At 69.0% G+C, this 229611-nt stretch carries 213 protein-coding genes, 1 tRNA gene, 4 pseudogenes and 1 riboswitch (1 of these 219 only partly in view); of the genes and pseudogenes, 121 read left to right on the top strand and 97 right to left on the bottom strand.

Features of this window, described 5'->3' with window-relative positions; genetic code table 11:
- Nucleotides 1–365 carry the final stretch of an amidohydrolase gene (locus tag DL991_RS13165; protein ID WP_199753934.1) on the top strand. Its footprint begins 1015 nt before the window's first position, so only the last 365 of its 1380 coding nucleotides appear in the window; its start codon lies off the left edge, out of view; the stop codon is at nucleotides 363–365.
- On the opposite strand, the gene DL991_RS13160 is transcribed toward DL991_RS13165, so the two are convergent.
- The gene (locus tag DL991_RS13160) at nucleotides 282–998 is read right to left on the bottom strand and encodes an SDR family NAD(P)-dependent oxidoreductase (RefSeq protein WP_125784754.1); all 717 of its coding nucleotides are present in this window, start codon (nucleotides 996–998) and stop codon (nucleotides 282–284) included. The genes DL991_RS13165 and DL991_RS13160 overlap by 84 nt on opposite strands.
- A 69-nt stretch (nucleotides 999–1067) precedes the next feature.
- Here DL991_RS13160 and DL991_RS13155 point away from each other — a divergent pair, with 69 nt between their 5' ends.
- Nucleotides 1068–2009 carry an aldo/keto reductase gene (locus DL991_RS13155; RefSeq protein WP_125784396.1) on the top strand — a complete coding sequence of 314 codons (942 nt, stop codon included), beginning with the start codon at nucleotides 1068–1070 and terminating at the stop codon, nucleotides 2007–2009.
- Between the two features lie 413 nt (nucleotides 2010–2422).
- On the opposite strand, the gene DL991_RS13150 is transcribed toward DL991_RS13155, so the two are convergent.
- The 5 genes from DL991_RS13150 to DL991_RS13130 all read right to left on the bottom strand — a co-directional run bounded on the left by DL991_RS13150 (nucleotide 2423) and on the right by DL991_RS13130 (nucleotide 8347).
- Nucleotides 2423–3076, bottom strand: a complete 654-nt coding sequence (locus DL991_RS13150; protein WP_125784753.1) for an alpha/beta fold hydrolase — start codon at nucleotides 3074–3076, stop codon at nucleotides 2423–2425.
- Between the two features lie 75 nt (nucleotides 3077–3151).
- The gene (locus DL991_RS13145; protein ID WP_125784394.1) at nucleotides 3152–4072 is read right to left on the bottom strand and encodes an ABC transporter permease; all 921 of its coding nucleotides are present in this window, start codon (nucleotides 4070–4072) and stop codon (nucleotides 3152–3154) included.
- Nucleotides 4069–5013 (bottom strand): ABC transporter permease, encoded by a 945-nt coding sequence (locus tag DL991_RS13140; protein ID WP_125678541.1) that lies wholly within the window; start codon nucleotides 5011–5013, stop codon nucleotides 4069–4071. The genes DL991_RS13145 and DL991_RS13140 overlap by 4 nt, the downstream gene beginning before the upstream one ends.
- On the bottom strand, nucleotides 5010–6590 hold the full coding sequence (locus tag DL991_RS13135; RefSeq protein WP_125784392.1) for an ABC transporter substrate-binding protein: 1581 nt from the start codon (nucleotides 6588–6590) through the stop codon (nucleotides 5010–5012). Before DL991_RS13135 ends, DL991_RS13140 begins: the two co-directional genes overlap by 4 nt.
- The gene (locus DL991_RS13130) at nucleotides 6587–8347 is read right to left on the bottom strand and encodes an ABC transporter ATP-binding protein (protein WP_125784390.1); all 1761 of its coding nucleotides are present in this window, start codon (nucleotides 8345–8347) and stop codon (nucleotides 6587–6589) included. The genes DL991_RS13135 and DL991_RS13130 overlap by 4 nt, the downstream gene beginning before the upstream one ends.
- Nucleotides 8348–8581: 234 nt before the next feature.
- Here DL991_RS13130 and DL991_RS13125 point away from each other — a divergent pair, with 234 nt between their 5' ends.
- Both DL991_RS13125 and DL991_RS13120 read left to right on the top strand, forming a co-directional pair.
- Nucleotides 8582–9568 carry a methyltransferase dimerization domain-containing protein gene (locus tag DL991_RS13125; RefSeq protein ID WP_125784388.1) on the top strand — a complete coding sequence of 329 codons (987 nt, stop codon included), beginning with the start codon at nucleotides 8582–8584 and terminating at the stop codon, nucleotides 9566–9568.
- Nucleotides 9565–10500, top strand: coding sequence for an alpha/beta hydrolase (locus tag DL991_RS13120; RefSeq protein WP_125784386.1), 936 nt, complete (start codon nucleotides 9565–9567; stop codon nucleotides 10498–10500). The genes DL991_RS13125 and DL991_RS13120 overlap by 4 nt, the downstream gene beginning before the upstream one ends.
- Nucleotides 10501–10764: 264 nt before the next feature.
- Here the strand turns inward: DL991_RS13120 and DL991_RS13115 are convergent, their stop codons facing one another.
- From DL991_RS13115 to DL991_RS13100, 4 genes are read right to left on the bottom strand one after another with little or no spacing between them, the layout of a single operon-like run.
- Nucleotides 10765–11352 (bottom strand): TetR/AcrR family transcriptional regulator, encoded by a 588-nt coding sequence (locus DL991_RS13115; protein WP_125784384.1) that lies wholly within the window; start codon nucleotides 11350–11352, stop codon nucleotides 10765–10767.
- 41 nt (nucleotides 11353–11393) lie between these two features.
- Nucleotides 11394–13028 (bottom strand): amidohydrolase, encoded by a 1635-nt coding sequence (locus DL991_RS13110; RefSeq protein ID WP_125784382.1) that lies wholly within the window; start codon nucleotides 13026–13028, stop codon nucleotides 11394–11396.
- A 3-nt stretch (nucleotides 13029–13031) separates the two neighbouring features.
- Nucleotides 13032–13823: a molybdenum cofactor biosynthesis F family protein gene (locus DL991_RS13105; protein ID WP_125784380.1), complete on the bottom strand. Its 792-nt coding sequence runs from the start codon at nucleotides 13821–13823 to the stop codon at nucleotides 13032–13034.
- Between the two features lie 10 nt (nucleotides 13824–13833).
- Nucleotides 13834–15699, bottom strand: coding sequence for a primary-amine oxidase (locus tag DL991_RS13100; protein WP_125784378.1), 1866 nt, complete (start codon nucleotides 15697–15699; stop codon nucleotides 13834–13836).
- A gap of 114 nt (nucleotides 15700–15813) precedes the next feature.
- Here DL991_RS13100 and DL991_RS13095 point away from each other — a divergent pair, with 114 nt between their 5' ends.
- Entirely contained in the window at nucleotides 15814–16533 is a 720-nt protein-coding gene (locus DL991_RS13095) for an SDR family NAD(P)-dependent oxidoreductase (protein WP_125784376.1), read from the top strand.
- 14 nt (nucleotides 16534–16547) lie between these two features.
- A pseudogene (locus DL991_RS13090) lies at nucleotides 16548–17334 on the top strand (SDR family NAD(P)-dependent oxidoreductase).
- A 152-nt stretch (nucleotides 17335–17486) separates the two neighbouring features.
- On the opposite strand, the gene DL991_RS13085 reads toward DL991_RS13090, so the two are convergent.
- From DL991_RS13085 to DL991_RS13045, 9 genes are all read right to left on the bottom strand, one after another.
- Nucleotides 17487–18182 carry an ABC transporter ATP-binding protein gene (locus tag DL991_RS13085; RefSeq protein ID WP_125784374.1) on the bottom strand — a complete coding sequence of 232 codons (696 nt, stop codon included), beginning with the start codon at nucleotides 18180–18182 and terminating at the stop codon, nucleotides 17487–17489.
- Nucleotides 18179–19882: an ATP-binding cassette domain-containing protein gene (locus DL991_RS13080; RefSeq protein WP_125784372.1), complete on the bottom strand. Its 1704-nt coding sequence runs from the start codon at nucleotides 19880–19882 to the stop codon at nucleotides 18179–18181. The genes DL991_RS13085 and DL991_RS13080 overlap by 4 nt, the downstream gene beginning before the upstream one ends.
- Nucleotides 19869–20729: a branched-chain amino acid ABC transporter permease gene (locus DL991_RS13075; protein ID WP_125784370.1), complete on the bottom strand. Its 861-nt coding sequence runs from the start codon at nucleotides 20727–20729 to the stop codon at nucleotides 19869–19871. The genes DL991_RS13080 and DL991_RS13075 overlap by 14 nt, the downstream gene beginning before the upstream one ends.
- A gap of 130 nt (nucleotides 20730–20859) precedes the next feature.
- Complete coding sequence (locus tag DL991_RS13070; protein ID WP_125784368.1) at nucleotides 20860–22038, bottom strand: ABC transporter substrate-binding protein; 1179 nt, start codon at nucleotides 22036–22038, stop codon at nucleotides 20860–20862.
- A complete protein-coding gene (locus tag DL991_RS13065; protein ID WP_125784366.1) occupies nucleotides 22035–22427 on the bottom strand; it encodes a nuclear transport factor 2 family protein in 393 nt (130 codons plus the stop codon). Before DL991_RS13065 ends, DL991_RS13070 begins: the two co-directional genes overlap by 4 nt.
- A 32-nt stretch (nucleotides 22428–22459) precedes the next feature.
- Nucleotides 22460–23227, bottom strand: a complete 768-nt coding sequence (locus DL991_RS13060; RefSeq protein ID WP_125784364.1) for a MoaF C-terminal domain-containing protein — start codon at nucleotides 23225–23227, stop codon at nucleotides 22460–22462.
- Nucleotides 23228–23267: 40 nt separating this feature from the next.
- Nucleotides 23268–24248 carry a helix-turn-helix domain-containing protein gene (locus tag DL991_RS13055; protein ID WP_233598822.1) on the bottom strand — a complete coding sequence of 327 codons (981 nt, stop codon included), beginning with the start codon at nucleotides 24246–24248 and terminating at the stop codon, nucleotides 23268–23270.
- A gap of 79 nt (nucleotides 24249–24327) precedes the next feature.
- Nucleotides 24328–24810 carry a hypothetical protein gene (locus DL991_RS13050; RefSeq protein WP_125784359.1) on the bottom strand — a complete coding sequence of 161 codons (483 nt, stop codon included), beginning with the start codon at nucleotides 24808–24810 and terminating at the stop codon, nucleotides 24328–24330.
- Nucleotides 24811–25175: 365 nt separating this feature from the next.
- The gene (locus DL991_RS13045; RefSeq protein WP_125784357.1) at nucleotides 25176–26510 is read right to left on the bottom strand and encodes a cytochrome P450; all 1335 of its coding nucleotides are present in this window, start codon (nucleotides 26508–26510) and stop codon (nucleotides 25176–25178) included.
- Nucleotides 26511–26746: 236 nt separating this feature from the next.
- On the opposite strand from DL991_RS13045, the gene DL991_RS43975 reads away from it, so the two are divergent.
- From DL991_RS43975 to DL991_RS13030, 3 genes are all read left to right on the top strand, one after another.
- Nucleotides 26747–26995 (top strand): hypothetical protein, encoded by a 249-nt coding sequence (locus DL991_RS43975; RefSeq protein WP_370306177.1) that lies wholly within the window; start codon nucleotides 26747–26749, stop codon nucleotides 26993–26995.
- Nucleotides 26971–28650 (top strand): dihydroxy-acid dehydratase, encoded by a 1680-nt coding sequence (gene ilvD, locus DL991_RS13035; protein ID WP_125784355.1) that lies wholly within the window; start codon nucleotides 26971–26973, stop codon nucleotides 28648–28650. Before DL991_RS43975 ends, ilvD begins: the two co-directional genes overlap by 25 nt.
- A gap of 264 nt (nucleotides 28651–28914) precedes the next feature.
- Nucleotides 28915–30039: a helix-turn-helix domain-containing protein gene (locus DL991_RS13030; RefSeq protein WP_233598821.1), complete on the top strand. Its 1125-nt coding sequence runs from the start codon at nucleotides 28915–28917 to the stop codon at nucleotides 30037–30039.
- A 3-nt stretch (nucleotides 30040–30042) separates the two neighbouring features.
- Here DL991_RS13030 and DL991_RS13025 read toward each other — a convergent pair whose 3' ends face one another.
- Both DL991_RS13025 and DL991_RS13020 read right to left on the bottom strand, forming a co-directional pair.
- The gene (locus DL991_RS13025) at nucleotides 30043–32355 is read right to left on the bottom strand and encodes a LuxR C-terminal-related transcriptional regulator (RefSeq protein WP_125784352.1); all 2313 of its coding nucleotides are present in this window, start codon (nucleotides 32353–32355) and stop codon (nucleotides 30043–30045) included.
- Between the two features lie 87 nt (nucleotides 32356–32442).
- A complete protein-coding gene (locus DL991_RS13020; protein WP_125784350.1) occupies nucleotides 32443–32676 on the bottom strand; it encodes a hypothetical protein in 234 nt (77 codons plus the stop codon).
- A gap of 179 nt (nucleotides 32677–32855) precedes the next feature.
- Between DL991_RS13020 and DL991_RS13015 the strand changes: the two genes are divergently transcribed.
- From DL991_RS13015 to DL991_RS12995, 5 genes are all read left to right on the top strand, one after another.
- Nucleotides 32856–34034 (top strand): sensor histidine kinase, encoded by a 1179-nt coding sequence (locus tag DL991_RS13015; RefSeq protein WP_125784349.1) that lies wholly within the window; start codon nucleotides 32856–32858, stop codon nucleotides 34032–34034.
- A complete protein-coding gene (locus DL991_RS13010; RefSeq protein WP_125784347.1) occupies nucleotides 34035–34706 on the top strand; it encodes a response regulator transcription factor in 672 nt (223 codons plus the stop codon).
- 84 nt (nucleotides 34707–34790) lie between these two features.
- Nucleotides 34791–35366 carry a dihydrofolate reductase family protein gene (locus DL991_RS13005; RefSeq protein WP_125784345.1) on the top strand — a complete coding sequence of 192 codons (576 nt, stop codon included), beginning with the start codon at nucleotides 34791–34793 and terminating at the stop codon, nucleotides 35364–35366.
- Nucleotides 35367–35405: 39 nt separating this feature from the next.
- Nucleotides 35406–36239, top strand: coding sequence for an ABC transporter ATP-binding protein (locus DL991_RS13000; RefSeq protein WP_125784343.1), 834 nt, complete (start codon nucleotides 35406–35408; stop codon nucleotides 36237–36239).
- Between the two features lie 106 nt (nucleotides 36240–36345).
- Nucleotides 36346–36882 carry a DUF4232 domain-containing protein gene (locus tag DL991_RS12995; protein WP_125784341.1) on the top strand — a complete coding sequence of 179 codons (537 nt, stop codon included), beginning with the start codon at nucleotides 36346–36348 and terminating at the stop codon, nucleotides 36880–36882.
- A 6-nt stretch (nucleotides 36883–36888) separates the two neighbouring features.
- On the opposite strand, the gene DL991_RS12990 is transcribed toward DL991_RS12995, so the two are convergent.
- Complete coding sequence (locus tag DL991_RS12990) at nucleotides 36889–37302, bottom strand: ATP-binding protein (protein ID WP_125784339.1); 414 nt, start codon at nucleotides 37300–37302, stop codon at nucleotides 36889–36891.
- A 153-nt stretch (nucleotides 37303–37455) separates the two neighbouring features.
- Between DL991_RS12990 and DL991_RS12985 the strand changes: the two genes are divergently transcribed.
- A complete protein-coding gene (locus tag DL991_RS12985; RefSeq protein ID WP_125784337.1) occupies nucleotides 37456–37806 on the top strand; it encodes an STAS domain-containing protein in 351 nt (116 codons plus the stop codon).
- Nucleotides 37807–37818: 12 nt separating this feature from the next.
- Here the strand turns inward: DL991_RS12985 and DL991_RS12980 are convergent, their stop codons facing one another.
- The gene (locus DL991_RS12980) at nucleotides 37819–38301 is read right to left on the bottom strand and encodes an STAS domain-containing protein (protein WP_233598820.1); all 483 of its coding nucleotides are present in this window, start codon (nucleotides 38299–38301) and stop codon (nucleotides 37819–37821) included.
- 193 nt (nucleotides 38302–38494) lie between these two features.
- Nucleotides 38495–38833, bottom strand: coding sequence for a helix-turn-helix domain-containing protein (locus DL991_RS12975; protein ID WP_125784335.1), 339 nt, complete (start codon nucleotides 38831–38833; stop codon nucleotides 38495–38497).
- Nucleotides 38834–38901: 68 nt separating this feature from the next.
- On the opposite strand from DL991_RS12975, the gene DL991_RS12970 reads away from it, so the two are divergent.
- Complete coding sequence (locus DL991_RS12970; RefSeq protein WP_125784333.1) at nucleotides 38902–39459, top strand: carboxymuconolactone decarboxylase family protein; 558 nt, start codon at nucleotides 38902–38904, stop codon at nucleotides 39457–39459.
- Here the strand turns inward: DL991_RS12970 and DL991_RS12965 are convergent.
- On the bottom strand, nucleotides 39456–39665 hold the full coding sequence (locus DL991_RS12965; protein WP_233598818.1) for a hypothetical protein: 210 nt from the start codon (nucleotides 39663–39665) through the stop codon (nucleotides 39456–39458). The genes DL991_RS12970 and DL991_RS12965 overlap by 4 nt on opposite strands.
- 57 nt (nucleotides 39666–39722) lie before the next feature.
- Nucleotides 39723–40709 carry a LysR family transcriptional regulator gene (locus DL991_RS12960; protein ID WP_125784329.1) on the bottom strand — a complete coding sequence of 329 codons (987 nt, stop codon included), beginning with the start codon at nucleotides 40707–40709 and terminating at the stop codon, nucleotides 39723–39725.
- 90 nt (nucleotides 40710–40799) lie between these two features.
- On the opposite strand from DL991_RS12960, the gene DL991_RS12955 reads away from it, so the two are divergent.
- A complete protein-coding gene (locus DL991_RS12955; RefSeq protein WP_125784327.1) occupies nucleotides 40800–42215 on the top strand; it encodes an aminopeptidase P family protein in 1416 nt (471 codons plus the stop codon).
- 239 nt (nucleotides 42216–42454) lie between these two features.
- Here the strand turns inward: DL991_RS12955 and DL991_RS12950 are convergent, their stop codons facing one another.
- Nucleotides 42455–43588 (bottom strand): metalloprotease, encoded by a 1134-nt coding sequence (locus DL991_RS12950; RefSeq protein WP_125784325.1) that lies wholly within the window; start codon nucleotides 43586–43588, stop codon nucleotides 42455–42457.
- Between the two features lie 237 nt (nucleotides 43589–43825).
- On the opposite strand from DL991_RS12950, the gene DL991_RS12945 reads away from it, so the two are divergent.
- The 7 genes from DL991_RS12945 (at nucleotide 43826) to DL991_RS12915 (ending at nucleotide 50677) form a co-directional block, all read left to right on the top strand.
- Nucleotides 43826–44425, top strand: a complete 600-nt coding sequence (locus tag DL991_RS12945; RefSeq protein ID WP_199746663.1) for an XRE family transcriptional regulator — start codon at nucleotides 43826–43828, stop codon at nucleotides 44423–44425.
- A gap of 78 nt (nucleotides 44426–44503) precedes the next feature.
- The gene (locus tag DL991_RS12940; RefSeq protein ID WP_125784323.1) at nucleotides 44504–45676 is read left to right on the top strand and encodes an FAD-binding oxidoreductase; all 1173 of its coding nucleotides are present in this window, start codon (nucleotides 44504–44506) and stop codon (nucleotides 45674–45676) included.
- The gene (locus DL991_RS12935; protein ID WP_125784320.1) at nucleotides 45673–45981 is read left to right on the top strand and encodes a (2Fe-2S)-binding protein; all 309 of its coding nucleotides are present in this window, start codon (nucleotides 45673–45675) and stop codon (nucleotides 45979–45981) included. Before DL991_RS12940 ends, DL991_RS12935 begins: the two co-directional genes overlap by 4 nt.
- Complete coding sequence (locus DL991_RS12930) at nucleotides 45978–47339, top strand: NAD(P)/FAD-dependent oxidoreductase (protein ID WP_125784318.1); 1362 nt, start codon at nucleotides 45978–45980, stop codon at nucleotides 47337–47339. The genes DL991_RS12935 and DL991_RS12930 overlap by 4 nt, the downstream gene beginning before the upstream one ends.
- Nucleotides 47336–48247, top strand: coding sequence for a dihydrodipicolinate synthase family protein (locus DL991_RS12925; protein WP_125784316.1), 912 nt, complete (start codon nucleotides 47336–47338; stop codon nucleotides 48245–48247). Before DL991_RS12930 ends, DL991_RS12925 begins: the two co-directional genes overlap by 4 nt.
- Complete coding sequence (locus DL991_RS12920) at nucleotides 48248–49249, top strand: proline racemase family protein (RefSeq protein WP_125784314.1); 1002 nt, start codon at nucleotides 48248–48250, stop codon at nucleotides 49247–49249.
- A 57-nt stretch (nucleotides 49250–49306) separates the two neighbouring features.
- On the top strand, nucleotides 49307–50677 hold the full coding sequence (locus DL991_RS12915) for an aldehyde dehydrogenase (NADP(+)) (RefSeq protein WP_125784312.1): 1371 nt from the start codon (nucleotides 49307–49309) through the stop codon (nucleotides 50675–50677).
- A gap of 58 nt (nucleotides 50678–50735) precedes the next feature.
- Here the strand turns inward: DL991_RS12915 and DL991_RS12910 are convergent, their stop codons facing one another.
- Genes DL991_RS12910 through DL991_RS12900 form a run of 3 tightly spaced genes read right to left on the bottom strand, consistent with a single transcriptional unit; the run spans nucleotide 50736 to nucleotide 53775 of the window.
- The gene (locus tag DL991_RS12910) at nucleotides 50736–51950 is read right to left on the bottom strand and encodes an amidohydrolase family protein (RefSeq protein ID WP_125784310.1); all 1215 of its coding nucleotides are present in this window, start codon (nucleotides 51948–51950) and stop codon (nucleotides 50736–50738) included.
- The gene (locus DL991_RS12905; protein ID WP_125784308.1) at nucleotides 51947–52387 is read right to left on the bottom strand and encodes a GAF domain-containing protein; all 441 of its coding nucleotides are present in this window, start codon (nucleotides 52385–52387) and stop codon (nucleotides 51947–51949) included. The genes DL991_RS12910 and DL991_RS12905 overlap by 4 nt, the downstream gene beginning before the upstream one ends.
- Entirely contained in the window at nucleotides 52384–53775 is a 1392-nt protein-coding gene (locus tag DL991_RS12900) for an MFS transporter (protein WP_125784306.1), read from the bottom strand. Before DL991_RS12900 ends, DL991_RS12905 begins: the two co-directional genes overlap by 4 nt.
- A gap of 144 nt (nucleotides 53776–53919) precedes the next feature.
- On the opposite strand from DL991_RS12900, the gene DL991_RS12895 reads away from it, so the two are divergent.
- The 5 genes from DL991_RS12895 to DL991_RS12880 all read left to right on the top strand — a co-directional run bounded on the left by DL991_RS12895 (nucleotide 53920) and on the right by DL991_RS12880 (nucleotide 57212).
- Nucleotides 53920–54846, top strand: coding sequence for a MurR/RpiR family transcriptional regulator (locus DL991_RS12895; protein WP_125784304.1), 927 nt, complete (start codon nucleotides 53920–53922; stop codon nucleotides 54844–54846).
- An 80-nt stretch (nucleotides 54847–54926) separates the two neighbouring features.
- Entirely contained in the window at nucleotides 54927–55091 is a 165-nt protein-coding gene (locus DL991_RS42620; RefSeq protein ID WP_158632667.1) for a hypothetical protein, read from the top strand.
- 95 nt (nucleotides 55092–55186) lie between these two features.
- Entirely contained in the window at nucleotides 55187–55480 is a 294-nt protein-coding gene (locus tag DL991_RS12890) for a hypothetical protein (protein WP_125784302.1), read from the top strand.
- Nucleotides 55473–56585 carry a VanZ family protein gene (locus DL991_RS12885; RefSeq protein ID WP_125784300.1) on the top strand — a complete coding sequence of 371 codons (1113 nt, stop codon included), beginning with the start codon at nucleotides 55473–55475 and terminating at the stop codon, nucleotides 56583–56585. Before DL991_RS12890 ends, DL991_RS12885 begins: the two co-directional genes overlap by 8 nt.
- Before the next feature lie 225 nt (nucleotides 56586–56810).
- A complete protein-coding gene (locus DL991_RS12880; protein WP_125784299.1) occupies nucleotides 56811–57212 on the top strand; it encodes a hypothetical protein in 402 nt (133 codons plus the stop codon).
- On the opposite strand, the gene DL991_RS12875 is transcribed toward DL991_RS12880, so the two are convergent.
- On the bottom strand, nucleotides 57213–58307 hold the full coding sequence (locus DL991_RS12875) for a S1 family peptidase (protein WP_125784297.1): 1095 nt from the start codon (nucleotides 58305–58307) through the stop codon (nucleotides 57213–57215).
- 424 nt (nucleotides 58308–58731) lie between these two features.
- On the opposite strand from DL991_RS12875, the gene DL991_RS12870 reads away from it, so the two are divergent.
- The 6 genes from DL991_RS12870 (at nucleotide 58732) to DL991_RS12845 (ending at nucleotide 64487) form a co-directional block, all read left to right on the top strand.
- Complete coding sequence (locus DL991_RS12870) at nucleotides 58732–59901, top strand: LLM class flavin-dependent oxidoreductase (RefSeq protein WP_125784294.1); 1170 nt, start codon at nucleotides 58732–58734, stop codon at nucleotides 59899–59901.
- A gap of 98 nt (nucleotides 59902–59999) precedes the next feature.
- The gene (locus DL991_RS12865) at nucleotides 60000–60749 is read left to right on the top strand and encodes a hypothetical protein (protein ID WP_125784292.1); all 750 of its coding nucleotides are present in this window, start codon (nucleotides 60000–60002) and stop codon (nucleotides 60747–60749) included.
- A gap of 44 nt (nucleotides 60750–60793) precedes the next feature.
- The gene (locus DL991_RS12860; protein WP_233598817.1) at nucleotides 60794–61135 is read left to right on the top strand and encodes a VOC family protein; all 342 of its coding nucleotides are present in this window, start codon (nucleotides 60794–60796) and stop codon (nucleotides 61133–61135) included.
- Nucleotides 61136–61334: 199 nt separating this feature from the next.
- The gene (locus DL991_RS12855) at nucleotides 61335–61832 is read left to right on the top strand and encodes a DUF6292 family protein (RefSeq protein WP_125784290.1); all 498 of its coding nucleotides are present in this window, start codon (nucleotides 61335–61337) and stop codon (nucleotides 61830–61832) included.
- A gap of 230 nt (nucleotides 61833–62062) precedes the next feature.
- On the top strand, nucleotides 62063–62980 hold the full coding sequence (locus DL991_RS12850; protein WP_125784288.1) for a diiron oxygenase: 918 nt from the start codon (nucleotides 62063–62065) through the stop codon (nucleotides 62978–62980).
- 1 nt (nucleotide 62981) lies between these two features.
- A complete protein-coding gene (locus DL991_RS12845) occupies nucleotides 62982–64487 on the top strand; it encodes an FAD-dependent oxidoreductase (RefSeq protein ID WP_125784286.1) in 1506 nt (501 codons plus the stop codon).
- Nucleotides 64488–64664: 177 nt separating this feature from the next.
- Here the strand turns inward: DL991_RS12845 and DL991_RS12840 are convergent, their stop codons facing one another.
- Together DL991_RS12840 and DL991_RS12835 are read right to left on the bottom strand one after the other, a co-directional pair.
- The gene (locus DL991_RS12840) at nucleotides 64665–65222 is read right to left on the bottom strand and encodes a M23 family metallopeptidase (RefSeq protein ID WP_125784284.1); all 558 of its coding nucleotides are present in this window, start codon (nucleotides 65220–65222) and stop codon (nucleotides 64665–64667) included.
- A 765-nt stretch (nucleotides 65223–65987) separates the two neighbouring features.
- Nucleotides 65988–66803, bottom strand: coding sequence for a serine hydrolase (locus DL991_RS12835; RefSeq protein ID WP_125784281.1), 816 nt, complete (start codon nucleotides 66801–66803; stop codon nucleotides 65988–65990).
- Between the two features lie 260 nt (nucleotides 66804–67063).
- Between DL991_RS12835 and DL991_RS43970 the strand changes: the two are divergent.
- The 3 genes and pseudogenes from DL991_RS43970 to DL991_RS43735 form a co-directional block, all read left to right on the top strand.
- Nucleotides 67064–67426 (top strand): annotated as a pseudogene (locus DL991_RS43970) (trypsin-like serine protease); the annotation flags it as partial.
- Between the two features lie 4 nt (nucleotides 67427–67430).
- A complete protein-coding gene (locus tag DL991_RS43740; RefSeq protein WP_255433266.1) occupies nucleotides 67431–67586 on the top strand; it encodes a hypothetical protein in 156 nt (51 codons plus the stop codon).
- A 33-nt stretch (nucleotides 67587–67619) separates the two neighbouring features.
- The gene (locus DL991_RS43735) at nucleotides 67620–67865 is read left to right on the top strand and encodes a trypsin-like serine protease (RefSeq protein WP_255433255.1); all 246 of its coding nucleotides are present in this window, start codon (nucleotides 67620–67622) and stop codon (nucleotides 67863–67865) included.
- Nucleotides 67866–67891: 26 nt separating this feature from the next.
- Here DL991_RS43735 and DL991_RS12825 read toward each other — a convergent pair whose 3' ends face one another.
- Entirely contained in the window at nucleotides 67892–68047 is a 156-nt protein-coding gene (locus DL991_RS12825; RefSeq protein ID WP_233598816.1) for a hypothetical protein, read from the bottom strand.
- A gap of 134 nt (nucleotides 68048–68181) precedes the next feature.
- Here DL991_RS12825 and DL991_RS12820 point away from each other — a divergent pair, with 134 nt between their 5' ends.
- The 3 genes from DL991_RS12820 to DL991_RS12810 all read left to right on the top strand — a co-directional run bounded on the left by DL991_RS12820 (nucleotide 68182) and on the right by DL991_RS12810 (nucleotide 71287).
- Nucleotides 68182–69018, top strand: a complete 837-nt coding sequence (locus tag DL991_RS12820) for a PhzF family phenazine biosynthesis protein (protein WP_125784279.1) — start codon at nucleotides 68182–68184, stop codon at nucleotides 69016–69018.
- Nucleotides 69019–69036: 18 nt separating this feature from the next.
- Nucleotides 69037–69810, top strand: a complete 774-nt coding sequence (locus DL991_RS12815) for a hypothetical protein (protein WP_125784277.1) — start codon at nucleotides 69037–69039, stop codon at nucleotides 69808–69810.
- A gap of 652 nt (nucleotides 69811–70462) precedes the next feature.
- Nucleotides 70463–71287 (top strand): SAM-dependent methyltransferase, encoded by an 825-nt coding sequence (locus DL991_RS12810; protein ID WP_125784748.1) that lies wholly within the window; start codon nucleotides 70463–70465, stop codon nucleotides 71285–71287.
- A 17-nt stretch (nucleotides 71288–71304) separates the two neighbouring features.
- Here DL991_RS12810 and DL991_RS12805 read toward each other — a convergent pair whose 3' ends face one another.
- Entirely contained in the window at nucleotides 71305–71631 is a 327-nt protein-coding gene (locus DL991_RS12805) for an ankyrin repeat domain-containing protein (RefSeq protein WP_125784275.1), read from the bottom strand.
- Between the two features lie 254 nt (nucleotides 71632–71885).
- Here DL991_RS12805 and DL991_RS12800 point away from each other — a divergent pair, with 254 nt between their 5' ends.
- Entirely contained in the window at nucleotides 71886–72290 is a 405-nt protein-coding gene (locus tag DL991_RS12800; protein WP_125784272.1) for a hypothetical protein, read from the top strand.
- 312 nt (nucleotides 72291–72602) lie between these two features.
- Here the strand turns inward: DL991_RS12800 and DL991_RS12795 are convergent, their stop codons facing one another.
- The gene (locus DL991_RS12795; protein ID WP_125784270.1) at nucleotides 72603–73469 is read right to left on the bottom strand and encodes a hypothetical protein; all 867 of its coding nucleotides are present in this window, start codon (nucleotides 73467–73469) and stop codon (nucleotides 72603–72605) included.
- Nucleotides 73469–73837 (bottom strand): hypothetical protein, encoded by a 369-nt coding sequence (locus DL991_RS12790; protein WP_125784268.1) that lies wholly within the window; start codon nucleotides 73835–73837, stop codon nucleotides 73469–73471. Before DL991_RS12790 ends, DL991_RS12795 begins: the two co-directional genes overlap by 1 nt.
- A 131-nt stretch (nucleotides 73838–73968) precedes the next feature.
- Here DL991_RS12790 and DL991_RS12785 point away from each other — a divergent pair, with 131 nt between their 5' ends.
- A complete protein-coding gene (locus DL991_RS12785) occupies nucleotides 73969–74631 on the top strand; it encodes a class I SAM-dependent methyltransferase (protein WP_125784266.1) in 663 nt (220 codons plus the stop codon).
- Here DL991_RS12785 and DL991_RS12780 read toward each other — a convergent pair.
- The 3 genes from DL991_RS12780 to DL991_RS12770 form a co-directional block, all read right to left on the bottom strand.
- Nucleotides 74621–75310: a choice-of-anchor P family protein gene (locus DL991_RS12780; protein WP_233598815.1), complete on the bottom strand. Its 690-nt coding sequence runs from the start codon at nucleotides 75308–75310 to the stop codon at nucleotides 74621–74623. The genes DL991_RS12785 and DL991_RS12780 overlap by 11 nt on opposite strands.
- Before the next feature lie 24 nt (nucleotides 75311–75334).
- On the bottom strand, nucleotides 75335–76024 hold the full coding sequence (locus DL991_RS12775; protein WP_233598814.1) for a L,D-transpeptidase family protein: 690 nt from the start codon (nucleotides 76022–76024) through the stop codon (nucleotides 75335–75337).
- A gap of 490 nt (nucleotides 76025–76514) precedes the next feature.
- A complete protein-coding gene (locus DL991_RS12770; RefSeq protein ID WP_125784264.1) occupies nucleotides 76515–76916 on the bottom strand; it encodes a Dabb family protein in 402 nt (133 codons plus the stop codon).
- 98 nt (nucleotides 76917–77014) lie between these two features.
- On the opposite strand from DL991_RS12770, the gene DL991_RS12765 reads away from it, so the two are divergent.
- The 3 genes from DL991_RS12765 (at nucleotide 77015) to DL991_RS12755 (ending at nucleotide 78911) form a co-directional block, all read left to right on the top strand.
- Complete coding sequence (locus DL991_RS12765) at nucleotides 77015–77641, top strand: TetR/AcrR family transcriptional regulator (RefSeq protein WP_125784263.1); 627 nt, start codon at nucleotides 77015–77017, stop codon at nucleotides 77639–77641.
- 190 nt (nucleotides 77642–77831) lie between these two features.
- Complete coding sequence (locus DL991_RS12760) at nucleotides 77832–78185, top strand: hypothetical protein (protein ID WP_125784261.1); 354 nt, start codon at nucleotides 77832–77834, stop codon at nucleotides 78183–78185.
- 300 nt (nucleotides 78186–78485) lie between these two features.
- The gene (locus DL991_RS12755) at nucleotides 78486–78911 is read left to right on the top strand and encodes a VOC family protein (RefSeq protein ID WP_125784259.1); all 426 of its coding nucleotides are present in this window, start codon (nucleotides 78486–78488) and stop codon (nucleotides 78909–78911) included.
- Between the two features lie 590 nt (nucleotides 78912–79501).
- Here the strand turns inward: DL991_RS12755 and DL991_RS43305 are convergent.
- Nucleotides 79502–79649: pseudogene (locus tag DL991_RS43305) on the bottom strand (RNA polymerase subunit sigma); the annotation flags it as partial.
- 208 nt (nucleotides 79650–79857) lie between these two features.
- On the opposite strand from DL991_RS43305, the gene DL991_RS12745 reads away from it, so the two are divergent.
- Nucleotides 79858–80499 carry a S1 family peptidase gene (locus tag DL991_RS12745; protein WP_233598813.1) on the top strand — a complete coding sequence of 214 codons (642 nt, stop codon included), beginning with the start codon at nucleotides 79858–79860 and terminating at the stop codon, nucleotides 80497–80499.
- 139 nt (nucleotides 80500–80638) lie between these two features.
- On the opposite strand, the gene DL991_RS12740 is transcribed toward DL991_RS12745, so the two are convergent.
- The 6 genes from DL991_RS12740 to DL991_RS12715 all read right to left on the bottom strand — a co-directional run bounded on the left by DL991_RS12740 (nucleotide 80639) and on the right by DL991_RS12715 (nucleotide 87119).
- Nucleotides 80639–81082 (bottom strand): DUF1579 family protein, encoded by a 444-nt coding sequence (locus tag DL991_RS12740; RefSeq protein ID WP_125784257.1) that lies wholly within the window; start codon nucleotides 81080–81082, stop codon nucleotides 80639–80641.
- A 237-nt stretch (nucleotides 81083–81319) separates the two neighbouring features.
- A tRNA-Pro gene (locus DL991_RS12735) sits at nucleotides 81320–81393 on the bottom strand.
- Nucleotides 81394–81531: 138 nt separating this feature from the next.
- Nucleotides 81532–82701: an alginate lyase family protein gene (locus DL991_RS12730; protein WP_125784255.1), complete on the bottom strand. Its 1170-nt coding sequence runs from the start codon at nucleotides 82699–82701 to the stop codon at nucleotides 81532–81534.
- A gap of 190 nt (nucleotides 82702–82891) precedes the next feature.
- Entirely contained in the window at nucleotides 82892–85108 is a 2217-nt protein-coding gene (locus DL991_RS12725; RefSeq protein WP_125784744.1) for a glycosyl hydrolase family 18 protein, read from the bottom strand.
- A 304-nt stretch (nucleotides 85109–85412) separates the two neighbouring features.
- Complete coding sequence (locus DL991_RS12720; RefSeq protein ID WP_125784253.1) at nucleotides 85413–86192, bottom strand: enoyl-CoA hydratase/isomerase family protein; 780 nt, start codon at nucleotides 86190–86192, stop codon at nucleotides 85413–85415.
- Between the two features lie 36 nt (nucleotides 86193–86228).
- Nucleotides 86229–87119 carry a PaaX family transcriptional regulator C-terminal domain-containing protein gene (locus DL991_RS12715; protein ID WP_125784251.1) on the bottom strand — a complete coding sequence of 297 codons (891 nt, stop codon included), beginning with the start codon at nucleotides 87117–87119 and terminating at the stop codon, nucleotides 86229–86231.
- A 146-nt stretch (nucleotides 87120–87265) separates the two neighbouring features.
- Between DL991_RS12715 and DL991_RS12710 the strand changes: the two genes are divergently transcribed.
- The gene (locus DL991_RS12710) at nucleotides 87266–88903 is read left to right on the top strand and encodes an ABC-F family ATP-binding cassette domain-containing protein (protein WP_125784249.1); all 1638 of its coding nucleotides are present in this window, start codon (nucleotides 87266–87268) and stop codon (nucleotides 88901–88903) included.
- A 27-nt stretch (nucleotides 88904–88930) separates the two neighbouring features.
- Here the strand turns inward: DL991_RS12710 and DL991_RS12705 are convergent, their stop codons facing one another.
- From DL991_RS12705 to DL991_RS12675, 7 genes are all read right to left on the bottom strand, one after another.
- Nucleotides 88931–89761 carry a carbohydrate ABC transporter permease gene (locus DL991_RS12705; RefSeq protein WP_125784247.1) on the bottom strand — a complete coding sequence of 277 codons (831 nt, stop codon included), beginning with the start codon at nucleotides 89759–89761 and terminating at the stop codon, nucleotides 88931–88933.
- Entirely contained in the window at nucleotides 89758–90645 is an 888-nt protein-coding gene (locus DL991_RS12700; protein ID WP_233598812.1) for a carbohydrate ABC transporter permease, read from the bottom strand. Before DL991_RS12700 ends, DL991_RS12705 begins: the two co-directional genes overlap by 4 nt.
- Before the next feature lie 7 nt (nucleotides 90646–90652).
- Nucleotides 90653–91924 carry an extracellular solute-binding protein gene (locus DL991_RS12695; RefSeq protein ID WP_125784245.1) on the bottom strand — a complete coding sequence of 424 codons (1272 nt, stop codon included), beginning with the start codon at nucleotides 91922–91924 and terminating at the stop codon, nucleotides 90653–90655.
- A 125-nt stretch (nucleotides 91925–92049) separates the two neighbouring features.
- On the bottom strand, nucleotides 92050–94155 hold the full coding sequence (locus DL991_RS12690; RefSeq protein ID WP_125784243.1) for an alpha-galactosidase: 2106 nt from the start codon (nucleotides 94153–94155) through the stop codon (nucleotides 92050–92052).
- A 221-nt stretch (nucleotides 94156–94376) separates the two neighbouring features.
- Nucleotides 94377–94814 (bottom strand): PPOX class F420-dependent oxidoreductase, encoded by a 438-nt coding sequence (locus tag DL991_RS12685; RefSeq protein WP_125784241.1) that lies wholly within the window; start codon nucleotides 94812–94814, stop codon nucleotides 94377–94379.
- A 4-nt stretch (nucleotides 94815–94818) separates the two neighbouring features.
- Nucleotides 94819–95781 (bottom strand): RNA polymerase subunit sigma-70, encoded by a 963-nt coding sequence (locus DL991_RS12680; RefSeq protein WP_125784239.1) that lies wholly within the window; start codon nucleotides 95779–95781, stop codon nucleotides 94819–94821.
- A 100-nt stretch (nucleotides 95782–95881) separates the two neighbouring features.
- Nucleotides 95882–96829 (bottom strand): methionyl-tRNA formyltransferase, encoded by a 948-nt coding sequence (locus DL991_RS12675; RefSeq protein WP_125784236.1) that lies wholly within the window; start codon nucleotides 96827–96829, stop codon nucleotides 95882–95884.
- 137 nt (nucleotides 96830–96966) lie between these two features.
- Here DL991_RS12675 and DL991_RS12670 point away from each other — a divergent pair, with 137 nt between their 5' ends.
- The 4 genes from DL991_RS12670 to DL991_RS12655 all read left to right on the top strand — a co-directional run bounded on the left by DL991_RS12670 (nucleotide 96967) and on the right by DL991_RS12655 (nucleotide 121952).
- Entirely contained in the window at nucleotides 96967–98310 is a 1344-nt protein-coding gene (locus DL991_RS12670; RefSeq protein ID WP_125784234.1) for a lysine N(6)-hydroxylase/L-ornithine N(5)-oxygenase family protein, read from the top strand.
- 46 nt (nucleotides 98311–98356) lie between these two features.
- Entirely contained in the window at nucleotides 98357–120583 is a 22227-nt protein-coding gene (locus tag DL991_RS12665) for a non-ribosomal peptide synthase/polyketide synthase (RefSeq protein ID WP_125784232.1), read from the top strand.
- Nucleotides 120580–120789, top strand: coding sequence for an MbtH family protein (locus DL991_RS12660; protein WP_125784230.1), 210 nt, complete (start codon nucleotides 120580–120582; stop codon nucleotides 120787–120789). Before DL991_RS12665 ends, DL991_RS12660 begins: the two co-directional genes overlap by 4 nt.
- 122 nt (nucleotides 120790–120911) lie before the next feature.
- Complete coding sequence (locus DL991_RS12655) at nucleotides 120912–121952, top strand: metallophosphoesterase (protein WP_233598811.1); 1041 nt, start codon at nucleotides 120912–120914, stop codon at nucleotides 121950–121952.
- A gap of 134 nt (nucleotides 121953–122086) precedes the next feature.
- Here DL991_RS12655 and DL991_RS12650 read toward each other — a convergent pair whose 3' ends face one another.
- From DL991_RS12650 to DL991_RS12640, 3 genes are all read right to left on the bottom strand, one after another.
- Entirely contained in the window at nucleotides 122087–123172 is a 1086-nt protein-coding gene (locus DL991_RS12650; RefSeq protein ID WP_125784228.1) for an iron-siderophore ABC transporter substrate-binding protein, read from the bottom strand.
- 113 nt (nucleotides 123173–123285) lie between these two features.
- Nucleotides 123286–125043, bottom strand: a complete 1758-nt coding sequence (locus DL991_RS12645) for an ABC transporter ATP-binding protein (RefSeq protein ID WP_125784226.1) — start codon at nucleotides 125041–125043, stop codon at nucleotides 123286–123288.
- Nucleotides 125040–126725 carry an ABC transporter ATP-binding protein gene (locus tag DL991_RS12640; RefSeq protein WP_125784224.1) on the bottom strand — a complete coding sequence of 562 codons (1686 nt, stop codon included), beginning with the start codon at nucleotides 126723–126725 and terminating at the stop codon, nucleotides 125040–125042. Before DL991_RS12640 ends, DL991_RS12645 begins: the two co-directional genes overlap by 4 nt.
- Before the next feature lie 104 nt (nucleotides 126726–126829).
- On the opposite strand from DL991_RS12640, the gene DL991_RS12635 reads away from it, so the two are divergent.
- Nucleotides 126830–127873, top strand: coding sequence for an iron ABC transporter permease (locus DL991_RS12635; protein ID WP_125784222.1), 1044 nt, complete (start codon nucleotides 126830–126832; stop codon nucleotides 127871–127873).
- Between the two features lie 23 nt (nucleotides 127874–127896).
- Nucleotides 127897–128934, top strand: a complete 1038-nt coding sequence (locus DL991_RS12630) for an iron chelate uptake ABC transporter family permease subunit (RefSeq protein ID WP_125784220.1) — start codon at nucleotides 127897–127899, stop codon at nucleotides 128932–128934.
- Here the strand turns inward: DL991_RS12630 and DL991_RS12625 are convergent.
- Nucleotides 128915–129766 (bottom strand): DMT family transporter, encoded by an 852-nt coding sequence (locus DL991_RS12625; RefSeq protein ID WP_125784218.1) that lies wholly within the window; start codon nucleotides 129764–129766, stop codon nucleotides 128915–128917. The two genes, DL991_RS12630 and DL991_RS12625, sit on opposite strands and share 20 nt — an antisense overlap.
- A gap of 156 nt (nucleotides 129767–129922) precedes the next feature.
- On the opposite strand from DL991_RS12625, the gene DL991_RS12620 reads away from it, so the two are divergent.
- From DL991_RS12620 to DL991_RS12610, 3 genes are all read left to right on the top strand, one after another.
- A complete protein-coding gene (locus DL991_RS12620) occupies nucleotides 129923–130447 on the top strand; it encodes a DinB family protein (protein WP_199753932.1) in 525 nt (174 codons plus the stop codon).
- 17 nt (nucleotides 130448–130464) lie between these two features.
- Nucleotides 130465–131175, top strand: a complete 711-nt coding sequence (locus DL991_RS12615) for an MBL fold metallo-hydrolase (protein WP_125784216.1) — start codon at nucleotides 130465–130467, stop codon at nucleotides 131173–131175.
- A gap of 112 nt (nucleotides 131176–131287) precedes the next feature.
- Complete coding sequence (locus DL991_RS12610) at nucleotides 131288–132391, top strand: LLM class flavin-dependent oxidoreductase (protein WP_125784215.1); 1104 nt, start codon at nucleotides 131288–131290, stop codon at nucleotides 132389–132391.
- A gap of 3 nt (nucleotides 132392–132394) precedes the next feature.
- Here DL991_RS12610 and DL991_RS12605 read toward each other — a convergent pair whose 3' ends face one another.
- Nucleotides 132395–133162: an IclR family transcriptional regulator gene (locus DL991_RS12605; RefSeq protein ID WP_125784214.1), complete on the bottom strand. Its 768-nt coding sequence runs from the start codon at nucleotides 133160–133162 to the stop codon at nucleotides 132395–132397.
- A gap of 41 nt (nucleotides 133163–133203) precedes the next feature.
- On the opposite strand from DL991_RS12605, the gene DL991_RS12600 reads away from it, so the two are divergent.
- Together DL991_RS12600 and dmpG are read left to right on the top strand one after the other, a co-directional pair.
- Nucleotides 133204–134106: an acetaldehyde dehydrogenase (acetylating) gene (locus DL991_RS12600; protein WP_125784213.1), complete on the top strand. Its 903-nt coding sequence runs from the start codon at nucleotides 133204–133206 to the stop codon at nucleotides 134104–134106.
- On the top strand, nucleotides 134103–135137 hold the full coding sequence (gene dmpG / locus DL991_RS12595) for a 4-hydroxy-2-oxovalerate aldolase (RefSeq protein WP_125784212.1): 1035 nt from the start codon (nucleotides 134103–134105) through the stop codon (nucleotides 135135–135137). The genes DL991_RS12600 and dmpG overlap by 4 nt, the downstream gene beginning before the upstream one ends.
- Here dmpG and DL991_RS12590 read toward each other — a convergent pair.
- The gene (locus DL991_RS12590) at nucleotides 135128–135721 is read right to left on the bottom strand and encodes a TetR/AcrR family transcriptional regulator (RefSeq protein ID WP_125784211.1); all 594 of its coding nucleotides are present in this window, start codon (nucleotides 135719–135721) and stop codon (nucleotides 135128–135130) included. The genes dmpG and DL991_RS12590 overlap by 10 nt on opposite strands.
- Nucleotides 135722–135811: 90 nt before the next feature.
- Here DL991_RS12590 and DL991_RS12585 point away from each other — a divergent pair, with 90 nt between their 5' ends.
- The 13 genes from DL991_RS12585 to DL991_RS12525 all read left to right on the top strand — a co-directional run bounded on the left by DL991_RS12585 (nucleotide 135812) and on the right by DL991_RS12525 (nucleotide 148717).
- Nucleotides 135812–136732, top strand: a complete 921-nt coding sequence (locus DL991_RS12585) for an oxygenase MpaB family protein (protein ID WP_125784210.1) — start codon at nucleotides 135812–135814, stop codon at nucleotides 136730–136732.
- 194 nt (nucleotides 136733–136926) lie between these two features.
- Nucleotides 136927–137952: an LLM class F420-dependent oxidoreductase gene (locus tag DL991_RS12580; protein ID WP_125784209.1), complete on the top strand. Its 1026-nt coding sequence runs from the start codon at nucleotides 136927–136929 to the stop codon at nucleotides 137950–137952.
- 373 nt (nucleotides 137953–138325) lie between these two features.
- Nucleotides 138326–140341: a neutral/alkaline ceramidase gene (locus tag DL991_RS12575; protein WP_125784208.1), complete on the top strand. Its 2016-nt coding sequence runs from the start codon at nucleotides 138326–138328 to the stop codon at nucleotides 140339–140341.
- 17 nt (nucleotides 140342–140358) lie between these two features.
- Nucleotides 140359–141318 (top strand): sphingomyelin phosphodiesterase, encoded by a 960-nt coding sequence (locus tag DL991_RS12570; protein WP_125784207.1) that lies wholly within the window; start codon nucleotides 140359–140361, stop codon nucleotides 141316–141318.
- Between the two features lie 34 nt (nucleotides 141319–141352).
- Nucleotides 141353–142657 carry an MFS transporter gene (locus DL991_RS12565; protein ID WP_125784205.1) on the top strand — a complete coding sequence of 435 codons (1305 nt, stop codon included), beginning with the start codon at nucleotides 141353–141355 and terminating at the stop codon, nucleotides 142655–142657.
- Nucleotides 142654–144054 (top strand): aminotransferase class V-fold PLP-dependent enzyme, encoded by a 1401-nt coding sequence (locus DL991_RS12560; protein ID WP_125784203.1) that lies wholly within the window; start codon nucleotides 142654–142656, stop codon nucleotides 144052–144054. The genes DL991_RS12565 and DL991_RS12560 overlap by 4 nt, the downstream gene beginning before the upstream one ends.
- 75 nt (nucleotides 144055–144129) lie before the next feature.
- A complete protein-coding gene (locus DL991_RS12555) occupies nucleotides 144130–144561 on the top strand; it encodes an SRPBCC domain-containing protein (protein ID WP_125784201.1) in 432 nt (143 codons plus the stop codon).
- On the top strand, nucleotides 144551–144886 hold the full coding sequence (locus DL991_RS12550; protein ID WP_125784199.1) for a helix-turn-helix transcriptional regulator: 336 nt from the start codon (nucleotides 144551–144553) through the stop codon (nucleotides 144884–144886). The genes DL991_RS12555 and DL991_RS12550 overlap by 11 nt, the downstream gene beginning before the upstream one ends.
- Complete coding sequence (locus tag DL991_RS12545) at nucleotides 144883–145332, top strand: SRPBCC domain-containing protein (protein WP_125784197.1); 450 nt, start codon at nucleotides 144883–144885, stop codon at nucleotides 145330–145332. The genes DL991_RS12550 and DL991_RS12545 overlap by 4 nt, the downstream gene beginning before the upstream one ends.
- On the top strand, nucleotides 145329–146021 hold the full coding sequence (locus tag DL991_RS12540) for a DUF899 domain-containing protein (protein ID WP_125784195.1): 693 nt from the start codon (nucleotides 145329–145331) through the stop codon (nucleotides 146019–146021). Before DL991_RS12545 ends, DL991_RS12540 begins: the two co-directional genes overlap by 4 nt.
- Nucleotides 146022–146042: 21 nt before the next feature.
- The gene (locus DL991_RS12535; RefSeq protein ID WP_125784193.1) at nucleotides 146043–147464 is read left to right on the top strand and encodes a class I adenylate-forming enzyme family protein; all 1422 of its coding nucleotides are present in this window, start codon (nucleotides 146043–146045) and stop codon (nucleotides 147462–147464) included.
- A gap of 51 nt (nucleotides 147465–147515) precedes the next feature.
- The gene (locus tag DL991_RS12530; protein WP_125784191.1) at nucleotides 147516–148367 is read left to right on the top strand and encodes an LLM class flavin-dependent oxidoreductase; all 852 of its coding nucleotides are present in this window, start codon (nucleotides 147516–147518) and stop codon (nucleotides 148365–148367) included.
- Between the two features lie 53 nt (nucleotides 148368–148420).
- Nucleotides 148421–148717: a hypothetical protein gene (locus DL991_RS12525; RefSeq protein ID WP_125784189.1), complete on the top strand. Its 297-nt coding sequence runs from the start codon at nucleotides 148421–148423 to the stop codon at nucleotides 148715–148717.
- A 71-nt stretch (nucleotides 148718–148788) separates the two neighbouring features.
- On the opposite strand, the gene DL991_RS12520 is transcribed toward DL991_RS12525, so the two are convergent.
- From DL991_RS12520 to mrf, 4 genes are read right to left on the bottom strand one after another with little or no spacing between them, the layout of a single operon-like run.
- Nucleotides 148789–149886 carry a GTP-binding protein gene (locus tag DL991_RS12520; RefSeq protein ID WP_125784187.1) on the bottom strand — a complete coding sequence of 366 codons (1098 nt, stop codon included), beginning with the start codon at nucleotides 149884–149886 and terminating at the stop codon, nucleotides 148789–148791.
- The gene (gene rpmF, locus DL991_RS12515) at nucleotides 149883–150041 is read right to left on the bottom strand and encodes a 50S ribosomal protein L32 (protein ID WP_005149940.1); all 159 of its coding nucleotides are present in this window, start codon (nucleotides 150039–150041) and stop codon (nucleotides 149883–149885) included. The genes DL991_RS12520 and rpmF overlap by 4 nt, the downstream gene beginning before the upstream one ends.
- On the bottom strand, nucleotides 150041–150298 hold the full coding sequence (locus DL991_RS12510; protein ID WP_125784185.1) for a type B 50S ribosomal protein L31: 258 nt from the start codon (nucleotides 150296–150298) through the stop codon (nucleotides 150041–150043). The genes rpmF and DL991_RS12510 overlap by 1 nt, the downstream gene beginning before the upstream one ends.
- Nucleotides 150295–151548 (bottom strand): ribosome hibernation factor-recruiting GTPase MRF, encoded by a 1254-nt coding sequence (mrf, locus tag DL991_RS12505; RefSeq protein WP_125784184.1) that lies wholly within the window; start codon nucleotides 151546–151548, stop codon nucleotides 150295–150297. The genes DL991_RS12510 and mrf overlap by 4 nt, the downstream gene beginning before the upstream one ends.
- A gap of 84 nt (nucleotides 151549–151632) precedes the next feature.
- Between mrf and rpmB the strand changes: the two genes are divergently transcribed.
- The 6 genes from rpmB to cobA all read left to right on the top strand — a co-directional run bounded on the left by rpmB (nucleotide 151633) and on the right by cobA (nucleotide 154330).
- Nucleotides 151633–151869 (top strand): 50S ribosomal protein L28, encoded by a 237-nt coding sequence (gene rpmB / locus DL991_RS12500; RefSeq protein ID WP_020635051.1) that lies wholly within the window; start codon nucleotides 151633–151635, stop codon nucleotides 151867–151869.
- On the top strand, nucleotides 151869–152036 hold the full coding sequence (rpmG, locus tag DL991_RS12495; protein ID WP_005149953.1) for a 50S ribosomal protein L33: 168 nt from the start codon (nucleotides 151869–151871) through the stop codon (nucleotides 152034–152036). The genes rpmB and rpmG overlap by 1 nt, the downstream gene beginning before the upstream one ends.
- Nucleotides 152036–152341 (top strand): 30S ribosomal protein S14, encoded by a 306-nt coding sequence (gene rpsN / locus DL991_RS12490; RefSeq protein WP_125784181.1) that lies wholly within the window; start codon nucleotides 152036–152038, stop codon nucleotides 152339–152341. Before rpmG ends, rpsN begins: the two co-directional genes overlap by 1 nt.
- Nucleotides 152338–152586: a 30S ribosomal protein S18 gene (gene rpsR, locus DL991_RS12485; RefSeq protein WP_125784179.1), complete on the top strand. Its 249-nt coding sequence runs from the start codon at nucleotides 152338–152340 to the stop codon at nucleotides 152584–152586. Before rpsN ends, rpsR begins: the two co-directional genes overlap by 4 nt.
- Nucleotides 152587–152650: 64 nt before the next feature.
- Complete coding sequence (locus tag DL991_RS12480; protein WP_125784177.1) at nucleotides 152651–153058, top strand: ankyrin repeat domain-containing protein; 408 nt, start codon at nucleotides 152651–152653, stop codon at nucleotides 153056–153058.
- Nucleotides 153059–153112: 54 nt separating this feature from the next.
- Complete coding sequence (cobA, locus tag DL991_RS12475; RefSeq protein ID WP_125784175.1) at nucleotides 153113–154330, top strand: uroporphyrinogen-III C-methyltransferase; 1218 nt, start codon at nucleotides 153113–153115, stop codon at nucleotides 154328–154330.
- Here the strand turns inward: cobA and DL991_RS12470 are convergent.
- The gene (locus DL991_RS12470) at nucleotides 154318–154878 is read right to left on the bottom strand and encodes a GNAT family N-acetyltransferase (protein WP_125784173.1); all 561 of its coding nucleotides are present in this window, start codon (nucleotides 154876–154878) and stop codon (nucleotides 154318–154320) included. The genes cobA and DL991_RS12470 overlap by 13 nt on opposite strands.
- Nucleotides 154868–155755: an alpha/beta fold hydrolase gene (locus DL991_RS12465; protein WP_199746668.1), complete on the bottom strand. Its 888-nt coding sequence runs from the start codon at nucleotides 155753–155755 to the stop codon at nucleotides 154868–154870. The genes DL991_RS12470 and DL991_RS12465 overlap by 11 nt, the downstream gene beginning before the upstream one ends.
- Before the next feature lie 118 nt (nucleotides 155756–155873).
- Between DL991_RS12465 and DL991_RS12460 the strand changes: the two genes are divergently transcribed.
- The 3 genes from DL991_RS12460 to DL991_RS12450 all read left to right on the top strand — a co-directional run bounded on the left by DL991_RS12460 (nucleotide 155874) and on the right by DL991_RS12450 (nucleotide 159502).
- Nucleotides 155874–156716: a crotonase/enoyl-CoA hydratase family protein gene (locus tag DL991_RS12460; protein WP_125784171.1), complete on the top strand. Its 843-nt coding sequence runs from the start codon at nucleotides 155874–155876 to the stop codon at nucleotides 156714–156716.
- A 37-nt stretch (nucleotides 156717–156753) separates the two neighbouring features.
- Complete coding sequence (locus tag DL991_RS12455; protein ID WP_125784169.1) at nucleotides 156754–158457, top strand: AMP-binding protein; 1704 nt, start codon at nucleotides 156754–156756, stop codon at nucleotides 158455–158457.
- Nucleotides 158458–158743: 286 nt separating this feature from the next.
- Nucleotides 158744–159502: a D-Ala-D-Ala carboxypeptidase family metallohydrolase gene (locus tag DL991_RS12450; protein WP_125784167.1), complete on the top strand. Its 759-nt coding sequence runs from the start codon at nucleotides 158744–158746 to the stop codon at nucleotides 159500–159502.
- 5 nt (nucleotides 159503–159507) lie between these two features.
- Here DL991_RS12450 and DL991_RS12445 read toward each other — a convergent pair whose 3' ends face one another.
- Genes DL991_RS12445 through DL991_RS12430 form a run of 4 tightly spaced genes read right to left on the bottom strand, consistent with a single transcriptional unit; the run spans nucleotide 159508 to nucleotide 163272 of the window.
- Nucleotides 159508–160140, bottom strand: coding sequence for an NUDIX domain-containing protein (locus DL991_RS12445; protein ID WP_125784165.1), 633 nt, complete (start codon nucleotides 160138–160140; stop codon nucleotides 159508–159510).
- Nucleotides 160137–161330 (bottom strand): adenylosuccinate synthetase, encoded by a 1194-nt coding sequence (locus DL991_RS12440; RefSeq protein WP_125784163.1) that lies wholly within the window; start codon nucleotides 161328–161330, stop codon nucleotides 160137–160139. The genes DL991_RS12445 and DL991_RS12440 overlap by 4 nt, the downstream gene beginning before the upstream one ends.
- Entirely contained in the window at nucleotides 161327–162301 is a 975-nt protein-coding gene (locus DL991_RS12435) for a hypothetical protein (RefSeq protein ID WP_125784161.1), read from the bottom strand. Before DL991_RS12435 ends, DL991_RS12440 begins: the two co-directional genes overlap by 4 nt.
- Before the next feature lie 2 nt (nucleotides 162302–162303).
- Nucleotides 162304–163272, bottom strand: coding sequence for an adenylate cyclase (locus DL991_RS12430; RefSeq protein WP_125784159.1), 969 nt, complete (start codon nucleotides 163270–163272; stop codon nucleotides 162304–162306).
- A 109-nt stretch (nucleotides 163273–163381) separates the two neighbouring features.
- Here DL991_RS12430 and DL991_RS12425 point away from each other — a divergent pair, with 109 nt between their 5' ends.
- Both DL991_RS12425 and DL991_RS12420 read left to right on the top strand, forming a co-directional pair.
- Nucleotides 163382–164317 (top strand): hypothetical protein, encoded by a 936-nt coding sequence (locus DL991_RS12425; RefSeq protein ID WP_125784157.1) that lies wholly within the window; start codon nucleotides 163382–163384, stop codon nucleotides 164315–164317.
- Nucleotides 164318–164334: 17 nt separating this feature from the next.
- A complete protein-coding gene (locus DL991_RS12420) occupies nucleotides 164335–164769 on the top strand; it encodes a hypothetical protein (protein WP_233598810.1) in 435 nt (144 codons plus the stop codon).
- A 76-nt stretch (nucleotides 164770–164845) separates the two neighbouring features.
- Here the strand turns inward: DL991_RS12420 and DL991_RS12415 are convergent, their stop codons facing one another.
- Both DL991_RS12415 and DL991_RS12410 read right to left on the bottom strand, forming a co-directional pair.
- Nucleotides 164846–165223: a hypothetical protein gene (locus tag DL991_RS12415; RefSeq protein WP_125784155.1), complete on the bottom strand. Its 378-nt coding sequence runs from the start codon at nucleotides 165221–165223 to the stop codon at nucleotides 164846–164848.
- Between the two features lie 23 nt (nucleotides 165224–165246).
- Nucleotides 165247–165600, bottom strand: coding sequence for a hypothetical protein (locus DL991_RS12410; RefSeq protein ID WP_233598808.1), 354 nt, complete (start codon nucleotides 165598–165600; stop codon nucleotides 165247–165249).
- Between the two features lie 13 nt (nucleotides 165601–165613).
- Between DL991_RS12410 and DL991_RS43300 the strand changes: the two genes are divergently transcribed.
- The 7 genes from DL991_RS43300 to DL991_RS12375 all read left to right on the top strand — a co-directional run bounded on the left by DL991_RS43300 (nucleotide 165614) and on the right by DL991_RS12375 (nucleotide 169467).
- Nucleotides 165614–165823, top strand: a complete 210-nt coding sequence (locus DL991_RS43300; protein WP_233598806.1) for a hypothetical protein — start codon at nucleotides 165614–165616, stop codon at nucleotides 165821–165823.
- A 237-nt stretch (nucleotides 165824–166060) separates the two neighbouring features.
- Complete coding sequence (locus tag DL991_RS12400; RefSeq protein ID WP_125784153.1) at nucleotides 166061–166294, top strand: hypothetical protein; 234 nt, start codon at nucleotides 166061–166063, stop codon at nucleotides 166292–166294.
- A 38-nt stretch (nucleotides 166295–166332) separates the two neighbouring features.
- Nucleotides 166333–166968: a CDP-alcohol phosphatidyltransferase family protein gene (locus tag DL991_RS12395; protein ID WP_125784151.1), complete on the top strand. Its 636-nt coding sequence runs from the start codon at nucleotides 166333–166335 to the stop codon at nucleotides 166966–166968.
- Between the two features lie 62 nt (nucleotides 166969–167030).
- Nucleotides 167031–167414: a glycine cleavage system protein GcvH gene (gcvH, locus tag DL991_RS12390; RefSeq protein ID WP_125784149.1), complete on the top strand. Its 384-nt coding sequence runs from the start codon at nucleotides 167031–167033 to the stop codon at nucleotides 167412–167414.
- A 125-nt stretch (nucleotides 167415–167539) separates the two neighbouring features.
- Nucleotides 167540–168007, top strand: a complete 468-nt coding sequence (gene garA / locus DL991_RS12385) for a glycogen accumulation regulator GarA (RefSeq protein ID WP_005150023.1) — start codon at nucleotides 167540–167542, stop codon at nucleotides 168005–168007.
- Nucleotides 168004–168774, top strand: a complete 771-nt coding sequence (locus DL991_RS12380) for a MerR family transcriptional regulator (RefSeq protein ID WP_199746669.1) — start codon at nucleotides 168004–168006, stop codon at nucleotides 168772–168774. Before garA ends, DL991_RS12380 begins: the two co-directional genes overlap by 4 nt.
- A 219-nt stretch (nucleotides 168775–168993) precedes the next feature.
- Entirely contained in the window at nucleotides 168994–169467 is a 474-nt protein-coding gene (locus DL991_RS12375) for a bifunctional nuclease family protein (RefSeq protein ID WP_005150031.1), read from the top strand.
- Between the two features lie 168 nt (nucleotides 169468–169635).
- Here DL991_RS12375 and DL991_RS12370 read toward each other — a convergent pair whose 3' ends face one another.
- Complete coding sequence (locus DL991_RS12370) at nucleotides 169636–170250, bottom strand: TetR/AcrR family transcriptional regulator (protein WP_125784145.1); 615 nt, start codon at nucleotides 170248–170250, stop codon at nucleotides 169636–169638.
- A 297-nt stretch (nucleotides 170251–170547) separates the two neighbouring features.
- Between DL991_RS12370 and DL991_RS12365 the strand changes: the two genes are divergently transcribed.
- Both DL991_RS12365 and gcvP read left to right on the top strand, forming a co-directional pair.
- Nucleotides 170548–171129, top strand: coding sequence for a MerR family transcriptional regulator (locus DL991_RS12365; RefSeq protein WP_005150040.1), 582 nt, complete (start codon nucleotides 170548–170550; stop codon nucleotides 171127–171129).
- A gap of 46 nt (nucleotides 171130–171175) precedes the next feature.
- Nucleotides 171176–171277: riboswitch (glycine riboswitch) on the top strand.
- A gap of 170 nt (nucleotides 171278–171447) precedes the next feature.
- The gene (gcvP, locus tag DL991_RS12360; RefSeq protein ID WP_125784143.1) at nucleotides 171448–174327 is read left to right on the top strand and encodes an aminomethyl-transferring glycine dehydrogenase; all 2880 of its coding nucleotides are present in this window, start codon (nucleotides 171448–171450) and stop codon (nucleotides 174325–174327) included.
- A gap of 3 nt (nucleotides 174328–174330) precedes the next feature.
- Here gcvP and DL991_RS12355 read toward each other — a convergent pair whose 3' ends face one another.
- Nucleotides 174331–174693 (bottom strand): nuclear transport factor 2 family protein, encoded by a 363-nt coding sequence (locus tag DL991_RS12355; protein WP_125784141.1) that lies wholly within the window; start codon nucleotides 174691–174693, stop codon nucleotides 174331–174333.
- Nucleotides 174694–174807: 114 nt separating this feature from the next.
- On the opposite strand from DL991_RS12355, the gene DL991_RS12350 reads away from it, so the two are divergent.
- A complete protein-coding gene (locus tag DL991_RS12350; RefSeq protein WP_199753930.1) occupies nucleotides 174808–175635 on the top strand; it encodes a helix-turn-helix domain-containing protein in 828 nt (275 codons plus the stop codon).
- A 48-nt stretch (nucleotides 175636–175683) separates the two neighbouring features.
- Complete coding sequence (locus tag DL991_RS12345; RefSeq protein ID WP_125784139.1) at nucleotides 175684–176508, top strand: aldo/keto reductase; 825 nt, start codon at nucleotides 175684–175686, stop codon at nucleotides 176506–176508.
- Between the two features lie 290 nt (nucleotides 176509–176798).
- Here the strand turns inward: DL991_RS12345 and DL991_RS12340 are convergent, their stop codons facing one another.
- From DL991_RS12340 to DL991_RS12320, 5 genes are all read right to left on the bottom strand, one after another.
- The gene (locus DL991_RS12340; protein ID WP_233598805.1) at nucleotides 176799–177482 is read right to left on the bottom strand and encodes a hypothetical protein; all 684 of its coding nucleotides are present in this window, start codon (nucleotides 177480–177482) and stop codon (nucleotides 176799–176801) included.
- Between the two features lie 93 nt (nucleotides 177483–177575).
- The gene (locus tag DL991_RS12335) at nucleotides 177576–178487 is read right to left on the bottom strand and encodes a 3-methyladenine DNA glycosylase (RefSeq protein WP_125784137.1); all 912 of its coding nucleotides are present in this window, start codon (nucleotides 178485–178487) and stop codon (nucleotides 177576–177578) included.
- Entirely contained in the window at nucleotides 178484–179527 is a 1044-nt protein-coding gene (locus DL991_RS12330) for a hemolysin family protein (RefSeq protein ID WP_125784135.1), read from the bottom strand. The genes DL991_RS12335 and DL991_RS12330 overlap by 4 nt, the downstream gene beginning before the upstream one ends.
- Nucleotides 179524–180870 carry a hemolysin family protein gene (locus tag DL991_RS12325; protein WP_125784133.1) on the bottom strand — a complete coding sequence of 449 codons (1347 nt, stop codon included), beginning with the start codon at nucleotides 180868–180870 and terminating at the stop codon, nucleotides 179524–179526. Before DL991_RS12325 ends, DL991_RS12330 begins: the two co-directional genes overlap by 4 nt.
- A 157-nt stretch (nucleotides 180871–181027) precedes the next feature.
- The gene (locus DL991_RS12320; protein WP_125678272.1) at nucleotides 181028–181624 is read right to left on the bottom strand and encodes a TetR/AcrR family transcriptional regulator; all 597 of its coding nucleotides are present in this window, start codon (nucleotides 181622–181624) and stop codon (nucleotides 181028–181030) included.
- 201 nt (nucleotides 181625–181825) lie between these two features.
- Here DL991_RS12320 and DL991_RS12315 point away from each other — a divergent pair, with 201 nt between their 5' ends.
- The 5 genes from DL991_RS12315 (at nucleotide 181826) to pip (ending at nucleotide 186043) form a co-directional block, all read left to right on the top strand.
- Nucleotides 181826–182224: a hypothetical protein gene (locus tag DL991_RS12315; protein WP_125784131.1), complete on the top strand. Its 399-nt coding sequence runs from the start codon at nucleotides 181826–181828 to the stop codon at nucleotides 182222–182224.
- A 2-nt stretch (nucleotides 182225–182226) separates the two neighbouring features.
- Nucleotides 182227–182853, top strand: coding sequence for a DUF3558 domain-containing protein (locus DL991_RS12310; protein WP_125784129.1), 627 nt, complete (start codon nucleotides 182227–182229; stop codon nucleotides 182851–182853).
- Nucleotides 182850–184193, top strand: coding sequence for a hypothetical protein (locus DL991_RS12305; protein WP_125784127.1), 1344 nt, complete (start codon nucleotides 182850–182852; stop codon nucleotides 184191–184193). The genes DL991_RS12310 and DL991_RS12305 overlap by 4 nt, the downstream gene beginning before the upstream one ends.
- A gap of 24 nt (nucleotides 184194–184217) precedes the next feature.
- A complete protein-coding gene (locus DL991_RS12300; RefSeq protein ID WP_125784735.1) occupies nucleotides 184218–184949 on the top strand; it encodes an ESX secretion-associated protein EspG in 732 nt (243 codons plus the stop codon).
- Between the two features lie 188 nt (nucleotides 184950–185137).
- Nucleotides 185138–186043, top strand: a complete 906-nt coding sequence (gene pip / locus DL991_RS12295; protein WP_370306258.1) for a prolyl aminopeptidase — start codon at nucleotides 185138–185140, stop codon at nucleotides 186041–186043.
- Nucleotides 186044–186109: 66 nt separating this feature from the next.
- On the opposite strand, the gene DL991_RS12290 is transcribed toward pip, so the two are convergent.
- Nucleotides 186110–187300, bottom strand: coding sequence for a Glu/Leu/Phe/Val dehydrogenase dimerization domain-containing protein (locus tag DL991_RS12290; protein WP_125784123.1), 1191 nt, complete (start codon nucleotides 187298–187300; stop codon nucleotides 186110–186112).
- Nucleotides 187301–187462: 162 nt separating this feature from the next.
- Here DL991_RS12290 and DL991_RS12285 point away from each other — a divergent pair, with 162 nt between their 5' ends.
- The 7 genes from DL991_RS12285 (at nucleotide 187463) to DL991_RS12255 (ending at nucleotide 195120) form a co-directional block, all read left to right on the top strand.
- Entirely contained in the window at nucleotides 187463–188386 is a 924-nt protein-coding gene (locus DL991_RS12285; RefSeq protein ID WP_125784121.1) for a LysR family transcriptional regulator, read from the top strand.
- Between the two features lie 130 nt (nucleotides 188387–188516).
- A complete protein-coding gene (locus DL991_RS12280) occupies nucleotides 188517–189779 on the top strand; it encodes a glutamate-cysteine ligase family protein (RefSeq protein ID WP_125784120.1) in 1263 nt (420 codons plus the stop codon).
- A complete protein-coding gene (gene egtB, locus DL991_RS12275) occupies nucleotides 189776–191125 on the top strand; it encodes an ergothioneine biosynthesis protein EgtB (RefSeq protein ID WP_125784118.1) in 1350 nt (449 codons plus the stop codon). Before DL991_RS12280 ends, egtB begins: the two co-directional genes overlap by 4 nt.
- A 5-nt stretch (nucleotides 191126–191130) precedes the next feature.
- Nucleotides 191131–191913 (top strand): ergothioneine biosynthesis protein EgtC, encoded by a 783-nt coding sequence (egtC, locus tag DL991_RS12270; RefSeq protein ID WP_125784116.1) that lies wholly within the window; start codon nucleotides 191131–191133, stop codon nucleotides 191911–191913.
- On the top strand, nucleotides 191910–192887 hold the full coding sequence (egtD, locus tag DL991_RS12265) for an L-histidine N(alpha)-methyltransferase (protein ID WP_125784114.1): 978 nt from the start codon (nucleotides 191910–191912) through the stop codon (nucleotides 192885–192887). The genes egtC and egtD overlap by 4 nt, the downstream gene beginning before the upstream one ends.
- 46 nt (nucleotides 192888–192933) lie before the next feature.
- Nucleotides 192934–193356, top strand: coding sequence for a nitroreductase family deazaflavin-dependent oxidoreductase (locus DL991_RS12260; protein WP_125784734.1), 423 nt, complete (start codon nucleotides 192934–192936; stop codon nucleotides 193354–193356).
- Nucleotides 193357–193512: 156 nt separating this feature from the next.
- Entirely contained in the window at nucleotides 193513–195120 is a 1608-nt protein-coding gene (locus DL991_RS12255; protein WP_125784113.1) for an alpha/beta hydrolase, read from the top strand.
- 206 nt (nucleotides 195121–195326) lie between these two features.
- Here DL991_RS12255 and DL991_RS12250 read toward each other — a convergent pair whose 3' ends face one another.
- The 3 genes from DL991_RS12250 to DL991_RS12240 are packed head-to-tail and all read right to left on the bottom strand — an operon-like array spanning nucleotide 195327 to nucleotide 198015.
- Entirely contained in the window at nucleotides 195327–195674 is a 348-nt protein-coding gene (locus DL991_RS12250; protein ID WP_125784111.1) for a darcynin family protein, read from the bottom strand.
- A gap of 15 nt (nucleotides 195675–195689) precedes the next feature.
- A complete protein-coding gene (locus DL991_RS12245; RefSeq protein ID WP_125784108.1) occupies nucleotides 195690–196580 on the bottom strand; it encodes an SDR family oxidoreductase in 891 nt (296 codons plus the stop codon).
- Between the two features lie 13 nt (nucleotides 196581–196593).
- Nucleotides 196594–198015, bottom strand: coding sequence for an MFS transporter (locus DL991_RS12240; protein WP_125784733.1), 1422 nt, complete (start codon nucleotides 198013–198015; stop codon nucleotides 196594–196596).
- A gap of 144 nt (nucleotides 198016–198159) precedes the next feature.
- Here DL991_RS12240 and DL991_RS12235 point away from each other — a divergent pair, with 144 nt between their 5' ends.
- Together DL991_RS12235 and DL991_RS12230 are read left to right on the top strand one after the other, a co-directional pair.
- On the top strand, nucleotides 198160–199110 hold the full coding sequence (locus tag DL991_RS12235; RefSeq protein ID WP_125784106.1) for a LysR family transcriptional regulator: 951 nt from the start codon (nucleotides 198160–198162) through the stop codon (nucleotides 199108–199110).
- Nucleotides 199111–199245: 135 nt separating this feature from the next.
- A pseudogene (locus DL991_RS12230) lies at nucleotides 199246–199689 on the top strand (MgtC/SapB family protein); the annotation flags it as partial.
- 427 nt (nucleotides 199690–200116) lie between these two features.
- Here the strand turns inward: DL991_RS12230 and DL991_RS12225 are convergent.
- Both DL991_RS12225 and DL991_RS12220 read right to left on the bottom strand, forming a co-directional pair.
- Complete coding sequence (locus DL991_RS12225; RefSeq protein WP_125784102.1) at nucleotides 200117–200920, bottom strand: alpha/beta fold hydrolase; 804 nt, start codon at nucleotides 200918–200920, stop codon at nucleotides 200117–200119.
- A 73-nt stretch (nucleotides 200921–200993) separates the two neighbouring features.
- Nucleotides 200994–203804, bottom strand: a complete 2811-nt coding sequence (locus DL991_RS12220) for an aconitate hydratase (protein ID WP_125784101.1) — start codon at nucleotides 203802–203804, stop codon at nucleotides 200994–200996.
- A gap of 383 nt (nucleotides 203805–204187) precedes the next feature.
- Between DL991_RS12220 and DL991_RS12215 the strand changes: the two genes are divergently transcribed.
- The 5 genes from DL991_RS12215 to DL991_RS12195 all read left to right on the top strand — a co-directional run bounded on the left by DL991_RS12215 (nucleotide 204188) and on the right by DL991_RS12195 (nucleotide 209165).
- On the top strand, nucleotides 204188–205501 hold the full coding sequence (locus tag DL991_RS12215; protein WP_370306132.1) for an NlpC/P60 family protein: 1314 nt from the start codon (nucleotides 204188–204190) through the stop codon (nucleotides 205499–205501).
- 2 nt (nucleotides 205502–205503) lie between these two features.
- On the top strand, nucleotides 205504–206046 hold the full coding sequence (locus DL991_RS12210; protein WP_125784097.1) for a molybdenum cofactor guanylyltransferase: 543 nt from the start codon (nucleotides 205504–205506) through the stop codon (nucleotides 206044–206046).
- 117 nt (nucleotides 206047–206163) lie between these two features.
- Nucleotides 206164–207234: a MoxR family ATPase gene (locus DL991_RS12205; RefSeq protein WP_125784095.1), complete on the top strand. Its 1071-nt coding sequence runs from the start codon at nucleotides 206164–206166 to the stop codon at nucleotides 207232–207234.
- Nucleotides 207235–207303: 69 nt separating this feature from the next.
- Complete coding sequence (locus DL991_RS12200; protein WP_233598847.1) at nucleotides 207304–208188, top strand: DUF58 domain-containing protein; 885 nt, start codon at nucleotides 207304–207306, stop codon at nucleotides 208186–208188.
- The gene (locus DL991_RS12195) at nucleotides 208185–209165 is read left to right on the top strand and encodes a VWA domain-containing protein (protein WP_125678229.1); all 981 of its coding nucleotides are present in this window, start codon (nucleotides 208185–208187) and stop codon (nucleotides 209163–209165) included. Before DL991_RS12200 ends, DL991_RS12195 begins: the two co-directional genes overlap by 4 nt.
- 59 nt (nucleotides 209166–209224) lie before the next feature.
- Here the strand turns inward: DL991_RS12195 and DL991_RS12190 are convergent, their stop codons facing one another.
- Nucleotides 209225–209707, bottom strand: a complete 483-nt coding sequence (locus DL991_RS12190; RefSeq protein ID WP_125784091.1) for a tRNA (cytidine(34)-2'-O)-methyltransferase — start codon at nucleotides 209705–209707, stop codon at nucleotides 209225–209227.
- 111 nt (nucleotides 209708–209818) lie between these two features.
- Here DL991_RS12190 and DL991_RS12185 point away from each other — a divergent pair, with 111 nt between their 5' ends.
- Nucleotides 209819–211414 (top strand): alkaline phosphatase, encoded by a 1596-nt coding sequence (locus DL991_RS12185; RefSeq protein WP_125784089.1) that lies wholly within the window; start codon nucleotides 209819–209821, stop codon nucleotides 211412–211414.
- On the opposite strand, the gene DL991_RS12180 is transcribed toward DL991_RS12185, so the two are convergent.
- The 6 genes from DL991_RS12180 to DL991_RS12155 form a co-directional block, all read right to left on the bottom strand.
- Nucleotides 211402–211833: a thioesterase family protein gene (locus DL991_RS12180; protein WP_125784087.1), complete on the bottom strand. Its 432-nt coding sequence runs from the start codon at nucleotides 211831–211833 to the stop codon at nucleotides 211402–211404. The genes DL991_RS12185 and DL991_RS12180 overlap by 13 nt on opposite strands.
- 190 nt (nucleotides 211834–212023) lie before the next feature.
- The gene (locus DL991_RS12175; protein WP_125784084.1) at nucleotides 212024–213310 is read right to left on the bottom strand and encodes a lipase; all 1287 of its coding nucleotides are present in this window, start codon (nucleotides 213308–213310) and stop codon (nucleotides 212024–212026) included.
- A 145-nt stretch (nucleotides 213311–213455) separates the two neighbouring features.
- Complete coding sequence (locus DL991_RS12170) at nucleotides 213456–214397, bottom strand: TAXI family TRAP transporter solute-binding subunit (protein WP_125784082.1); 942 nt, start codon at nucleotides 214395–214397, stop codon at nucleotides 213456–213458.
- Nucleotides 214394–215797, bottom strand: coding sequence for a HAMP domain-containing sensor histidine kinase (locus DL991_RS12165; RefSeq protein ID WP_125784080.1), 1404 nt, complete (start codon nucleotides 215795–215797; stop codon nucleotides 214394–214396). Before DL991_RS12165 ends, DL991_RS12170 begins: the two co-directional genes overlap by 4 nt.
- A gap of 3 nt (nucleotides 215798–215800) precedes the next feature.
- Nucleotides 215801–216469: a response regulator transcription factor gene (locus tag DL991_RS12160; protein ID WP_125784078.1), complete on the bottom strand. Its 669-nt coding sequence runs from the start codon at nucleotides 216467–216469 to the stop codon at nucleotides 215801–215803.
- 10 nt (nucleotides 216470–216479) lie between these two features.
- On the bottom strand, nucleotides 216480–217838 hold the full coding sequence (locus tag DL991_RS12155) for an MFS transporter (RefSeq protein WP_125784076.1): 1359 nt from the start codon (nucleotides 217836–217838) through the stop codon (nucleotides 216480–216482).
- Between the two features lie 191 nt (nucleotides 217839–218029).
- On the opposite strand from DL991_RS12155, the gene fabG reads away from it, so the two are divergent.
- A complete protein-coding gene (fabG, locus tag DL991_RS12150; protein WP_016334125.1) occupies nucleotides 218030–218734 on the top strand; it encodes a beta-ketoacyl-ACP reductase in 705 nt (234 codons plus the stop codon).
- Between the two features lie 48 nt (nucleotides 218735–218782).
- Complete coding sequence (fabI, locus tag DL991_RS12145; protein ID WP_034306560.1) at nucleotides 218783–219550, top strand: enoyl-ACP reductase FabI; 768 nt, start codon at nucleotides 218783–218785, stop codon at nucleotides 219548–219550.
- 65 nt (nucleotides 219551–219615) lie between these two features.
- On the opposite strand, the gene DL991_RS12140 is transcribed toward fabI, so the two are convergent.
- From DL991_RS12140 to DL991_RS12130, 3 genes are all read right to left on the bottom strand, one after another.
- Nucleotides 219616–220020, bottom strand: a complete 405-nt coding sequence (locus DL991_RS12140) for a nuclear transport factor 2 family protein (protein WP_125784074.1) — start codon at nucleotides 220018–220020, stop codon at nucleotides 219616–219618.
- An 8-nt stretch (nucleotides 220021–220028) separates the two neighbouring features.
- Nucleotides 220029–221210, bottom strand: coding sequence for a Cmx/CmrA family chloramphenicol efflux MFS transporter (locus DL991_RS12135; protein WP_125784072.1), 1182 nt, complete (start codon nucleotides 221208–221210; stop codon nucleotides 220029–220031).
- Nucleotides 221211–221285: 75 nt separating this feature from the next.
- Nucleotides 221286–221870, bottom strand: a complete 585-nt coding sequence (locus tag DL991_RS12130) for a TetR/AcrR family transcriptional regulator (protein WP_125784070.1) — start codon at nucleotides 221868–221870, stop codon at nucleotides 221286–221288.
- 85 nt (nucleotides 221871–221955) lie between these two features.
- Between DL991_RS12130 and DL991_RS12125 the strand changes: the two genes are divergently transcribed.
- A complete protein-coding gene (locus tag DL991_RS12125; protein WP_125784068.1) occupies nucleotides 221956–223002 on the top strand; it encodes a ferrochelatase in 1047 nt (348 codons plus the stop codon).
- Between the two features lie 70 nt (nucleotides 223003–223072).
- Here DL991_RS12125 and DL991_RS12120 read toward each other — a convergent pair whose 3' ends face one another.
- Nucleotides 223073–223648, bottom strand: coding sequence for a TetR/AcrR family transcriptional regulator (locus DL991_RS12120; protein WP_125784066.1), 576 nt, complete (start codon nucleotides 223646–223648; stop codon nucleotides 223073–223075).
- Nucleotides 223649–223733: 85 nt separating this feature from the next.
- On the opposite strand from DL991_RS12120, the gene DL991_RS12115 reads away from it, so the two are divergent.
- Nucleotides 223734–224618: an alpha/beta fold hydrolase gene (locus tag DL991_RS12115; protein ID WP_125784064.1), complete on the top strand. Its 885-nt coding sequence runs from the start codon at nucleotides 223734–223736 to the stop codon at nucleotides 224616–224618.
- On the top strand, nucleotides 224615–225235 hold the full coding sequence (locus DL991_RS12110) for a VC0807 family protein (protein ID WP_125784062.1): 621 nt from the start codon (nucleotides 224615–224617) through the stop codon (nucleotides 225233–225235). The genes DL991_RS12115 and DL991_RS12110 overlap by 4 nt, the downstream gene beginning before the upstream one ends.
- A gap of 4 nt (nucleotides 225236–225239) precedes the next feature.
- Here DL991_RS12110 and DL991_RS12105 read toward each other — a convergent pair whose 3' ends face one another.
- Nucleotides 225240–226037, bottom strand: a complete 798-nt coding sequence (locus DL991_RS12105) for a hypothetical protein (RefSeq protein ID WP_125784060.1) — start codon at nucleotides 226035–226037, stop codon at nucleotides 225240–225242.
- Between the two features lie 134 nt (nucleotides 226038–226171).
- Between DL991_RS12105 and DL991_RS12100 the strand changes: the two genes are divergently transcribed.
- Both DL991_RS12100 and DL991_RS12095 read left to right on the top strand, forming a co-directional pair.
- Entirely contained in the window at nucleotides 226172–227569 is a 1398-nt protein-coding gene (locus DL991_RS12100; RefSeq protein ID WP_125784058.1) for a sigma 54-interacting transcriptional regulator, read from the top strand.
- Complete coding sequence (locus DL991_RS12095) at nucleotides 227566–229524, top strand: VWA domain-containing protein (protein WP_125784056.1); 1959 nt, start codon at nucleotides 227566–227568, stop codon at nucleotides 229522–229524. Before DL991_RS12100 ends, DL991_RS12095 begins: the two co-directional genes overlap by 4 nt.
- Nucleotides 229525–229611 lie beyond the last annotated feature (87 nt).

Here is a 229611-nt window from a genome sequence, read left to right as displayed (position 1 = left end):
GTGACGCGCCGGTGGTCACTCCCGACTGGCGGGTGCACATCGCCGCGGCCGCGCGGATGCTGAAGATGTCCGAAGTGGATGCCGAGCTGATGGAACGATTGCTGCGCTGCTACACGGTCGCGGCCGCCGGGCAGGACGGGGCGGCGGGCTGGAAGGGATCGCTGACCGTGGGCAGGGTCGCCGATTTCTGTGTGCTGGCGGCTGATCCGCTCGAGGTCGCGTTCGAGGACCTGCCGGACGTCGGTGTCGAACTCACCGTGTCCGGCGGCCGCGTCGTGTACTCAGGTGAGCAGTTGCCCGCCGTCGACCTGGAGGCTCACCCCGGTGAGATGGCCGGCGTCGGCGGAGGCGAGGAACAGGACTGACGGCACCACGTCGGCGACGGAAGCGATGGTTCCCAACGGAATCCTCGCTTCCCACGCCGCGCGGGCGGCGGTGTCCGAGGCGAAACCGGCGGTCATCGGGGTGAGCACCGGGCCGGGCGCGACGGCGTTGACACGGATGCCGTGCGGTGCCAGTTCGAGCGCGGCGGAGCGAGTGAGCGCCTCGACGGCGGCCTTGGTGGCCTCGTAGTGACCGAGCCCCGGGGTCGGCTGCCGGGCGCCGATGGAGGTGATGTTGACGATGGCGCCTCGGGTGCCTGCCTCCAGCATATGCGCGCCGACCGCGCGGGTCATCAGGAAGGTGCCGCGGAAGTTCACCCGCATGCACAGATCGAAGATGCCGATGTCCAGCCCCACCAACGGACCGCCGCCCCCGGCGAGACCCGCGTTGTTGACCAGGACCTCCACCGGGCCGAACCGGTCGGTGATCAACGCCAGCGCCGCGTCGACCGAGCCGGGGTCGGAAATGTCGAGTTCGACGTGCTCCGCGCCGAGTTCGCCGGCCAGGTCGTGGGCCGCGCGGGCGTCGACGTCGGCGATGACCACACGGTCACCCGCGGACTGGAAGGCTTCGGCGACTCCGCGGCCGATGCCACTGGCACCGCCGGTCACCACTACGAGTCTCTTGTTCATTCTACGATCGTAGACTAAAACTTGTTTCCGTTGCCAGCGAAAGGAAATCTCGTGCACGAGAAGCGAAACGGGCTGGGCTTCGCCACTTCGGCGCTGGGCCTGGGATCGTGGAACACCTGGGACCGCATGGACTTCGACGACGCGGTGCGCCTGATCCGGCACGCGATCGACACCGGGGTCACGCTGTTCGACGTGGCCCACTACAACATGGGGCCGCATGCCGAACAGTCGCGTACGGATCTCCTCTTCGGCGAGGCCGTCCGAGCGGCCGGGATCAGCCGCGACGAATACCAGTTGTGCGGCAAACTCTGGCTCTGGGACTACCCGAACACCGGTTTCGCCGAGCAGCTCGCGACCTCTTTCGGCCGCGTCGGCGTCGACCGCGCGGAAGCCGTCGTGGTCGGCGACTACTTCGAGCGCCCGGACATCCCACGGATCGTCACCGAGGTCGCCGAACAGATCCGGCTCGGCCGCTTCGACGTCTGGGGCGTGAACAACTGGCAGGCCGCGGACCTCGACCGGGCACTGGACTTCGCTTCGCGCGAAGGACTTCCCGCACCTGCTTTCGCCCAGCTCAAGTACAGCGTCGCGCGGCGGTCCATGGCGGAAGGTCCTTTCTACGGCGCACATTTCGAGGCCGGGCGGTTGACGCTGCAGGCGTCCGACGTGTTCGAGGGTGGCGTGCTGCTCGGCAAGACCCCATCGCGGAAGATCGGCGCCGATCCGGGCGGGATCCGGGATTCGATCCGTGCCGCCGCTTCGCGAGTGGTTGCGGTGGCCGGGGACTTCGGGGTGAGCCCTTCGCAGCTGGCTGTCGCGTTCTGCTTGGCGTACGCGCCGGTGGCGAACGTTTTGTTCGGGGTGAGCCGGATGGCCCAGCTGGAGGACAACCTGGGCGCTGTCGCGTTGGCCGCTTCTCGCGGGGCTGAGGTGCGGGCGGCTCTGGACGATCTCTGGCTGGACCGTTCGGTCGCCGCCGATGGGACCTTCTGACGCCTTTCGGGACCGCAATGAAGGACGCTTTCATAGCAAAATTTGCTATGAAAGCGTCCTTCATTGCGGCTGGGGGAGTGCTGGATCCGCGCCCGCTGCTCCGTCGCCACGCGAGGCCGCCACCCCTGCCTGACGTGCCATGAAAGGTCCTTTCCTTGCAAAATTCGCAAGGAAAGGACCTTTCATGGCATCGGTCGTGCCTCGGGAGCTGTTGCGAGGGGCGAGGGAGGGAGCCGTTGCGAGGGCGTGGGAGAAGGCTGCGTTGCGAAAGCCACTTTCGCAACCTTCAACGTTGCGAAAGTGGCTTTCGCAACGCAGCCGGCGCCGCCTCCCGGATGTCATGAAAGGGTCGTTCAGGACGAAAGATGTCCTGAACGACCCTTTCATGACATGAAGGCGGAACCGGCGCAACCTCAGCCGAGGAACTCCAGTACCGCAGCCTTGAACTCCGGACTCCGCAAAGCTCCACCGTGATCCCCGGGCACCCGCACGAGATCCGCACCCGGCACCAGCTCGACCAACGTCTCGATGCCCTGGCTCACCGGATCCTCCACCCCCGCGACGAACCGCGTCGGCACGGACACAGCACCGGAAACCGGCGCGAAAGGCTCCGCCCGCAGGTCTTCGATGCACCGCGCGAGCGCGGCGGGGTTCCGTCCCGGTGCGGTGATCATGTGCGCGATCATCCCGGTCAGCGGATCCGCCGGTGCCTTGCCGCCGTCGGCGAACGCCAGCGCGGCCGCGACGTCGACGGCGCCGAACGGTTCGAACGGGCTCACGCCGGCGAGCACGAGCCGCCGGACCGGAGCTTGCGCGGGCAGTTCCCAAGCCAGCCGCGCGCCGAGCGAGTATCCGACAACGTCCACTTCGGACAGATCCGAGACCAGCCGGGTCAGTTCCGAAGTGATCGCGGCGGCACCCAGGGAGCCCGAGGGAGCTGGGCTGGAGCCGTGCGCGGGAAGGTCGGGCACGAGCACTTCGCGGCCCGCGGCGGTGAGCGCGGCGGGCCAGCCCGTGGTGATCCAGTCGGTGTGCCCGTCGGAGGCGAATCCGTGCACCAGCAGCACAGGCGGCCCCGAAACAGTCTCGGGGGCGAAGCGGCGCACGGCCAGGGAAGTAGTGGCAGACAACGGAATCCTTTCTCAGTTGCCGGAGGGGCGGCGGGTGCGCAGGCGCTGCATCTCGCTCAGCGTCCGCGCGCGGGCGTCGACGGCGATCCGCAGCGACGAGCCGATGAGGTTCAGAAGGAACACGCACACCATGATCGTCACGCCGGGCACGATCACCAGCCAGGGCGCCTGCACGAGGTACGAGCGGCCCTCGGCGATCATGTTCCCCCAGGTCGGGGTCGGGGGAGCGATACCGAGACCGAGGAAGCTCATCGCCCCGTCCACCAGCATCGCCGCCGCGGACAGGATCACCACCTGCACCAGCGCGAGCGGCAGTACGTTCGGGAACACGTGCACGACGAGGATCTTCCACTTGCTCATCCCCGAAACCCGGGCGGCGCCGATATAGGCACGCCCGGCGATGCCGAGCACCCGGCTGCGGATGACGCGGGCGGTGAACGGCGTGAAGATCACCGTCAGCGCGATGAGTTCGGTCCAGATGCTCGCGCCGAGCGAGATCGCGAGCGCCATCGCGAGGATGATCGCCGGGAACGACATCCAGGCGTCCATCACCCGCATCAGCACCGCGTCGGCGGCGCGGAAGAACCCGCTGATCAGGCCGATCACCAGGCCGGTGAAGGCCGCGCACAGGGTGATCAGCGCGGACAGCCCGAGCGACGCCCGTCCGCCGGAGACCAGCCGGGCGAGTACGTCACGGCCGAACGAGTCCGTGCCGAGGGGATGCGCGGCCGACGGCGGCAGGAGCCGGTTGACCGGGTCGGTCGCGCTGACGCTCGGCAGGAAGAACGGCAGCACGATCACGGCCAGGACGATCACCGCCAGCAACCCGGTCGTGATCACCAGCATCCGGTTGCGCCGGAACACCCTGGCGGCCCGGCCGGGCGGCGGCGTTTCGCGTACCGGCGACGTCTTTTCCACCAGTGCCACGCTCACGAGACACGCACCTTCGGGTCGAGCAGCGCGTACGACAGGTCCACCAGCAGGTTGACCAGCACGAACAGCACCGCGACGAACAGGGTCACACCCTGGATCAGCGGGAAGTCGCGAGTGGACACGGCGCCCATCAGCAGATGGCCCAGCCCCGGCACGACGAAGATGGACTCGATGATCACGATCCCGCCGACCAGCATGGCGAAGTTGCTGCCCAGCTGGGTGATCAGCGGCATCAGGGCGTTCGGCAGGACATGTTTCGTCATGACCTGCCGCTCCGACAGTCCCTTCACCCGCGCGGTGCGCAGATACGCCAACGGCAGTTCGCCGAGCAAGCTTTCCCGCAGGGTGAGCACGAACAACGCGGTCTGCCCGATGACCAGCACGGTCAACGGCAGCACCAGCGCGGGCACCGCCGTCGCGGGATCGGTGAAGAGGTTCTCGTAGCCGCTGGAGGGGAACCAGCGCAGCGTCACCGAGAACACCAGCACGAGCATCAGCGAGATCCAGAAGTCCGGCATCGCCATCCCGAGCGCGGACAACCGGTCCAGCGCCCGCGCCACCGGATTGCGCGGCGACACCGCCTGCCACGAGGTGATCGCGACCGAGAGGAAGAAACTGATCACCGTGGACAGCACGGCGAGGGTCAGCGTCGGCAGGATGTGGTCGGCGACCACACCGAGCACCGGAGCGTGGTAGGTGATCGACGTGCCGAAGTCGCCCTGCAGCACGTTCCCGGCCCAGCTGAAGTACTGCTCCCAGAGTGTCCCGTTCAGTCCCATGCTCTCCCGCAGAGCGTCCACATCGGACGGTCGCGCGGTCGGGCCGAGGATGGCCTGCGCCGGGTCGCCGGGGATCAGCCGGATGACGAAGAACATCATCGTCCCGACGATCACCAGGATGATCACCAGATCGCGCAGCCTGCGCAGCAGCAGACCGGTCATGACGCCAGCCAGGTGTTCCAGAAGACGCGGTAGAAGTCGCCGTAGCCCTTGAGCTTGGGGGAGTAGGCCGCGTACAGCTTCGACTGGCTCAGGGTGATCACCGACAGCTGCTTCCAGGTGAACGCCTGAAGCTTGTCGACCACCGCTTTCGCCTGCTCCGGCGTGGTCGAGGCGTTGAACTCGGCCATGAGCGCGTCAAGCTCGGGAGAGGACGAACCGTTCAGCGTGCCCAGGGTGAGCGCGGGCATCTGCGCGGGCGAGGTCAGCGCCGAGTCGAAGAACAGCGTGGTGATGTCCCAGCCGCCCGGTTCCTTGGTCAGCGTGCCGAGCATGGTGGCGAAGTCGAAGGTGTCGATCTTGGTGTTGATGCCGATCTTCGACAGGCTGTCCTGGATCAGCACCGCCCACTTGCCGAACTCCGGGTACGAGTTCGTGGTGACGATGCGGATCGTGGCGCCGGCGGTGATCCCGACCTCGGCCAGCAGTTGCTTGGCCTTCTCCGGATCGTGCTTCTTGTAGACCTCTTCGCCGGCGGTCGAATAGAACTGCTTGTTGTCCGGTGAGGCGAACGCGCCGGTCTCGATGGTGAGGTCCTTGCTGCCGCCGGTGGCCGCGTTGATCGCGGGCTTGTCCAGCAGCAGGTTCAGCGCCTCGCGGGCACGGGGGTCGGCGAACTTCGAACCGGTGTTGAAGTTCGGGATCACCACGTTGTCGTTGCCGCCGGGCAGGTTGTGCACGACCACGGCCGGGTTGTCGCGCAGCGGCTCGTACTGGTCGTTCGTGGGCATGATGTGGTCCCACTGGCCGGTCTGGAGGCCGTTGATCAGCGCGTCCTGGTCGGAGACCACCTTGTAGGTCACGGTGTCCAGGTACGCGTGCTTGGCGCCCGCCTGCCCGCCCCAGTCCTCTTCGGACCGGGACTTGTAGCCGGAGTACCGCTCCAGCACCAGCTCGCGGCCGATGTCCCAGCTCTTGAGCTTGTACGGCCCGGTCCCGATCGCCTTGTCCTGAGCGAACCCGGTCGGCGCGACGCCGGCGAGGTTCTTCGCCTCGTAGATCTCCGTGCCCGCGCCGGCGAGTTCGTTGATCAGCGGGTAGCGGGGTTGCTTGAGCTTGATGGTCACCGTCGCCGGGTCGGCGGGCGTGATCGCCTCGATGTCCGGTGTGACCAGCTGGCCGGTGCGGTGCACCTGCTGCCATCGCTTGAGGCTCGCGACGACGTCCTCGGACGTCAGAGGGTTGCCGTCGTGGAAGGTGACGCCCTGGCGCAGCTTGAAGGTGTACGTGAGCCTGTCCGGGCTGGTGGTGTAGTCCTCGACCAGCATGGGCCGGGCGGCGAAGCCCTTGTCGACCTCGAACAGCTTCTCGTACATCATGTTGCCGATATGCGCGGTCACCTGGCCGGGGTTGGCGACCATGTCGAGGGACTGGGGATCGGTGGGCACGGCGACGTTCAGGTTGCCGCCGGGCTTCGGCGGCCCGTCTGCGGCCCCACCGCCGGCCTGCCCTCCCATGCACGAGCTGATCAGCAGGACGGTCGCCAGGCCGAGTGCGGCCTTGGTCAGGGTTCGTCTCATGGGTTCCGCACTCCAGTGTGGGGGTGGGCGGGCAGTTCGGGGTTCGCCGCGAGGAGACGGCGGGTGTACTCGTGCCGGGCGTGGAGCCGGATCTCGTCCGGTTCGCCGATCTCGATCAGTTCGCCCTGGTACATCACGCCGACGCGATCGGCGACGGAGAGCACCAGGCTGAGGTTGTGCGTGATGAACAGGAAGCTGAGCGCACGGGTGCGCCGCAGTTCCAGCAGCAGGTTCATCACCTGGCCCTGCACCGAGACGTCGAGCGCCGAGGTGGGCTCGTCGGCGACGATGAGGTCGGGTTCGGCGGCGATCGCGCGGGCGATCGAGACACGCTGGCGCTGCCCGCCGGAGAGTTGCGAGGGGAGTTTCTTCGCGGTGTCGGAGGGGAGGCCGACCTCGTCGATCAGTTCCGTGACACGGCGGTCCAGCTCGGCGCCGCGGAGGCCGATGAGTTCCCGCAACGGTTCGGCGATGATCCGGGCGGCGGTGTGCCGGGGATCGAGCGAGCTCTGCGGGTCCTGGAAGATGAGTTGCGCGCGGCGGCGGAACGCGCGCTCGTCGCCGTCGAGGCCGGACGGGGTGCACCGGTGCTCGCCGAAGGTGATGGTGCCTTCCGTGGGCGTCTCCAGCGCGCTCACCAGCCGGCCGAGCGTGGTCTTGCCCGAACCGGATTCCCCGACCAGGCCGAAGAACTCGCCGGGCGCGATCGCCAAGGAGACGTTGTCGACCGCGTGCACCTCCTGCTCGCGGCTCAGGGAGAACCGGCCGCGTCGTCCGTACACTTTGGACACCGAATCGATGACGAGCGCGGTGCCCTCGCCGGTGTCTCCGGTCTTCGCGCGGCTCAGTGACCTGGTTTCGGTCGCGACCGCCGATTCGCCGTTCATCGCGGCTTCGAGCAGCGCTTCGGAGATGGTGGGGAACCCGTCGCGCCTGCTCACCCCGAGCTGCGGGACGCAGTCGAGCAACGCCTTGGTGTAGGGATGCTTCGGTGCGTGCAGAATGTCCTCCGTGGACCCGAGCTCGACGAGTTCGCCGCGGTACATCACCGCGATCCGGTCGGCGACCTGCGCGGCCACACCCATGTCGTGCGTGATGAAGACGCAGGCGGTGCCGTGGTCGCGGCGGACGCGATCGAACAGGGTGAGGATCTCCGCCTGCGTGGTCACGTCCAAGGCGGTGGTCGGCTCGTCCGCGATCAGGAGGGTCGGGTCGGCCATGAGCGCCAGCGCGATCATCACGCGCTGCTGCATCCCGCCGGACATCTGGTGCGGGTACAGGGAAAGCACCCGGTCGGTGTCGGTGAGCCCGACCTCCTCCAACAAACCGCGTGCTTTCGCCTCGGCCTCACGGTGCAGCGGCGTGCCCTTGCGCGCGGCCTGGCGTGGCAGGGAACCGGGCTTCCGGTAGGCCTCGACCAGCTGTTTGCCGACCCGTTGACTCGGGTTGAGTGAATCCAAGGCCTCCTGGAAGATCATGCCGATCCGCGGGCCGCGGTAGGCGCGCATCTCGTCGGCGGAAAGCCGTGTGACGTCGACGCCGTCGACGGTGATCGCACCGCGGGTGAACACCGGCGCGACGAACTCCAGTAACCGGATGATCGACAAGGCCGTCACCGTTTTACCGCTGCCGGATTCGCCGACCACACAGAGTGTCCGGCCTTGTTCGAGGTCGAACGAGAGTTCGCGGACCAGGTCGCGTTCGGTTTCGTCGGCGATCACGCCGACGGTCAGTTCTCGTAATTCGAGCAGGGTCATGAATCCCCTTTCCCGAGCCCGCCCGAAGCGGGCCGCACTGCCGGGGAACGGGCCTCCGGCGGGGGTAGTTCTACGCATGTTGACACTGGGTGGAGGTGCTGTCAATGGGTATATTCTACGAATGTAGGAAGTTGATATCCGGCAGGTTTTTCCTGGTGGCGGGCGAAAACTTGCACTGGATTCTTTTGTCTACGCCTGTAGACTATCGGCGGAAACGAGCTAAGGAGGGCACCCGTGAGCGGGTCGACCAAGACTGCCGGTCCCGAGCGGATCGTGGACATAGCCGTGGGGTACATGGCGGCAAAGCAACTCTTCGCGGCGAGCCGGATCGGCCTGTTCACCGCACTCGCCGACGGGCCGCTGACGGCCGCGGAACTGGCGGGGAAGACCGGCAAACCGGAGAAGATCACCCGCATCCTCGGTGACGCCATGTCATCACTCGGTCTGCTGTCCCGTGTGGACGGACGGTACGAGCCGGCCGCCGACGCCGCGGAGTACCTCGGCGGCGGAGACCTCGATCTGGCACCGTTCCTGACGTTCCTGGACTCGATCAGCTACCCGCATTGGCTGCAATTCGGTCACACGGCCGACAGTGGCGAGCCCGGGAAGCTGGAGATGGACGACGCGCGCTGGGGCACGTTCATGGCCGGTGTCATGACGTATAACGCCCTGCACGCCAAGATGCTGGCCGGCGCGTTCGATTTCGGCCCCCACCGGAAGCTGCTCGACCTGGGCGGCCTCTCGAGCGCGTTCGCGGTCGAGGCCATGAAGGCCAACGACGAACTGCGCACCACGTTCGTCTTCGACCCGGGCTTCACCGAGTCGGTCACCACCGCGGCGGCCGAGGCGGGCCTGGCGGACCGCGCGACCGTCGTCGGCGCGGAAACCCCCACCGCGCGCCCCGAAGGCGAGTTCGACCTGGTGATGGTCAACCACGTCGTCCACCGGTTCGACGCGAAGCAGAACGCGGAGATCCTGCGCAACGCCCGTGCCGCCGCGGCACCGGGGGCGACTTTGCTGCTGCTCGACTTCTTCCTCGACGACGACGGGGTCCAGCGCCCGATCGACGCCCTGCACGCGGGGGAGTACCTGGTGATCGACGGGACGGTCGTCTACCCGGAGGCCGAGGTCCGGGAGTGGCTGAGCGGGGCGGGCTGGCGGGTCACCGACCGGCTGGCGCTGCCGGGCAGCCCGCGGGTGCTCGTCGCGGAAGCGGTGTGACCGTGACCCTCGATCCCGCCGTCAAGGAACTGCTCGCCCGCAGTCCGCAGCCCGAAGCGCCCGCTGTTCCCCCGACGGCCGCCGAGTTGCGCGCCGCGTTCGCCGCCTCTTGGCGACGTCCCGAGTCGGTCGAAGAGGTCGCCTCGGTCACCGACCATGTGCTGCCTTCTGGCGTGCGCGTGCGGATCTACCTGCCCGAGTCGGCCACTCCGGTGCCCGCGTTCGTCTGGATCCACGGCGGCGGGTGGACGATCGGCTCGATCGACGAGAACGAGGTCGCGTCGCGGGCGGTGTGCAACATGGCCAAGGTCGCCGTCGTCGCGGTGGACTACCGGCTCGCGCCCGAGCATCCGTTCCCGGCGGCTCCGGACGACTGCTACGCCGTCGTCGAATGGCTCGCATCGGGTGGTGCGGGTCCCGCGGTCGCCTCCGGGCGGATCGCGATCGGCGGGGAGAGTGCCGGTGGCAACCTGTCGACGGTGGTCTCGATGATGTCCCGCGACAGGGGTGGCCCGCCCGTGGCCGCGCAGGTGCTGATCTGCCCGGTCTACGGTCACCCGGACGACGGTTTCCGGTCCTATGTGGACTTCGCCGAGGGTTTCGGCATGACCGCCGGGGCGATGCGGTTCTTCTTCGAGCAGTACGTGTCGGATCCGGCTCAGCTGAACGATCCGTATCTGCTGCCGCTGCGGGCCGCCGACTTGACGGGGCTCCCGCCGGCACTGGTGCTCACGGCCGAGTACGACGTCCTGCGGGACGAGGGGGAGGAGTTCGCGCGGCGCCTGACCGACGCCGGGCCGCAGGTCGAGCTGACGCGGTACTCGGGGCAGATCCACGGGTTCTACGGTCTGTACACGGATCTCCCGGCTTCACCGCGCTCGCACCGGCACGTGGCGAGCTTCCTGACCCGGATCTTCGACTCCCGCGATTAGTCACCTACTTGCGGTATCGGCCGGCGCCGGCACGTTGCGAAAGCCACTTTTGCAACGCTCAAGGTTGCGAAAGTGGCTTTCGCAACGTCCTCGTAGTGGTGGCGCGAGTTCCGCCTCCAGTCACGCGAGTTCGGTGTCTGATCACGCGAGTTCCGCCTCATCACGCGAGTCCGGTTGTGCAGGCGGAAGTCCGTGAAGGCCTCCTTCACTACCCTGAAGGTAGGGAAGGAGGCCTTCACGGCGTCCGATGCGGGAAAGGGCCCGTCAGGGGCGGGTGAGACGCTCGAGGAACGACTCTAGGTGCTGTCGCTGCAAAGCGATCGTCGAGAACTCCCCGGCGACCAGGCTCATCACGTTCGCCCCGGCGTTGATCAGCACGACCTCGTCGACCAGCTGTTCGTCGGGGATCTCGGTGACGATGTCGCCGTCCTCCCGGCCCTCGGTGAGATACCGGTGCAGCAGGCCCCGCCACGAGCGGATGTGTTCGAGGTACTTGTCCTGCAGTTTCGGGTTGGTGAGCGAAAGCTGCCAGAAGGTGAGCAGGACGCGCCCCGCGGCGATGCGGTCCTCGTCGATGGGCATCGACGAGACGCACAGCTCGCGGAGCGCGGTCAGCCCGCGCAACTCGTCCAGCTCCACGTACTCGCGCATCATGCCGAGCGCGCGTTCGTAGGTGGCCTGGATGATGTCTTCCTTGCTCGGGAAGTACAGCTTGAGCGCGCCGTTGGCGAAGCCTGCGGCCGCCGCGATCTCGCGCATGGTGGCGGCCTCGATCCCGCCCTGGGTGATCAAATCCCAGGTGACGTCGACGATGTGACTACGCCGCTCGTCGTGGTCGATGATCTTCGGCATCGGCAGACCTCCCGCACTGGTTCTTCTACCAGTGTAGGAGATCAGGCCCGGTGATACACGCGGTGCCCGGCGAACCACGTTTGTGTCACCTTTGTCTTGACGAGCGCGGCCGGATCGGTTCGGAACGGATCGCGGTCGAGGACGACGAAATCCGCCGACTTCCCGGGCACCAATGAGCCGGTGACGTCGCCCAGCCCCATCGCGCGGGCGGCCGCGAGAGTGAAGACCTCGACCGCTTCGGCCAGGGTGATCGCCTGCTCCGGCCACAACGCTCCGGGGAACGTGCCGGTCGGATCCCGACGGGTGACGAGGCCGTGGATGCCCTCCCAGGCGTTCGGCGATTCGCTGACCGGCCAGTCCGAACCGCCCGCGACCAGCGCGCCCTCGTCCAGCAGCGACCGGTTCGGCTGCATCCGCCCGGCGCGATCGCCGGGCAGCACCTCGGCGATGGCGGCCGGGATGACGCCGGGCACCCACAGGAACGGCGAGATGTCCGCGGCGACGCCCAGCGCGGCGAAGCGGGGGAGGTCGTCGGGGTGGACGAACTGGCCGTGCGCGACCTGGAACCGGGCTTCGGTGAAGCCCTCGGCACGCACCTTCTCGACGGCGTCCAGCGTCGCCCGCACCGACGCGTCCCCGGTGCAGTGCACCTTGGCCGACAGGCCCGCCGCGGCCGCGGTGCGCAGCCAGCCCACGAGTTCGTCACCCGGCATGGTGGTGGCGCCGTGGTGACAGGCCCCGTGCGCGGCGTCCGGCAGGTACGGCTCCAGGAACGCCGCGGTCCGGGTCGGCGGGACACCGTCGAGGAAGATCTTCACGAAGTCCGGCCGGTGGTGCTCGCTCCGGTACTGCCCGGCGACCTCCAGCAGCGGTGCCCCGATCGGGTCGAAACCGAAGATCGGGTCATTGATCAGCAGCGACGAAACGACCCACGCGCGTAGTTCGCCCGCGTCGTCGAGCGATTTCAGCGCGCGCAGGATGTCCGACGAGACACCGGCGTCCTGGAACGCGGTCACGCCGTACGAGTGCAGGGTGCCGATGCCGTGCCGTGACGCCGCGGCGTGCTGATCCGCGGTGAGCGTCCGGGTCTCGCTGAGCGCCCGCTCGACGGCGACGCCCGCCGCCTCGAGCAGAATGCCGACGGGCTCACCGGTCGAAGGATCGCGGACGATCTCCCCGCCCGCCGGGTCGGGCGTCGACGAGGTGACGCCCGCCAGTTCCAGCGCCCGGCTGCTCACCCAGCGGTTGTGCCTGCTGTCGTCGGAAAGCATGACGGGCCGTCCGCCGGCGGCCTCGTCGAGCGCGTGCCGGGCCGAAGACCGCGAAAGGGCGCTGACCAAAGTGGACGCCCAGGCGCCGCCGACCACCCACTCGTCCGGCCCGAGCCCGGCGGCCCGCGAGCGGACGGACGCGAGGATGTCGTCCAGTCCGGCGTCGAGGCCGAAGTTCAGTTCGAACAGGGCCGCGCGGCCGGCGAGGGCGTGGTGGTTGTGCACGTCGACCAGGCCGGGCATCACGAAAGCGCCTTCGAGGTCGACGACCTCGGTGTTCGGCCCGCGTTCGATGTCCTCCAAGGACAGCACCTTGCCGTCCTTGATCGCCAGCGAGGATGCCCAGGGTCTGCCACCGTCCACTGTGTACACGGTGGCGTTGGTGAGGACGATGTCGGCGGTCAAGGCTCAGCTCCCGGCGGGGTCGTACGCCTCGGGGTGCACGGTGGTGCTCAACAGCTTGCCGTGCGCGCCGAAGGTGAAATGGGTTGGCGTGCTGCCGGTGGCGTCCAGTCCGAAAAGGACACCGTGCGAGCGCAGCCGTTTCGCGTCACGGTGGTCGGCGACGGTCACCGACGCGCACGGGATCACCTTCTCCCGCCACGCGAAGACGTAGATACCCGGCCGCAGCTCGTAGACCGAGTTCTCGTCGGTGTCCGCGAGCCCCCGCTCCGGACCGGCCAGGCACTGCCACGTGTACCAGTGCGGGCTGAGGTACACGTGCTCGTAGGCGTGCTCGGTGCTGTACACCCACAGCACCCGGCGCCCGACCAGCGACGTGGTCGGGGCGAGCGATTCCCCGGTCGGCTCGATGCCGCCGATCGTGGCGGCCACGAAGGCCTGCGTGACACGGGGTGAGGTGTCGCCGATCTTGCTCAGCACGAGGAGGGCGCGGCCGCGGCGCAGGTCCAGCAGCAGCGTGAACGCCTCGTCCTGCCGTGCCTGCGGGTGGAACTGGACGTAGTAGAGGTTGTCGTCGACCAGGAACGTCTCGCAGCGGTCGGTCCCCGTGCCGCGGTAGGACCATTCGATCCGGGTGCCGGAGAAGGCCGCGGTGAACGTGGTGCCGTCTTCGCAGGCGAGTTCGAAGGTGCGGCCGTGCAGGTCGCCGACGGTGGGTGCCTTGTTCGCGTCGAAACCGGGGGCCAGACCGTCCAGCGGCAGCCAGGTGGACGTATCGGACAGGGTCAGTTCGGGCATTGGTGCGGTCCTAGTGCTCGTGGGCGGAACAGTGATCGTCGGAGGCGCCGGAAGGCAGGTCCAGGGCCGGGTTGCGGTCCAGGAAGCCGTAGGGACGCAACGAGAAACCGGAGTAGTCGACCGGCATGACCGGCCAGTCCTCCGGACGCGGGATGTGGGTCGGACCGAACACGTGCCACAGCACGAGATCGGTGTCGACGAGATCGCGGTCGGCGGCGGTCCAGGCGGGGAGACCCGCTCCGCCCGGATGCGCGTTCGGGCGGTCGCCTGCCGGGAAGCGTTCGTCCGCGCGGTACGGCGTCGCCCACAGGTGACGGGTGGCGAACGTCGCCCGCTGATGGACGGTCGATTCAGGCTGTGCCATCAGGGTCGCGGACGGCCTCGGCACGAGCTGGTACGCCGTCGGCGAGCCGAGCCGGTTGGTCCGTTCCGCGCTGCGGATCTCCCAGACGCGTGCCTTGGCCGGATCCGCGTGCCGCTGTGCTTCCCGTTCGGTTCGCAGCGGGGTCTCCTTCCAGGTGAACGCGTTCCCGTACGGGTTCTGATCGCCCATCGGCACCCGTTCGACGTCGACCTCGACGAGCGAGTTGCGTTCGCCGTCGATCGCCACGTCCAGCCGCGCGCAGAACAGGTGCTGGTGCACCGGCGCGAACAGGCCGGGCGCGATCTCGTTGGCGTGTGGATGTTCCGTGCCTGGGTGCGCGGCGCCGGCGAAAACGATGCCGGTGGCCTTCGCCTCCAGTTCCACGGTGCCGTCGAGGTAGAGGTACCAGAAGAAACCGTAGTCGTAGTTGCCGATGGTGGAGATCGACGAGATCACCAGCCGCCGCGACCGCCGCACCTCGGCGCGGCCGGCGAGATCCGTGTGCTTCCAGAGAATCCCGTAGTCCTCCTCGTGCATGCAGATCGCACGCGGGATCTCCACCGGGTGGCCGTGATCGTCGGCGACGAACGCGGGGAAGTAGTGGATGACGCCGAGGCAGTCGCAGCCCAGCCGCAGGTCGTTGCCGTTCTTGCCGAGCAGGTACTCGCCCGCGTCGAAGTAGCTGATCCAGAACCGGCCGGGCGCGGTGTCGCCGTAGGGCACCACCATCTCCGGCACCGAGGCCCGGTGGAGCACCGAGCGATCCTGGAACGAGATCCGGTGCAGGGTCAGACCCTCGCGGGCGTTGAAGCCGACCCGGAGCTTCCAGCCCTCCCAGGTGACCTCGTTGCCGTCGACGGTGAAGCTCGGACCCTCCGGCTGGGTGATCTCGATCGGCTTGAGGGTGGTGCGTGCCGGGACACCGTCATAGCGGCCGTGCTCCGGCGGGACGGGCACGTCACCTTCGTCCTCCACCCGGATGACGCGCTGCCCGGTCAAGTCGATGTGCACGATCAGGCCTTCGACCGGATGTGCCCAGGGGCTGTCGGATTCGTCGTCGCGCAGGAACGTCAGCGAGCGGATGACCCGGCCGGTCTCGTCGGGCCTGCCGAAGAACCCGGGCGCCAGGGGAGCGCAGAAGGCGTGCCCGATCCGGTCACCGAGACCGCGCCGCTCCATCGCGGCCTGCCATTCCGGCGACGCCTTGGTGATCGACGCGGCGAGGTCGTACTCCTCGAAAAGGTACGCGGGCTGGCCTTCGCCGCAGTCCTCAGTGGAGACCACTTCGCGCTTCGCCAGCGAAACGACCACATCACGCGCCTGGCCGGTCGCGGTGTCCAGCAGCGTGTACTGGACGCGGCGATCAGGGGCGGCGTCGCCCTTCTCCGGCTCCACGGGCAGCACGGCCGGGAACCGCGTGGTCTCGGTGAGCAGGCCCTCCCCGGCCAGGATCGCGCGGCCTGCGGTGAGTTCGTCGGCGGTCAGCGGGTCGAGCGGATGCGGCCTGGTCATGCTTCGCAGTCTTGCCGGTCCGCCCCCGGCTGAAAAGGCCGCCGTGCGGCCGCGGACAAGAAGGGTGCACTGACGGCCAACCTCCGTGAAAGGCCCGGACCGGAGGATGGCGCCATGCGACTGGATCTCGCGGGCAAGGCCGTGCTGGTGACCGGCGCGGCGTCCGGTATCGGCCTTGCCTGCGTCGACGCCTTCCTCGCCGAGGGGGCCAGGGTCGGCGCCGTCGACCGGGCACCCGTGCCGACACTCGCCGACGGTCTCCTGGCGGTCCGGGCCGACGTGACCGACGAGCCGTCGGTGGCCGCCGCTGTCGGCGCCGTGGCCGACCGGTTCGGCGGACTCGACGTCGTGGTCGGCTGCGCCGGGATCTCCGGACCGGTGGGGACACCGGTCACCGAAACCTCGGCGGCGGACTTCGCCGCGCTCATGGCGGTCAACGTCACCGGCCAGTTCCTGCTGGTCAAACACGCCGCGCCGTGGCTCACCGCGTCGGGTGGCTCGGTGGTCCTGCTGGCCAGCGACTCGGCGTTCACCAGCGCGCCCGGCATGGTGCCGTACTGCGCTTCGAAGGGGGCCGTGGTCGCGATGACCAGGGCTCTCGCGGTCGATCTTCCCGGCGTCCGGGTGAACTGCGTCTGTCCCTCGGTGGTCGACACCCCGATGGCGCGCGGCGATCTCGGCGATGTCCTCGACGATCCCGCGTTCCCGGTGCAGGCTCCGGAAGAAGTCGCCTGGCAAGTGCTTCATCTCGCGTCCGCGCGCTCGCGGGCGGTCAACGGCCAGGCCGTGCTCGCCGACTTCGGCGTCTCGGCCCGTTCCGGTTTCCCCGCTTAGAAAGGACTCCGCAAGTGAAGAAGGTTGTCGCGATCACGGGTGGCGGTACCGGTATCGGTGCCGCGGTGGCCCGCCGGTATGCCGACGAGGGTGCCCAGGTGGTGGTGCTCGGACGGCGGCGCGAGCCGCTGGAGAAGGTGGCCGCCGAAACCGGCGCGCGTGTCATCGCGTGTGACGCCAGCGATCGCGAAGCCGCCGAGAACGCCGCGGCGGAGATCGTCGGCGAGTTCGGCAGGCTGGACGTCGTGGTGGCCAACGCCGGCGGGCACGGCCTGTCTTCGGTGACCGACACCGGCGACGAGGAATGGGAACTGGCCCTGCGCTCGAACCTCTCCAGCGCGTTCGTGTTCTGCCGGGCCACGCTGCCGTCGCTGGTCGAAACCGGTGGCCAGGTGGTCATCGTGTCGTCGCTGGCCGGGCTGTTCGCCGGGCCGAACGTCGCCGGCTACACCGTCGCCAAGCACGCGCTGATCGGCCTGACGCGCTCGATCGCCCGCGACTACGGGCCGAAGGGCGTCCGCGCGAACGCGGTCTGTCCCGGCTGGGTGCGGACCCCGATGGCGGACGGCGAAATGGACCAGTTCGCCGAGGCCGCGGGCTTCGACGGCGGTCACGCCGAGGGCTACCGGCGGGGTCCCGCTGCGCCGCCCCGCCGAACCCGAGGAGATCGCGTCGATCGTGCGGTTCCTGGGGTCTTCGGAGTCTTCGTACATCACCGGTGCGGTGATCGTGGCCGACGGCGGCGCGCACGCCGTCGATCTGCCGACTTTGGCCTTCGAACGGGCGGGAATGGGTTCTTGAGGTGGTCGTGAGCGGCGATTCGGGTTCTAACCCGAATCGCCACTCACGACCCCGGCACCGGCCACGCCACCTTTGCCCTACCCCTCAGTAGTAGTTGCGCGTGAAGGCCCCCTTCCCTCGGCTCAGCCGAGGGAAGGGGGCCTTCACGCGCTTCAGGATTCGCCGAGGTAGGCCGAGTGCAGGGTGCCGGGGGAGTCCAGCAGGCCCTGCGCGGAACCCGCATAGGTGACACGCCCCGAAGACACCACCAGCGCGTCGCTCGCCACCCCGAGGGCCAGATGCGTGAACTGCTCGACGAGCAGGATCGCCGCGCCTTCCTCGGCGAAGCGGGTCACCATCGGCAGCAGCCGCGTGAACACCACCGGCGCGAGTCCCAGTGACATCTCGTCGATCAGCAGGAACGACGGCCGCGCGGCGAAGGCGCGGGCCAGCACCACCATCTGCTGTTCGCCTCCGCTGAGCAGCGCCGCCGGTGAGTCGCGGCGTTTCTCCAGCTCGGGGAACAGTTCGAACAGTTCGTCGGCCCGCGCGCGGGTGCGCGCGGTCAGCATCAGGTTCTCCAGCACGGTCAGGCCGCCGAACACCGCGCGGCCCTGTTCGATATGCGCCAGACCCCGCCGCGCGCGGGAGACGCGCGACTGCTTGGTGATCTCGTCCGGTCCGATGTGGACGGTTCCGGCCGAGGCGGGCACCACACCCGAGACGGCCTCCAGCAGGCTGGTCTTCCCGGCGCCGTTGGGGCCGACGAGCGCGGTGATCCGGCCCGGCTCCAGGGTCAGGTCGACGCCGGAGATCACCGGCCCGGCGCCGCGCGTGACGGTCAGCCCCGCTATCCGCAAAGCGTTCACAACAGCTCCGTTTCGCCCATGTACGCCTTGAGCACGGCCGGATCCGCGAGCACCTCGGCCTGCGGGCCGGAGGCCAGGACACGGCCGAAGTCGAGGACGGTGATCGTGTCGCAGACCGAACGCACCAGGTCGAGGTCGTGCTCGATGAGCAGCACCGACACCCCGAACCGGGCGGGAACCTGCCGCAGCCGTTCCCCGAACGCGACGTGTTCCTCGTGCGGAAGTCCCGCGGCCGGCTCGTCGAGGAGCAGGACACGCGGCCGCGCCAGCAGATGCCCGACGACCTCGACCAGCCTGCGCGCGCCGACGTCCACTTGCGACAGTGGAGTGCGGGCGGAGGGGCAGCCGAAGAAGTCCAGCGCCTCGCCGATCTCATCGGCGGTGAGCCGCCGCCTGGCCAGGAATTTGAGGTACGCCCCGACCGTCAGGCCCGGCGGGACGCGGTCCTGCTGGAACGTCCGGCGCAATCCGGCGCGGGCCCGGTTCGACGGCGACCCCGTCAGCGGGTTGCCGCCGAGTTCGACCCGGCCTTCGGCGTTCGGCAGGAAGCCGCTGATCGCGTCGACCAGCGTCGACTTGCCCGCGCCGTTCGGCCCGATCACGCCGAGCACCCCGTGTTCCGGCACCGATATGTCCACTGAGGACAGTGCTGCGACGTGCCCGAAGTTCACGCTCAGACCGCGCACGGTGAGCACCGGCGGGCCGGGCGCCTTGGCTTCGATGTCCGCGGTCCCGGCGGCGAGGTCGAGTTTCGCCGGTTCCTTCTTGGATCGCCGGTACCAGACGTTCCGCACCGTGGTGCCGAGGTTCCCGCCGCCGGCCAGCGCCTGGACCCCGAGCACGCCGAACACCACGAAACCCCAGTCCTGGGGGATCCCCCAGCGTTTCAGCAGTTCGGGAACGCCGACCCACAGCACCGCGCCGAACACGGCCATGTCGATCAGATGCGCGCCCGACATGATCGCCAGCACGTACAGCGCCAGCGACTGGATCGCGGTGAAACTGGCCGGGAAGGCGAGCCCGACCTGTCCGGTGAGCAGACCGCCGCTGATCCCGCCGAGGGTGGCGCTCACCGCGAACGCGGTCAGTTTCGAGGTCCGCACGCTCGTCCCGGCGGCGGCCGTGCCGCGTTCGGAGAAGGCCACCGCTTGCCAGGCGCTGCCCCAGCGCCCGCGGCGCAGGAAGTAGACGGCCAGGCAGCACAGCACCAGCACCACGATGGCGAGCTGGAAGTAGGACCGGTCGTCGGAGAACGCGTCGGGCCGTTCGACCGAGATCCCGCCAGCGACGCCGGGGAACTGGAGCTGCACCAGCGCGAGATCGGCTGCGGCGGCGAGCCCCAGCGTGACGACGGCGAGGTTGATCCCGCGCAGCCGCAACGCCGGGAGCCCGACGAGCACCCCGACCAGCCCGGCGGCGAGACCGCCGAGCAGCAGCCAGGTGAGGAAACCGCCAGGGGCCTCCGCCTCGTTCAGCGCGGACACCGTCCACGCACCGACCGCACCGAAGGTCAGCTGGCACAGGGAGATCATCCCCGCGCTCCCGGTGACCACGCCCAGTCCGAGCAGCGAGATCCCGGCGACGACGGCGCTCATGCCGAGGTACACGAAATACCCGTCGAGCCCGACACTCAGGCCATAGCCCGCCGCGATCGCCACCAACGCGACGACGAACGGCATCCCTCGTTCAGCGAGCCGCATCCCACACCTCCTTGCGCTGCGACCAGAGCAGCAGCGCGACGATCACTGCGAACGGCAGGAAGTACCGCACCACCGAAAGGCCGTCGACCTGCGCGGCGGCACCCTGGATCAGGCCGAGCCCCAGCCCGCCCGCGACGGCGAAGTCGAGGCGGCGGAATCCGCCGAGTAAGGCCGCCGCGGCCGCGGGGACCACCAGCATCGCGAGCGAAGTCGCGTCGTTGGACTGCGACGGCGCCACGATCGAGATGACCAGCGTGCTGACCACCCCGGTGACCGCCCAGACCGCGACGCTGAGCCGTTTCGCCGGGATGCCCAGCAGTTCCGCCGTCGTCGGACGTTCCGAAAGCGCCCTGAGCTGGACTCCCGCCGAGGTCCGGCTCAGCACGATCCGGCTGGCCACCGCCACCAGCACCGCCAGCGCGACGGTGACCACGGTGACCTGGCTGATCACCACGCCGCCCACGGTGACCGCCGGTCCGTCGAGAATCGGGTGGAACGGCTGCGGTTTGTTGCCGAACAGGATGAACGACAACGAGATCAGCAGGAGCAGCACCGCCACGGTGACCGCCGAGCGGGTGCCGGTGTCCGCCTCGGCGAGCCAGGTGGACACGATCCAGCCGAGCAGCGCGCTGAGCAGCCCGCCGAGCAGGATCCCCGCCACCGTGGCGAGCCATGTCGGCAGTCCCGCGTGGACGGACAGGAACACCGCCACGTAACAGCCGAACATCCCGGTGGCGGACTGGGCGAAGTTCACCACCCGCACCAGGCGCGACATCAGCGTCAGGCAGACCGCCAACACCGCGTACAGTCCGCCGGCGGCCAAGCCTGCCAGCGCTCCCTGCAGCATGAATCCTCCTGAGGGGGGAAGGGGAGGGGAGGGCAAGTGGCCGTCCGGTCCGGGGGGGCGTGAGTGGCGATTCGGGTTAGAACCCGAATCGCCACTCACGACCCACGCGACCCACCACTTGCCGTTCCGGTTACTTCTTGGGGATCCGCAGCCAGTCGTCGGCGACGAGCTCCCATTTGTTGGTGCCGGAGGCGAGCTTGATCGGCCAGCCCGCGGTGTTGTCGTGGTGGGTCTGGCCGGGGCCGAAGACGTACGGCGTGCCGACCATGGGATCGGTGATCGGCTTCATCTCGCGCAGCGCCTTGGTCACCGACTCACGCGTGATGTCCCCGCTGATCCCCTTGACGACGTCGAGGAAGTACTTCGCCGCCAGGTAGCCGCCCTGGCTGAACGAGGTCAGCGGGATGTTGTTCTTGGCCATCAGCTCGCGCCAGTCCTTGTTCTGCGGGCTGGTCGCGTCGGTGAACGGGTAGAACTCGGCGGGCACGTACACGCCGGCACCGGCGTTGGTGATGGCCTTGGCGTAGTTCTCGCTGTAGACGCTGGTCAGCAGCAGCCACGTGACGTCGTTCCAGCCCTGCGCGGCGGCGGCCTTGAGCTGTCCGATGGAATCCGGTTCGACCGGGTTCACCGTGATCGCCTTGCAGCCGGCGTTGCGGGCCTTGACGATGTAGGAGGTGTAGTCGGAACCGCCGTAGGGCACCGTGGCGTCGAGGTACTTGAGCTTCTTGCCGGTGATGGCCGACCACTCGTCGATGGCCGCCTGGTACGACGGCAGTGTGTTGCCCGCGATCTCCAGCAGCGCGCAGATGTCGTTCAGCTTCAGCGTTTCCGAGCCGTAGAGCAGGGTCAGCGTCATGTCGTGGTAAGGGCCGACGTTGACCGGAGCGATGTTGGGACTGGTGAAGCACGCCGGGTCCACGCCGATGCCCTGCATGGACAGGATCTTCTGCTGCTCGTAGTACTTGTTGTTGATCTCGCACTCGATGAGGCTGGACGAGCCGACGAGCGCGACCGCTTCGTCGCGGCCGACGACTTCACGGGCCGCGGCGGCCGCGGCCGCCGGGTCGCCCTTGTCGTCGAGGGCCTTGTACTCGATCTGTCTGCCGTTCACGCCGCCGCTCGCGTTGGCCGCGTCGAAGACCGCCTTCGCGGCTTGGGATGCCTCGGGGAAGGTGGCCGCGCCGCTCAGCGCGTTGACCGAACCGACCACGATCGGGCCGCTCGAACCGCTTTCGGCCCCGGCGCAGGCGGCTGTGGCCAGCAGGACGCCGGCGGCGAGGGCGACCAGTCGCCGTGCGGGTTTCACCGGTTCCCCATGGCGTTCACGACGGGCACCGAGTCGACGATCTGCTCGAACGAGACCACCTTGCCGCCGTCGAACCGCCACACGTGCGCGACCCGGGCGGTGAACGAGCGACCGGTCTCGCGGTGCTTGCCCTGGTAGGTTCCGAGTCCGATCACCGTGTCATCGGCGTCGAGCAGGTCGCCGAGGGTGAAGGTGTAGCCGTCCCAGTCCTTCGCGATCGCGCCGAAGACGTTGTCCCGTACTTCCTCCGGGCCGGTGTAGGTGCCGGCGTAAGGGAAACCGGCCGCCTCCGTCCAGGTGGTGCCGGGACCGAGCGGGGCCAGCATGCCCGCCAGATCGCCCCGGTCGCTCGCGGCGTAATGCGCGGCGATGATGTCTGAATTGGACACTGAGAACTCCTGATGTCTTTGGTGAACGGTGGTCAGACCGGTTGCGCGTCGGGATAGGCGACGGCGCCGAGTGGGTAGATGTGCCCGCCCGCGCGAGAGTGTTCCGACCGGCCATCGCCGGTAAGGCCGAGGAAGACGCCGGTGGTCTTCAGCCCGTAGCCGAGGTCGTGCAGCCACACACTGGCCACGGCGATGCGGAATTCGCGGAAGCAGAACAGGTAGAGCCCGTCCTGGAACTTCCACACCGTCGAGAGGTCCATGTCCCCGTGGCCGCGCTGCACACCTTCGAGGCATTGCCAGGCATAACGTTGCGAAGACACGTACACGTGCTCGTAAAGGTGTTCCGGGCTGTAGCGGTAGATGTTGCGCTTGCCGATCAGGTCGCGCGACGGCCCCGGTACCTCACCGGTCGGCGCGCCCGCGTCGGTCGTGCCGGACCAGAACGTCTGGGAGACACGGGGAACGCCTTCGACGTCCTCGGCGCCGATGACCGAGCGCACGGCGAGCGCGCGATGCGTCGTCGTGGAAAGGACGACGGTGAGCGCTTCACCTTCCACGCTGGTGTGTGGGAGATTGACGAAGAAAACGTCTTCCCGGACGGCGACCGCGTCGTACGGATCCTTGATGCCGTTGCAGGAGACGGTTTCGGCGTCCTCGAACCGCAGCGCGAGCGTCGTTCCGTCGTCGAGGGTGACGGTGAGCTCGCGTCCCGACAGGTCCGCGTTCGGCAGGCGGTAGGTGGCTATTCCGGCGGCGAACTCGTCATAGGTGCGCCACTGTTCCTCTGATGCTTCGGGCATGCGGTCATCGTCGAGGTGACCGCACCGGAAGGGCCAGCTGTCACGCGCTGGGTGGCAACAACCGATCGCTCACGGTCAAGCCACGGCGAAGTTCGCTCGGCGAGCAGCCGAATTCCGTCTTGAACACCCGGCTGAAATGCGGCGCGTCGACGAAACCCCACTTCGCCGCGATGGCCGCGACGGGTCGCGAAGTGTGCACGGGATCCAGCAATTCGCGGCGGCAGTGTTCGAGGCGACGGGTGCGGATCCAGCTTGAGACGGTCGTCCCCTGTTCGTGGAAGAGGCCGTGCAGATGCCGGGTGGAGATGTAGTGCTCGGCGGCGATCTGGGCCGGGCCGAGGTCGGTGGAGGAGAGGTTCGTGTCGATGTAGGCGAGGACGCGGCGCATCAGTTCGTGGTGTGGCCCGGCGGTCGAGCGGGCGAGGTCGAGTTCGCTGGCGAACAGCGTGGCGAGCAGATCGACCGCCGTATGCGCGAGCCGGACACCCGCCGGTCCGCCGAGCTGGTCGAGGTTGCTGCCGAGTTGCGCGAGGAAGGGCACGACGACGTTGCCCATGCCTCGTTTGCCCGACATCGGCACCGCGGTCAGCTGGCCGACCAGATCGCGGGGGAGATCGATGAGCCGCTGCGGGAACATCACCACGAGCGTGCGGAAATCCTCTTCGAACGCCAGGGTGTACGGCCGGTGCGTGTCGTACAACGCCACGTCACCGGGGCGCAGCATCGCCTCGCGGTTGTCCTGCACAAGCAGCCCGGTCCCGGACAGGATCAGGCTCAGCTTGTAGTAATGCCTGTCGGCCCTGGCGATGAGCTCCGGCGTCCGCTCGACCACGTGTGCCGACGCGGTCACCTCGGTGAGCTGGACGTCGTCGGCGCCGCACGAGCGGATGCGGCCGCGGAAATGGTCGCGGTGCTCGCTCGTCACGTGCAGCGGCACGAAGGATTGCGACACCACCGTGCGGAAATCGGTGAAATCTCGCGCGACCGTGGTGGTCGTCGGGTCGGCGGTGGCGGTGGTCACGAGGTCACCTCGCAGCATCGGGGGGTGAATTTCATATACGATAAGCGATACGATGCTGCCGGGCAATGACCCCGCGAGGTCAGTCGGCGAGGCGGAACAGGAGGGTCCTCGGGTCGACGTCGACGGGTACCACCGTGCCCGTTTCGTAGCGGCCGACGTCCTCGGTGAGCACTCGCGCACTGAACGGAGTCACACCGGGACCGGTGACCACGAGGTCGACGTCATCGGCGGGAGTGCTCACCTCGTCGACCCAGATCCGCTTGCTGGAAACGACTTCGGCGTTCGCGCGGACACCTTTCCGGTCGAGCCCGCGGTGGACCTCACGGGCTTTGGCGTTCTGCCAGAGGTGCGAAGTGACGGTGCCCAGCCCGCCGATCGTGAACACCAGGCCCATGGCGACGACCACCAGGCGGTCGTCGTCCTCGGGTTCGAAGTGAGTGCTGATCCAGAGCAGCCCCGGGCCGATCAGCACCAGCACGGTCATGAGGAACCCCAGCAGGCACCCGATAACGGTGAGGACAGGCAGTTCCGGCGCTTCCTTGCCTCGGCGGTCCGTCTTCACCGGCGTGAGGTTACTGGCCGGTTTCCGGCTCCGGTTCGGTAAAAATGCCCGCTTGCCCGCGGTTGTGCCGGTCGAGCGCGTCGAATGACCGCTTGCGCTCGAACCGGTACGGCGCCATGTCGTAGTCGTACTCAGGCCGGGACGGATCATGCGGCAGGTTCGGCGGGTGAGGCGGCCCTCCCTCTCTTGAGTGGTATGAGGGGGTAAGGCCTGGTTTCCTGCCTTGAGGGTCGATGCCAGGTGCTCAGGGCCGGTCGAGTGGTTCGCGTCCCCTGTGGACGGTTGGCGAGCCTCCGGACCTTCGGCAGCCCGCGCCACATTTGCCTTACCCCTCAATAGAACCGTCTTTACCGCTCACGAGCCCGTCACGCGAGCGCGGCGGGGAGCGTTTCGAATCCGCGCAGGATCCGGGTCTGCCGCCGCCGTGCCCCACCGAGAAGCCGCAGATCGGGGAAGCGCTCGAAGATCGACCGCAGCCCGATTTCCCCTTCCATCCTCGCCAGCGAAGCGCCGAGACAGTAATGCCGCCCGGCGCCGAACGACACGTGGTCGCGCGCGTTCGCCCGCTCGACGTCGAAGGTCGCCGGGTCGTCGAAGATCTCCGGGTCCCGGTTGGCGCCCGCGAGCACGGTGCTGACGATCGCCCCGCGGGCGACGCGTGTCCCGCCGATCTCGGTGTCGCGCGCGCAGAGCCTGCCGGTGAGCAGGACGGGCGGGTCGTAGCGCAGGATCTCGTCGACGGCGTTGCTCCACAGGTCCGGATCCGCCCGCAGCTTCGCGAGTTCGCCCGGATTCCTGGTGAGCAGGGCGATGCCGTTGCCGAGGAGGTTGACGGTCGTTTCGAAGCCGGCCGCCAGCACCAGTCCCGCGGTGGCCTTGAGTTCCCGCTCGGTCAGGCCCACCCCGTCCTCGCGGGCGGCGATGAGCTTGCTGAGCAGGTTGTCGCCGGGATTCGCCCGCAGCTTCTCCAGATGCAGGGTGAGCCACGAGTCGAACTCGGCCAAGGTCGCTTCCACTGTCCGGAAGGTTCGCCACGGGAGGCCGAGGTCGAGACTCGGGGCCGCGGCACCGCCCAGCGCCAGCACCTTGTCCCGTTCTTCGAGCGGGACGCCGAGGATCTGGCTGATCACGGTGACCGGCAGGAGTCCGCAGTACTGCTCGATGAGATCGACGGGGTCGGCCGGGTCGAGACCGTCGAGCAGTTCGTCGGTGATCGCCTGCGTGCGATGCCGTAGCTGCTCGACGGCGCGGGCGGTGAAGACGCGGGTGACCAGTTTCCGGTAGCGCGTGTGGTCGGGCGGTTCGCTCGCGAGCAGCGACGGCGGTTCTATCGGATGGATCAACCCGGACGAAGACCAGGCGACGAGCCGGTTGAGCAGCGGATTGTCCGGGACGAACCGCACGGTTTTGAACGCGTCGTCGCTCAGGATTTCCTTGCACGCCCAATGCCGGGTGGTCACATGCCCGACCCGGGTGGTGGCGATTGCGCCGCGCGAGCGGATCTCGTCGAACAGTCCTGTCAGGTCCGCTCCGCCGCTCGCCTCGACCGACAGCCTGCCCTGGAGATCGCCCCGGCGTGCCGCTGCCCGCAGCGCGACGCGGGGGAGCGCGTGGCCGATGCTCCAGCGGGTCACCGGTTTGGCGATCTCCTCAGCCCGGCGCCGCAAGGTCCGTGCGGGAGCGGTCTTGAGTGTGAACATCAGGACTCCGTCCGTGCAGGTCCTTCGAAGGTATCGGAACGACGTGTCAGTAGCGAGCCGCTCCGACATCTGCGGACCCGCTTCCCACGACGTCGTCGGTGTGGTGCAGCTGCGCGACCTGCTCGGCGACCACGAAGACCTCGCCGGGGCCGTCAGACCGACGGTGCTGTTCCCCGATTCACTGCGGGTGTCGGACGCGCTGCGGAGTTTCAAGGCCGAGCGGCGCCGTCGCGGGCATGGTCACGCTGGAGGATCTGCTGGAAGAGATCGTCGGTGAGATCTACGACGAGACCGACCGCGACGTGCTGGCCGTACACGACGGCCACGATGGAAACCGGGCGACCGGGTGGCGCTGCACCGGGGAGCGCCGCATCGTGGACCGGATGCGGAGCGGTGAGTTGCGCCGGGCGCGTCCGGTTGGCAGCGTGCCCGGTGTCCCGCCACGAAGAAAGGTGTTCCGATGCCGCAAGACCAGCCGGATTTGAAACCTCGTTCGCGCGATGTGACCGACGGTCTGGAGCGCGCGGCTGCTCGCGGGATGCTCCGCGCGGTCGGCATGGGCGACGACGACTTCGCCAAACCGCAGATCGGGGTGGCGTCCTCGTGGAACGAGATCACCCCGTGCAACCTCTCGCTCGACCGGCTGGCCAAGGCCGTCAAGAACGGTGTGCACGCGGCGGGTGGCTACCCGCTGGAGTTCGGCACGATCTCGGTGTCCGACGGGATCTCCATGGGACACGAGGGAATGCACTTCTCGCTGGTGTCCCGCGAGGTGATCGCCGACTCGGTCGAGACGGTGATGATGGCCGAGCGGCTCGACGGCTCCGTGCTGCTGGCCGGCTGCGACAAATCGCTGCCGGGCATGCTCATGGCCGCGGCCCGGCTCGACCTCGCCTCCGTCTTCCTCTACGCCGGCTCGATCATGCCCGGCCAGGTCGACGGCCGGGACGTCACGATCATCGACGCCTTCGAGGCCGTCGGCGCCTGCCTGGCGGGCAAGATCACCCGCGCCGAAGTGGACAAGATCGAACGCGCGATCTGCCCCGGCGAAGGCGCCTGCGGCGGCATGTACACCGCCAACACGATGGCGTCGGTGGCCGAGGCACTCGGCATGTCGCTGCCCGGATCGGCCGCCCCGCCCGCCGTCGACCGGCGCCGTGACGGGTTCGCCCACCGGTCGGGGGAGGCCGTCGTCGGGATGCTCCGCCAGGGCATCACCGCGCGGCAGGTCATGACCATGGAGGCGTTCGAGAACGCGATCGCCGTCGTGATGGCGCTGGGTGGTTCCACCAACGCCGTCCTCCACCTGCTCGCGATCGCGCGTGAGGCGGAGGTCGACCTGCGCATCGACGACTTCAACCGCATCGGCGACAAGGTCCCGCACCTCGGCGACCTCAAGCCGTTCGGGAAGTACGTGATGAACGACGTCGACAAGGTCGGCGGCATCCCCGTGGTGATGAAGGCGCTGCTCGACGCCGGGCTCATGCACGGCGACGTGCTCACCGTGACCGGCAAGACCATGGCCGAGAACCTCGAAGGCATCGCGCCCGCCGGGATCGACGGCGAGATCATCCGCCCGCTCGACCGCCCGATCCATAAGACCGGCGGACTGACCATCCTCAAGGGATCGCTGGCGCCCGAAGGCGCTGTCGTGAAGTCGGCGGGCTTCGACGAATCGACGTTCACCGGCACCGCGCGGGTGTTCGACGGCGAACGCGCCGCCCTCGACGCGCTCGCCGAGGGCCGCATCGTCGCCGGGGACGTCGTGGTCATCCGGTACGAAGGCCCGAAGGGCGGGCCGGGGATGCGCGAGATGCTCGCCATCACCGGCGCGATCAAGGGCGCCGGGCTGGGCAAGGACGTCCTGCTCATCACCGACGGCCGGTTCAGCGGCGGCACGACCGGCCTCTGCGTCGGCCACATCGCGCCGGAAGCCGTCGACGCCGGGCCGATCGCGTTCGTGCGCGACGGCGACCCGATCACGCTCGACGTCGCGAACCGGACGCTCGAGGTCGAGATCGACGACATCGAGGCCCGCCGGGAGGGCTGGGTGCCCAAGCCTCCGGCGTACACGCGCGGAGTGCTCGGCAAGTACGCCAAGGTCGTCCGCAGCGCGGCGCACGGAGCCGTTTGCGAGTGAGACTTGCCCGGTGCGCGGATGGCGGTCACACGTGTCGTCCACTCGGTCACGTGTGATCGCCGGTTTGGTGCCGGGAGCATCACCAGCTACAGCGAAGGGGCGAGTGGGGAAGGCCATGTGCCGCGCTCACGCACCCGGTGACCACCACGAACGGGTGATGCGTAGGCCGGATGGGCGCGAGTACGTAATTCACCCGATGTGCCCCGCTACTCCGGAGTAGCAGACTCGGCGCCCCGACGATTCCCGCTGCTCCGGAGGTCGATGATGACCCTGACCGCGTCCCTTGCCCCAGCCCGTTCCGCCGCCCTCGTGATCGCCCGCGTGGTCGTCGACGGGATCCGGCATTCGCTGCCCGAGCACGCGTCGCTGTTCGACGCGCGCGCCACGGAGTTCGTCGCCTCCGTGCTGGAGCACGACCGGATGAACTCCGCGCTGGGCATCGCCGCCGGTGCGGACGCCTTCCGGCAGGTCGGCGTCGCCGAGTACGCGGCGGGCAAGGATCTGGAGCGGCTCTCCCGGGCGTACCACTCGGCGGGCCGGGCAGCGCTGCCCGTGCTGGCGTCGTTGTCGAGGCAGCCCGGGGCGGGCTCGTCCGTGATGGACAGCGGGGTGGAGGCCCTGCTCCGGTGCGCCGACGTCCTGATCCGGTTGTCGACCGCGGCCTACCGCGCCGCGCACACGCCTTCGGTGGCCGAGTTGCGCCAAGAATTGCTGAAGGAGCTCTTGAGCGGCCGCCCGCCCGCGAAGTGGGCGGGTCTCGCGGCCGAGGCGGGCTGGGTGCCGCCCGCCAGGGTGGTGGCCGTCGCCGCCGAGCCCGGCGCGGTGCGCGCCTCGTTCGGCCCGGAGGTGCTGGCCGATCTCGGGGGCGAATACCCGCATCTGCTCGTGCCCGACGACGTCGAGATCAGCGGTGTACTGGCGGGGGCGCGGGGGGGGGTCGGGCCCGGGGTGGCGCCCGCCGAAGCCGCGGTGTCCCTGCGCTGGGCCCGTCGGACGCTGGAACTGGTCCGCCGCGAGGTGATCGAGGACGGCCCCCTCGTGCGCTGGTCGGATCACCTGACCACGCACTGGCTGTTCGCCGACGAGGTGCTCACCTCCGCGCTCGTCACGCGCAGCCTGGCGCCGATCGCCGATCTGCCCGCGAACGAACGCACCAAACTCGCCGAAACCCTCGACGCCATGCTCGCCGCCCGCGGCGGGGCACCCGAGATCGCGGAGAACCTCGGCGTCCACCCGCAGACGGTCCGCAATCGCCTGCGCCGCCTCCGGGTCCTGTTCGGCTCCCGGCTCGACGACCCTCAGACCCGGCTGGACCTGCGGATCGCCTTGCGCGTGGAGCTGCTCACGCCCGAACCGGCAGGGACGACCACCCCGATCAGGGCGGCGTGAAGCTCACGCGGGGCCTGCCGACCGGGTCACCCAGGTGGCGACCTGAACGCGGTTGGAGTAGCCGAGTTTGGTGAGGATGTGGTCGATGTGGGTGTCCACCGTGCGCCGCGCGATGCCGAGCCGGTCGGCGATCTCCTGGTTCGTCAACCCTTCGGCGATCACGTGCGCGATCTCGGTCTCGCGTTTGGTGAGCACCTGCGCGGCGGGTTTCCGCGGCTCGGGGGTCCGTTCATCGAGGGCGTACGCGATCGCGTCGCCGATCGGCATAGCGGCGCCGTCGGCGAACTCCTTGATGGCGACCTCCCAGCCCAGCGCCGCCGTCACGACCTCGGTGTCGGTCTGTAGCGGCTCGGAGAACGCGGCGTACCGGGTCGGCCAGGCGCCGACCGTGCGCCAGACGTTCATCGAGGCGCCCTGGAGGAGCGCGGCCCGGTCGGGGCGGCCGGTGCGGGCCGCGCAGCCTGCCATGACGGTGAGCGTGAACCCGACGACGACGCGGTCGTCCACTCGCTCGTGCAGGCGGAGGACCTGTTCGCAGCACCGGCTCGCCACGGCGAGGTCACCTTGGAGGTATTCGGCGGCGGCGCGCGACCACAGGGCCCAGCCCCGCCAGAAGACCTCGCCCCGCCGTTCGCAGCGTTCGACGGCTTCGGCGAGCACTGCCCGGCCGCGGTCGATGTCGCCGTTCAGCCAGACGGCCAGCCCGTGGTTGTAGCTCGCCCACAGGTCCGCGCCTTCGTCGCCGTGTGCTCGGAAAAGCTCGATGGCCGTGCCGAACAGACGGGCGGCCTCGGACATGTCGTCGCCGATCAGCGCGGCGTAGGCGCGTACGTGGAGCACGTATGCGGCCGCGAGTTCGTCGCCGCTCGCCTCGGCTTCGGCGGCCGCCCTGTCCAGCATGCACCGATGGGCAGGCATATCTCCCTGCACCACCGCGAGGAAACCGGACAGCCAGAGCCCGTGCGCCCGCTCCGGGACACCCGGTGCCGCGACCTCGTCGAGACGGCGGACCCACATCCGGCCCTCGGTGTTCAGCCCGCGGACGATCCAGAACTCCTTGACGTCACGCAACATCCGCAGCCCGACGACCGCGTCCTCCGGATCGCCGGTGCAGTAGTCGAGGGCGACGCGCAGGTTCGCGTGCTCGCGCCGGAGCCGTCCGATCCAGCCGAGCTGATCGGTCTCCAGCCATTCGGTGGCGTACCGGCAGGCGAGTTCGGCGAACCAATCACGGTGCCGTTTCCGGAACTCCGCCGTCCCGCCCGTCTCGGTGAGCCTGTCGACGCCGTACTCGCGCACCGATTCCAGCATGCGGTACCGCACGCCGCCGGGGTACTCCTCGCGCAGCAGGATGGACTTGTCGAGCAGACCGTCGACGACTTCGAGGACCCGTTCGCGCGGCAGTTCGCCGCCGGAACAGACCTGCTCGGCCGCGTCGAGGTCGAAGCTGCCGGAGAACACCGACGCGCGCGCCCACAGCAGGCGTTCCGGCCCGGTGCACAGGTCGTGGCTCCAGTCGATCAGGGCACGCATGGTCTCGTGCCGCTCCGGCCGCCCCCGCCGGTCCTTGGTGAGCACGGAAAACTGCCGGTCCAGCCGATCGGCAAGCTGACGCAGGGACAACGCCCGCGCGCGGACGGCGGCCAGTTCGATGGCCAGCGGCAGCCCGTCGAGCCTGCGGCACAGCCGGATCAGCGGCTCGGTGTCCTCCTCGGTGAGCCGGAACGACGGCGCGACCGCGGTCGCGCGGTCCACGAACAGCCGCACGGACTCGTCGTTCATCACGCGCTCGAAGGAGTCGCCCTGTTCCGGGATCGCCAGCGGCGGCACCGGCAGGACCCGTTCGCCCGCCACCCCGAGGGATTGCCTGCTCGTGGCCAGCACGGTCACCTGAGGGCAGGACCGGACCACGGTGTCGGCGAACCAGGCGCAGCTGTCGACCAGATGCTCACAGTTGTCCAGCACCAGCAGCAACCGGCTCGCCTGAAGCGCCTCGACGACCACTTCGATGGCCGGTTTCGCCGAGCGGTCGCCGAAGCCGAGGACATTCGCCACGGTCGGCACCAGCAACGCGGGTTCCCGCAGCTCGGCGAGCGAAACGAAGGCGACCTCGTCGGCGGTCGCTTCCTTGTGGGCCGCGGCGACCCGCCACGCCAGCCTGGTCTTGCCGACACCGCCCGGCCCGGTCAGCGTGACCAGCGACGACGTCTCCAGCAGGCGCCGCGCCTCGCCGGTCTCGGCGTCACGACCCACGTAGCTGGTCACTTCGGTGGGATCGGCGGGCCACCCCGAAAGCGAGCCGACTCCGTCCGCCATGCACTCTCCCGCGATCGACCAGCCCCGCGATTCCGTCCGATGTAGACGGAATCGCCCGGCTGCGGATCCTAGCGGAGAAGCGTCCCCCTAGCGGGACGCTTGTTTGCCGCGGTCGTGCGCCCAGCCCGCCAGCACCGTTCCGGCTGCCACGAGCAGCAGGAACACGAGCAATCTTCCGCCCCATTCACCGGGTACCCAGTCGAACGCGCCCCACAACTGGGTCGCGGAGTGATCGAAAAGGCTGCGGATGGCGGCCTGCGCGAAGACGGCGACGGCCACCATCCCGACTATTTGCAGCCCCAGATAGCCGCCCTTGGTCATGCTTCCTACCTCCTGTTTCGCGGTCGGACCCAGCATCGCCGTCGCGGATCCGGGAGCACATCGGCAGCGCGTCGCGCTTCGCGTCCGACCAAAGTCGAGTCCGGTCCCGACCGAGGTCGGGGCCAGGATCGTCCTGTGTCCGGCTGCGCCGCCGCGGACGGGTCGACCATGATGGGCCGGTGATCACCGACGCCCAGCCGCCCGTCCGTCCGTGGGGGCAGGCATGGCGCCTGCTCGCCGCGGCCGCGCTGGGCGTGCTGCTCTGGCTCGTCACGGCGTCGCAACTGCCGGTGGGTGCGACGGGTCCGAGGGTGGACTGGCTGACCACCGGTGATCCGCTGATCGCACTCGCCTGCCTGATCGCCCTGCTGTGGCGCCGCCGCTTCCCGGTCGTGATCACGACCGCGGTCATCCTCGCCTCGACGGTCTCGGTACTGGCGGCCGGCGCGGCGTTGCTGGCGCTCTGCTCGCTGGCCACCCGGCGGCGACCGGCCGAAACGGCGGTGGCGGCGGTGTTGTCCGTGGTCACCGCGGTGCTGACGGTCGGTCTCTACCCCCAGCGGGAGGTACCGGGACCGTTGTGGCTGCTGATCAGCCTCCCCGCCTTGCTAGTGGGCATCGTGGTGGCCGTGGGCGCCGCGATCGGGGCGCGCCGGGAGGAGGTGCGCTCCCTGCGGGAACGGGTCGAAAGCGCGGAGCGAGAGCAGGCCGCGCGGGCGGCCGAGGCACGGATCATGGAGCGGCACCGGATCGCCCGCGAGATGCACGACGTCCTCGCCCACCGGGTCTCGCTGGTCGCCATGCAGGCCGGGGTGCTGGGGCACCGCCCCGATCTGCCCGCCGACCAGGTCGCGGAACTGGCTCGCGGGATCGCCGACGGCTCCCATCAGGCGCTGGAGGAACTGCGCGACGTCCTCGGCGTGCTGCGGGCGAGCCCGGACGAACTGGAGCCACCGCAGCCTTCGCTCGCCGACCTGCCGTCGCTCGTCGCGGACGCGCGGGCGCTGGGACTGGACGTCACCTTGACGGTCACGACGTCGGGCGAACCGCCCGGCTCGGTCGCGAGGACCGTCTACCGGATCGTGCAGGAAGGGCTGACCAACGCGGGCAAACACGCGCCGGGTGCCGAAGTGGGCGTCACCGTCGAGGGGGAAGCGGGCGGCGGCCTGCGGGCGACGGTCCGGGATTCCGGTGCGGCGCGGGCGATCGCGGGCCCGCCCGCGTCGGGATACGGCCTGCTCGGCCTCTCCGAACGGGTCGGGCTGGCAGGCGGCGAACTGGACCACCACCCGGAGCCGGGCGGCGGATTCGTCCTCACCGCGCGATTGCCGTGGCCGGTCCGCGAAGGGAGCGAGTGAATGGACAGCGAGCGGGTGCGGGTCGTGCTCGTCGACGACGAACACCTGGTGCGGATGGCGCTGCGGCTCATCGTCGACGGCGAACCCGACCTCGTCGTGGTCGGCGAGGCCGCCGACGGCGACGCCGCGATCACCGTGGTGGGGGAGCAGCGGCCCGACGTCGTCCTGATGGACGTCCGGATGCCCGGTCGCGACGGGCTGAGCGCGACCGAGGAGATCCTCCGCCGCCAGGAGCCGCCCCGGGTCCTGGTGCTGACCACCTTCGACTCGGACGAGATGGTGCTGGGCGCGCTGCGCGTCGGCGCGCTCGGGTTCGTCCTCAAGGACACCCCGCCGCCGCGGATACTCGCCGCGATCCGGACGGTCGCGACCGGCGAACCCGCGCTCTCGCCCGCCGCCACGGCCCGACTGATCGCCGCGGCCACCGGGCCGCATTCGTCCGACGCGCGCCGGGCGTCCCGCGAGACCGCCCGCGGGCTGCTGGCCACGCTGACCGACCGCGAACGCGAGACCGCGAGTGCCATCGCCGAGGGGCTGTCCAACACCGACGTCGCGCGGCGGTTGGACATCACCGTCGCGACGGTGAAGGCCCACACCAGCAGCATGCTCGCGAAACTCGGCGTCGAGAACCGGGTCCAGATCGCCCTCCTGGTCCGCGACGCCGAAGCCTGAAAACTTTTCGGCCCGGTGTCGAATCCGTCGTTCCCCGGTCGACGCAGTGTCGAAAGCAGTTCGGAACGACCAAGGAGAAACCAGATGCGCACCCTGATCGCCACCGCGTTCGTCTCGCTCGACGGCGTCGTCGAGGGGCCCGGCGGGGAGCCGGGCTACCGCAACTCCGGCTGGACCTTCGACGGCATCGAGTTCGACGAAGCGGCGTACGAGCTCAAGGGCCGTGAACAGGAAGAGGCCACGGCGATGATGATGGGCCGGGTCAGTTACCAGGCGTTCGCGCCGGTGTGGCCCACCATGATGGAGGAATTCGCCGGCTACAACGCGATGCCGAAGTACGTCGTTTCGACCACGCTGCGGGAGGAGGACCTCGTCGGCAACTGGGGCGAGACCACGATCCTCCGCTCGCTCGACGACGTCGCGAAGCTCAAGGAGGCCGAGGGCGGGCCGATCATCCTCCACGGCAGCGCGGAACTGAACCGGGACCTCGCCGACGCCGGGCTGATCGACCGCTACCACCTGCTGCTGTTCCCGGTGCTGCTCGGCGCGGGCAAGAAGCTCTTCAGCGACAGCGACAAGGACAAGCAGAACCTCAAGCTCGTCGAGAGCGAGGCGTACTCCAACGGCGTCCAGAAGCTGGTCTACGACATCATCCGATGATCGGACCCCGGGCGGGTGCGGGCCGCGCGCCCTGCGATCATGAACCGCGTGACCAAACCCGTCTTCGTGCAGCCGAACCTCGACGGACCGGCGGTGGAGCTTTCCGGGGTCGAGGTGCACGTCGGCCGCGTGCCGCTGGTGTCGGACGTCGACTGGCGGGTGGACTACGGCCAGCGCTGGGTCGTCCTCGGCCGTAACGGGGCCGGGAAGTCGACCATCCTCTCGGTGGCTTCCACCCAGCGGTTCCCCAGCGCGGGCACGGCCGTCGTGCTCGGCCATCGCATGGGCGCGGTCGACCTGCGTGACGTGCGGACGCACATCGGCTTCGTCGGGGCGAACCAGCGGTTGCCGGACGCGGAGAACCACGACGCGCACACCGTGGTGCTCACCGGGTTCAGCGGAAGCGTGCTCCCGCTGTGGGATCGCTACGACGACGCGATCCGGGACAGGGCGTCGAAACTGCTCGAACTGGTCGGCTGCACCGAATTGCGCGACCGGCCGGTCCGGGTGTGCTCGCAGGGTGAACGTGCCCGGGTCCGGCTCGCGAGGGCGCTCATGGCCGACCCGCTGCTGCTCCTGCTGGACGAGCCGTTCGCCGGTCTCGACCTGCCCGGCCGCGAAGATCTCCTGATGGCGCTGGAGAACCTGACGCTCGCCCAGCCGGAACTGGCCACGGTCACCGTGACACACCACCTGGAGGAGATTCCGGCGACGGCCACGCACGCCCTGATGGTGCGGCGCGGCAAGGTCACCGGGGAGGGGCCGATCGACGAGGTCCTCACCGGCGAGGGGCTCTCCGCCTGTTACGAACGCGACGTCGAGGTCCACCGCATCAACGGCCGCTGGGCCGCGCACGCGACCCGGCGGTCCTGAAGGCGGGTGTCACTCCTCGGGGTTGTTCCGGCGGAGCAGCGGCATAGTCCCGGTTTCCGTGGGCATCTTTCCCGGTGAGTTCGCTCGTCGAGCGGGAGGAGATGTCATGAACGTCCGGGTGAAACAAGCCGCCGCGGTGACCGTTCTGGGGATCGCCGCGCTGACCGTGACCGGTCCGGCCGAGGCCGCCACGCCGCGGTGCGCGACGGCGGACCTCGCGGTGTCCTTGGGCGAGCCGACGCAGCTCGAAGAGGCGACGGGCCAGTACGACGTTCCGTTGACGTTCGAGAACGTCTCGCCGCGTGCCTGCGGCCTGCACGGCGTGCCCGAGGTCGACCTGGTCGGTCCGGCCGACCCGAACGGGCCGGTGTACCACTTGCCGCGGGTCGACAACGGCGAACCCGGTAACGAGGTGCCGCCGGGCTCGACCGCGACGGCGACCGTCACCGTGCTGTCGCGGACTCCGGGCTCGGCCGGAAGCCAAGGCTCGGCCTCATGGACACCTTCAAAGCTGGTGACCGTCCCGCCGGGACAGACGGAGGCAGTGAGCGTGGACTGGCCGTCCGGGCTGCCGGTGCTTCGTCAGGACACCGCCACGCGTCCGGGCAGCTGGGTCAACGGGATCGTCGCCGGACCCGCCTGAGGCCGGTCACACGGCAGGGCAGGGCCAGGCGAGCCGGACGATGGTCCCGGTGGGTGTACTCGTCACCGAGGCCTCCGGAGCGAAGGCTCGGATGATCGGCAAGCCGCGTCCGCCGTCCGGGCGGCGCCCGTCGCGCCAGCGCCCTTCGTCGGCGACGGTGATCTTGAGCCGGCCGTCCTCGTGGGCGGCGGTGATCGTCATGACGTTGGCGTCGGTGCCGTCCGGGTACGCGTGCCGGACGACGTTCGTCATCGCCTCGTAGGAGGTGAGCTTGAGGTCCTCGGCCAGTTCCCGGGGAAGACCACGTTCGAGTGCCCACTTCGCCAGAAGATCCCGCAACGCGGCCGCCTGTGCGGGGACGGCGGCGACCTCGAGGATCAGCTCGCCGGTGGTCTCGCGCACCGGCTCGTCGATCGGCATCACGAAGCTTCTCCTCGTCGCCCGCCGCGGTCCACGACCACCGGATCCAGTGACCAGATTAAGGCACCGGCGGGACCGGGACACGAGTGCGGCGCGAGAGGGCCTCGCGATCCGATATGTTCGAGAACAGCGGGGTTCCGACATAAGGGGTGGATGACGGTGACGAGCGGAGACGGCGACAACCGGGAGATCCCGTTCTCGGTGACCGTCACCAGGCCCGATGGCGCCGAGGTCGTCATCGCGGTGGCGGGCGAGATCGACCTGACGACCTCCGAAGATCTCAAGGAGACGTTCGAGGCGGCGCTGGAGCCGGCGCCCGGCAGGCTCGTCGTCGACCTCGAAGGCGTGGACTTCTGTGACTCCACCGGGCTGGCGGCCCTGGTCAGGATCAACGACCGGTGCGGCACCCAGGGTGTCGACCTGAGTTTCCTGCCGTCGCCGACGATCCGGCGGCTGGCTTCGAAGACCGGCCTCTCGACGCTTCTGCCGCTCGCCGGATCCTGAGCGTCGCGGCGGTCAGCGGTTCGATACTTCTCGGATCGCTTCGTCGAGGCGCCGGTACACGGGGATATGGGCGTCGACCCGGAACAGCTGCAGCAAGCGCAACACGGGCCGGGTGTCGGCGACGAGCCGGGTCGCGCGGTGGTGGAACCGGGCGCGCGCCGCGGCGGACTCGATGACCCGTAACCCGGCGACGCCGAGGAAGCCCACCTCGGTGAGGTCGAGCACCGTGGTCGCGGGGAGGCGGCCGCTCAGTGCGCGTTCGAGTTTTCCGGCCGTGGCGAGGTCGACCTCCCCGGTCGCGGCGACGACGAGCAGGTCCTGACTCCACCGGATCCGCCGGATCCGCAACAGGTCCTCGTCCGACGGTCGCGGTGAGGGAACGCCGGGACGGATGACGGCGCGGAGAATCGGGCCGTCGCGGCTGCCACGGGTGGACGGAACGCGTTCGATCATGATGCTGGTCTCCCGGATGACCGGGGACGACGAGACGGACAACGGGTAAGCCTGCACAACAGCTGCGCAAGTCGACTCGCCGCCGCGTCGCCCCGGGAAAAGTGCTGGGCCGCGGAAATGTGGGTCGGTCTCGCGGGCTGGTGGACTCAACCCTCACGTACTTCTCACCGTACGCCGCCGGCCATATCTGGCAATACCACGGGCGGTGAACAGTGGGATTCATCTTCGCGCATGATCATTCGCGTAAGGCCTTTTCCCAGGCGCGGCCCCATTTTTCCAGTGGGTGCAACGCGTCGAGGAGTCGTTCCCCCAAAGGGGTCAGGCGGTAACCTTCCTCGCCGGACTCGACGATGCGCGCTTCGGTGAGCTCGCCGAGCCGCGTGGAGAGCACGCTGGACGACATGAGTTCGCAGCGCCGCTGAAGTTCCCGGAATCCGACGTCTCCCTGGCGCAGTTCCCAGATCACCCGAAGGGTCCACCGGCGCCCCAGCAGATCGAGTGCGGCCATGAGCGGGCGGCCGGTTTCGGAGCCGCGGACCGGCTGCCCGGGCCGCGGGGTCGGGTGATCGGGCATGTCATCCCCTTGTGCTTCGACTTTCGAAGCAGCATAGTGGTTCGAAAGTCAAAGCACACGAGGTGGTCATGGCACGGATCGCACCACTCGTCCCGCCCTACGAGGCGGACGTCGAACAGGCCCTTCGCAAATGGATGCCGCCCGGCGTGACACAGGATCCGCTGGCGCTGTTCCGGGTGCTGCAGCACCATCCGGCACTGGGTTCACGGATGCGCGTCCTGGGCGCGGGCCTGCTCGCGCACGGGGAATTACCCGCGCTGGACCGGGAAATCGTCATCGCCCGGGTCACCGCCCGATGCGGATGCCGCTACGAATGGGGTGTCCACGCCGCGATTTACGCACCGTCGGTCGGTTTGACGCCGGATCAGCTCGAAGCCACCGTTTCCGGCGACGCCGGGCATCCCGCTTGGTCCGGGCGGCATCGCGCGCTGATCGGCGCCGTCGACGAACTCCACGACACGGCAACGGTTTCCGATGAGGCGTGGGCCGCGCTCGCCGAGCACTACCCGGCCTCGCAACTCCTGGAGCTGCTCGTGCTCGCGGGCTGGTACCGGACGATCGCGTACGTCGCCAACGGCGTCCGTCTCGAAGAAGAGCCTTGGGGTGCCACCTATCCCGATCGCTAGGGCCGGCGCGAGTCGATTCCCCTGGTGTCGTCCCGTTCCTGTTTCGAAGCCTTCCACGAGGCGAGCACACACAGGAGTGCCGCCACGAAGCCGATCGCGGTGAGTGTCCCGGCCCAGACGGCGCCGGTGGTGACGAGAAGGTAGAGCTGGACCACGGCGGTGCACGTGTAGACGACCGCCAGTCCGAGCCAAAGCCGTTGCGCCATCATCCCCCCGTCTCCGTTCGCCCGGTACGGGGTCAATCGCGGCTGGGCGTGATCTGGTTACATCCCGGCGCCCCGGAAGAAGTCCACCAGCCCGTCCCAGGACTGCGAGCTCCGCCGCCGCTCCCACCAAGTCCGGAACGGGGTCGACGCCATCGCGTGCCGCGTGTACGACGTCATCACCGCGCGGTACACGTTCTCCGTCTGGTCCCACGTCAGCCGTTCCTTGCGCCACGCCAGCACCAGCCGCATCCGCATGGGGTCGCCCTTCAGCGGCCGGACGACCATGCCCGGCAGTTCGGGCGCGGTGGGTTCCACGAGCTGCACCGCCTGCCCGGCGGCGATCAGGTGCCGCCCGCCGCCGTTGGGGCATTCGAAGCGGATCCGCGGCGTGAAGCCGGCGCGGTGCGTCGCCGCGCGCAGGGACGTCAGCGAGCCGTCCTCGGGGCCGGGCGGGCCGATCCACGCTTCGTCCGCGAGATCGGCCAGGTCGACTTCGAAGCCGTCGGCGAGCCGGTGCCGGGCGGGAAGGCCGATGAAGACGGGCACCCACGAGAACAGCACCCGGTGTCCCAGGTGTTTCGCCAGCGGCACTTCCTGGTCGTCCGACATGGCGATGACGGCGATGTCGAGGGTCGCGCGGGCCAGCGCCTGTGCCAGCACGGCACTGGAAGGTTCCACGTGGACGGTCACGTCCAGGCCCGGCAGCGCGTCGTCCAGCCGCTCGACGAAGGTGGGCAGACAGTCCATTTGGGACGATCCGAGCCGGACCGGGCCCTCGCCGAGGGCGCCGAGGAGGTCGCTCTCGAACCGGTCGAACTCCACGAGCAGGGTCAGCGCGCGGCGCAGTGTCTGTTCGCCGACCGGGGTCGGGGTCACGCCGGTGTGGCTGCGGACGAACAGCGGCGCGCCGATCTGCCGTTCGAGCCGCTGGAGCAGAGAGGTCAGCGACGGCTGCGACATGCCGAGCGCGGCGGCCGCCTGCGAGAGGCTGCCCGCTTCGGCGATGGCGCAGATCGCCCGCAGGTGCCGGATCTCCAGGGCCATAGGCGGAGTCTATCGCCGCCGGTCATTACGGCCGGGCCGTTCGCGGTGCGAAGGTGCGGCCAAGACTCCGACTACCTGAAAGGGGAGCCGATGACCGGCGACCGAACCCGGCCGGATCTGCGCGCGCTGCTGGCCGCCAAGGGGTTCCGGAACTGGATCGGCGAAGGCTGGGAGCCTGCCGACACCGCCGTCGATCTGCCGTCGGGCACCGCCGAGGCGGCCGCGGCCCATCGCGGCAGGCTGTCGGCGGAACTGCCCGGCCAGCGGATCGCGCTCGCGGCGGGCCGGGCGGTGGTGCGGTCCAACGACACCTTCCACGGCTTCCGCGCCGACAGCGACTTCGTCTGGCTCACCGGTTGCCAGCGTGAGGGCGCGATCCTGGTGATGACCCCGGCGGGGGACAGCCACCACGCGACGCTGTATGTCCCGCGCCCGGCCGAGCCGAACGAGCCCGATTTCGTGGGCGACGCCGACACCAGCCCGCTGTGGGTCGGCTCCGCCGCCGGGCCGGCGGCATACGGAGACGCGCTCGGCATCGACTGCCGCCCGCTGGAGGACCTTCCGCACGGTTTGCGCGGGCGGTACCCGAGCTTCCTGACCGGCGCCGGGGTCGATCCCGCGCTCGACGCGTTCGGCTTCGGCCATAGCGATCGGCTCCGGACCGTCCTCGCCGAGTTGCGGCGGATCAAGGACGAGTGGGAGATCGGCCAGTTGCGTGACGCCGTCGACGCCACCGCCCTCGGATTCGCCGACGTGCTGGCCGCGCTGCCGGCGGCCGTCCGCGGCGGCGGGGAGCGCTGGCTGCAGGGGACCTTCGACCGCCGTGCCCGCACCGAGGGCACCGGCCCCGGATACACGTCCATCGTGGCCGCCGGGCCGCACGCGCCCATCCTGCACTGGACGCGCTGCGACGGGCGGGTGACCGACGACAGCCTCCTGCTGCTCGACGCCGGAGTCGAGCTGGATTCCTTGTACACGGCCGACATCACCCGCACCTTCCCGGTCGGTGGCGAGTTCACCAAGGCTCAGCGTGACGTTTACGACCTCGTGCACAAGGCGCACGTCGCGGCCCTTGGCGAGGTCCGGCCCGGTCAGGACTACGGCGCGTTCCAGGCGACGGCGCTGCGGGTGCTCGCGGAGGGCCTGCACGATTGGGGTCTGCTTCCGGTGTCGGTGGACGAAGCGCTGTCGCCGGACGGGCAGCAGCATCGGCGGTACATCGTCTGCGGTACCGGCCACTTCCTCGGGCTGGACGTCCATGACTGCGCCGCGGCGCATCCCTCCGCGTACCGGGAGGGCACCCTCGCCGAGGGGATGGCGCTGGCGGTGGAGCCCGGTCTGTACTTCCACGCCGGCGACCTCACCGTGCCGCCGGACCTGCGCGGCATCGGCATCCGGATCGAGGACAACGTCGTGGTCACCGGATCGGGGCACGACCTGCTCTCCGGCGGTTTCCCCTCGACCGCCGACGAGGTCACCGCCTGGGTCCAGGCAGCCAGGGGGTGAGACCCGGAGGGCCGGGCCGAGCTCCGGCCCTCCGGTGCCCCTGTCAGTACTTGAGGGGTAAGGAAAGGTGGCAGGTTGCGAAAGCCACTTTGGCAACCTTCAACGTTGCGAAAGTGGCTTTCGCAACGTCGGGAAGAGGGTGCGGTAGCGAAGTCGCCCAGGGCCACGAGCGAATCCCCGCGATCCGGCACCTTTGCCTTACCCCCCAATAACCGTCCTCACCACTCACGAGGTCCCCGTCAGTACCGGATGGTGTGCCCGGCGAGGATCCGCTCGGCGGCACCGGTCGTGGACAGGCCCGCGGCTGGCCGGTCCACGGTGAAGTACTCACGGAAGTCCTGGCTGAAGTGGCGGGTCATCAGCGCGATCGTGCGGTTCCAGTTCCCGCCGTCCGGCCCGCCCGGCGCCCACAGGTCCAGCAGCGACGAGCCGACCCGGCCCTGCACGGTGTCGCCGTCGTCCCAGCCGGGCGTCGAAGCGTCGTTCTCGAAGCTGTAGGAACTCCCGTTGTCGTAGACGTAGCGGTAGTCGCCGAGCGCGTAGGCGGCGACGGCGTCCGCGAAGCCTTCGGTCCACGCGCACGATTCCGAGCTGTGCTTCTCGATGTAGTGCGGGTTGCAGTTGTCAACGACGGGGAAGCCGCGGCCGTAGAGCTGCCACTGGAGCCAGTGCCCGGCTTCGTGGAGGATGAGGTGCTTCGAGTCCGGCATCGTCGCGCCGAGGAAGACGTAGTTCGTGTTCGGGTAGTCCCAGTAGCCGCCGCCGGCGACCTTCGGATCCCAGACGAAGGTGATCTGGTCGCAGCGTCCGTCGGACTGCCTGGCCGTCCAGCACGACGAAGACGGGTTCGCGCGTTTCCAGTAGAGGACGTTGAGCGTGTCCACGACCTTCCATGCCCGCTGCAGTGTCGAAGGCACCTTCACCGTGCCGAGATCGAGAGTGCCGGACACGTTCGTGCGGCGTGTCGAGTCGAACGCGTAGTCGGTGGTGTTGTTCGCGGCCTTGACGACCCGCCACATCGAGGTGCTGCTCGACCGGAACCGCACGTACGCCTCGGCGAGCGACGCGGTGTGGCAGGCGGTGAACCGGCCGTCGGACGCGCCGGTGATGCCGGCGGCGAGCCTGGCCGCCGCGCCGGAGCCGGTGCGGCCCCACAGTTCCCAGTTCGCGTTCCGGGCCACCTGCGTGCGCAGGGGTTTGCTCGTCCCGGCTTCCGCGTCGAGATGGTCGAAGGCGAGCGTGCCGGTGAGACAGGCGTTCGCGGCCGCCGTCGCCGGTGTGACGGCCGCGGCCGCGGTGAGCCCGAGGGTCGTGATGAGCACCGCGCCGAACGCTCGAAGTCGTCGGCTCGCGGATCTGCGGATCAGCTGCACGGGGATCTCCTCGCTGGAAGGAAACGACGGTGCGCCCGTGACCCTGTGTCGACGGTGACACACCGGTTGGTGATGGAGTTTCATCGCGGCCGGCGCCGCCCACCATCGCGTCGCCCCATCGGCCGCGGCTATGCCCCCGGTGTCGGCACGCGTGTCATGATGTCCGCGAACTCGATCGGCAAAGCGAACGATTCGCCCATCCGGTCGTACGGTTTGACGAACGACAGGGGAGAAGCGGTGGAGGACGGGACGCCCTCGATCCGGGACATGCTGGCGGTCAACCTGCGTGCGGCCAGGGCGGCGAGGGGTATCTCGCTGTCGGAGCTTTCGCGGCGTTCGGGCATCGGCAAGGCGACGCTGTCGCAACTGGAGTCCGGCGGCGGCAATCCGACCATCGAGACCGTGTTCAGCCTGTCCAGGGTGCTGGAGGTGGCGATCTCGGATCTGCTCGACCACCGGGCGGGCGGCGCACTCACCGTGGTGCGCGGCGCCGACGTCGAGGTGCTCAGCGGTGAGGGGGTGGATCTCCGGCCCCTGCGGCGGATCGAGACCGGAGACGGCGTCTTCGAGGTGTACGACCAGGTGGTGCGCGGGGACGCGCCGCAGCGTTCGCAGGGGCATGTCGGTATCGAGCACACCATCGTGCAGTCGGGTTCGCTGCTGGTCGAGGTGGCGGGCCGCGGCGTCGAGGTCGGGCCGGGGGACTACGTCGCCTTCGACGCCCGCGAGCCGCATTGCTATACCGCTTCGAAGGGACCGGTGCACTCGGTGCTGCTGCTGCAATATCGCGCCGACGAACGGCTCGACGGCAGGCCGCATCCGGTGCTGAAGGGCTGACCGCACCCGGGGTGTTGACACGTCTCCTGGCGGGAACCTACTCTCCGATCGTTCGCTTTACCGAACGATGGAGGGTCGATGAACCGAACGCGCGTGGTCGTGCTCGGCGCGGGCATCGTCGGCGCCGCGTGTGCCCGTGAGCTGAGCCAGGCGGGCTTCGACGTCGTGGTCGTGGACCGCGGCCGTCCCGCCGGGGGCACCACGTCGCACGGCGAGGGCAACATCCTCGTCTCGGACAAGGGACCCGGCGCCGAACTCGAACTCGCGAAGCTTTCGATCGCGCTGTGGCCCCGGCTGGTCGCCGAGATCGCCGACGAGGACGCCCGTGTCGCTTCGGAGATCGAGTACGACCCCAAGGGCGGCATCGTGGTCGCCACCACGGATGACGGCGCCCGCGCTCTCACCGCGTTCGCCGCGTCGCAACTCGGTGTCCGCGCGGAACCGTTGTCTCCCCAGGAACTCGCCGAAGCGGAACCCGCGCTGACCCGTGAGGTGACCGCCGCGTTCACCTACCCGGAAGACGCTCAGGTCCAGCCCGCGGGCGCGACGCTCGCGCTACTGGGCTCGGCACTGCGCCACGGCGCCCGGCTGCGGCCCGACACCGAGGTGCTGGGTGCGTCCGTCCACAACGGACGGATCACCGGCGTCCGCGTGCCCGGTGAGGTCATCGAGGCCGACATCGTCGTGAACGCCGCGGGCCCGTGGGCAGGCCAGGTCTCGGCGCGCCTCGGCGCCCCGATCGCGGTCCGCCCTCGCCGTGGTGAGGTGCTGGTGACCACCCCGATGCCCGGTGTCGTCCGGCACAAGGTCTACGACGCCGATTACGTCGGCGCGGTCGGTGCCGATTCGGGTGAGTTGCAGACCTCCGCCGTCGTCGAGTCGACCTGGGGTGGCACCGTGCTGATCGGTTCGTCACGCCGCCGGGTGGATTTCGACGACGCGATCCGCCCGGACGTGCTGAGCGCCATCGCGGTCAAGGCGCTGCGGCTGTTCCCGGCACTCGCCGACGTCGCCATCATGCGCGCGTACGGCGGTTTCCGGCCCTACGTGGACGACCATCTGCCGGTGCTCGGCGAGGATCCGCGGCTGGAGAACCTCTGGCACGCCACCGGGCACGAAGGCGCCGGTATCGGATTGAGCGTCGGTACCGCGCGGCTGCTGTGCGAACTGCTCACCGGGGCGGAACCGGCGATGCCGGTCGAAGAGTTCACTGTGGACCGTCCGGCCGTCCTGGCGGAGGTGGCCGCATGAGCGGATGGCTGCTGCCGCGTGATCGCGATCCGGTTGGCCGCACCGACCGCCCGATCCGGATCACCGTCGACGGCGAGACCTTGACCGGGATCGCCGGACAGAGCGTCGCGGGAATCCTGCTCGCCGCGGGCCGGACCTCTTGGCGGACCACGCGTTCCGGTGCGCCAAGAGGGGTCTTCTGCGGGATCGGCGCGTGCTTCGACTGCCTGCTCACCGTCAACGATGTGCCCGACGTCCGCGCGTGCCGCCGTCCGGCCGCCGACGGCGACGAAATCCGCACCCAGACCCGGGAGGAGACCACGTGAAGGTGGTGATCGTCGGCGCCGGGCCCGCCGGGCTCGCGGCGGCCGAGCACGCGCTGCGGGCCGGTGCCCGCGTCACGGTGCTGGACCAGGCGGACGCTCCCGGCGGCCAGTACCACCGGATGCTGCCCGACGCTTACGCGGCGCGGCGTCCGGAGCGGGTTCAGCACGGCCGGGCGGAGTTCGACCGCAGCCGCCGGGTGCTCGCGCATCCGCGGTGCCAGTGGCTGCCCGGGTCCACGGTCTGGGCGTTCGACCGGGCGGAGAAGCGGGTGCACGTCCTGCGGGGACAAGCCGACGGTGGTGGACGGCGGCGGCTGTCCCTCGTCCCGGACGCGCTGATCCTGGCGACCGGCGCGCACGACCGCACCCTGCCGTTCCCGGGCTGGGAACTGCCCGGCGTGTACACCGCGGGTGCGGCACAGGCGTTGGCGAAGGGTGAGCGGGTCGCGATCGGTGAGCGGGTCCTCGTCGCCGGGGCCGGGCCCTTCCTGTTGCCGGTCGCGGAATCGTTGCTGGGCGTCGGCGCCGAAGTGGTCGCGGTGCTGGAAGCGAACCCGTTCACGACCGTCCGAAAAGGATGGTCGTCCCGCCCGTGGCGCCTGGCCGCCCACGCCGGGAAAGCGGGCGAACTGGCGCGGTACGCCGCGACGTTGGCGCGTCATCGGGTCCCGTACCGGCCGGGCCGGGCCGTGATCGAGGCACGCGGGGCCGATCGCGTCCGCGAGGTCGTGACCGCGAAGGTCCGCGCGGACTGGTCGATCGTCCCCGGCACCGAGCGGACGTACGAGGTCGACGCGGTCTGCGTCGGACACGGCTTCACGCCGCAGCCTGAACTGGCCGTCGCCGCGGGCTGCGTCCTGGACGGCGGTTTCGTCCGGGTCGACGGCGCGCAACGGACCACTGTGGACGGTGTCTTCGCCGCGGGCGAGATCACCGGCATCGGCGGCGCGGTCACCGCGGCCGCCGAGGGTGCGGTGGCGGGATGCACCGCCGCCGGAGGTGAGCCGTCGCCGGGGTTGGTCCGCGCCCGCGACCGGGCCCGCACCTTCGCCGAACGCCTCGCCACGGCCCATCCGATCGGCACGGCCTGGCGAAGCTGGCTGCGCGAAGACACGATCGTCTGCCGTTGCGAGGAAACCACGTATGGCGAACTGACGCGTGCGGCGGGGGACGCGGCCTGTCCCGGACCGCACGCACTGAAACTCGGCACCCGGGCCGGCCTCGGCCCGTGCCAGGGCCGCATCTGCGGTCCGACCGTGTCCGAACTCTGCGGTGGCACCGAACGGCACCACCGCCCGATCGCCCAGCCGATCCGGCTGGGCGAGCTGGCCGCCCGAACCGAAGGAGAACCTGAATGAGCACCCCCGACCTCGGTGGCGTCGTCGTCGCGACCGCCCTCCCGTACCGGGCGGACGAGTCGGCGCCGGCCGGGCTGGCCGTGGACTACGACGCCTACGCCGCACACTGCCGGTGGCTGGTCGACAACGGCTGCCGGGGTGTCGGCCCGAACGGCTCCCTCGGCGAGTACTCCTCGCTGACCGACGAGGAGCGCCGTCGCGCCGCCCGCACCGCGATCGAAACCGTCGGCGACGACGGGATCGTCGTCGTCGGCGTGCACGGCCCCGGCTCGCATCAGGCCAAGCACTGGGCCGAGGTGGCGGCCGAGGACGGTGCCGACGGCCTGCTGTGCCTGCCGCCCACGATGTACCGCGCGAACCGCGGCGAGGTGCTCGCGCATTTCGAGGCGGTGGCGTCGGTCGGGCTGCCGGTGATGGTCTACAACAACCCCATCGACACCAAGGTCGACCTCACCCCCGCCCTGCTGGCCGAGATCGCGCAGATCGACAACGTGGTCGCGGTCAAGGAGTTCTCCGGTGACGTCCGGCGGGTGCTGGAGATCCGGGAGCAGGCACCGGGCCTGGACGTGATCAGCGGCGCCGACGACGTCGTGCTGGAAAGCCTGCTGATGGGCGCGACCGGCTGGTTCGCCGGGTTCCCCAACGTGTTCCCCGCCGAGTCGGTTCGGCTGTTCGACCTGGCGCGGTCCGGCAAACTCGAGGAGGCCAGGGCACTCTACGAACCGCTGGTGGCCGCGTTCCGCTGGGACTCGCGCACCGAGTTCGTCCAGGCGATCAAACTCGGAATGGACCTCGTCGGCCGCTACGGCGGTCCGTGCCGTCCGCCCCGGGGCGCGCTGACCGACGAGCACCGCGAGCAGGTCACCGCCGACATGCGCCGCGCGCTCGCCTCGCTGGGGGTGGCGTAGGTGCGATCGATCCGGTCGATCACCGCCGTCGACTCGCATACCGAGGGCATGCCGACCAGGGTGGTGACCGGCGGGATCGGTGTCATCCCCGGCGACACCATGGCCGAACGCCGCCGGTACTTCATGGACCACATGGACCATCTGCGGCAGTTCCTGATGAACGAGCCGCGCGGTCATTCGGCGATGAGCGGCGCGATCCTGCAGCCGCCGTCGAGGCCGGACGCGGACTGGGGCGTGGTGTACATCGAGGTGTCCGGCTGCCTGCCGATGTGCGGGCACGGCACGATCGGCGTGGCGACCGTGCTGGTGGAGACCGGCATGGTCGAGGTGACCGAACCGAAGACCGTGGTACGCCTGGACACCCCGGCCGGGCTCGTGCATGCCGAGGTCGAGGTCCGGGACGGCCGCGCCGTACGCGTCAAGCTCCGCAACGTCGCGTCGTTCCTCGCCGAACGTGACGCGGTCGTCGAGGTGCCGGGGCTCGGCGAGGTACGTTACGACCTGGCCTACGGCGGCAACTTCTACGCCATCCTCGAACTGTCCCAGGTGGACATCCCGTTCGACCGGGCGGAGAAGGACCGCATTCTGGCCGCGGGGCTGGACATCATGGCGGCGATCAACGAACAGCGTCCGCCGAAACATCCGGCGGACCCGCTGATCGGGGGCTGCAAACACGTCCAGTTCCTCGCTCCGGGGTCGGATGCCCGGGCTTCGCGGAACGCGATGGCGATCCATCCGGGCTGGTTCGACCGGTCGCCGTGCGGCACCGGCACCTCGGCCCGGATGGCGCAGCTCCACGCCCGCGGCGAACTGCCGCTGCACACGCCGTTCGAGAACAGCTCGTTCATCGGCACCACGTTCACCGGCGAACTGGTCGCCGAGACCACCGTCGGCGGTGTCCCCGCCGTGGTGCCGGAGTTCTCCGGGCGTGCGTGGATCACCGGCAACGCCACCTATCTGCTCGACCCGGACGACCCGTTCCCCGCCGGCTTCGTGCTCTGACGCGAGGCAGCACCCAGGCCGAGCCGCCGCGGCGGAGAACCCGGAGAGGAAGGAAGCATGAAGCACATCGAGAGGGCGGCGGAGATCGCCGGTGAGTGGGCCGCCACCGACCCGGAGACGCGCACCGCCGTGATCACGGGTGTCGCCGACGCGCTGGACGCGGCCGGCCCGTCCCTGATCGAGGTCGCCGACACCGAGACCCGGCTGGGGACGAAACGCCTGACCGGCGAGCTGGCCCGCACGACGTTCCAGCTGCGGCTGCTCGCGGCCGAGAGCGGCTCGGTCCACGACGTCCGGATCGACCGTGCCGATCCGTCGTGGCCGCCCGGCCCGCGGCCGGAGCTGCGCCGGTACCGCACCGCTGTCGGACCGGTCCTGGTGTTCGCCGCGAGCAACTTCCCGTTCGCGTTCAGCGTGGCGGGCGGGGACACCGCGTCGGCGTGGGTGGCCGGATGCCCGGTGGTGGTCAAGGCTCATCCCGGACACCCGGAGCTGTGCCGCCGGACGGCGTCGGTCGTCGTGGAGGCGCTCGGTCGATGGGGCGCGCTCCTTGGCCTTGTCGAAGGGGAAGCCGCCGGGGTGGAGGCGTTGCGCCATCCGGTGATCGCGGCCGCCGCGTTCACCGGGTCGGTGGCGGGTGGGCTCGCACTGGCGCGGATCGCGGCCGAGCGGCCGGTGCCGATCCCCTTCCACGGTGAGCTGGGCAGTGTCAATCCGGTGATCGTCCTGCCCGGCGCCGCGGCGACGCGGGCCGAGGAACTGGCGGCGGGTTACGCCGGTTCGCTGACGCTGGGCAACGGCCAGTTCTGCACGAATCCGGGTCTGGTGTTCGCGCCGTCCTCGGGGCCGTTCGTGGATCTCGTCGCCGAACGGCTGCGCGAGACTCCGGCCGCGCCGTTCCTGAACGACCGCATCGCGTCCGGATTCCACGCCGGCGCCGAGAGGCTGGCCGCGATCCCGGGAATGCGCGAGATCGTCCGGGGAACCGGGGCCCGGCTGCTGGAGATCGACCTGGCCGACTTCGCGCCCGATGCGGCCGAAGAGTGCTTCGGTCCGCTGGGTGTGGTCGTGCGGTACTCCCGGCTTTCCGACGTCCTGCCGGTTCTGGCGTCCTTGCCCGGTCAGCTCACGACGACCGTGCACGCCCTGCCCGAAGAGGCCTCCGAGATCGAGGCGCTGCGCCCGGTGCTGGCCGCCCGCAGCGGGCGGATCCTGTGGGGCGGCTGGCCGACCGGCGTCGCGGTGACCGCCGCGATGCAGCACGGCGGACCGTTCCCGGCGACGACGTCACCGTCGTCGACGTCCGTCGGGACGGCGGCCGTGGAACGCTTCCTGCGGCCGGTGTCCTATCAGGACTGGCCGTCGCATCTGCTGCCGGAACCGCTGCGGGACGACAACCCGTGGGACGTCCCGCAGCGCTTCTCCTGACCCGCAATTCGTCACCTACTTGCGACGGGAATGCAGCGCAAGTAGGTGACGAATCGCGTCAGGGGGAGACCACGGTCCCGCCCTGAACGATGTGCCGGAACTTCTCCGGCTCGGCGAGGACGCCGATGTCCTCCAGCGGATCCCGGTCCACGACCAGCAGATCCGCGTGCGCGCCGGGGGCCAGCGTGCCGATCTCGCCGGTCAGGTTCAGCAGATCCGCCGCGGTCGACGTCGCGGAGCGGATCACCTCCAGCGTGGACTGGACTTCGGCGCGCAACCGGAACTCGTGATTCTGGTGCCGGTGCATCCCGCCGAGCAGATCGCTGCCGTACACCAGTTTCACCCCGCCCCTGGCCGCCCGCTCGAGTGCGGCCATACCCGCGCCGAGGACCTCGTCGACCTTGCGCCAGCTGGATTCCGGCAGTCCGTGCTCGCGTCCTTCCTCCTTCAACGCCCAGTACGTGACCAGGGTCGGCACGAGGTACGCGTCGTGCCGGAGGAACAGTTCGACGCTGAGGTCGTCGATCAGGTTGCCGTGCTCGATCGACCGCACACCCAGTTCCAGCGCGCGGTTGACCGCGCGGGCGGTGTAGGCGTGCGCGGCGACGTACCGGTTGGCCGCCTCCGCCTCCTCGACGATCGCGCGCAGTTCCTCGGCGGAGTACTGCGTCGAGTCGATCCGGTCGGTGGGGGAGGCGACGCCGCCGGAAGCCATCACCTTGATGTGGTGCGCCCCCTTGCGCAGTTCGTCGCGCGTGGCCGCGCGGACCGCGTCGACCCCGTCGGCGACCCGGCCGAGACCGGCGCAGCACGGGTGGTCGTCGCTGGCGTTGGCGCCTCGGGTCCGGCTGTCACCGTGTCCGCCGGTCTGGCTCAGTGCGCGGCCGCAGAACAGCAGGCGCGGACCGCGGAACAGGCCCTCGGCCTGCGCGTCGGCGAGGCCGTAGTCGGCGCCGGAGGCGTCACGGACGGTGGTGAAGCCCCGGTCCAGCATCCGGCTCATCGTGCGGGCGCTGTGCGCGGCCACGTAGGACGGCGACGAGGCGGGCAGCGATCCCAGGTCCGCGGTCGAGGCGGTGACGTGCACGTGGGCGTCGACGAGACCGGGCAGCACGAACGCGCCACGCAGGTCCTCCGTCCGGGCGTCACCGGCGCTGAGACCCACGCCGATCTCGGCGATCCGGCCGTCGGCGCACCGGAGGTCGCCCTCGGTGTACTCGCCCTTGACCGGGTCGAGCAGGCGGGCGTTGCGGAGCAGCAGCGATCCGGTCATCGGGTCTCCTCCAGGAGTTCGCGCAGGGCCGGGGCCGCCAACGGTGCCAGGGAGCGGGCGACCGCGACGGAATCGTCGTCGTAGCTGCCTTCGGCGTCGAGGATGTTGAGGACGCCGAGGGTGCGGCCGTCGGCCACCACCGGAACGTTGATCACCGCGCCGCAGCCGAGCCGGTCGATGAGTTCGTGGTCGGCGAAGATCTCCCGCACCGCCGCGCTGTCCGGACCGAAATAGGGCTCCTGCCCGGTAATGCACCGCTCCAGCCAGCCCGCCGCCACCTCGACGGTCTTCTCGCCGCCCACCGGATACTCGTCCGGATGACTGCTGTGCACGCGCCGCAGCGCCCGCCGTTCGGGCACCCAGGCCAGCACGGTGAACAGCCGTACGCCGATCGAGGCCCGGGTCTTGTCCTCCACAGTGGACAGTGACACCGTCACTTCGTCATCTCCTTCGCGGTTTTCACGGGCGCGCCGTGTTCGGTCAGTTCTTCCAGGGAACGGCCGGCGGTGGACAGGCCGAACACGACCACGACCACCACCCCGGCCACCAGGACGGCGGTGGTCATGCCGAAGACGCCGGCGAACCCGAGGCTCGCCGCGGACAGGCCGATGATCGTCGGGGCCAGGATGCTGCCGACCCGGCCGAACGCGCTGGACAGTCCGGTCCCGCTGGCGCGGATCCAGGTCGGGAACACCTCTGGGGTGTAGGAGTACACGCCGGCGTAGGTGCCGTTGAGGAAGAACGACAGCACCGCCCCGGCCAAGGTGATCGACCACGGCGCGTCCATCTGGCTCAGCCAGAAGGCGCTCACCGCCGAACCCGCGAGGTACAACGCGATGGTGTGCTTGCGGTCGAGCCGTTCCGACAGCCACGCGGCGGAGAAGTACCCGGGGATCTGAGCCAGGTAGATGATGATGGAGAACTCGAAGCTCTTGGTCACCGTGATGCCCCGCTCGACGAGCAGCGTGGGGATCCAGGAGAAGAAGCCGTAGTAGGAGAACGTGATCACGAACCACACGGTCCAGATCACCGCGGTGCGCCGGGCCATCGCCGGGCTCCACAGGAACTTCAGCGCGCTGAGGAGATTGACCTTGGGGGTCTCCGTCGCGGGCTGGGTCTCGGTCTCCGGGACGGCCGGAAGTTCCTGTCCCGTCGCCTTTTCGACGTCCCGCTCCAGTTTCGCGACGATCTTCTCCGCCTCGGCGTGCCGCCCGTTCGCGACGAGGAACCTCGGCGATTCCGGCAGGGAACGGCGCCACCACAGCAGCATGACGATCGGCAGCGCGGTGATCAGCTGGGCGACCCGCCAGCCTTCCGGCACCGTCGGGACGACGAACCGGCCGATCAGCGCGGCCATGACGAACCCGAACGAGAAGAACCCGGCGAGCGCGCCGACGAACCAGCCACGTCGTTTGGCGGGCACGAATTCGGACAGGAACGGCGCGATGATCGCGCTTTCGGCGCCCGCGCCCGCCCCGGCCAGCACCCTGGCGCCCAGGAAGACCTCATAGTTGGGGGAGAAGGCGGCGACCACCGAGAATACCGCGTAGAAGGCCAGCGCGTACATCATGACCTTCTTGCGGCCGATGCGGTCGCCCAGCAGCCCGGCGGCGATCGCGCCGAAGAGGAAGCCGAACGGTGTCGCCGACCCGATCAGCCCGAGCTGCCCGTTGTCGAGGCCCCACACGGCTTTCGCGCTCGGAAGGAGGAAGGCGACCACGGCGGAGTCCATGCCGTCGAAGGTGTAACCGAGCCCGCCGATGAGCAGGAGCAGGTAGTGGGGACGGCTCAATGGGAGCCGGTCGAGTCGTGCCAGAAGCGTCATGGGGAACGCCTTCCGTGGTTCGGGCGACTAGGAGTCACGAGAGTGCGGACAACGTATACTGCGTTTCATCAAAACTGCAATGGTTGTTGCAAGTGGTTCGGCGGGCACGATGCGTTACCGTGACGCGGTCGAGGGAGGGCGTGCGTGAGAGAGACGGGAGCCGACGACGGTTTCGAGGCGTGGCTTCGGGATCGGACGCCGGAACGCGGGCTGCGGCCGAAGTCGGCCGCCGTGCTGGAAGTGCTGGTCTCGCAGCCGCGCCGGGCGTCGTTCGGCTCGACGGCCGAGCTCGCCCAGCTCGCCGGGGTCAACGTCGCCACCGTCACCCGCACGGCGCAGGCGCTGGGTTTCGCCGGCTGGCCGGCGCTGCAACAGGAATTGCGGGCGCGCTACATGTCGTCGCTGAGCGCGCCACAGGTCGCCGAGGAACATCGGGACGTCGACTCGCCGGGATCGGCGTCGCTGCGCCGCGACCTCGACAGCCTCGCTCTGCTCAACCGGCGGTTCGCCGAGGACGAGATCCGTAACGTCGCGCAGGCCGTCGCCGCCGCGCGCCGCACAGTCGTCATCGCCGACGGCAGTTACGCGGCGGTCGGGATCGCCTTCGCGCACAACGCCCGGCTCGCCGGCTACGACGTCCACGCGATCACCGCCGGCGACGCCGAACTCGCCAACGCCACGGCGAAACTCTCCTCCGAAGACGTCCTCATCGCGATCAGCTTCTGGCGGCTCTACGAGAGCACCGTGCTCGCCGCGAACGAGGCCAAGGCCAGGGGAGCTCGCGCTTTCGCCATCACCGACGCGGCCAGCCCCGCGCTGGCGGGTGCGGTCGAACAGGTGTTGATGGTGCCTGCCGAGGGCGTGACCTTCTTCCCGTCGCTGACCGCCGGGATGAGCCTGGTGCAGGCCATCGTCGCGCAGCTCGCCGCTGTCGATCCCGTCCGCACCGGGGAATCCATCGAGGCGGCCGAGGCCATGTGGTCGCGGTTCGACCTGCTGCACCGCCGTCCTGGATCGGCCGATCGGACAGTGCCGAAAAGGCCGACCGGTCGAGGCACATCCGCCGGATGACCGATCCGCCCGCCCCTGTCGGCGGGTGATCCTGGTTCCAGGCCGCCGGAACAGGCGGTACGGGGATCGAGGAGGCCGAAATGACGATCATCGCGACCATGGGCGCTTACGCCGGGCTCGCTCTTCTGGCACTGATGGCGGCGACCCCGCTGCTGGTCGAACTCGACCAGCGCTTCCCGGTCACCCGCCGGGCGAAGACGGCCGAACGGGAACGCCGCCTGCCCGCCGGGCTCGCATCGGCGTGACGCAGAGCACAGATTCGCCCGCCGACTACCTCACGTGAGTGATTCGCACTCGGCCAATTCGTGACTTTGCGTCGCGCTATGGAACGCTGAGTGACGTGACCGTGGATTTCTGCACCAACGCCCAACCCGCCGACGCCTTCGCGGAGTTCCGGAGGAACGTCGACGAACTGACCCAGACGTTCACCGACGCCTGCCGCCAGGGGCGCACACCGGGCGACGCCACCCTCGACCTGTTGCAGCGGGTGCACCGCGAAGACCGCAACTGGGTCGTCGTCCACCTGACGTTCGCCATCGCCGCGCTCGCGCATCAGCGAGCCCTCGCCGTCACCCGCCCAGGTGGCGTGACGGGTGCGCCGGAGCGTGCGTTGTTAACTTCCGCGAGTGACTGATCCGACCATCTCCGCGGTCATCGCGGTGTTCGCGGGTTTCGTGCTCGCGGGCCTCTTGGCCGTCCCGTACATCGCAGCGAGCTATCGGCGCCGCGGCGAACTCGGGCTATGGCGGGTCCTGCTGGTGTTCGGCTTCCTGGTCTACGCCATGTCCCTGTGGACGTACACGTTGCTCCCCATCCCGGAGACGACGACGGCGTGGTGCGCCGAACACGCGGCCGGTCATCTGCAACTACGCCCGTTCCAGTTCCTCGCCGACATCGGCCGCGAACAGACCGGGACGGGCATCCGGGCGTTCCTGCGCAATCCCGCCGTCCAGCAGGCGGTGTTCAACGTCGCCTTGTTCGTGCCGCTGGGCATGTTCGTGCGGCACCTGTTCCGGCGCGGTTTCCCGGCCACCGTCGCCATCGGGTTCGCGGTCTCGCTGTTCATCGAATGCGCCCAGCTGACCGGTGTCTGGTTCCTGTTCGAATGCCCGTACCGGCTCGCCGACGTCGACGATCTGCTGACCAACACCCTCGGCGCCGCCCTCGGCTTCGGGCTGGCCCCGTTGCTGCGGCTCCTGCCGGGGAACGAGCCGTCCGCACCTCCGGGCACGCCGCGGCCGGTCACGGCGCGCCGCCGTCTGCTCGGGATGGCGGTCGACGTCGTGTCGGTCGTCCTGCTCGGCACCACCGTCGCGATCCTCACGACCCTGCTGGTGGGCGAGCCGGACACGGTGGTCACGGCACTGATCGGCACCCTGCTGCCCGCGGTGCTCTTGTTGTTCGTCATCCCCCTCGCGGGTAACGGCGCCAGCTTCGGCCAGCGGGTCGTGTTGCTGCGCCCCGTCGGACCGGACGGCGGGAAGCCCGCCCTGTGGCGGATGGCGGGGCGGTTCCTCGCCGGTTCCGGCGGCTACTTCACGCTGCTCACCCTGGCTTCGGCGGTCAACAGCGGATTCGAGCCGCTCGCGAACCTGCTGTTCTTCGTCAGCGGCATTCTCGCGATCCGGCCTCAAGGCCACCAAGGACTCTCCGGACTGATCGCCGGGCTGCGGATGGCCGACGCGCGCGAACTCGACGACCAGGCCGAACCAAGCCTCGTGAGTGGTAAGGACGGTTAAAGCCAGGTCGTGGGGATGTCGTGAAGGGCCCCTTTGAGACGATGAACGTCTCAAAGGGGCCCTTCACGACGTAAGAGCTCGGCGCCGGGCCGATCGGAAGCGCTGAAGGAGCCGCCCGCTCGTCCTCGCGTTTCGTGACCGGTGGGTCCCACCCGATCGGGTCGACCCTGCCGTTCCCGCGAGTCATTGCGCCTGGCAGCGAGCGCGGGCCGGAACACTCGCCCGGTGGACGTGGAGTCGATGGACGAGGTGGCCGACTGCCTGCTCTCGGTGGCTTGGAACATCTTCACGCTGATGGGGAAACCTGCCGCGAGGCCGGGGGACCGGCCGGAGGAGATCCGGACCCTTCTCGTCGATGCGTGCCACGAAGCCGGGATGCGTGCCCGTGAATGGGCGGCGGCGCACGGGGCGGGAACTGAGGACGACCGGCGGCCTTTCCTGCGGCTCGCGGAGGTCGGGACGGACGCGAATCTGTTCCTGGGCATGGTTTCCGGCACGCTGGTCGCCGATCACGAGCGGGTCCGTCGCCGCTGGGCCGAGATCGAGGCGCTGGTCCTCGAGGCGGGCGAACTCGCCGAACAGGTCAAAGGGGCGGCTGGTGAGCCTGCCGCCCCTTCCCTCGGCTGATCAGTCCTTTTCGAGCGTCAGGTCGTAGCGGTTGAGTACCTCCTTGACGGGCTGGAAGAACGTGGTGCCGCCCACGTCACAGTTCCCGGAACCGCCCGACGTCATACCCTGCGCCTGCACCAGTTTCGTGCCGGAACCGGAGGAGGGACGGCTGACGAACGAGCCGCCGGAGTCGCCGGGTTCGGCGCAGGCGTCGGTCTGGGTGAGACCTCGCACGATGTTCCCGTTGCCGTAGTTCACTGTCTGGTCCAGCGCTTCGACCCGTCCGCAGTGCCAGTGGGTGGTGATCCCGGACCGGCAGACCCGGCCGCCGACGCCGACCACGTCGGCACCCTCGATCCGCACGTCGGATCCGTCTCCGTAGCGGTCGACCCGAGGCGGCGTCGACACGTCGGAGTGGGTCACCTTGACCGTCCCGTAGTCGTTGCCGGGGAAGGACGACCGCTCGACCCTGCCGATCGTGCCGCCGACACCGCGGACGGTGCCACCGAGCTCGGTGCAGTGGCCCGCGGTGATCACGTAATGATCATCGTCGTCGTAGGCGTTGAAACCGACCGAGCAGGCACCACCGCTGAAGTAGAGACCCTGCCCGCCGATCACGCTCCACAACGGCCGCGGCGCGCTCTTCGCCTGGTCCACCCGCACCGGGACGCCGGCGGATGTGGCCCATGCCCGGCCTGCGGGATCGCCGCCCACCACGCTGACCACGACCTCGTTCGTGGGCGCGTCGACATACCAGCCGGCGACCGAATCGGGTACGCCTTCGGTTCTATCGTCCAATGTGGACTGGAATTTCTTCAGTTCGGCGGCGCTGTGCCGGAGTACCTTCGGGATCGCGCCCGCGGCGCGGATCCCCGCCGACCGGCTCGCGTCGGTGGTGCCGACGACCAGTTCGCCGGTCGTGGTGTCCAGCCAGGAGCCGGCGAAGGCGGCGCCGAGCGAGGTACCGAGCTTCTGTTGCACGGCGGCCAATGCGGCCGGGCCCGCCGCTTCGCTCAGCACCGAGGTCGCCGCCGGAGCCGGGGACGCGAACGCGGTGACGGCTGCCGCGGCGCCGATCAGGACGGTCATGGTGCGCAGAGGACGTCGGATCACGAAAACCTCCATGGGATAGCGGAATTCGGTGCGTGGTGTGGATGGAATCGACGTTACGACAAGGTCGCGTCGTCGAATGCCGCCATTTGAGTAGCGCTCACAATTCCCCTTTCCGGCGCAAAGGAACGCGCCATTGCCGGGTGTTGCTCACTCTTGTGAGTGGATCATGCGCGATTTACCGTCCCCGATGTGCTGGCCGAATCGCGACAATCCGCGACGGGGCGCGGCATTCGGGAAAGTGTGTCTTCGGTGTTCGTCACCTGATTGTGCGCGGCTGAACCCGTTTGCCCGTATCGGTGACGAACGGATCTCGGTCGGCGCCGCGCCGTTCCGGCCACGTTGCGCCGAACGTGCGACTTCTGTAACGCGGCGCGCGCACCCGCGGACTGATCTCTCGGTGACCTGAGGCAGACGGAGGCCATGGATGAAGATCGATCTGTTCAACGAGATCCAGAACCCGCGGCCGTGGCCGGAGGGACACGAAGGGCTCAGGTTCGCCCAGGCGATCGAACAGGCCGTCCTCGCCGACGAACTGGGCTACGACTGCTGGTGGCAGGTCGAACACCACGGGGCGGGGGAGTTCAGCCTGTCCTCCGCGCCCGAGCTGATGCTGGCCGCGCTTTCGCAGCGCACCACCCGGATCCGGCTCGGCCATTCCGCGGTACTCGCGCCCGGCCGGTTCAACCATCCGATCCGCGTCGCCGAACGCGCCGCGACGCTCGACCATCTCAGCGGGGGCCGGGTCGAACTCGGGCTGACCCGCTCGACGATTCCCGAATGGCGGCTGTTCGGCATCGAACCGGACGAGGCACGCGCCCAGACGCAGCAGGCTTTCGAAATGATCCCGCGCATGTGGACTTCCGAACGCTTTTCCTGCGAAAACGACGCTTATCGCGTCGACGACGTGTCGATTTCGCCGAAACCGATCCAGAAGCCGCACCCGCCGCTCTGGCAGGCGGCCGCGAGTCCGGCGTCCTTCGAAGAAGCGGGCCGCCGTGGCGTCGGTGTCCTCGGCACGACGATGTGGGAGTCACTGGAGCGCGCGGGACGGCTGATCAAGCTCTACCGCGACGCGGCCGGGCGCTGTACCGATCCGGTCGGGGCTTTCGTCAACAACCAGGTCGGGTTCTTCACCTTCGTGCACTGCGCCGACACCGACGAGGAGGCGATGCGCAACGGAGCCGCCGCGGCCGCGGCCTGGTACACGGTGACGGCGCTGAACTTCTTCGAGGCGGCGAGCGAATTCGTGCGCCTGAACGCCCGGCAGGAGGAGATCGTCGCCGCGCCCGACGGCGGCGGGCTCACCGGCGACTTCCTACGTGGCGAGGCGAAGAACGCCCCGACCGAGGCGAATCTCCTGATCGCCCGGATCCTGCAAGGCGAAAACGTGCCGGACGACGAGATCTTCACCGTGCTGAGCGCGCAGGACTCGCTGATCGTGGGCAGCCCCGAGACCTGTCGCAAGAAACTGCGGGCCTACGCGGAACTGGGCATCGACCGGATGATGTGCCTGCAGCAGATCGGCGGTATCCCGCACGAAAAGGTGCTGAAGAGCATCCGCCTGATCGGTGAGATGATCCCGGAGCTGGGCTGAGTCGTGAGAGGAATACACCCGCTACGTCGAGTGCGGTAACCGGGAAGGCCGCTCCGGGGCCGACGCGCGGGTGATCCCCGGTCACCAGACTCGCGGATATGACCGGAAAAGTGGTTCGGCCCGCGATGTGGGCCACTATCGGCGGCCAGGCCGTCGCCGCACTGGGCACGATCCTGCAATGGATCGCGGCTCCCGAATTCGTGAAGGTCGTCCCGGCGGGACTCGGCTACATCGCCGGGGCACTGGTCATTCTGTGGCTGGACCGCCGGGCGTTCTGGTCGCCACTGGCCGCGATCGCCCTGACGGCGTGGATATTCCTGGGCACCGGCGAAATGCTGGGCCGTCAGCTCTCCTCGCCGAATACACTGCTGGCGGCCGGAAACTGGGTGATGGTCGCCGGACTGGTGGTTTCGGCGCCGGCGGGCGTGATCGCGTTGGTGATCAACCGGGCGACGGCGACCGAGCCGCAGATCCCGCCACTGAGTCCCCGAAATCCGCGCCGTCCGCTCGTGATCACCGCTGTGGCCGCACTGGCGGCAGTGGAGATCGGGCTCGGCGCCGCGCAGGACTTCGATCTGACCCGCCCGGGTCCTTCGTTGTTCCTGGCGCTGCCGGTATTGGTCGCGGTCGTACCCGGCCGTTCGATGATCCTGCTCAGTGCGGTGATGTCCGCGGTTTTCCTGGAGGCATCCTTCAGTTACGCCGGACTCGGTGGCAGGCTGAGCGCACCGGCCGACGGCTCGGCGTTCGCTCTCGACGTGCTCCAACTGGCGGGGATGACGGTCATGGTCGTCGTGGGCGCGGTTGCTGTGGGCCGGGGAAAGCGAATCGACACCATTTCGCGGTGAAAGGACAACTGCCCGTGCCGAAGTTCAAGGATGTTTACGCTGTCTTGCCGGTCTCGGACCATTCCGCCGCGGTCGCGTGGTACGAGCGGTGGATCGGGCGGAGGCCCGACGCCGAGCCCATGGAAGGCGTCGCGGAATGGCTGCTCGCCGGAAACGCGGGGATCCAGGTCGCCCACGCACCGGAGGCCGCGGGTAAGAGCGCCGTGGTCATCGTCGTCGAGGACATCGACGACACCGTCGGCTCCCTCGGCGCCAGGGGCGTGGAGTGCGGCCTGGTCCAGGACTACGACTTCATCAAGCTGACGGAGGTCGCCGATCCGGCGGGGAACAAGGTCACCTTCGTCTGGGAGAACCCGAACTACCGGCCGTCGCCGACGGATGATTGATCTCCGGAGCACCGGGTAATCGTCTCCTGCCAGCCCCCACCAGCCGGATATGGCGCAAACGGAGTTGAGAACCATGACGCACGCCTACGTAGAGAAGACGGTCGATCGTGCCGGAACCCCGCGGCGATGGCCGAATGAGCCGGCCTTCTCGCGGTCCGCGTTTCGCTCCGAGCACGGGTGGAACCCTCCGCGTGGCGGAGTGAACCTCATTGCCGCGTCGAGCAGCCGGCGCCGCAGTGCCGACGAGGACGAGCACGAGGTGGCGATCGGCATGGAACCGGAGTTCGACGACGTGATCCTGAAGGGACTACACCGGTATGTGAGCCTGGTGATCGAGGCGCTGGGGTTGCACGGAGACGCCTGTTGCGTGCAGCTCGAACCGATCGCGAGCGCGTACATCGCACTCGAGCGAAGACTGCCGAACAGGCCGGATCGCGACGTCGCCTTGCTCTGGGACGAACGACACGGGTGGGCCTTGGGTGTGGAGACCAGTAGCGGCGAAGACCTGATCGTCATCGGGTACCAGGGTCTCGAACTGCTGCCGCCACCACGGGCGGTCGCCACGTTCGCGGAGAGCCTGTACTCGGATGAGGCCACGGCGCTGCTCGAGCCACCGCCGCTCGGGGCGGCCGAGTCGGAGGATGGGCTCGCCCTTCGTCTGGCCGCGTACGCAGGCCTCTCACCACACGCACGATGATCGGGCCGACCAGGCGCGAGGCGGACTGAATCCGGCGGGCTCGGGCCGGGCTATCCGAAGGACATGGCACAGCGTGTGTTTCGTGATCGACGGGATGCCGGCCGCGTGGTCTGGTGCCGCTCGAGTATCCGGTCCCGCACGCTCCTGAGATCCCCCTCTCGCGGCGCCGCCATTTAGGTGTTACCTTGGGTAACAGTGAACCTCGGTAACGTCTAGTCAGGGAGGTCCGTATGACCAGCACCGATGTGCCCCGCACCGCGGAAGCGGCCGGTGCCGGCCGCCACGAGACCGCGCGGCGGCTCCTCGATTCCTCCGCGATGCTGTCCTACGACCCGGCCACCGAGGTGGACTGGGAGACGCCGCTGGACAAGGACTTCCACGGTGCCAGCCCGGAGTGGAGCACGCTCTACGGCACGAGTTACTGGGCGGAGATGACTCCGGAGCAGCAGAAGGAGCTCACGCGCCAGGAGGCAGCCTCGGTCGCGAGCACCGGTATCTGGTTCGAGATGATCCTGCAGCAGATGGTGCTGCGCGATTTCTACGCCAAGGACCCGACCGATCCGGCGTTCCAGTGGGCCCTGACCGAGATCGCGGACGAATGCCGGCATTCCATCATGTTCGCCCGCGGGGCGGAAAAGCTCGGTGCGCCCCCGTACCGTCCGCGCAGGCTCGCGGTCGAGCTCGGCCGCGTCTTCAAGGCGACGGCCCGCGGCGAAGCGGCGTACGCGGCGATCCTCGTCGCCGAAGAAGTCCTCGACGTGATGCAGCGCGACTGGATGCGTGACGAGCGGGTGGTCCCGTTCGTGCGGACCATCAACAACATCCACGTCGTCGAAGAATCGCGGCATATGAAGTTCGCCCGCGAGGAGACGCGGGAACAGCTGGAGGGCGCGGGTTTCCTGCGCCGCCGGATCAACGCGCTGGTCATCGCGATCGCGTCGTACTTCATCGTCAGCAGCATGATCAACCGCGACGTCTACAAGAACGCGGGACTCGACGCCGAACGCGCGCTGCGCGAGGCGAAGTCCAATGAGCACCACAAGTCGATGATGCGGTCCAGCTGTGCCGGGCTGATGGAGTTCCTCGGCTCGTGCGGCCTGCTCACCCGGCCCGCACTGGTGTTCTACAAGCGGGCGAACCTGATCTGACATGGCCTTCGCGATCACCCAGACCTGTTGCAACGACGCCACTTGTGTGTCGGTCTGCCCGGTCAACTGCATCCACCCGACCCCGGACGAGCCCGACTTCGGCACCACGGAGATGCTCTACGTCGATCCGGCCTCGTGCATCGACTGCGGAGCCTGCGCGGACGCCTGCCCGGTGGACGCGATCTTCCCCGCCGATCTGCTGACCGGTTCGCTCCAGGTCTACGCGGGGCTCAACGCGGAGTACTACGCCGACCGCGAGACCGTGCCCGCGGTCGATCCCGCGCCGAACTTCCACCACTGGAGTCCTCCGACGTTCGACCGGGCCATCCCGAGCGACTTCGCGCCGCCGGACATCGCCGTCGTCGGCACCGGCCCGGCCGGCATGTACGCCGTCGAGGATCTGCTCCTGCACACGAACGCGCGGGTCACCCTCATCGACCGCTTGCCGGTCGCCGGCGGACTCGTCCGCTTCGGCGTCGCCCCGGACCACCCCGCCACGAAACGGATCGGCGAAACCTTCTCGCGGTTCCATGAGCACCCGCGGCTGCGGATGCGCCTTGACACGGAGGTCGGCCGCGACGTCACCGTCGACGAGCTGGCCGAGCGCCACGACGCGGTGGTCTACGCCGTCGGTGCCTCGTCCGCACGCCGTCTCGGCCTCGACGGCGAGGACCTGCCGGGCAGCATCGCCGCGACCACCGTCGTCGGCTGGTACAACGGCCACCCGGACGTACCCGCGAACGCGGTGGACCTCTCCGCGGAACGGGTCGTGCTGGTCGGCACCGGCAACGTCGCACTGGACGTCGCCAGGATCCTCACCGCCGATCCCGCCGCGCTGACCGGCACCACGATCGCCCCGCACGCGCTGGAACGGTTGCGTACGAGCAAGGTCCGTGAGGTCGTCCTGCTCGCCAGGCGCGGGCCGGAGGACGCCGCCTACACCTCCCCGGAACTGCTCGCGCTGGCACAGCGGGCCGGTGTGCCGCTCGTCGTCGACGACGCGGACCCGCGCACCGCGGCCGCGATCGACGAGGGCACCGGCAAAGCGTCGCTGCTGCGCGAACTCGGCCGAGAGCCCGTCGACTGGACCGCGCCGCCGGTCGCGGACTCACGTCGGATCGTCCTGCGCTTCCACTCCGCTCCCACCGGGATCGTCGGCGACACACAGGTGCGCGGTGTCCGGGTCACCGGTCCGGACGGGCCGGTCGAGATCGCCGCGGGACAGGTCGTCCGCGCGGTCGGCTACCGCGGAACACCGGTGCCCGGCCTGCCGTTCGACGAGACCCGCGGCACGATTCCGAACACCGCGGGCCGCGTCGACAGCCGTAGCGGTGCCTACGTGGTCGGTTGGATCAAACGCGGCCCGTCGGGCGGAATCGGCGCGAACCGCACCTGCGCCAGGGAAACCGTCGCGACCCTGCTGGAGGACATCACCTCCGGACGGCTCCCGGTGCGGGCACGACGGTCGCCGATCGCCGCACTGGCCGCCCGCTTCCGCGGCCGGTGAACTCGCTTGGTGGCGCCGGTCCGTCCTTCTCTTGAGAGCCAGGCGCTCTCTGCCGAAATCACTTATCGCGAGCAGGTGATCGACGTCGCCTTGGGCATTTGGGTCAACCCCGTCGACGACGGCCGGGTCGTCTCGGGGCCGTCCACTCTTTGGTAGGAGACGAAAGAGCAGCGCGATTCACGCATAGTTGTTGACGCTGACCGGCCAGGTGCCGGTCGACGGGGTCCAGCCCTGGAAGGTGGCGGGGATGCCCACGCGGCTGCCGCAGTCGATCACCTGGAAGTGCAGATGCGGCGCGGTGGACGCCCCGGTGCTGCCCGACCAGCCGACGACCCGGCCCTGAGGCACCCAGGTGCCCGCGTTGTACAGGGCCCGGTTCAGATGCGCGTAGTGCGTGCAGGTGCCGTTGGAGTGCCGGATGAGCACCTCGATGCCGTTCTGCCAGTACGGCGACCAATTCGAGAAGATGATCTCGCCGCCCTGCGCGGCGGACACCTCGTAGTCGGCAGGGAGACCGAAGTCCCAGGCGTATTCGTTGTAAGGACCGACGTGGGAGTACGTGCCCTCCGGTCCCTGCGTGACCTGATAGGCCTCGCCTGCCGGATACGGCAATTCGTAGTAATAGTCCGCGGCCGACGCCGTGCCGGAGCCGGTGACGGAGATGCCTGCCGCCACCAGCACGGCACTCACCATCGTGCCGATCCTGCGGGGTAACGCCTTTTCGAATCCGCTCATCGTGCCTCGCTTCCCGGGTGAACCAATCCCTGCCGTGTGCAGGACGTCCCGACTAAACAGGCGGTTCGTCAAGGGAACAAGGGTTCGTTCGGGGCTTGCGCGAGGTCGGCGAGGGCCGTATTCGAAGCGCTCGGCAGTCCATTGTGGAGCCTCTGGATCAGGCCCCGCCCCAGAACTCGACCCACTCCCGGATGTCCTCCGCGTCGGCGGGCGGCGTCCCGAGGCCGCTCTGTTCGACCACGCCCGCGGCGCTCACGGTGATGAGGATTCGCTTCTGGCTTCTGCGGTGCAGCAAACCGGAGCCTGCGCTCCCGGATCGCTCCATCCAAGCTCTCCCGGGCGGCGATCTAGGCTGCACGCATCGTTGCTTATCACAGGGGTAAGGCAAAGGTGGCAGGTTGCGAAAGCCACTTTGGCAACCTTCAAGGTTGCGAAAGTGGCTTTCGCAACGTCGGGTGCAGGGGTGCGGTAGCTCAGAGGCGCCTTCGCTGCGTCGGCGCCTTCGCGGAACCCATGGTCGGGATGCGTCGCGAAAGCCACTTTCGCGACGCCTGAGGTCCCGAAAGTGGCTTTCGCGACACCTGGGTGCCCCACGGCCGCGGGAGAATCCCCGCGACCCCACACCTTTGCCGTACCCCTCAAGAGAACCCGTTGGGCAAGACCAGCGCCATGCGCGAACCCTGCCGCTCCGGCTCGCCGCCGACGAGCACGATCGGGGGCCGAGCGCCGGATCCGGCGTGATCCGCCGGGTCCGACGTCGCCAGGTCAGCCCTTGAAGTATCCCTTGAACAGGATCTCGCTGATCTTGGTGGTGGTTTCCTGGCCGGTTTCGTAACCGTTCTGGATGACCTTGGTGTTGTTCATGAGCGAGAGGGTGTAGCGCTCATGCGGGCCGACGAAGCCGACCGAGTTCATGATCCAGGAGCCGTCGTCGTTGTCGTCGGACCAGCCGTTCTTGTTGCCGGGGCGCGCGGCAGGGCCGGCGCCCCAGACACCCCACTGCTGGTTGACGTCGACAGTGCGCATTTCGCGGACGATGTAGTCCCGGTGCTGCCGGGGGAGTTCGGTCAGGACGTAGTCGACCAGGCGGTCCAGGTCGTTCGCGGTGGTCAGGATCCAGCCCCAGTGGTGCGGACGCTGATCGGTGAACCGCATGTCGGTCATCCCGTACGACGGGAAGCGCTTGGCGAACTCGGCCTCACCGCCGTACCGGGTCCACAGCGTGTGGGCGGCGGCGTCGTCGCTGGAGTCGAGCATCCGGTGGATCAGGTCCCGGTCTTCGGCGGTCAGCTGGACGGCCCCGGAATCGTTGCGCAGCAACAGGTCGACGACCATCGCCAGCTTCGGGGTGGAGCAGGCCCAAATGAGGGTCCCGGCGGCCTGGCTCCGGTAGACGGCGCCGGTCCACCGGTCCCGGAGGACGATTCCGGTGTCACCGGGCCTGCTGTCGGCGTACGCCTGGGCTCGTGCGATGCGCGACTGGAGCTCCCGGTCGAAGCGGGTCGTCGCGCCGGCGGGCGCGGCGGGTGCCAACGCGAGGACCGCCAGTATCGCGGTCAGCATGACGAAAAGTCTCTTCATGTGCTCCCCAGGTCCGATATCGGTTCTTCCTGAGCTTGAAGGCGTTCACCGGTGCCGGAGGTTGCCGCAACCCGTCGAATAGTGACGCCGGTCACTCCTCCGTGGGCTGCCGTCCATTGTGGACGGTAGGTAGGGCCGGCACCACCACAGGGCGTCCTGCGGTCACCACGACGGATCAGCGGGCTGACCCGGTGGTCCAGGACGCGGCGGACCGCGATGCTGGACCCGATCGATCCGAAGTCGTCGAACGAAGGAAAAGTATGTCGAGAGTGGATTCCGTGCGCCGCCACCTGATTCGTGCCGCCAGTGTCGTGCTGGCAGGAACTTTCTGCGCGATCGCCCTGCCCGGGAGTGCCGATGCCGTGGTGAACGGGAAGAACTCCACCGAGCGCTACGAGTTCATGGCCTCGATCCCGGAGATCGTGCCTGAGCTGAACAACGCCAAAGGTGTGTGCGGAGCCGTGCTGGTCCACCCGCGATGGGTGGTGACCGCGGCGCACTGTGTCGACCCGGAGAACAACCCGGCCCGGCCGGAGGGGACGGTGCGCATCGGCAGCCGGCAGCGGACCTCCGGCGGCACCGTGCGCACGATCGACCGCGTGGTGCGCCACCCCGGCTACCAGCCGGGTGAGCCGAACAAGAACGACATCGCGCTGGTGCGCCTGGACCGCCCAGCCGATCCGCATCGCCGACCGCCCCGGCAGGCCGGGCACGCCGACCCGCTTGATGGGCTTCGGCACCACGGTCGACACCGGCGACATCGCCAAGGCGGTGTTTCCCTAACGGCTCCAGCAGCTCGACACCCGCCTCGGAGCGGTGTCGGAATGCTCGCCCGGCTACGCGGATTCGACCCGGCTCTGCACGATCAGCCGCAAGCGTGGCGCGATGGCGTGCATGGGCGACTCCGGCGGGCCGCAGATCCAGCGCGGGAAAGGCGGCCGGTGGGAGCTGATCGGCGTCACCTCCGGCCCCGGTGACGACGACGTGCCCTGCGCCAACGGCCCCGGCCTGTACACGAGCGTGCCCGCCTACGCCGACTGGATTCACCGCACCATCCGCTGACGCCGACCGATGTCGACTGTGCGGTGTCAGCAGGCCCTGACGATGACCGAGTGCGCCTTGCCGCCGAGGTCGAGGATCTTCACGTCCTTGTTCCCGGCGGGCATGCGGACCTGATAGGTGCCGGGATCGACCGGGTAGCCGAAATAGCTGCCGTTCGGGGCGGACCCGGTACCCGCGATCATCGAGCCGCCGCGGTAGATCGTGCTGGAGACCGCCGTAGACCGAGATGGCCGGACCCGCGGTGGCCAGAACGGGTGAGAACGCGCCGGGCGGTCGAACGCACCACGTCCCGTGTCCGGTCGGTAGCTTTGAGGGCATGCGAGCGTTCAGTCAGGTCGATGTGTTCACCGACGAGTTCCTGTCCGGAAATCCGGTCGCGGTGGTTCATGGCGCCGACGACCTCACCACCGGGCAGATGGCGGCGTTCGCTCGCTGGACGAACCTGAGTGAGACCACGTTCCTGCTGCCGCCGACCGATCCGGCCGCCGACTACCGGCTGCGGATCTTCACCACGAGCCGCGAGTTGCCCTTCGCGGGCCACCCGACGCTCGGGTCCGCTCGTGCGTGGCTGGAGCGCGGTGGCACGCCGAAGACGGCAGATCGCCTGGTGCAGGAGTGCGGCGCTGGTCTGGTCGCGGTGCGGCGTGACGGGGACCGGCTCGCCTTCGCCGCTCCGCCGTTGCGCAGAAGTGGTCCCGTACCGCCATCGACGATGGACGTTCTGGCCGTGGCGTTGCGGGTCGATCCGGGCGACATCCTGGCCGCGCGGTGGGCGGAGAACGGGCCGGCGTGGGTCGCGGTGCAACTCGCCTCCGCCGAGGCGGTACTGGCGCTCGACCCCGATCCGACCGCGTTCGGTGAATATCCGGACGTCGGCGTGTTCGGTCCGCACCCGCCGGGCGGCGAGGCCGACTTCGAGGTGCGGGCGTTCGTCGATGAAGACGGCACGTTCGTGGAGGACCCGGTGACCGGCAGCCTGAACGCCGCGATCGCGCAGTGGCTCATTCCCGCCGCCGTCGCCCCGGCCGCATATGTCGCCGCTCAGGGTACGAAGCTGCACCGCCGCGGGCGGGTGCACATCGAGCGATCCGACGGCGAGATCTGGGTCGGTGGCGACACGGTCGTGGGTATCACCGGCCACGTCGCACTCTGAATTCAGGAAAGGAGCGCGATGACGGACATCGACGAATTACCGCCGTACCGCGCGGTGCTGGTCGTGGACACCAAGGAATTCGGCGGTCATTCCGATCGAGGGCAGGCGGTGCTCGCGGACGCCATTCCCGACGTGCTGGCGCTCGCCTTCGAACGCGCGGGGCTCGGCCACGTCTGGCGTGAGGCGTTGTTCCCGCATGACACCGGCGACGGTTTCGGGATCGGTTTCGCGACGCGTCACCTGCCCGCGGTGGTGATGCGGTTCTTCGACGCGCTCCAGGAGGCGCTGGCGGAACGGGATGCCCGGTGGCCCGCCGGCGACCGGCGGGTCCGGCTGCGGATGCGGGCAAGCCTGAACGTCGGCCCGGTCCGGGATCCCGGCTCCGCGGCCGTGGTCGGCAGCACGGTGATCACGACACATCGACTGCTCGACGCGCCCGAGGTGCGTGATCTGCTGGCGCGATCCGATCCCGGGCAGACGTTCCTGGCGGTGGCGTTGTCGCAGCGGGTCTTCGAGGACGTGCTGCGGACGGAATACGCGCGGCTTCCTTCGTCTTTGCTGGTGGCCCGGCGGGTCGAGGTCAAGGAGTACTCGGGCACGGTCCACCTCTATGTGCCCAGGCCGAGCGGCGACTTGCTGACACACGGTTTCGGTGCCGAGGCGGAACCCGCGATCACTCCGGACGCCCCGCGACCGGCGGGCACGACGAACATCATCACCGGCGGCGACTTCGGAACGGCGATCCAGGTGGGGCATTTGCACGGAAATCTTCGGCACGAGCCGGATCGATAAGGACCGCACGTCGGAGTGGCAGAAGGCGCCTCAATGGGAGACGCTCGCTCAGGCGCCTTTCACTCGAAGGTGCACAGTCTTCCGAAAGCTCGCGTCGATGGCTCACGCGGAAACGCATCGTTGCGCCATCGACCAGTACCTGCCCGACATGTACGCCGCCAGATTCAAGATAGTGAAGAACGCTCATGATGCCTGGGACGCGACCCAATCGGCGGTCGAAAAGCCCTGAAGAAAGCACCCGGCAAGGACGTCAAGGACGTGCGTGCCTGGCTGTGCAAGGTCGCGATAAGGCGTCCCGTGATTCTTCAGGGCCACCCGGTTGCGGCAGGACATGCTGAAGTTCCTCGACACAGCTCGGCGTGAGGCTGAACGAGGTGAGGAATAGGGCACCGGGGCGGGGCGAACGTCGTGGACGTGGATGTCGCCCTGCACGACCCCCGGTCTGGATGACCGAGCCGCCGACGGCGTGCGCGACCTCGTTGGTCGTATGGTCCACGGCCCACCTCCGCTTTCGAGGCTAGCTGCCTGATTCCCGCGTTTCGGTTCATTCACCGCAAGGGAGGAGGCAGATCGGCCCATGGCACCTCATGACCGGTACTGTGCGGTCTTCGATGCGTTTCCTGCGCGAAGGTCTTGGGGGATCGGGATGAGCATGGATGAGGCCGCACGGGTGGCCGCGTCGGTGGACAAGGTTTCGGTGGGGCGGGTATACGACTACCTGCTCGGCGGGACGCACAACTACGCCGTCGACCAGGCTTTCGCCGAGAAGCAGCTCGCCGTGCTGCCGGAGATCCGGGATTTCGCCCGCGCGAACCGGGCGTTTCTCGGTCGTGCAGTCCGTTTCATGGTGGGGCAGGGGATCCGGCAGTTCGTGGACATCGGGTCCGGATTGCCGACGCAGGGCAACGTGCACGAGGTCGCCGACGAGGTGGCGCCGGGTGAATGCCGGGTGGTGTACATCGACAACGAGCCGATCGCCCAAGCGCACGCCCAGATCCTGCTCGAAGAGACGGCGGACCCGGCCCGGCATGCCGCCCTGGACGCCGATTTCTTCGACCGGCGCCTGCTGTGGGACCGCGTGATGGACACCGGCCTGATCGATCGGAGCGAGCCCATCGGGCTGCTTCTGGTCGCGCTGTTGCATTTCATGCCCGACGAGCAGAATCCGCACGCCGCACTCGGTTTCCACCGCACGATGCTGCCGCCGGGAAGCTTCCTGGCCGTGTCGCACATTCATGTCGCGCCCGAGGACGTCGAGACGCAGAACGCGGGCAAGCGGGTGGCGCAGGAGTACGAGCGCCGGACCAACCACGCCGCGATCATGCGCTCACGCGAGCAGATCAGTGAGTTCTTCGGAGACCTGGAGCTGGTCGAGCCCGGTCTGGTGTGGCTGCCTCGGTGGCGCCCCGACGTCGCGGGCGCCGACAAGGACGCGCCGCGTTCCCGCGGGCTGGCTGGGGTGGCACGCACGCGCTGAAACTCGCGATCAACCTGCTAGGGCGTCTGGTGCCCTCGATTGAGCCAACCGCGCATGATTTCGACGGCAAGCCAATGCCCCCGGATCTCCGCCTCCTCGACGACCGGGATGCCGTTGCGGCGCCGGAGCGGGTCGGCTCCGCGAGCGAGCAGGAACGCGGTGGTGTCGGCATGCAGCGGCTCACCGGTCTGGACGTGGCCGTCGTGTTCGACGTCGATGGCGTGGCGCAGAAGGGTCCAGCCGTCGCCGTTGTCGTCCTCGATGTCGTGACCGGCATCGAGGAGGTCTCGTAGCCGGGGAAGGTCTTCGAGTTCGACGGCTTGGTGAGCTGGTGACCAGGACATAGAGTGCCTCTGCAAGATCGATGCCGGTTCTGTCACACGATATCGGCCGAGGTACCCGGGAAGCCGCCCGGACGTTGGGCGGCTCGTCCCACGGCGTCCCATGGGAGAGATGTTTCCGCAGGTGAAGCGCGGGACCTTGTCCCATCGTCCCAAGTCTCCTCGAGACGCTTCCGCTCGCCGGAAGTCGATGCGCAGACTGGGTTGGCCCATTCGGGCAGGCAGCGAAATCGAGGGGTGGAATCACGATGAAGTTGATGCGAGAACTCGCGATCGGGTTGGCGGCTTCCGCCGCGTTGTTCGCCGTGCCGACGTCCGCGAACGCCGTGGCGGCGGACCCGGCGCCAAGTCGGCCGGGTGCAGGGATTGCGGCGGAATGCTATCCGTATCCGCTGCTCTGCGGTGTGATCCGCAATCTGTCGAGTTCTGATCGTGGATTGCGGATCACCAAGGCGTGGGGTGATCGACACGACTCCAGCAGCTGGACAACGTTGGCGCCTGGCAAGAGTTCACGTGACTCCCATGTCAGGGACGCCGACGGATACTGGGTGGCCCGAGGCTGCATCGCCGAGCAGGGGTGGTACGAGTACAAGGGGCCACAGTGGGTGAAGGTCAGCAACGTGCCGCTTGGCTCGGAATGGCAGGTGGAATACCGCTGCTGAGCAGAGGTAAGAATGCCCGGCGACGATCATGAAATCGTCGCCGGGCGGCCACCAGGGCACGTATCCGGCCGAGTCGATGGCAAGAACGGCGGAACGGTCGTACGCGCGCCGTACGATGCTCTGCGAGATCTGTCTGGCCGATGACGCCTTGGGCGGAGTACTTCGCTCGTCAGCGGCGTAAGCCCACTCCGCCACCACCTGACTTCTGATCCCGTTGCCGTCCAGAGCAGCGCGCGGAATTCGAGTCGTAACCAGTGAGGCCGCCCTCGATCGGTCGCGTCGCGGGAACGTCGAACCGGTTGGCTTCGGGACTCAAGGATTCACGTCGACGTTCAGTTGCGGGGGATCACGCAGTTCGTCGTCGACGTTGTCCAGGCGCGCGGTCAATTTGGTGATCGCCGCGCGGGCGTCGTCGCAGATCCCGTTGGCGGCCACCAGATACGAATCGCAGATCTCCCAGTAGTTGCCACCGCCGATCGCCGCGGGATCCTTCGTCCGCTGTGCACCTTGAACGGCTTCGGCCAGCACCTTGTCCAGGCCGAGGATCTTGTCGATGGCGAACGGGAATTTGCCAAGTACCCAGTTGCCGATGACGTCGAACATGGTCAGGCCGAGCTGTTCGAACTCGGGGTCGGCGAACGTCTCGGCCTGGAGCGCCCCGACGAACTGCTTCATGACCTTGACCATGTCGGCTCGCGCCTGTTCGAAGATCTGGGAATACGCGATGAGGCACTGGCCCAGTTTGCCGACCGCCAGAATGTAGGGTTCGGTGTAGTTCTCCAGTTCCTCACGATAGGTCTGTACGCCGACCGCGACATCGCCTTCCCACCTGCCGAGCGCGGCGCCCAGTGCGCTGTCGAGGTTGTTGAGCACGTCGAGGCTGGGACTTGCCTCGCCTGCCGACTTGTAGCGCAGCTCGTCGATGGCCAGCCACCCCTGATGCATGACCTTGAGCTGCTGGTGTGCGATGACGTCGGACGGATGGAAGAACCGCTCGAACGGATAGTTGACCCACCGGTCGGGGTGCGGGCCGGTGGGGCCGTAGTCGTGGAGCAGCCAGTCCACCCAGCCGGCCACCCAGCGGGCCCAGACCGCCAGTTCGTCGCACTGATCCTGGTATCGGTCGAATTGCGGGTAATGGGCCGGCGCGCGATCCGGCCAGTACGGTGGATGTCCCATCAGCGGCCCCCGTCCATCCAGGGTTCTCCGATGCGCCGGAGTCGTTCACCCGCGGCCGTTTCGGTTTCGGCATAGAGCTTCGAAGCCGTCTGCAGACCGCCCTGCAACCGTCGGGCCGTGTCGACGAAGCTGTCGTTGTATGAAATGAGCGTGTCGAAGGTTTCTTTGAACTTGTTGCTGAAGTCTTCGCAGGCGTGAAAGAAGACCCCGGCGTCGCCATAGTCGCCGAGTAGTGCGGAATTCCTCTCGATCACGGCTTGCGCGTTCTTGACGGCCGTGCCGTGTGTCTCGAAATGGGTGACGGCCTCGCTCGCGCGCTGGGCGGCGTGCTTGACCAATTCAGGGTCGACCGCGAAACCTTGTGACACCGTCCGCCTCCATCTGCACTGCCCGCTCAGTAGATGTAGATCCTGGAAATCGACTTGGACGATACCTTGGTCGCTCGCGTCGGAGAGGGACTTTCAGGAAACTCGCCGATCGCGGAAGCTACGGTTCGTTGATGAACTGGTTGAGTGAGACCCGGAACTCGTATGACACACTCGCGGCCGGCTACGCCGATGAGACCCGAGACCTGCTCGACAGGAAACTTCACGTTCGCGCGGGGGTCGTGCTGTTCGCCGACCTGGTCCGCGCGATCGGTGGCGGGCCTGTCGCGGATGTGGGCTGCGGGCCGGGGCACACCGCCGCGCTGCTGCGGGAGCTGGGCGTGGACGCGTTCGGTATCGACCTGTCTCCCGCGATGATCGAGATCGCTCGCCGAGAACACCCCGATGTGCGATTCGAGGTCGGTTCGATGACCGACCTCAAGGTCGACGAAGGCTCTCTCGCCGGCGTGCTCGCGTGGTGGTCGCTGATCCATATCCCGGACGAGGTGGTGCCGGGCGTGCTCGCGCGGTTCCATCGGATCGTGCGGCCGGGTGGGATGGTGGCCGTGGGTTTCCACGTCGGGGACGAGCCGGAGGACGAGACGAGCGGGAATGGGGACCAGTCCACGCGGGCGGCGGACGGGTACCTTCGACGGCCGTCCCGCGTGGCCGATTGGCTCCGCGAAGCGGGTTTCACGGTGGAGGCGCAGCATCTGCTGAGTCCGGACGAGCCGAAGCCGGGCGCGATACTCTTCGCTCGCCGATTCATCGGCCCGTCCGGGGCGGTCAGCCGGTGACGTCCAGGTGCGCGGGGACCGGGGTGGGCTTGGGGGCCTTGCCGCCGGGCTGAGGCTTGTCACCGCTGGGCTTGGTCGGCGGTTCCGGGGTGGCGCCGGGAGATTTGGCGCAGGTCGCCGATGCGATGTCCAGCGTCTGTGTCCGGCCCAGCAGCTTGGCCGATACCGCGGTCACGGTGAGCGTGCCGCCGGCGTTCCTGGTCTGCTTGTTCACCACCAGTTCGAGCAACGGGGCCAGCGGGACGGTGGTGTTGGGCGGGACCTGGTCGAGCTTGATCGCCTTGCCACCGACCTCGAGGTTCGCGATCGACACCGAACCCTTGCCGTCCTGGCATTCGGCCTTGATCACGTCGGCGCTCAACCCGGGCAAAGTGGCCCCGGCGGGCAGGGTGGCGAGGTTCAGCGAGAGACCGGCGACGCTGGACTTGGCATGCCCCGGTTTCACGTCGGCGTTCAGTGCCTTCGCGCTGACCAGGGACGGGCCGGAGGCCGGCAGCGCCACTGAGGCGAGCGACTCCTTGCCCGCGCCGGAAACCGAAGGCGTACGGGGAATCGTGACCAGACCGGACGCGGCGATGGCGTAGGCGGACTCGGCCGGGGCGGCCACGGCGGGGGTGGCGGTGAAGGCCAGGCAGACCGCGGCCGCGCCGGCGAGCACGCTGGTAGTGCGTGGGGACAAGGAAATTACCTCCATGATCGGGTTTCAGGTGATGTTCACGACGGTGCCGAGCGGCAGCTCGACGAGGCGGTCCAGTGCCTCGCGGGTGACCCGGATGCAGCCGTCGCTGGTGGCCTTGCCGACGAAGCTGTCGTCCGGCCAGGTGTGCAGGCCGACCGTGCCGGGCCCGCCACCGAAGGTCTCGTGCGAGTCGGAATGACTGCTCAGCGGCAGCACGATCGGGCTGTAGGTGTTCACGCTCTCCTTGATCGAGGCGAGAATGAACGCGCGACCGGTTGGCGTGGGGTGTTCGGGTTTGCCGGTGCCGATGGTCCACGAGCCGATCGGTTTGCCCAGTTCCAGGATTTCCAGGCGGAATGCGGCGAGGTCCACGTTGACCCGGAAGTCATTGTGCGCCGATTCCACGGTTTCCGGGGTGGCGTGCAGCCAGCCGGTCGCGCCGTTGGGCCGGGCGGGCAGCAGTACCTGTGCCCAGTCGCCCTGCCGGGCGATCACCGGGACCCAGGTCGGTGAGCCGATCTGGGTTTCGGGCAGCCGGGCGATCGGCTCCGCGCCGGGTGCGCGGTAGACCACCGCATCCGCCTTGGGATGCAGTACTTCGCCGCCGGCGGGGAGCGTGGGGGACGGGTCCGCGGGCGCGGAGTTCAGCTGTCCGAAGGTGTTCGCCTCGGGCAGCGAGGCGAACACCTCGGGCGACGAGGGTGGCGGCGCCACGGGGCAGCGGCGCCGCCACCCTCGTCCCCGGTGGTACCGCAGCCGGACAGCGGAAGCATCGCCAGCACCAGTATGAGAAGCGCGCGAACCGGATGTAGGCGTGCGCCATCGCAAGAGGTCTGCAGTTCGGTCATCGGGGCCTGTCCTTGCGCAGAGTCATCCGCAACGGGAGACGAATCGGGAACGATCATCTCTAACAGGAAAGCAGTGCGTTGATCAATGCGCACGGTAGGTGATCGGAACGAATCTGCCTGCGGTTTTGTCGCGTTTTACCAGGTCGATCGGGCGGACTGAGTTCACTCGATCGAGGCGGAAATGCGTTTTCGCTAATCCGCGGCGGAAATACGCTGTGTATTTTCTCCTGCGGCCATTCGGAGGACTCGTGCAATAGTGGCGGGCGCGATGACCACTCGGAGTGTCCTCTTCGCTCGCGGGCGGGAGCCGGCCGCGAGTTTCCGCGCGATCGGCATTCCGCTGCGAGACGGCCCGGTCACCCGAACCGGACGTCGGGGATCGCCGTCATCAGCCGCTCCCATTCGGGATACCTGGCGAGCTTGCCTTCGTACACGGCGGTGATCTTCGCGGCCAGCTCCGGATCGGGGTCGTCGGTGACGGCGACCCCGACGTGCAACTTGGCGTAGTGCGGGAGGATCTCCGGATCTCCGGCCAGATGGACCGGGTCGTACATGTAGCGCTCGAGCGCGTCGAGGTCGGCGAGGCCGAAGGAGTAGGCGTGGGTGTAGCCCGCGGCCGGGTCGCCGAGGAACCTGCCGACCGTGGAGAACGCTATCGACTCCACCGCCGCGGTCCGGCGGATCAACTCCAACGCGCGAGTCTTCTGTTCCTCGGTGCTCTCCTCGCGGAACGCGAAGCGCATGAACTGGACGATCAAGACTTCCTCCTGTACTTTGAACCGATGAGTTCAATGTAGTGAACGGATAGGTTCATGTGCAATCCTGGATTTCGGAGACCGGTGGAGAGGATCGTGTCGTGACGAAGGTGACCGCTCCGCGCGGACGGGTCGACAAACGTCAAGCGATCTTGGACGTGGCCTTCACGGTCTTCGCGCGCCGTGGTTACGCCCGGGCTTCCGTTCAGGAGATCGCGGATGAGGCCAAGGTCGCGAAACCCACCGTCTACAACCATTTCAGCGACAAGGAGACGCTGTTCCGCGGCTCCATGGCGGCCGCCGCCGACGGTGTCGCCGCCGACTCGCTCGACGCCATCGGACCGCTCCGCGACGCGGGAGCAGATGTCCGCGCGGCCCTCGGCACCGCGGCTTCCCGTCTGCTGCGGATCTGTTCCGGCGAGCGTTCGCACGCGCTCCGGTCGTTGGCCTACGCCGAACTGGCCACGTTCCCCGAGCTGGTGGTCGCCATGCAGGAGCGCACGTCGGTGGATCTGACCGAGGCGCTGGCCGACCGGTTCGCCCGTCTCGCCCTTTCCGGCGCGCTCCGCTCCTGCGATCCGGCCAGGGCCGCCGAACACTTCCTCGCTCTGCTGATCGGGCCGCTGGAATCTCGCTCTCGCCTCGGCGCTCGTGTTCTCCCGGAGAGTGAACTCGAAGGCATAGCGGAGTCGGCCGTCGACACCTTTGTGCGCGCATACGGTCTGTAGGCCGCTCCCCGATGGCGGCCGGTCAGCGGCGGATCAGTGGCCGGTAAGGACTCCCTCCTGATCTGACGGCAACCGCCGGCCAAGGGGGAGCCGACCATGCCCGATTTCGAAGTGGAGCCGGCCGGCTCAGCAGTTTCCCGGCGTCGATACGGCGCGCTGAAACTGAAACGGTCGGGCGTACGCTTCCTGGGTGGAATTCGTGGTTGCCGATGACGACGTGTGGCTCTCCGCGTTCGGTGTTCTCCCGCAGGCTGAAGAAGCGTCGGACGACGATTGGGTGCGGGAGCTGCGGGTGCCCGTCTCTGTCACCGGGGAGCTCCACCTGTCCTGGGACGTGCTTCATCAGAGCGTCCGCGTTCGGTACACATGGGCATCGGACCTCATTGTCGATGTCTACCGTGAACAGGCGACTCTTCTCACGGTCGATGACCGCAAGACCGGCCCCGTCGTCGTGTTGGAGTACTACGCGGAAGGCTGTCGCGGCCGGGCATTCGTGCGGACTCAACCGACGCTCGCTTTGGAGGACACCTTCCTGCGTACGTGACTGCCCGCTCACATCCCGGGCATAAGCGTCCGAGGTTGCGCACTGCGGGTCGTCGCGGTGGGCAAACTACTACGGACCGTCATCGACACGTGGGCGGCGGGAGTGCTGACACAGTGACCGCGTCGCCTCGCCGAACAGTCGCGGAGTCCTGCCGATACCGCCCTTCGAGCGATTTCGTGTCACCAGTGAGTTGGAAGGTCAGCCGGTTCGCATCGGAACCCCGAATCCTTCGGAAGCGCCCGGACCGAGGTTCGTGGAATAGAATGAACCCGGGATATCCGAAATGGAAAGGCATCGTGCATGACGAGTCGGTTCGAATGGGCGACCATCGACAGCGTGGATCCGCGGCGGCTGGCGGATTTCTGGTGCGGCGTTCTGGGTTACGTCGTTTATGAGGACAAGAACGGCGCAGCGGTCGAGATCGGGCCCGATCCGGAGGAGCCGGACGAACAGCGGTTGGCCGCGTTGCGTGGCGGGCCCGCTGTGCCGAATATGGTCTTCGTCCGTGTTCCCGAGGCCAAGACCATCGCCAAGAACCGGGTGCACTTCGAGGTCTGTCCGATCGACAGTGACCAGCAGACCGAACTGGAGCGGTTGCTCGCGCTCGGCGCGTCCAAGACGGATGTGGGACAGGGAGACGGCCGGTCCTGGGTGGTAATGGCCGACCCGGAAGGAAACGAGTTCTGCCTGACGCGCAGCCTCGCGCCGGGGGAGTTCGAGCTGTAGTCCGGAATTGCCGGGTACGCTGCCGGGCGGGAACAGGGGTTTCTTGCGTCGCTCCGACGAAACAGCCCTGGTCGTCGAGACGTTCATGTCCGAACATCGCCGAACGAGTATGACACGGGACGCTGGCAACTGATTGCTGATTGTTTGTAGCTGATTCTCTACGAATACCTGTAAGTCATACTCGCTGGGCGACGGTTCCTCTGCGGCGCTGGAGTATGACGCATCGAATCACCACGAGTGACTTTGGTTTCGGGCCGGCATCTGCGGGCGGGTGGTGGTCGTCGTCAACGGGGCGCCTGCTGATGCGGCAGGCGTCAGAGACTTGATCTGATCAGGACTTCTTCCAGGATGTCCGGCGCTGACACGGTCATGAAACCGAGGCCTGCCGCATCGACGGGCCGGGGCTGGCGCGACGCAGGCCCGGAGCGGGTCGCGATCTGGGCAAGGTTGCCGCGGAAGAACGGGACCAAATAAGGGTGATCAGGGTGGGATTTGTGGACCTAAAACTCGACGCAAACTGGTGCTAACCGGAGACGCCAATAGTGCAGTGTCACCCAGTCGCCATACCGCTACGGCAATCCGAGGCGACAATGAGCTGACAGCTCCAGTAGAGGCGCGACCTCGGCGGGAGTCTTCGATCTCGCTGTGACACAGCACCGCCTGCCACGGCTCGGGCAGCCGGGTGAACGCCTTCGCGGCGAGCGAGCGCTTGAGCCCGGCGGTGTCGGAGAAGGTGACCCTCTGGCGGTCTGTGAGCAGGGAACTGCGAGGCCTGGGTCAGTGCGATCGTGCACAGATCTCGGCGGCCGTCGGCTTTTGATCACTCGTCAGGCTGACGCCGGTTGTGCCGCTGGCCGCGCGGTACTGGACTGGTCGCACATCTCCAGTCTCCTGAGGATGGAAGGACATGATCATGTTTGGCTGCTCACGCCGTAGGCAGGCCGGGGTGCTGTTTTCCGCGGCTATGGCCGTCTTGTTGACCTGCCCGGTCGTTTCCGCGGCTCCGGTTGCGGTCGGTGCGGCGCAGCAGTCGGCGGTGAACAGCGGTGATGCGATGTACACGGTCTCGCCGGGACCCGGCCGTGAACCGTATTATTGTTCAGCGGGGTTCGCGATTCTCGTCAAGGGCGTCCGGTATGTCCTCACGGCCGGGCACTGCACCGAACACGGGCTGGACTGGGAAGGTATCGGCCCTAACGTGGACAGCCATTTCCCGGTGACCGATTACGGCCGTGTCCGTGACCTTTCCGGCTCCGGGCCCAGCCAAGTCAATTTATACGATGGCAGCACCCAGCGGATCCTGCGCGCGGGCATCCCGCAGGTGGGGCAACCGGTGTGCAAGAGCGGTATGACGACGAAGAAGACGTGCGGGAAAGTCCTCGGCCTCAACCAGACCGTGAACTACGGCAAGGACAAGCAGGTCGTCGGGACGATCGCGACCGACATCCCCATCGAGAGCGGTGATAGCGGCGGCCCGTTGTTCTATGGCGGCGTCGGCTACGGAGTGCTGTCCGGCGGGAACAGCCAAGTCAGCTTCTTCCAGCCACTACGCTCCGTGCTCACCGCCTACGGCGCCACCCTCTCCTGAGAGGGAGGCGCCCAAGTCGCCGGGCGCGATCCCTCCCATCTGGCTTGCCCAGGTGAGAGATCCGGGCCAGGCTGCCGTGCGTGACATCATCCCCTGTCCGGGCAAATCGATCTTGACTTGGCTTCCGTGCTTTGCGTTGCTAGATCCGTTCGAAGATGACGTCGAAGTCCTTGCGCCAGGTGGATCCGTGGTCTTCGGACGCTTCCCAGCGTGCGTTGATCCGGTCTGGTTGGACGTCGGCGATGAAGCGTTGGTGCATGTCGGGGTCTTGGCGGTTCAGGTGCCAGCGTGTGCCGTCGAAAGTCATGGCGAAGACTCGGCAGACACCTCGTTCGTCGTGGTAGAGGGCTGTGTAGGTGTCGCGGGTATCGCTGCGGCCGAGAACCAGGACCATCTCGCTCGCCGCCTTGTCGTCGTCGGCGCCCATGGTCCAGCGGAGGACTACGAACGCGTCACCGAGCCACTCGACCGTCGCTGAGCCAGGCACCTCTTGGTCGGCGGGGTCCAGGAACCATGCGTTGCGCAGCGTTGTCCGCCACGAGCCGACAAGGACGTCCAGTTGTTGCATGACCTCGTTACGCATGGATACCTCCCTGACGTCGGGCCCGAACTCTTCGAGCTCGCAGGAGTCTCGCGGGGGACTGCCTTTACCGCGCTGAGGGAAGCGCGAGAGCGGCCTGCGATGTAGGAGTGGAGCCTCTGCGAACCAGAACCGGTCCACAGGGACTTCACCTCAAGACTATCGGCCTGGTTTTGAGCCTGAACAAGAAAGAACCCCTGGCCTGTACCTGAGGTACAAGCCAGGGGCTTCGTCTTCCGGTCGGGCTGACAGGATTCGAACCTGCGACCCCTTGACCCCCAGTCAAGTGCGCTACCAAACTGCGCCACAGCCCGGACCCGCGCTCCGTGGAGTGCGATGTGAGTACTTTAGCGGGTCCCGAACAGGCGCTTGCAAGCAGGGGTCACTGTGTGTCTGAGCTGCGGAAACGGACCGTGAGGGCCGCCCTGTCGCATTCGGGCGGCCCGCACGGGTCACTGTGGGTTGCCGGCGTGGGTGAGGGTCTGCCAGGACACGAAGAGGTTGTTGGTGCCGGCCGGGCGCTGGCGCAGGGTGAGGGCCTCGGTGTTGCTCATGGTGTGCCCGAGGCGGGTGTGGAGGTGGTTGTACCCGACTTCGGTGATCGGGCCGAGGCCGAGCTTCAGGTCGCCGCCGCAGAGCCACGACGGGACGGCCGCGCCCAGCTGGTACTTCGCGTGGAAGCCGAGGCCTTCGCGGAGGCGGTCGGCGATCTCGGGGTAGAGGTCCTGGCCCTGGATGCGGGTGGTCTCGGCGAAGTTCGCGATGGCGGCGAGGCCGTAGCCGGTGTGGGTGAAGTCGCGGCATGTCTCTTGGGAGAGGCCGTTGACGAACGTCGTCTGGCCTTGCCAGTACTTCACGATCTTGTCGCGGGTGTCCAGGCCGCTGCCGGGCGCGGTCTTCGGGAGCGCGCCGTCGCTGGTCAGGTAGAGGTAGGCGGGGACGCGGGTGCGGAACTTCGCGACCGCCTTGTCGTAGGTCGCCTTGTCGTCGAGGAACACGGCGATGCCGATCGCGGCTTCGGTCATGCTGAGTTCCCAGTTTCCGTTGCTGTGACTGCCGTTGATCACCTCGGGCAGGTACACGTTCCGGAGCATGGTGCCGAAGCGGCCGGAGTTCGGCCAGCTCGCATAGGTGTGCTTGATGATCTCCGCGGCGCGCGGCCACGAGGAGGCCGACCACGCGGACTGTAGGGGAGCGTTGCTGTTCGTGTGGTCTTTCAGTACCGCGGACCAGGCGTCCATGATCTCGATCGCCTTGGTCGCGTATTTCGCGTCGCGCGTGACATACCAGGCCAGCGAAAGGGAATACGCGGCGATCGCGTCTTGCCGCTCATCGGTACAGCCGATGTTCGGATTCGAATACGAACCGCATTCGACGATGGCGCGCGGTTTCGGTGACCGGGACAGTGACACGTACGAATTCGACATCATCGCGTCGTAGGCTTGTTTCCACGGTTGCGCGCCTGCCTGGACCTTGGCGCGGACGAAGTCCAGTTGCGGGCGGCTGACCAGCACTCCGGGATGGGTGAAGGTGGCGGGCGCGGCCTGAGTTGGGGCGCTGAAAAGGCCTAGCGCCAAGGGGACGAGGGTGGTCAGGGCGAGCAGTTTCCTCGGTAGGGACATGGTTCTCCTCGGGCGGGTGTGAGCCAGGTCACCGGCGGCGCGCGATTCAGTGTCGTGGTCTGAATCAGCCGCGTCAAGACCTTTGTTCGCCTCGAAAAGAAAGAGATCCCGTGCTGTTCAGCGGGCTGAACGAATAGTGGCCATTGCGGTGCCGGGGTGCCGGTGACGAACACCGGCACCCCGGGAACCGTCACTTCAGCGAATTGTCCACTGTGGTCATGAGGGATCCGGTGTCACCCGACATCTCCCAGGCCATGACTCCGAGCAGTCCTCTGGTCTTGAGCCAGGCGATCTTCTGCTGGATGGACCAGGCGTCGTCGAAGGTCCACCATTGCCCGCCGTTGCCGGTGTAGCACGATGTGGCCACTGCCGCGGTGTCGTGCTGGACGGCGCAGTTGGGGACACTGGCCAAGAGATTCGCGTAGCCACGAGTACCTGCTTCCTCGGCGAACTGGCCGGGCGCGGCTCCTGTCGCGCTCTGCCATTCGCCCTTCTTGCCGCCGTCCGCGACCCCTTGCCAGCCTCTCCCGTAGAACGCGAGCCCGAGGGTCAGTTTCCGTGGATTGGCCCCTGCCTCGGTGTAGGCGTTGATCGCTGATTCGACACTGAACTTGAAGTTGTACGGATCGTCCGCGTCGGCGTAGAGGTTGCCCTGATGGCCGGTGCGGTTCGGCTCCCACGAGTTGTCGCTGCCCGAGCCGTGGAAGTCGTAGCCTTGCACGTTCGCGACGTCGAGGTAGTCGAAGATCTTCGGGATCTCCCAGCCGCCCTTGACCTTCGCCGGGTCGGCGGGGGTGAACGCCTGCAGTTCGTACCGCTTGCCGGTGGTCGCGCCGTAGGCGTCCATCTGCGTGCGGAATTCGGCCAGCAGTGCGGTCAGGTTCGTCTTGTCGTTGGCGCTCCAGTGGTTTCCGGGGTGTCCGTCGGGGCTGCCCGGCCACTCCCAGTCGATGTCGATGCCGTCGAAGATGCCCGCGGCCGTACCCGGGCCGCCCGCTCCGCCGTACGCCTTGATGTTGCCCTTCAGGTAGGTGTCGATGCACGACGCGACGAACTTCTGCCGCGACGCGGCGGTGGCCGCGACGTCGGAGAAGTACTTCGAGTAGGTCCAGCCACCCAGCGAGATGAGGATCTTCAGGTTGGGGTGCTTGACTTTGAGCTTCTTCAGCTGGTTGAAGTTGCCGCGCAGCGTTTCCCAGCCGGTGTCGCCGACACCGTCGACGGACTGGGCGGCGGACATCGGCCGTGAGTAGTCGGCTTCCGCGTCGCCCGCGCCGTCACCCTGGTTCGGGTCCTGCGGATTGGGCGTCGTTCCCTTGGTGACACCCGACAGGCAGGTGTGGTTGACCGGGTCGATGTTCCCGAAGGCGTACAGCAGATGGGTCAGCTTGGCGGCCGATCCATTGGTCACCATGTTCTTCACGAAGAACTGGCGGCCGTAGATGCCCCACTGGACGAAGTAGCCGACCCGGGCGTACCCGTTCACGATGTCGCCGGTGCGAGCGCTGACGGCCGCGCTCGCCGCGGAGACGTTGTCGTACCCGTCGCGGGCTTTGACCGTGAAAGAGTACGAAGTGGACGGTGAAAGCCCGCTCACCGTCGCGGTCGTCCCGGTCACCGTCGTGGCGAGGGTCGTACCGCGGTAGACGTCGTAGGAAACGACGCCGGTGTTGTCCGTCGACGCGTTCCACGCCAGCGCGACGGAGCCCGACGTGACCGCGGTCGAGCGGAGGTTCGACGGCGCGGTCGGCGCCTGGGTGTCGTCGCCCGGGTTGTTGGTGGTCACCGCGAGCGCCGGGGTGGGCGGCGACTTGGCGTCCTTCCGGTCCTTGGCGACGACGGTGAAGCTGTAGGCCGTGTTCGGCGTCAGCCCGGTGATCCTCGCTTCGGTACCGGTGATCGACGCCGCCAGCGTGGTGCCCTGGTAGACGTCGTAGCCGGCGACGGGCAGCGAGCCCGGTGCCGACGCGTTCCAGGCCAGCGCGGCGGTCGTGGTCGTCTTCGCCACGAGTCGCAGGTTGGCCGGGGTCGACGGTGGTGTGTCGCCCGAGCCGTCGCAGTTCGCGTCGTCGATCCGGCACGTGGTCGGGTTGACGGCCGAACTGAGCCGGAAGGAGGGGCTGTAGGGGTAGGTCGAACGGCCCGGCGCGAGCGATTTGATGTAGAACGCCGGGGAGAGGGTGACCTGGTCGCCCGTCTGGGAGACCGTGGCGTGGGAGCCGCTCGTGGCGGTGACGCCGGCGGGGACGGTGAAGGTGATGGACCAGTCGGCGACGGTTTCGCTGCTGGGGTTGGTGACGGTGTACTCACCATTGGTTCCGGTCAGGGTGAAGGCGGCGCGGAGGCGGCCCGCCGCCAATGCCGGATTGCCCGCGGCTACCAAGAGCCCGGCGGCGAGGAGTGTCACGGTGAATGCGCTGAGTAGTCGTTTTCCGGTGCGTCTCATGGCGGTTCTCTCCAAAAGAGGCGGCGAGACTGACCTGCTCTGAAAATGGCGCGTGTGGTCTAGACCACGCTTGAATGTAGCGCGGAGCCGATAAAAGGTCTAGACCGATTCGTCGGTCATGAACCACCAGGCCGGGGCGCTCGGCGGAATCCTCCGCCGAGGTGGGAACGGCGTGCGGTCGGCTGCCGGAAGAACCTCTGCCGAAACGAAAACCGCAGCGCCGCTGGAGAAGCGGCGCTGCGGTATCGGGGTCGTGCGGGCCGGCTCAGCGGCCGGTGAAGGTCGCCTTGCCCGGGCCGTCCGCGAGGAACGACTTCACCGCGCCGCGCAGGTCCTCGGTGTCGAAGAGTCCGGCGGCGATCGTCGTGATGTGCTCGTTGGCCTCGGCGACGCCGCCGTGCTCGTAGTGCTCGAGGACCTTCTTGGTGGCCGCGTGCGCCTTTGTCGGCCCCTGCGCGAGGTCGGTCGTGAAGGTGCGCACGGCCTCGTCGAAGCCGTCGATCGGGAACACCCGGTTCACCACGTTCCAGCGTTCGAGTGTCGCGGCGTCGTAGGTCGCACCGGTCATCACGAACTCCTTGGCGCGGCCGACGCCGGCACGGGCGGCGAGCCGCTGTGTGCCGCCCATGGTCGGGGTCAGGCCGACGACGCGTTCGACCAGGCCGAATTTGGCCTTCTCGCTGGCGAGAATGATGTCGCAGGCTACAGCCACCTCGAAGGCCCAGGTCAGGCACAGACCGTGGGCGGCGAACACGGTGGGGAACGGGAGGGCGGCGATCCGGTCGGGGATCGCCAGCATCTCGTCGAAGAGCACCTTCGCTTCGGCCGCGCTCGCCTGTGCGTCGAACAGGGAGACGTCGACGCCGCCGCTGACGATCTTCCCCTCGGCCCGGATCAACGCCGCGCGCGGCGGCGTGGCCTCCAGTTCGCCGATCGCCTCGCCCAGTTCCCGCTGGAGTTCCGCGGTGTAGAGGTTCAGCGGCGGCGAAGCGATGGTCAGGACGGCGATGTCGCCCTCGCGGTCGAGGCGGATCGAGGTGGCCAAGACGGAAGTCCCTCCGCTAGATCGTTTTCCGTGACCCTAGCCGGAGGAGTCCGCGAGTTCGTCCCATTGTGCCTGTGCTTCTGGTCGCCATTCGACGTGCTTGCGGTGGAAGAGTTCCGCCGCGCGCACGCCACTCCAACCGTCGGGAAGGAGTTTCAGCGGAAGACGCGGATCGAGGAACGGGAAGCTGCGCCATTCGTGGACGAGTTCGGTTTGCGCGCGCAGGACGCCACGCTCACCTGAAGGCCGCAAACCGGTGAAGCGGTCGATGAAGTCTTCATAGCGGTCCTTAAGTTCGCTCAGGTCCCAGGACCGCGCGACCATCGTCTCCTGGTCGCCGACGTCGCCATAGGCGGCGGTGAACGACATCGCCTGCGCGTCGAGGCCGAGTTCCTGCACGATCTGCTGGGCCTCCCGCTGGCGGCTGAGATCCGGGCTGACCCAGACACCCGCCACCGGCGAGCCGAACCCGGCCCACGTCAGGCGCGTGCGCAGCCGGTGCCGAAGGTCCCTCTTCGCTTCGGGGACCGACACGATCAACATCAGCCAGCGGCCGTCCCACGCCTTCTCTTCGTTGCCGAAGGCGTAGATCCGTTCCGCGCCTTCGGTCAAAAGGCGCCTGCCTGGTGGAGTGAGCGACCAGCGCACTCTTCGTCCGACGCGTTCGGAGACGACCCAGCCCTCGGCGGAGGAACGGGCGAGCGCCTGCCGTGCGGACTTTTCCTCGATGTCGAGCACGCGCAGCGCCTCGACCAGCGTCGACGTCCAGATGGGCCGGTCACGGGGCAGGACGTATTCGCCGAGGATCGTCATCAACAAGGATCGCGCGCTGGCGTGACTGACTTCCCGCCGCCTGCTCAACGTCGGCCTACGGGTACCGCCTTTCTGCTGGTGGACGACGGGGACCTGGGTGGCGGAATCCGCCATTTGCTGTCACCGACCTCAATGCTCAGGGGTTCGTTCGGGTCCAGAAGAACAACCAGGTTACCCACGTTCCGTGATCGCTTGGATACTTGCCACTCTTCCGAGGGACCACGAGCTGTTCAATCGGTCCCCGTAGACTTACCGATCTCATGAGCGCCACACTCGTTGCCAAGGATCTCGCCGCCGGCCACGGCGACCGTCTGCTGTTCTCCGGTCTCGACCTGGTCGTCGCCCCGGGCGAAGTGATCGGTCTCGTCGGCGTCAACGGCGCGGGCAAGTCGACTCTGCTGAAGACCCTCGGCGGCCTCGTACCGCCGGAAGAGGGCAGCGTCCGGCTGAACCCGCCGACGGCCACCGTCGGTCACCTCCCGCAGGAGCCGGAACGTCGTGAGGGTGAGTCCGTCCGCGCGTTCCTCTCGCGCCGTACCGGAGTCACCGCCGCCCAAGCCGAACTCGACGCCGCCACCGAAGCGCTCACCGCGGGCGAACCCGGCGCGGACGACGCCTACGGTCTGGCCCTCGACCGCTGGCTCGCGCTCGGTGGCGCCGATCTGGACGACCGTGCGGGCGAGGTCGTCGCGGATCTCGGGCTCACCGTCAGCCTCGACCAGCCGATGATGTCGCTGTCCGGCGGGCAGGCGGCCCGGGCGGGGATGGCCTCGCTGCTGCTGAGCCGGTACGACATCTTCCTGCTCGACGAGCCGACCAACGACCTCGACCTCGACGGCCTGGACCGGCTCGAGCGGTTCGTGACCGGGCTGCGCGCCGGGACCGTGCTGGTCAGCCACGACCGGGAGTTCCTCGCCCGCACCGTCGACCGCGTCGTCGAACTCGATTACGCACAGCAGCAGGTGCGGACCTACGGCGGCGGTTACGAGTCCTATCTGGAGGAACGTGCCGTCGCGCGGCGGCACGCGCGTGAGGAGTACGAGGAGTTCGCGAACACCAAGGCCTCGCTCGAAGCGCGGGGCTCGATGCAGCGTTCGTGGATGGAGAAGGGCGTCAAGAACGCCCGCCGCAAGGCCACCGACAACGACAAGGTGGGCCGCAAGTTCCGGAGCGAGGCGACGGAGAAGCAGGCGTCGAAGGCCCGGCAGACCGACCGCATGATCGAGCGGCTCGACGTCGTCGAGGAACCGCGCAAGGAATGGGAACTGCGGATGGAGATCGCCGCGGCGCCCCGGGCGGGCGCGGTCGTGGCGACCTTGCGCGGCGCGGTCGTGCGGCGGGGTGAATTCACCCTCGGTCCGGTGGACCTGCAGATCGACTGGGCGGACAAGGTCGCGATCACCGGGGCCAACGGCGCCGGGAAGTCGACCCTGCTCGGCGCCCTGCTCGGGCGGGTCCCGGTCGACGAAGGCGCCGCGTCGCTCGGCTCCGGTGTCGTGGTCGGCGAGGTCGACCAGGCACGGAAGCTGTTCCTCGGCGACCTTCCGCTCGTCGAGGCGTTCGCCCGTGAGGTCCCGGAACTCGCCGACGCCGACGTCCGGACGCTGCTGGCGAAGTTCGGGCTCAAGGCCGCGCACGTCCTGCGCTCGGCGGCCACGCTGTCGCCGGGGGAGCGGACCCGGTCGGCGCTGGCGCTGCTGCAGGCGCGCGGGGTGAACCTGCTGGTGCTGGACGAGCCGACGAACCACCTCGACCTGCCCGCGATCGAGCAGCTGGAGTCGGCGCTGTCGGAGTATCCGGGGACGCTGCTGCTGGTGACACACGACCGGCGGATGCTCGACGCGGTGGCGACGACGCGGCGGCTGGAAGTCGCCGACGGGAAGGTCGCCGAGCTCTGAGCAATCAGATGACTGATTGCTTGGAGGTCAGCCCTTGGTGGCGCCGCCGGTGAGTCCCTTCACGAACTGCTTCTGCAAGGCCAGATAGAAGATCAGCACCGGCAGTGTGGCCAGGAACATCAGCGCGAACACGCTGCCGAGGTCCGTCTGGTACTGGCCGATCGAGCGGTAGATCCCGGTGGTGATCGTGGTGCCCTGGCTGGGCCCGAGGATGATCAACGGGTCGATGAAGTCGTTCCAGATCCACACCCCGAGGAAGATCAGCACGCTCGCCGTCGCCGGGCGCAGCAGCGGGAACACGATCCGCCAGAACACCTGCGCGCGGCTCGCCCCGTCGAGCCGCGCGGCCTCCTCGAGTTCCACCGGTACCCCGCGGATGAATCCGGTGAACACGAAAACGCCGAACGGCACGTAGTAACCGACGTTGAACAGCACCAAGCCCTGCAGCGTCGCCATCAACCCGGTCAGGCGCAGCACCTCGGTGACCGGGATCAGGATCACCTGGGGAGGGATCATCAAGCCCGCCAACAGGATCAGAGTGAGCACCTTGGTCCATCGCCGGTCCGAACGTGCCAGGTAGTGCCCGAGCATCGCGGAAAGCACGGTCAGCACCAGGATCGACAGCAGGGTGACGAGCATGCTGTTCGCCAGGCTCACCCAGAACAGGCCGTCGGGCCGGGTGAGCACGGCGTGGATGTTGGCCGGCGTCGGTGGCAGCGGGACCGACGCCGGCTCCTCGGCGATCCGATCGCCGGGTTTGAACACGTTGACGAGCACGTAGTACAGCGGCACGAAGAAGATCGCGCTCACCAGGATCGCCGAGGCGGGCCGCAGCCACGAACCGTCCTTCGTGGTCACAGGTCGACCTCCCGCCGCCGCAGAAACCGCAGCACGATCGTGGTCAGCGTCGCCACGATCACCAGCATCACCACGGCCATCGCGGACGCGTAGCCGACGTGATTCGCGTCGAGGCCGGTGGCGAGGACGTCGAACGCGATGGTGGCGGTGGTCCCCGAACCCGGCCCGCCGTTGGTGACCACCTTGACGTGGTCGTAGGTCTTGAACGCCGAGATCAGCAGCACGACGGTGTTGATCGTCAGTGACGGGGCGAGCAGCGGCCAGGTCACCGCGCGGAACCGCCGGACCGGTCCGGCGCCGTCGATCTCCGCCGCCTCCAGCAGTTCGGCGGGCACGCCTTGCAGCCCGGCGAGGTACACGACCACGCAGAACCCCAGCATCTGCCAGCACACGATCGAAGCCAGCGAGTACAGCGCGAGGTCCGGATCCGAAAGCCAGCCAGGCGGATGCTCGACGCCGAGGGCGCGGAGCGCGTCGTTGACCGGCCCCCGGTCGTCGAGCAGCTTCGTCCAGATGATGCTGACCACGACCGAGCTGAGGATCACGGGCGTGAAGAACACGCTCCGCAAAGCGTTGTACAGCCAGCCTTTCCGGTCGAGCAGCAGGGCGACGCCGAGTCCGAGCACGTTCGGCACGACCACGACGATCACGGTCAGGATCGTGGTGACCCGGAGCGCGGTCAGGAACTGCTCGTCCTGGAACAGCAGCCGGTAGTTCTCGAGACCCACGAATTCCGCGGGCGGATCGAACGGGTTGTGGTTCGTCAGGCTGTAGCCGAAGCTGATGAGGATCGGCGCCATGACGAAGCAGAGGTAGATGACGACACCGGGTGCGCCGAACGAGGCGAAATGCCACACCCTCGGCAGGATCGGTTTCCTCCCCATCGTGGTGTCAGCGCGCCTTCGCCCACTCGGTGTCCAGGAACGCGCACGCGTCGGACACCGTCTTGCGGCCGATGATGACGTCCTGCGCGGCCTGGTAGACCTTGTCCTTCATCCCCGGCAGAAGCCCGTCGTCGGCGGTTTCCCAGGTGAAGGCGTTGACGACGGCGTTCTTCGCGACGGCTTCTTTGTAGAGCTCGTAGCCCGCCTTGAAGACCGGGCCGACGTCGGAAGGCGGCGTGTAGCCCTTGATCGCGGGGAACAGACCGTCGGCCTTGACCGAGGCATCGATCTGTTCCTTGTCGAGCTGGAACGCGAGCGCGAACTTCCTTGCCGCGTCGAGGTGCGGCGACTTCGCGTTGACGACGATGCCGCCACCGGTATAGGCGGGCACGACAAGTTTCCCGTCCTCGGAAGGGAAGTTGAAGACACCGATCTCGAAAGAAGGCTTCTTGGCATCGGCGCTGGCGGCGAACCAGTTGCCCATCGGGTACATCGCGCCTTCGCCGTTGAGGAAGGCCGCCTCGGTCGCCGAATAGTCCCGCGAGACCTGCGTCTTGTCGATGTACCCCTTGGCCACCAGATCGGCGAACTTGCCGAACGCCTGCTGGAAGGCCGGGTCGCTGAACCTGACCTTGTCGGCCCGCCGCTGGGAAAGCCAGTCCGGTGTCTTGCCGTAGACCTCGACGCTGACCAGGCCGTCCAGCAGCATCGCGGACGGGAAGCCTTCCTTGCCTCCGCCGATGGTGAACGGCTTGATGCCCTTCGTCTTCAGCTTCTCCGATGCGGCAAGCAGTTCCGCCCAGGTCTTCGGCGGTGACGTGATCCCGGCGTCGGTGAAGAGCTTCTTGTTGTAGTAGATCGGCGGGATGGTCTGGGTGTTGGCGGGAAGCTGGTGATGCCCGCCTTTGATCGGGTTGGCGCCGGGGAACTGGAAGTCCTTGAGTTCCTCGGGCGTCCACGCGTAGAGGTTGCCCGATTCGGCGAAACCGGCCGAGTCGACGGCGATCGCCACGTCGGGGAACTGGCCGGACTGCAGCAGTTGCTTGGCGTAGCCGGTGCGGTCGGTCGACGGGGCGACCAGTTTCTTCACGCTGAGGCCGGGATTGCGGTCCGTGACGCGTTTGATGGCGGAGTCCCAATAGGACGGTGGAAGGTTCGGCGTCTCGAAGGTCAGGAACGAGATCTCGCTGCCGGAACCGCCCGTGCCGCCGCCCACGGTGCAGCCGGTGAGGCTCGCGGCGAGGAGCAGTGCCGCTCCCAACGCGAAGGACCTTCTCATGCCCCAGCCACCCTTCTCGCGGCTCACATACGACGGGCATTCGATCGGATGTCTAGGGGGATGTCAAGCGGTCAGTGCCGTCTTCCGTTGCCAAAAATGCGCGATACATCTGATCTCTTGAGCACTCACAGCTTGGTCAGCCGGATCACCACACTGGCGAAATCGCCGTCCGGCAGACCTGGGAACAGGCCGTGTGCCAGGAGGGGGGCGCCGTGCCACACCTTTCCGGTGTCCTCATCGCGGTAGCGGGCGGTGGGGTCGAGGCCGTCGAGCCGGACCGGTCGTTCGGGAGTGTGGAAATGTGCCGCTTGCCGGAACACGAACACGACCGCACGCTCACCGTCGGCCGCCACGTACTGCAGAGCGGAGACGCCGTCGCCGGTCGGCGGCACGAGACGGTAGAGCTCGCCGTGCTGGACGACCGGCCGGATCTCCTTGTACAGCGCGATCTGTCCGCGCGCGTACTCGAGTTCCTCCTCGGACCAATCGACGATGTCGCCGCCGATGCCGAGCACTCCGGCCATCGCGACGTGGAACCGGAAGCGCAGCGGTGTGGACCGGTGGGTGACGAAGTTGGGGTCGTCGGTGACCCACGCCGACATCGCGCGCGCCGGATACACCTGGCCGTAGCCGTGCTGGATGACAAGCCTGTCGAGCGCGTCGGTGTTGTCCGAGGTCCAGACCTGATCCGTCCTGGCCATGATCCCGAGATCGATCCGGCCGCCACCGCCGCTGCACGCTTCGATCCGCAGCCCGGGGTGGCGGGCGCGCAGTCGGTCCATGATCGCGTAGACCGCGTGAGTGTGCTCCACCCACAGCCGGTCCGGATCAGCGTCGGCGGGCCAGCCCGCCTCGCTGAACGGGCGATTCATGTCCCATTTCAGGAAGTCGATCCCGTGCTCGCCGACGAGCGAGTCGAGCGTGCCGAACGCCCACTCGGCGACGTCCGGGCGGGCGAAATTGAGCACCAGCTGGTTTCGCAGCTCCGAGCGTGTCCTTTGTGGATGGTGCAGGACCCAGTCCGGATGCGCGCGGTACAGGTCGCTGTCCGGATTGACCATTTCGGGTTCGACCCAGAGCCCGAACTTCATGCCGAGGCGGTGCACTTCGCCGATCAGCGGTTCGAGACCGGTCGGGAACTTGTCGCGGTTGACATGCCAATCGCCGAGACCGGCGTGGTCGCCGTTCCGGGCACCGAACCAGCCGTCGTCCATCACGAACAGTTCGACCCCGATGGCCGCCGCTTTCGCCGCCAGCTTCCGCTGTCCGTCTTCGGTGACGTCGAAACCCGTGGCTTCCCAGGAGTTGTAGAGCACCGGCCGGAGTTCGCCGGGATACGGGAGGACATGGCCGATCGTGTACGCGTGCCATGCTCGGCTCGCGGCGCCGAATCCGCCCTCGGTGTACAAGCCGGCGAAGACCGGCGTGGTGAGCGTGTCGCCGGGTGCGAGCCGGGGGACGACGCCGTCCTGGCCGGAGCCGCCGGTCACGGTGAGACGGCCGGCGGACGAGCGGGTGGTGGTGATCCGCCACGAACCGCTCCACGCGAGCGCCGCGCTGTAGACCTCGCCGTGCCTTTCGGTCGCTTCGCCGTCGTCGAGCATCACCCACGGGTTGGCATGGTGGCTGGTGATGCCGCGCCTGCTGCCGAAGTTGGTTTCGCCGTGGGGCACCGGCTCCCGGAGCAACCGGCTCTCCGCGGCCCAGCCACCGACGACGTGGCTGACCCGGTAGTCCGGCCGGAACGGCACGGCCCACGTCGCCGAGTCGGCGCGGATTATCTCGATCGGGCCTTCGGTGCCGTCGTGGGTGAGTTCGGTCCAGCGTTCGACGACGTCGGTGCCGTCCGGGACGCGGTAGCCGAGCGTGATGCGCAACGGGTAGTGCCGATCGCGGAAATGGACGAGCAGTCGTCCGCCGTCGATGTCGTGGGAGACGTACCGCCATTCGAGGGCGCGGGTCCCGTCGGCGAACCGGACCTGGAGGGCGGGGGTCCAGTACCGGGTGCCGCCGTCGGCGGCGAGTTCGTCCAGGCCCTCGTTGGGATCGTTGAAGGAGTCCCAGCGCGTCAGGGGCAAGGGGAGGAGGTCGGCGACCTGGTCCGGCGTGAGAGCGGGGCCCCAGTAGACGTGGGCGGGGGTGTCGTCCTCGGCCAGTCTGAGCGCGTAGCTCGTGGCCGCCGTGCGGATGAGCCAGGAACGGGTGCTCGCGTCGAAAACGATCTCGGTCACCGGGCCATCCTGACGCCGAACGGGGGCCGCGGCCAGTGGCTCCCGCTCGGCGGTACATCGGGCTGCTCTGCCAGGGGCCTGCCCGATGGTCGCCCGGTCACCCTCCCCGAGGAATCACGAGACCCTCTGTCCCGATTCCCGCATCGTCACGACGTCGTGACGGTCCCGGATCTTGATGCCACCCCACTCGGCCCCTGCCGTGACACCGGCGCCAGAAGCACTCAGCCGCCGACCTTCGCGATCGCCACGATGTTCTCCGGCCGCACGCGCACGATCACCTTCCCCGGTGACGTCGCGTAGGCCAGCCAGCCCTCGATCGCCTCCTGCCCGGCCTCCCCGAGATACCGCTGAGCGATCAGCGTCGAACCCTGCCGGACCCCCTCGGGCTCCGGAACGATCTCCGCGACACCCTCCACACTCACGAACGAGTAGGGCGGGGCGGGGTCCTCGACGACCACCGAAACACGCGGATTCTCCTTGAGCGCCTTGCCTTTGACGGTGTCGGCGCCCAGGTTGACCAGGATGTCGTCCCCGTCGAGGGCGAACCAGACCGGGACCGCGTGCGGCCTGCCGTCCGGGCGGACCGTCGCGAAGACGGCGTTGCGGGTGCCTTCGGCGAGAAAGGCGCGGCGCTGTTCGTCGGTCATCTTCTCCGGCATCGCTTCATCCCTCCAGGGTGGCGTCCAGGCCGAAGGCCGGGAACAGGTGGCTGTCGAACGTGGTGAACTCCGCGGCCTTGCCCTCGACGACGCGGACGAGATCGAGTTTGAACGCGCGGAAGACGGTGTCGCCGGGACGCCGGAGGTACGAGGCGAACGCGGGCATGCGGTTGGCGTCGACCGCGACGGCGCGCCATTCGCCCATCTCCTCGGCGATCCCGCCGAGCCGGGCGAGGTGTTCGAGCCCGATGTAGCACTGGGGTTCCGGCGGCATGGTCACGCGGACGTCGTCGCGGACCAGACTGCCCAGCGTGCCGAAGTCGCCGCTGTCGTGTGCTTCGATGAGCCGCCGGACCAGCGCCCGTTCCTCGTCGGACGGTGCGACGGCGGACCATTCCCCGCGTTGCTGCGGGAGGCGTTCGCGCAGGGTGGCGCGGCCGCGTTGCAGGGCGCTGTTCGCGGCGGGGACGGAAAGGTCGAGCAGGTTCGCGGTTTCGGCGGCCCGCCAGCCGAGCACGTCGCGCAGGATCAGCACCGCGCGCTGCTGCGGCGGCAGCAGCTGCAGGGCCGCGAGGAAGGCGAGTTCGATGGTCTCCCTGGCGACGGCGAGCGCGTCCGGTTCGGCCTCGGGCGGCGCGATCTCGTCCAGCAGCCGGTCCGGATACGGCTGGATCCAGGGGACTTCGGCGAACGATCGCAGCGACGGCACCCGGCGTTCGCTCTTGCGGATCGCGTCGAGGCAGGCGTTGGTGGCGATCCGGTACAGCCACGCGCGGAAATTGCCGCCATCGAACGTGTCCAGTCCGCGCCACGCGTTGAGCAGCGCCTCCTGGACGACGTCCTCCGCCTCGTCGAACGAGCCGAGCATCCGGTAGCAGTGGACGTGCAGTTCCCGCCGGTGCCGTCCGGTGAGCGCGGCGAAGGCGGTTTCGTCGCCCGCCTTCGCCGCGGCGATCGTGTCGGTCATGGCGCCTCCCATCGAGTGTTCTTACCCGATGTAACGGCGCCCTTCGCGGGAACTCATCGGTCCCGCGATGACTTTTTTCGCGGGACGGTCAAGCGGCAGGTCAAGGCCGGGTGGTGAGGTATCCGCCCATGGTGCGGAAGTAGTCGTTCGCGGCCAGTTCGGTGCCGTCCTCGGTCCGGACCCGCTCGATGACGAGACCGTGCGAACGGCCGCGGCGCGCTTCCGGTCCGGCGACGATGACGACACCTTCACCCTCACGGATGAAGATCCGCCCGGGAGTCCCGCCGTAGTGACCCACCGACACCGAGGAGCGGACGACGCGCAGTTGCTTGCCACGGTGGTAGGTGAAGGCGTTGGGGTACGGGTCGGACTGCGCGCGCACCAGCCGCTCGATCTCGTCGGCGGGCCAGGACCAGTCGATGAGACTGTCTTCGAGGGCACGCTTGTGGAAGAAGCTGGCCTTCGACCTGTCCTGTTTGACCGGTGTGTAGTCCCCGCTCGCGATGAGCTCGATCGCCTCGGTGGTGATCGGGGCGATGAGGTCGACCGTCCGGTGGAAGAGATCCGTCGTCGTGTCCTTCGGGCCGACCTGGACCGACCGCTGCAGCACGATGTCGCCCGCGTCGAGGTCGGCGTCCATCATGTGGGCGGTCAGGCCCACTTCCTTCTCACCGTTGATGAGCGCCCAGATCAGCGGCGAGAAGCCGGCGTACGCGGGCAGCAGCGAGTCGTGGACGTTCAGCGTGCCGTGGCGCGGCATCTCGAAGATCTCGGGCGGTAGCCAGGTGCGCCAGTTGTTGGCGACGATCAGGTCGAGATCGGCTTCCTTCAGCTCCGCCAGCAGTTCGGCGTCGTCGGGACGCTGGCGCAGCAGCGCACGGATCCCGTTGGCCTCGGCGAGGTCCGCGACCGAGTCGGACCAGATCTTCTCGTAGGCGTGGTCACTCTTCGGGTGGGTGACGACAAGGGCGACATCGTGCCCCGCGTCGATCAACGCCCGCAGGGTGCGGTGTCCCCAGGTCTGGTATCCGAACATGGCGACCCGCATGGGACCGGCCTCCTCCTGGTCGAGGGATGAACATCACCACTGAAAGTACTAGTTGAGCCTCACCTAACTTAGGTTAGGGTTCCCTGGTCTTTGTTGCGAAGTACCGAGATGCGGCTGAGCCGCGCTAGGGGTTCAAGATGGCACGAGCAGTGGTCGGTGAACGGGTTCCGGTCTACGACGTGGTCGGGGTCGGGTTCGGGCCTTCCAACCTGGCGCTCGCCATCGCCGTCACCGAGCACAACGGCGCGTCCGGAACGGAGACGGTCACCGCCCACTTCCTCGAGCGGCAGCCCCGGTTCGGCTGGCATCGCGGGATGTTGATCGACAACGCGACGATGCAGGTCTCCTTCCTCAAGGACCTGGCGACGATGCGGAACCCGACGAGTTCGTTCAGCTTCCTGTCGTATCTGCACAGCAAGGACCGGCTGGTCGACTTCATCAACCACAAGAACCTGTTCCCGTTGCGGATCGAGTTCCACGACTATTTCGAATGGGCGGCGGAAAAGGTCGACGACCTGGTTTCCTACGGCACTGAAGTACTTTCGGTGACGCCGGTCTTCGACGGCGACGAGATCGTGTTCTTCGACGTCCACGCCCGCACCGGCGGCGAACTGGTGAACCTGCGCGCCCGCAATCTGGTGATGAGCACCGGGCTGCGGCCGAACCTCCCCGAAGGTGTGACACCGGGCACACGGATCTGGCACAACAGCGAACTGCTGCACCGGCTCGAAGGCATGGCCGCCGAAGAGCCGCGCCGGTTCGTCGTCGTCGGAGCCGGCCAGAGCGCGGCCGAGGTCAGCGCGCTGCTGTACGACCGCTTTCCCCGGGCCGAGGTGTGCGCGGTGTTCGCGCGGTACGGCTACAGCCCGGCCGACGACAGCGCGTTCGCCAACCGCATCTTCGACCCCGAGGCGGTCGGGCGGTACTACGAGGCGCCGGAAGCGGTCAAGGAGCGCCTGATGCGCTACCACGGCGCGACCAACTATTCGGCGGTCGACATCGAACTCATCGACGAGCTGTACCGCCGCGTCTACCGCGAGAAGGTGCAGGGGATCGAACGGCTGAAGCTGATCAACGTCTCCCGTCCCACCGAGGTCACCGACACCGGCTCCGAAGTGCGGGTGACCATCGAGGCGCTGGAGACCGGGGAGCGGACCAGGATCGACGCCGATTTCGTCGTGTACGCCACCGGGTACAGCCCGGCGGACCCGACGCCGTTGCTCGGTGAGCTCGCCTCCGCCTGCACGCGCGACGACGAGGGCAGGCTCCGTGTCGAACGCGACTACCGGATCGTCACGGAACCGCCGCTGGACGGCGGGATCTACCTGCAGGGCGGCACGGAGCACACGCACGGCATCACGTCGTCGCTGCTGTCCAACACCGCGGTCCGCGTCGGGGAGATCCTCCAGTCCATTGTGGACAGGCGAGCCGCCGACGTGTCCCGGCCCGAGTACGCGGTCAGCGGGACCGGGCCCGCCTGACCCGCATACGACGTTTCGAGTTCTTGAACGGTGGAGGCAAACCCCGATGAACCGCGGTTTTCCCCTGACCCCGGCACAGCAGGGGATCTGGCTCGCCCAGCAGCTCGACCCGGCCGACCCGGTCTACACGATCGGCTGGGTCACGGAGCTTCGCGGAGACGTCGACATCGCCCGGCTGGGTGAGGCCGTTCGGCGGGCCATCGCGGAGGCTGAGTGCCTGCACGTGACGGTCGGACTGGAAGGCGACACGCCGGTCCAGCGTCCGGCCACTCCCGGTGAGGTCGCCGTCTTCGACTTCACCGGCGAGCCGGATCCGGAACGGGCGGCCGAGGAGTGGGCGCGAGCCGAACTGGCCGTGGTCGCCGATCTCGCCCGAGGGCCGCTGACCGCGCACACGCTGCTGGTGCTGGCCGCGGACCGGGTCCGCTGGTTCCAGCGCTACCACCATCTGGTGATGGACGCGTACGGGCAGGCGGTCCTGACCCGCCGCGCGGCGGAGCTCTACTCGGGCACCGCCGACGAGGTTTCCTGGCCGCTCTCGGGGTTCGCCGAGGCCGACCATGACGGGCAGGCCGACCGCGCCTATTGGCTCGGCGAGCTCGCGGGCAGGCCGAACCCGGTGCGCCTGCTCGGCCGCGCGTCGTCCGGGCGGATCCGGTTGCGACGGCATACGTGGGAGCTGCCCGCGGCGAAGTCCGGGACGTTGCGGAAGTTCGCGCTCGACGCCGGAACGAGGCTGTCCCGCGTCGCGATCGCCGCGGTGGCGGCCTACGCCCACCGGGTGACCGGTGCCGAAGACCTCGTCCTCGGCCTGCCGGTCACCGCGCGCACCACCCGCGCCCTGCGCGAGCAGCCGGGCATGGTGTCCAACGTCCTGCCGCTGCGGCTGACCGTGCGGCCCGAGACGACGCCGGCGCGCCTGGTCGACCAGGTCGCGAAGAAGGTCTCCGCGCTGCTGGAGCACAGCCGGTACCGCGGTGAGGACCTCGCCCGCGAACTCGGTGCGAGCGGTGGGGTGCACGAACTCGTCGGGCTGAGCGTGAACTACATGGCCGTGGACGGCGAACTGGCGTTCGGCGACGCGAGCGCCACCGTGCACAACCTCGAACTCGGCCCGATCAGCGACGTCGCCATCGCCGTCTACGACGCGGGTGAGGGACGAGGGCTGCGCTTCGACTTCGACGCGGACGCGCATGTCTCGTCCGACGACGAACTCTCCGAGCATCGCCGCCGGTTCGCCGCGGTGCTGGACGCCCTGGTGGCGGGCCCGGACCTGCCGCTGGCCGCGATCGACCTGCTCCCAGCGGAGGAACGGGCCGGGGTGCTGGAGCTCGGGACCGCGGTCGCGGACTCGCCGGAGGTGTCCTGGCCCGAGGCGTTCGACCGGGTCGTGGCACGGAAACCGGAGGCCGAGGCCGTCGTCTGCGAGGACGTCCGGCTGACCTACGCCGAGGTCGACGCCGCCGCCAACCGTCTCGCCCGGCTGCTGCGGCGACGCGGCGTCGGTGACGAGGACGTCGTCGCCGTGGCGATGCCGCGTTCGACCGATCTCATTGTCGCGCTCCTCGCCGTCATGAAGGCCGGGGCCGCGTATCTCCCGCTCGACCTCGACCATCCCGAGGATCGCCTCGCGTACATGCTCGCGCACGCGGGCGCGAAAATTGTCGTGTCCACAAAGGATGAAGCCGCTCAGCTGCCGTCCGGTGTGGACGTCGAGCGGGTTCTTCTCGACGATCCGGCGATCACCGCCGAACTCGCCGCACTGGACGCGTCCACTGTGGACGTGACCGGAATCTCGCTGAACCAGGCCGCGTACGTCATCTACACCTCGGGCTCGACGGGGAAGCCGAAGGGCGTAGTCCTGTCCCACGACGGGATCGGCAGCCTGATCAGCACGGCGACCGAACGGATCGGCATCGGCGAGGACAGCCGGGTGGTGCAGTTCGCCTCGACCGGATTCGACGTGACGGTCTGGGATCTGGTCATGTCGCTGTGCGTCGGCGGAACGCTGATCGTGGTGCCGTCGCACCGCCGGGTCGCGGGCGTCGAACTGACCGGCTACATCGCAGGCAACGCGGCGACGCACATGATTCTGCCGCCGTCGCTCGTCGCGGCACTGCCACCGGAGTGCGAACTGCCGAAGGGTGCGGTGCTGATCGTCGGCACCGAGACCGTCCCGCCGGAACTGATCGCGCGCTGGGCGGAAGACCTGAACGTCGTCGCCGCGTACGGGCTGACCGAGGCGACGGTGAACTCGACGTTGTGGGCGGCCGAGCCGGGCTGGACCGGGCCCATCCCGATCGGCCGACCGGACCCGAACACCCGCTGCTACGTCCTCGACACCGCGTTGCGGCCGGTCCCGGTCGGCGTCGAAGGGGAGTTGTACGTCGGTGGCCGCGGTCTCGCGCGGGGATACGCCGGGCGTCCGGGGCTGACGGCGGAACGGTTCGTCGCGGATCCCTTCGCCGGCGGCGGCCGGCGCATGTACCGCACCGGGGACCGCGTCCGCTGGCGCGCGGACGGGAACCTGGACTTCTTGGGCCGCAGCGATCACCAGGTCAAGATCCGTGGGTTCCGGATCGAACCGGGGGAGATCGAGTCCGCGCTCGCCGGATACGCCGGGGTCGACCGGATCGCCGTCGTGCCGCGCGAGGTCAAACCGGGGGATCGGCGCCTGGTGGCGTATGTCGTCCCGGAGGCGGACGGGTCGCCGTCGCTGCTGAAGGAGTTGCGGAGCCACGCGGAATCGGCGCTGCCGCACTACATGGTGCCGTCGGCGTTCGTGGAACTCGACCGGCTGCCGATCATGCCGAACGGCAAACTGGACCGCACCTCGCTGCCCCTGCCCGACTTCGGCGCCGCCGCCACCGGCCGCGCGCCGCGCACCGAGCGGGAACGGATCCTGTGCGACGTCGTCGCGCGGGTCCTCGGGCTGGACTCGGCGGGCGCGGATGACGACTTCTTCTCCCTCGGCGGTGACAGCATCCTGTCGATCCGGCTGGTGCTGGGCGCGGCGGAACACGGCCTCGCCATCACGCCGCGCCAGGTGTTCCAGCACCGGACTCCCGAAGCGCTCGCCGCCTGCGCGGAAGCCGTGTTCACAGAGTCCGCCGAGTCCACTGTGGACGAGCGACCGCTGCTGGAGCTCACCGGTGCCGAACGCGCGGCGCTCGCCGAGTACGCCGACGTCCTGCCGGTCACGCCGTTGCAGGAAGGATTCTTCTTCCACGCGGAGTTCGAAGGCGGCACGGCCGCCGACATCTACACGGTGCAGGAGGTGCTCGACCTCGAGGGGGACGTCGACGCCGGCGCGCTGCGCCGATCGGCACAGGCGCTGCTGGACCGGTACTCGTCGCTGCGGTCGGGCTTCCGGCAGCTCGACGGCGGTCGGGTGGTCCAGACGGTGACCCGGCACGCCGAACTGCCCTGGCGCGAGGTAGCCGCCGATGACGCCGCGGAAGCCTTCGAGGCCGATCGTGCGCGCCGGTTCGACTTCGCCCGGCCGCCTCTGCTGCGGGCGACCTTCACGCGGCTCGGGGAAGGTCGCGCCAAGCTGGCGCTCACCTTCCACCACATCATCGCCGACGGCTGGTCGGTCGTGGTGCTGCTCCGCGAACTGCTGGCGGGACACGCGGGCACTCCGCTCCCGGAACCCGGCACGCGCGCGGACCACCTGCGGCGGCTCGCGGCGCGCGATCACGAGGCTTCCCGCGAAGCCTGGCGTGCCGCATTGTCCGGAGCGGACGAACCCACCCGGCTGATCGAAGCCCGGGACACGGCCGGGCGACGGCCGTCGCGGCTGCACCTGAGCCTCGGCGAGCGGGCGACGGCGGAGCTGTCCGCCATGGCACGCGCGCACGGGCTCACCCTCGGCACCGTCCTGCACGGCGCCTGGGGACTCCTGCTCGGCGGGCTCACCGGCCGGGACGACGTGCTGTTCGGTAGCACGGTCTCCGGCCGCGACAGCGGTGCCGCCGGTCTCGAGTCGGCGGTCGGCCTGTACATCAACACGGTGCCGGTGCGGCTGCGCTGGTCCGCGTCCGAAACCGTCGCCGCCGTGCTGCGGCGGCTGCAGGACGAGCAAGCGGCCTTGCTGGAGCACCAGCATCTCGGCCTCGGCGAACTGCAGCGGATCGCCGGTGCCGGGCAGGAAGAACTGTTCGACACGCTCGTGGTCGTCGAGAACTTCCCGCGTGACGACGAGCGCGCGTCCGGACCCGTGCGCCTCACCGGCGTCGAGGTCACCGACGCGGTGCACTTCCCGGTCGCGGTGATCGCGACCCCGGGTGAAGACCTGGGGTTCAGCCTCAAATTCGACGCCGCCCGGGTCGACGCGGTCGCGGCAGGGCAGCTCGCGGAACGGTTCGTCCGGCTGCTGGAGACGCTGACCGCGAACCCGGGCCTGCCGGTCGCCGCCCTCGACCTCCTTTCGCCCGCCGAACGCGGCCGCCTGGCCGAACTCAACGCGACCTCGCATCCGGTGCCCGAGCGCACGCTGGCCGAGGCCATCGCCGAGCAGGCGGCCAAGACACCGTCCGCGACGGCCGTGCTGTTCAAGGACACCGAACTGTCCTATGCGGACCTCGACGCACAGGCGGAGAACCTGGCCCGCCGGCTGCGTTCCCTTGGCGCCGGTCCCGAAGAGGTCGTCGCCGTCGCCGTGCCGAGGTCGGCCGAGCTGATGGTCGCCCTGCTGGCCGTCCTGAAGGCCGGGTCGGCGTATCTGCCGATCGACCTGGACTACCCGGCCGACCGGCTCGAATACATGCTGGCCGATTCCGGTGCGCGGCTCGTGCTTTCCGAACCTGGGACGGCCGCGCGGATCCCCGCCGTCGCCGGGCTGACACAGGTTTCCGTGACCGGCGAACCCGTCGCCGACGATGTCCCGGGTGTGGCCGCCGGACCCGACAACACCGCGTACCTGATCTACACCTCCGGCTCGACAGGGCGGCCGAAGGGCGTGGCCGTCACGCATCGCGCGATCGTCAACCGGCTCGCGTGGATGCAGCACGAGTACCGCCTCACGGCCTCGGACCGGGTGCTGCAGAAGACGCCGTCGAGTTTCGACGTGTCCGTATGGGAATTCTTCTGGGCGCTGTGCGAAGGCGCGACGGTGGTGATGGCCGAACCGGACGGCCACCGCGACCCGGCCTATCTCGCCAGGGTGATCCGGGAACGGGAGATCACCACCCTCCATTTCGTCCCGTCCATGCTCGCCGCGTTCCTTGGCAGCGACGAGGTCACCGGCGACCTGGGCTCGTTGCGTCAGGTGTTCTCCAGCGGCGAGGCCTTGACCGGCGAGACCGCCGCGCGCTGGCGCTCGCTCACCGGCGTCCCGTTGCACAACCTCTATGGCCCGACCGAGGCCGCAGTGGACGTGACCTTCTTCGACGCCACGGGTTTCGAAGGCGCGTCCGTCCCCATCGGACGTCCGGTGTGGAACACGCGGGTGCACGTCCTCGACGGCTGCCTCCGCCCGGTGCCCGACGACGTGGCCGGTGAGCTGTACCTCGCCGGTGTCCAGCTGGCCCGCGGCTACCACGGGCGGCCCGGTCTGACCGCCGAACGCTTCGTCGCCGACCCGTTCGGCGAACCGGGACAGCGGCTGTACCGGACCGGTGACCTGGTCCGCCGCCGCGCAGACGGCGAACTCGAATACCTCGGCCGCACCGACCGTCAGGTGAAGATCCGCGGTAACCGGATCGAACTCGGCGAGATCGAAGCCGTGCTCGCCGCGCAGCCGGATGTCACGGCCGCCACGGTGGTGGCGAAGGACGGCGCGCTCGTCGGCTACGTCGCAGGCGGAGCGGATCCGGAACTGTTGCGAGCCGCCGTCAGCGAGGCCTTGCCCGCCCCGATGGTCCCGCGGGCGTTCGTCGTCCTCGACGAGTTCCCGTTGACCCCCAGCGGAAAGCTCGACGTCCGCGCCTTGCCCGCGCCCGAGGTCGGCGTGCCCTCTGCCGCGCCCGAGAACGACCAGGAACGCGCCATGGCGCGGATCTTCGCGGACGTCCTCGGCCTGGACACCGTCGGCGCCCACGGGGACTTCTTCCTGCTGGGCGGCGACAGCATCTCGTCGATCGCCGTGTCGAGCCGCGCCCGGCGGGCAGGCTTCGAACTGAGCCCCAAGGACGTTTTCGAACTCCGGACCCCGGCCGCGCTCGCCGCTTCCGCGACGCCGGTCGAGCCGGTGGCCGACGCCGACGGTGCCGGCGCGCTCCCTCTCCTGCCCGAAATGCTTCGATTGCGGGAGCTCGGTGAGGCGGTCCAGCCGGAGTCCGTGTTGCTGACCCTGCCGAGCGGAGCCGACGTCGAGACACTCGCCGCGGCCCTGCAACTCGTCCTCGACCACCACGACGGCCTGCGACTCGAATTGTCGAGGGTCGCTTCGGTGCTGTGGTCGCTCGAAATCCGTCCACAAGGGACGGTTCAAGCGACCGACCTGCTTCGTCATGGGACCGGGTCCCTCGAAGCCGAGTACCGGGGCGCCGTGGACAGGCTCGCGGACCACCTGCTGCAGGCCGTCTGGTTCGACGAGCCGGGCAGGTTGCTCTTGGTGGCGCATCCCGCGCTGCTCGACGCGCGGAGCTGGACAACGCTGGCAGCCGATCTCGCGGTCGCCTGGCAAGCAGTGATCGGCGGTCGTCCGCCGGTGTTCACCCCGGTTACGAGTTCGCTGCGGACCATCGCCCGTCGGATCACCGAGAGCGCACAGGATCCGGCGCTGCTCGGCGAAATCGAGCACTGGGCCGAGACCTTGACGCCCGGCTCCATCGAGATTTCCGGCGACGTCACCGAACGCCGCGTCACGCTGTCCATCGAGGACACCGGGACACTCGTCGACTCGCTGCCGTCCACTGTGCACGGCGACGTGATCGACGTTCTTCTGACGGCGCTGAAGGCCGCCGTCGACGATGATCTCCTCGTCGACCTGCACGGACGCGTGGTCGCGGTGGACACCGTCGGCGCGTTGACGTCGGTCCGCCCGGTGCGGATCATCGCGTCCGGCGAACCGCTCGCGATGCTCAAGGCCGTCAAGGAGACGGTCCGGAAGACGCCCGAAGGCTACGGTCCGCTGCGTTACCTCAATGCCCAGACCGGTCCGCTGCTCGCCGGACTCGCGAAGCCGTCGATCGCCTTGCGCTACGACGGCCGGATCCCGGCCGGACCGGGGGAGTGGCAGGTCGCCGGGCACGCGGCGGTGCCCCCGGCGGGCGACCACGTCCTGCGGATCGGCGTCGCCTGCGAGGAGACCGAGTACGGGCCGAGGCTGACGGCGACGTTCGCCGGCCCGGCCGGAACGCTCGCGGACCGCTGGGTCGCCGCCTTGCGGGAGCTCGCGGCGGTGGACACGGACGCGACGGTGGGGCTCACGCCGTCCGACCTCGAACTGGTGTCACTGACCCAGGAGGAGATCACGCGCGTCGAGCGGTTCAGCCCGCTGCCGGTCGCCGACGTCTGGCCGCTGTCCCCGCTCCAGGAAGGCCTGTTCTTCCACTCCAGCTACAACTCCGACCGCGTCGACATCTACACGATCCAGGAGGCGATCGACTTCGGTCACCGCCTGGACACCGACCGGCTGCGGGCGGCGGTGTCCGCGCTGCTCCGCCGGATCCCGAGTCTCGGCGCCGGTTTCACCAGCGAAGGACTGCGAGGACCGGTCCAGTTCGTGGCGGCCGACGTCGAGCCGCCGGTGTCCGAAGTGGACCTTTCGACGCTGCCCGAAGACGAGCGGCGGGAGCGGCTCGACGAACTGATGGCCGAGGACCGCGCGACGCGGTTCGACCTCGGCTCCCCGCCGTTGTTCCGCATGAAGCTGATCCGGCTCGGGGACGGGCGCGACCGGGTGGTGCTGAACCGGCATCTGCTGCTCTGGGACGGCTGGTCCGCCTGGCTCTTCATCGAGCAGCTGTTCGCGCTGTACGACCTCGGCGGGGACGACCGCACGCTGCCCGCAGCCGGGTCCTATGTGGACTTCCTGCGCTGGCTCGACCGCCAGGACATCGAGGCCGCCACGGGAGCGTGGCGGGAGGCGCTGTCAGGTTTGGCGGAGCCGACCGTCATCGGTCCGGAGGGCCGGGATCTGGTACCGGCCACCCCGGTGAACCTGGACACCGTGCTCCCGGCCGACCTGGGCCGCGGATTGCGTGAGCAGGCCAGGCGGCACGGCCTGACCGTCAACTCCGTGCTCAACGCGGCCTGGGGCCTGGTCCTCTCGACGATGACCGGACGGCACGACGTCGTGTTCGGCGCCGCGGTCGCGGGCAGGCCCGCGGCGGTGCCCGACATCGAGAACACCATCGGCCTGTTCCTCAACACCGTGCCGACCCGGGTGCGGCTCGACGCGGCCGAGTCGGTTCTGGACCTGGTACGCCGCTTGCAGTCCGAGCGGATGGACCTGACCCCGTACGAGTTCATGAGCCTCGGTGTCCTGCAGCGGGAGGCCGGGCACCGCGTGCTGTTCGACACGCTCTTCGTGCTGCGCAACGCAGACGGTGACGAACGGCGCGACGGACTCCGTCACCGGCACGGCATCACCGGCCTGCTCAACATCGACGCCACGCACTACCCGCTGACACTGGTGGTCACGCCGGGCGAGGAAATCCGGATCACGCTGTCCTACCGGGACGACGTCATCGACACCGATGAGGCCGCCTCGGTGCTGGGCCGCTTCACGTCGCTGGTCGCGCAGATCGTCGACGACCCGGCGAAACCGGTCGGCGCGCTGGCCACGGTGTCCGCTGAGGACCGCGCCGCGCTGGAGGCGGGCTGGGCCGAGGCCGAGCACCCGGTCATCGAGGACACGATCGCCGACCTGCTGGCGGTTCAAGCGGAACGGACGCCGGACGCGACAGCGTTGGTGTTCGGGGCCGAACAGCTCACCTACGCGGAACTCGACGCGCGCATCAACCGGATGGCCCGGTTGCTGCTGGCGAAGGGGGCCGCGCCGGAGCAGGTGATCGCGCTCGGCCTGCCCCGGTCGATCGACATGGTCGTCGCGCTGTTCGCCGTGCTGCGCACCGGCGCGGCGTACCTGCCGCTGGAACTCGACTACCCGGCCGACCGGCTCGCGGTGATGCTGGAGGACGCGCGGCCGCTGTGCCTCGTGTCCACAAAGGACGTCTCGGCGACACTGCCTGATGACGTCCCTCGCGTGCTCGTCGACGACCACGAAGACAGGGCGTTCGGCGGCGGCCCGATCTCCGACGCCGAACGCCCGCTGTTCGCACGAGGCCGCGCGGACCGCATGGAACATCCGGCGTACGTCATCTACACCTCGGGCTCCACGGGCAAACCCAAGGGCGTCGTCACGCCGTACCGCGGCCTGACGAACATGCAGCTCAACCACCAGGGCGCCATCTTCGCCCCGGCCATCGCTTCGGCGGGCGGACGGCGGCTGCGGATCGCCCACACCGTGTCGTTCGCCTTCGACATGTCCTGGGAAGAGCTGCTGTGGCTCGTCGAAGGGCACGAGGTCCACGTCTGCGACGAGGAACTGCGGCGGGACGCGCGGGCGCTCGTGGCGTACTGCGACGAGCACGAGGTCGACGTCGTCAACGTGACGCCGACGTACGCCCACCTGCTGATCGAGGAAGGGCTCCTGGAGGGACACCGGCCCGCGCTCGTGCTGCTCGGCGGCGAGGCGGTGTCGGAGTCGGTGTGGAACCGGCTGCGGGACACCGACGGAACCTACGGCTACAACCTGTACGGCCCCACCGAATACACGATCAACACGCTCGGCGGCGGCACGACCGACAGCGACACCCCCACCGTCGGCCAACCGATCTGGAACACGCGCGCCTACATCGTCGACGCCTGGCTCCGGCCGGTCCGGGACGGGGTCGCGGGCGAGCTCTACATCGCGGGTGAGGGACTGGCCCGCGGCTACCTCGGCCGCCCCGGCCTGACCGCCGAGCGGTTCGTCGCCGACCCGTTCGTGCCAGGGGGCGGGCGCATGTACCGCACCGGTGACCTGGTGCGCCGCCGTCCGGACGGGAACATCGACTTCCTCGGCCGCACCGACGACCAGGTCAAGATCCGCGGCTATCGCGTCGAACTCGGTGAGATCGAGACCGCGCTCAGCCGGTACCCCGAGGTCGCGCAGGCCGCCGTCCTCGCGCGGCCCGACCCGTCGGCGCCCGGCCTGCAGCGGCTCATCGGCTACGTCGTCCCGGCCGAGCTGAGCGGTGACGCGCGGGCCGAGGCGGAGGCCGACCAGGTCGGCGAATGGCAGCAGATCTACTCCGACGAGTACACCGAGATCCCGACGGCCCTGTTCACCGAGGACTTCGCGGGCTGGGATTCCAGCTACGACGGTGCTCCGATCCCGCTGGAGCACATGCGGGAATGGCGGCAGGCGACCGTCGACCGGATCGCCGAACTGAAACCGGAACGAGTGCTGGAGATCGGTGTCGGCACCGGTCTGCTGATGGGGCAGATCGCCCCGATCGCGCGGGAGTACTGGGGCACCGACCTCGCCGCGCCGGTGATCGCGAAGCTGAACCGCGAGCTGGAACGGGATCCGAAGCTGGCGGCCAAGGTGAACCTGCGCGCCCAGCCGGCGCACGTGTTCGACGGCCTGCCCGAGGGCCGGTTCGACACCATCGTGATCAACTCCGTCATCCAGTACTTCCCGAGCGTCGACTACCTGACCGGCGTCATCACGAAGGCGATCGGCCTGCTCGCGCCCGGCGGTGCGCTGTTCGTCGGCGACGTCCGGAACCTGCGCCTCGCCCGCGCCTTCCACACCGCGATCCAGCTCACCCGCGCCGACGCCACCTCCGACGTCGCCCAGGTGCGGCGCGCGATCGAACGCGGTGCCGCGCTGGAAAAGGAACTGCTGATCGACCCGGACTACTTCACCGCGCTCGCGCGGCGGCTTCCGGACGTCGCCGCGCAGGTCCGGATCAAACGGGCCCGGCTGCACAACGAGCTGAGCCGGTACCGCTACGACGCGGTCCTGGTCAAGGCGCCCGCCACGACCCTTTCGGTCGCCCAAGCGCCACGCCTGTTCTGGGACGAGGTGGGCTCCGTCGCTGCACTGCAAGCCCGGCTGGCCGGTGCCGAAACGCTGCGCGTGAGCCGGATCCCGGACGCCCGGCAGGCTCCGGAGGTCGAGGCGACACGCGCCCTGGACGCCGGTGCGCCGCTCATCGACGTCCTCGCGTTGTTCCGTGGTGACGACGGCATCGAACCGGAGGACGTGCACGAACTCGGTGACCGGCTCGGGTTCCGGGTGTACTGCACCTGGTCGGCCGACGGTTCGTTCGAGGCGGTGTTCGTCCACAAGAGACAGCCGGACTCACTGGTCACCGGTGTGCATCAGCCCGTCTCGGTCGGTACGAACCTGGCCAAGTACACCACGAGCCCGACGGCGGCCCGCGGTGGCGGCGAACTGGTACAACGCCTGCGCGATCGGCTCAAGACGGAACTGCCGGACTACATGGTCCCGGCCGCGTTCGTCACGCTGGGCGCGCTGCCGCTGACCGACAACGGCAAGCTCAACACACGGGCGCTCCCGGACGCCGACCAGACCGTGCGGCTCACCGAAAGCCGACCGGCCGAGACCGCCGAAGAAGAGACGCTGTGCGCGCTGTTCGCCGAGGTCCTCGGACTGGACGGGATCGGCGTCGAGGACAACTTCTTCGACCTCGGCGGACATTCGCTGCTCGCCACCCGGCTGATCAGCCGCGCCAGGACCGAACTCGGCGCGGAACTGGCCATTCGTGACCTGTTCGAGGCGCCGACGGTGGCCGAGCTGGCCGCTCGCGCGGGTGCCGGTGAACCGGCGCGGCCGGCGGTGGTCCGTGCCGAGCGCCCCGAACGCGTCCCGCTTTCGGCGGCCCAGCGCAGCCTTTGGCTGGTCGACCGGATGGAAGCGAACGCCGTCGCGTACAACTTCCCGCTGACCTTCCGCTTGCGGGGCGACCTTGATCTCGGCTCACTCCGGCTGGCGCTGGGCGACGTCCTCGGCAGGCACGAAGTCTTGCGGACCGTGTTCATCGAGCACGACGGGGAGCCCTACCAGAGCGTTCTCGACGCGCCCGAGATCCCGTTCGCCGTGGAGGAGTGCGACGAGGCCGGGTTGGAGGCCCGCATCGCCGAGCTCTCACGGACACCGTTCGACCTGGCACGGGAGATCCCGGTCAGGCTGCGGGTGCTGCGCCTCGGCGAAGGCGACCACGTGATCTCGCTGGTCTTGCACCACAGCGCGACCGACGAATGGTCCGACCGTCCGTTCCTGGGCGACCTGACCTCGGCGTATGAGGCCCGGCTCGGCGGAGCGAGTCCAGTGTGGACAGCCCTGCCAGTGCAGTACGCCGACTTCGCGTTGTGGCAGAAGGACTTCCTCGAACAGCGCGGCGTCGCCCAGGTCGCCTTCTGGGCAGGCTCCTTGAACGGCGCACCGGACGAGCTGACGCTGCCGCTGGACCGCCCGCGTCCGCTCCGGCCGACCGGACGGGGCGGGAAGGTCAAGTCCCGGCTGTCCGGCGAGCTGTCGACAGCCGTGCGAGACCTGGCGGCGAAAGCCGGGGCGAGCCCGTTCATGGTGCTCCAAGCGGCGGTGGCCGCACTGCTGCACCGGACCGGCTCCGGGGACGACATCCCGCTCGGTGCCCCGATCGCGGGACGCACCGACGCGGCGCTCGACGACCTGGTCGGCTTCTTCGTGAACACGCTGGTGTTGCGGACCGATCTGTCCGGCGAGCCGACGTTCGTCGCGCTGCTCGACAGGGTGCGTGAGGCGGATCTCGCCGCGTTCTCGCACGGTGACCTGCCGTTCGAGCGCGTCGTCGAGGAGCTGAACCCGCCCCGGGTGCCGGGCCGCAACCCGCTGTTCCAGGTGATGGTGGGCTACCACCGGCAGAGCGACGCGCACGACGTGCTCGGGCTGCCCGCCGAGTGGTTCGAGATGGACACCGGCATGGCGAAGTTCGACCTGCACTTCACGATGGTCGATGGCGGGGACACCGCCACGCTGATGCTGGAATACGCCGAGGACCTCGCCGACGAGTCGACGGCCGAGCGGCTGCTCACCCGCCTCACGTCGCTGCTGGAACAGGTCACGGTCGAACCGGACCGGTCCGTCGCGGCGCTTGACGTCCTCGTCGGTGATGAACTCGCGTGGGTGACCGAGTGGAACCGCACGGCTCGTGAGGTCCCGGTCGCGACCCTGCCGGAGTTGTTCGAGGCGCAGGTGGCTCGGACGCCGGACGCTACTGCCGTGGTGTTCGAAGGCTCGGAGCTTTCGTATGCGGAGTTCAACGGACGGGCGAATCGGCTGGCGCGGTGGTTGGTCGAGCGGGGTGTGGGTGCGGAGTCGGTGGTGGCGGTGTCGCTGCCGAGGTCGATCGATCTGGTCGTCGCTTTGTACGCGGTGCACAAGGCCGGTGGCGCTTACCTGCCGGTCGACCGCGACTACCCGGCGGACCGCGTCGCGTTCATGCTCGAAGACGCGGCCCCCGCTGTCGTCCTCGACGAACTGCCCGTTTTGGACGGCTACTCCGTCGAGAACTTGGGCCGCGTAGTGGATTCTTCGTCTCCGGCGTACGTGATCTACACGTCGGGTTCGACGGGTCGTCCCAAGGGTGTGGTGGTGCCGCATTCCGGCATCGTGAACCGTCTGCTGTGGATGCAGGACGAGTACGGCCTCACCGCTGACGATCGGGTGTTGCAGAAGACACCGTCGAGTTTCGATGTGTCGGTGTGGGAGTTCTTCTGGCCGCTCATCACCGGCGCGACACTGGTGGTCGCCAAACCCGAGGGACACAAAGACCCGGCGTACCTCGCGGAGCTGATCCGCACCGCCGGGATCACCACCGTCCACTTCGTCCCGTCGATGCTCGCGCTGTTCCTGGAAACCGCGGAGTGCGCGGGGTTGCGCCGGGTGATCTGCAGCGGCGAGGCACTGCCGTCCGAACTGGCCGCCCGCGTCGACGTCCCGCTGTACAACCTCTACGGCCCGACCGAAGCGTCCGTCGACGTGACGGCATGGCGGGCCGGTGCCGAGACGACGCCGTCCGTTCCGATCGGACGTCCGGTGTGGAACACGCGGACGTACGTGCTGGACGCGCGGCTGAACCCGGTCCCGCCGGGCGTCCCCGGCGAGCTCTACCTCGCCGGCGTGCAGCTCGCTCGCGGGTACCTGGCCAGGCCGGGGCTGACCGCCGAGCGGTTCGTCGCCGACCCGTTCGGTGGCCCGGGCGAGCGCATGTACCGCACCGGGGACCTCGCGCGCTGGTCGGCCGACGGCGTCCTCGAGTTCCTGGGCCGGGTCGACGACCAGGTCAAGATCCGCGGCTTCCGGGTCGAACTCGGCGAGGTCGAGGCGGCGCTGACCGCGTCCGGGTCCGTCACGCGTGCCGTGGTCGTCGCCAGGGAAGACCGGCTGGTGGCCTACGTCGTCGGCTCCGCGGACGGGCTTCGTGAAGCAGTGGCGACGAAGTTGCCGGAGCACATGGTGCCGTCGGCGTTCGTCGTGCTCGACGAGATCCCGCTGACCCCGAACGGCAAATTCGACCGAAAGGCGCTCCCCGCGCCCGAGTTCGCGGCCACCGAAGGCCGGGAACCGCGGAACGCCCGCGAAGAAGCCCTGTGCGCGTTGTTCGCCGATGTGCTCGGCGTCGAGCAGGTCGGGATCGACGACGGGTTCTTCGCGCTCGGCGGGCATTCGCTGCTGGTGATGCGCCTGGTCAGCCGGATCTCGGCCATCATGGACGCCACGGTGTCGGTCCGCGACGTCTTCGACGCCCCCACCGTCGCGGCGCTGGCGGAACGGCTCGCCGACCCCTCGGACCGGCCGGCCTTGAGCGCCGGGGACCGGCCGGAAGTCTTGCCGCTTTCGCCCGCGCAGCAACGGTTGTGGTTCCTGTACCAGCTCGAAGGGGTCACGCCCACCTACAACATCCCGCTCGCCTGGCGTCTGCACGGCGAGCTGGACGGGGACGCGCTGCGCGCGGCGATCGGCGACCTCGTCGAGCGGCACGAACCGCTGCGGACCGTGTTCGCCGAGGAGGGAGGCGTCGCGGCGCAGCGGATCCTGGCCGACGCACGTCCGGAGGTCCGCTTCGAGGACGCGGGTGACCTTTCGGCGCGGTTGTCCGCCGAAGCCGGCCGTGGATTCGCCCTCGACGCGGAACTCCCGATCCGGGCCACGGTCTTCACCGTGTCCGCGCGGGAACACGTCCTGCTGCTCGTGATCCATCACGTGGCGACGGACGAGTGGTCACAGGGACCGCTGATGGCGGACCTGGCCAAGGCCTACGAGGCGCGTCTGGCCGGAGTCGCTCCACAGTGGACGGACCTTCCGGTCCAGTACGCGGATTACGCGCTGTGGCAACGCGAACTGCTCGCCTCGACGGCCTCCGGACACCTCGAGTTCTGGCAGGAAGCACTGGCCGACCTGCCCGGCGAACTGGCCCTGCCGGTGGACCGGCCACGACCGGCCGAGTCGAGCCATCGTGGCGGTCTCGTCACGTTCCCGATCGACGGAGGGCTCACCGAGCGTCTGCGTGCGGTCGCCCGGCGGTACGACGTCAGCATGTTCATGCTGGCGCAGGCCGCCGTCGCGGCACTGCTGCACCGACTCGGCGCCGGGGACGACATCCCGCTCGGCGCGCCGAGTTCCGGCCGCGTCGACGAACGACTGGAGCCGCTGATCGGCTTCTTCGTGAACTCGCTCGTCCTGCGCACCGATCTGTCCGGCGACCCGGCGTTCGGCGACCTGCTCGCCCGGGTGCGCGCGACGGATCTCGCCGCCTTCGAACACCAGGACCTGCCGTTCGAGCGCCTGGTCGACGCGGTCAACCCGGAACGGTCACTGGCCAGGCACCCGTTGTTCCAGGTGATGGTGGTCTACCTGCCCGAATCGGGCGACGGATGGGAACTTCCCGGCCTTAGTGCGGTCCAGGAGGACTTCGCACAGGGCGTGGCGAAGTTCGACCTCGAATTCGGGTTCCTGGAGAACAGCGCCGGGATCTCGGGCGCGATCGAGTACAGCGCCGACCTGTTCGACCACGCCACGGCCGAGTCGTTCGCGCGGCGGCTGGTCGCCGTTCTGGAGCAGGTGGCCGCCGATCCGGCGATCCCGGTCGGCGAACTCGACGTCCTCGGCGAGGACGAGCGCACGCTGCTCAAGCTTTGGAACGACACCGCGCACGACGTTCCGCCGGTGACGTTGCCGGAGTTGTTCGAGGCGCAGGTGGCGCGGACTCCGGACGCTTCTGCAGTGGTGTTCGAAGGCTCGGAGCTTTCGTACGCGGAGTTCAACGCGCGGGTGAATCGGCTGGCGCGTTGGTTGGTGGAGCGGGGTGTGGGTGCGGAGTCGGTGGTGGCGGTGTCGCTGCCGCGGTCGCTCGATCTGGTCGTCGCGCTGTACGCCGTGCACAAGGCAGGGGCGGCGTATCTGCCGCTCGACACGGACTATCCGGCCGACCGGCTGGCGTTCATGCTCGACGACGCGTCACCCACGGTCGTGCTTGATACCTTGCCTGACCTCGATGGCTACTCCGGAGAGAATCTGAACCGGGTGGTGGTTCCGTCGTCTCCGGCGTACGTGATTTACACGTCGGGTTCGACGGGTCGTCCCAAGGGTGTGGTGGTGCCGCATTCCGGCATCGTGAACCGGTTGTTGTGGATGCAAGCCGAGTACGGCCTCACCGCTGACGATCGGGTGTTGCAGAAGACACCGTCGAGTTTCGATGTGTCGGTGTGGGAGTTCTTCTGGCCGCTCGTCACCGGGGCGACACTGGTGGTCGCCAAACCGGACGGTCATCGCGATCCGGCGTACCTCGAAGCGCTGATCCGGGACCAGCGGATCACGACCCTGCACTTCGTCCCGTCGATGCTGGAAGCGTTCCTCGCCGAAGATCCGGGATGGCACGACGTCCGCCGGGTCCTGTGCAGTGGCGAGGCGCTGCCGCCGGAACTGGCCGCCCGAGCCGGCGTCCCGCTGCACAACCTCTACGGCCCGACCGAGGCATCGGTGGACGTGACCTCGTGGGAGGTCGTCGATGACACCGTCCCCATCGGACGTCCGGTGTGGAACACCCGCGTCCACGTGCTGGACGCCAGGCTCCGGCCGGTTCCGCCTGGCGTGGCGGGAGAGTTGTACCTCGCGGGTGCGCAGCTCGCGCGCGGCTACCTCCGCCGGGCAGGACTGACCGCCGAGCGGTTCGTGGCGAACCCGTTCGCCGCGGGGGAGCGCATGTACCGCACGGGAGACCTCGCGCGATGGCGTGCCGACGGCGCGCTCGAGTACCTCGGCCGCGCCGACGATCAGGTCAAGCTGCGCGGGTTCCGGATCGAGCTGGGCGAGATCGAGTCCGTGCTCTCCGCGCGGGTGGTCCTGCGGGAGGGCAGGCTCGTCGCCTACCTGACCGGCCCGGCCGACGTCGAAGAGACCCGGCGGCTGGCCGAGGCCGCTTTGCCGGAGTACATGGTGCCGTCGGCGTTCGTGGTGCTGGACGAGTTCCCGTTGACACCCAACGGGAAGCTCGACCGCAAGGCCCTGCCCGCGCCGGACTTCGCCGTCGCGGTCACCGGCGACGCCCCGCGCACTCCGCGCGAAGAACTGCTGGCGTCGCTCGTCGCCGGTGTGCTCGGGCTGGAGAAGGTCGGCGTCCACGACGACTTCTTCCGCCTCGGCGGTGACAGCATCGTCGCGATGCAGCTGGTCGGCCGGGTGCGGAGCGCCGGGCTGCTGCTCAGCCCGCGTGACGTCTTCCGGCACCGGACCGTCGCGGCGCTGGCCGAGGTCAGTTCGGTGCGGCTCGACGCGGCCGCGCCGGCGGACGGGAAGCCGTTGGTGGAGCTCGAAGCGGGCGAACGCGCCGAGATCCTCGACGTCGCGCCGGACACGGCCGAGGTATGGCCGCTGACGCCGTTGCAGGCCGGGTTGCTCTTCCACGCGACGATGGACGGCGACGGCCCCGACGTCTACACCGTCCAGGTGTCGTTCGATCTCGAAGGACCGCTCGATCCCGCGCGACTGCGCGAGGCCGCTCAGTCCCTCGTCGACCGGCACGCGGTCTTGCGCACCGGCTACCGCTACCTCGCTTCCGGCCGTCCGGTCGCGTTGGTGACGCGTTCGGTTACGGTTCCTTGGCGTTTCGTGGACTCGGCGGGCGACTTCGAAGCGGAGACGGCTCACGACCGGCGCCGCTTCGATCCGGCGGCCGCGCCGCTGCTGCGGTTCCTGCTCCTGGCCTTGCCGGACGGACGGCACCGGCTGGTGTTCACCCACCAGCACGTCCTGCTCGACGGCTGGTCGGTGCCGCAGCTGTTCGCCGAGCTGTCCCAGCTCTACGCCGGTGCCGACGCGGCGCCGTCACGGCAGTACCGCGACCATCTCGGCTGGCTCGGGGAGCAGGACCGGGAGGCGGCGGAAGCCGCTTGGCGGCAGGCGCTCGACGGACTGACCGAGCCGACGCACCTCGTCCCGCACGACCCGCAGCGGACCCCGGCCCTGCCGGACCGGTCGTCACTGGAACTGACGGAGCAGGCGACCGAGGCGCTGGCCGGCTTGGCCCGCTCGCGCGGTCTGACCCTGAACACGCTGGTCCAGACCGCGTGGAGCATCGTGCTCGGCAGGCTGACCGGTCGGTCGGACGTCGTGTTCGGCGCGACGGTCGCCGGGCGCCCGCCGGAACTGGCCGGGGTCGAGCGGATGCTCGGCCTGTTCATCAACACGATCCCGGTGCGGATCGTGCTCGACCCGGCCGAGAAGCTGGGCGTCCTCCTCGACCGGGTCCAGGACGAACAGTCCGGATTGCTGGCGCATCAGCACTTCGGGCTCGCCGACATCCAGCGCGGCGCCGGGCTGGGGGAGCTGTTCGACACGCTGATGGTGTTCGAGAGCTATCCGGGCGCGGACGAGGATGAAACCGGTGCCGGGCTGCGCGGCGAGATCGTGCGCCACGAGGACTCGACGCACTATCCGCTCACCTGGGCGGTGGAACCCGGCGCGCGGCTGAAGCTCACGGCCGAGTACCGCTCCGACCTGTTCGACGCGGGCCTGCCGGAACGGCTTCCGGCCGCGATGGAACGGGTACTCGCCGCCATGGTGTCCGATGTGGACGCCCCGGTCGGCAGGGTCGATATCCTGACCGAGGCCGACCTCGACCTGATCGTGCGCGAGTGGAACGGGACGGCGCTCGCCGTCGAACCGTCCACTGTGGCCGGTCTGTTCGAAGCGCAGGTCCGGCGTTCGCCAGACGCGACGGCGGTGGTGTCCGGCGAGGTCTCCTTGACCTTCACCGAGCTGAACGAACGCGCCAACCGGCTCGCCAGGGCGCTGGTCGCCCACGGCGTGGGCCCGGAGGATTTCGTCGCCTTGGCGCTGCCGCGTTCGGCGGACGTGCTGCTGGCGATCCTCGCGGTCCACAAGGCGGGGGCGGCGTACCTGCCACTCGACCCGGATTACCCCGCCGAACGGCTGGCCGCGATGCTCGCCGACGCGCGGCCCAAGGTGATCCTGACCGAACCCGAGCTGCTGGAGTCGTTGCCCCGGACCGAGATCGAGACGCTGGCGCTGTGCGCGCTCGTCACCGAGGACCGGCAGGCGCACGACCTGACCGATCGGGACCGGGTCCGCCCGCTGGACCCGGAGCATCCGGCGTACGTGATCTACACGTCGGGTTCGACGGGGACGCCCAAGGGGGTCGTCGTCCCGCATCGCGGTGTGGTGAACCTGTTCCACAGCCACCGGGCGACGTTGCACCGGCCCGCGGTCGAGGCCGCCGGCAAACCGCACCTGCGGGTCGGGCACGCGTGGTCGTTCTCCTTCGACGCCTCCTGGCAACCGCAGCTGTGGCTGCTCGACGGGCACGCCGTGCACATCGTGGACGAGGAGACCCGGCGCGATCCGGAGCTCCTTGCCGCGATGATCTCCCGGGACGGCTTCGACTTCATCGAGGTCACGCCGTCGTTCTTCGCGCAGATGGCGGAAGCGGGGCTGCTCGACGGCGACCGGTGCCCGCTGGCCGTGATCGGTGTCGGCGGCGAGGCGGTGCCCGAGAGCCTGTGGCGCCGTCTGGCCACTTTGGACGGAACCGAGGCCTTCAATCTCTACGGGCCGACGGAGTCCACAGTGGACGCGTTGGTCGCGCGGATCGGCGACAGCGAGAAGCCGCTGGTCGGTCGTCCGGTCGCGAACACCCGCGCCTACGTGCTCGACGCGGCGCTGCGGCCGGTACCGCCCGGGGTCACCGGCGAGCTGTACCTCGCCGGCTCCGGTCTCGCCCGGGGCTACCTCGGGCGGGCGGCGCTGACGTCGGAGCGGTTCGTGGCGGATCCGTTCGGCCCGGCGGGCGCCCGGATGTACCGCACCGGCGACCTCGCCCGCTGGACCGCGGACGGTCGGCTGGACTTCGGCGGCCGCGCCGACGACCAGGCGAAGATCCGCGGCTTCCGGGTCGAACCCGGCGAGATCGAAGCCGTGCTCGAACGGCACGAGGACGTCGCACAGGCCGTCGTCCTGGTGCGTGAGGATCGCCCACGGGTCAAGCAGCTGGTGGCCTACGTGATGTCCACTGTGGATCTCGCGGACCTGCGACGATTCGCGGCCGAGACCTTGCCGGAGTACATGGTCCCGGCGGCGTTCGTCGCGCTCGACGCGCTTCCCGTGTTGTCCAACGGGAAACTGGACCGCAAGGCGCTGCCCGCGCCGGACTACTCGGAGCTGGCCGGAGGCAGGGCGCCGGAGACCCCGTTGGAGAAGACGTTGTGCGGGCTCTTCGCGGAGGTGCTCGACGTGCCGGAACTCGGCGCCGACGACGACTTCTTCGCTCTCGGCGGGGACAGCATCGTCGCGATGCGGCTGGTCGGCCGGGCTCGGGCGGCCGGGCTGAAGATCACGCCGCACGAGGTGTTCGCGCGCCGGACCGTCGCGGCGCTGGCCGAGGTCGCCGAGAGCCTGACGGCCGACGACGTCATCGCGCCGACGCCGATCATGCACGCGCTGCGCGAACTGGGCGGGCCGATCGACGGTTATCACCAGGCGGCGTTGCTCCAGACGCCGCCCGGGATGACCGGTGAGCAGCTGAAGGCCGTGCTCGGCGCCGTCGTCGCACGGCACGACATGCTGCGCGCGCGGCTCGACCGGTCGGTGGACGGCTGGGCGCTCCGTCTGACCGAATCCCTCGACGTCCGTATCGAACGCGTCGAGGTCGAAGGTGATCTGTTCTCTCTGATCGAGCGGCACGCGGAGCCGGCTCGCGCCAGGCTCGACCCGGACGCCGGCGTGATGGTGAGCGCGACGTGGTTCGACGCGGGATCGTCGGGACCGGGCCGGTTGCTGCTGATGATCCATCACCTGGCGGTCGACGGTGTCTCATGGCGGATCCTGTTGCCGGATCTCGTTTCCGCTTGGGACGCGGTCGCTCTCGGCCGGACGCCAGAATTGTCCCCAGTGGACACTTCGTTCCTGCGGTGGTCGCAAGTACTGTCCACACAGGACCGTGAGAGCGAACTGGGCCGGTGGAAATCCGTGCTGGGCGGCGGAGACCCGCTCCCGCTGGACCGGCCGCTCGATCCCGCGCGGGACGTGCAGGGAACCGTGAAGATGGTGTCGCTGACCCTGCCCGCCGAGCGGACGGCCCCGCTCCTGTCCCGTGCGACCATCAACGACGTCCTGCTCACCGGTCTCGCGCTGGCCGTCACCCGGTGGCGCGGGGACGGGGGGCACGCGGTGCTGGTCGACGTCGAGGGACACGGCCGCGAGGAGGAACTCGCCCGTGGCGCGGATCTTTCGCGGACGGTCGGCTGGTTCACCACCGTCGTCCCGGTATGCCTCGACCTCGGCGACCTCGACCTGGACGACGCGTTCGCGGGCGGAGCCGCCGCCGGTGTCGCGCTCGAGCGGGTCCGGGCGCACCTCGACGGGCTGCCGGACGGCGGCATCGGGCACGGTCTGCTCCGGTACCTCGACCCGCGCACCGGTCCTGAACTCGCGAAGTTCGCGAAGCCGCAGATCGAGTTCAACTACCTGGGCCGGATCGGCGTCCCCGAGGCGACCGACTGGTCGTACGCGGCGGAAGCCGAAGCGGCCGAACTCGGCGCGGACGACGCGATGCCCGTCTCGCACGCGCTGACGATCAACGTCCTGACCGAGGACCGCCCCGGCGGCCCCGAACTGGCCGCACACTGGTCATGGCCGGAGGCCGTGCTGACCGAAGAGTCGGTGCGGGAACTGGCGGAGGGCTGGTTCCTCGCGCTCGACGCGCTCACCCGCCGGGCTGATTCACCGGCTGTACAGAAGGAGAACAAGGAATGACGAACCCGTTCGAGAACCCCGACGGCACGTACCTCGTGCTGGTCAACGACGAGGGCCAGCACAGCCTGTGGCCCGAGTTCGTCGAGGTCCCGGCGGGCTGGACCACGAAGTTCGGCCCGGCCTCGCGTCCGGCGTGCCTCGAGTACGTCGAGACCAACTGGACCGACCTCCGTCCCGCTTCGCTCGTCAAGGCCATGGAGTCCTGATCCGCTTCGGTCCGTGAAGGCGTCCTTGAGGGACTCTGGGTCCCTCAAGGAGGCCTTCACGGACTTGCGTTGTTCAGAATCGCGACCGAATTCGTCCATAAAACGTGAGTAGCGTTCGGGTTATGGATCGAAGAGCGTTCATGGTGACCGCCGGTGGCGCGGCGGCGGGGGCGGCGATGCTGCCGGGGCAGGCGGAGGCGCAACCGCAGACACAAGGGAAGTGGGGCCCGCACGGGCCGGTCGTCCGCTTCAACGTCCTGAGCGACATCCAGGGCGACCTCACCGACTTCGGCAAGGCGCTCGACGACCTGCACGCGATCAACCCGGGCAGCGGCGGGCTTGGTATCGCGGGTGACCTCACCCCGCGCGGCTACGACTTCGAGTACGCCCAGCTTCGCGCGACCTTCGACAAGCATCCGCATCCGCGCGAGGTCGCGTGGGCCATCGGCAACCACGAGTTCTACGTCCCCAAATGGCGGGATCCCGACACTCTCGCGCAGGAGACCTGGCCCAACGGGACGACCGAGGACTCGCTCTTCCGCAGCTTTTACCGGTTCGCGGGCCGCAACACCGTCTACTCCGAGACCTCGTTCGGCGGCGTTCCGGTGCTCTGCCTCGGAACCGAGCAGTACGCGAAGTACCACGACCCCAAACTGTGGGACGAGGTCTGGATGAGCGACCGGCAGTTCACCTGGCTCGAACAGCGCCTCCGGTACTGGTCGAACCGGCGCAGCCCGGTGATGGTGCTGACCCATCATCCGCTGCCCAACACCGTTTCCGGTACGCACAACAAGCTCTACCGGTCCGACTACCTCCAGCCCGACAGGCTGCTTTCGATCCTCGGCCGCCACCGGGACGTGTTCCTCTTCTCCGGGCACACGCACTGGGACCTGAACCTGTCGGACTGGGTGGTCCGCCGGGTGGTCCCGGGCACCGGGAATCTCGAAGGGTTCACCGTCGTCAACACCGCGGCCGTGCAGACCGGCTGGACGGATGACGGGAAGGGTGGGGAAGTGTCCCTCGGCGGCGCGTTCAACCAGGGGCTGCAGGTCGAGGTCTCACCGGGCTCGGTGGTCATCAAGGCCAGGGACTTCACCACGAAGACCTGGCTGAAGCAGATCACCGTTCCGCTGCACAACTCCTGGGGACGTCAGGACGGTTAGAGCCGGGCCGGTCCGTGAAGAGGCCTTCACGGGTGGCCGAAGTACATGAAGGCCCCCTTCCTTGCGCCAGGCGCAAGGAAGGGGGCCTTCATGTACTCGGGAGGGCAGGTGACCGGTGTCGAGCCGGTCGCGGCCTAGTTGGCCGGTTTGACCTCGGTCTTCGGGTCGCCGTCGACCGCGGCGGCGAGCTGCGGGACGATCCGGTCGATCACGTACGGCAGGCTCAGCACGGTCACGAAGGAGACCGCGCTGCCATAGGTGCCTTCGTTCTCGATGAAGACCTCACGCTTCTCCTTCGACACCTTCAGTCCGCTGTAGAGCGCGTCCTTGCCGAGGATTTCCTGCGCCTTGGCCGGGGTGTCGATGAGCCACACGAGCGCGTCGCGGTCGAGCAGGTCGGTCCGCTCGGCGCTGAGGCTCTTGCCGAACTTGTCACCGATGGCGGCGTCGAGGTCGGCGGGCAGCTTGAAACCGAGCGATTCGAGGATGTGCGAGCGACCGTCCTGGCTGCCGTAGACGAAGTAGCCCTCGTAGGTCGACGCCATCAGGGCCGACTTGCCCGCGAACTCCGGGTGGTCCTTGCGGGCCTGGGCGAACTTGTCCTCGACGCCCTTGACCAGTTCGTTCGCCTTGGTGGCGCGCCCGACGGCCTGGCCGACCTTCTTGGTCGCCTCGTTCCAGGGGATGCCGTAGTCGTTGTACTCCTTGGGCTGCGCGACGACCGGGACGCCGATCTGGCTCAGCTTGTCGTACTGCTCCTTGGTGAGCCCGGAGTACAGCGCGATGATCAGATCCGGCTTGAGCGCGGCGATCTTCTCGTACTGCGGCCCGTCCACGTCCTTGAGGACCTCGGGCAGCGCGGCGCCGCCGAGCTTGTCGGTCGCCCAAGGGCTGATGGTGCCGGGGAACTTGCCGAGCCAGTCGGTGACACCGACCGGGACCACGCCGAGGGCGAGCAGCGCGTCCTGCTCGGTCAGGCCGACCGTGACCACACGCTTGGGCTCCTGCGTGATGGTGGTGCTGCCGTATTTGTGCTCGATCGTCGTCGGGAACGCGTTCGCGTCGACCGCGGAGCCGGCGGAGTTCTGCGCGGCCGGGGTGGCCGACTCGCCGCCTCCTCCGCACGCGGTGAGCGAGGCGGCCAGCACCAGGGTGGACGCCAGCAGGCCGGCGGTCTTCAGGCGCCCGCGCACGGCGGAGAGGGTGGGGATTCGGGCCATCATCCGTCCTTCGTGATCGGCGGTCCGGCGCAGTGCCGGATTAATCGAGAATCAGGTTTGGCTAACCTAAGACGCAGACCGCTCGATTGCAACCGGTGACGGTGCGTCCCGGGTCACGTCCGTGAACGGTTGTCCGACCATGCCGCCCAAAGCGTTGCGTACTGACCGCCGGAGGCCACGAGTTCGTCGTGTGTCCCGCTTTCGACGATCACGCCCGCTTCGAGTACGACGACGCGGTCCGACGCCGCGGCCTGGGTCAGCCGGTGCGCGACGACGAGACCGGTCCGGCCTTCCAGTGCGGCGGCCGCGGCGGCTTCGAGGGTTTTCGCGCCCGCGCTCCCGGCTTCGGCGGTGGCCTCGTCGAGGATCGCGATCGGCGGGTCCGCGAGGACCAGCCTGGCCAGCGCCAGTTGCTGGGATTGGGTGACGGTCAGCTGGTGCCCGCCTTCGCCGACGACGGTCGCGAGACCTTCGCTCAACGCCTCGGCCCAGCCGCGCGCGCCGACTTTTTCCAAGGCCGCCAGCAACTCCGCGTCGGTCGCGCCGGGATGGGCGAGCCGGAGATCGTCCGCCAGCGAACCGGCGAAGACGTGCACCTCCTGGCTGATCAGCGCGACGGCCCGCCGGGTGGCGGACGGCCCGAGCTCGTCGAGCGGAACGCCGCCGACGGCGATCGTCCCGGAGTCCGGGGTGTGGATCCCGGCGATCAGCTTGGCCAGCGTCGTCTTCCCGGCTCCGCTCGCGCCGACCAGCGCGACCCGTTCACCGGGGGAGAGGTTGAGGTCGACGTCCCGCAGCACCGGGTGTCCGTCCACATAGGAATGAAAGAGCCCGGCCGCCTTCACCGACGCGTCAACGGGTTTCGCGGGCAGCTCGGGTTCGCGCGGGGCGGGCAGGTCGGCCACACCGACCAGCCGGGCGAGGCTCGCGGCGGCCGCTTGCGCGTCGTCCACCAGCGCCAGCGCGCTGTTGATCGGACCGAACAGGCTGTGGAAGTACAACGCCGCCGCCGTCGCCGCGCCGACGGTCACCGCGTCGGCGCCCACCAGCAGGAAACCGGCCGCGAGCACGGCAGAGAGGCCCACGAACTCGGCCAGGTTGAGCCGGGCGAAGAACCTCGTCATCAGCCGGACACCACGCAGCATCAGGTCCATCGCGCCCTCGGACCGCTGCCGGACGCGCTCCACGTGGGCGTCGGCGAGCCGGAACGCGCGGACGGTCTTCGCGCCGCCGATCGTGTCGAGCAGTTGCTGTTGCTGCGAACCGGTCGCGATCCGCTGCTTCGCGTACAACGGCACGGCGTTGCGGACGTACCAGCGCACGGTGTGCAGCTGGATCGGCGTCGCCAGCAACGCGGCCAGCAGGAACCGCCAGTCGAGAACGGCGAGCGCGCCGAGGGTCAGCACGATGGTGAGCACCGAGCGGCCCAGTTCGGGCAGGGCCTCACGGACCGCCCTCGCGACCACCGTGACGTCGTTGGTGACGCGGGCGGTCAGGTCGCCGGAGCCCGCGCGTTCGACCTGCTCCAGCGGGAGACCGAGCGCCCGGTCGACGAACCGTTCGCGCAGTTCCGCCAGCAGCGTCTCGCCGAGCTTCGCGGTCAGCGAGACACCCAGCGCCGTCGCGATCGCCTGCCCGACGGCGACCAGCACCAGTGCCACCACGGGGGTGGTCAGTTCGGTCGCGGGCCGCTTTTCGATGACCAGGTCGACGATGTGGCCGAGCAGGCGTGCGGTGAGCAGCCCGATCGCGGTCGCGCAGACGAGCATCGCCAGCGCGCCGGCGGCACGGGCCTTCGAGGTGCGGAGCAGTTCGCCGAGGACCGCGCGGATCCGCCTGCCGTCGGCGGTGGGAAGCAGCTCACGCGTCATGACAGCACCGCCGCGCGGTAGTCGGCGCGGTCGCGGGCGAGTTCGGCGTGGCCGCCCTCGCCGGTGATCCGGCCGCCGTCGAGAACGACGACGCGGTCCGTCACGGCGAGCAGGGCGGGGCTCGTGGTCACCAGGATCGTGGTCCGTCCTTGTCGTAGCCGGGCGAGCCCGGTGGCGATCCTCGCCTCGGTCACCGTGTCCACCGCCGTCGTCGGGTCGTGGACGACGAGCACCGGCGCGTCCGCGGCGAGCGCGCGGGCGAGCGCGACCCGTTGGCGCTGCCCGCCGGAGAGGGAGCGTCCGCGTTCGGTGACCGCGGTCGCGGTGCCGTCCGGCAGGGCCGCCGCGACCTCGTCCGCCGCCGACGCGGCCAGCGCGTCGCCGGATTCGCGGCCACCGGCGTGCACGTTCTCCGCCAGCGTCCCTTCGAACAGGTCCGCGTCGTGCGCGGCGACCAGGACGACCTCCCGCACCCGGTCCGGGTCCACAGTGGACAGATCGACGCCGTCGACGTGGACCTTGCCCTCGGCGGGATCGCCCGCGCGGCCGAGGCAGTCGAGCAGATCGGTCGCGGCGGCCGGATCGGCGGCGACGACGCCGATCAACTGCCCGGCCGGGATGTCGAGGTCGACCCCGCGGAGGCTGCGGTACGACACCTGGGTGAACTTGACGTTCCCGCCGGAGGGGGCGGGGAGTTCGCCGTCACCCGGTTCGACCGCCACCGGCGTGGTCAGCAGGTCGGCGACCCGGGACGCCGACGCGCGGCCCTGCGCCAGTTCGCCGTTCACCCACGAGAAGATCAGGAACGGGGTGAGCAGGAACTGGGCCAGCCCCACCGCGGCGACGAGATCGCCGACGCTGATCGCCCCCGACGACGCGAGATGCCCGCCGACAAGCGCGACGACCGCGATGAAGACGCCGGTCAGCGCCAGCACCGCGCCGTCGTGCCAGGCCTTCGCCTTTGCGGCGCGCAAGGTGGCCTTGAGCGAGTTCTGGCTGGTGTCCCGATAACGGGCGACGGCGGCGGGTTCGGCGCCGATGCCCTTGAGCACCCGCAGACCGGAGACCAGATCCGTGGCGACCCCCGAAGCGTGCGCGGAACGCTCCTGTTCGGCCTCACTGCGGCGTTCCAGCGGCTTGCCGATGAGATGCGCGAGGTACAGCAGCGGCGGCGTGCCCAGTAGCACGAGGAGACCCAGCGGAAGCGAGATGCGCAGCAGGGCGACGGCGCTGACCAGCACCCCGGCGAGCGCGGCGATCCCGAACGGCAGCGCCGCGTTCACCACGCCGACCCGCTGCGCGTCGCTGGTGCCGATGTTGACCAGTTCACCCGCCAGCTTGCCGTTTTCGGCGCCACCACCGGGATGCAGGACGCGGCGACTGATCGCGATACGGAGATCGTGCGCCGCCCGCAGCGAGGCGCCTTCGGCCGCTCTCGCGGCGAACCGATAGCTGTAGGACAGTCCCGCGAAGACCACGCCGAGCACGGCGAGCCAGAACACGAGCGTGCCCGCGGAACCGCCGGCGACCGCCTGGTCGATCACCACCCCGATGATCACCGGGACGAGTGCTTCACCGCCTTGGTGTCCGGCGGCGAGAACGGAAGCGAGCGTGACTCGACGTCGCTGCCCGGAGATGGCCTGGCGCAGGACGCTCCGGCTGGTGGTGGCCGTTGCGGACACCGGCGCCTCCGTGGGTCGGGGGTAGGTAAGGCTAGTCTAAGTAGATAGCTCGTTGAGGTGAACTCCGGCGTTCGGTTAGCCTCGCCTCACTCGAAGGAGGTTCCGTGGTCGTCACCGAACGCGCGCCCGCCGCGGCGTCCCCGCCCAGCGCGGCGGCACGGACGTTCCGCGCGGGTGGTCTGATGGTCGGGCTCGCCTTGCTGGCGCTCGTGTTCCTGCTCAGTATCTGGGTGGGGTCGAAGAGCATCCCGTTCACCTCCACTTGGTCGGTGCTGTGGCACAACGACGGCTCGACCGAAGCGGTGATCATCCACGACCTCCGCATCCCGCGGACCCTGTTGGGCGTGGTCGTCGGCGTGGCGCTCGGCCTGGCGGGCGCGGTGATGCAGGCGCTCACCCGGAACCCGCTCGCCGACCCCGGCCTGCTCGGCGTCAACACCGGAGCGTCGGCCGCGGTCGTGTCGGGTATCGCGTTCGTCGGGGTCACCGGCGTGCTCGGCTACATCTGGTTCGCCTTCGCCGGGGCGGCGATCGCGTCGGTCGTGGTGTACGTCCTCGGCTCGGCGGGCCGCAGCGCCACCCCGGATCGGCTCGTGCTCGCCGGTTCGGCCGTCATGGCGGTGCTCCAGGCCTACATCGTCGGGATCCTGCTGCTGATGCCCGAGACGTTCAACCAGTTCCGCTTCTGGAACGTCGGTTCGCTCAGCGGCCGCAAATGGGACGTGTTCTGGCAGATCTCGCCGTTCGTGGCGGTCGGCGCGGTCATCGCGCTGCTGCTCGCCCGGCCGCTCAACATCCTCGCGCTCGGCGACCAGACCGGCAAGGCGCTCGGCGCCCACATCGGCCGCACCCGGGTGCTGGGCGCGATCGTGGTGACCCTGCTCTGCGGCGCGGGAACCGCGGCCATCGGACCGGTCATCTTCCTCGGGCTCGCCGTGCCGCACGCCGCGCGCATGCTGGTCGGCCCGGACCAGCGCTGGGTCCTGCCGTACTCGATGCTGCTCGCGCCGATCGCGCTGATCGGTGCCGACGTCGTCGGCCGCGTGCTGAACCCGCCGGAGGAACTGCAGGCGGGAATCGTCGTCGCGTTCCTCGGCGCGCCGGTGTTCATCGCGCTCTGCCGCCGCAGGAAGCTGGCCCGCCTGTGACCGCGATCAAGGAGCGCCCACCGATGAGCACCCGCGTCCTCCGCACTCCGGGCGGCGGACTGTCCCTGCGCGTCACCCCGCGGGCGGCGATCGTCGTCACCCTGCTGGCCGTCGCCGTGCTCTTCGTCGGGGCGGTCAGCATGACCACCGGCGACTACCCGTTGTCCGTCGGCGAGGTCATCCAGACGCTGTTCGGCTTCGGCGACCGGAGTACCGAGTTCATCGTGACCACCCTGCGGCTGCCGCGCCTGCTGACCGCGTTGCTGGTCGGCGGCGCGCTCGCGGTCAGTGGCGCGATCCTGCAGAGCCTGTCCGGGAACCCCTTGGGCAGCCCCGATTTCATCGGCTTCACCGAAGGCGCCGCCGCGGGCGCGTTGCTGACGATCATCGTCGTGCACGGCGGCATGCTCCAGGTTTCGCTGGGTGCGCTGGTCGGCGGCGTCGTGACCGCGGGCTTGATCGCGTTGCTCGCGCTGAAGGGCGGCGTGCACACCTTCCGGCTGATCCTCGTCGGCATCGGCGTGAACGCGATGCTGCTCGCGTTCAACTCCTACCTGATCACCAGGGCCTCCTGGCAGGACGGCCTGGCGGCGCAGGCGTGGCTGGTCGGCGGGCTCAACGGCCGCGGCTGGGAGCACGTCGTCCCGGTCGCGATCGCCATCGCCGTCCTGCTGCCGCCCGCCCTCGTCTACGGCAGAAGGCTTTCCCTGCTGGAGATGGGGGACGACTCGGCCAAGGGACTCGGCGTGCCGGTGCAGCGGAGCCGGGTCGTGCTCCTCGGGGTCAGCGTCGGGCTGTGTTCGATCGCCACGGCCGCCGCCGGTCCGATCGCGTTCCTGGCGCTCGCCGCGCCTCAGCTGGCGAAGCGGCTGACGCGGTCTTCGGGACCCGGGCTCGCGGCGGCCGCGCTGATGGGCATGCTCCTGCTGGTGACGAGCGATCTGATCACCCAGCAGTTCCTCGCCGGCCTGCCCGTCGGTCTGGTGACCGGGGCGATCGGCGGGCTGTACCTCGGCTGGCTCCTGGTGTCCCGGCGCGGGGTCAGCCGAGCTGCGCGCTGACCGGCTCGATCGGCGCGGGCTCGCCGAAGCGGGCCAGCGCGAGCGCCGCCGACACCGCGAGCACGAAACCGACCGCCGCCACGGCCGCGAACCCCGGTCGCGTGGTGTCGCCGAGGACGAGAACCCCGATCAGGGAAGGAAAGACGGTCTCGCCGATCACCATCATCGCGGTCGAGGTGGTGACACTGCCGCGTTGCAACGCGGTGGCGTAGAACAACATTGCCAGCGCGCCCGCCACGGCCAAGGTGTAGACGGCGGGGTCGGTCAGCAGATCCAGCGGGGCAAGGCTGGTGAGCACGCGGCCGGACAGGGCGACCACGCCGAAGCACAGGCCCGCGATCAGGCCCAGCGCCGGCGTCCGGATCCGCCGCGGCGCGCGGCCGGCGAACATCCCGGCCGTGCCGAGTACGACCACCGCGCCGATCAGCACGAGCCGGAAACCCAGCCCGGTCGCCGACGAGCCTTCGCTCTCGGCCGACATCCCGAGCAACGCGAGCCCCGCGCAGACGACCGCGACCGCCGTCCACTCGCGACGCCCCAACCGGACACCGAGCGTCCTCGCCGCGACCGCCGTCACGGCCAGGCTTCCGGCCAGCGCCGCCTGAACCACGAACAGCGGCAGCACGCGCAGGGCGGCGAGCTGAGCGACGAACCCGATCACGTCCAGCGCCAGACCCGCGACGAACTTCCACTGCCGCAACACCCGCACGAGCAGCCGGGGATCGACGCGGTCCTCGGCGCCCGATGTCGCTTTCGCGGCGATCGCCTGCATCACCGAAGCGACGCCGTACGCACAGGCCGCGAAGAACGCGCAAACCAAACCCCACCACATGAACCACGAGCCTAGCCCTGCGGTGTCCACACGGAGATCTCACGTGATCGGGCGCGTAACTCACGTGATCGGGCGCGTAACTCACGTGATCGGGCGCGTAACTCACGAGTTACGCCTTTAATCACGCGAGATCGCCGTATGTGTAGGGTGAGCGACATGTCGAACAGGAGTTCGAGCGCGGCCGATCCGGTGGAGCGAGCCTGGCCGGCGGGGATCGCCGAGGACGAAGCCGGGATCCAGTGGGACTTCCTGCGCTTCCTCCGCGCCACCGCGGTGAACAAGGTCGCCGGGCTGACCAGGGAGCAGGCGGCCGCGACCCCGCTGCCGGCGTCCCCGCGGATGAGCGCGCTGGGGCTGCTCAAGCATCTGACCGCCGTGGAGCGCTGGTGGCTGTCGATCGAAGCGGGCGGCGCCGAGCTGCCTTCGTTGTGGGAAGGTTCACCGGATCCGAGCTGGGACCTGACCGAGGACGACGACCCGCGTTCGGTCGTCGAGGCGTACCGCGCCGAGTGGGCGCTCTCGGAGTCGTCCCTGGCCGGGGCCTCTCCGGACGACCGGGCGCGCCGGTCGGGGAAGTTCACCGTCCGCTGGGTGCTCGCCCACGTCGTCCAGGAAACGGCGCGGCACGCCGGGCATCTGGACATCCTGCGTGAGCTGGCCGACGGAACCACAGGGGAGTAGCGCCGTAAGGTGTCCGCATGGCTGACAGGCTGTACTTCCGGCAATTGCTCGCAGGCCGTGACTTCGCGGTGGGGGACCCGGTCGCGACGCAGATGGTCAACTTCGCCTATCTGATCGGCGACCGGGAGACGAACGAGGCCGTCATCGTCGACCCGGCGTACGCCGTCGGCGATCTGCTCGACCTGCTGGAAGCCGACGGCATGCGGCTGACCGGCGTGCTCGCGACGCATCACCACCCCGACCACGTCGGCGGCGAGATGATGGGCTTCTCGCTCCCGGGGATCGCGGAGCTGCTGGAGCGCGTCCAGGTACCGATCCACGTCAACACCGCCGAAGCCGAATGGGTCCGCCGGATCACCGGCGTCTCGGAAACCGATCTGCGCTCGCACGAACACGACGACGTGCTCGAGGTCGGCGCGGTGCCGATCCGGCTGCTGCACACGCCGGGACACACGCCCGGCAGCCAATGCTTCCTGGTCGACGGGCGGCTCGTCTCCGGTGACACGCTGTTCCTCGAAGGCTGCGGCCGGACCGATTTCCCCGGCGGTGACGCGGAGGCGATCTACCGGAGCCTGCAATGGCTGGCCGGGCTGGACGGGGATCCGGTCGTCTACCCGGGTCATCAGTACTCGGCCGAGCCGTCGGCGAACCTTTCGCGCGTGAAGGACACGAACTTCGTGTACCGGCCGAAGTCGCTGGAGGAATGGCGGCTGATGTTCGGCGGCTGACCGCCTGCCGTCTCCGCAAGTAGGTGACGAATTGCGGAGGAAGGCGTCCAGATCGCGGGACGTGAGGCTCGCTGTTTGACCGGCCCGGCTCCGGAGGCCGAAGCTCGGAACCGTGACGCTCAAGCTGCATTGGTTCCTGCCCACCACCGGTGACGGCCGGACGATCGTGGAGCACTTCCACGCCAGCCGTGCCGCCGGGGCGTCCGCCGCCCGCGAGCCGAGCCTCGACTACCTCGCGCAGGTCGCCCGCGCCGCCGAGGCCAACGGTTTCGAAGGCGTGCTGACGCCGACCGGGACCTGGTGCGAGGACGCGTGGCTGACCACGGCCGCGCTCATCCGCGAGACGAGCACCCTCAAGTTCCTCGTCGCGTTCCGGCCAGGGACGGTCTCGCCGACGCTGGCCGCGCAGATGGCCGGAACGTTCCAGCGGATCTCGCGAGGACGTGTGCTGCTCAACGTCGTCACCGGCGGCGACGCGGTCGAACAGCGCCGGTTCGGTGACTGGCACGATCACGACCAGCGTTACGCCCGCACCGGCGAGTTCCTCGAGATCGTGCGCGGCGTGTGGAGCGGCAAGCCGTTCGACTACGCCGGCGAACATCTCAAGGTCGAGGGTGCGACCACCCGGGCGGCACCCGATCCGGTGCCGCCGATCTACTTCGGCGGCTCGTCCGCGGCCGCGCTCCCGGTCGCGGCGAGGCACGCCGACGTCTACCTGACCTGGGGTGAGCCGCCCGCGCAGGTCGCGGAAAAGATCGCCAAGGTCCGTGAACTCGCCGAGGAGCAGGGACGGAAGCTCCGGTTCGGCATCCGGCTGCACACCCTCTCGCGTGACACGTCAGCGGAAGCCTGGGCGGAGGCGGGAAAGCTGCTGGAGGCGATCGATCCCGAACGGATCGCCCATACGCAGAAACAGTTGTCCGCCAGCGAATCCGTGGGCCAGCAGCGGATGGCGGCACTGCACGGCGGGAAGACCGGCGGTGGCGTCCGCGGTCTGGAGATCCACCCGAACCTCTGGGCCGGCATCGGTCTGGTGCGCGGCGGCGCGGGCACCGCTCTCGTCGGCAGTCACGGTGAGGTCGCCGACCTCATCGAGGAGTACCACGCGCACGGTATCGAGGAGTTCGTCCTCTCCGGATACCCGCATCTGGAGGAGGCGTACTGGTTCGGCGAAGGCGTGCGGCCGGAACTGGTCCGGCGAGGGCTAGTCGCGTAGACCTCAGAGCGTGCGCGACAACGCCAAAGCGGCGGTCCGCACCGCGGGCGCGACCCGGTTGGTGTGCATGCGATTCGCCCAGCCGGAGATCGACAACGCCGCCACCGCCACACCGTGCGCGTCGAGCAGCGGGCTGGCCGCGCAGACGACACCGACCCCGGATTCCTCGCGCTCGAACGCGATTCCTTCGCCGTGGATCTTGGCGAGCTGACGGCGAAGCAAGCCGGCGGCGGTGATGGTCCGCACGCTGACGCGCGGCAACCCGGCGTCGATCACCTGTGTCACCACGGATTCCGGGGAGAACGCGAGGATCGCCTTGCCGACGCCGGTGGCGTGCGCGGGAAAGCGGCCGCCGATCCGGGACGGCAACGACGGTGCGTCCGGTCCCCGGAGGATGTCGAGGTAGACGACCTCGGTGCCTTCCAGGACAGCCAAGTGCACGGTGTTCCTGGTCGCCTCGCGGAGATCGGCGAGATACGGCCGCGCCGCCTCGACCAATCCACGGCGCCGCACCGCGAGCTGGCCTATCTCGAACAGCTTCAGCCCGAGCCGCAGTGTCGCGTCCTCGCGTTCGAGCAGGCCGGTCGCGACCAGATGCCCGGTGAGCCGGTGGACGGTCGACTTCGCCAGCCCGGTCCGCCGCGCCAGTTCGGAAACGCCGAGCGCGTCGTCGCCGGGACGGAAGGCCGACAGCAGCGCGGAGATCCGGGCGGCGACGAGGCCGTCCGCTCCGGTTCGTTCCGGGTCGTCGTTCCGCCCAGCGGCACGCATGGGTTGAGTGTGCCCTATCCGCTCGGGGAGCGTCACCTGACATGGCGCAACGGAAAGCGGTGGCCGCGATCGTCGGTCCCGGGAACATCGGCACCGACCTGCTCGCGAAGCTCAGGCGCAGCGACCACGTCGAGGTGCGGTACATGGTCGGCGTGGACCCGGACTCGGACGGGCTGGCCAAGGCCGCCGAGCTGGGGCTGGAGACCTCCGCCGGCGGCGTCGACTGGCTGCTGTCGCGCGACGAAATGCCGGACCTCGTCTTCGAAGCGACTTCGGCGAAGGCGCATCTGGCCAACGCGCCGCGCTACGCCACCGCCGGGATCCGTGCGATCGACCTGACCCCGGCCGCGGTCGGCCCGTTCACCTGCCCTGCCGTGGGCCTGCCCGAACGGCTGGACGTGCCGAACGTCAACCTCATCACCTGCGGCGGCCAGGCCACGATCCCGATCGTGCACGCGGTGTCGCGGGTGACGCCGGTGCCCTACGCCGAGATCGTCGCGTCCGTCTCCTCACGCTCCGCCGGGCCGGGCACCCGGGCGAACATCGACGAGTTCACCGCGACGACGGCGCGCGGGATCGAACTCGTCGGGGGAGCGAGCCGCGGCAAGGCGATCATCATCATCAATCCGGTCGAACCGCCGATGATCATGCGTGACACGGTGTTCTGCGCGATCGACCCGGACGCGGACTTCGACGCGGTGAGCGAATCCATCCACCGCATGGTCGAGACCGTCCAGGGTTACGTGCCGGGTTACACGCTCAAGGCGGATCCCCAATACGACCCTCCGCGGCCGGGCTGGAGCGGGCAGGCGCGGGTCGCGGTGTTCCTGGAGGTCGCCGGGAACGGGGACTTCCTGCCGAAATACGCCGGGAACCTCGACATCATGACGGCCGCGGCCGCCCGTGTCGGCGACCTTCTTGCCACTCAGGAGGTGGCGGCATGAGCTGGGACGACGTGAGCCGGGAAGTCCGGCTGGTCGACACGAGCCTGCGCGACGGCAGCCACGCGATGGCGCATCAGTTCACCGAGAAGAACGTGCGCGACACCGTCCGGGCGCTGGATGACGCCGGGGTCTCGCTGATCGAAGTCAGCCACGGCGACGGCCTCGGCGGCTCGACGTTCAACTACGGCTTTTCCCTTGTGGACGAACGGAAGCTGATCGAGGCTGCGGTCAACGAGGCACGGCACGCGAAGATCGCGGTGCTGCTGCTGCCCGGCCTCGGCACGGTCGGCGACCTGCGGGTGGCGGCCGACCTCGGCGCGGGCGCGGTCCGGATCGCGACCCATTGCACCGAGGCCGACGTGTCCGTCCAGCACTTCGGGGCGGCACGCGACCTCGGACTGGAGACGGTCGGTTTTCTGATGCTGTCCCATATGTCCACGCCCGAGGCGCTGGCGAAACAGGGCCGGATCATGGTCGACGCCGGGTGCCAGTGTGTCTACGTCGTCGACTCCGCCGGGGCGCTGATCCTGGAGGACGCGGGTGAACGCGTCGCCGCGCTGGTGGCGGAATTCGGGGACGAGGCGCAGGTCGGTTATCACGGACACCAGAACCTCAGCTTCGGCGTCGCGAACTCGGTCCTCGCCTACCGGGCGGGTGCGCGGCAGATCGACGGTTCGCTCGTGGCGCTCGGGGCCGGCGCGGGCAACTCGCCGACCGAGGTCCTCGCGGCGACGTTCGAGCGGCTCGGGATCCGCACGGGCGTCGACAAGGACGTGCTGATGGCCGCGGCCGAAAACGTCGTGAAGCCCTACATCACGCGGCTCCCGGTGATGGACCGCTCGTCGATCGTGCAGGGATTCGCCGGGGTGTACTCGAGTTTCCTCCTGCACGCGGAGCGCGCCGCCGAGCGCTACGACGTCCCTGCGCACGAAATCCTCTACCGCGTCGGGGCCGCGAAATACGTGGGCGGTCAGGAGGACATGATCATCGACATCGCCCTGCAGCTGGTCGCCGAACGCGGTCAGGGCTGACGGTCGGCGCCGAGTACGAGGCGGACGCAATGGTCGATCAGGCGCTCGCGGCTCACCTTGAGCGAGCCGTCGAGGTAGGCGATGAACACGTTGCTCAGCGCGCCGACCAGCCCGATCGACGTCATCTGCCGCTCGGCCGCGTCACCGTGGGACAGCTGCCCGCTGACCAGCTCTGCGAAGGAGGGGAGGAGCGCGATCCCGCGTGTGGTCAGCGCGGGATCGGTGATCGGCGCGAGCAGGAGCACGCGGCCTTTGCGCGGATCGTCGAGCATCAATTCGACGAAGGCGCGGACGGCGGCCTTCGCCCGTTCGGCGGGTTCAGCTGTGTCGCTGACGGCGTCGACGAGCGCCTGTCGTGCCTGCTCGCCGATGTGCTCGTAGACCTCGACGACCAGTTCTTCGCGGTCGGTGAAGCTCTCGTAGAAGTACCGCTCCGTCAGCTTGGCGTGGCGGCACACCGCGCGGACGCTCACCCCGGCGCTGCCCTGGGTCCCGAGCAGGTCGAGACCCGCGTCGACGAGTTGTTCCCGTCGCGCGGCCTTGCGGTCGTCCAGGGTCGTGCCTGCCCAGCTCCGGCCGGCCATGATCGGCTCCTCTTGTTGACTACGGCCGTTGTCAACTTTAACCTGACAACAGTTGTGGTCAATTTAACCAGCTCAGTGAGGAGACCGGGGATGACACAACCGCGGCCGCTCGGACCGGATTCGCTGACCTGGAAGTACTTCGGCGACTGGCGTGGGCTGCTCATCGCGCTCTGGGCCGGATCCATGCAGAACATGCACCCCGAGCTGGGCGCGGGCGTCGAGGAGCATTCGCGGTTCTTCGAGGAGCGCTGGCAACGGCTGTTCCGCTCGCTGTACCCGATCGGGGGAGTGATCTACGACGGCCCGCGCGCCCGGCAGACCGCATTGGAAGTGCGCGGTTACCACGATCGGATCAAGGGCGTCGACAAACACGGGCGGCGCTATCACGCGCTCGACCCGGACACCTTCTACTGGGCGCATTCGACGTTCTTCGTGAGTGCGATCCTCATCGCCGACAACTTCTGCGGCGGGATCGGCGAGGCCGAGAAGCGGAAGCTGTTCGACGAGCACGTCCAGTGGTACGAGATGTACGGCATGAGCATGCGCCCGGTGCCGGAGTCGTGGGAGGACTTCCAGCTGTATTGGAAGCGCATGTGCGAGGACGTCCTGGAGGACAACAAGGCGACTCGCGATGTCCTCGAGATCCAGGACATCGCCAAACCGCATTTCCTGCCCTGGCTGCCGGACTTCGCCTGGAACCTCGTCCGCGGGCAGGTGGCGCGGAACTTCGTCTGGCTCACGGTCGGGCTGTACGACCGGCCGATCCGCGAGCGCCTCGGCTACACCTGGACCGAACGTGACGAGCGAAGGCATCGTCGGGTCGGGAAGCTGATCAATGCGGCGTTCAAACTGGTGCCGCGAGACCGCCGCTACCACCCGCGTGCCAGGGCGGGCTGGCGTCGGGAGCGTGGCGAACTGGCCCCGGACGCGCCGTTGGTCGAGACTCCCGCGAGGAACCTTCCGCCGCTTTCGGAGCGGGGCAAACCCGAGCACTACTCACCGAACGTCTGACGAGGAGCCTCGATGAAGCTTGGCGAGTGGTCATCGGCCGAAGGCGTCGGCTCGCGCCGCCGCGGTCCGATGCCCCCAATGTGGCATTGGGGACACTGAGCGTCTCCAATGCCACATTGGGGGCCTGCCTGGGGCCCGACAAGAGCCACTCACGACCACTCCTTCCTGCAACGGACACTGACTAGGGAGCCTCGATGAAGCTGGGTTACCACCTCGGTTACTGGTCCTCCGGCCCGCCGGAGGGCGCGCTGGACGCGGTCTTGCGGGCCGAAGAACTCGGCTTCGATTCCGTGTGGACCGCCGAGAGTTACGGCTCGGACGCGTTCACCCCGCTCGCCTGGTGGGGCGCGTCGACCAGCCGGATCAAGCTCGGCACCAACATCGTCCAGATGTCGGCGCGCACCCCGACCGCGACGGCCATGCACGCGCTGACCCTGGACCACCTGTCCGGCGGGCGGTTCGTGCTCGGGCTCGGCGCGTCCGGGCCGCAGGTGGTCGAAGGCTGGTACGGGCAGCCGTATCCGAAGCCGCTGGCCCGCACCCGCGAGTACGTCGACATCGTGCGGAAGGTCGTCGCGCGCGAGGCGCCGGTGACCCACGACGGGCAGCACTTCCAGTTGCCGCTGCAAGGCGGGACCGGGCTCGGCAAACCGCTGAAGTCCACAGTGCACCCGTTCCGCAAGGAGATCCCGATCTTTCTCGCCGCGGAGGGGCCGAAGAACGTGGCGCTGTCGGCGGAGATCTGCGACGGCTGGCTCCCGTTGTTCTTCTCGCCGAAGACCGACGCCTTCTATCGGACGGCGCTGCAGGAGGGTTTCTCGCGTCCCGGCGCCCGGCACGGTTTCGACGATTTCGAGGTCGCCGCGTCCGTCCCGGTACTCGTCCACGACGACGTCGAGGAGGCCGCGAGCTGGATCAAACCGTCGCTCGCGCTGTACATCGGCGGCATGGGCGCGAAATCGGTCAACTTCCACCACGACGTCTTCGCCCGGATGGGGTACGAGGACGTCGCGGACAAGGTCCAGGAGCTGTACCTGGCAGGCCGCAAGGACGAGGCGACCGCCGCGATCCCGACGTCGCTCGTGGAGGACACCTCGCTGATCGGGCCGGCGGAGAAGATCCGCGACGAACTCGCCGCGTGGGAGGAGACCGTGGTGACCACGCTGCTGCTGCGGGGCGATGCCGCCACGCTCACGAAGGTCGCGGAGTCTCTTTCATAGGTCGCGGCTTACGAGACTTGGCCGGCTCGGCACCAGTGCCCTCTTGAGTACATGAAGGACCCCTTCCTTGCGCCTGGCGCAAGGAAGGGGTCCTTCATGTACTCGGCAAGGTGTGAAGGTCGAGTTTCCTCGGCTGAGCCGAGGGAAGGGGGCCTCGCGTGACTGCGTGGACGGCACGTGTGATCGGACGGACGACACGCGTGATCAGATGGACGTCATGGCCGATCCTGCGGCCGCGATCGTCGCGTGCGATGCGGGGAGAGGCCCGCCCCTCGGTCTCGGCCGTTCGTGGGTTGCGACAGTGAGGCCCATCACGTAGCGTCCCGCCACGAACATGAAGTCGGTTCATGTTCGTGGCCGGGAGGTGCGACTCATGACGGTGAGCCGGAGGCGGATTCTGGCGGGCGCTGCGGCGTTGCCGGTCGCGGCGAGCGTGCTCGGCACGCGGAGCGCCGAAGCCGCGCCGCGGCAGGGTTTCCGTGTCGGCGTCGGCATCTCCGACGTCACCGGCCCGGCGGCCGAGAACGGCATGATGGGCTACTCGATGCCGCAGCAGCAGACCGCGGGCATCCACCTCCGCACCCGGGCGCGGGCCTTCGTGGTCGACGACGGCGCCAAGCGGATCGCCTTCGTCACCGCAGACCTCGGCGCGCTGTTCCAGTCCGTCCACCAAGGCGTGATGCGCAAGCTCCAGTCGGCGTACGGCGACCTGTACACCGAGCAGAACGTGCTGCTCAACGCCACGCACACCCATTCCGCGTGCGGCGGGGATTCCCATTACGCCGCTTACGATCTGGCGATCCTCGGCTTCCAGCAACAGGTGTACGACGCGCACGTCGACGGGATCTTCGAGGCGATCAGCCGGGCGCACGCGAACCTCGCGCCCGGATCGATCCGGCTCGGGCGCGCGGAGCTGACCAAGGCGAGCGTCAACCGCTCCCGCAAGGCCTTCGACCTGAACCCGAAGGCGGACAAGGACCACTTCCCGCAGGCGATCGACCCGGCCGTCACGGTGCTTCGGTTCAGCCAGAACGGCGTCGACGTCGGCGCGATCAGCTGGTTCGCCACGCACGGTACGTCGATGAGCAACGGCAACCACCTGATCAGCGGCGACAACAAGGGTTACGCCGCCTACGAATGGGAGCACGACCACGCCGGCGTGCGCTATCTCGACGGGAACCCGCGGTTCATCGCCGCGTTCCCGCAGACCAACACCGGCGACATGAGCCCGAACCTCAACCTCGAACCCGGCACGCCCGAAACCGAGTTCGAGAACACCCGCACCATCGGCGACCTCCAGTTCCGCGCGGCCAAGAGCGCTTTCGACGCGGCCGCCGAAGCCGTGACCGGGGGTGTCGACCACCGGATGTGCTACGTGGACATGTCCGACGTCGCCGTCGACGCGAAGTACACGCCGAACGGTCGGCCCCAGCGCACCTGCACGGCCGCGATCGGCGTGTCGATGCTGGCGGGAAGCCGCGAGGATGGCCCAGGCCTGCCGCTCCCGGAAGGCGTGAAGAACCCGTTCATCGACTGGCTCGGCGGCATCGACGCGCCGATCCCGCAGGCGCTCGCCGACGCGCACGCGCCGAAGGTGATCGCGGTGCCGTTCGGCGCGATGAAGCCGTATCCGTGGACGCCGGAGGTCCTGCCGCTGCAGATCGTCCGGATCGGACAGCTGCACCTCGTGGCCGTGCCCGCCGAGCTGACCATCGTCGCCGGGCTGCGCCTGCGCCGGACCGTCGCCGCCGAATTCGGTGTCCCGCTGGAGAACGTGCTCGTCCAGGGTTATGCGAACGCGTACAGCCAGTACGTCACTACGCCCGAGGAGTACGACTCGCAGCAGTACGAAGGCGCGTCGACCCTGTACGGCCGCTACACCCTTCCGGCATACCAGCAGGAATTCGCCAAGCTCGCGGCCGCGATGAAGGCGGGGGCGACGGTCTCGCACGGGCCGACGCCGCGGGATCTGCGCGGCAAGCTGATCAACTTCCAGCCCGGGGTCGTGTTCGACAGCGCGCCCGCGTTCAAGGGCTTCGGCGACGTCCTGGTCGACGCGAAGAGCACCTACGCGCGCGGTGAACAGGTCGCGGTCGAGTTCGTCACCGGGCATCCGAAGAACGACCTGCGGCGCGGTGGCACGTTCCTGGAGATCCAGCGGCTGGTCGACGGCAAGTGGATCAGGCACGCCGACGACGGCGACTGGGACACGAAGTACCACTGGGCGCGGACCTTCGTCGCCGAATCGAAAGCCGTCGTCCACTGGAAGATCCCCGCGAACGCCCCGATCGGCAAATATCGCGTGGTCCACTTCGGCAACTGGAAGAACGGCTGGAACGGGGCGATCTCCGCGTTCAGCGGAACCTCGCGGACGTTCGTCGTCTCCTGACCCAGGAAGGAACCCACGTGCGGAAGCTCGCCGTAGTCGCCATCGCCGCCGCGATGTTCGCCGGAACCGCCGTACCCGCACAAGCCGCGGTCTCGGTGAAGGTCATGGCGTTCAACATCTGGCAGCTGCCCTGGATCGCCAGCCCGAACACTTCGGACAAACAGGCCAGGGCTCGCGCGGCGGAGGACGTCATCCGCGCGAACGACGCCGACGTCGTCGTCCTGGACGAGGCTTTCAGCGCCCAGGCGGAGGAACTGCGGAACCGGCTGAAGGACGTCTGGCCGCACCAGACCCCGCTCGTCGGCCAGTACTGCGGCACCTCGCCGGGCTGGACCACGGTGAACGGGAACTGCTCGAATTCCCCCATCGTGGTCAACGGCGGGGTCACCGTGCTCAGCAAGGCGCCGGTGACCGAGCAACATCAGCTGGTCTTCCGCAATTCGTACTCCGGCACCGCCGATTACCTGTCCAACAAGGGCGCCGCGCTCGCCCGGCTGGTCGTCAACGGGAAGCCGCTCTGGATCGCGGGCACCCACATGCAGGCCGACGAGGGGCCGGAGACGCTGCCGAAGGCGCACGACATCCGGATGGCGCAGCTCGGCGAGATCCGGGATCTGGTCACGAAATACGCGCCCGCGGCCGAGCCGGTCGTCGTCGCCGGCGACCTGAACATCGAGTACTGGGCCGGGCAGACGCGCAAGGATTCGCTCGGCCGGACGCAGGTCCAGCAGGGCGAAGCCTTCCTCGGCGGCATCCTGCGCACAACGGGCGAAGGCTCGTACACCTTCGACGCGGCCACGAACCCGAACGCGGCGAAGTCCGTTCCGGTGACCTACCGCGACTCGCTGGACTACGTCGGCGCCGTGCGCGCGGGCGGCCGTCCACTCGCCGCTGTCGGCCCGGTACAGCTCGTGCATTACGACGGTGGCACGATTCCCTCCGACCACTACCCGGTGGTGGCCAAGATCCAATACTGAGGCCTTCATCGGGAGAATCGCCTCGAGGAGGATCATGGCATCGCTGCCAGCACGGACGAGGTACCGCTACTCGCTCGGCTCGTTCGTCACCGGCGCTTTCGGCACCGTCCCCGGCCTGCTCCTCCTCAAGTACCTCACCGACACGATGGGCGTCGCGGCGGGCGTGGCCGGTCTGATCGTGTTCGTTCCCAAGGCGTGGGACGTGCTCTTCAACCCGATCGCGGGAAGGCTGTCGGACGCGGACATGGTCCGCACCGGCAGCCGGCGCCGGTTCCTGCTCTACGGCGGCATCGGCGTCTCGATTCTCTTCGCGGCCCTGTTCGCGCACCCGGGCCTCGGTGGCCCGGTACCCGACGCGATCTACGTGATCGTCGTGTTCCTGTTGTGCGCCACCGCGTACGCGTTCTTCCAGGTGCCGTTCAACGCGCTGCCCGCCGAGCTGACGGACTCGGCCGAAGAGCGCACGAAGCTGACCAGCGTCCGGATCGGTTTCCTCGCGGTCGCCATCCTGGTCTCCGGCGGTGGCGCGCCCGCGATCACCGAGCTCATCGGCGGTGTCGCCGGTTACCGCGTCATGGGCCTGTTCATCGCCGTGGTCATCCTGCTCGCGACACTCGGCGTGTACTTCGGGCTGAAGGGCGCTCCGGTAGGCGCGCTGCGGCCCAACACGGTGAGCCCGCGTGAACTGCTCCGGACGCTCGCGCAGTGGCGGCCGTTCCGCTGGCTGCTCGGGGTGTACTTCATCCAGGCGCTCGGCATCGGCACGGTGCTGGCCGCGATCCCGTACTTCGCGGAGCGGATCCTCGGCAGCTCGGGCTATTCGACGGTCCTGTTCGTCGGTTTCGTCGGCCCGGCACTGCTCACGATGCCGCTGTGGCCCCGACTCGGGGCGAGCGTCGGGAAGCTGGCCGGGTTCCGGATCGCCACCGCCGCGTTCGGCATCGGCCTGCTCGGGCTCCTCGGCGCCGAGGTGTTCCCGTTCGCCGTCACGATGGTGTTCGTCGCCTTCTGCGGTGTCGGCTACGCGGGGATTTCGGTGTTCCCGCTGGCGATCCTGCCGGACCTGATCAGCGACGAGGAGGAGCGGACCGGTGAGACCAGGGCCGGGGTCGCGGCCGGCGTCTGGACGGCGTCGGAGACGTTGGGGCTCGCGCTCGGGCCGGGCCTGTGGGGACTCGTGCTGCAGTTCGGCGGATACCAGTCCAGCCTCGACGCCAAGGCCGCGCAGCCGGACAGCGCGCTCACGGCGATCCTCTTCGGCGCGTCGATCCTCCCGGCCGTGCTGATCGTGCTGGGTATCCCGTTGCTGCGCCGGTCGGTGTTGGAGCGCCGGTCGTGACCGCCGAGGACGTCCTGCAGGAGCTCCGGGAACTGCGTGCGGGCGACCTGCCGACGCACGGAGGCCGGACGCTCGCGTATGTCTACGACAGCGGTCTGTCCGAAGTGGACGAACTCGGTGCGGCGGCGCACGCGCTGGCCTCGTCGGCCAACGGGCTGGATCCGACCGCTTTCCCCAGCCTTCTGCGGATGGAGAACGACCTCGTCGGCGCCGCCGCACGCCTGCTGGGCGGCACGGCGGAGACGGTCGGTTCGGTGACCTCAGGCGGCACGGAGTCGTGCATGCTCGCGGTCCTGGCCGCCCGCGACGCGCGTCCGGACGTGGCTTCGCCGAGCATCGTGCTGCCCACGACCGCGCATGCCGCGTTCCACAAGGCGGCGCATTTCTTCGGTGTCCGCGTGGTTTCGGTGCCGGTCGACCCGGTGACCTTCCGTGCCGTTCCCGAGGCGATGGCCGCCGCCGTCGACGACAGCACGGTCCTCGTCGTCGCGAGCGCTCCGTCGTACGCCCACGGCGTCCTGGATCCGATCCCGGAGATCGCCGCCCTGCTCGACGGCGTCCGGTTCCACGTCGACGCCTGCATCGGCGGCTGGGTGCTGCCGTACCTGGGGCTCGGCCCGTTCGGGTTCGACGTTCCCGGCGTCACCAGTGTCTCTGTCGATCTGCACAAATATGCCTACTGCCCGAAAGGCGTGTCGGTTCTCTTGCACGCCAACGCCGACCTGCGCCGGCCGCAGTACTTCGCCAGCGCCGACTGGCCCGGCTACACGATGCTGAACACGACGCTGCAGAGCACGCGGTCCGGTGGCCCGCTCGCCGCGGCGTGGGCGGTCGTGCGCCACGTCGGCGACGAGGGATACGCGAAGCTGGCTTCGGCGGCACGCGACGCGGCCGTGGAGATCCGCGCCGGGATCGAGACGCTCGATGGGTTGCGGGTCCTCGGTGATCCGGTGTCGACCCTGCTCGCGTTCACCGTGGCGGACGGCGCCGGGTTCGACCTGTTCACCGTCGCGGACGAAATGCGGGAGCGCGGCTGGTACGTCCAGCCGCAGTTCGCCCACGAGTCGTCGCCCGCGAATCTGCACCTGACCGTGACGGCCGCGAACCGGGGGAGCGAGAAGGACTTCTTGGCCGACCTTGGCGCCGCGGTCGTGGCCGCCCGTGAGGCCGGGCCGGTCGTCGTCGACCCGCGGGTGGCCGAGTTCGTCGCCGCGCTGGACCCCGCGACGTTGACGCCGGATCAGTTCGCCGGGCTGCTGGCGGCCGCGGGTCTCGGCGGCGACGCGGGTCTGCCCACCCGGATGGCGGACATCAACGCCTTGCTGGCCACCGCTCCCGGCCCGTTACGCGAGCGGCTGTTGCTGGAGTTCCTCGGCGCGCTGTACACGGCTTCCTGATCCGCCCTTGACGCAATCGCCCGGTTGCTATACAAAGTTATAGCAACCGATTGATTGCTACTTGAGGAGGCTGTCGTGGGATTCCCCGACCGGATCGAACGCACCGTCGAAATCGCCCATCCGCCCGCGAAGGTCTGGGCCGCGCTGACCACGGCCGAGGGGCTGGGCACCTGGTTCGGGAACCAGGCGAGCATCGACCTGCGCCCCGGTGGTGAGGCCGAGATGAAATGGGACGAGGGGCACAAGGCGGAAATGCGCGTCGAGCGCGTCGAAGAGCCGGAGATTTTCGGCTTCACCTGGAACATCTACGGTCTCCCCGACGACGACCCTCGCCGCACCTACGTCGAGTTCACCCTCGAACCGGCCGGTGCCGGTACCCGGCTCACCGTCGTCGAGTCCGGCTTTTCCCAGCTGCCGGAAGACGCTCACCGTGTCGCGTTCGAAGGGAACACGAAGGGGTGGGCGGCCGAACTGGGTGAACTGATCGAATACCTCGATGCCGTCTGACACCGAAGCGATCGCCGAACAGGTCTTCGTCGCACTGGCCGACCCGAGCAGGCGGAGCATTCTCGCCGTCCTCGCTTCGGGCGGCCCGGCCACGGCGACCGACCTCGCCGACCGGCTGCCGATCACGCGGCAGGCCATCGCCAAGCACCTCGCGCTGCTCACCGACGCCGGGCTGGTGATCCCGGAGCAGGGGGAGCGGCGCCGCGTCCGCTATCGGCTGCACTCGGCGCCGATGCAGGTCGCCCAGCAATTCCTCGCCGCGCTCGCCCGCGATTGGGACGGGCCGCTCGCGGCACTCAAAGACCATTTGGAGGGAACATCATGAGCTTTACGACGAGTTTCACCGTGGACCAGACGCCGCGACAGGTCTTCGACGCCTTCAACGACGTCCGCGGGTGGTGGTCGGAGGAGGTCGTGCACTCCGGCGACGAGTTCGAGTACCACTACGAGGAGCTCCACCGCTGCCGGATGCGGATCACCGAGTCCGTGCCGGGCCGCAAGGTGTCCTGGCTGGTCCTCGAGAACCACTTCGACTTCACCCGCGACAAGACGGAATGGGTCGGCACCACGATCACGTTCGAGATCGCAGAGAAGGACGGCAAGACCGAAGCGCGTTTCACCCACCACGGGCTGGTCCCGGAGTACGAATGCTTCGACGTCTGCCACAAGGCATGGACCTTCTACGTCGGCACCAGCCTGCGCGAGCTGATCACGACCGGCGAGGGGCAGCCGAACCGGCGAAGCGTCCTGCCCGCGGAGCTGGCGGGATGAACATCGTCTCGCCGGCGGAATGGGAAGAGGCGCGGCTTCGTCTGCTGGTGAAGGAAAAGGAGCTGACCCGCGCCCGTGACGCACTGGCGGCCGAGCGGCGGCGCATGCCGTGGGTCGCGATCGAGAAGCAGTACGAGTTCGACGGTCCGTCCGGGACGGCGAACCTGCTCGATCTCTTCGAAGGACGACGCCAGCTGATCGTCTACCGGGCCTTCTTCGATCCCGGGGTGGAGGGTTTTCCTGACCACGCGTGCAAAGGCTGCTCACTGATCGCCGACCAGGTCGCGCATATCGCGCACCTGAACGCCCGCGACACCACCTTGGCCTTCGCCTCGCGGGGCACGCAACCGGACATCGCCCGGCTGAAGGCGCGGATGGGCTGGACGATGCCGTGGTACACGATCACCGGCGACTTCGACGTCGACTTCGGGGTCGGCGAATGGCACGGCACCAACGCCTTCATCCGCGAAGGCGACCAGGTGTTCCGCACGTACTTCGTCGACGCCCGCGGCGACGAAGCGATGGGTGGCACGTGGAGCTACCTCGACATCACCGCGCTGGGGCGGCAGGAGGAGTGGGAGGACTCGCCGGAGGGCTATCCGCAGACGCCGCCTTACGAGTGGTGGAACTGGCACGACGCATACGAGGACTCCGCTTCGTCCGGCGGCGGGTGCTGCTCGGGGTCTTGACCCTGGGTTAGGGTCCGGCCGGTGGAGAGTCTGTTCCTGACCCGGGTGCTGGACGCGCTGCGTTCCGGGGGCGACGAGGTGCTGTTCAGCCAGGACGGCCTGGAGACGGGCTACGGGCACGCGCTCGACTTGGTACGCCGGATGTACGCGGGACTGCCGGAGCACGGGGTGGTCGCCATCGACGCCGGCAACCGGCCGGAAACCGTCCTCCTGCAGATCGCCGCGCAGCTGCGGGGTTCGACCGTGCTGCTCGTCGCGGCGTCGGCGAGTTCGCCGGATCGCCTCGCCGCGGTCGAGGCGGCCGGGGTCACGATCCTGGTGACCGAGCAGCCGTCGGACTGGCCCGCCGGCGACGCGCGGGTGACCACGCTCGACGAGCTGGTGGACCGCGAAGGTACCGATCCGGCGGAGCTGCCGGAGTCGGTCACCGCCATCTTTCCCACCGGAGGTACCACCGGGGCGCCGAAACTCATCCGGCACAGCGGGATCTACGACGGGATGGCGCATATCTTCGCGCCGGATCCGGCGGCGCCGGGACGCACGCTGCTGATCGCGCCGATGACGCATATGACCGGCAACGCCACCGTGCTCGGCGCGATCCTGCGGCGGGAAAGTGTCGTGCTGCTGCGGGGCTTCGACGCGGGCACGGTGCTGGACGCGATCGCGGAGCACCGGATCACCACGTTGTCCCTCACTCCCGCGCGCCTGGCCGCGGTGCTCGACCATCCGGCCATGACGTCGACCGACGTCAGCAGTGTGCGGCAGCTTTCGCTGGGTGCCGCCCCGCTTCCGCCGAGACGGCTGGCTCAGGCGCTCGAGGTGTTCGGGCCCGTCGTCGGACAGGGATACGGGCTCACCGAGGCGCCGATGATCGCGAGCATCTCCGCGGCGGAACTCGGCGGGCGGCCGGAGCGGCTCGAGTCCGTGGGCCGGATCGTGCCGGGCATGGAGGCCAGGATCGACGACGGTGAGGTCCTGGTGCGCGGACTGGCCATGATGGTCGGTTACCACGGGTCGGCGCCGATCGGGGACGGCTGGCTGCGGACCGGTGACCTCGGGCGGTTCGACGAGGAGGGATACCTCTACCTGCTGGACCGGGCGAACGACGTCATCGTCACCGGCGAGCACGGCACCAAGGTGTACTCGACCGTGGTCGAGAACGCGCTCGCGCGGCATCCGCTGATCCGGTCCGTGGCCGTGTTCGGTGTGCCGGGCGACGGAGGCGAGGGCGAGCGGGTCCACGCCGTGGTGGTGCCGGTCGCTTCAGGAGCGCTGTCGGCCGAAGAAGTCCGGGCAGAGGCCAGGGAGTTCTTCGGGCGGGAGCATTTCGTACCGTCCGATGTGGACTTCGCCGACACACTGCCACTGACGGCGATCGGCAAGGTCGACAAGCGGGCGCTCCGCGAGCCGTTCTGGGCCGGGCACCGCCGCCACATCGCCTGACCGTGATGAGCGCCTTGACCTCCAGTCAAGTGGAGGTCGCACGATGGGCCCATGAAACTGGGTGTGATCCTCCCGGCCGACGATCTCCGTGTCTCCGCCCGGCAGGCCGAGGACGCGGGCCTCGACAGTGTGTTCCTCGGCGATCACCTGATGACCGGACGTCCTTCGCTGGACAGCACGGTCGGGCTGGCGGTCGCCGCCGCGGTCACGACCCGGATCCGGATCGGGCTGAGCGTGTTCGTCCCGGCGATGCGGCCGTTGGCGTGGGCGGCCAAGCAGATCGCCTCGTTGCAGCAGGTGTCGGGCGAACGGCTCATCCTCGGCATCGGCTCGGGCGGGGGAGAGGCCCAGTTCGCGGCGGCCGGGGTGTCGTTCGCCGAACGCGGCCCGCGCACCGACCAGGCGCTCCGCCTGCTGCCGGGCCTGCTGGCGGGCAAAGAGGTGCGGATCGGCGACGCCGTCGTCGAACTGGCGCCGCCGGTGGCGGTCCCGCCGATCTGGGTCGGCAACCGGGGCAGGCTCGTGCTCCAGCGGGTCGCCGAACACGGCACCGGGTGGTTCCCCTCCCTCCTGTCGCCCGAAGCCGTCGCCGCCGGACGGCGACGGCTGATCGATCTCGGCGTCGCGGATCCGGTGATCGCGGTCGGCGCCACCGGCACGCTGGGCGGGGACGCCGACCTGCCGCCGGTGGAGGACCTGGCGAAAGGGATCGGAGACGCCTACGGGATGCCGCTCGACCAGGCGATCTCCCTGCCGCTGACCGGTTCCGCCGAGGCCGTCGCCGAACGGCTGTCGGCCTACGGTGAGGCAGGAGCGGCCCACGTCGTCGTCGGGCTGGCGGGCCCGCGCTGGGCAGACCAGGTGCGGACACTCGGTCGGGTGAGAGCGCTGCTGGGCCGGTAGCCCGGTGCTACGGTCCGCCTGATCAGGCATTTTCGATCAGGAAGGACCCGATCATGACCGCCGCCCACACCGAACACGCCGGCCATACGCACGCACACGGTGAAGGCTGCGGCCACGTCGCCGTACCGCACGGCGACCACGTCGACTACGTGCACGACGGTCACCTGCACCGCCCGCATGACGGGCATTTCGACGAGTGCGAGACCGGCGACCACATCCCGCACCAGGGTCACGACCACGCACACGGTGAGGGCTGCGGTCACGTCGCGGTGCCGCACGGCGACCATGTCGACTACCTGCACGACGGCCACCGGCACGCCGCGCACGGGGACCACTACGACGACCATTGAGCGTGCCGGTCGTGAGTGGTGAGTGGCGTTCCAACGTCACTCACCACTCACGACCACCCTGACCCGCCACCTCAGTGGACGTGCACCGCTTCCCACTCCGGAAACGGATCCGCGCCGGCCGAACCGGTGCACAGGCAGGACCGGAGCGAGTCCAGCAGGGCGTCCTCCTCCAGCCCCACCCCGATGAACACGAGTTCCTGCCGCGGCGCCTCCTCGACACCCTGCGGCTCGAACCGGGCGACCGACCCGGCCTGCGACCACAATCCGGTCACCCCTGGCCGTGACGCCAGCGAGAAGAACCCCTTCGACCGCAGGACCGTCCCGAACTCCCCGGAATCGAGCCTGCCGACGAAGTCCCACAGCCGTTCCGGATCGAACGCCCGCCCGGCACGGAAGACCACGCTCGAGATCCCGTACTCCTCCGTCTCCGGAACGTGATCGCCGTTGAGTTCGGCCACCCAGCCGGGCGCTTCCTGCGCCCGCTCGACGTCGTAGCGCCCGGTGCCGAGCAGCCGGTCGAGAGGGACCCGGCCGTGTGTCGAGACGACGACCTCGGCGGCCGGGTTGAGCCGCCGCAGCACCGCCGTCAGCCGGTCGAGTGAGCAGGCCGGGACCAGATCCGCCTTGTTCAGCAAGAGGACGTCCGCGAATTCGATCTGGTCCATCAGCAGGTCGCTGACCGTCCGCTCGTCCCCGTCGTACTGGTCCAGCCCGCGTTCGGTCAGTGCGTCGCCCGCCGCGAGTTCCCGCTCGAAGTTCACCGCGTCGACCACGGTCACCATCGTGTCGAGCCGCGCGGAGTCCAGCAGGGTGGTGCCGTCCTCACGCGCGAACGAGAACGTCGCCGCCACCGGCATCGGCTCGGAGATCCCGCTCGATTCGATGAGCAAGTAGTCGAACCGGCCGTCCTCGCACAGCCGCGAGACCTCTTCCAGCAGGTCGTCGCGCAGGGTGCAGCAGATGCACCCGTTGGTCATCTCGACGAGTCGTTCCTCGGTGCGGGACAGGCTGTTCCCGTCCCGCACCAGCGCGGCGTCGATGTTGACCTCGCTCATGTCGTTGACGATCACCGCCACCCGCAGCCCGTCGCGGTTGGCGAGGACGTGGTTGAGCACGGTCGTCTTGCCCGCGCCGAGGAAGCCGGACAGCACCGTGACCGGCGTCGTCATTCCCCACCCTGATGGAAATGCTTCATCAGCTTGCGCGGTACGAGTTTCGTCTCGCCGTTCACCTTGATCGGCACCAGATCGGGCACGGCCGCCTTCCACTGCGAACGCCGGGACCGGGTGTTGCTGCGCGACATCTTCCGCTTCGGGACGGCCATTACTTCGACCCTCCGCGCCGTCCGTAGCGGCGGTGGAACTTCTCCACCTGGCCCGCGGTGTCCATGATCCGCTGGTTGCCGGTCCAGAACGGATGCGACCACGAGCTGATCTCGACGTTCACCACCGGATAGGTGTTGCCGTCGCTCCACTCGATGGTCTGCTCCGAGGTGGCGGTGGACCGCGTCAGGAAGGCGTCCCCGGTGGAGAGGTCCTTGAACACCACAGGGTGGTAGTCGGGGTGGATTCCCGGTTTCACTGCGTTTCGTCCTTTCGGTTCGACACGTTCACGTCGTGCTTCTCAGGGTCGGTTTCCGTGTCCTCACACGGTTCTTCGTGCCACTCGCCGAACGGATCGGGATAGCTGAGCCATTCCTGCTCCCCGGCGGCGAGCTCCTCTTCGGTCAGCAACGCCCCGTTCAGGGCGGACTCGATCTCCTCGGGGGTGGCCTGATCGGTGACGACGACCAGTTCCTGCGCGCGGTCGCCGAACAGCGGGTCCCAGCGCAGGGAGGCGAGGGTGCGCCGCTCGGGGGAGACGTCCGCCCAGTCCGGTCCGCCGGGGGCGGCGAGCCACGCCCCGGCGTGCCCGATACCGAGACCGCCGCCCGCGGACTCGATCCACAGCGCCATGTCCGGCTGGCTCGCCACCCAGAGCCGTCCCCGGGTGCGGACGACGCCGTCGAGCAGGACGTCGATCGCGTCGTGGAGGCGTTCCGGGTGGAACGGGCGCTGCGAGGTGAAGGTGAGCAGCCCGATGCCGCAGTCGGTGTGCAACGGCGGCTCGCCGCGCAGCAGGGGTCCGTGCATGTCGGTGACCTCGCCGCGCCGGGCGTCGGAGGGGACGGCGTCGAGCACGGTCTTGCCGTCCACAGTGGACAGCTCGACGCGTGGGATCGACGGCGCGACCCGGTCGAGCACGGCCGAGGCCTTCGCCGCGGACCAGGCGTCCGTTGCCGCTCCGGCGAGGACCAGCAGGTCGGCGAACTCGACCTGGGAGAGCGCGACCTGGGCGACGGTGCGCTCGTCCTCGGGGCTGGCCCGCAGGTTCCGTTCGGCCAGCGTGTCGTCGCCGGTGCTGTCGGCCAGCCAGCCCGTGCAGTCGACGACGGTCAGCACGGCCCGGAGATCGACGTCTTCGATCACCGGCCGTTCGCCGACCAGGACGTTGTGCAGCGCCCAGCTGACCGGCTCGGGTTCCATGGCCTCGTCGAGCCGCACCACGATGCGCCGCACCTGGGGCATCTGAGAGAGCTTGCGCAGCAACGGCAGCAGGTCTTCGCGCAACGTGCACGAGACGCAGCCGTGCGCGAGTTCGAGGACGGTCAGCTGGTCGCGGTCACCGAGCCGGATCCGCCGCTTGACCACGCCGGAGTGAATCTGCCTGAGGTCGTGGTGCACGACGGCGGTGCCGGGTTCGGCGAGGCGCAGCCGCTCGGCGAGGTCGGCGTTCGGTCCCGGTGCGAGGCCACTGATCAGGACGAGGGGCACGCGGGGGTTGTCGGTCACTGAAGCTCCGGGGCGTCGAGGGCGTTCTGGTTCGGCTGTGTAGAGTAAATGAAAACGACAACCGATATCAACTTGGGAGGGTATATGTCCGCCGTGTGCCAGGTCACCGGCCGCAAACCGGGTTACGGGAAGCAGGTGTCGCATTCGCATCGGCGCACGTCCCGGCGCTGGGAGCCGAACCTGCAGGCCAAGCGGTACTTCGTGCCGAGCGAAGGACGCTGGGTCCGGCTACGGGTCTCGGTGAAGGGCATGAAGACCATCGACAAGCGGGGGATCGAGGCCGTCGTCGCCGGGCTCCGCGCGAAAGGGGTGAAGCTCTGATGGCCAAGAGCACCGACATCCGGCCGATCATCAAGCTCCGCTCGACCGCCGGCACCGGCTACACCTACGTCACCAAGAAGAACCGCCGAAACGACCCGGACCGCATGGTGCTGCGCAAATACGACCCGGTCGCGCGCAAGCACGTCGAGTTCAAGGAGGAGCGCTGATGGCCAAGAAGTCGAAGATCGCCAAGAACGACCAGCGCAAGGTGATCGCCGCGCGCTACGTCGAACGCCGTCGCGAGCTGAAGGCCACCATCGCCTCGCCCTCCGCGTCGCCCGAGGAGAAGGCGGCGGCCGTGTCGGCCCTGCAGGCGATGCCGCGCGACGCCAGCGCGACCCGGATCCGCAATCGTGACACCGCCGACGGCCGCCCGCGCGGCTACCTGCGGAAATTCGGGCTCTCGCGGGTCCGGATGCGGCAGATGGCGCACAACGGCGAACTGCCCGGCGTCACGAAGTCGAGCTGGTGAGCGCGATGGGCAAGCCGAACCGCGACCGACCCTTCAAACGCAAGACGAACCTGTTGCGCGCCAACAAGATCACCGAGGTCGACTGGAAGGACGTCGATCTGCTGCGGAAGTTCATCTCCGACCGCGGCAAGATCCGCGCCCGGCGCGTCACCGGGCTGACCCCGCAGCAGCAGAAGCAGGTCGCCACGGCGATCAAGAACGCCCGCGAGATGGCGTTGCTGCCCTACCCCAACGCGGGGCGCTGACACCGCCGGTCCGGGCGGTGCGACACACCGCCCGGACCGCGACCGCTGTGGGAGAATCGGGCCCATGACGGAGAACCCCGGACAGGCCGAGGAATTCGATCCCGAACTGCTGGAGCTGTGGGCGAAGGTCTTCGGCTTCGCCCGTTCGGGCGCGGCCGCGGAGCTCGCCGCGTACGTCGACGCGGGCGTTTCGGCGAACCTGACCAACGACCGGGGCGACACACTGGTCATGCTCGCCGCCTACCACGGTCACGCGGACACCGTCGCGGCCCTGATCGAACGCGGCGCCGATCCGAACCGCGAGAACGACCGCGGCCAGAGCCCGCTGGCCGGCGCGGTCTTCAAGAACGAACCCGAGGTCGTGAAGGCCCTCCTCAAGGGGGGCGCGGACGCGACGGCGGGGGAGCCGTCGGCGATCGACGCGGCCAGGATGTTCGGCAACGCCGAGCTGCTCGAGCTGCTCCAGGGCTGAGGCGGTCCTCACTCGGATCGCGGTCCGGGCCACTGAATCCTTACACTGCCCCGCATGGATGACCCGCATTACCTCTCCGGCCTCGACCTGGCCGGCCGTCGTGTCGTGATGATCGGTGGCGGGACGGTCGCCCAGCGCCGTCTGCCGCGGTTGATCGGCGCCGGCGCGCGGGTCGAACTGGTCTCACCGCACACCACGCCGTCGGTGAGCGCCATGGCCGACGCCGGGGAGATCGTCTGGCATGAGCGCCGCTACACCGACGGAGACCTCGCCGACGCCTGGTACGCGCTGGCGTGCACGAACGACCCCGAGGTCAACGCCGCCGTCTGCGCCGAGGCCGAACGCGCGCGGGTGTTCTGCGTCCGCGCCGACGACGGAGACCTCGGCAGCGCGGTCACCCCGGCTTCCGGCAGGCACGGCGGCCTGCTGGTCGGCGTTCTTTCCGGTGGTGAGCCGCTGCGGTCGGCCACCGTGCGGGACAGCGTCCTCGACGGCCTCCGCGCCGGCACCGTCGCCGACGGCCGCGTGCCGGACGCCCACGACGAGCTGCCCGGCGTCGCCCTCGTGGGCGGCGGCCCCGGCGACCCGGAACTGATCACCGTCCGCGGCCGCCGTCTCCTCGCCAGGGCCGACGTCGTCGTCGCCGACAGGCTGGCGCCGCGCGAACTGCTCGACGAACTCGCGCCCCACGTCGAGATCGTCGACGCCGCGAAGATCCCGTACGGCCGCGCCGCCAGCCAGGACGTGATCAACTCCACGCTGATCGACCGGGCCAAGGCCGGCAAGTTCGTCGTGCGGCTCAAGGGCGGCGACCCGTACCTTTTCGGCCGCGGCTTCGAAGAGGTCCTCGCCTGCGCCGAAGCGGGTATCCCGGTGACGATGGTCCCCGGCATCACCAGCGCGTTCTCCGTCCCCGCCGCGGCGGACGTCCCGGTGACCCACCGCGGTGTCGCGCACGAGGTCGTGGTGGTGTCCGGCCACGTCGCACCGGACGACGAGAAGTCGCTGGTGGACTGGGATCTGCTGGCGAAGATGCGCGGCACGATCGTGCTGATGATGGGCGTCGAGCGGCTCCCGCAGTTCGCGAAGGCGCTCCAGGCGGGGCGGCCGGGCGACACGCCGGTGGCGATCGTCGAGGACGGCACCATGCGCACGCAGCGGGTAATTCGCTCCACTTTGGACAAGGTGGTCGACGACGCCGCCACGGCCGGAGTGCGGCCACCCGCGGTGATCGTGTTCGGCCCGGTGGCGGGCCTGGCTCAACCCTCGTAATCATCCTTCGAGACGTAGAACCAGTCGGTCCCGTCGTCGCCGGGCGAGTCGAGGTGCGCGGCCCGGACCAGGCCCGCTCGCAGCGCCACCCGCCGCGACGCGACGTTCTCCGGCCGGACACGGGCGATCACGAGGTCGTCCGGCCGGTGGACGCGGGCCCAGTCCACCGCCGCGGCGGCGGCCTCACTGGCGTATCCGGCACCCCAGGAGAAAGGGAAGAACCGGTAGAAGAGGTTCAGGACCGCCTGGTGCCTGAAGCCGACGATCTTCACCCCGCAGAACCCCAGCACCTCCGGTGACCCGTGCGACCGGACCGTCCAGTACCCGAAGCCGTACCGGTTCCACTGGTGCGACCAGCGGAGTAGCAGCAGTTCCGCGTCTTTATGCGTCTCCAGCATGTCCGAGGGGTTGTGCGCGCAGGCCTCCGGATCGGTGTGGAGGGCGAAGATCGCGTCCAGGTCTCCGGGGCCGGGACGGCTCAGGAGCAGGCGTGCGGTCCGCAACTCCTCTACACCCGTGTCCCGGGTCGGCGCCGGATCAGCGGTCATGGCAGCGCGCCGAGAAGTCGGCGATGGCCTCGGTCAGGCGGGTCGGGTCGAAGCGCAGTTCGACCGGGCTGCGGGCCTGGACGAACTCGGCCGCCGGCATGTCCGCGGCCAGCGTGTCGGCGTCGCCGAACGGGTGGATCGGATCGCGCTCGTGCCCGATGACCAGGGCCGGGGTCTCGATCTTCCGCCGGATCGACTTGGGCGGCGCGATCCGGCCGAACAACACGCCGTGCAGGAGCGCGGCCATCGGCGCGGGCTCCTGGGACAGCGTGTCGGTGACGACGTCGACCCACTGGTTGCCGTGCGGCACGAGTTTCGCCGCCAGCGCCACCCCCTGCACCGTCACCGGCAGGAACCGGGCCGCCATGAGCAGCGGCGCGAACGTGATCAGCCCCGCGACGATCGCGTTGTCCAGCACGGGCATCTCGACGACCAGCCCCAGCGCGCGGTCCGGCGCGGCGACGCCCACTTCGAGCGCGACGTTGGCGCCCAGCGACGTACCGCCGATGACGGCGGCGTCGATCTCCAGGTGGTCGAGCAGCGCGACGGTCTGCTCCGCGAACGCGGGCATCGAGTACAGCCACGAGTCGGTGGGCCGGTCCGAGTCCCCGTGACCGAGCAGGTCGAGCGTCACCGCCCGGAACCCGGCTCGCGCCAGCTTACGGGCGAGCGGGGCGTGCATCCGCCTGGTCAGCATGATGCCGTGGGTGAGCACGACGACCCGGTCACCGGAGCCGAACTCGGTGTAGGCGAGCCGGTGACCCTCATGGGTGAAGGATCCCGACAGTTCGATCGGCCGGGAGGAGCGTTCGCGTCCGCGCGCGGTGCTGGGCGCGGGCAGGTCGGCGACCGCGGTGGCGCTGCTGGCCGGGCTCATGTCCCACCGTCCTTCGTCGATCGTCGGTACTCACCGGTAGTACCAGGAAAGCATCTCAGGAGCGGTCGGGCACAGTGGCCGTTGGCAACCTGTCAATCACATGAGTCAAGATGACCTCATGACCGCTACAGCTGACAGTCTTCCCGATCTCGTTTCGCTCAAGGTGGAGATCGACGGGCACGTCGCCGAAGTGACGCTGCTCGGTCCGTCCAAGGGCAACGCGATGGGCCCCGACTTCTGGCGTGAGCTGCCGATCGTCTTCCGCGCACTGGATGCGGACCCGCAGGTGAGGGCGGTCGTGCTGACCGGCAGTGGCAAGCATTTCTCCTACGGGCTCGACCTTCCCGCGATGATGCCCAGCTGGGGCGAAATGCTCGGCGGCGACGCACTCGCGGGCCCGCGCACGAAGTTCCTCGACGAGGTCAAGACCCTCCAGGCGAGCGTGTCCTCCATCGCCGAATGCCGCAAACCGGTCATCGCGGCCATTTCCGGCTGGTGCATCGGCGGCGGCGTCGACGTGATCGCGGCCGCGGACATCCGCGTGGCGAGCGCGGACGCGAAGTTCAGCGTGCGCGAGGTCAAGGTCGCGATCGTGGCCGACCTCGGCAGCCTGCAGCGGCTCGCGCCGATCATCGGCGAGGGGCACCTGCGAGAACTTGCCCTGACCGGCAAGGACGTCGACGCCGCCCGTGCGGAGAAGATCGGCCTGGTCAACGACGTCTACGCCGACCAGGACACCCTGCTCGCCGAGGCTCGCAAGCTGGCGCAGGAGATCGCCACGAACCCGCCGCTGGTCGTGCAGGGCACCAAGAACGTCCTGTCGGCCAACACCGAACGCCAGGTCGCGGACGGCCTGCGCTACGTCTCGGCCTGGAACGCGGCGTTCCTGCCCAGCAAGGACCTCGGCGAGGCCGTCCAGGCCTTCCTCGAGCGCCGCGCGCCCGAGTTCAAGGGAGAGTAGAAAGAACCGGCGGCCACCCAGGACCAGGAGGACGATCGTGAGCGCTTCGGAGGCATACCGCACGTTCCGCGAGGCACGGGACTATCTGCAGGCCCATCGCGAGGACTACGAAACCGCCTATCGAGACTTCACCTGGCCGAGGCCCGCCGAGTTCAACTGGGCTCTGGACTGGTTCGACGTCGTCGCGGCCGACCCGGCCAATCAGGACCGCGACGCGCTGTGGATCGTCGAAGAGGGCGGCATCGAGAACCGCTGGACCTATCCGGAGATGGCGCGGCGGTCCAACCAGGTCGCGAACTGGCTGCGCTCGCTCGGCGTGGCCAGGGGCGACCGGCTGATCCTGATGCTCGGCAACCAGGGTGAGCTGTGGCAGACGATCCTCGCCGCGATCAAACTGGGCGCGGTCATCATCCCGGCTTCGACCCTGCTCGGCCCGGCGGACCTCACCGACCGGGTCGAGCGGGGCGCCGCGAAACACGTGGTGATCCGCTCGGTGGACGCCCACAAGTTCGAGAACGTCGAGGGCGACTACACCCGTATCGCCGTCGGGGAACCGGCCGAGGGCTGGCAGTCCTTCGTGGACGCCTACGAGGAAGCGGACACTTTCACGCCCGACGGCCCGACGGCGGCGGAAGACCCGCTCCTGCTGTACTTCACCTCGGGGACCACCGCGAAGCCGAAACTGGTGCAGCACACGCAGGTCTCGTACCCGGTCGGCCATCTGTCCACAATGTACTGGATCGGCCTCGAACCGGGCGACGTCCACCTCAACATCTCTTCGCCTGGCTGGGCGAAACACGCGTGGAGCAACGTTTTCGCGCCCTGGAACGCCGAAGCGACGGTGTTCCTCCACAACTACGCGCGGTTCGACGCGGTTTCCCTGATGGCGCAGATGGAACGATGCGGCATCACCAGCTTCTGCGCCCCGCCGACAGTGTGGCGGATGCTCATCCAAGCTGACTTGTCCGTGCTGAAGACGCCGCCGCGCAAGGTGGTCGGCGCCGGCGAACCGCTCAATCCCGAAGTGATCGACCAGGTCGAAAAGGCGTGGGGCGTCACGATTCGCGACGGATTCGGGCAGACGGAGAGCAGCGTCCAGATCGCCAACACCCCGGGGCAAGAGGTCGTGCCGGGCTCGATGGGCCGTCCGCTGCCGGGATTCACCGTGGCGCTCGTGGACCCTGTCACTGGCGAGCGGGCGCAGGAGGGCGAGATCTGCCTCGACCTCGAGAAGCGGCCCGTCGGGCTGATGGCCGGATACGCCGACGACGAGGAGCGCTCCGCCGCGGCCTTCGCGAACGGCTTCTACCACACCGGAGACGTCGGCTCGATCGACGAACGCGGCTACATCACCTACGTGGGCCGGACGGACGACGTCTTCAAGGCTTCGGACTACCGGATTTCCCCGTTCGAACTGGAAAGTGTCCTGCTGGAACACGAAGCGGTCGCCGAAGCGGCCGTCGTCCCCGCGCCCGACCCGATCCGGCTCGCGGTGCCGAAGGCGTACGTCGTCCTCACGAACGGACACGAGCCCACGGCCGGCACCGCGCTGTCCATCCTGGCCTTCTGCCGGGAACATTTGGCCCCGTACAAGCGAATCCGGCGGATGGAGTTCGCCGAGCTGCCGAAGACGATCTCCGGCAAGATCCGGCGGGTCGAACTCCGGGGACGCGAGAACGACGCCGCCGAACGGCCGGCGGGCGAGTTCCGCGAAGAGGACTTCCCAGAGCTGAAGGGCTGAGGGCCCGGTCCTGAACTCCGAACACGCGTGATTGGAGACGTAACTCGCGTGTTTGAGGGCGTAACTCGCCCAGCCGGCGTGTTTCGCCTCCAATCACGCGAGTTACGTTTCCAATCACGCGAGTTACGGGTTTGGCCCACGCGTCGTTCATCGGGTCGCGGGCCGTGTGGGTCGAACGACCCACAGTGCGGTAACCGGAACCGCGTTAGCATCCTGTGCAGTGAATCGTTGACAACCCGTGGGGGTCACGGGTCTCACCTTCCCTGTCTTGAAAGGTGTTCCTGTCATGCGCATTCGTTTCCTCCTGCCGATGCTCGCCCTCGTGGCCGGGCTCGGTACCGCGGTCGCCACCCCGGCGGCCGCCGATCCAGGTCCGGTGACGGCGGGCGAAGTGTCCGTCGCCGACGCCTGCTACTCCTGGGGACGCACGTTGTCCGCAGGCGCGTCCGGTGAAGACGTCCGGCAACTGCAAATCCGCGTCGCCGGATATCCCGGTTACGGTGGTGTGCTCGCCATCGACGGCCAGTTCGGCGCGGGCACCAAGGCCGCGGTCACCCGCTTCCAGCAGGCGTACGGGCTGGCCGCGGACGGCATCGCCGGATCGGCCACGTTCACCAAGCTCTACGCGTTGCAGGACGACGACTGCACGCCGGTCAACTTCACCTACGCCGAACTGAACCGGTGCAACTCCGACTGGTCGGGCGGCAACGTCTCAGCGGCGACGGCGAAGGCCAACGCGCTGGTCTCGATGTGGAAGCTGCAGGCGATGCGGCACGCCATGGGCGACCGGCCGATCGACGTCAACGGCGGCTTCCGCAGCGTCGCCTGCAACAACGCCGTCGGCGGGGCGACCAACAGCCGTCACCTCTACGGCGACGCGGTCGACCTCGGCGCGGGCTCACAGGGCTTCTGCGGGCTGGCGAAGCAGGCCCGCAACCACGGGTTCAGTGAAATCCTCGGCCCGGGCTACCCCGGCCACAACGATCACACGCACGTGGCACACCGGTCCACCCGGTTCTGGTCGGCGTCCTCCTGCGGGATCTGACCTCGTCACTCCCAGCGCCACAACGACGGCGGCCGTCCTCCCTTGGGGAGGGCGGCCGCGTGTTCGGTGGTGCGCCGCAGCCCGGGGACCCGCTCCATGGTCCGGCCGAGATTGGCCGGATAGGGGCGGTCCCCGGTCAGCGCTTCGGTCGCGTCCAGAGCCTGCGCCGTCGTGAAGATCGGGCCGAGGAGCCCGGCGGTGAACGCGACGTCCCGCCACAGCTTCTCGGCCAGCATCGGGCGGCAGTCCGCCACGATCCGGTCGTGGTCGAACGCCAGCGGCGGGACTTCGTCCAGTGGAGCCCACACCACGTTCCCCGGTTCGTCTAGCGCGGGATTCACCGTGGCCCACAAGGCGATGGAGAGCGTGGGACCGCGGGGGTCACGGTTCGGCTCGTCGAAGGTGGCGAGCTGTCCCGTCGCCGAGAGCGCGTCGGACGGTAGGCCGATTTTGCCGACCACCGCTCGGTGCGCCGCGTCCCGCAACCGCTCCCCAAGCCCGAGAAGCACCCCCGGCAGGGCGAGTTCCCCCTCGAACGGCTCGGCGGCTCGCGGCGCGATTCCCAGCAATACGGTCCTGGTGCCGGGGGCGAACCGCACCACGAGCACGTCAACGGACACCGGCGTCGACTCGATCACGCGTTGATTGTCGACCTTGCCTCGACGACCCGGTAACCGGCCCTGTCCGGGCCGTATCCGGCGACGGCCACCGGCAGCCGCGCGCCGAACCACGCCGCCGGATCCGGCAGGTCGACGGCGGGGGAGCCGTCATCGGGTACGACCTTCAGCCCGGTCGCGTCGAGGTGGGTCACCGCGAACGCGTCCACGCCGTCGCAGGCCGCGATCGCGTAGTCCAGCAGGGCCGCGTCGAGATGGCCCGCCCGCCACGCGCCCTGGAAGTCGCCGGTTTCGTTGTGTGCCTCCGGAAAACGGGCGAGCACGGCGGCGGACTCGGTCGGCAGCGGCCCCGCGCCGTGCCGAGTGAGATAGGTCCGCGTGACACCCAGTACCGCGTGCGGGCGCCCGGCCAGCAAGGCGCGGGCGTTGTGCGGGGTGGTGGTCGACCAGGTCGTATGCGGGTGGAATCCGTGGTGCTGGTCGAGGAGAACCCCCTGCGCTCCCTCGAAGACCAGCCGTCCGGAGTCCGCCAGCCGCCCTGGCTCGCCGCCGTCGGTGATCCGCACCGCGTCCGCGAAATCGCGGTACAGCGCCACCAGTTCGTCCACGGTGTGCGGTGGCGTGGCGAGCGGTGCGTAGAACCGCGCGAGCGCGTCCAGTTTGCGCCGTAACACCGACGGGGTGGCGCAGTCGGCGACCGTGGGCGCTTCCCCCGGCGTCCCGATCACCTCCTGGCCCTCCACCACTTCGCCCGGCGCGGCCCGCGCGAGCAGCGAGTACCAGACGGTCTCGCCGATCCCCTTCCCACACGAGCCGTGCCGGTTCGCGCCTCGGGCCTCCTCCCTGGCCCGGTTCGCGTAAATGTGGAAGGGGGTCGTGAGCAAGGCACTCCCGTCCACACTCAGCAGCGAGAGCGGATTCCGGACGCCAGCCGCCTCGAGCCGCCGCGCTTCGGCCGCCAGCGCGAACGGCTCGACCAGCACGAACCGCGACAGATGGGTGGGCACGCCGGCGAACGTGCCCGCCCCGAACTGGCTGAACGTGTGGTGCCGCCCGTCCACGACGACGTTGTGCGCGGCCTGCGCGCCCCCGTTGAAGCGGACCACGGCGGTGGTGGGCCGGGCGGCGCACAGGGCGTCGACCACCGCGCCCTTGCCTTCGTCGCCGAAGCCGAGCCCGACCACCACCACGTGTCCGTCCAGGAGATTCATCGCAGCACCACGTCGCTCGGCCCGTCCGGCTCCGGCACCGCCGAAGTGACGACAGATTTGGTGCCCAGCTTCGCCAGCGCCTTGCCGACCGCCTTGCTTTCGGCGACCGAGCCGACGTCCGCGAGGTCGGCGAGCGCCCGGTCGACGTCGACGACCCGTTCCTCCAGCCCGATGGTGGCCGCGATCAGTTCGCACACCGCGCCGGGATCGTCGAGCTTGAGGAAGTTCTGGCCGAGCAGACCGCTCCAGTGCTCGCCGATCTGCGGGTCGTTGTAGTACGACGACTGGTTCGGCAGCACGAAGTAGACGTGCCACTTACGGGCCAGCTCCCGGTACACCGACGCCGGGTCGATGTCCTCCCGCACGTCGTCCCCGATCACGTGACGGATGTGGCGGGCCTCCAGCGCGGGCTTGTTCAGTTCGTCGCCGATGATGAACAGATAGCCCTTGCGGCCGCGGTTCTGCCAAGCGTCGGTGACCACGTGCCTGGCCATGAAGTAGGCGGCCAGCTCGTAGGATTCGCTCTTCTGCCCGCCGCCACCGCCTTCGAGGAACATCGTGCGCAGCTGCTCGTCCATCCGGTTGTCCGATTCGAACTGCCCGATCTGCAACGGGACCCGGTCGCTGTCGGCGTCACCGATCGCGCCGAACAGGACCTGCGGGTCGGCCAGGTAACCCCGGCGCTTGAGCAGGCCGTGCAGTTTGCCGAGCTTGCCCTGCATGATCCGCGGCACCCGGCGCATCGAGCCGGTGACGTCGAACAGCACCGCGATCGGCGTCGAATCGGTGTGGTCGGCCGAATCCCGGCATTCCCGGACGGCGTTCAGCGGGTCGAGCGCGGGCGCGACCTTCCACTCTTTCGCGGGTTTGGAGCGGAGATCGGCGGTGTAGCCGAAATCGTCCTCGCCCTTGGCCGCGCGGAAGGTCCTCGCGGCGGCGTAGGCGTTGTCGTCCCAGTGTCCGTGTCCCATGGTCAGGCTCCTGTCTCGGGGATGGTGAAGGGTCGGAAGGTGCGGGGGCCGTACAGGTCGTCGAGCAGTTCGTCGTACTCGTCGAGCAGATCGGCAGCTTCGGGTCGTTGCGCCGGGATGTCCTGGGTGCACCACGTCGCGAACTCGCGTTGGCGGGTCTCGTTCGGCGCCAGTAGTTCCAGCATCATGCGGTGGAGCATGTGGACGTCCGTCGCCGCGGTCATCGGGAGTCCTTTGTGGACTTCCGGCGGGTACTGGATGGACTTGTCCGCCGCCAGCGGGAGCACACCGTCTTCGACGGCGAAGGACCAGCCGGCGAGGACGATGCCGTGCTGTCCCGGATGGACGAGCACGTTGTCCGCGGTGAGGTGGCCGTGGACGACGCCCGCGCGATGGGCGCCCGCCACGGCACGCAGGAGGCGACGGTGCATCCACGCGTAGTCGCGGCCGTCGAGCCCGCCAGGGAAGGCTTTCCCGATGTCGGCGAGCGTGACGAACCCGTCGACGAGCGGATCGAGGACGCTGAAGGCGCGGTCGCCCCGCGCCACCGGACCCGAGGTGTCGAGCAGCCGCGGGTAGTAGGGACGCAGCCACCGGTGCCGTTCGGTGAAGCCGTCGAGCGTGCGCAACGCCGCCCACTCGGCGTGGATCAGCGGGTTGAGCGCCGGGTCGCGGACGAGTTTGACCAGATGAGGGCCGGTGGTCCGGTAGGTCGTCGCGACGCTGCCCACCGCGAGCGGCTCGGCGAGGGTGTACGCCGAGGTCGCGGTGGTGACCGTCTGGCGCCGGGCTCGTTTCCACTCGTCGTGGAGGTGGTTGAGGGTGGCGGCGGCCCGGTGGGCGCGGTCGTCGCCGGGGTTGCGGTCGGGGTGGAGCACGGCCGCCAGTTCGCGGTAGCGATGGCGGGTGAACAGAGCGGCCGCGTCGACCGTGTTCTCGATCATCGACACGGCGTCTTCCCTGGTGAGCATAGTTTGAGTCTAGACGACTCTTACTTCGATCCGCAAGGGGGTGGGTACAAATCCCGTGCCGCTCGGCGGCTTCGGGCAATAGACTGGGCGAGCCGAACAGGGGGTGTTGGTGGTCGTCCGCGAACCGGATCGGAAAGACAGGCAGCGCACGAACACGATGATCACCGCGTTCGTGATCGGGATCGTCTGGGGAACCGTCGCGGCCTTCGCCGGGCGGTGGACCGTCGAGGGGTTGGCCGGCACGTACGACGTGCGCGCGGTGATCTCCGAGTGGAACTCCACGACCAGCGAAGGACAGCACGGCCCGCATACCAGCTACGACGTCCTGGCGATCGCCGAAGACGGCCGCGCGATCGAATTGCCGACACGAGACACGTTCGGCCTCGCTGATCCGGTGGTCGCCCGGCTTTCGTCGGTGACGGACCGGGTTTTGTCCGTACGCGGGGCCACCGACGTCGTGGAAGCCCACCATCCGTGGGAAAAGATCGCGGCGATGTCCCTCGGCTTGGCACTCCTGGTGCTCGCGGCCATCGTGCTGGTCAAAGTGGCGAGACCGGGGGGCGCGCGGAAGGCGCCGCCGTTCGTCGCCGGGCTGGCCTTCGCCGCGTTCGTCGTGCTGACGCCGGTCGGGTTCGGCGGGACGGCCTACGGTGAGGCGGCCGACCCCGTCCCGAATTTCTGGGAACTCCGGCGCGACTTATGGGGGCCGCCACCGGTGTTCGCCCGTGGACAGACCGCCGTCTCCGGGGAGGCGGCCGTGCGTGTGCTCGACAGCAGGCCCGGACCGCCAGAGGGTGCCGAGGCGTGGTTGAGCGGATTCCACGTCCTCACCTTGCGGATCGAGGCGTCCCGCCTCGGCGACACGCCGCTGGAGCTGGCGGCCGACGAACACGGTGAGCCGGAGCGGGTCAAGGACTGTGCGGGCGCTCCCGGCGCTTTCGACGGCACCACGGGTCTCGTCTGTTTCGTGGTTCCGCCCGGATATCGGCCCGAGTACCTCCTCGTCGGCAAACTCGAGCGGGAAGTCCTGCTGAAGCTCCAGTGATCGACGAAAGGACTCCAGTGCCGGAAAATGCGCGGAAGCCCGGAGTTCTTTCCTCGGCGCTTTCGACCGTTATCCCCTTTCTGCTGATCTTCGGTCTGGTCTGGGGCTTCCTCGGTTCCGACATCGGTGAACTGAGCACCGGCGAGGACGTCACGGTCACCGAGATCTCGGGGTGCACCTCGGAGGGATCCGCGGTGAACGGCCAGACCCCCTACTGCTCCGGGAAATGGCGCTTCGCCGACGGTCGTACCGGAGGCGGCCGGATCCTGGGTGAGGAGATCGCGCGGGGTGACACGGTCTTCGCCGGTGACGGATTCGCCTACCGGACGAGATCGCCGTTGATCTGGAAGGTCTCGGCAGGTGGCGCGCTGGGTCTCTTTCTCGTCGGCATGGTGATAGTGGGCGTCGTCCTGTACCGGTTGGACGTCGGCAAGCGGCGTCGCGAGGACTGAACGTGCGTCCGGCCACAGTGGACTGTGCGGCATTGGGAACCTGGAACAGAAACCGCGCGCCGGGTCAGGCTCGCGCTCAGGAACGCGTCGCTTCGATCTGGCGCTCGTCCTCGGTCGAGCAACTCGTCACCGGATCGTTCGGCCCGCTTCCGCATGTCCAGGCGCCGATCACCACCGGACCGGGCCCCTGCGGCGACGCGGCTTCGGCGGGCGTCAGCTTGGTGAAGTAGTCCGTGAGCACCTGAGTCGCTTCGGCACAGTCGGTCTTCCCGTGTGCGACGACCTTGTTCTTCGCGCCTTGGAGCCCGGCGACCTCGCCGCAGGGCGTCCCGGCGGACGCCGAGGCGGCGGCAGGGGAGGACGGCGCCGGCGCGGCGGCGGGAGCTGGATCGGCTCCGCAACCGCTCAGCAGGACGATTGCGAACGCGGCGGGAAGTACGGCGAGGCTCTTCATGGGCCCTTCTTCTCGGGGATGGTTCATTCGACGGGGACGACGGCGGCGAACACGTTCTGTTCGCCCTTGCCGCAACTGGTGCCGCCTTGCGCGGCGGGAGCGCCGGAGACGCACAGCCAGCCGTCCACGGTCTCGCTGACGGGTTCGTCCGAGCCCGCGGACTGCCGTCCGGCGATCCTCTTGTGGAACGAACCGACGATCCCGGTCGCGTCCGCGCACGAGACCCCGGGTCCGTTGAGCACCTGCAAGGTCAGCCCGCTGGCCGCGGTGACCGTGCCGCACGAACCCTGAACCGGTTCAGCGGGTTTCGGCTGGGAAGTGGGAGGCGGGGCGGCGCGGCTCGGCGGGGTCTGCGACGGGATCGGTGGCACCGACACGCTCGACACCGCAGTGGGGACCGAGGGAGGCGAGGCCGACATCGAGGTGACAGGCGGTGGCGGATCGTCGCCCGAACAGGCGGCGAGCGTTCCGGCGACGGCGCAGGCCGCGAACAGGCGCCGCCACGTTCCCGTGGTCGTCGAGACGGGCAAGGCGATCCTTTCGTCGGCCGGTCGTGGCCGGCTCATTCTGACCCGGCCGGGCCCGAAGCCGTGGCATTGAGCCACGTTCGATTCGCGGGAGGCTATCGCGCCCCCGGTGCCGCGATACGCGAGGACCGCCCAATAACTGTCCATTGTGGACGATTAACATGCCGTTCACAGCGCGACAACACCCCACTGTCGTTGCGAACCGATCGGACGAATCCACGCCGGACCCGTTAACGCGCGGCGCCGTTCTGCCGAAAAGAAAGGTAGCGCTCCGGCGTGTCCCAGTCCCCGTCACGAAACCGTGAGAGTGATGAAGACCGACGAACAGACCGACCCCGCGTCACCCCAGGCCACCGCACCGGCGAGCACGGAGCTGCCACCGACGGCACCGTGCACCGTCGTCTGGTGTGGCGGCCGCCCGTACGTCCTCGAAAGCTCCGCCGGCCACAATCGCTGGGTCGGCACCGATCACCGGGGCAGGCCCGTGGCGCTGACCAGCGCGGACCTGCAACGCCGCGGCTGGACACACACCCGGGCCAGCTGACGCGGGAGGGCGTGCGCGCCACTGGCTAGGCTGAGCGGGTGAGTACGCCCCCCGAACCGAGCGTGACCAGCGAAGAGCCTTCCCTCTGGCGGCAGGCCCTGAACGTCCCCAACATGCTTTCGATCCTCCGGCTCGCCGGGGTGCCGGTCTTCCTTTGGCTGCTCCTCGGCCCGAAGGAGGACGGCTGGGCGCTCGCGCTGCTCGTGTTCAGCGCGCTCACCGACTGGCTCGACGGCAAACTCGCCCGCTGGCTCAACCAGATGTCCCGGCTCGGCCAGCTGCTCGATCCCGCCGCCGACCGGCTCTACATCCTCGCGACCCTCATCGCCTTCCTGATCCGCGACATCATCCCCTGGTGGCTGGTGGTCCCGCTGGTCGTCCGCGAGGCCGTGCTGGGTGTCTGCGTACTGCTGCTCCGGCACCGCGGCTTCGCCCCGCCGGAGGTCACCTACATCGGCAAGGGCGCCACCTTCGTCTTGATGTACGCCTTCCCCTTCCTGCTGCTCACCCAGGGCGGATCCGACATCGCCGCGATCGCCCGGCCGATCGGATACGCCTTCACGGCGTGGGGCGCGGTCCTCTACGTCTATTCAGGCGTGTTGTACGTCGTCCAGACGGTGCGGGCGCTGCGAACGGCCGAACCCGGCGAGTTGCGGGAGGCGGCGGGCGCGTGACCCGGCGGGATGCGAAACTGCGCGCGTCGGTTTCGAGTGAGGGCTGAGAAAGGGGAGCGGCGTTGTCCACTCCAGAAGAACTGCGGTACACCGAGGAGCACGAGTGGGTCTCCGTGCGCGATGGCGGGCTCGTGCGCGTGGGCATCACGGAGTACGCCCAGGATCAGCTCGGTGACGTGGTGTTCGTCGAACTTCCCGAGGTCGGCAAGCAGGTCGGCTCGGGGGACACGTTCGGCGAGGTCGAGTCGACCAAGAGCGTTTCCGAGCTGTTCGCCCCGCTCGACGGCGAGGTGGTCGCGGTCAACGACGCGGTGACCGAGTCGCCCGAGCTGATCAACAGCGACCCCTACGGCGAGGGCTGGCTGATCGAGCTCCGTCTCGACGACGCGAGCTCGGTGGAATCCCTGCTGGAGGCCGAGGCCTACCAGGCGCTGATCAAGGAATAGCCGCAGGCCGCGGCCCTTCGGGAAGAGTAGGGGGAGCCGCGGGCCGGAGATTCGATCAGGCACGGTACGTTTGACCTCCACACGTTCTTGAGTAGCGGCAACACACATGCGTTAGGAGAGCTCAGGTGAGCACGAACGACGGGCCCGGCGTTCCCCCGGAGCAGTCTCCGGAGCGGACTTCTGTCTTCCGGGCCGACTTCCTGGCCGACGTCGAAGGCACTGAGGCTCCTCCGGCTGCCGAGGCCCCTGTCCAGGGTGTGGACGCGCTGCCCGCGGGTTCCGCGCTGCTGGTCGTCAAGCGGGGACCGAACGCGGGTTCGCGCTTCCTGCTGGACCGCGACACCACCAGCGCGGGACGGCACCCGGACAGCGACATCTTCCTCGACGACGTCACGGTCTCCCGGCGGCACGCCGAGTTCCGCCGTGAGGGTGGCGAGTTCGTCGTCATCGACGTCGGCAGCCTCAACGGCACCTACGTCAACCGCGAGCCGGTCGACCAGGCCGTCCTCGCCGGTGGCGACGAAGTCCAGATCGGCAAGTTCCGCCTGGTCTTCCTGACCGGCCCGGGTCACGGGGGCCAGGGGGCACGGTGACGGCGGCCGGGCGGCCTGATCGGGATGCGTCGCAGCGCGATGGGTTGAGCATCGGGGCCGTGCTGGCACAGCTGCGCGGCGACTTCCCCGATGTCACCATCTCCAAGATCCGGTTCCTCGAGGCGGAGGGTCTGGTCCAGCCGGGCCGGACCCCGTCGGGGTACCGGCAGTTCGCTCCGGCGGACGTGGAGCGCCTGCGATTCGTCCTGTCCGCCCAGCGGGATCACTATCTCCCGCTGAAGGTCATCAAGGAACAGCTCGACGCGGCGGATCAGGGCGCCGCGTCCGCTGAGCACACCGCGGCGATGCCGCGGTTGCCGCGCAAACTCGTATCACTCGACTCCCCGGGGGAGAACGGCGGACTGCCGTCCCCCGGGGATTTCGAGACCGATCGAGAGATCAGGCTGACCGAGGAAGATCTCCTCCGCCAGGCGGGCATCGACGCCGCCACCCTGGCTGAGCTGCGGCAATACGGTCTCGTCCGCCCAGGCGCGGCGGGGTTCTTCGATCCCGACGCGGTCCTCGTGGCGAAGACCGTGAAAGCGATGACCGAATTCGGTATAGAGCCGAGACATCTGCGTGCCTTCCGGGCCGCGGCCGACCGCGAGGTCGGCCTGCTGGAGCAGATCGTGACCCCCGTGTATCGGCATCGTGACGAGGACGCCCAGGCGAGGGGCGACGAGGTCGTCCGGGAGCTCGCCGCGTTGACCGTGGCGTTGCACACGCTCTTGGTGAAGGCCGGAATACGGGCAGTCACAGGCGGTTGAACCGCTCCAGGGGATCGGGAGCCGTTGTGAGGCCACTTGTCAATGACTGAATGTTCGGCAGCCTATGCCGTACCGTGAGAGTTGGTTTGCCACAGGCGAACCGAGAATGTCGGAGACAGCGAGCACAGCGCTCGGAAGACGGGTAGCGTCGGGATCGCCGTCGCTTGGTCGTCGAGACAAGCGTTGCAGCCCGTGCGCACGAGAGGGAGGCGAAGCCCGATGAGCGAGATGCGCGTCGTCGGCGTGCGGGTGGAGCTACCCGCGAATCAGCCGATCTTGTTGCTACGGGAAACCGAAGGCGAGCGTTACCTGCCGATCTGGATCGGCTCGGTCGAGGCCACCGCCATCGCCTTGGAGCAGCAGGGAGTCCGCCCGGCCCGTCCACTCACCCATGACCTGCTCAAGGAGGTCATCGGGGCGCTGGGCCGTGAACTGGAGCAGGTCGTCATCACCGACTTGAAGGAAGGCACGTTCTTCGCGGAACTGGTCTTCGACGGGGACATCCGGGTTTCGGCGCGGCCGAGCGATTCGGTGGCGCTGGCGCTGCGGGTCGGGGTCCCGATCCACGCCGTCGACGCGGTGCTGGAGGAAGCGGGCCTCATCATCCCCGACGAGCAGGAGGACGAGGTCGAGAAGTTCCGCGAGTTCCTCGACTCGGTCTCGCCGGAGGACTTCCGCGGCGCGGACACCTGAGCACATCCTGGGATTTCGCACGAGGGGCGGCGCCACCGGCGCCGCCCCTCGTCGTATGTGCGGTCGTGAGGGCCGCGGTGAGGTGTCGGTACAGGTGGTCGTGAGTGGCGATTCGGGTTCTAACCCGAATCGCCACTCACGACGGACCGCGCCCGACCCCACCTGCCGTCAGGCGGCGGTCGCCTTGACGAACAGGTCCGCCAGCTCCCGCCCGTACCGCTCCAGGTCCAGTTTCCGGTCGGCCGCGAACTTCGCCGCGACGCCGTCGATGGCCTGCGCGATGGACAGCGCCATCACGTCCGGCGCGAACTCGCCGAAAGCGCCTTCCTGCTGGCCCTGCCGCAGCTGGCGTTCGAGCCTGCCGGTCCGGAACTCCTCGACGATCGGCGCCGACATGAACCAGCCCTCGGCGTCCGAGCCGCTCGAAGCCATCTCGACCATGACCCGCACCAGTTCCGGGTACGAGCCGAGGAACGCGATCTCCGACTCGATGTAACCGCGCAGCAGCCCGGCCCGGTCGGTCGTGCCCTGGATCCGTTCCTCGAGGAACTTGTCCTTCATCCCGGTCGCGGTGGTGACCACGGCCTGCATCAGGCCCGCCTTGTTGGTGAAGTGGTACGAGATGATCCGGGTGCTGGAGAGCCCGGCGCGCTCCTTGATCTTCGCGAACGACGTCTTGTGGTAGCCGAGGTCGGAGATCGTCGCGATCGTGGCCCCGATGATCTGGGCCCGCCGGGCCGCCTCGGTGACCGACAGCCCCAGCTCCGCCTGAACCTCTTGCATGGCACTTTGAGTGGAGGGATTTACTTGCATGAGTAAAAATTAACACGACTGAGTAAAGATGGCAAGCGTACGGCCGAACGGGGGACGGTGCTCGACAAGCCTCAAGAAGAGCTTGAGGCCGACCGCGCGTCGCGTTGACCGGTTTGCCGGACGCGCTTACCGTCAATGAGAGTGAATCGCCAAGGTGTGATTCGGATGTCTGGGGCATTCGTCTTGACGATGAACTCCGGTGCGGGCTCACGTGGGTCCGCGCGGCTTTGTTCGCCGGCCGCCAGGTCGGGCGAGGGGAGGCATGGCGTGGTCGAGGCTGGTAGCCCTCAAGAGCCGCTCGTTCCGGTCGCTGACGGCGAGCAGGGCGAGCTGTTCCCCGACTCTTCCCTCCCGGACGAACTCGTCGGTTACCGCGGTCCCGCAGCCTGCCAGATCGCCGGGATCACCTACCGGCAGCTCGACTACTGGGCCAGGACGAAGCTGGTCGCGCCGAGCATCCGCACCGCACACGGTTCCGGTTCGCAGCGGCTCTACTCGTTCAAGGACATCCTCGTCCTGAAGGTCGTCAAGCGGCTGCTGGACACCGGCGTCTCGTTGCAGAACATCCGCGTCGCCGTCGACCACCTGCGCCTGCGCGGCGTCCGCGACCTCGCCAAGGTCACCCTGTTCTCCGACGGCACCACCGTCTACGAGTGCACCTCGCCCGAAGAGATCGTCGATTTACTCCAGGGCGGGCAGGGTGTCTTCGGGATCGCGGTCAGCGGCGCGATGCAGGAGATCAGCGGCACCATCCACGAGTTCCCGGCCGAGCGGGCAGACGGCGGCGTGATCGAAACGGTCACGCCGGACGAGCTCACGCAGCGCCGTAACGCACGTCGCACCGGCTGATCATGAAGCCGCGCGGGCGGCAGGGTAGGCTCACTTCCGCGGTCGACGAATCCGCGCGGGAGAGACCGAGCCGATAACCGTTGAGCTCGGCGCCGAAGGAGCAAGTCCTCCCCGGAACCTCTCAGGCACCCTGGACCGCGCGGAAGAGACGCCTCTGGAAAGTGGTTCGTCAGGTCACAGCCTGGCGGCCCCGCCGACGGTGCAAGCCCGGCTCAACACTCGGGCGAAACTCTCAGGCGCCCCCACGGGGGTACGGACAGAGTGGGGAGGGCCAGGACAATCGTCCCGGCCCCACCCCCGCGTCTTGGGAGGTCCCCGATGGAGCCTGTTTCACTGGCCGCTCTCGAATCCGGAACCCCCTTCGCGGACCGGCACATCGGTCCCGGCACCGAAGAGCTCGCGCGCATCCTCGACGTCGTCGGCGTCGCCTCGCTGGACGAGCTCGCCGAGCGGGCCGTTCCCGCGTCACTGCGGGAATCCGCGACACCGCTGGACCTCCCGCCGCCGGCCACCGAGACCGGTGCGCTCGCCGAACTCCGCGCGCTGGCCGCGCGCAACCGGCCGATGGTCCAGATGATCGGCCTCGGCTACCACGACACCGTGACCCCGCCGGTGATCCGCCGGAACGTGCTGGAGAGCCCGGCCTGGTACACCGCGTACACGCCGTATCAGCCGGAGATCTCGCAGGGCCGCCTCGAAGCACTGCTCAACTTCCAGACCATGGTGGCCGATCTGACCGGCCTGCCGATCGCCAACGCGTCGATGCTGGACGAAGCGACCGCCGCGGCGGAGGCGATGACGCTGGTCCGCCGGGCGGGCAAGGCGAAGTCGGCCCGCTTCGTCGTCGACGAGGACACCCTTCCGCAGACGATCGAGGTTCTGCGTACCCGCGCCGAGCCGCTCGGCATCGAGCTGGTGACCGCGGATCTGTCCCAAGGCATCACCGGACTGGGGCTCGGCGGCGACTTCTTCGGCGTGCTGCTGTCCTATCCGGGCGCGTCGGGTGTCGTCCGCGAATGGGAGCACACCATCGCCGAGGCCAAGGCGCTGGGCGCGGCGGTGGTGATGGCCGCGGATCCGCTGGCACTGACGCTGCTGCGGTCGCCCAGTGAGCTCGGCGCCGACGTCGCGATCGGATCGACGCAGCGATTCGGCGTTCCGATGGGCTTCGGCGGGCCGCACGCGGCGTACCTCGCCGTCCGGCAAGGGCTCGAACGACAGCTGCCCGGCCGGCTGGTCGGGGTGTCGAAGGACGCCGACGGCGCGCCCGCGTACCGGCTCGCGTTGCAGACTCGCGAGCAGCACATCCGCCGTGAGAAGGCGACGAGCAACATCTGCACCGCCCAGGTGCTGCTGGCGGTCATCGCGTCGATGTACGCGGTGTACCACGGCCCCGAAGGCCTGCGCGCCATCGCGAACCGCGCGCACCGGATGGCCACCGTGCTCGCGGCGGGGCTCGCCGAAAGCGGTGTCGACGTCGTGCACTGCGAGTTCTTCGACACCGTCATGGTCGCCGTCCCCGGCCGTGCGACCGGGATCGTCGCCACCGCCAGGGAACTCGGGGTCAACCTGCGGCTCGTGGACGCGGACCACGTCGCCATCGCCTGCGACGAGACGACGACCCGTGAGCACCTTTCCCTGGTGTGGAAGGCGTTCGGGGTCGCGGTGTCCGATGTGGACTCGCTCGACGCGGACACCGCGGACGGCTTCCCGCCGGATCTGCGCCGCACCAGTGCTTACCTGACGCATCCGGTCTTCCACGCGCACCGTTCGGAGACGGCGCTGCTCCGGTACCTGAGGGCGTTGTCCGACAAGGACGTCGCGCTCGACCGGAGCATGATCCCGCTCGGCTCCTGCACGATGAAACTCAACGCCACGGCCGAGATGGAGCCGATCACCTGGCCCGAGTTCGCCGGTCTGCACCCGTTCGCACCCGCCGAGGACGCGGCCGGGCTGCTCAGCGTCGTGAAGGATCTGGAGCGGTGGCTCGCCGGCATCACCGGCTACGAAGCGGTCTCCCTGCAGCCGAACGCGGGAAGCCAGGGCGAGTTCGCCGGGCTGCTGGCGATCCGCGCCTATCACCGCGAACGCGGGAACGCGGCACGTGACGTCTGCCTGATCCCGTCCAGCGCGCACGGGACGAACGCGGCCAGCGCGGTCATGGCGGGGATGCGCGTGGTCGTCGTGAAATGCGAGGACGAGGGCAACATCGACCTCGGCCACCTCAGGTCCACTGTGGACGAGCACGCGGACGACCTCGCCGCGATCATGATCACCTACCCCTCGACGCACGGTGTCTACGAGGACACCGTCCGCGAGGTCTGCGCATTGGTGCACGACGCGGGCGGCCAGGTGTACGTCGACGGCGCGAACCTGAACGCGCTGATCGGGGTGGCGCAGTACGGGAAGTTCGGCGCCGACGTCTCCCATCTGAACCTGCACAAGACCTTCTGCATCCCGCACGGTGGCGGCGGACCGGGCATCGGGCCGATCGGCGTCCGCGCGCATCTGGCGCCGTACCTGCCGAACCACCCGCTGCAACCGGAGGCGGGCCCGGCAACCGGCGTGGGCCCGATCAGCGCCGCGCCGTGGGGGAGCGCGTCGATCCTGCCGATCTCGTGGGCCTACGTCCGGATGATGGGCGCCGACGGCCTGCGGCGCGCGACCCTGACCGCGGTCGCGAACGCCAACTACGTGGCCAAACGCCTCGCCGGGCACTATCCGGTGCTGTACTCCGGGCACGAGGGGCTCGTGGCGCACGAATGCATCCTCGATCTCCGTGCGATCACCAAACGGACCGGCGTCACGGTCGACGACGTTGCCAAACGGCTGGCCGACTACGGCCTCCACGCGCCGACGATGTCGTTCCCGGTCGCGGGAACGCTCATGGTCGAGCCCACCGAGAGCGAGGACCTCGGCGAACTCGACCGGTTCTGCGACGCGATGATCGCGATCCGCGGCGAGATCGAGAAGGTCGCCGCGGGGGAGTGGCCGGTGGCCGAAAGCCCGCTGCGCAACGCCCCGCACACCGCGCGCTGTCTCGCGGGTGAGTGGGATCGCCCGTACGGCAGGGAGACCGCGGTGTTCCCTGCCGGTTTCACCGCCGCGAAGATCTGGCCTCCGGTGCGGCGGATCGACGGGGCCGCGGGCGACCGCAACCTCGTCTGCTCCTGCCCGCCACCGGAGGCCTTCGCTTGAGCCTCAACCGGGCATCTTGTCGAGAAAGCCCAGCACCTGCTTGATCCGCCCGTCCTCGACGGTGATGACGTCGAAGCCGATCGCCAGCGGTTCTTCGGCGCCTTCCGGCGCGAGGTACCACTGGAACCGCGCGATGTCGTGATGCGCGTCGGGAGCGGCCGGCAGGCTGAACCTCAGACCCGCGAACTGGGCCTGCGCGCCGGCGATGAAGCCATCGACACCGTCGTGGCCGGTGACAGCGCCGAGCGGGTCGGTGTAGGTGGTGTCCTCGGTGAACACTTCGGCGATGAGCGCGCGGCGCCTGTCCGCGTCGGTCTCGTTCCACACGGCGATGTACTGCTCGGCGACGCGCTGGATGTCCGACATGGTGTCTCCTTGTTTTCTCGGGGGTTGTTCGATGCCGCAACAATGTCGGCTGAGGGTGGGGCCCGTCGATTACGCGGGAGGTAATGGCGGCCCGTCGTCCGTGGCCGTAGGTTCGTGATCGTGACGACCACAGTGACCGTGAGCCGCGCGGGCCGCCCCGTCGGCGAACTCCTCCGCGAATGGCGCGACCGCCGCCGGATCAGCCAGCTGGATCTCGCCATCTCGGCGGACATCTCCACCCGGCACCTGAGCTTCGTGGAGACCGGCCGGTCCAAGCCCAGTCGCGACATGGTGCTGCGGCTCGGCGAACATCTGGAGGTGCCCTTGCGGGAACGCAACCAGCTGCTGCTGGCCGCCGGTTACGCACCCGCGTATGCCGAAAGCGGCCTCGGCGCCCCGGAACTCGCGGCGGTCCACAAGGCGGTCCGCCAGCTGATGACCGGACACGAGCCGTATCCGGCCGCCGTCGCCGACCGCTGGTGGAATCTGGTCGACGCCAACTCGAGCATCTCGATCATGACCGGCCTGGTCTCGCCCGCCTTGATGACGCCACCGGTCAACGTCCTGCGCGTGACGCTGCATCCGGAGGGGATGGCGCCGCATGTGCTGAACCTGGGGGAGTGGCGCGCTCATCTGCTGGGCAGGCTGCGGCGTCAGGTGACCCAGACGGCTGATCCGGTCCTCACCGATCTACTCGAGGAGCTGCTCACCTATCCGTGCGCGGATCCCGTCCCCGAAGTGGAGGTCCCCGGACCGGGCGACATCTTCGTCCCGTTGCGGCTGCGGCACGAGGGCACCGAACTCACCTTCTTCAGCACGGTCTCCACATTCGGGACGCCGTTGGACATCACGGTCGCCGAGCTGGTGATCGAATCCTTTTTCCCCGCCGACGCGGACACGGCGGAGTATTTGCGCGCGTACGCCGCGCGCGGGGTGGAATGATGCGGGGCAAGAAGTCCTGCCGCAGACCCCAGTGAGGATTCCCCTTCCATGGCCGTGCCTTCCGTCGTCCTGAACAACGAGGTAGCCATCCCCCGACTCGGTTTCGGCGTCTGGCAGGTACCCGCCGGCGACACGGCCAAGGTCGTCCGGACCGCCATCGAGGCCGGGTACCGCAGCATCGACACCGCCGCGTCGTATGGGAACGAAGCCGGTGTCGGCGAAGCGATCCGCTCCGCCGGGGTACCGCGCGACGAACTGTTCATCACCACGAAGCTGCCGAATCCGGGCCACGGCTACGACGAGGCGCTCCGGGCGTTCGACGCGAGTCTCACGGAGCTCGGCCTGGACCACGTCGACCTGTACCTCATCCACTGGCCGATGCCGACCCGTGGGAAGTACGTCGAAACGTGGCGGGCGCTGGAAAAGCTGTACGAGGACGGCCGGACACGGGCCATCGGGGTGTCGAACTTCCATGTCCCGCATCTGCGACGGCTGTTCGACGAGACCGGGATCGTTCCCGCGGTCAACCAGGTCGAGCTGCACCCCAAGCTCCAGCAGAAGGCGCTGCGGGAGTTCCACGCCGAGCACGGCATCGTCACCGAGGCGTGGAGCCCGCTCGCGCAGGGGTCGCTGCTCTCGGACCCGACGCTGACCGCTCTCGCGGCCAAATACGGCAAGAGCCCGGCGCAGCTGGTGCTGCGCTGGCATCTCCAGCTCGGCACCGTGGCCATCCCGAAATCCGTGACCCCGTCCCGGATCCGCGAGAACTTCGCCGTCTTCGACTTCGAACTGGCCGAGGACGACCTCGCGGCCCTCGCCGAGTTCGACGACGGCACCCGCACCGGCCCCGACCCGGACACCTTCGGCTCCTGAGTGGTAGGGACGGTCCTGACCACTCACGAGGGCTTGACCGGCTCGGTACCGGTCCTCTTGCCTGCACGAGGTACATGAAGGACCCCTTCCTTGCGCCTGGCGCAGTGAAGGGGTCCTTCATGTACTGGGGAAAGGGTGAACGTGGCCTTCACGGACCGGGCCTGGCATCAACCGCAGCCGGAACCACGTAGGTACCTGAGCCACCCTTGGCTCTGACCACTCACGAGACTCGAGATACGGGAAAGGCCCCTTCCCGAGCGGTGAAGGGGCCTTTCCCGTAAGTCCGGGGCTCAGGTGGCCTTGATCCCTGCGGCGGCGAAGTCGGCCTGCTGGGCGGGCTGCTGCAGGAACTGCCGGAACGTCTGCGAGGCACGCATCTGGACCTCGTCGATGTTCTTCCCGGCGAGGCCGACGAGCGGGTAGTCGGCCGAACGCGCCGTCGCGATCGACTGGGCGGGCGAACCGACCAGTTCGGGCTTGGCGGTGTTCAGCTCGGTCACCCAGTAGGTGGACTCGGGGATCCAGGCGGCGGGGAGCCCGCCGATGGCGTCCAGGTTCGTCCGTCCGACGAGGCCGTCGAGCACGGACGCGGAGGACAGCGCGTCGATCTGGATGATCACGCAGTGGTCGCGGACCACGGTCGCGGCGTTGTTCCACCGCTCGGCCGCCGCCCGGACCGGCTTCTCGATGCTGGGGGTGACGATGACCCGCATCGGGGTGTCGCCGGCGCTGCAGGCCTTGGCCTGGGCTTCGGCGCGGGTGTTGAGCTCCCCGTCCGCCCAGTTCCAGCCGAAGACGCCGATCGCGACCAGGACAAGGAGGACCAGGCAGGCGATGGGCCACTTGGCGATCCGTCGCCGCGGTGCCTTCTTCCCGACGATCCGGTGCGAACCGGTCGCCTCACCGCGACCCTGAGGCCGCTTCGGGTCGAGGGGATGCGGCACCGGCTCTTCGGCCACGCTGTGTCGCCCCATCGTTGTCCTTTCGAAACGTGCGCGCTCGCGCTGCGTATGCAATCAAACCGTTATCACTCTAACAGGGGAGGATGTTACGGGGAATGCGGCAACTCACAGTTGTTTTCCGCGTGTCGCGGACGCCTTCTTTAACTCGGTCAGGAGCCGTTGGCAATGCGCTATCAGGTGCTCACGCAGCGGCGCGGCCCGGCGGGCGAAACCGGCCTGCGCGCGGGCGTACTCGGCCCGGCCCTCCGGGGTCTCGATCCGGACGGGTGAGTACCCGAAGTCCGCCAGGTCGTACGGACTGGCCCGCATGTCCAGCTCACGGATGTCGGCCGCCAGCTCGAAGCAGTCCCCGACCAGCTCGGCGGGTACGAACGGGTCGAGTTTGTACGCCCACTTGAACAAGTCCATGTTGGCGTGGAGGCAGCCGGGCTGTTCGAACTCGATCTGGTTCTCCCGCTCCGGCCGCAGCGTGTTGCGAGGCCGGGCGGGTTCGGTGAAGAACCGAAAAGCGTCGAAATGTCCGCACCGGATCTCCAGTGACTCGACGACGCCGTCCGTTCCGGCCGAACCGAGCCGGAGCGGAAGTTGTGAGTGACGAACCTCATCCGCCGATTCCCGGTAAACCATTGCCCATTCGTGAAGTCCGAAACAACCGAGTCTCGGCGAGCGGGACGCGGTCGCGGAAAGCAGGCCGAGGACGAATTCGGCGGTCCTGGCCCGGCCATCGGTGAAGCCCGCCGGATCGAGCATGACTCCGTCCGGCGTCTCCAGATAGCCCTTGCGCTCCAGGAACCGGCGCGCGGACGCGCCTTCGAGCAGGACGCCCGCGCCCGGCTGCCAGCGTTCGACATGCCCGGGCCGGTGCGAGTAATAGGTGAAGAGGAAGTCGAGCACCGGATGCTTCTCGCCCCGCGAGCGGCGGCGCTGGTGCGGTGTCGTCCAGCGTCGCATCCGCGTGACGTGGTCGTCCTCCCGAGCCCGCCAGACGGGCTCGGGAAGAACGATCGGACCGGTCATGACATGACGTGGGTACCGTCGCGGACAGTTCCCACGTATTCCTCGACGAGGTCCTCCAGCGCGACGACCCCCACGGCGGCCCCCGCCGGGCTCAGCGCCCGCGCCAGGTGACTGCCTTCCTTGCGCATCGCCGAAAGCGCCTCGTCCAGCCGGGCGTCGGCGTGCAGTTCGGTCAGCGCCCGCGTCTTGTCCGACGGCACCACGGTGCCCGGATCCTCGCCCACGAGGTCGAGGATGTCCTTCACATGGATGTAGCCGGTCAGCGTCCCGTCGTCGGTGCACACCGGGAAGCGGGAGAACCCGGTGGAGGACACCGCGCGCTCGACGTCGCCCAGCGTGGGCGAGCAGGGCAGCGTGGTCAGTTGCGCCGTCGGGACCAGGACGTCGGCCACCGTCTTCTCCACCGAAGACAGCGTCTTGCTCAGCCGCTGGTGCTCGGAGTGCTCCAGCAGCCCCTCGCGCCGCGACTCGCTGAGCAGTTCGGCGAGTTCGTCGGAGGTGTAGGCGGTTTCGAGCTCGTCCTTCGGCTCGACCTTGAACAGCCGCAGCAGCGAGTTCGCCACGAAGTTCAGCAGCCAGATGAACGGGTTGGCGAGCTTCACCCAGGCCACGTGGACCGGGACCAGCCACAGCGCCAGCCGCTCGGGCTCGGCGATCGCGAGGTTCTTCGGCACCATCTCGCCGACGAGGACGTGCAGGACGGTGATGAACGCCAGCGCGATCGCGAACGAGATCGGGTGCAGCAGCACCTCCGGAATCCCGAACAGTTCGAAGAACCCGGCCAGCTGGTGTGCGATGGCGGGCTCACCGAGGCGCCCCAGCAGCAGCGAGCAGATCGTGATGCCGAGCTGCGCGCCCGCGAGCATCAGCGAGACGTTCTTGCTCGCGTTGATGACGATCCGGGCACGGGTCTTTCCCTGCTCCAGCAAGGCTTCCAGCCTGTCGCGCCGCGAAGAGATCAGCGCGAACTCGGCACCGACGAAGAACGCGTTGGCCAGCAGCAGGACCACGACGAGGAAGATGTTGAACCAGTCGCTCATCGGGTGGGCTCCTGCTCGGCGGAGATGGAGGTCTCGCTGACCCGGCGGACTTCGACCTCGGCGATGCGGAGACGGTCCATTTTGGTCACCGTGAGCCGCCAGGCGTCGAGTTCGGTGGCGTCGCCGGGGGAGGGGATCCGGCCGAGCCGCTCGAGGATCAGCCCGGCGATGGTCTCGTAGTCGCCGTCGGGCATCCGGAATCCGGTCTCGTCGGTGACCTCGTCGGCGCGAAGCTGTCCCGAAACGAGCCAGTTGTCGGTGCCGACCTGCTGGGAGGACGGCGCTTCGCGCTCGTCGTGCTCGTCGCGGACGTCGCCGATGATCTCCTCGACGACGTCCTCCAGCGTCACCAACCCAGCGGTGCCGCCGTACTCGTCGACGACGATCGCGAGCTGGAACCGGGAATCACGCAGGCGGTTGAGCAGCGAGTCGCCCGGCAGCGATTCGGGCACCGTCGGGATCGGCCGCATGACCGAACCGATCCGCACCGTGGCGCGCTGGGTGGCCGGGACGGTGAACGCCTGCTTGATGTGCACCGCGCCCTGTACGTCGTCGAGATCCTCGGTGTAGACCGGGAAACGTGAGAAGCCGGTGCGGCGCGAGATCTCGATGAGATCGGAGATCGTGTCGTCCACGGTCAGCGATTCGAGCTGGACGCGCGGGGTCATCAGCTCGTCCGCCGTCCGCTCGCCGAAGCGGAGGGACTTGTCCAGCAGTTCGGCGGTCGACGTGTCGAGCGTGCCGCTTTCCGCGCTGGAGCGCACGATCGAGCCCAGTTCCTGCGGAGAACGGGCCGAGCGCAGTTCCTCCTGCGGCTCGACTCCGAACTTGCGGACGAGGAAGTTGGCGCTGTTGTTCATCAGCGTGATGAGCCAGCGGAACAGCGACGAGAACCGCGAGTGGTACCCCGCGACGGCCCGCGCGGTCTGCAGCGGCCGGGCGATCGCGAGGTTCTTCGGCATCATTTCGCCGAGGATCATCGACAGCGACGTCGCCAGGATCAGTGCGACTGCCAGCGACACGCCGTTCGCCACGCCTTCGGAGAAGCCGACGGCGGTGAACAGCGGGTGCAGCAGGTCACCGATCACCGGTTCCGCGAGATAACCGGTGATCAGGGTGGTGATGGTGATCGCCACCTGCGCGCCGGAGAGCTGGAACGAGAGCGTGCGGTGCGCCTTCTGCACGGTGTGCGCGCGCCGGTCGCCGACCTGGCGGACGTTCGCGTCGACCGTGCTGCGCTCGAGCGCGGTGAGGGAGAACTCGGCGGCGACGGCGAGGCCGGTACCGACCGTCAGCAGGAGGAACAGGAGAATGCCGAGAACGGCGAGCAGGACTTCCATCATTTCCTGCCGATGGGGTCGGCGGGAAAGTCCGCGGAACAGCCGGGTGTGCCACCCGGCTCGATACTGTCACCAGGTGACTGCGCGTCGCGCACGAAAAGAGTCACTCCTCGATCGAAACCAACGAATACCGCCGCTGTACTGCGACGATAGGACAATCTTAACGCGTTCCCCCGGCGGCGTGGGCGCGGTGCCGTCGCACGCTCTCCTCGACCAGGTCGAGCACCGGACCGAGATCATCACCCGGCTGGCCCATCGCGAGGTGCGAGACGAGTCCCTCGAGGACGAGTTCGAGATACGCGGTCAGGACGTCGACGTCGACGTCGTCGCGCAGGATCCCGGCGTCGCGCTGGCGCAGCAGACGGCGCCGGGTCGCGGCCGTCAGCTGATGGGACCGCTCGGCCCAGCGGGCACGGAACTCGGGGTCGGTGCGCAGCCGGCGGGAGACCTCCAGCCGCGTGCCGAGCCAATCGGCGGGATGCTCGCTGCGGTTCGTCAGCAGCTCACGCATCACCTGGACGAGCCCCTGCTCGGCGACGATGTCGGCCATGCGGACCGCGTCGTCCTCGGCCAAGGCGAGGAAGAGGGACTCCTTGTCGCGGAAATGGTGGAAGATCGCACCGCGGGAAAGGCCGGTGGCTTCCTCCAGCCTCCGGACAGTGGCACCCTCGTAGCCATAACGTGCGAAGCACACGCGGGAGCCGTCGAGGATCTGGCGCCGGCGTGCGTCGAGGTGATCCTGGCTGACCCGTGGCATCCTGGAATCCTGTCACCGGGAACCCGGTTAAGCAATCCGTACGTACGTACTGTGACCAGTTCGCGGGATGTCCGGCCGGTCGGGGAACCGGAAGGTTTCGCAACACGTCCGACTACTCGGCCGGATCGGCTGACACGCCGTCCGCCGCTTGGCTACGCTTTGTCCGTCACGGTGCGTGAATGCTGAGGGGAAGGTGCGGGCGTGAACATCATCGAAGACGCCGCGAGCGCGATCAAGGCCGTCTGGGGTGACCTCGCCACGCCGAAGGAGCCGACCGTTTACGGCGGTGGCGGCGGTGGTGGCGGCGGGTTCGAGATGAGCCCGGAGGAGCTGAAGACCGTCATCGGGCTGTGGCAGGACGAGCTGAAGAAGGTCGTCGAAGACGGCGAGAAGATCCGTCGGATCAGTGAGGATCTGATGCCGCCGGGGCAGGACGAAGCCAGCTCGAGCTACGTCGATTCCGGTATCACCTCCTTGATATCCCTGCAGAACCAGAACGACTCGATGAAGGCGTACATCGAGGGGTACATCGAGAAACTCGAGCTCGCTCGCACGAAGACGATGGCCACCGACCAGGCCAACACCCTGCGCACGACCTGAGGATGCCGAACGTGTTGAGAAATCGTGCCGCCGCAGTGGCGCTCTTGTTCGTTTCGGTCGCGGTCGCAGGGTGCACAGGGGAGACCCCTGGTACGCCGAGCCCGACCCCGGGAACGTCGGCTTCGTCGGCTTCGTCGGCCGCGCCAGAGGACCCGAACGTCCCCAAGGTGACGAATCCGCTGGACGCTTCGGCGTTCGTCGGCGACGCGTGCAAGCTGCTCCCGGCCGCTGCGGCCGCGGAACTGGGGTTCACCGAGCCCGGAGCACCGAAGAACGACACCAATAACCCAGCTTGTAGCTGGGGAATTCGTGGCAAGGCCGACAGCCTGCAGATCATCCTCGGTAGCGGCAACCGCGAAAAGGGCATGGGCGGGCTGGCCGGCCTGCACAAGGCCAAGGAAGCCGGGCAATTGAAGTTCCTGGAGCCCGGCCCCGACGTCGAGGGATATCCGACCGTCTATTACGGACTGCAGGACCGGCGAGCGCGTGGCAACTGCGACCTTTCGGTCGGCGTGGCCGACGACCTGGCGATCAGCGCCCAAGCCGAGGGCTACGACAACGAGCAGGACTCCTGTGGGACCGCGCAGAAGCTCGCGTCGGCCATGATCAAGACACTCAAGGGGGCATGAGGGTGGACGGCAAGCAGATCTACGAGAACTTCACCGAGGGCGACACCCGCAACCTGCGCAGCGCGGCCGATCGCGTCGCTGAGCTTTCCGACGCCTATGTCGAACGCGGCATGGCCATCAAGTCGCTGCAGACGCGGATGGCGTCCTCCTGGACGGGGTCCGGCGCCGACGCGGCGAACGCCGGTGCGGGCCCGCTCGAGCAGGCTTTCAAGGAGACGGCGGACCCGCTGTTCACCACGAGGGCTTCGGTCACCATGCAGGCCGACAGCTTCGACGATTCGGGATCGTCCGTCGTCCCCGTGCCGCCGAAGCCGGACAAGCCCGACCCATGGACCACTGGACTGAAGGGCGCGATCCCGATCGCCGGGCCGTTCATGGTCAACAACGACATCAAGAACTACCAAGAGGGCGTCGCGAAGCACGAGGCGGCGAACCAGAACAACGTCCGCGTGATGGACCAGTACGACTCGGTCACCAGCAGCACGAGCTCCAACCTGCCGACCGATTACGGCGTGCTGAAGAACGACGGTGCGAACGTCAGCGTCAAGGTCGATGGCGGTCCGCCCCCGATCAAGCCGCCGCCGGTCATCCCGGTGAAGCCGAGCCGGAACGGCGGCGGGGACGACGAGAACGACGGCACCGACACCAGCGGTACGGACGACAACGGCACCAACCAGAACCAGAACAAGCCGGGCACCGACCAGAACCAGACCAAGCCGGGCTCGACCGATGATCGTCCGGTGAACCCGAGGGACAAGCCCGGTGGCGACACCAACATCACGACGCCGACGCGGAAGCCGGGTACCGGGGACACGACGCTGCCGTCCGGTGGTGGCCGGGGCAAACCGGGACCGACGACCGAGATCCCGGGCAGGAACCCCGGACGCGGACCTGGTGACTCGGACAACGTCATCGGCCTCCCGAACGGGCCGGGCCAGAACTACAACCCGGGCGGTGGTACTGGGCAGAACCCGCCCGGGGGTACCAGCGGACGCAACGTTCCCGGGCCCAACAGTGCGGCGAGCAGGCTCCTCGGTGGCGAGGGCGGCACCGGTGGCCGGCCGGGTGGTCCCGGTGGACCGGGTTCCGGCGGACTGGGCGCGGGCAGGGGCTCCGGCATGGGCGGCATGGGCGGCCTGGGTGGCGCCGACGTGGCCGGTGGTCGTGGTGGCGCCGGCCGCGGTGGCGCCGGTCAGATGGGCCCGATGGGGGCGGGCGGCAGGCGTGCCGACGGTGACGAGGACGACGAGCACCAGCGTCCCGATTACCTGATCGAGGCCGACCCCGACGCGATCTTCGGCACCGACCAGCGGACCAGTCCGCCGGTCATCGGCGAGTAACGGATGACCGTCAGAACAGGCCGGGTGGACGTCCCGGTCGAAGCCTTGGCGGTGCTCGCCGAACGCGAACGCGTCGGCGACCTGCACATCACGCTGCGCCCCGAGCCGCGCTGGCTGTCCAGGACGGCCCGCGCGGAGGCGGACAAGCGAGTGCAAGCGGCGTTGGCGCAAGCCGGGCTGCTGGATTCGAGCGGCCGCGCGTCGGTCGACTTCCTGGACTGGCTTCCGGTGCTCACGAAACCGGCCATCGAGTACTACGGCTGGGTGAACACCGGAGGCGAGACCTACGGCGTTCTCGCCGCCTCACTGGGACTGCAAGCGGTCCTGGCGGTGGCGTCCGGCGACTGGGTAGGACTCCAGGAGATCGACCGCCGTCGGCTGCCCGAAACGCTGATCGAGCAGTTGCCGCCCGTTCCCGCGGGCGGTGGCAGGCTTCGCACGATCCGCGCGTACGAGCTCGAAGAGGCGGCGCGGCGCGGCCCGGACACGCATTCGCTGCCGCCGGTGATCGCGGACATCGTGAGCCTCGTGCAGCGGCCGGTCGAGGGGAGCGGCGAGCTTTACGTCGGCAAGCGGGACGAAGTCGGCAGGCACGTCGCCGTCGAGGATCCGCTCCACTTCGCCGACACCGACTGGGGCCGGTACCTCAGCTACACGACCGGGCACGGCAAGGACGCGGTGGTCCACATCGGACCGGCCGGTCCGTCGGAACTGGCCGACGCGCTCCGGCACGTCTCCGGGACCTTGCCCGGCTAGTCACAGGCAAGTACATGAAGGCCCCCTTCCTTGCGCCAGACGCAAGGAAGGGGGCCTTCATGTACTTAAAGCACGCGCACCCAGGCGTCGATCCCGGCTATTGTGACAGCGCTGTTGTATTTCGGGCGGGTCCGGGAGGACGAGAAGTGACACGGCTGTATCCGGAAATCGAACCGTACGACCACGGGATGCTCGACGTCGGCGACGGGCACCTCGTGTACTGGGAGGTCTGCGGTAATCCCGACGGCAAACCCGCCGTCACACTGCATGGCGGCCCGGGGACAGGTTGCAGTACCGGCCTGCGCCGCTATTTCGATCCGGCCAAGTACCGCGTCGTGCTGTTCGACCAGCGTGGCTGCGGCCGGAGCACGCCGCACGCGGGCGAGCCCGAGGCCGACCTCTCCGCCAACACCACCGACCACCTGCTCGCCGACATGGAGCGGCTTCGCGAGCATCTGGGCATCGAGAAATGGCTGATCTTCGGCGGTTCCTGGGGCTCGGTGCTCGCGCTGGTCTACGCCGAGCGGTATCCGGACCGGGTCTCGGAGATGGTCCTGATGGGTTTGGCCACCGGGCGCCGGAGCGAGACCGACCTGCTCACCCGCGGCCTCGGCGGCGTCTTCCCCGAGGCTTGGGCCAAGTTCCGTGACGGCGTCCCCGAAGAGGACCGCGACGGCGACCTGGCGGCGGCGTACCTCAAGCTGCTGATGGACCCGGATCCGGCGGTGCACCGGAAGGCGGCGGCCGACTGGTGTACCTGGGAGGACGCGGTCATCCCGACCTCCCCGCCGTACAAGAGCTTCGAGACGCCGGAGTTCCGGCTCGCGTTCGCGAGGCTGGTCACGCACTACTGGAGCCACGGGTCCTTTTTGGACGAAGGCGTGGTCCTGCGGGAGGCCGGGAAGCTGGCCCACATCCCCGCCGTGCTCGCCGAGGGGAGCCTCGACCTGGGCAACCTCATCGGTACCCCGTGGGAACTGGCGCACGCGTGGCCGGGTAGCGAGCTGGTGGTCATCGACGAGGTCGGCCACAGCACCCAGGACGAGCCGATGCGCGAAGTCCTCATCGGCGCGACGGACCGCTTCGCCTCCTGAGTCGCTGATCGCGCGTGAAGGCCCCTTCCCTCCGATCAGCCGAGGGAAGGGCCTTCACGCGCACTCTCAGGGGATGACGAGGGCTGGGGCTGCTTCAGGGGTAGCGACAGCGTCCGAACGGGTGGTTTCGGCGAGCCGCAGGCCCGTGGTGCGCGGGGCGATCCGGTCGAGGTTCCAGGAACTCAGCAGCAGCGCCACCTTCGCCCGCATCTCGGTGCGCAGTCGCAGGAACGAGTCGGCGGGATCGGCGCCGACCTCGCCGAGCAGCAGCCACCACGCCCACGCGGCCGCGCCGGCGTTGGCGACGAAGTCCGGGATCACCGGGATGCCGCGGGCCGCCAGGCCGGCTTCGGCGTCGGGTGTGGTCGCCGCGTTGGCCGCCTCGATGACGACCTTCGCCTTGACCAGGCCCTGGTTCCCGGCACGCAGCGCGTAGGAGATCGCCGCCGGGACGAAGATGTCGGCCTCCGTCGACACGATCTCGTCGCGGGGGAGCAGTTGGACGTCGGCAGGGAGCCGGCCACGGTCGATCTCGCCGTAGGAGTCGCGCAGCTCCAGCAGCGCGGGGATGTCGAGGCCTTCGGGCCGGTACAGCGTCCCGGCGGCGTCCGCGACCGCGACGACGGTCATGCCGGCTTCGTGCAGGTACCAGGCCGCGCCCCCGCCCATCGTGCCGATGCCCTGGACGGCGACCGTGGTCTTCGCGACCGGCCACTCCCACGCGTCGGCGACACCCAGACAGGCCTGTGCGACGCCGTAGCCGCCGATCACGTCGCCGAGCAGGAGTCCGCCGGGGACAGGGGTGTTCAACCCGGCCTGAACGCGGCGAAGGGTGTGCGCCGGATCGGCCGAACGACGGATCGCGGCGTGGTACGACTGCTCCAGCCCCAGTTTCGCGAACACCTCGTCGATCAGGTGCTGGGGGACACCGAGATCCTCGGCGGTCACCCAGTGGTTGTCGATCCACGGCCGCAGGAACGAGCAGAACCGTTCCAGCACACCGAAAGCGCGTTCGTCCTTCGGATCGAAGTCGATGCCGCCCTTGGCGCCGCCGACCGGCAGGCCGAAGGTCGCGGTCTTGTTCGCCATCCCCCTCGCCAGGTCCTCGACCTCGGACATCGTGCAGCCCGCGCGCATCCGGGTCCCGCCGGTCGCGATACCGGAGACCAGGGTGTGCACAACGAGGTAGCCGGTGGCACCGGTGACGGGGTCGGTCCAGATCAGCCTCATCAGCGGTTCGGCGTTCCTCGCGGCCATGCGGCCACCTCCTTCGGGGATTCGGGGTCGTCCTGCGCCACTTCCGAGGGTGCGCCCTGCCGGGCACGGGCGTCCATTTACCGAATCTGAACGATGACGTGCAGAGAAACTGGTGTAACGCGTCACCCGGCATTCGCGACCGCACCCGATTACGTTGGGCTCATGGAGCTTTCGTTGCACCGCCTGAGGATGCTCCGCGAGTTGAGCAGGCGCGGCACCGTCACGGCGGCCGCTGCTTCGCTGCATTACACCGCTTCGGCGGTGTCGCAGCAGTTGGCGCAGCTGGAGCGGGACGTGGGCGCGAAGCTGTTCGAACGGTTCGGCAGGCGGGTGCAGCTGACGGAACTGGGGTTGCTGCTCACCGAGCACGCCGAGGAGATCTTGAGTTCGGTCGAGCGGGCGACCCTGGCGCTGGAAGAGGCGCAGGAGACCGTTTCCGTCCGGCTCATGGCCGGGGTGTGGGCGTCGGTCGCTTCGGGGCTGCTGCCGCATGCGCTGACCGCGCTCGCGGGCGAGCATCCGGGGATCCAGGTCCGGACCCGCGAGCTGGCGCCCGAGGACACCGCCGACGCGGTCCGGGACGGCGAGCTGGACCTGTCGTTCGTGATCGACTACTCCGACGCGCCGATGCCATGGGACGCGGGTCTGGAACGCGCGGTGATCGCGGTCGAGCGGCTGCACGCCGCGGTGCCCGCCGGCGCCGTTCCCACGGGCAGCGCGTCCCTGCTCGAACTGGCCGAACATCCCTGGATCCTCGCCAGCCCGAAGAGCCACTTCGGCCGTGCCGTGCGCACCGCCTGCCATCGCCACGGGTTCGATCCCAAGATCAACCACGAGGTCGAAGAACAGTCCACGGCGATGGCGATGGTCCGCGCCGGGCTCGGGGTGACCCTCGTTTCGGATCTCGGGCTCGGCCTCCGGCCGCCGGGGATCGACGTCGTCGCGTTGACCACACCGTTGCTCAGGACGGTTTCGATCGCGTACCGGACGACTTCGAAGCGGCGGCCCGCCTTGCAGCTGGTGATCGAGGCGGTTCGCAACGCGGCCGCGGCGCTGGGTCTGGGCACCGAGCCCGCTTTGCCCTGATTCGTCCCGTCCTGAGAGCTGGGCCGCCGATCCTGCCCGGCGAGAACCGGCCTGATTTTGTCGGACCTCGCGTGTAGCGTCCGAAGTCAAGATTTCTCACTGATCGGACAACCGACTGGACGGCGGAAAGATGACTACTGTTCATGATTTCCCCGAGAAGTCCGGGAGCGCGTCGAACGCGACGGCGAAGGTCCTCTCGGACCGCGCCGAGGGCGAGGCGTATGTGGCTTCCGTGTGCTTCAAGCACGGGCCACCGAGACTTCTCGGCGTGGAGCTGGAATTCACCGTGCACTACGCCGACGAGCCCGCCCGGCCTCTCGACCCCGACGATCTCGCCACCGCGCTCGGCCCGCACACCCCGCGGACACTGAGCCCCGACAGCCCCGCACTCCCGCTTCCGGCAGGTTCACCGCTGAGCCTCGAGCCCGGATGTCAGGTGGAGATCTCCGCTCAACCACAGACCACGCTGCGCCACCTGGACGCCGTCGTCTCGGCCGATCTGGCCCACCTCGAAAATCTTCTCGCCGCCCGAGGCCTGCGCTTGGGTGACTCCGGGATAGACAGGCATCGCGCCCCTGTCCGCAAACTGGGCACACCGCGCTACGCCGCGATGGAACGCCGCTTCGCCCCCATGGGCACCGGGGGCGCGACGATGATGTGCAGCACCGCCGGCCTGCAGGTCTGCGTGGACACCGGTGAAGCAGGCGACCTCGCCGACCGCTGGGCCGCCGTCCACGCGCTGGGCCCGCCCTTGCTGGCTACTTTCGCCAACTCCAGGGTCCATGCCGGACGCGACACCGGCCACGCGTCCGCGCGCTGGCTGGCCGTGATGGAAACGGAAAACGCCCGCACTCGCTCGGCGGAACCGACCAGGGATCCGGCGGGGGAGTGGGCACGCAGGATCCTGGACACCCCGCTGATGGTCCTGCCCGGCGGCGACGGCCGCTGGGACGCGCCGGATTCCCTGACCTTCGCCGACTGGATCGACGGACGGGGCGAAGCGGCCCGGCTCGGCAGGCCGACCGAGGACGACCTCGCCTATCACCTGACGACCTTCTTCACGCCGGTCCGTCCACAGGGGTATCTGGAGATCCGCTACCTGGACGCCCAGCCCGCCGCCAAGTGGTTGCATCCGGTGGCGCTGCTGGCCGCACTTCTCGCGCGTCCATCCACAGTGGACAGGGTGCTCGAACTGTGCGAACCGGTCACGGGCCGATGGGAGTGCGCGGCCCGGTTCGGCCTGGCCGACCGGGCGATCGCCGCCGTGGCGAGCGAGGTGGTGGACCTCGGTTGTGCCGAACTCGGCATGACCGGTCTGCCGCCGGAGACCATCACAGAGATCAGCGAGGGCGTGCAGTCCCTCGTGCGCGGTTCGAGGAGCCACCAGTCATGAGCGTGGAAAGCACCGAGACCAACCCACTTCGCGCGCTGAGCCCGCAAGACCTGCGGGCCCACGCGGCCGAGGCGCTCACCAGGGCCCGCGAGCGCAGTGTCGCGTTGACGGACGTCGATGACGAAGAGCTGGTCCGCCAGCATTCGAAACTGATGTCGCCGCTGGTCTGGGACCTCGCGCACATCGGCAGCCAGGAGGAACTCTGGCTGGTGCGCGACGTCGGCGGCCGCGAGGCGCTCCGGCCTGACATCGACGACATCTACGACGCGTTCCAGCACGCTCGCGCGGATCGTCCGGCGCTGCCGCTGCTGGGCCCGGAGGAAGCCCGCAAGTACGTCCGCGAGGTCAGGGAGAAGTCCTTCGACATCCTGGAAACCGTTCCACTGCAAGGCAGGCGGCTCACCGAGGACGCTTTCGCCTTCGGCATGATCACCCAGCACGAGCAGCAGCACGACGAGACGATGCTGGCCACGCATCAGCTTCGCAAGGGTGATCCGGTGCTGCACGCGCCCACCCCGCCGCCGTCGCGGTCCGGGCAGTTGCCCGCGGAGGTCTTCGTGCCCGGCGGCGCTTTCACCATGGGCACCTCCGCCGAGCCGTGGGCGCTGGACAACGAGCGTCCCGCGCACGAGGTTGCGGTGGAGGCGTTCTTCATCGACACCACGCCGGTCACCTGCGGGGCGTACGCCGAGTTCCTCGACTCCGGGGGTTACCAAGACCCGAAGTGGTGGAGTGAACGAGGCTGGGCGTACCGCAGCGAGCACGGCATCGACGCGCCGCGCTTCTGGAAGCGGGAGCAGGACGGCTGGTGGCGGACGAGGTTCGGTGTCTACGAGAAAGTGCCCGCGGCGGAACCCGTCGTCCACGTCTCCTTCCACGAGGCCGAGGCGTTCGCCGCTTGGGCCGGACGGCGCCTGCCGACGGAACCGGAGTGGGAGAAGGCCGCCCGGTTCGACCCGGCGACCGGCCGTTCGCGCCGGTTCCCCTGGGGCGACGAGGAACCCGGCCCTGACCACGCCAACCTCGGGCAGCGGCACCTGCGGCCCGCGGAGGCAGGCGCGTATCCGGCGGGTGCCTCGCCGCTGGGTGTGCACCAGCTGATCGGTGACGTCTGGGAGTGGACCAGCAGCGGGTTCGAGGCGTATCCGGGATTCGCCGCGTTCCCGTACAAGGAGTATTCGGAGGTGTTCTTCGGCGGGGACTACCGGATCCTGCGCGGTGGCTCGTTCGGCACGGACGCGGCGGCCATCCGCGGCACGTTCCGCAACTGGGATCACCCGATCCGGCGGCAGATCTTCTCCGGGTTCCGCTGTGCCCGGGACGCGCGGCCGAGCGAGGTGGCCTGAGCGGCATGTGCCGTCACCTCGCGTATCTCGGCGAGCCGCTTCCCCCCGCCGAGACGCTCTTCCACGCCCCGCATTCACTGCTCGTGCAGTCCTACGCCCCCGATGACATGCGGGGCGGCGGCTCCGTCAACGCGGACGGGTACGGCCTCGGCTGGTACGCCGAAGGTCCCGAGCCGGTGCGGCTGCGCCGGTCCGCTCCCTTGTGGACGGACGGGGACCTGCCCGCGCTGGCCGGCTCGGTCCGGTCGCACGCCTTCATGGCCGCGGTCCGGAACGGCACGACCGGGATGCCCGTGGTCGAGGCGGCGAACGCGCCGTTCACCGGCGGCGGCTACCTCTTCAGCCACAACGGGCTGGTGAGGGGCTGGCCGGATTCGATGGCCGAGCTCGCCGCGAAACTGCCGATCACCCGCCTGCTGACCCTGGAGGCGACCACGGATTCGGTACTGCTGTGGGCTTTGCTGCGTGAGCGGCTCGAGGCGGGTGAAGACCCGCTCGCGGCCGTCACGTGGCTGACCGGAGTGGTCGAGGAGGCGGGGCCGGGTTCGCGGCTCAACCTCCTGCTGACCGACGGCCGGACGCTCATCGGTACCGCGTGGACGCATTCCCTGTCCTATCTGGACATCGGCGACGGCGTGCTCGTCGCGTCGGAACCGTGTGACGACGATCCCGGCTGGACTCCCGTTCCCGACCACCACGCCGTCCGGGTGACCGGCGCGGGCGTGGAAATCATCTCCCTTCAACAAAACGCCGCCCTCGAAGCCGATCGGAGCCCTGAGGCACGATGACCGAAGTCGACCTCGACGTACACCACAGCGAATCGGACATCACCGAGCAGCTGCGCGCGGACGTCCGCGCCGGCCTGGAAGCGGACCAGAAATGGCTGTCGCCCAAATGGTTCTACGACGCGCGCGGCAGCGAACTGTTCGAGAAGATCACCGCCCTTCCCGAGTACTACCCGACCCGCAGCGAACGCGAGGTCCTCGCGGCGCGCGGCGGTGAGATAGCCGAAAGCTCGGGCGCGCACACCCTGGTCGAACTCGGCTCCGGATCGAGTGAGAAGACCAGGCTCCTGCTCGACGCGCTGACGAACCACGGCACCTTGAAGGAGTTCGTCCCGCTCGACGTCTCCGAAACCGCGCTCGCCGAAGCCACGGAAGCCATCACGGCCGACTACCCGTCCCTCGAAGTCCGTGGCGTGGTCGGCGACTTCACCCGGCATCTCGACCTGCTGCCGAGTGCCCGGCCGCGGCTGGTGGTCTTCCTCGGCGGCACGATCGGCAACTTCCTGCCCGCCGATCGCGCCATCTTCCTGCGCTCGGTCCGCGAAGTGCTCGACGAAGGGGAGTGGCTCCTGCTCGGGACGGACCTGGTGAAGGACAGGGAAACGCTGGAGCGTGCCTATGACGACGCGGCCGGGGTCACCGCCGAGTTCAACCGCAACATGCTCCACGTGATCAACAACGGCCTCGGCGCGAACTTCGATCCGGCCGCCTTCGACCACGTCTCGTATTGGGACGAGGAGAACGAATGGATCGAAATGCGCCTGCGTGCCCGTGAGCCACTGACCATCGACATCCCTGGTGCGGACCTGCGGGTGAAGTTCGCCGAGGGCGAGTACGTGCGCACGGAGATCTCCGCGAAGTTCCGGCGGGAGGGAATCGCCGCGGAACTGGCCGAAGCCGGTTTCTCGGTGGAGAAATGGTGGACGGACTCGGAATCGCGCTTCGGCGTGAGCCTGGCAAGATCTGTCCGTGGCTAACCCTCTCACGTCGCTCGCCCGCGTGCTCGGCACGAAACCGTGGCTGATGGGGCTCGCGGGCGGGATCATCTGGGTGGACAAGAGACTGCACCGCCTGTTCAAGGGGAAGGTGAGCCTGGTCGCGCTGGCCGGGCTTCCTTCCCTGCGGCTGACCACGACCGGCCGCAAGAGCGGGCTGTCTCGCGGTACCAACCTTCTGTACTTCCCGCACGGGGAGGATTTCGTGCTCGTCGGCTCCAATTGGGGGAGGCCGAACGATCCCGCGTGGACACACAATCTGCGGGCGCATCCGGACGCGGTCGTGGCGCTGGCGGGCAAGGAGATCCCGGTCAGGGCCAGGGAACTCCTCGGAGACGAGTACGAAGCGATGTGGAAACTGCTGCTGGACTTCTGGCCCGGTTACTCCATGGAAGCCCACGCCGCTCGCCGTGTGTTACCGATTTTCGAGTTGAAGACAACCACTCGATAGGTTCGTACCATCCTTTCGGCCGGTGACTGGGTTACCGGCTTGTGCGAGGCTCGCTTGGTGTTACGCGCCGTGACGTCGGCGGCGCATGGAGCGACGTGGTCCGTCACGTCGCCAGCCGAGGGAGGAGTCGTTTTGCCGAGATCCACAAGGAGGCCGGTGCGCGGTTTCGCACTGGTAGGGGCACTCGTGGCCGGCGCCGCGTTGACCGGTGCGTCCGGGACGGCGGTCGCCGCACCGGAAGCCGGGACGCCGGCCGCCCAGGTCGGCGCGACGGCGCCGGTGACCTGGGGTGCCTGCACGGCGGACCAGATCCGCGGTGTTCCCGCCGACCAGGTCAAGTTCTACAGCTGCGCGCGGTATCGCGTGCCGATCGACCACGACAACGCGGCGCTCGGCACCATCGACATCGCGATGCTGAAGCGGGCGGCGAAGACGCCCGACAAGAAGGTCGGTTCGCTGTTCCTCAATCCGGGCGGTCCCGGTGGCTCCGGATTCCGGATGCCGATCGGTGCGGCGAACTACTTCCAGCCGCAGGTGCTCGACCGGTTCGACCTGATCGGGTTCGACCCGCGCGGGGTCGGCGCAAGCAACCCGCTCAAATGTTTCACCACGCAGGAGGACGCGAACGACGTCTTCGCCGCGCAGATCCCCGTGCCGTTGTCGCGGCAGGAGATCTCCGGCACGCTCGCGTCGTACCGCGACTACGGCCAGTTCTGCAAGAACAACGCCGGCGCGCTGCTGAACCACATGTCCACCAAGGACGTCGTGCGTGACCTCGACAAGATGCGGGCCGCCGTCGGCGACCAGAAGCTGACCTTCGTCGGCTTCTCGTACGGCACCTTGATCGGGTCGACGTACACGTCGATGTTCCCGAAGCAGAGCCGCGCGATCGTCATCGACGGCAACGTCGACCCGGCACTGCGCACCAGCGACGGCGTGCAGTACGACCGCGAGCGCGCTCGCGGGTTCGAGATCGCGCTGGACGCCTTCCTGCGCAAGTGCGCGCAGGTCGGGCCGAAGTGCTCCTTCAGCTCGGGCACCCCGCGGGAGAAGTTCGACGAGATCCGCGACCACCTGCGCCAGCAGCCGATCAAGCTGCCGGACGGGAGCAACTACGACATCAACGCGTTCACCAGCACGGTGGCCGGGGTGCTGTACTCGCCGACGTCGTTCCCGCCGCTGGCCGACGACCTGCAGGCGCTGTACAACGTCGTCCACCCGCCGGCGGCGCAGACGCAGACGGCGCAGGCCGTCGAGCTGAAGGTGCTGCGTTCGGGAGCGAACGGACGCGCGGACGCGAACCCGGACAGCCCGTACGTCGGCGACGACTCCTACTTCGCCGTGAACTGCTCGGACAAGAAGATCACGATCAAGCAGGAGAAGGTCCCGGAGATCGCCGCGAAGTGGGAGAAGGAATCGCCCACTTTCGGTCGCTACCAGGCGTTCTCGGACGTGGCGGGCTGCCCGGTGTGGCCGGCGAAGAAGCCGGACGTCTACCGCGGCCCGTGGCAGGCCAAGACCGACACCCCGGTCCTGGTCGTCGGCAACTACTACGACCCGGCGACCCAGTACCTGTTCTCGAAGCGGATGGCCGACCAGCTGGGGAACGCCCGGCTGCTCTCGGTCGACGCCTTCGGGCACTGCATCCTGGGCGACTCGCTCGGGGTGGACAAGGTGACGGCCGACTACCTGATCGATCTGAAGGTCCCGGCCAACGGCCAGGTGTTCCAGCCGAACGTCCAGCCGTTCGAAACCACTGCCTGATCCTGGGCTCGTGAACACGAAGGCCACCGTCTCGACGGTGGCCTTCGTGGCGTCCGGGGACCGGTCCCGAACATCCCGGCCTAGGGTTCCGGCGGGGAGGCCGGATCACCCGGACGGGATTCTCGTCCGGGTGACCCGGGTGGGTAACCAGGGCACCGGCTACGGCCAAGGTCGCGGCCGCCGGTGTGCCTGGCCGCCCACCGGCTTCAGACGTCGACGCTCGCGTAGGCGTCCAACCCGTAGTTCGTGGCGTACGCGTTCTCGACGCCGACCAGAAGGTCGACGACCTCGAAATACCGGTCCCAGAAGGGCGTCTCGCGCAGCGCCTCGATGAGCAGTTGGTACGAGTGGTGGTCCTCCGCCTCCCAGACCCACACGTCGGTCACTCGCGCGGAGTAGAACTCGGTGTCGAAGAACCGGGACCGGACTCCTTTGACCTTGCTCTCGATCGCCGGGAGCACCTCGGTCTTGAAGGCCTCCACCCGTTGCTCGACGGTGAGGCCGAGCCATTCCGGCGTGGTCCTCACCAGCATGAAAGCGGTCACTTCGGACATGGTGGTTCCTTTCGATCAGGCGTAGGCGCTGGCTTCGATGTCCTCGGCGAGGCTCGGTCCGTACGGCGTCCACTTGAGGAGTTCGCGGGTGCGATCGCTGGAGGCGGACATGTCCAGCGCGAAGAACCGGCCGACGAAACCGAAATGCTCGCCCGCTTTCTCCGGTGCCACGGAAACCATCGGGACGTCGAGCATCCGTCCGACGGCCTCGGCGATTTCCCGTGTCGTGACGGCTTCCTCGGCGACGGCGTGCAGCAGCGAGCCGGTGGGCGCGCCTTCGAGGCCAAGCCGGACGAGCCGGGCCGCGTCGGTGTGGTGCACGGCGGCCCAGGAGGCGGTGCCGTCACCGAGGTAGCCGGACACGCCGTGCTTGCGGGCGGCCGCGACGATGGCGGAGACGAAACCGTGGTCGCCCACGCCGTGCACCGACGGTGCGAAGCGGACACTGATCACGCGCATGCCCTTCTCGGCGTACTCGAGCGCGAGGTTCTCGCTACCGCCCCGATGGGAGCCGGGGCCGATGGCGGGGGAGAGGTCGCTTTCGGTGGCGGGCCTGCCCTTGGCCAGGGTCGAGAGTCCGGCGGCGAGCACGAAAGCCCGGCCCGTCCCGGTCAAAGCGTCCGCGAAGGCCTGGACGGCGGACCGCTCGGCCCGGTTGGTCTCGGCGGGGTTGCCCCAGTCGTGTTTGTTCGCCAGGTGGATGACGGCCTCGGCCTCTTCGGCGCCCGCACGGAGGCCGTCGAGATCGTCCAGGTCGCCGCGCCGAATCCTCGCGCCCTTCCGCTCCAGCGCGGCGGCGGAAACCTCCGACCGGGCGAGGCCGGTGACCTCGTGGCCGGCGTCGAGCAAGTCGTCCACGACGGCCGAGCCGATCCAGCCGGTCGCCCCGGTGACGAATACATGCATGGGAGTACTCCTTTTACTTGGTGTTACGGGAAAGACGGGACTGCAGGACGACGAGCGCTCCGAGGACGAGCACGCTCACGCCGATCACCCGCAGCGCCGTGCTCGCGCCGGTGACGAACGCGGAGACCACTTCGGGCGCGCGGCCGGCCGCGGTGACGGCCAGCGCCTGCGCGACGGTGTGCGGATCGTGCTCCGCGTGGATGTCCGGCGGAAGCGCGGCCACGAAGCGTCCGGTGAGAACGGTGCCGATGACGGCGACGCCGAGTGCGCTGCCGAATTCGCGGGTGGTGGCCTGAAGTCCGGCGCCGACACCGGCCTGTGCGGGCGGCAGCGAACCGGAGATCGCGGCGGACAGCGTCGGAAGGGCCAGCGTGACACCGATACCGGTCACCACGAGCCAGGCCGCGTACACCGGGTACGGCGTCGAACTGTCGCTTGTGGACAGTCCGATGAGGCCGCAACCGCAGAAGGCGAACGCGATGGCGACAGTGACGTCGACGCCGACGCGCCGGACGAGCCTGCCGACGTGCCGCGCGCCGAGGATGACCGGGACGGTCAGCGGGATGATCCCCAGCCCGGTCGGCAGGACACCGAAACCCTTGCCGTACTGGAGGAAGGACGCGTTGACGTAGAACAGCGCGAACATCCCGAAGAAGATCGTGGTCATGCCGAGACAGGCACTGCGCAGCGCGGGCACACGGAACAACCGGGGATCGAGCAGCGGGTGCTCGGCCCTCAGTTCGACGACCGTCCACAAGGCGAACAGCAGGACCGCGCCGGCGAATCCGGCCAGGACGAGCGGGCTTCCCCAACCCTCTTCGGGCCCTTCGACGATGCCGAGTAGCAACGCGACCGAAGGGCCGACGAGGAGGACGGCGCCGAGGGGGCTGAGCGGCCGGTCGTGCCGAGGGGACACCGGCGCGATCCGGGCGACGAGCGCGGCCAGCGCGACGGCGAGCGGGACGACGGCCGCGAACAGCCAGCGCCACGACCCGCCCGCGAGCAGCGCGCCGCCGCCGACATTCCCCACGACACCGCCGATCCCGGTCATCGACGCCCAGGTCGCGATGGTCACGCCCTTGCGCTCGGCGGGTACGGCGTGCAGCAGCACGGCGAGCGTGTTGGGTAGCACCGCGGCGGCGCCGATCCCGGTGACAGCCCGGCCCGCCAGCAGGATCGGCACGTTCGGCGCGATCGTCGACAGCAGCGCGCCGATCGCGAACAGCGCCAGGCCGGCGAGCAGGACGCCCTTGCGGCCGAAGCGGTCGCCCGCCGCGCCGCCGGGGATCACGAGACAGGCGAAGAAGACGACGTAGGTGTCGACGATCCAGATCAGCGCCGACGCGGACGGGTGGAGGTCGCTCGCGGCCAGCATCGGGACGGCGAGGTTGATGGCGGCGACCATCCCGACCACGAGTACGACACAGGCGCACATGGCGGTCAGCAGGCCGCGTCGGTCCGCTGCGGCTTCGGGGGCGTCGCGGAGTTGGAGTCGGAGTGGCATGTCCGCGACGCTATGGGCCAGCGCGTTCTTCGTGCCACGCAACTTTGACAAGTAATAGTTGCGTACCATGCAACTATGGATCAGCTGGACCTCAACCTTTTGCGGGTGTTCGACGCCCTGCTGCGGGAGGGCAGCGTGACGGCGGCGGCCGAACGGCTGCACCTGTCGATCCCGGCGGCGAGCCGTGCGCTGGGCCGGTTGCGGCGGGCGATGGGGGATCCGATCCTGGTGCGAGCCGGACGCGGGATGGTGCCGACGCCGTTCGCGCTCCGGACCGCCCCGCGGGTGCGGTCGCTGCTCGACGAGGCGTCGGCCCTGATCAGCGCCGACCGTGACCTCGCGATCGCCGACCTCGAACGCACCTTCACCATCCGCATCAACGACGGCGTCGCCGCGACACTGGTGACGGCGGCCGTCGAGGCGACCGCCGCCGTCGCGCCGGGTGTGGTCCTGCGTTTCGTCGCCGAGGGCAGCGAGAGCACCGAGGCGTTGAGAGACGGATCGGTGGACCTGGACATCGGCGCGGGCGACATCGCGGCGCCCGACATCCATTCGACCCTGCTGTACCACGAACGTGTGGTCGCGATCGTCCGGGCGGACGGCCCGCTCGGCGGCGTAAGTCGTCCGACGCTGGCGCAGCTGTGCCGATATCCGCACGTTTCCGCTTCACGGCGCGGCAAGGGCAGGGGCCCGCTCGACGACGTGCTCGAGGCGGCCGGTCTCCAGCGGCGGGTCGCGGCGGTCGTCCCCACTTCCGCCGTCGCCGCGTTCCTGGTCGCTTCGAGCGACTACATCGGTCTCGCGCCCCAGCGGCTCGCCGAGCAGTACGGCCGGTCACTCGGCATCCGCTGGTTCCCGGTCCCCGCGGACCTCCCGGCGATCGAGGTCTGCCAGCTCTGGCACGCGCGGCTCGACGCCGATCCGGCCCAGCGGTGGCTGCGTGACACGATCCACGCCGCGCTCGGGCCCTCCGGTGGTAGAGTCTCGAAGGTTGATCAACACCGATCGAGTACGAAAGCGAGGTGAGCGGCACATGCCGGAAGACAGTTCTGGATCGACCGGAAGTGGTCGCCGTTCACCCGTGCGCGCGGTGCGCTGACCTTCTCCGGTCTCCTTTCCCTGTCTGGCTTTGTGTACGCACGCCAGAAAAGAGCCGGAATCATGAACACCTTCGAAATGCTGCTCAGGGTCGGCACCGGCGTCGGCCTCGGCGCCGTCATCGGCATCGAGCGCCAGTACCGCGCCCGGATGGCCGGACTCCGCACCAACGCCCTCGTCGCCGTCGGCGCGACCCTCTTCGTCCTGTTGTCCGCCCACGGTTTCGGCGGGCTGAACACCAGTGGTGACGCGGACCCGACGCGCGTCGCCGCCCAGATCGTCTCCGGTATCGGTTTCCTCGGCGCCGGGGTGATCCTGCGGGACGGGCTGAACGTGCGCGGACTCAACACCGCGGCCACCCTGTGGTGCTCGGCGGCCGTCGGATCCCTTGCAGGAGCAGGACTTTACGTCGTCGCACTCGCCGGGACGGCGGTGATCGTCGGGGTCAACGTGCTGTTGCGCCCGCTCGGCCGCGTCGTCGACCGCCGGCCGGAGCACCGGGAAGACGACCTCGTGAGTGGTAAGGACGGTTAGAACGAACCCTCTCTTATTGAGGGGTAGGGCAAAGGTGGCGACACGGGGACGGCTGTCGATGGTCCGCGACCGGAGGCCTGGCGTCACAGCCGTCCCCGTGTCACCAGGGGGCACGCCGGCGGGTAGTGAAGGAGGCCTTTACGGACCGGAGAGCGCCGCGACCCATACGCAACGTTTGCCTTACCGCTCTTGGATACCTGCGCGTGGCGTGCGGCTTTGCTCGCGTGAGGTACATGATGGCCCCCATCCTTGCGCCTGGCGCAAGGATGGGGGCCATCATGTACTGGGGAACTCCTTCAGGGACTCTGGGTCCCTCAAGGAGTCCTTCACGGACCGGCCGCTACCCGGCTCACCCTCAGCAGGTAACTGAAACACCCTTGGCCAGAACCCGAATCGCCACTCACGAGCAGGCCAGGAAATCCAGCAATATCCCCGAAAACTCGGCGGGTTTCTCCAGATTGATCATATGCGCGACCCCGGGAACGACGAGTTTCCGGGCGTCGCGTGCTTCGCATTCGATCTGGTCGGAAATGGCGAGGATGTCCGAGGAATCCAGATCGCCCGCCAACGTCAACGTGCGCGGGGTCAGCTCGCCGGTGCGCTCGATGGCGCGCAGTTCGTCCATCAGCGTGAAGCCGGAGAGCCCGTGCCGCACGACCGTCTGCGTGTACATCTCCTGACACAGCCGCCGGACGTCCTGATCGACGTCCGCGGGTGCGCGCCGGGGCCCGTCCACCCACATGCGCAGGATGCACTCGATGGCGGCGGGGAGATCACCTCGTACGCCCGCCTCCTCGAGTTTCTTGTTCTGCTCCAGCACGAAAGGATCCTTCGTCACCATCGAACTGAGGCCGGTGGCCACGAGGACGAGGTTCTCGACGAGGTCCGGGTAGGTCAGCGCGAAGTCGACCGCGATCCGGCCGCCGCCGGACAAGCCGACCAGCGACGCGCGAGGAAGTTCCAGCGCGGTCATCAGCTCGCGGAGATCCTCGTAGTGCTTGAACCGCTCAGTCGGCGTGGACGATTCGCCATGTCCGCGCGCGTCGTACCGGATGACGGTGTGGTGCGGTGCGAGCGCCGCCATTTGGGCGTCCCACATCCGGGAGTCGAGGATCCCGCCATGGAGCAGGATCACCGGATCGCCATCACCCCGGACCTCGTACGCCAATTCGCTGTTCTCGACCTGAATTCTCCCCGTGGTCATACCGCACGGTACCGAAGAACGACGAAGGCCCCTTTCCCCAAAGTGCGGGGAAAGGGGCCTTCGCGTGCCGTGCTTACGCCTGGGTCATCTTCCGCAGGACGTACTGCAGGATGCCGCCGTTGCGGTAGTAGTCCGCCTCACCAGGGGTGTCGATGCGGACGTCCGCGTCGAACTCCACCTTGGTGCCGTCGGTCTTCGTCGCGGTGACATGGACCGTGCGCGGGGTCTCGCCGTCGTTCAGCTTCGTGATGCCCGAGATGTCGAACGTCTCGGTGCCGTCGAGGCCGAGCGACGAGGCCGACTCGCCCGCCGGGAACTGCAGCGGGATGACGCCCATGCCGATCAGGTTCGACCGGTGGATGCGCTCGAACGACTCGGTGATCACCGCGCGCACACCCAGCAGCGAGGTGCCCTTGGCCGCCCAGTCACGCGACGAGCCGGAGCCGTACTCCTTGCCGCCAAGGACGACCAGCGGGATGTTCCGCTCCGCGTAGTTCTGCGCCGCGTCGTAGATGAACGCCTGCGGGGCGTCGTCCTGGGTGAAGTCGCGGGTGTAGCCGCCCTGCACGTCGTCCAGCAGCTGGTTGCGCAGCCGGATGTTCGCGAAGGTGCCGCGGATCATGACCTCGTGGTTACCGCGACGCGAGCCGTAGGAGTTGAAGTCCTTCTTCTCGACGCCGTGCTCGGTCAGGTACTGCGCGGCCGGGGTTCCCGGCTTGATCGCGCCGGCGGGGGAGATGTGGTCGGTGGTGACCGAGTCGCCCAGCTTCGCCAGCACGCGCGCGCCGGCGATGTCGGTGACCGGGGCCGGCTTCGCCTGCATGCCGTCGAAGTACGGGGGCTTCCGGACGTAGGTCGACTCCGCGTCCCACTCGAAGGTCTTGCCCTCGGGGGTCGGCAGCGACTTCCACCGCTCGCCACCGTCGAAGACGTCGGCGTAGTCCTTGGTGAACATCTCCTGCGTGATCGCGTAGTCGATGGTCTCCTGGATCTCCTTGGCCGAGGGCCAGATGTCCTTCAGGAAGACGTCGTTGCCGTCGGTGTCCTGGCCGAGCGGCTGGTTCTCGAAGTCGAAGTCCATCGTGCCTGCGAGCGCGTAGGCGATGACCAGCGGCGGCGACGCGAGGTAGTTCATCTTCACGTCGGGGTTGATCCGGCCTTCGAAGTTCCGGTTGCCCGAGAGCACCGAGACCGCGGTGAGGTCGTTCTCCTGGATCGCCGCGGAGATCTCGTCCGAGAGCGGGCCCGAGTTGCCGATACACGTGGTGCAGCCGTAGCCGACCAGGTGGTAGCCCAGCTTCTCCAGGTACGGCCAGAGGCCGGCCTTGTTGTAGTAGTCGGTGACGACCTGTGAACCCGGCGCCATCGAGGTCTTGACCCACGGCTTGACCGCGAGGCCCTTGTCGACCGCGTTCCTGGCGAGCAGCGCCGCGCCGAGCATGACCGACGGGTTCGAGGTGTTGGTGCAGGAGGTGATCGAGGCGATCACCACGGCGCCGTGGTCGAGGACGAACTCGCCGCGGTCCGACGTGCTGACCTTGACCGGCTTGCTCGGGCGGCCGCTGTGGCCGTTCGCCGCGGACTGGATGTCGACCGCGCCCTCGTCCTTGAACGAGAGGGCCGCCGGGTCGCTGGCCGGGAAGGACTCCTCGACGGCTTCGTCGACGTTGGTGTGCGGGGTTTCCTGCTCGCCGCCGACGTAGTCGTGGATCGACTTGCGGAACGAGTTCTTCGCGTCGGTGAGCTCGATGCGGTCCTGCGGGCGCTTCGGGCCGGCGATCGACGGGACGACCGTCGACAGGTCCAGCTCGATGTACTCGGAGTACTCCGGCTCGTGCGACGGGTCGTGCCAGAGGCCCTGCTCCTTGGCGTAGGCCTCGACGAGCGCGACCTGCTCCTCGGAGCGGCCGGTGAGCTTGAGGTAGCGGACGGTCTCCTCGTCTATCGGGAAGATCGCCGCGGTGGAGCCGAACTCCGGGCTCATGTTGCCGATGGTGGCGCGGTTGGCCAGCGGCACCGCGCCGACGCTCTCGCCGTAGAACTCGACGAACTTGCTGACCACACCGTGCTTGCGCAGCATCTCGGTGATGGTGAGCACGACGTCGGTGGCGGTCACGCCGGTCGGGATCTCGCCGGTGAGCTTGAAGCCCACGACGCGCGGGATGAGCATGGAGACCGGCTGGCCCAGCATGGCGGCCTCGGCCTCGATGCCGCCGACGCCCCAGCCCAGCACGCCGAGGCCGTTGACCATGGTGGTGTGCGAGTCGGTGCCGACGCAGGAGTCGGGGTACGCCTGGCCGTTGCGGGCCATCACCGTGCGCGCGAGGTGCTCGATGTTGACCTGGTGCACGATGCCGGTGCCCGGCGGGACGACCTTGAACTCGTCGAAGGCGCCCTGGCCCCAGCGCAGGAACTGGTAGCGCTCGCGGTTGCGCTCGTACTCGATCTCGACGTTGCGCTCGAAGGCGTCCGGGCGGCCGAAGACGTCGATGATGACGGAGTGGTCGATGACCAGCTCGGCGGGGGCGAGCGGGTTGACCTTGTCCGGGTCGCCGCCGAGGTCGGTGACGGCCTCGCGCATGGTGGCGAGGTCGACGACGCAGGGCACGCCGGTGAAGTCCTGCATGATCACGCGGGCGGGCGTGAACTGGATCTCGATCGACGGGTCGGCCTTGGCGTCCCAGTTGCCGAGCGCGCGGATGTGGTCGGCGGTGATGTTCGCGCCGTCCTCGGTCCGCAGCAGGTTCTCGAGCAGGATCTTCAAGCTGTAGGGAAGGCGCTGGGAGCCCTCGACCTTGTTCAGGCGGAACACCTCGTAAGAGGCGTCGCCCACCTTCAGCGTGTCTTTGGCGCCGAAGCTGTCCTTGCTGGCGGGTGCGGTCACTTCTAACTCCAGTGGCGGGTCAGTTCGGTGAGTTCTCCAGGCCGTTCGGGTCGGCCGGGAGCGAGTCTTGCGCACCCCCACCGTAGGTCCGGACGCGGGATGGCACACCTCGTTCGTCTCTTCAAACAGTACGCCCGTCCTTTTTGACAGGCAAGCCGACACGCGGGTCATGAAGGTCTCACCGACCTGCGGCCATTCGAGTGACGAAACGTTCGTCTGTTCGTCCCCCGTTGAGGGGAAATGGTGCCTACGGTGTGTAAGTTCCTGGTGGTGCTTCTGGTAATGCTGTGACGGCAGTGGCACAGTGAGTCCATTGTTCAAGATCAGGAGGTGGGCGGATCGTGCGTGGTGAAGCCGGGTCTGGGACGAGTGCCCGCCGTGGCATGACCATCGGCGCGCTCGCCGTCACCCTGTTGCTCGGGGTGACGGGCACGGGGCTCGCGGTCCCGCCGCCCCCGCCGAACCCCAGCGACTCCGAGATCAACTCCAGCAAGGCCGAGGCCAACGCCAAGGCGGGCGACGTCGGCAGGCTCACGAACCAGCTGGCCCAGGCCGAGTCCAAGCTCGCCCAGCTCAACGACGACGTCGAGTTGAAGATGGAAGAGGCGAACAAGGCCAGGGTCGACGCGGAGACCGCGCAGGACGAAGCCGCGCAGGCCGATCGTGAGGCGCAGTCCGCGCGCACCGAATCCGACGCCGCGCAGGCGACCATCGACAAGGCCCGGGCCGACCTCGACAAGTTCGCCGCCGCCAGCTTCCAGCAGGGCAGCACCATCGGCTCGGTGTCGGCGTACCTCACGGCCAACAGCCCGAAGGAACTCCTCGGCCGCGCCCAGATGCTCGACGCGGTCGGCGGCAGCAGGCTCAACGCGCTCGACACGATGAAGCGCGCGCAGACGGACAAGTCCAACAAGGACGCGACCGCGCGCAAGAAGCTGGAGATCGCGCAGGAGCGCAAGCGCGCGGCCGAAGCGGCCAAACGCGAGGCCGACAACGCGCAGAGCGCCGCCCAGCACGCGCAGGACAACCAGGCCACGCAGAACCAGAAGCTCGAAGCCGACAAGGCGGGCGTCGAGAAGCAGCTCTTCGAAGCGCAGCAGAAAGTCAGCGGCCTGCAGGGGCAGCGGCAGCGCTACGAGGACTGGAAGGCGCAGAAGGCCCGCGAGGACGAGGAACGCGCTCGTCAGGCCGCTCTCGCCGCGTCGAGGCCCAGCCCCAGTCAGGGCGGAGGCGGCCGTCCGACGGGCAGGCCCGTCCAGTCGGCCCCAGCCGGGGCGAGCGTCGAAGCCGTCGTCCGGCGGGCGCTGGCGCAACTCGGCGTGGTCTACGCCTGGGGCGGTGGCAACACGGCCGGTCCGACACGCGGCATCCGCGACGGGGGTACGGCCGATCGTTACGGCGACTACAACAAGATCGGCTTCGACTGCTCGGGCCTGATGATCTACGCGTTCGCCGGGGTGAAGTCGCTCCCGCACTACAGCGGCTACCAGTACAACGCCGGGCGGAAAGTGCCGCTCTCGCAGATGCGCCGCGGTGACATGCTCTTCTGGGGCGGCAGCGCGCGGGGCATCCACCACGTCGCGATGTACCTCGGGAACGGGCAGATGGTCGAGGCGCCGCAGTCGGGTCTGCGGGTCCGCATCGCGCCGGTGCGCTACGGCGGCATCATGCCGTACGCGACCCGCTTGATCGGCTGAGCGTGACTCACGCGGGGATCGTGCTGGCGGGCGGCGCCGCGCGTCGCCTGTCCGGTGTGGACAAACCCGCACTCCCCGTCGGAGGGAAACCGTTGCTGGCCAGGGCGCTGGCCGCGCTCGAGGACGCGGATCCGGTGATCGTCGTCGGCCCGGAACGGCCGGGTTTCGGCGACGTCGTCTGGACCCGGGAAGTTTCGCCCGGCACGGGTCCGGTGGCCGCGCTGGCAGCCGGGCTCGCGTTGGTGCGCACGGAGATCGTCGTGGTGCTGGCCGGTGACCTCGCCGGCGTCCGGAAGTCCACAGTGGATCGCCTGGTGACCGCACTCGGTGCCGCGTCGGGCGCGGTTCTGGTCGACGCCTCGGGGGAGCGGCAATGGCTGCTCGGCGCCTGGCGCGCGGAGGCGCTGCGCGCGGCCTTGCCGGAGACGGTGGAGAACGCCTCGCTGCGGCGGACGCTGGGCGGGCTGGACATCGTCGAGGTGCCCGAGGAGCCGGGCGAGAGCGACGACATCGACACGCCCGAGGATCTGGACCGGCTCTCCTAGAGCTTCACAGCCGTCATACCGCTGATCGGGTTGGCTACCTTCACGAACGGCTGTGTCACCGACCACTACGGTCACATCCGGACGCAAGAACGCAAGCGGGGAACACAGGAGGCACGAGTGACCGAGCCCGGCTACGCCGATGGCGCGCAGCAGCAGCCCGGAACGCCGGCGCGGGACGCCCAGTTGCTGGAGCGGACCGTGTTCGAGGTCAAGCGGATCATCGTCGGCCAGGACAGGCTGGTCGAACGGATGCTGGTCGGCCTGCTGGCCAGGGGACACCTCCTGCTCGAAGGCGTTCCCGGCGTCGCGAAGACCCTCGCCGTCGAGACCTTCGCGCGCGTGGTCGGCGGCTCGTTCTCGCGCGTGCAGTTCACCCCGGACCTGGTCCCCGCCGACATCCTCGGCACCCGGATCTACCGGCAGGGCGCAGAGCGGTTCGACGTCGAACTCGGCCCGGTGGTGGCGAACTTCGTGCTCGCCGACGAGATCAACCGCGCCCCGGCCAAGGTGCAGTCGGCGATGCTCGAGGTGATGGCCGAGCGGCACGTGTCGATCGGCGGCCAGACCTTCGAGATGCCCGACCCGTTCCTCGTGCTCGCCACGCAGAACCCGATCGAGAACGAGGGCGTGTACCCGCTGCCCGAGGCGCAGCGCGACCGGTTCCTGTTCAAGATCGTCGTCGAGTACCCGACCGCCGAGGAAGAGCGGGAGATCATCTACCGGATGGGCGTCACCGCGCCCACCCCGCAAGAGGTGCTGTCCCCGGGTGAACTGGTCCGCCTGCAGGGCGTGGCATCGCAGGTGTTCGTGCACCACGCGCTGGTCGACTACGTCGTCCGTCTCGTGCTCACCACCCGCACCCCGAACGACCACGGCCTCGCCGACGTCGCGGGCTGGGTGTCCTACGGCGCGTCGCCGCGTGCCAGCCTCGGCATCATCGCCGCCTCGCGGGCGCTGGCCCTGGTCCGCGGCCGGGACTACGTGCTGCCGCAGGACGTCGTCGACGTCGTTCCCGACGTGCTGCGCCACCGGCTCGTGCTGTCCTACGACGCGCTGGCCGACGGCGTCCCCATCGACCACATCATCACGCGGGTGCTGCAGACCGTGCCGTTGCCGCAGGTCTCGGCCCGCCCGCAGGGCGGCGCCGGGCAGAGCGGCCCGGTCCCGGCCGGCGCACCCGTCAGGTAAGGAACTCGCGTGAAGAACGAGAAGGGCGAACGTCCTTCCTGGGCTCCGCCGGTACTCCGCGGGGAGCGGATGGAGGCGGGCCTGCGCACGCTCGAACTCGACGTGCGCCGCCGTCTCGACGGTCTGCTGCAGGGAAACCATCTCGGCCTGGTGCCGGGGCCCGGTTCGGAACCGGGGGAGGCCCGGCCGTACCAGCCCGGTGACGACGTCCGCCGGATGGACTGGGCGGTCACCGCGCGCACGACGAGCCCGCACATCCGGGAGACCGTCGCCGACCGCGAACTGGAGACGTGGCTGGTGGCGGACGTGTCCGCGAGCCTCGATTTCGGCACGGCGCTGTGCGAGAAGCGAGACCTGGTCGTCTGCGCGACGGCCGCGGTCGCCCACCTGACCGGCGGTGGCGGCAACCGGATCGGCGCGCTCGTCTCCAACGGGGCGGGCAGCATCACGCGCATCCCGGCGCGCGGCGGGCTCCCGCACGCGCGGGGACTGGTCCGCAAGATCGCCGAAACCCCGCGTGCCGAGGAAGGTGTCCGCGGGGATCTCGCCGCGGCGCTGGAGAAACTGCGCCGCCCGCCCCGCCGTCGCGGGCTCGCCGTCGTGATCTCCGACTTCCTCGGCGACATGGAATGGCAGCGTCCGTTGCGCGCGCTCGGCGGGCACCACGACCTCATCGCCATCGAAGTCCTCGACCCGCGCGACATCGACCTGCCCGACGTGGGCACCGTCGTGCTGGCCGACCCGGAGACAGGGAAACAGCGCGAAGTGCACGCTTCGGCCTTGCTGCGCAAGGAATTCGGCGCCGCGGCGCACGCTCACCGGCAGGAGGTCGCGGCCGCGCTGCGCCGGGCCGGTGCCGCGCATCTGGTGCTGCGCACCGATTCGGACTGGATCGCGGATATGGTCCGGTTCGTGGTGGCCCGCAAGCGCCGCTGGTCCGGTGGTGTCGCGTGAGCCTGACCGGATTCGCGTCGCCGTGGTGGTTCCTGCTGCTGTTGGCGGTCGCCGCGGTGGCCGTCGGGTATGTGCTCTCGCAGCGCGCGCGGCGCAAGCGCACCATGCGGTTCGCCAACCTGGAATTGCTGGAGAAGGTCGCGCCGAAGAGCCAGGGATGGGTGCGGCACGTTCCCGCCATCCTGATCGTGCTTTCGCTGCTGGTGCTGACCGTCGCGCTCGCCGGGCCGACGGCCGAGCAGAAGGTGCCGCGCAACCGGGCGACCGTGATGCTGGTGATCGACACCTCGCTGTCGATGGAAGCGACCGACGTCGCCCCGACCCGGTTGAAGGCGGCCCAGGAGTCGGCGCGGTCGTTCGCGCAGAACATGACTCCTGGCGTGAACCTCGGGCTGATCTCCTTCGCGGGGACGGCGACCGTGCTGGTGGCGCCGACCACCGATCGCGGCGGCGTGGTGAAGGCGATCGACAACCTCAAGCTGGCGCAGTCGACGGCCACCGGTGAGGGGATTTTCGCCGCGTTGCAGTCGATCGAGAGCTTCTCGGCGATCGTCGGCGGCGCGGAAGGCCCGCCTCCCGCCCGGATCGTCCTGATGAGTGACGGCAAGCAGACCGTTCCGGACGATCTGTACGCCCCGCGAGGCGGCTACACGGCGGCGCAGGCGGCGAAGCAGGCTCAGGTGCCGATCTCGTCGATCGCGTTCGGGACCACGCACGGTTCGGTCGACATCGACGGCAAACCGCAGGATGTGAAGGTCGACGTCGAGTCGCTGGAGGAGATCGCCCGGCTTTCGGGCGGCGACTTCTACAAGGCGGCGAGCGCTGAAGAGCTGAAACGCGTGTACGACGACCTCGGCGAGCAGATCGGGTACGAGCTGAAGGACGCCGACGCGAGCCGGCCTTGGGTGATTCTGGGGACCCTGGTCTTGATGATCGGGGCGGCCGCTTCGCTCTTCTTGGGGCAGCGACTGCCCTAGACGCTCAGGCTCTGCAATGAAGGGGCCTTTCATAGCAAATTTTGCTATGAAAGGCCCCTTCATTGCAGTGGGGCAGGAGTCTCAGGGGTCCCGAAGTCGTTCTGCCGCCAAGCCTCGTAGACGGCGATCGCCGCGGTGTTCGACAGGTTCAGCGACCGGCTCGTCGGCAGCATCGGCAGCCGCACCCGGTCGGTCACCTGGGTGGACTCCTGGACCTCCGCGGGCAGCCCCGCCGACTCCGGTCCGAACATCAGCACGTCTCCGGGCACGTACGCGACGTCGGTGTGCAGCCGTGTCGCCGAAGCGCTGAACGCGTAGACGCGAGAGGGGAGCAGCGCCGTCCACGCGGCGTCGAGGTCCGCGTGCACGTGGACGCGCGCGAGGTCGTGGTAGTCGAGCCCGGCACGCCGTAACTGCTTGTCCTCCAGCGCGAAACCGAGCGGCTCCACCAGGTGGAGTTCGCAGCCGGTGTTCGCGGTCAAGCGGATCGCGTTACCCGTGTTGGGCGGGATTTCCGGGCGGTAGAAAAGGATACGGAACACGAGGGTTGATCGTCTTTCGTTCACGGGCGCTTCGCCTGAGCGCGGCCGGGTGGCCATCAAGCCGGACGAGCATGAGGCCCGCCCGTGACCATCCCACCACAGGAGGGCTTCATGCCTTCGCTCCCTCACCCCCTGTCGCGGCGTCGCTTCCTCGGTTATGGCTCCGCCGGCGCGGCCGCCGTCCTGCTGGGGACCGGTGCCTGGAACGCCGCCGGTGCGATGCCGCTCGCTCGCGGTGCCGGAAACCCGTTCACCCTCGGTGTCGCGTCGGGTGATCCGTTGCCCGGCGGTGTCGTGCTCTGGACCCGGCTCGCGCCGAAGCCCTACGAGGCCGACGGCTTCGGCGGTATGCCGCGGACGCCGGTCCGCGTCGAGTACGAGGTGTCGCTCGACGAGCGCTTCCGCGCCGTGATCCGCCGCGGATCCGTGGTCGCCACGCCAGAACTCGGCCACTCCGTGCACCCCGAGATCCACGGCCTCGCACCGGATCACGAGTACTTCTACCGCTTCCGCACCGGTGACGAGGTCTCGCCGGTCGGCCGCACCAGGACGGCGCCCGTCGCTTGGTCGTCGCCGCGCGAGCTGAACTTCGCGTTCGCGTCGTGCCAGAGCTGGGAGGCCGGGCACTTCACCGCGTACGAGCACATGGCGGCCGAGGACCTCGACCTGGTCGTGCACCTGGGCGACTACCTCTACGAAAGCGGCGTCACGGGTGTCGGCCGCGGCACGCCGGTGGGGCCGCAGTTCAAGGGCGAGACCTTCGACCTGGCCCGCTACCGGCTCCAGTACGCGCTCTACAAGTCCGAAGCGCCGCTGATGGCCGCGCACGCCGCCTTCCCGTGGATCCACGTCAACGACGACCACGAGGTGGAGAACAACTGGGCGGGCGACATCTCGCAGATCGACAAGGAACCGGACCAGGACCGCGCGGTGTTCCGCCGTCGGCGCGCCGAGGCGTTCCAGGCGATGTACGAGCACCTGCCGTACCGCATCGCGCAGCTGCCGAAGGGGCCGGACGCGCGGCTTCACCGGCGGCTGAGCTACGGCACGCTGGCCGACTTCACCATGCTCGACACCCGCCAGTACCGCGACGACCAGCCGTGCGGTGACGGCCAGTCGGCGAACTGCACCGAGCGGTTCGACCAGGACCGCACGCTGCTCGGCTCGGAACAGCGGGGCTGGCTGCTCGACGGCTTCTCCCGGTCCCGCGCGCGGTGGCAGATCCTCGGCAACCAGGCCCCGATGGGCCAGACCGACACCGACGCCGGCGAGGCCACGAACGTCTACCTCGACCCGTGGGACGGCTACGTCGCCGACCGCGACCGCGTGCTCGCGGCCGCGCAGGACCGCGGTGTGCGAAACCTGGTGGTCATCACCGGCGACAGGCACCAGAACTACGCGTGGGACCTCAAACGCGACTTCGGTGACCCGGGTTCGCCCACCGTCGCGAGCGAGTTCGTCGGGACGTCGATCACCAGCGGTGGCAACGGCGCCGACATGACGCCGGGCGGTGAGAACCTGCTGAAGGCCAACCCGCACATGAAGTTCTTCAACAGCCAGCGGGGATACGTCAGGGTCAACGTCAACCGGCAGCGCTGGCGGAGCGACTTCCGGGTGGTGCCGTTCGTCAACACCCCCGGCGCGCCGATCAGCACGCGGGCCAGCTACGTCGTCGAGGACCGGCGCCCCGGCGTTCAGTCCTCCTGAGCGGGCAGGAGGGCGGCGTACACCTTGCGGACCGACGCGGGTGGCGCCGCCTTCTTGAGCGTCGTCGGGTCGACGAAGACGTAGCGGGTCTTCACTTCCGTGCACAGGTCGCCGCCGCGGCTGATCTCGAAGTCGATGATCAGCGACGTCGTGCCGAGGTGGTTCAGGTACACGGCCACGACCAGTTCGTCGTCGTAGCGGCAGGGCGCGCGGTAGCGGAGGTTCGACTCGGCGACCACGACGTCGACGCCGCTGTCCAGTGCCGCTTCGTGGGAGCCGAAGAGGGCTTTCTCCACTTCGAACATGGCCATGTCGACGTAGGCGAGGTAGTTCGCGTTGAACACGATGCCCTGTCCGTCGCATTCGTGGTAACGCACGCGCAGGGGCATTTCGACGATCGGTTTCCGTGGCTCTGTCACGGTTTCCAACTTACGTTAAGGGCTTCTTCCCTTTGTGCGAGGAAGGGCCACGACTCGCGAGGATGAGCGGGCGGTGCCGGTGGGGCGACTGAAGATCACCGAAGTCCGTGAAGGCCTCCTTGAGGGACCCAGAGTCCCTCAAGGAGGCCTTCACGGACCGACCTTTCGCAAACGCCCGAATCGCCCCGGCTCAGTCGATGAAATCGATATTCGGGTGGCGCGGCGACTCGCCGTCGAACAGGTGCCGGTCGCGGCCCTTCAGGTGCAGATCGAAGAACGCGCCGATGTACTCCCGTTGTGCCGCCAGTGATCGGCGGGGATCGATGGTGCCGATGACCGCCTCACGCTTCTCCGGCGCCACTCGCGAACCGAGCTGCGGCACGACGACCTGAAGATCGCTGTAGGCCATGTGCGTGCTGCCGCCGCGGAGCAGCAGGTCCCGCTTCCAGCCCCGCTGGTTGGCCCAGAAGTCCGCCCAGCTGCGGTCGAAATCGGGCTGCTTGTGCGTGTGCTCCAGCGGCTTCCCGTTCTCGTCGACGCCCTCGGCGCCCATCAGCATGAACGGCCGGTCCAGGCCGCGTTTCGTGACCTCGCCGGGCACGTAGGCACTGCCCGGCGGGTAGCCGAACGCGGTCGCCATCGCGCCGTCCAGGTTGATCCCGGCGTCGATCCGGCGGTCGTGCACCATCGCCTCGCCGGAGGTGAACCCGCCGTAGGAATGCCCGTAGGCACCGACCCGGGACAGGTCGAGTGACCAGCCGAGGCCGCGGGGGAGCTGTCGCTTCTCCGCGTCGGGATTCTCGCCGCGGGCGATCTTCGCGAGCTGGTCTAGGACGAATCGGGTGTCACCGACCCGTGCGTCGAGCGCCTTCTTCATGAATTCTGGGCCCTCGCCCGGCGGCAGGGCCGTTTCGAGGCGCCCGCCGGGGAATTCGACCGCCGCGCTCTCGTAGGTGTGCGAGAGCGAGACGACGACGTAGCCGCGGCTGGCCAGATCGTCGACGATCGCCGAATACGTCTCCCGAGGCCCGCCGAAACCGGGTGAGAAGAGCGTGACCGGCTTGGGCGCGCCGTGCGCCGCGGGAACGCCGAGCTCGGCCCGCCGCTTCGCCGACGCCCAGTCGATGGAGCCCGCCGGGAGATCGAGGTAGTCCTTGCTCGCCAGCGTCTGGTCGATGACGCCGCTGATGCCGGGCGTGAGCCACGGCGCGCGTGGTCCGTCGGCGAAGCGGTCGGCCGGATAGGTGACGGTGACCATGAGTTCCCGGCGCCGTTCCGGTTTCCACGGATCGGGGCGGGAGCTGTCGACGAGGTGGAGGTCGGTGGTGCCGACGTCGTAGTGCCCGGTGAGGGCCGGTGCGGTGAGCTTGGCCTGGTCGGCCGCGACGGCGGGGGCCGCCGTGGCGAGCCCGCCCGCGAGCGCGAGGCCCGCGATCAGCGCCGAACCCCGCACCCCCCTGGTGTGTCTCGATGACACTGTCCTAATTGGCCCATGTTGCGACGACCGCATGAATTCGCCCACTGCTGGAGTCCTTCCGGATCGGGGCGGCCCGGCGGCCGCCTGCCTCCGACCCTGGCAGCGCTCCAGGTCTGCGCGCATCCCTCTGAAGATGGAGCGCGGGTCACCCGTGCAGGGCACGGTAGGCCGACGCGGCACCAGGGTGCAGCGGGACCTTGCCGGTGCCGATCAGCGTCCGGACGTCGAGGAACTGGGTTCCGACGGCGGATGCCGGGACGAGGTCGGCGGCGTGTCCGGCCAGCACGCGCGCGACGGCGGCCGCGACATCGTCGGGCAGCGAAGGCGCGGCCAGCAACAGGTTCGCGACGCCGATCGTCCGCAGTTCGCCGACGCCCTGGTAGGCCTGCGCCGGGACGTGGACCTGGTCGTACACCGGGCCGTAGCCCGCCCGCAGGGCCGGCAGATGGGCGTCGAGGGGGAGCAGGGTGATCGCGGTGGTCCGGTTGAGCTCGGTGAGCGCCGGAGTCGGGATCCCACCGGACCAGAGCAGCGCGTCGACCTCGTGTGCCGCCAACGCGTTGATCGCTTCACCCAGGAGCAGGTTCTTCGCCTTCACCGGCACTTGGGCGCGGGCGAACAGCCGCGAGCTGAACACCGCCACGCCTGAGCCGCTCGCGCCCATCGCCACCGGTCGTCCGGCCAGATCGGCGAGCGACCGCACGCGACCGTCCGCGCGGACCACGAGCTGGTGGTAGTTCTCGTAGACGCGGCCGATGGCCGAGAAGGCGATCGGGACGGAGAACGGCTCCGCGCCGGTGAAGGCCGCCTCGGCGACGTCGCCGAGGACGAGCCCGAGATCGGCCCGGCCGTCCCGCAGCCGCCGCAGGTTCTCGACGCTGGCCTCGGTGGCGACGGCCGTCGCGTGCAGCCGGGGCTCCGCGCGGTTCAGCTGCTGGGCCAGCAGTTCCGCGAAGGCGAGATAGAAACCGCCGCTCTCACCCGCCGAGATGACGACCTCCCGCTCCGGTCCCCGGTAGCCCGCCGTCGAGCAGCCCGCGAGAGTGGCGAGCCCAGCGAGGATCGCCGTACGCCTGGTGACGGTCATGGTGTCCCTCCCGTCGCGAGAGGGAGTTCGACGCGGACTTCGAGCCCCCGCGGTTCGGCTTGGCGCAGTTCGAGTTTCCCGCCCCGGGCGAGCACGTGCTGGTTCGCGATCGAAAGGCCGAGTCCCGTCCCGCGCGGCGCGCCGTCGCCGCCTGCCCGCCAGAACCGTTCGGTCGCCCGTTCACGATCCTCTGTGGACAGTCCAGGACCGTTGTCGGACACGAAGACCGTGGCGGTCGTGTCACCGGTCTCGTAGCCGGTGGTGATCGTGGCGCCGCGGCCCGCGTAGTGCACCGCGTTGTCCAGCAGGACATCCAGCACTTGGGCGAGATCGCTTTCCGGACACCGTACGGGCACCGGCTCGTCGTGGCCTTCCGACGCCGCGAGGCGGACTCCCGCGTCGTCCGCCGAGGGCCGCCACGCGTCGACCCGTTCGGCCAGGACGGCCGGGAGATCGCAGGGTTCGTCGCCGGACTCACCCGCGGCGAGCCGGGTCGCGGCGCTTTCGGCGAGCGCCAGCGCGAGCAACCCGTCGAGCAGGGACTCCAGGCGCTCGACCTCGGCGACGGTCGCCAGGTAGGCCCGCTGGCCGTCCCCATCGACCTGCGCGGCCAGCGAATCCACCCGCAACCGCAAGGCGGCCATGGGATTCCGCAGCTGATGCGACGCGTCCGCGACGAGCCGCCGCTGCTGCTCGGACGCCTCGACGACGGCGTCGGACATCCGGTTGAACGACGTCGCGAGCGAACGCAGTTCGCGGGGCCCCGCCCGGTCGGGAACCTGTGCGCGATGTCCCTCGGTCACCGCCTGCACGCCGGTCTCCAATTCGTGCAGCGGCCGCACCATCCAGCGGGCCAGCAGGACCGCGAGCAGCACGAACAGCGCCGCGACCAGTGCCGCACCAGCGACGATCGTGGCCCAGCGGGTGGCGACGTCGGCCGCCGCCGCGGTCACCGACGCGCGGAGGACGACCACTCCGGCCACCCGCGTCCCGGTGCCCACCGGGCGGGCGAAATAGACCGGATCCGCCGACCACGGACTCAGCTGCTCCGGTCCCTTCGCGGGCTGGTTGCGCAGCGCGGCCTCGACGAGTGAGCGGACCACCGGTTCCGCGGCGGTCATGCCGCCGGTTTCGACCAGTGCCCCTCCGCGCGCGTCGACCACCACGACGGCCTCGCCGTATAACGACGAATACCGTGCGGCGTCGACCGTCAGCGTGGTCGCGTCGCCGGCGTCGACGGCCTGCTGGGCGAGGACGACGAACCGGTCGACGTCGGCGTTGCGGGCGATCACCAGCTGCTGGGTCCGCTGCGCGGCGGTCGACCCGAACAGCGGGATCGCGAACGCGGCGACCACGGTCAGCGCGAGCGCGACGAGGACGACCAGCAGCCGGGTGCGCACCGGTCAGTCCCGGCCGAGGCGGTAGCCGAAACCCCGGATCGTGGTGAGCAGTCCCGGCCGGTCGAGCTTCGCGCGCAGCTGGGTCAGGTGCACGTCGAGCGAACGGGAGACGGCGAGGTACGCGTCGCCCCAGACTTCGTCCATCAACTGCTGGCGGCTCACCGCGGTGCCCGGTCGGGCGGCGAGCACGGCCAGGACGGCGAATTCCTTGGCGGTGAGCCCGATGTCGGTCCCGTCGACGAGCACGCGCCGCGCGCCGAGGTCGATCTCGACGTCCTCGACGCGGACGATGCCGTCCTGCGGTGTGGCCGAGACCGCGGCGCGCCGGACGACCGCATCCATCCTCGCCAGCAGTTCCGCCAGGCGGATCGGTTTGGTCAGGTAGTCGTCGGCGCCGAGCCGCAACCCGCGCACCACGGACCGCTCGTCCCCGCTCGCGGTGAGCACGAGCACCGGCACCGGCGAGACCTGCCGGACCTTCCTGAGCACGTCGAGCCCATGCATGTCCGGCAGGTTGAGGTCCAGCAGGATCACGTCGGCCGCGCGATGCCGGTGCAGGGCGTCGCTGCCGCGGATCGCGTGGGAGACGGTATGGCCGCGCGATTGCAGGGCTTCGGCGAGCGCGTCGGCGACACCGGCGTCGTCTTCGACGAGCAACACCCGCACGGCCATACCTTCCCGCCTAGCCTTCCCGGCCGGACACGAGCTCGGGCTCGGGCTGGTTCTTCTTGTCCAGCTCCGAGGTCTTCGAGGTTTCCCGCATTGTGCCGTACACGATCAGCGACACCAGGACGCAGCCCGCGACGTAGAAGAAGAACACCGATTCGTGACCGGCCCCCTTCAACGCCTGCGCGATGAGCTCGGCCGTGCCGCCGAAGATCGCCACGGTGAGCGCGTAGGGGAGACCGACGCCGATGGCACGGATCTTCGTCGGGAACAGCTCGGCCTTCACGATCGCGTTGATCGAGGTGTAGCCGGTGACGATCACCAGCCCGGCCAGCATCAGCAGGAACGCGAGCACCGGCTCCTTCGTCCCGCCCATCAGCGTCATGATCGGGACGGTCAGCAGCGTGCCGGCGATGCCGAAGAACATCAGCAGCGGACGGCGGCCGATGCGGTCGGAGAGTTTGCCCGCGAACGGCTGCAGGATCGCGGCCACGAGGATCGCGCAGAACAGGATCAGCGTGACCGTCCGGCGCGGGATGCCCGCGGTGTTCTCCATGAACTTCTGGCTGTAGGTGGCGAAGGTGTAGAACGACACCGTGCCGCCGAGGGTGAGGCCGACGACGAGCGCGATCTCCTTGGGGTACTTGATGAGCGCGCGCAGCGTGCCCTTGTCGCCCGCCTCCTTGCCGGTGCCGGACGCCTTGGCCGCTTCGAAGCTGGCCGACTCGTCCATCCCGCGGCGCAGGAACATCACCACGACCGCGGCGAGCGCGCCGACGACGAACGCGATCCGCCAGCCCCACGACGTCAGCTGCTGTTCGGTCAGGATGGCCTGCAGCAGCAACTGGAGACCGAGCGCCAGCAACTGGCCGCCGTACAGCGTCACGTACTGGAAGCTGGAGTAGAAGCCGCGTTTGCCCGGAGTGGCCACTTCGGACAGATAGGTCGCGGAGGTCGAATACTCCCCGCCGACCGAGAGCCCCTGGATGAGCCGGGCCACCAGCAGCAGGATCGGCGCGGCGATCCCGATCGAGGCGTAGGTCGGGGTGACCGCGATCATCAGCGACCCCGCCGCCATCAACGTGACGGAAAGCACGAGTGCGCTTCGTCGCCCGAAGCGGTCGGCGAACCGGCCCAGCATCCAGCCGCCGAGCGGTCGCATGAGGAAACCGACGGCGAAGACCGCCGCGGTGCCGAGGAAGGCCGCCGTCGTGTCCTTGGTGGGGAAGAAGGACTTGGCGAAGTATGTGGTGAAGGCGGCGTAGGCGTACCAGTCGTACCACTCGACCAGGTTGCCGATCGAGCCGCGCAGCACGTTGCCGACGACTCGCCTCTCGCTTACGGGCGGCGACGCTTCGCCGATCCGGGTTGTCATCTTTGACCTCCTGTGTTCCGGCTCACGGTGAACAATCCGTGACGGCCGGGCAAGGTTTCGGCGCGGTTCCTAACATCCGCTTAGGACGGTCGCGGTTACCCGGAGGTAGGGGTGGCGCGGCTCCGGCGGGCGCCGGGCGAGCCGATAACCTCAGTGCCGTCAGCGCGACACGACGAGGCGAGGAGAGCTCTGTGGGACGGTCGGTACTGGTCACCGGCGGCAACCGCGGCATCGGTTTGGCGATCGCGAAGGACCTCGCGGCGCAGGGGCACAAGGTCGCGATCACGCACCGCGGTTCCGGAGCGCCCGAAGGTCTCTTCGGCGTGCAGGCCGACGTCACCGACGCCGAGCAGATCGACGCCGCCTTCAAGCTCGTCGAGGAGCACCAGGGCCCGGTCGAGGTCCTCGTCGCGAACGCGGGCATGACCGACGACACCCTCCTCATGCGGATGAGCGAGGAGCAGTTCACCCGCGTGGTGGACGCCAACCTCACCGGCGCCTACCGGGTCGCCAAACGCGCCTCGCGCGGCATGCTGCGCGGCAAGTGGGGCCGCTACATCTTCATCTCGTCCGTCGTCGGCCTCACCGGCTCGGCGGGCCAGGTCAACTACGCGGCGAGCAAGGCGGGTCTCGTCGGTCTCGCCCGTTCGCTCGCGCGTGAGCTGGGCTCGCGCAACATCACCTCGAACGTCATCGCGCCGGGCTTCGTCGCCACGGACATGACCGACGAGCTCGGCGAGGACCGCAAGAAGGAGATCCTCGCCCAGGTTCCCTCCGGCCGGTACGCCGAGCCGTCGGAGATCGCCGCCGCCGTCCGCTACCTCGCCTCCGAAGAGGCCGGGTACGTCAACGGCGCGGTGCTGCCGGTCGACGGCGGCCTCGGCATGGGCCACTGACGTCCCCGTTTTCCCGTACCGATCGAAACCACCCGGACTGGAGGTCCCGTGCCAGGACTGCTCGAAGGCAAGCGCCTGCTGATCACCGGCGTCATCACCGACGCCTCGCTCGCGTTCCACGCGGCCAAGATCGCGCAGCAGGAGGGCGCGAAGGTCGTGCTCACCGGCTTCGGCAGGCTGTCGCTCGTCGAGCGCATCGCCAAGCGTCTCCCCGAGGAGGCGCCGGTGCTGGAGCTGGACGTCACCAACCAGGAGCACCTCGACTCGCTCGCCGACCGCGTGCGTGAGCACGTCGACGGGCTCGACGGGGTGCTGCACTCGATCGGGTTCGCCCCGCAGTCCTGCCTGGGCGCGCCGTTCCTGGACGCCCCCAGCGAGGACGTGAAGGTGGCCGTCGACGTCTCGGCGTACTCCTTCAAGGCCCTCGCGGTCGCGACCCTGCCGCTGCTGTCGCGCGGTTCGTCGATCGTCGGCATGGACTTCGACGCGCGCGTCGCGTGGCCCGTCTACAACTGGATGGGCGTCGCGAAGGCCGCTCTGGAATCGGTGAACCGGTACCTGGCGCGCGACCTCGGCCCGAAGGGCATCCGGGTCAACCTGGTCAGCGCCGGTCCGATGAAGACCATGGCGGCGAAGTCGATCCCCGGTTTCTCCGAGCTGGAGGAGGGCTGGGGCGACCGCGCGCCGCTCGGCTGGGACAGCTCCGACCCGGACCCGACGGCGAAGTCCGTCTGCGCCGTGCTGTCGGACTGGCTGCCCGCCACGACCGGCTCGATGATCATGGTCGACGGCGGAGTGCACGCCCTCGGCATCTAGGTCTCTTACGCGCGTGAAGGCCCCCTTCCCTCGGCTCAGCCGAGGGAAGGGGGCCTTCACGCGCATCAGGGCAGGACGGCGTTGGCGACGTGCCACGAGTCCTCGAGCAGCAGGTACTTGGTGATCAGGCCGTTGTCGTTCACCTCGAACTCGATGGTGAAGGCCGTCTCGATCACCTTGCCGGTGCCGCGGATCGTCGAGCGGAGGCGGCCGATCGCGACCGCGTGCGGTCCGTCGACGAGGACGCGTTCGACGTCGAACCGGTCCTTGATGAGCCCTTTGTCGAGCAGTTCGTAGAACTCGCGGATCTCCGCCCGGTTTCGCCGCGGGCCGATCCACGGGACGAGCTCGGTCGCACCGGGGATGTCCCACCCGACGCTGTCGGCGAACAGTTCCGTGGCTCCGTCGGTGTCCCCTGTGGACATTCGGCGGAAGAACTCGTCGAGGGTGGCTCTGGTTCGTTCGGACATGATTCTCCCTACTGGGTAACGGGTTCGCGGAGCAGGCGGGTGTTGTCGGTGCGCTGGACACCGGCGGCGAAGGTGAGCGCGACGACGGTGGCGACGCCGAGGCCGACGCTCACCCAGGCGACGCTGGGATAGCCGAGACCGGCGTCGATCGACTCGCCGCCGAGCCACGGGCCGACGGTGTTGCCGACGTTGAACGCGGCGGTCGTGCTCGCGCCGACGAGCGTGGGCGCGTTGCCCGCCACGGCGAAGGCGCGGACGTTCAAGGCGGGATTGACCCCGAATCCGGCGACGCCGAACAGGAACACGGCGAAGATCGCGACCGGGGTCGCCGGGCCGGACAGCGCGAGCAGCACGAGGGCGAGCAGGGCGACGGCGAGGCCGCCGTAGAGGGTCGCGAAGGGCCTCGCGTCGGCGAGCCGTCCGCCGACGGTGATACCGATCAGCGCGCCGAGCCCGAACAGGGAAAGCACGCCAGGAACCCAGCTTTCCGGCAGTCCGGCGACTTCCGTGAGCATGGGCGCGAGGTAGCTGAAGGTCGCGAAGATCATCGCCTGCGCGAACGCGATGACGCCGAGTGCCAGCCAGAACCGGCCGCCGCGGTAGAGCCGCAGTTCGGTCGCCACGTCGGTCTTGGTCTCACCGTTCTGCGTCTCCGGGACCAAGGCGAAGACCCCGATCAGCGCGACGACGGTCAAGGCCGTGACCGCCCAGAACGCGGCCCGCCAGCCCGCGTGCTGGCCGAGGAAGGTCCCCGCGGGCACGCCGGCGATGTTCGCGACGGTGAGCCCGCCGACCAGGATGGCCAGCGCGCGGCCACGGCGCTCGACCGGGACCAGCGCGACGGCGGTGGCAGCCGCGACCGCCCAGAACCCGGCGCAGGCGACGGCGCTGACCACGCGGGTCGCGAAGAGCAGGGCGTATCCCGAGCCCAGCGCGCCGACCACGTGCGAGATGCCGAAGACGACGAGCAAGGCCATGAGGGTGGCACGCCTCGGCACCCGCAGCGTCGCGATCGCGAGCAGGGGAGCGCCGACGACCATGCCGATCGCGAAAGCCGAGATGAGCAGCCCGGCCTCCGGGATGCCGACGTTCAGATCGGCCGCCATCCCGGGCAGCAGGCCGGTGATCATGAACTCGGACGTGCCGAGCGCGAACACGCTCAGTCCGAGTACGCAGACTGCCAAAGGCACGGGGATTCCCTCCAGTTTTGTATTGATCAGTCCAAAATGTGGGCAGCGTCGCGCACAAGGGTTTCGTTCCAGGTGTTACTCGGCGGCGATCGCGTCCAATGCGATGGCGGCGACGGCCTCCATGGCCGCCCGTCCGGCGCCGCGGCGGGACATCAGCCGGAGTCCGGCGACGGTGCTGTGCGCGAACTCGGCGATGGCACCGGGCTCGCGGTCGCCGTCGATCGTCCCGTCGAGCTGCCCTTCCCTGGCGCAGGCCGAGAGAAGGGTGAGATGGCGTCCGGTGTCGGCGTCGATCCGCGCTTTGATCTCGGGATCGCGATCACCGAATTCGGCCACCGTGTTGACCACGAGGCAGCCTCGGCCATGGTTCGCGACTTCCTCGTCGATCGTGTACGAGAACAGGGTGCGAAACCGCTCGAGGCCGGTCCCGGACTCCTCCAGCAAGGCCGTCCTGGCCACGATCCCGCGTTCGGCGTAGTGGTCGAGCGCGCGCATGAACAGTTCGTGCTTGCTGGTGAAGGTGTTGTAGATGCTGCTGCGGCCCAAGCCGGTGGCTTCGCAGAGGGCCTGCGTCGACGTGCCCTCGTAGCCGCGAAGCCAGAACGCGTCCATGGCGCGCCCGATCGCGGCGCGCTCGTCGAATTCCTTCGGCCTGGCCATGGGAGCGACCGTATCATGTTTTGGATCGATCGGTTCAAAACGGGCCGGGTCAGCGTGCGGGGCGCCACAACGGCAAGATGACGGGGTGGGTTACGACGCGCTGCTTTGGCTTTCGTTCGGTGGTCCCGAGGGGCCCGACGAGGTGATGCCGTTCCTGGAGAACGTCACGCGGGGCCGTGGGGTCCCCCGGGAACGACTGCTCGAGGTCTCCGAGCACTACCAGCACTTCGGCGGGGTCTCGCCGATCAACCGGCTGAACCGGGACGCGATCTCCGCGGTGGAGAAGCAGCTCGCGGCCGCCGGGATCGACCTGCCCGTCCACTTCGGCAACCGCAACTGGCGGCCGATGGTCGAGGACGCCCTCGCCGAGATCGCCAAGGCGGGCGCCCAGCGCGTCCTGGTCTTCCCCACGAGCGCGTACGGCGGCTACTCCGCCTGCCGTCAGTACGACGAGGACATCGAGCGCGCCCGTGCGTCGGTCGGCGACGGCGCGCCGGAACTGGTGAAACTGCGGCAGTTCTTCGATCACCCGCTGTTCATCGCCGCCTTCGCCGACGCCGTTCGCGCCGCGCACGCGAAGCTGGGGAACCAGTCTGGAACCAGGACCGTGTTCTGCGCCCACTCGGTGCCCGAATCCGCCGACACCGCGTCCGGGCCGCCCGCGGAAGGCGGCAGGCGCTACTCGCGTCAGATCGCCGAGGCCGCGCGCCTCGTCGCGGCCGAAGCGGGAATCGAGACCTACGACGTCGTGTGGCAGTCGCGCTCCGGTCCGCCGCAGGTGCCGTGGCTGGAGCCGGACATCGTCGACCACATCGACTCGCTGCACGCGGAAGGCGTCACCTCGGTGGTGGTCTGCCCCGTGGGTTTCGTGTCCGACCACCTCGAGGTGATCTGGGACCTCGACAACGAGGCCGCGGAACGGGCCGCGGAGCACGGCATGGGCTTCGCGCGGGCCGCGACGCCGGACACCGACCCGCGTTTCGCCGAGCTCGTCGTGGAACTGATCCGGGAGCACATCGACGGGGCACCCGCGCGGAAGCTGTCGCCGTTCCCGGCGGCGGGGTGCACGGTCAACGGTGCGCCTTGCGCGATCGGGTGCTGCGAACCCGCGAAGCGGCCCGCACGTCCTTGAAGTACATGAAGGCCCCCGTCTTTGCGTCTAGCGCGAGGAAGGGGGCCTTCGTGTACTCGGAAGGTGCCGCTCACGGGGTGGCGGTGATCCTCGACAGGTGGCGGTCGATCAGGGCGATGGCCTCTTCGCCGGACTGATAGCCGAGCAGCACCGCGTCGCCGAGGCCGGAGACCAGCGCCAGCAGGAGCGCGGCTTCGGCGACCGGGTCGACGGTGGACGCGAACTCGCCGTCGTCCCTGGCGGCGGTGAGCATGGCCGCCACCGCGTCGCGGAGCTGGCCGTGGCCGGTCCGGAAGTGGCCGGCGATCTCCGGATCCTTGAGCGCGCGCATCAGGAAGGCGTTGGCGACCAGCGCGTCGTCCCTGGCGGCCTCGTCCAGGGGGAGCAGGGCGATGAGCAGATCCCGGACGCCGAGTTCTGAGGGGGTGGCGATGCGTTCCTCGAGCCCGCTTCTCAAAGTGGTCGTCGCGAAGCGCAGCATGTCGTCTCTCGACGCGAAGTAGTGCTGGACGAACCCTTTCGAGATACCGGCTTCGGCCGCGACCTCGCTCAAGCTGACCCCTTCGAGCCCCCGGTCGGCCGCGATACGCCGGACGGCCGCGGCGATCTGCTGCCGCCGGTGCTCGTGATCGACTCGTTTGGGCACCCGCTCCTCCTTTTGGCAGTCCGATCGGATTGCCAACTTCTCACCAACTGTTTACAATCCGATCGTATCGTAAAGGAGGGTGCATATGAAGGTGGGCGGTTTCGCCTCGTCGGAGGCACGGGCCGAATACGAGGTCGTCTACGAACGAGGCCTGGCGGCTTTGCCCGCGCCGGCCGGGATCCACGACGTCGAGACGGCGTTCGGGGTGGCGCGCGTGTACCGGTTCGGGCAACCGGGCAGAACGCCGATCGTGCTGTTGCCCGGTCGTGCCGGGACCGCGGTGATGTGGGAACCCAACCTCACCGCGTTGCTCGGGCACGGCGAGGTCTACGCGGTGGACCTGATCGGCGAACCCGGCCGCAGTGAACAGACCGCCCCGATCAGGGACGGTGTGGACCAAGCCGCTTGGCTGAATACGGTGCTCGCGGAACTCGACCTGGCGGCGGTGCACCTGATCGGGTACTCGTTCGGTGGCTGGCTCGCCGCCAACCTCGCCGCGCGGGCGCCGGAGCGGCTGAGGTCGCTCACCCTGATCGACCCGGTGCTGACGTTCGGCGGGCTGACCGCGGGACTGGTCGTCCGCGCCACGCTCACCGCGATCCCCGGCATTAACCGATGGGCCCGGCCGTCGTTCCTGCACTGGATCTCCGGTGGCGCGGAGGTCGACACCACCGATCCGGTCGCGCGGGTGATCGACGAAGGAATGCGGACCTATCGCATCGCCCTGCCGTCACCCAGGTTGATCACCGACGCGCAGTTGCGCTCACTGCGGATGCCCGTGCTGGCCCTGATCGCCGGGCGCAGCGTCATCCACCACCCGGACCGCGCGGCCGCGCGGGCTCGTGAGCTTCTGCCGCGGGGGCAGGTCGAACTGTGGCCGTCGGCGACCCACTCCATCGCTGGCGAAGCGGCGGACGAGGTCAACGCGCGGATCCTGGCCTTCCTGGCGGCAGAGGAAACACCGTCGTGACCGGGCACGGCAGGAATCCGACGCTCTCCTTGCTGCTCTGGGATGTCGCGCTCCCGTTGGCCGCGTACTACGGGCTCCGGCTCGCCGGGCAGAGCGAGCAGGTCTCCTTGCTGGCCGGGGCGGTGGTGGCCGCGGCCCGGATCGCGTGGGTCGCCGTCCGAGACCGGTCCTTCGACGGCTTCGCCGCGTTGCTGGCAGGCGTGCTCGGGGTCGGGCTCGTGCTTTCGCTGGTCAGCGGTGACGCGAAATTCCTGTTGCTCAAGGAATCCTTCGCCACCGCGACCGCCGCGATCGTGCTGCTGGTGAGCTGCTTCAGCCGCACGCCCATGGTGCTCGTCGCCGTGCGGGCCGGTTCCAGCGCGGCGAAACGCGCCGAGATCGACCGCCTCACCGGCGAGGTGCCCGCTTTCCGCCGGGCGTTCACCCGGATGTCGGCGGTGTGGGGAGTGGCGCTGCTGCTGGAGGCCGCGGTCCGCGTGCCGCTGGTCTACACCCTGTCGGCCGACGTGATGAACGCGCTCAGCGTGGTCCTGCTGATCGCGGTCATCGGCGGGCTTTCGCTGTGGTCCGTCCGGTATGCCGAGAAGATCCAGAGAAAGCACTCCGTGACCACGTGAACGGCTACGGGTGCCTGTCCGCCTGCTCGGCGAACTCCCGCACCGCTTCGTTGATCGCCGCGCACCGCGCGTTGCGGACGGCTTCGGTCAGCGGCCGCAAGGCCTCCGCCCGCCGAAGCGCCGCCGACGCGGAGAGCGCGCCGCCCGGATCGTCGGATTCGGCGATGGCGAGGATCGCCGCGATCTCCTGGGATCGCTGGAGCACTCGCAGTGCCCGGCCGGGCATCCCCGCGGGCCAGGGCGCGTCGGTGGCCGCCCGCAGCCGGGCCGAGAGTTCCGCCCGCACCCCCGGCCGTTCGCTGGCGACGTCCAGGGTCTGGAGCGCGCCCGCGCTCGCCCGGATCGCGTCGGTCAGGCCGTGCTCGGCCTCGCCGAGCGGGCGGTACTCGAGGACGCCCGGCGTGGGCACCGAGTACACGGTCCACCGCATGAGGCCTTCGGCGATGGCCTCGGGGACGACGCCGTAGCCGAGATCCGGCAACAGGACGGCCTCGCCGGTCCGAAGCGCGGCCTCGGTGAACTGCCCGCCGCCGCCCAGCCCCCGCACGTCGCCGGGCACCGGGAGCAGCAACTGCATGCTCTTGGCACCCTGTACGCGCAGGGCGAGCAGCAGCTGGACCGGGGTCGCCGCCCGGTTGAACGCGAGCGGCAGGTCGAACGCCTCGGCAGCCGCCGCGTCCGCGGCGACGAAGTCGTGGGCTTCGCCCCAGACCTGAAGGGCGTCAAGGATGTCGTCGGAGGCGGCGGCTCCGTTCAGCCACGCCGAAGACCAGACCGCGAGGGTCGCACTAGGACGGCACACTGGACTGATTTTAGTCGTGCTTCCGGCGAAACCCGGAAATGGGCGCGTTATCGAGGGGGAGAGCAGGTGAACGTACCGGAGCTGGAGTTGCTTCACGTCGACAGAGGCCACGGTCGCGACGTAGCGTCGAACGGGTGAACGATGTTCCCGCAAACCTGCCCCGGACCGCCGGGGACCTCCGCGCGGCGGGTCACCTGCCGCGGTCGATCAAACAAGAACTGCACGACAACCTGCTCGCCAAGCTCCGCGCCGGGGAAGACGCCTGGCCCGGGATCGTCGGGTTCTCGCGCACCGTGCTGCCGCAGCTGGAACGCGCGCTGCTGGCCGGGCACGACGTCGTCCTGCTCGGCGAACGCGGCCAAGGCAAGACCCGGCTGCTGCGCACCCTCGCGGGACTTCTCGACGAATGGACGCCCGTCATCGACGGTGCCGAGCTGGCCGAGCATCCGCTCGACCCGATCACCCCGGAATCGCGCCGTCGCGCCGCCGAACTCGGTGACGCCCTGCCGGTGACCTGGCGTCACCGCGACGAGCGGTACACGGAGAAACTGGCCACACCGGACACTTCGGTCGGTGACCTGATCGGCGACGTCGACCCGGTGAAGGTCGCCGAAGGCCGCAGCCTCGGCGATCCCGAGACCATCCACTTCGGACTCGTCCCGCGTGCCCACCGCGGCATCGTGGCGATCAACGAGCTGCCGGACCTCGCCGAGCGCATCCAGGTCGCGTTGCTGAACGTGATGGAGGAGCGCGACATCCAGGTGCGCGGCTACACCCTGCGCCTGCCGCTGGACGTGCTGCTGGTGTCGACGGCCAACCCGGAGGACTACACCAACCGCGGCCGTATCATCACCCCGCTCAAGGACCGGTTCGGCGCCGAGATCCGGACGCACTACCCGCTCGACGTCGAATCGGAGATCGCCGTCGTCCGGCAGGAGGCGCACCTGGTCGCCGAGGTCGGCGAGCCGCTCCTGGAGGTGCTGGCCCGGTTCGTGCGGAACCTGCGCGAGTCGCCGGTGATCGACCAGCGGTCGGGCGTCTCGGCCCGGTTCGCCGTCGCGGCGGCGGAAACGGTCGGCGCGGCGGCACTGCGCCGGTCCGCGCTGACCGGCGAGGAACCCGCCGTGGCGCGTCCGGTCGACCTCGACGCGGTGCCCGCCGTCCTGCGGGGCAAGCTCGAATTCGAGCCGGGCGAGGAGGGCCGCGAGACCGAGCATCTCGTGCACCTGCTGCGCCGGGCGGTCGCGGAGACGGCCCGTTCGCGGTTCGCCGGTCTGGATCTGCTGCCGCTGGCCGACGCCGTCGAGTCCGGGCATCTGGTCTCCACCGGGGAACGCGTGCCCGGAAAGGACGTCCTCGCCGCACTGCCGGAACTGCCCGTGCTCCACGACGTCGCCGCGCGCGCCGGCGTCGGCCCGGACGAACCGGCGGGGCGGATCGCGGCCGCGGTCGAACTGGCACTGGAATCCCTGTTCCTGTCGAGGAAACTCGCCAAGGACTCCGACGACGGCACGACCGTCTACGGCCGATGAGCGCCGCCCCGGAGGGCTACTCGTACGGGCCGTGGCACGACGGTCCGGATCCGCTGGCGCCACCGGCGGATCTGCGGGACGCGCTCGACGAGATCGGCCGCGACGTCATGGTGGGCGCCTCGCCCCGGTCCGCGCTGGAAGAGCTGTTGCGGCGCGGCACCCCGCGCACCGCCGGGCTCGACGAACTGACCAGGCGGCTCTGGCAGCGCCGGTCGGAGATCCAGCGGCGGCACCGGCTGGACGGCACGCTCCAGGAGGTCCAGCGGCTGCTCGACCAGGCACTGGAGGCCGAGCGGAGTGAGCTGTTCCCCGATCCGGACGACGACGCCCGCTTCCGTGAGGCCCAGCTGGACGCGTTGCCGCCCGGGACGGCGGCGGCCGTACGCGAACTCGCCGAGTACGACTGGCGCTCGCAGGCGGGCAGGGAGAACTACGAGAAGATCCGTGACCTGCTCGGCCGTGAGCTGCTGGATTCCCGCTTCGAGGGGATGAAGGAGGCGCTGCGGAACGCCGGACCGGAAGAGGCCGAGCGGGCCAACCGGATGCTCGCCGATCTCAACGACCTGCTGGCCGCGCACGCTCAGGGCCGTGAGGACGTCCCGGAGCGGTTCGCGGAGTTCATGCGCGAGCACGGCGAATTCTTCCCGGAGAACCCGAAGAACGTCGAGGAGCTGATCGACGTCCTCGCCGCTCGTGCCGCGGCCGCGCAGCGGATGCTCAACTCGATGACCCCGGAGCAACGGGCCGAACTGGCCGAACTGTCGCAGCAGGCGTTCGGCGACCCTCGGCTCGCGCAACAGCTGTCCACTTTGGACGCCCAGCTGCGCGCGCTGCGGCCCGGCGAGGACTGGACGTCTTCGGAACGGTTCCGGGGCGACGATCCCTTGGGCCTCGGTGAGGGTGCCCGCGCGATGTCCGATCTCGCCGAACTGGACGCGCTGGCCGAACAGCTCGGCCAGTCCTATCCCGGCGCGCGGCTGGAGGACATCGACGTCGACGCTCTCGAACGCCAGCTCGGACCGGACGCGGGCGTGGACGCTCGGCGGCTGTCCGAGCTGGAACGCGAGCTCCGGCGGCAAGGTCTCTTCGAACGTGCCCCGGACGGCACGCTTCGCTTGTCTCCCAAAGCTTTGCGACGACTCGGAGAGACAGCGCTCGCCGATGTCGTGAACGCGCTGCGCGGCAAGACGGGCCAGCGGGAGACCGAGTCCGCCGGCGCCGCGGGCGAGCCGACCGGCGCGACCAGGCCGTGGCGGTTCGGGGACATGCAGCCGTGGGATGTCTCCAGGACGGTCCGCAACTCCGTCCTGCGCTCGGTTTCGGTGGGGGAGCGGCTGGTCCGGATGGACGTCTCCGACGTCGAGGTGATCGAGACCGAGCATCGGTCGCGGGCGGCGGTGGCGTTGCTCGTGGACACCTCGTGGTCGATGGTGCAGGAGGGCCGCTGGCTGCCGATGAAGCGGACGGCGCTCGCGCTGCACCAGCTGATCAGCACCCGGTTCCGCAACGACGCCCTCCAGCTGATCACCTTCGGCCGCTACGCGACATCGGTCGAACTGGCCGAACTCGTCGGGCTGGAGGGCGCTTGGGAGCAGGGCACCAACGCCCACCACGCCCTGTTGCTGGCCGGACGGCATCTGCGGCGGCATCCCGACGCGCAGCCGGTCGTCCTGATGGTCACCGACGGTGAGCCGACGGCGCATCTGGAACCCGACGGTTCGGCGGAGTTCGACTATCCGCCCCAGCCCAGGACGCTGCTCAAGACGCTGTCCGAAGTGGACCGGATGGCGAAGCTGGGCGCGTCGGTGACGGTGTTCCGGCTCGGGGACGACCCGCGCCTGACGGAGTTCGTCGACCTCATCGCCCGGCGCTCGGGCGGCCGCGTCGTCGCTCCGGATCTGGACGGGCTCGGCGCCGCCGTGGTCGGCGACTACCTGCGGACCAGGAAGCGGTAGTGAGGGTGGGCCGGGTGGGTCGTGAGTGGCGATTCGGGTTCTAACCCGAATCGCCACTCACGACCACCTGGACCTGCCGCGAACTCG

The sequence above is a fragment of the Amycolatopsis sp. WAC 01375 genome (assembly GCF_003947325.1).
In the GTDB taxonomy this organism is placed as follows: Bacteria; Actinomycetota; Actinomycetes; order Mycobacteriales; family Pseudonocardiaceae; genus Amycolatopsis.
Note: the sequence above shows the minus strand (reverse complement) of the source record. Positions and strands in the feature narration are given on the sequence as shown.

Bases quoted from the DNA above. Each gene is read 5' to 3' on its own strand.
- DL991_RS13140 (WP_125678541.1), bottom strand. From the start codon at position 5,013: ATGACCGGTCTGCTGCTGCGCAGGCTGCGCGATCTGGTGATCATCCTG.
- DL991_RS13135 (WP_125784392.1), bottom strand. From the start codon at position 6,590: ATGAGACGAACCCTGACCAAGGCCGCACTCGGCCTGGCGACCGTCCTG.
- DL991_RS13130 (WP_125784390.1), bottom strand. From the start codon at position 8,347: ATGACCCTGCTCGAATTACGAGAACTGACCGTCGGCGTGATCGCCGAC.
- DL991_RS13115 (WP_125784384.1), bottom strand. From the start codon at position 11,352: ATGCCGAAGATCATCGACCACGACGAGCGGCGTAGTCACATCGTCGAC.
- DL991_RS13105 (WP_125784380.1), bottom strand. From the start codon at position 13,823: ATGCCCGAACTGACCCTGTCCGATACGTCCACCTGGCTGCCGCTGGAC.
- DL991_RS13100 (WP_125784378.1), bottom strand. From the start codon at position 15,699: ATGACCAGGCCGCATCCGCTCGACCCGCTGACCGCCGACGAACTCACC.
- DL991_RS13095 (WP_125784376.1), top strand. From the start codon at position 15,814: ATGCGACTGGATCTCGCGGGCAAGGCCGTGCTGGTGACCGGCGCGGCG.
- DL991_RS13080 (WP_125784372.1), bottom strand. From the start codon at position 19,882: ATGCGGCTCGCTGAACGAGGGATGCCGTTCGTCGTCGCGTTGGTGGCG.
- DL991_RS13075 (WP_125784370.1), bottom strand. From the start codon at position 20,729: ATGCTGCAGGGAGCGCTGGCAGGCTTGGCCGCCGGCGGACTGTACGCG.
- DL991_RS13060 (WP_125784364.1), bottom strand. From the start codon at position 23,227: ATGCCCGAAGCATCAGAGGAACAGTGGCGCACCTATGACGAGTTCGCC.
- DL991_RS13045 (WP_125784357.1), bottom strand. From the start codon at position 26,510: ATGTTCACACTCAAGACCGCTCCCGCACGGACCTTGCGGCGCCGGGCT.
- DL991_RS43975 (WP_370306177.1), top strand. From the start codon at position 26,747: ATGGTCACGCTGGAGGATCTGCTGGAAGAGATCGTCGGTGAGATCTAC.
- ilvD (WP_125784355.1), top strand. From the start codon at position 26,971: ATGCCGCAAGACCAGCCGGATTTGAAACCTCGTTCGCGCGATGTGACC.
- DL991_RS13030 (WP_233598821.1), top strand. From the start codon at position 28,915: ATGACCCTGACCGCGTCCCTTGCCCCAGCCCGTTCCGCCGCCCTCGTG.
- DL991_RS13025 (WP_125784352.1), bottom strand. From the start codon at position 32,355: ATGGCGGACGGAGTCGGCTCGCTTTCGGGGTGGCCCGCCGATCCCACC.
- DL991_RS13020 (WP_125784350.1), bottom strand. From the start codon at position 32,676: ATGACCAAGGGCGGCTATCTGGGGCTGCAAATAGTCGGGATGGTGGCC.
- DL991_RS13010 (WP_125784347.1), top strand. From the start codon at position 34,035: ATGGACAGCGAGCGGGTGCGGGTCGTGCTCGTCGACGACGAACACCTG.
- DL991_RS13005 (WP_125784345.1), top strand. From the start codon at position 34,791: ATGCGCACCCTGATCGCCACCGCGTTCGTCTCGCTCGACGGCGTCGTC.
- DL991_RS13000 (WP_125784343.1), top strand. From the start codon at position 35,406: ATGAACCGCGTGACCAAACCCGTCTTCGTGCAGCCGAACCTCGACGGA.
- DL991_RS12995 (WP_125784341.1), top strand. From the start codon at position 36,346: ATGAACGTCCGGGTGAAACAAGCCGCCGCGGTGACCGTTCTGGGGATC.
- DL991_RS12990 (WP_125784339.1), bottom strand. From the start codon at position 37,302: ATGCCGATCGACGAGCCGGTGCGCGAGACCACCGGCGAGCTGATCCTC.
- DL991_RS12985 (WP_125784337.1), top strand. From the start codon at position 37,456: ATGACGGTGACGAGCGGAGACGGCGACAACCGGGAGATCCCGTTCTCG.
- DL991_RS12975 (WP_125784335.1), bottom strand. From the start codon at position 38,833: ATGCCCGATCACCCGACCCCGCGGCCCGGGCAGCCGGTCCGCGGCTCC.
- DL991_RS12970 (WP_125784333.1), top strand. From the start codon at position 38,902: ATGGCACGGATCGCACCACTCGTCCCGCCCTACGAGGCGGACGTCGAA.
- DL991_RS12965 (WP_233598818.1), bottom strand. From the start codon at position 39,665: ATGGCGCAACGGCTTTGGCTCGGACTGGCGGTCGTCTACACGTGCACC.
- DL991_RS12960 (WP_125784329.1), bottom strand. From the start codon at position 40,709: ATGGCCCTGGAGATCCGGCACCTGCGGGCGATCTGCGCCATCGCCGAA.
- DL991_RS12955 (WP_125784327.1), top strand. From the start codon at position 40,800: ATGACCGGCGACCGAACCCGGCCGGATCTGCGCGCGCTGCTGGCCGCC.
- DL991_RS12940 (WP_125784323.1), top strand. From the start codon at position 44,504: ATGAACCGAACGCGCGTGGTCGTGCTCGGCGCGGGCATCGTCGGCGCC.
- DL991_RS12935 (WP_125784320.1), top strand. From the start codon at position 45,673: ATGAGCGGATGGCTGCTGCCGCGTGATCGCGATCCGGTTGGCCGCACC.
- DL991_RS12925 (WP_125784316.1), top strand. From the start codon at position 47,336: ATGAGCACCCCCGACCTCGGTGGCGTCGTCGTCGCGACCGCCCTCCCG.
- DL991_RS12915 (WP_125784312.1), top strand. From the start codon at position 49,307: ATGAAGCACATCGAGAGGGCGGCGGAGATCGCCGGTGAGTGGGCCGCC.
- DL991_RS12910 (WP_125784310.1), bottom strand. From the start codon at position 51,950: ATGACCGGATCGCTGCTGCTCCGCAACGCCCGCCTGCTCGACCCGGTC.
- DL991_RS12900 (WP_125784306.1), bottom strand. From the start codon at position 53,775: ATGACGCTTCTGGCACGACTCGACCGGCTCCCATTGAGCCGTCCCCAC.
- DL991_RS42620 (WP_158632667.1), top strand. From the start codon at position 54,927: ATGACGATCATCGCGACCATGGGCGCTTACGCCGGGCTCGCTCTTCTG.
- DL991_RS12870 (WP_125784294.1), top strand. From the start codon at position 58,732: ATGAAGATCGATCTGTTCAACGAGATCCAGAACCCGCGGCCGTGGCCG.
- DL991_RS12865 (WP_125784292.1), top strand. From the start codon at position 60,000: ATGACCGGAAAAGTGGTTCGGCCCGCGATGTGGGCCACTATCGGCGGC.
- DL991_RS12850 (WP_125784288.1), top strand. From the start codon at position 62,063: ATGACCAGCACCGATGTGCCCCGCACCGCGGAAGCGGCCGGTGCCGGC.
- DL991_RS12845 (WP_125784286.1), top strand. From the start codon at position 62,982: ATGGCCTTCGCGATCACCCAGACCTGTTGCAACGACGCCACTTGTGTG.
- DL991_RS12840 (WP_125784284.1), bottom strand. From the start codon at position 65,222: ATGAGCGGATTCGAAAAGGCGTTACCCCGCAGGATCGGCACGATGGTG.
- DL991_RS12835 (WP_125784281.1), bottom strand. From the start codon at position 66,803: ATGAAGAGACTTTTCGTCATGCTGACCGCGATACTGGCGGTCCTCGCG.
- DL991_RS12825 (WP_233598816.1), bottom strand. From the start codon at position 68,047: ATGATCGCGGGTACCGGGTCCGCCCCGAACGGCAGCTATTTCGGCTAC.
- DL991_RS12820 (WP_125784279.1), top strand. From the start codon at position 68,182: ATGCGAGCGTTCAGTCAGGTCGATGTGTTCACCGACGAGTTCCTGTCC.
- DL991_RS12815 (WP_125784277.1), top strand. From the start codon at position 69,037: ATGACGGACATCGACGAATTACCGCCGTACCGCGCGGTGCTGGTCGTG.
- DL991_RS12810 (WP_125784748.1), top strand. From the start codon at position 70,463: ATGGATGAGGCCGCACGGGTGGCCGCGTCGGTGGACAAGGTTTCGGTG.
- DL991_RS12805 (WP_125784275.1), bottom strand. From the start codon at position 71,631: ATGTCCTGGTCACCAGCTCACCAAGCCGTCGAACTCGAAGACCTTCCC.
- DL991_RS12800 (WP_125784272.1), top strand. From the start codon at position 71,886: ATGCGAGAACTCGCGATCGGGTTGGCGGCTTCCGCCGCGTTGTTCGCC.
- DL991_RS12795 (WP_125784270.1), bottom strand. From the start codon at position 73,469: ATGGGACATCCACCGTACTGGCCGGATCGCGCGCCGGCCCATTACCCG.
- DL991_RS12785 (WP_125784266.1), top strand. From the start codon at position 73,969: ATGAACTGGTTGAGTGAGACCCGGAACTCGTATGACACACTCGCGGCC.
- DL991_RS12755 (WP_125784259.1), top strand. From the start codon at position 78,486: ATGACGAGTCGGTTCGAATGGGCGACCATCGACAGCGTGGATCCGCGG.
- DL991_RS12740 (WP_125784257.1), bottom strand. From the start codon at position 81,082: ATGCGTAACGAGGTCATGCAACAACTGGACGTCCTTGTCGGCTCGTGG.
- DL991_RS12730 (WP_125784255.1), bottom strand. From the start codon at position 82,701: ATGTCCCTACCGAGGAAACTGCTCGCCCTGACCACCCTCGTCCCCTTG.
- DL991_RS12715 (WP_125784251.1), bottom strand. From the start codon at position 87,119: ATGGCGGATTCCGCCACCCAGGTCCCCGTCGTCCACCAGCAGAAAGGC.
- DL991_RS12710 (WP_125784249.1), top strand. From the start codon at position 87,266: ATGAGCGCCACACTCGTTGCCAAGGATCTCGCCGCCGGCCACGGCGAC.
- DL991_RS12700 (WP_233598812.1), bottom strand. From the start codon at position 90,645: ATGGGGAGGAAACCGATCCTGCCGAGGGTGTGGCATTTCGCCTCGTTC.
- DL991_RS12695 (WP_125784245.1), bottom strand. From the start codon at position 91,924: ATGAGAAGGTCCTTCGCGTTGGGAGCGGCACTGCTCCTCGCCGCGAGC.
- DL991_RS12685 (WP_125784241.1), bottom strand. From the start codon at position 94,814: ATGCCGGAGAAGATGACCGACGAACAGCGCCGCGCCTTTCTCGCCGAA.
- DL991_RS12680 (WP_125784239.1), bottom strand. From the start codon at position 95,781: ATGACCGACACGATCGCCGCGGCGAAGGCGGGCGACGAAACCGCCTTC.
- DL991_RS12675 (WP_125784236.1), bottom strand. From the start codon at position 96,829: ATGCGGGTCGCCATGTTCGGATACCAGACCTGGGGACACCGCACCCTG.
- DL991_RS12670 (WP_125784234.1), top strand. From the start codon at position 96,967: ATGGCACGAGCAGTGGTCGGTGAACGGGTTCCGGTCTACGACGTGGTC.
- DL991_RS12665 (WP_125784232.1), top strand. From the start codon at position 98,357: ATGAACCGCGGTTTTCCCCTGACCCCGGCACAGCAGGGGATCTGGCTC.
- DL991_RS12660 (WP_125784230.1), top strand. From the start codon at position 120,580: ATGACGAACCCGTTCGAGAACCCCGACGGCACGTACCTCGTGCTGGTC.
- DL991_RS12655 (WP_233598811.1), top strand. From the start codon at position 120,912: ATGGATCGAAGAGCGTTCATGGTGACCGCCGGTGGCGCGGCGGCGGGG.
- DL991_RS12650 (WP_125784228.1), bottom strand. From the start codon at position 123,172: ATGGCCCGAATCCCCACCCTCTCCGCCGTGCGCGGGCGCCTGAAGACC.
- DL991_RS12645 (WP_125784226.1), bottom strand. From the start codon at position 125,043: ATGACGCGTGAGCTGCTTCCCACCGCCGACGGCAGGCGGATCCGCGCG.
- DL991_RS12630 (WP_125784220.1), top strand. From the start codon at position 127,897: ATGAGCACCCGCGTCCTCCGCACTCCGGGCGGCGGACTGTCCCTGCGC.
- DL991_RS12625 (WP_125784218.1), bottom strand. From the start codon at position 129,766: ATGTGGTGGGGTTTGGTTTGCGCGTTCTTCGCGGCCTGTGCGTACGGC.
- DL991_RS12620 (WP_199753932.1), top strand. From the start codon at position 129,923: ATGTCGAACAGGAGTTCGAGCGCGGCCGATCCGGTGGAGCGAGCCTGG.
- DL991_RS12615 (WP_125784216.1), top strand. From the start codon at position 130,465: ATGGCTGACAGGCTGTACTTCCGGCAATTGCTCGCAGGCCGTGACTTC.
- DL991_RS12605 (WP_125784214.1), bottom strand. From the start codon at position 133,162: ATGCGTGCCGCTGGGCGGAACGACGACCCGGAACGAACCGGAGCGGAC.
- DL991_RS12600 (WP_125784213.1), top strand. From the start codon at position 133,204: ATGGCGCAACGGAAAGCGGTGGCCGCGATCGTCGGTCCCGGGAACATC.
- dmpG (WP_125784212.1), top strand. From the start codon at position 134,103: ATGAGCTGGGACGACGTGAGCCGGGAAGTCCGGCTGGTCGACACGAGC.
- DL991_RS12590 (WP_125784211.1), bottom strand. From the start codon at position 135,721: ATGGCCGGCCGGAGCTGGGCAGGCACGACCCTGGACGACCGCAAGGCC.
- DL991_RS12585 (WP_125784210.1), top strand. From the start codon at position 135,812: ATGACACAACCGCGGCCGCTCGGACCGGATTCGCTGACCTGGAAGTAC.
- DL991_RS12580 (WP_125784209.1), top strand. From the start codon at position 136,927: ATGAAGCTGGGTTACCACCTCGGTTACTGGTCCTCCGGCCCGCCGGAG.
- DL991_RS12575 (WP_125784208.1), top strand. From the start codon at position 138,326: ATGACGGTGAGCCGGAGGCGGATTCTGGCGGGCGCTGCGGCGTTGCCG.
- DL991_RS12565 (WP_125784205.1), top strand. From the start codon at position 141,353: ATGGCATCGCTGCCAGCACGGACGAGGTACCGCTACTCGCTCGGCTCG.
- DL991_RS12550 (WP_125784199.1), top strand. From the start codon at position 144,551: ATGCCGTCTGACACCGAAGCGATCGCCGAACAGGTCTTCGTCGCACTG.
- DL991_RS12545 (WP_125784197.1), top strand. From the start codon at position 144,883: ATGAGCTTTACGACGAGTTTCACCGTGGACCAGACGCCGCGACAGGTC.
- DL991_RS12540 (WP_125784195.1), top strand. From the start codon at position 145,329: ATGAACATCGTCTCGCCGGCGGAATGGGAAGAGGCGCGGCTTCGTCTG.
- DL991_RS12530 (WP_125784191.1), top strand. From the start codon at position 147,516: ATGAAACTGGGTGTGATCCTCCCGGCCGACGATCTCCGTGTCTCCGCC.
- DL991_RS12525 (WP_125784189.1), top strand. From the start codon at position 148,421: ATGACCGCCGCCCACACCGAACACGCCGGCCATACGCACGCACACGGT.
- DL991_RS12520 (WP_125784187.1), bottom strand. From the start codon at position 149,886: ATGACGACGCCGGTCACGGTGCTGTCCGGCTTCCTCGGCGCGGGCAAG.
- rpmF (WP_005149940.1), bottom strand. From the start codon at position 150,041: ATGGCCGTCCCGAAGCGGAAGATGTCGCGCAGCAACACCCGGTCCCGG.
- rpmB (WP_020635051.1), top strand. From the start codon at position 151,633: ATGTCCGCCGTGTGCCAGGTCACCGGCCGCAAACCGGGTTACGGGAAG.
- rpmG (WP_005149953.1), top strand. From the start codon at position 151,869: ATGGCCAAGAGCACCGACATCCGGCCGATCATCAAGCTCCGCTCGACC.
- rpsN (WP_125784181.1), top strand. From the start codon at position 152,036: ATGGCCAAGAAGTCGAAGATCGCCAAGAACGACCAGCGCAAGGTGATC.
- DL991_RS12480 (WP_125784177.1), top strand. From the start codon at position 152,651: ATGACGGAGAACCCCGGACAGGCCGAGGAATTCGATCCCGAACTGCTG.
- cobA (WP_125784175.1), top strand. From the start codon at position 153,113: ATGGATGACCCGCATTACCTCTCCGGCCTCGACCTGGCCGGCCGTCGT.
- DL991_RS12470 (WP_125784173.1), bottom strand. From the start codon at position 154,878: ATGACCGCTGATCCGGCGCCGACCCGGGACACGGGTGTAGAGGAGTTG.
- DL991_RS12465 (WP_199746668.1), bottom strand. From the start codon at position 155,755: ATGAGCCCGGCCAGCAGCGCCACCGCGGTCGCCGACCTGCCCGCGCCC.
- DL991_RS12460 (WP_125784171.1), top strand. From the start codon at position 155,874: ATGACCGCTACAGCTGACAGTCTTCCCGATCTCGTTTCGCTCAAGGTG.
- DL991_RS12450 (WP_125784167.1), top strand. From the start codon at position 158,744: ATGCGCATTCGTTTCCTCCTGCCGATGCTCGCCCTCGTGGCCGGGCTC.
- DL991_RS12440 (WP_125784163.1), bottom strand. From the start codon at position 161,330: ATGAATCTCCTGGACGGACACGTGGTGGTGGTCGGGCTCGGCTTCGGC.
- DL991_RS12435 (WP_125784161.1), bottom strand. From the start codon at position 162,301: ATGGGACACGGACACTGGGACGACAACGCCTACGCCGCCGCGAGGACC.
- DL991_RS12430 (WP_125784159.1), bottom strand. From the start codon at position 163,272: ATGCTCACCAGGGAAGACGCCGTGTCGATGATCGAGAACACGGTCGAC.
- DL991_RS12415 (WP_125784155.1), bottom strand. From the start codon at position 165,223: ATGAAGAGCCTCGCCGTACTTCCCGCCGCGTTCGCAATCGTCCTGCTG.
- DL991_RS12400 (WP_125784153.1), top strand. From the start codon at position 166,061: ATGAAGACCGACGAACAGACCGACCCCGCGTCACCCCAGGCCACCGCA.
- DL991_RS12375 (WP_005150031.1), top strand. From the start codon at position 168,994: ATGAGCGAGATGCGCGTCGTCGGCGTGCGGGTGGAGCTACCCGCGAAT.
- DL991_RS12370 (WP_125784145.1), bottom strand. From the start codon at position 170,250: ATGCAAGAGGTTCAGGCGGAGCTGGGGCTGTCGGTCACCGAGGCGGCC.
- gcvP (WP_125784143.1), top strand. From the start codon at position 171,448: ATGGAGCCTGTTTCACTGGCCGCTCTCGAATCCGGAACCCCCTTCGCG.
- DL991_RS12355 (WP_125784141.1), bottom strand. From the start codon at position 174,693: ATGTCGGACATCCAGCGCGTCGCCGAGCAGTACATCGCCGTGTGGAAC.
- DL991_RS12345 (WP_125784139.1), top strand. From the start codon at position 175,684: ATGGCCGTGCCTTCCGTCGTCCTGAACAACGAGGTAGCCATCCCCCGA.
- DL991_RS12340 (WP_233598805.1), bottom strand. From the start codon at position 177,482: ATGGGGCGACACAGCGTGGCCGAAGAGCCGGTGCCGCATCCCCTCGAC.
- DL991_RS12335 (WP_125784137.1), bottom strand. From the start codon at position 178,487: ATGACCGGTCCGATCGTTCTTCCCGAGCCCGTCTGGCGGGCTCGGGAG.
- DL991_RS12330 (WP_125784135.1), bottom strand. From the start codon at position 179,527: ATGAGCGACTGGTTCAACATCTTCCTCGTCGTGGTCCTGCTGCTGGCC.
- DL991_RS12325 (WP_125784133.1), bottom strand. From the start codon at position 180,870: ATGATGGAAGTCCTGCTCGCCGTTCTCGGCATTCTCCTGTTCCTCCTG.
- DL991_RS12320 (WP_125678272.1), bottom strand. From the start codon at position 181,624: ATGCCACGGGTCAGCCAGGATCACCTCGACGCACGCCGGCGCCAGATC.
- DL991_RS12310 (WP_125784129.1), top strand. From the start codon at position 182,227: ATGCCGAACGTGTTGAGAAATCGTGCCGCCGCAGTGGCGCTCTTGTTC.
- DL991_RS12305 (WP_125784127.1), top strand. From the start codon at position 182,850: ATGAGGGTGGACGGCAAGCAGATCTACGAGAACTTCACCGAGGGCGAC.
- pip (WP_370306258.1), top strand. From the start codon at position 185,138: ATGCTCGACGTCGGCGACGGGCACCTCGTGTACTGGGAGGTCTGCGGT.
- DL991_RS12290 (WP_125784123.1), bottom strand. From the start codon at position 187,300: ATGGCCGCGAGGAACGCCGAACCGCTGATGAGGCTGATCTGGACCGAC.
- DL991_RS12285 (WP_125784121.1), top strand. From the start codon at position 187,463: ATGGAGCTTTCGTTGCACCGCCTGAGGATGCTCCGCGAGTTGAGCAGG.
- DL991_RS12280 (WP_125784120.1), top strand. From the start codon at position 188,517: ATGACTACTGTTCATGATTTCCCCGAGAAGTCCGGGAGCGCGTCGAAC.
- egtB (WP_125784118.1), top strand. From the start codon at position 189,776: ATGAGCGTGGAAAGCACCGAGACCAACCCACTTCGCGCGCTGAGCCCG.
- egtC (WP_125784116.1), top strand. From the start codon at position 191,131: ATGTGCCGTCACCTCGCGTATCTCGGCGAGCCGCTTCCCCCCGCCGAG.
- egtD (WP_125784114.1), top strand. From the start codon at position 191,910: ATGACCGAAGTCGACCTCGACGTACACCACAGCGAATCGGACATCACC.
- DL991_RS12260 (WP_125784734.1), top strand. From the start codon at position 192,934: ATGGGGCTCGCGGGCGGGATCATCTGGGTGGACAAGAGACTGCACCGC.
- DL991_RS12250 (WP_125784111.1), bottom strand. From the start codon at position 195,674: ATGTCCGAAGTGACCGCTTTCATGCTGGTGAGGACCACGCCGGAATGG.
- DL991_RS12245 (WP_125784108.1), bottom strand. From the start codon at position 196,580: ATGCATGTATTCGTCACCGGGGCGACCGGCTGGATCGGCTCGGCCGTC.
- DL991_RS12240 (WP_125784733.1), bottom strand. From the start codon at position 198,015: ATGTGCGCCTGTGTCGTACTCGTGGTCGGGATGGTCGCCGCCATCAAC.
- DL991_RS12235 (WP_125784106.1), top strand. From the start codon at position 198,160: ATGGATCAGCTGGACCTCAACCTTTTGCGGGTGTTCGACGCCCTGCTG.
- DL991_RS12225 (WP_125784102.1), bottom strand. From the start codon at position 200,920: ATGACCACGGGGAGAATTCAGGTCGAGAACAGCGAATTGGCGTACGAG.
- DL991_RS12215 (WP_370306132.1), top strand. From the start codon at position 204,188: ATGACCATCGGCGCGCTCGCCGTCACCCTGTTGCTCGGGGTGACGGGC.
- DL991_RS12200 (WP_233598847.1), top strand. From the start codon at position 207,304: ATGGAGGCGGGCCTGCGCACGCTCGAACTCGACGTGCGCCGCCGTCTC.
- DL991_RS12185 (WP_125784089.1), top strand. From the start codon at position 209,819: ATGCCTTCGCTCCCTCACCCCCTGTCGCGGCGTCGCTTCCTCGGTTAT.
- DL991_RS12170 (WP_125784082.1), bottom strand. From the start codon at position 214,397: ATGACCGTCACCAGGCGTACGGCGATCCTCGCTGGGCTCGCCACTCTC.
- DL991_RS12160 (WP_125784078.1), bottom strand. From the start codon at position 216,469: ATGGCCGTGCGGGTGTTGCTCGTCGAAGACGACGCCGGTGTCGCCGAC.
- DL991_RS12155 (WP_125784076.1), bottom strand. From the start codon at position 217,838: ATGACAACCCGGATCGGCGAAGCGTCGCCGCCCGTAAGCGAGAGGCGA.
- DL991_RS12140 (WP_125784074.1), bottom strand. From the start codon at position 220,020: ATGTCCGAACGAACCAGAGCCACCCTCGACGAGTTCTTCCGCCGAATG.
- DL991_RS12130 (WP_125784070.1), bottom strand. From the start codon at position 221,870: ATGGCCAGGCCGAAGGAATTCGACGAGCGCGCCGCGATCGGGCGCGCC.
- DL991_RS12115 (WP_125784064.1), top strand. From the start codon at position 223,734: ATGAAGGTGGGCGGTTTCGCCTCGTCGGAGGCACGGGCCGAATACGAG.
- DL991_RS12095 (WP_125784056.1), top strand. From the start codon at position 227,566: ATGAGCGCCGCCCCGGAGGGCTACTCGTACGGGCCGTGGCACGACGGT.